214 protein-coding genes, 9 tRNA genes and 4 pseudogenes are annotated in these 225764 nt (G+C 62.7%); 121 read left to right on the top strand and 106 right to left on the bottom strand.

Annotated features, from left to right (window positions below):
- Positions 1-110 precede the first annotated feature (110 nt).
- Together AB5Y50_RS20170 and nqrE are read left to right on the top strand one after the other, a co-directional pair.
- Complete coding sequence (locus AB5Y50_RS20170; protein ID WP_368163230.1) at positions 111-536, top strand: hypothetical protein; 426 nt, start codon at positions 111-113, stop codon at positions 534-536.
- A gap of 203 nt (positions 537-739) precedes the next feature.
- On the top strand, positions 740-1339 hold the full coding sequence (gene nqrE, locus AB5Y50_RS20165; RefSeq protein WP_052816016.1) for an NADH:ubiquinone reductase (Na(+)-transporting) subunit E: 600 nt from the start codon (positions 740-742) through the stop codon (positions 1337-1339).
- 33 nt (positions 1340-1372) lie between these two features.
- Here the strand turns inward: nqrE and AB5Y50_RS20160 are convergent, their stop codons facing one another.
- The 17 genes and pseudogenes from AB5Y50_RS20160 to leuS form a co-directional block, all read right to left on the bottom strand.
- Positions 1373-1861, bottom strand: coding sequence for a GNAT family N-acetyltransferase (locus AB5Y50_RS20160; RefSeq protein ID WP_010673753.1), 489 nt, complete (start codon positions 1859-1861; stop codon positions 1373-1375).
- 146 nt (positions 1862-2007) lie between these two features.
- Entirely contained in the window at positions 2008-2973 is a 966-nt protein-coding gene (gene lipA / locus AB5Y50_RS20155; protein ID WP_039041111.1) for a lipoyl synthase, read from the bottom strand.
- Between the two features lie 85 nt (positions 2974-3058).
- Entirely contained in the window at positions 3059-3751 is a 693-nt protein-coding gene (gene lipB, locus AB5Y50_RS20150; protein ID WP_010673755.1) for a lipoyl(octanoyl) transferase LipB, read from the bottom strand.
- 93 nt (positions 3752-3844) lie between these two features.
- The gene (ybeD, locus tag AB5Y50_RS20145) at positions 3845-4108 is read right to left on the bottom strand and encodes a DUF493 family protein YbeD (protein WP_010673756.1); all 264 of its coding nucleotides are present in this window, start codon (positions 4106-4108) and stop codon (positions 3845-3847) included.
- A 279-nt stretch (positions 4109-4387) separates the two neighbouring features.
- Positions 4388-5617: a D-alanyl-D-alanine carboxypeptidase family protein gene (locus AB5Y50_RS20140; RefSeq protein WP_039041110.1), complete on the bottom strand. Its 1230-nt coding sequence runs from the start codon at positions 5615-5617 to the stop codon at positions 4388-4390.
- Between the two features lie 165 nt (positions 5618-5782).
- Positions 5783-6730 (bottom strand): septal ring lytic transglycosylase RlpA family protein, encoded by a 948-nt coding sequence (locus AB5Y50_RS20135; protein ID WP_264818457.1) that lies wholly within the window; start codon positions 6728-6730, stop codon positions 5783-5785.
- Positions 6672-7670 carry a lytic murein transglycosylase B gene (mltB, locus tag AB5Y50_RS20130; RefSeq protein ID WP_180911429.1) on the bottom strand — a complete coding sequence of 333 codons (999 nt, stop codon included), beginning with the start codon at positions 7668-7670 and terminating at the stop codon, positions 6672-6674. Before mltB ends, AB5Y50_RS20135 begins: the two co-directional genes overlap by 59 nt.
- On the bottom strand, positions 7670-8773 hold the full coding sequence (gene rodA / locus AB5Y50_RS20125; RefSeq protein ID WP_010673760.1) for a rod shape-determining protein RodA: 1104 nt from the start codon (positions 8771-8773) through the stop codon (positions 7670-7672). The genes mltB and rodA overlap by 1 nt, the downstream gene beginning before the upstream one ends.
- On the bottom strand, positions 8770-10683 hold the full coding sequence (gene mrdA, locus AB5Y50_RS20120; RefSeq protein WP_010673761.1) for a penicillin-binding protein 2: 1914 nt from the start codon (positions 10681-10683) through the stop codon (positions 8770-8772). The genes rodA and mrdA overlap by 4 nt, the downstream gene beginning before the upstream one ends.
- 64 nt (positions 10684-10747) lie before the next feature.
- Positions 10748-11215, bottom strand: coding sequence for a 23S rRNA (pseudouridine(1915)-N(3))-methyltransferase RlmH (gene rlmH, locus AB5Y50_RS20115; RefSeq protein WP_005298242.1), 468 nt, complete (start codon positions 11213-11215; stop codon positions 10748-10750).
- Positions 11216-11236: 21 nt separating this feature from the next.
- Entirely contained in the window at positions 11237-11578 is a 342-nt protein-coding gene (gene rsfS / locus AB5Y50_RS20110) for a ribosome silencing factor (protein ID WP_010673762.1), read from the bottom strand.
- 212 nt (positions 11579-11790) lie between these two features.
- Positions 11791-12444 (bottom strand): nicotinate-nucleotide adenylyltransferase, encoded by a 654-nt coding sequence (nadD, locus tag AB5Y50_RS20105; RefSeq protein ID WP_180911430.1) that lies wholly within the window; start codon positions 12442-12444, stop codon positions 11791-11793.
- A complete protein-coding gene (gene holA, locus AB5Y50_RS20100; RefSeq protein ID WP_039041105.1) occupies positions 12438-13472 on the bottom strand; it encodes a DNA polymerase III subunit delta in 1035 nt (344 codons plus the stop codon). The genes nadD and holA overlap by 7 nt, the downstream gene beginning before the upstream one ends.
- A 35-nt stretch (positions 13473-13507) precedes the next feature.
- Positions 13508-13615 (bottom strand): annotated as a pseudogene (locus AB5Y50_RS20095) (DNA polymerase III subunit delta); the annotation flags it as partial.
- Positions 13616-13650: 35 nt separating this feature from the next.
- Positions 13651-13758: pseudogene (locus AB5Y50_RS20090) on the bottom strand (DNA polymerase III subunit delta); the annotation flags it as partial.
- Positions 13759-13785: 27 nt separating this feature from the next.
- On the bottom strand, positions 13786-14268 hold the full coding sequence (gene lptE, locus AB5Y50_RS20085) for an LPS assembly lipoprotein LptE (RefSeq protein ID WP_010673765.1): 483 nt from the start codon (positions 14266-14268) through the stop codon (positions 13786-13788).
- 112 nt (positions 14269-14380) lie between these two features.
- Positions 14381-16957, bottom strand: coding sequence for a leucine--tRNA ligase (gene leuS / locus AB5Y50_RS20080; protein WP_128314042.1), 2577 nt, complete (start codon positions 16955-16957; stop codon positions 14381-14383).
- 251 nt (positions 16958-17208) lie between these two features.
- Between leuS and AB5Y50_RS20075 the strand changes: the two genes are divergently transcribed.
- Positions 17209-17697 carry a zinc ribbon-containing protein gene (locus AB5Y50_RS20075; RefSeq protein WP_041215952.1) on the top strand — a complete coding sequence of 163 codons (489 nt, stop codon included), beginning with the start codon at positions 17209-17211 and terminating at the stop codon, positions 17695-17697.
- 85 nt (positions 17698-17782) lie between these two features.
- On the opposite strand, the gene lnt is transcribed toward AB5Y50_RS20075, so the two are convergent.
- The 5 genes from lnt to miaB form a co-directional block, all read right to left on the bottom strand.
- Positions 17783-19312, bottom strand: coding sequence for an apolipoprotein N-acyltransferase (gene lnt / locus AB5Y50_RS20070; protein WP_180911432.1), 1530 nt, complete (start codon positions 19310-19312; stop codon positions 17783-17785).
- A 180-nt stretch (positions 19313-19492) separates the two neighbouring features.
- On the bottom strand, positions 19493-20374 hold the full coding sequence (corC, locus tag AB5Y50_RS20065) for a CNNM family magnesium/cobalt transport protein CorC (RefSeq protein WP_010673769.1): 882 nt from the start codon (positions 20372-20374) through the stop codon (positions 19493-19495).
- A 95-nt stretch (positions 20375-20469) separates the two neighbouring features.
- Complete coding sequence (gene ybeY / locus AB5Y50_RS20060; RefSeq protein ID WP_180911433.1) at positions 20470-20934, bottom strand: rRNA maturation RNase YbeY; 465 nt, start codon at positions 20932-20934, stop codon at positions 20470-20472.
- Positions 20931-21989 (bottom strand): PhoH family protein, encoded by a 1059-nt coding sequence (locus tag AB5Y50_RS20055; RefSeq protein ID WP_180911434.1) that lies wholly within the window; start codon positions 21987-21989, stop codon positions 20931-20933. The genes ybeY and AB5Y50_RS20055 overlap by 4 nt, the downstream gene beginning before the upstream one ends.
- 50 nt (positions 21990-22039) lie before the next feature.
- Positions 22040-23473, bottom strand: a complete 1434-nt coding sequence (gene miaB, locus AB5Y50_RS20050) for a tRNA (N6-isopentenyl adenosine(37)-C2)-methylthiotransferase MiaB (protein WP_010673772.1) — start codon at positions 23471-23473, stop codon at positions 22040-22042.
- Between the two features lie 224 nt (positions 23474-23697).
- Here miaB and AB5Y50_RS20045 point away from each other — a divergent pair, with 224 nt between their 5' ends.
- From AB5Y50_RS20045 to AB5Y50_RS20035, 3 genes are all read left to right on the top strand, one after another.
- A complete protein-coding gene (locus AB5Y50_RS20045; RefSeq protein WP_180911435.1) occupies positions 23698-24861 on the top strand; it encodes an FAD-dependent monooxygenase in 1164 nt (387 codons plus the stop codon).
- 140 nt (positions 24862-25001) lie between these two features.
- On the top strand, positions 25002-25568 hold the full coding sequence (locus tag AB5Y50_RS20040) for a cysteine hydrolase family protein (RefSeq protein WP_180911436.1): 567 nt from the start codon (positions 25002-25004) through the stop codon (positions 25566-25568).
- A 103-nt stretch (positions 25569-25671) separates the two neighbouring features.
- Positions 25672-26307, top strand: a complete 636-nt coding sequence (locus AB5Y50_RS20035) for a cold shock domain-containing protein (protein WP_180911437.1) — start codon at positions 25672-25674, stop codon at positions 26305-26307.
- Between the two features lie 45 nt (positions 26308-26352).
- On the opposite strand, the gene AB5Y50_RS20030 is transcribed toward AB5Y50_RS20035, so the two are convergent.
- Entirely contained in the window at positions 26353-27240 is an 888-nt protein-coding gene (locus AB5Y50_RS20030; protein WP_124244812.1) for a LysR family transcriptional regulator, read from the bottom strand.
- A gap of 114 nt (positions 27241-27354) precedes the next feature.
- Here AB5Y50_RS20030 and AB5Y50_RS20025 point away from each other — a divergent pair, with 114 nt between their 5' ends.
- Together AB5Y50_RS20025 and AB5Y50_RS20020 are read left to right on the top strand one after the other, a co-directional pair.
- Entirely contained in the window at positions 27355-27579 is a 225-nt protein-coding gene (locus AB5Y50_RS20025; RefSeq protein WP_010673776.1) for a hypothetical protein, read from the top strand.
- Positions 27576-28247 (top strand): HAD-IA family hydrolase, encoded by a 672-nt coding sequence (locus tag AB5Y50_RS20020; RefSeq protein ID WP_171864892.1) that lies wholly within the window; start codon positions 27576-27578, stop codon positions 28245-28247. The genes AB5Y50_RS20025 and AB5Y50_RS20020 overlap by 4 nt, the downstream gene beginning before the upstream one ends.
- A 21-nt stretch (positions 28248-28268) precedes the next feature.
- On the opposite strand, the gene AB5Y50_RS20015 is transcribed toward AB5Y50_RS20020, so the two are convergent.
- The gene (locus AB5Y50_RS20015; protein ID WP_235687588.1) at positions 28269-29729 is read right to left on the bottom strand and encodes a GGDEF domain-containing protein; all 1461 of its coding nucleotides are present in this window, start codon (positions 29727-29729) and stop codon (positions 28269-28271) included.
- 107 nt (positions 29730-29836) lie between these two features.
- Positions 29837-30439: a nitroreductase family protein gene (locus AB5Y50_RS20010; RefSeq protein ID WP_180911438.1), complete on the bottom strand. Its 603-nt coding sequence runs from the start codon at positions 30437-30439 to the stop codon at positions 29837-29839.
- Between the two features lie 290 nt (positions 30440-30729).
- Here AB5Y50_RS20010 and AB5Y50_RS20005 point away from each other — a divergent pair, with 290 nt between their 5' ends.
- Both AB5Y50_RS20005 and AB5Y50_RS20000 read left to right on the top strand, forming a co-directional pair.
- Positions 30730-32274 (top strand): sensor domain-containing diguanylate cyclase, encoded by a 1545-nt coding sequence (locus AB5Y50_RS20005; RefSeq protein ID WP_180911439.1) that lies wholly within the window; start codon positions 30730-30732, stop codon positions 32272-32274.
- A 241-nt stretch (positions 32275-32515) separates the two neighbouring features.
- Complete coding sequence (locus AB5Y50_RS20000) at positions 32516-32989, top strand: hypothetical protein (RefSeq protein WP_368163229.1); 474 nt, start codon at positions 32516-32518, stop codon at positions 32987-32989.
- Positions 32990-33076: 87 nt separating this feature from the next.
- On the opposite strand, the gene AB5Y50_RS19995 is transcribed toward AB5Y50_RS20000, so the two are convergent.
- Together AB5Y50_RS19995 and AB5Y50_RS19990 are read right to left on the bottom strand one after the other, a co-directional pair.
- The gene (locus tag AB5Y50_RS19995) at positions 33077-34033 is read right to left on the bottom strand and encodes a D-2-hydroxyacid dehydrogenase (RefSeq protein ID WP_039041095.1); all 957 of its coding nucleotides are present in this window, start codon (positions 34031-34033) and stop codon (positions 33077-33079) included.
- Positions 34034-34154: 121 nt separating this feature from the next.
- On the bottom strand, positions 34155-34925 hold the full coding sequence (locus AB5Y50_RS19990; RefSeq protein ID WP_039041094.1) for a DUF3530 family protein: 771 nt from the start codon (positions 34923-34925) through the stop codon (positions 34155-34157).
- Between the two features lie 309 nt (positions 34926-35234).
- Between AB5Y50_RS19990 and AB5Y50_RS19985 the strand changes: the two genes are divergently transcribed.
- The 4 genes from AB5Y50_RS19985 to AB5Y50_RS19970 are packed head-to-tail and all read left to right on the top strand — an operon-like array spanning position 35235 to position 38556.
- Complete coding sequence (locus AB5Y50_RS19985) at positions 35235-36275, top strand: isopenicillin N synthase family oxygenase (protein WP_039041093.1); 1041 nt, start codon at positions 35235-35237, stop codon at positions 36273-36275.
- A gap of 21 nt (positions 36276-36296) precedes the next feature.
- A complete protein-coding gene (locus AB5Y50_RS19980) occupies positions 36297-37109 on the top strand; it encodes a MetQ/NlpA family ABC transporter substrate-binding protein (protein WP_180911441.1) in 813 nt (270 codons plus the stop codon).
- Positions 37106-37900 carry a methionine ABC transporter ATP-binding protein gene (locus AB5Y50_RS19975; RefSeq protein WP_180911442.1) on the top strand — a complete coding sequence of 265 codons (795 nt, stop codon included), beginning with the start codon at positions 37106-37108 and terminating at the stop codon, positions 37898-37900. The genes AB5Y50_RS19980 and AB5Y50_RS19975 overlap by 4 nt, the downstream gene beginning before the upstream one ends.
- Positions 37885-38556, top strand: a complete 672-nt coding sequence (locus AB5Y50_RS19970; protein ID WP_010673787.1) for a methionine ABC transporter permease — start codon at positions 37885-37887, stop codon at positions 38554-38556. The genes AB5Y50_RS19975 and AB5Y50_RS19970 overlap by 16 nt, the downstream gene beginning before the upstream one ends.
- 94 nt (positions 38557-38650) lie before the next feature.
- Here the strand turns inward: AB5Y50_RS19970 and efp are convergent, their stop codons facing one another.
- From efp to AB5Y50_RS19955, 3 genes are all read right to left on the bottom strand, one after another.
- A complete protein-coding gene (gene efp / locus AB5Y50_RS19965; RefSeq protein ID WP_010673788.1) occupies positions 38651-39217 on the bottom strand; it encodes an elongation factor P in 567 nt (188 codons plus the stop codon).
- Between the two features lie 45 nt (positions 39218-39262).
- Positions 39263-40459 carry an elongation factor P maturation arginine rhamnosyltransferase EarP gene (earP, locus tag AB5Y50_RS19960; RefSeq protein WP_180911443.1) on the bottom strand — a complete coding sequence of 399 codons (1197 nt, stop codon included), beginning with the start codon at positions 40457-40459 and terminating at the stop codon, positions 39263-39265.
- Positions 40460-40551: 92 nt separating this feature from the next.
- Positions 40552-41595: a GMP reductase gene (locus AB5Y50_RS19955; RefSeq protein WP_180911444.1), complete on the bottom strand. Its 1044-nt coding sequence runs from the start codon at positions 41593-41595 to the stop codon at positions 40552-40554.
- Between the two features lie 409 nt (positions 41596-42004).
- On the opposite strand from AB5Y50_RS19955, the gene AB5Y50_RS19950 reads away from it, so the two are divergent.
- Positions 42005-42466: an ATP-dependent zinc protease gene (locus tag AB5Y50_RS19950; protein ID WP_227656182.1), complete on the top strand. Its 462-nt coding sequence runs from the start codon at positions 42005-42007 to the stop codon at positions 42464-42466.
- Positions 42467-42533: 67 nt separating this feature from the next.
- On the opposite strand, the gene AB5Y50_RS19945 is transcribed toward AB5Y50_RS19950, so the two are convergent.
- The 7 genes from AB5Y50_RS19945 to AB5Y50_RS19915 form a co-directional block, all read right to left on the bottom strand.
- Positions 42534-43973, bottom strand: coding sequence for an ATP-binding protein (locus AB5Y50_RS19945; RefSeq protein ID WP_041212543.1), 1440 nt, complete (start codon positions 43971-43973; stop codon positions 42534-42536).
- Positions 43970-44662, bottom strand: coding sequence for a response regulator (locus AB5Y50_RS19940; RefSeq protein ID WP_041215642.1), 693 nt, complete (start codon positions 44660-44662; stop codon positions 43970-43972). Before AB5Y50_RS19940 ends, AB5Y50_RS19945 begins: the two co-directional genes overlap by 4 nt.
- An 81-nt stretch (positions 44663-44743) precedes the next feature.
- On the bottom strand, positions 44744-45391 hold the full coding sequence (locus tag AB5Y50_RS19935; RefSeq protein ID WP_045525602.1) for a tetratricopeptide repeat protein: 648 nt from the start codon (positions 45389-45391) through the stop codon (positions 44744-44746).
- A gap of 1 nt (position 45392) precedes the next feature.
- Positions 45393-46241: an SDR family oxidoreductase gene (locus AB5Y50_RS19930; RefSeq protein WP_039039562.1), complete on the bottom strand. Its 849-nt coding sequence runs from the start codon at positions 46239-46241 to the stop codon at positions 45393-45395.
- A complete protein-coding gene (locus tag AB5Y50_RS19925) occupies positions 46238-46894 on the bottom strand; it encodes a TenA family transcriptional regulator (RefSeq protein ID WP_039039563.1) in 657 nt (218 codons plus the stop codon). The genes AB5Y50_RS19930 and AB5Y50_RS19925 overlap by 4 nt, the downstream gene beginning before the upstream one ends.
- Positions 46891-48402 carry an AMP-binding protein gene (locus AB5Y50_RS19920; protein ID WP_180911445.1) on the bottom strand — a complete coding sequence of 504 codons (1512 nt, stop codon included), beginning with the start codon at positions 48400-48402 and terminating at the stop codon, positions 46891-46893. Before AB5Y50_RS19920 ends, AB5Y50_RS19925 begins: the two co-directional genes overlap by 4 nt.
- The gene (locus AB5Y50_RS19915) at positions 48399-49064 is read right to left on the bottom strand and encodes a thermostable hemolysin (protein WP_041215639.1); all 666 of its coding nucleotides are present in this window, start codon (positions 49062-49064) and stop codon (positions 48399-48401) included. The genes AB5Y50_RS19920 and AB5Y50_RS19915 overlap by 4 nt, the downstream gene beginning before the upstream one ends.
- Before the next feature lie 187 nt (positions 49065-49251).
- Between AB5Y50_RS19915 and AB5Y50_RS19910 the strand changes: the two genes are divergently transcribed.
- Both AB5Y50_RS19910 and AB5Y50_RS19905 read left to right on the top strand, forming a co-directional pair.
- Complete coding sequence (locus tag AB5Y50_RS19910) at positions 49252-49893, top strand: class I SAM-dependent methyltransferase (protein ID WP_180911446.1); 642 nt, start codon at positions 49252-49254, stop codon at positions 49891-49893.
- A 74-nt stretch (positions 49894-49967) separates the two neighbouring features.
- The gene (locus AB5Y50_RS19905; RefSeq protein WP_180911447.1) at positions 49968-51188 is read left to right on the top strand and encodes a winged helix-turn-helix domain-containing protein; all 1221 of its coding nucleotides are present in this window, start codon (positions 49968-49970) and stop codon (positions 51186-51188) included.
- Between the two features lie 10 nt (positions 51189-51198).
- On the opposite strand, the gene AB5Y50_RS19900 is transcribed toward AB5Y50_RS19905, so the two are convergent.
- Complete coding sequence (locus AB5Y50_RS19900) at positions 51199-51840, bottom strand: TetR/AcrR family transcriptional regulator (RefSeq protein ID WP_180911448.1); 642 nt, start codon at positions 51838-51840, stop codon at positions 51199-51201.
- A 93-nt stretch (positions 51841-51933) separates the two neighbouring features.
- On the opposite strand from AB5Y50_RS19900, the gene AB5Y50_RS19895 reads away from it, so the two are divergent.
- Positions 51934-52632, top strand: a complete 699-nt coding sequence (locus AB5Y50_RS19895; RefSeq protein WP_180911449.1) for a hydrolase — start codon at positions 51934-51936, stop codon at positions 52630-52632.
- A gap of 109 nt (positions 52633-52741) precedes the next feature.
- Here the strand turns inward: AB5Y50_RS19895 and frdD are convergent, their stop codons facing one another.
- From frdD to mscM, 7 genes are all read right to left on the bottom strand, one after another.
- Complete coding sequence (frdD, locus tag AB5Y50_RS19890) at positions 52742-53098, bottom strand: fumarate reductase subunit FrdD (protein WP_010673803.1); 357 nt, start codon at positions 53096-53098, stop codon at positions 52742-52744.
- Positions 53099-53210: 112 nt separating this feature from the next.
- On the bottom strand, positions 53211-53609 hold the full coding sequence (locus tag AB5Y50_RS19885) for a hypothetical protein (protein ID WP_010673804.1): 399 nt from the start codon (positions 53607-53609) through the stop codon (positions 53211-53213).
- Positions 53610-53625: 16 nt separating this feature from the next.
- On the bottom strand, positions 53626-54360 hold the full coding sequence (locus tag AB5Y50_RS19880) for a succinate dehydrogenase/fumarate reductase iron-sulfur subunit (RefSeq protein WP_042065016.1): 735 nt from the start codon (positions 54358-54360) through the stop codon (positions 53626-53628).
- Positions 54353-56137, bottom strand: a complete 1785-nt coding sequence (gene frdA, locus AB5Y50_RS19875) for a fumarate reductase (quinol) flavoprotein subunit (RefSeq protein WP_010673806.1) — start codon at positions 56135-56137, stop codon at positions 54353-54355. The genes AB5Y50_RS19880 and frdA overlap by 8 nt, the downstream gene beginning before the upstream one ends.
- Positions 56138-56652: 515 nt before the next feature.
- Complete coding sequence (locus AB5Y50_RS19870; protein WP_180911450.1) at positions 56653-58530, bottom strand: methyl-accepting chemotaxis protein; 1878 nt, start codon at positions 58528-58530, stop codon at positions 56653-56655.
- 156 nt (positions 58531-58686) lie between these two features.
- Positions 58687-59364 (bottom strand): glycerophosphodiester phosphodiesterase, encoded by a 678-nt coding sequence (locus AB5Y50_RS19865; protein WP_043156366.1) that lies wholly within the window; start codon positions 59362-59364, stop codon positions 58687-58689.
- Between the two features lie 29 nt (positions 59365-59393).
- Entirely contained in the window at positions 59394-62669 is a 3276-nt protein-coding gene (mscM, locus tag AB5Y50_RS19860; protein ID WP_045525588.1) for a miniconductance mechanosensitive channel MscM, read from the bottom strand.
- Positions 62670-62822: 153 nt separating this feature from the next.
- On the opposite strand from mscM, the gene AB5Y50_RS19855 reads away from it, so the two are divergent.
- Positions 62823-64157 carry an MATE family efflux transporter gene (locus AB5Y50_RS19855; protein WP_180911451.1) on the top strand — a complete coding sequence of 445 codons (1335 nt, stop codon included), beginning with the start codon at positions 62823-62825 and terminating at the stop codon, positions 64155-64157.
- Between the two features lie 87 nt (positions 64158-64244).
- On the opposite strand, the gene AB5Y50_RS19850 is transcribed toward AB5Y50_RS19855, so the two are convergent.
- Positions 64245-65072 carry a peptidoglycan DD-metalloendopeptidase family protein gene (locus AB5Y50_RS19850; RefSeq protein WP_368163228.1) on the bottom strand — a complete coding sequence of 276 codons (828 nt, stop codon included), beginning with the start codon at positions 65070-65072 and terminating at the stop codon, positions 64245-64247.
- A gap of 137 nt (positions 65073-65209) precedes the next feature.
- Between AB5Y50_RS19850 and AB5Y50_RS19845 the strand changes: the two genes are divergently transcribed.
- Positions 65210-65371 (top strand): hypothetical protein, encoded by a 162-nt coding sequence (locus AB5Y50_RS19845; protein WP_180911452.1) that lies wholly within the window; start codon positions 65210-65212, stop codon positions 65369-65371.
- A gap of 198 nt (positions 65372-65569) precedes the next feature.
- Complete coding sequence (locus AB5Y50_RS19840; protein WP_045525644.1) at positions 65570-66352, top strand: BPSS1780 family membrane protein; 783 nt, start codon at positions 65570-65572, stop codon at positions 66350-66352.
- A 61-nt stretch (positions 66353-66413) separates the two neighbouring features.
- Here the strand turns inward: AB5Y50_RS19840 and AB5Y50_RS19835 are convergent, their stop codons facing one another.
- Positions 66414-67328 carry a LysR family transcriptional regulator gene (locus AB5Y50_RS19835; protein WP_029314115.1) on the bottom strand — a complete coding sequence of 305 codons (915 nt, stop codon included), beginning with the start codon at positions 67326-67328 and terminating at the stop codon, positions 66414-66416.
- Positions 67329-67448: 120 nt separating this feature from the next.
- Between AB5Y50_RS19835 and AB5Y50_RS19830 the strand changes: the two genes are divergently transcribed.
- The 3 genes from AB5Y50_RS19830 to oxyR all read left to right on the top strand — a co-directional run bounded on the left by AB5Y50_RS19830 (position 67449) and on the right by oxyR (position 70051).
- A complete protein-coding gene (locus AB5Y50_RS19830; protein ID WP_180911453.1) occupies positions 67449-68306 on the top strand; it encodes a Vmh family MBL fold metallo-hydrolase in 858 nt (285 codons plus the stop codon).
- Between the two features lie 74 nt (positions 68307-68380).
- On the top strand, positions 68381-69025 hold the full coding sequence (locus tag AB5Y50_RS19825) for a DsbA family protein (RefSeq protein WP_180911454.1): 645 nt from the start codon (positions 68381-68383) through the stop codon (positions 69023-69025).
- A gap of 129 nt (positions 69026-69154) precedes the next feature.
- A complete protein-coding gene (gene oxyR, locus AB5Y50_RS19820; RefSeq protein WP_010673817.1) occupies positions 69155-70051 on the top strand; it encodes a DNA-binding transcriptional regulator OxyR in 897 nt (298 codons plus the stop codon).
- 69 nt (positions 70052-70120) lie between these two features.
- Here the strand turns inward: oxyR and AB5Y50_RS19815 are convergent, their stop codons facing one another.
- Entirely contained in the window at positions 70121-72610 is a 2490-nt protein-coding gene (locus AB5Y50_RS19815) for a penicillin-binding protein 1A (protein ID WP_039039577.1), read from the bottom strand.
- A gap of 298 nt (positions 72611-72908) precedes the next feature.
- Here AB5Y50_RS19815 and tapM point away from each other — a divergent pair, with 298 nt between their 5' ends.
- The 19 genes from tapM (at position 72909) to AB5Y50_RS19720 (ending at position 91419) form a co-directional block, all read left to right on the top strand.
- Positions 72909-73970, top strand: a complete 1062-nt coding sequence (tapM, locus tag AB5Y50_RS19810) for a PilM family type IVa pilus assembly protein TapM (protein ID WP_322130171.1) — start codon at positions 72909-72911, stop codon at positions 73968-73970.
- A complete protein-coding gene (gene tapN, locus AB5Y50_RS19805) occupies positions 73958-74527 on the top strand; it encodes a PilN family type IV pilus biogenesis protein TapN (protein ID WP_039039579.1) in 570 nt (189 codons plus the stop codon). The genes tapM and tapN overlap by 13 nt, the downstream gene beginning before the upstream one ends.
- Positions 74524-75120, top strand: a complete 597-nt coding sequence (gene tapO / locus AB5Y50_RS19800; RefSeq protein WP_041212566.1) for a PilO family type IV pilus biogenesis protein TapO — start codon at positions 74524-74526, stop codon at positions 75118-75120. Before tapN ends, tapO begins: the two co-directional genes overlap by 4 nt.
- 2 nt (positions 75121-75122) lie before the next feature.
- Positions 75123-75650: a pilus assembly protein PilP gene (locus tag AB5Y50_RS19795; RefSeq protein WP_029314119.1), complete on the top strand. Its 528-nt coding sequence runs from the start codon at positions 75123-75125 to the stop codon at positions 75648-75650.
- 16 nt (positions 75651-75666) lie between these two features.
- On the top strand, positions 75667-77892 hold the full coding sequence (locus AB5Y50_RS19790) for a type IV pilus secretin PilQ (protein WP_180911456.1): 2226 nt from the start codon (positions 75667-75669) through the stop codon (positions 77890-77892).
- Positions 77893-78083: 191 nt separating this feature from the next.
- Complete coding sequence (aroK, locus tag AB5Y50_RS19785; protein WP_010673824.1) at positions 78084-78602, top strand: shikimate kinase AroK; 519 nt, start codon at positions 78084-78086, stop codon at positions 78600-78602.
- Between the two features lie 17 nt (positions 78603-78619).
- Positions 78620-79702, top strand: a complete 1083-nt coding sequence (gene aroB / locus AB5Y50_RS19780) for a 3-dehydroquinate synthase (protein ID WP_039039582.1) — start codon at positions 78620-78622, stop codon at positions 79700-79702.
- Complete coding sequence (locus AB5Y50_RS19775; RefSeq protein ID WP_041215625.1) at positions 79692-81248, top strand: SPOR domain-containing protein; 1557 nt, start codon at positions 79692-79694, stop codon at positions 81246-81248. The genes aroB and AB5Y50_RS19775 overlap by 11 nt, the downstream gene beginning before the upstream one ends.
- A gap of 70 nt (positions 81249-81318) precedes the next feature.
- Positions 81319-82191 carry a Dam family site-specific DNA-(adenine-N6)-methyltransferase gene (locus AB5Y50_RS19770; RefSeq protein ID WP_029314124.1) on the top strand — a complete coding sequence of 291 codons (873 nt, stop codon included), beginning with the start codon at positions 81319-81321 and terminating at the stop codon, positions 82189-82191.
- 190 nt (positions 82192-82381) lie between these two features.
- Positions 82382-83056, top strand: coding sequence for a ribulose-phosphate 3-epimerase (gene rpe / locus AB5Y50_RS19765; protein ID WP_041212569.1), 675 nt, complete (start codon positions 82382-82384; stop codon positions 83054-83056).
- Positions 83043-83708, top strand: coding sequence for a phosphoglycolate phosphatase (locus AB5Y50_RS19760; RefSeq protein ID WP_010673829.1), 666 nt, complete (start codon positions 83043-83045; stop codon positions 83706-83708). Before rpe ends, AB5Y50_RS19760 begins: the two co-directional genes overlap by 14 nt.
- Before the next feature lie 39 nt (positions 83709-83747).
- Positions 83748-84752, top strand: coding sequence for a tryptophan--tRNA ligase (trpS, locus tag AB5Y50_RS19755; RefSeq protein WP_010673830.1), 1005 nt, complete (start codon positions 83748-83750; stop codon positions 84750-84752).
- A gap of 120 nt (positions 84753-84872) precedes the next feature.
- Entirely contained in the window at positions 84873-85088 is a 216-nt protein-coding gene (locus AB5Y50_RS19750) for a hypothetical protein (protein WP_010673831.1), read from the top strand.
- A 321-nt stretch (positions 85089-85409) separates the two neighbouring features.
- On the top strand, positions 85410-85991 hold the full coding sequence (locus AB5Y50_RS19745) for an aminodeoxychorismate synthase component II (RefSeq protein WP_041215622.1): 582 nt from the start codon (positions 85410-85412) through the stop codon (positions 85989-85991).
- 278 nt (positions 85992-86269) lie between these two features.
- Positions 86270-87487, top strand: coding sequence for an aspartate aminotransferase family protein (locus AB5Y50_RS19740; RefSeq protein ID WP_134996615.1), 1218 nt, complete (start codon positions 86270-86272; stop codon positions 87485-87487).
- 75 nt (positions 87488-87562) lie between these two features.
- Positions 87563-88582 carry an arginine N-succinyltransferase gene (gene astA, locus AB5Y50_RS19735; protein WP_039039587.1) on the top strand — a complete coding sequence of 340 codons (1020 nt, stop codon included), beginning with the start codon at positions 87563-87565 and terminating at the stop codon, positions 88580-88582.
- Positions 88583-88649: 67 nt separating this feature from the next.
- The gene (gene astD / locus AB5Y50_RS19730; protein ID WP_180911458.1) at positions 88650-90119 is read left to right on the top strand and encodes a succinylglutamate-semialdehyde dehydrogenase; all 1470 of its coding nucleotides are present in this window, start codon (positions 88650-88652) and stop codon (positions 90117-90119) included.
- Between the two features lie 69 nt (positions 90120-90188).
- The gene (locus AB5Y50_RS19725; protein WP_039039589.1) at positions 90189-90986 is read left to right on the top strand and encodes a DUF1338 domain-containing protein; all 798 of its coding nucleotides are present in this window, start codon (positions 90189-90191) and stop codon (positions 90984-90986) included.
- 181 nt (positions 90987-91167) lie between these two features.
- Positions 91168-91419 carry a hypothetical protein gene (locus tag AB5Y50_RS19720; RefSeq protein ID WP_048207156.1) on the top strand — a complete coding sequence of 84 codons (252 nt, stop codon included), beginning with the start codon at positions 91168-91170 and terminating at the stop codon, positions 91417-91419.
- A gap of 39 nt (positions 91420-91458) precedes the next feature.
- On the opposite strand, the gene AB5Y50_RS19715 is transcribed toward AB5Y50_RS19720, so the two are convergent.
- Positions 91459-92085, bottom strand: coding sequence for an HAD family phosphatase (locus AB5Y50_RS19715; protein WP_109111872.1), 627 nt, complete (start codon positions 92083-92085; stop codon positions 91459-91461).
- Between the two features lie 164 nt (positions 92086-92249).
- On the opposite strand from AB5Y50_RS19715, the gene AB5Y50_RS19710 reads away from it, so the two are divergent.
- Positions 92250-93614 carry an MDR family MFS transporter gene (locus tag AB5Y50_RS19710; protein ID WP_180911459.1) on the top strand — a complete coding sequence of 455 codons (1365 nt, stop codon included), beginning with the start codon at positions 92250-92252 and terminating at the stop codon, positions 93612-93614.
- A 104-nt stretch (positions 93615-93718) separates the two neighbouring features.
- Here the strand turns inward: AB5Y50_RS19710 and AB5Y50_RS19705 are convergent, their stop codons facing one another.
- The 3 genes from AB5Y50_RS19705 to yqfB form a co-directional block, all read right to left on the bottom strand.
- Positions 93719-94105, bottom strand: a complete 387-nt coding sequence (locus tag AB5Y50_RS19705) for a DUF1622 domain-containing protein (protein ID WP_010673839.1) — start codon at positions 94103-94105, stop codon at positions 93719-93721.
- 61 nt (positions 94106-94166) lie between these two features.
- Entirely contained in the window at positions 94167-95087 is a 921-nt protein-coding gene (locus tag AB5Y50_RS19700) for an alpha/beta hydrolase (RefSeq protein WP_180911460.1), read from the bottom strand.
- Positions 95088-95174: 87 nt separating this feature from the next.
- On the bottom strand, positions 95175-95507 hold the full coding sequence (gene yqfB, locus AB5Y50_RS19695; protein ID WP_180911461.1) for a N(4)-acetylcytidine aminohydrolase: 333 nt from the start codon (positions 95505-95507) through the stop codon (positions 95175-95177).
- A gap of 270 nt (positions 95508-95777) precedes the next feature.
- Between yqfB and AB5Y50_RS19690 the strand changes: the two genes are divergently transcribed.
- The gene (locus AB5Y50_RS19690; RefSeq protein ID WP_180911462.1) at positions 95778-97610 is read left to right on the top strand and encodes an SLC13 family permease; all 1833 of its coding nucleotides are present in this window, start codon (positions 95778-95780) and stop codon (positions 97608-97610) included.
- 244 nt (positions 97611-97854) lie between these two features.
- Here the strand turns inward: AB5Y50_RS19690 and AB5Y50_RS19685 are convergent.
- From AB5Y50_RS19685 to lolB, 14 genes are all read right to left on the bottom strand, one after another.
- Positions 97855-97938, bottom strand: a tRNA-Leu gene (locus AB5Y50_RS19685).
- An 8-nt stretch (positions 97939-97946) separates the two neighbouring features.
- Positions 97947-98023 (bottom strand) — tRNA-Met (locus tag AB5Y50_RS19680).
- Between the two features lie 36 nt (positions 98024-98059).
- Positions 98060-98134 (bottom strand) — tRNA-Gln (locus AB5Y50_RS19675).
- Between the two features lie 46 nt (positions 98135-98180).
- Positions 98181-98257 (bottom strand) — tRNA-Met (locus tag AB5Y50_RS19670).
- A gap of 39 nt (positions 98258-98296) precedes the next feature.
- Positions 98297-98371: transfer RNA gene (locus AB5Y50_RS19665), tRNA-Gln, on the bottom strand.
- Between the two features lie 41 nt (positions 98372-98412).
- A tRNA-Gln gene (locus AB5Y50_RS19660) sits at positions 98413-98487 on the bottom strand.
- Between the two features lie 42 nt (positions 98488-98529).
- Positions 98530-98604: transfer RNA gene (locus AB5Y50_RS19655), tRNA-Gln, on the bottom strand.
- An 8-nt stretch (positions 98605-98612) separates the two neighbouring features.
- A tRNA-Met gene (locus tag AB5Y50_RS19650) sits at positions 98613-98689 on the bottom strand.
- 235 nt (positions 98690-98924) lie between these two features.
- Positions 98925-100016 carry a redox-regulated ATPase YchF gene (gene ychF / locus AB5Y50_RS19645; protein WP_010673843.1) on the bottom strand — a complete coding sequence of 364 codons (1092 nt, stop codon included), beginning with the start codon at positions 100014-100016 and terminating at the stop codon, positions 98925-98927.
- A 131-nt stretch (positions 100017-100147) separates the two neighbouring features.
- A complete protein-coding gene (gene pth, locus AB5Y50_RS19640) occupies positions 100148-100744 on the bottom strand; it encodes an aminoacyl-tRNA hydrolase (protein WP_041215615.1) in 597 nt (198 codons plus the stop codon).
- A 249-nt stretch (positions 100745-100993) separates the two neighbouring features.
- Complete coding sequence (locus AB5Y50_RS19635; protein WP_010673845.1) at positions 100994-101941, bottom strand: ribose-phosphate pyrophosphokinase; 948 nt, start codon at positions 101939-101941, stop codon at positions 100994-100996.
- 239 nt (positions 101942-102180) lie between these two features.
- Positions 102181-102255, bottom strand: a tRNA-Gln gene (locus AB5Y50_RS19630).
- Positions 102235-103113 (bottom strand): 4-(cytidine 5'-diphospho)-2-C-methyl-D-erythritol kinase, encoded by an 879-nt coding sequence (gene ispE / locus AB5Y50_RS19625; protein WP_128271866.1) that lies wholly within the window; start codon positions 103111-103113, stop codon positions 102235-102237. Before ispE ends, AB5Y50_RS19630 begins: the two co-directional genes overlap by 21 nt.
- Complete coding sequence (gene lolB, locus AB5Y50_RS19620; protein WP_042015579.1) at positions 103113-103691, bottom strand: lipoprotein insertase outer membrane protein LolB; 579 nt, start codon at positions 103689-103691, stop codon at positions 103113-103115. Before lolB ends, ispE begins: the two co-directional genes overlap by 1 nt.
- 125 nt (positions 103692-103816) lie before the next feature.
- Between lolB and hemA the strand changes: the two genes are divergently transcribed.
- From hemA to AB5Y50_RS19585, 7 genes are all read left to right on the top strand, one after another.
- On the top strand, positions 103817-105076 hold the full coding sequence (gene hemA, locus AB5Y50_RS19615) for a glutamyl-tRNA reductase (protein WP_134996625.1): 1260 nt from the start codon (positions 103817-103819) through the stop codon (positions 105074-105076).
- A gap of 50 nt (positions 105077-105126) precedes the next feature.
- Entirely contained in the window at positions 105127-106215 is a 1089-nt protein-coding gene (gene prfA / locus AB5Y50_RS19610; RefSeq protein ID WP_048207166.1) for a peptide chain release factor 1, read from the top strand.
- Positions 106215-107048: a peptide chain release factor N(5)-glutamine methyltransferase gene (gene prmC, locus AB5Y50_RS19605; protein ID WP_039039602.1), complete on the top strand. Its 834-nt coding sequence runs from the start codon at positions 106215-106217 to the stop codon at positions 107046-107048. The genes prfA and prmC overlap by 1 nt, the downstream gene beginning before the upstream one ends.
- Positions 107049-107090: 42 nt before the next feature.
- Positions 107091-107474, top strand: coding sequence for a SirB2 family protein (locus AB5Y50_RS19600; protein WP_039039603.1), 384 nt, complete (start codon positions 107091-107093; stop codon positions 107472-107474).
- Positions 107475-107485: 11 nt separating this feature from the next.
- Positions 107486-108286: a SirB1 family protein gene (locus AB5Y50_RS19595; RefSeq protein WP_042015581.1), complete on the top strand. Its 801-nt coding sequence runs from the start codon at positions 107486-107488 to the stop codon at positions 108284-108286.
- 11 nt (positions 108287-108297) lie between these two features.
- On the top strand, positions 108298-109152 hold the full coding sequence (gene kdsA, locus AB5Y50_RS19590) for a 3-deoxy-8-phosphooctulonate synthase (RefSeq protein ID WP_039039605.1): 855 nt from the start codon (positions 108298-108300) through the stop codon (positions 109150-109152).
- Between the two features lie 289 nt (positions 109153-109441).
- Positions 109442-110725, top strand: coding sequence for a dicarboxylate/amino acid:cation symporter (locus AB5Y50_RS19585; RefSeq protein WP_180911463.1), 1284 nt, complete (start codon positions 109442-109444; stop codon positions 110723-110725).
- Positions 110726-110803: 78 nt separating this feature from the next.
- Here AB5Y50_RS19585 and grcA read toward each other — a convergent pair whose 3' ends face one another.
- Entirely contained in the window at positions 110804-111184 is a 381-nt protein-coding gene (grcA, locus tag AB5Y50_RS19580) for an autonomous glycyl radical cofactor GrcA (protein ID WP_010673855.1), read from the bottom strand.
- Between the two features lie 611 nt (positions 111185-111795).
- On the opposite strand from grcA, the gene ung reads away from it, so the two are divergent.
- Positions 111796-112476, top strand: a complete 681-nt coding sequence (ung, locus tag AB5Y50_RS19575; protein WP_010673856.1) for a uracil-DNA glycosylase — start codon at positions 111796-111798, stop codon at positions 112474-112476.
- 160 nt (positions 112477-112636) lie between these two features.
- Positions 112637-113182, top strand: a complete 546-nt coding sequence (locus AB5Y50_RS19570; protein ID WP_180911464.1) for a hemerythrin domain-containing protein — start codon at positions 112637-112639, stop codon at positions 113180-113182.
- Positions 113183-113278: 96 nt separating this feature from the next.
- Here AB5Y50_RS19570 and AB5Y50_RS19565 read toward each other — a convergent pair whose 3' ends face one another.
- Together AB5Y50_RS19565 and tal are read right to left on the bottom strand one after the other, a co-directional pair.
- On the bottom strand, positions 113279-113458 hold the full coding sequence (locus AB5Y50_RS19565) for a DUF3545 family protein (RefSeq protein ID WP_010673858.1): 180 nt from the start codon (positions 113456-113458) through the stop codon (positions 113279-113281).
- Positions 113459-113638: 180 nt separating this feature from the next.
- Positions 113639-114589: a transaldolase gene (gene tal / locus AB5Y50_RS19560; protein WP_180911465.1), complete on the bottom strand. Its 951-nt coding sequence runs from the start codon at positions 114587-114589 to the stop codon at positions 113639-113641.
- 724 nt (positions 114590-115313) lie between these two features.
- On the opposite strand from tal, the gene AB5Y50_RS19555 reads away from it, so the two are divergent.
- The 4 genes from AB5Y50_RS19555 (at position 115314) to yidZ (ending at position 120585) form a co-directional block, all read left to right on the top strand.
- A complete protein-coding gene (locus AB5Y50_RS19555; protein WP_043155782.1) occupies positions 115314-116744 on the top strand; it encodes a sodium:alanine symporter family protein in 1431 nt (476 codons plus the stop codon).
- Positions 116745-116923: 179 nt separating this feature from the next.
- Positions 116924-118075 carry a CMY-1/MOX family class C beta-lactamase gene (gene blaMOX, locus AB5Y50_RS19550; RefSeq protein ID WP_180911466.1) on the top strand — a complete coding sequence of 384 codons (1152 nt, stop codon included), beginning with the start codon at positions 116924-116926 and terminating at the stop codon, positions 118073-118075.
- A 292-nt stretch (positions 118076-118367) separates the two neighbouring features.
- The gene (locus AB5Y50_RS19545; RefSeq protein ID WP_180911467.1) at positions 118368-119534 is read left to right on the top strand and encodes an MdtL family multidrug efflux MFS transporter; all 1167 of its coding nucleotides are present in this window, start codon (positions 118368-118370) and stop codon (positions 119532-119534) included.
- Between the two features lie 10 nt (positions 119535-119544).
- The gene (yidZ, locus tag AB5Y50_RS19540) at positions 119545-120585 is read left to right on the top strand and encodes an HTH-type transcriptional regulator YidZ (RefSeq protein WP_180911468.1); all 1041 of its coding nucleotides are present in this window, start codon (positions 119545-119547) and stop codon (positions 120583-120585) included.
- Here the strand turns inward: yidZ and ruvX are convergent.
- From ruvX to metK, 7 genes are all read right to left on the bottom strand, one after another.
- Positions 120582-121004: a Holliday junction resolvase RuvX gene (gene ruvX, locus AB5Y50_RS19535; RefSeq protein WP_010673863.1), complete on the bottom strand. Its 423-nt coding sequence runs from the start codon at positions 121002-121004 to the stop codon at positions 120582-120584. The genes yidZ and ruvX overlap by 4 nt on opposite strands.
- Before the next feature lie 102 nt (positions 121005-121106).
- Positions 121107-121661, bottom strand: a complete 555-nt coding sequence (locus AB5Y50_RS19530) for a YqgE/AlgH family protein (protein ID WP_010673864.1) — start codon at positions 121659-121661, stop codon at positions 121107-121109.
- Positions 121662-121815: 154 nt separating this feature from the next.
- Positions 121816-122766 carry a glutathione synthase gene (gene gshB / locus AB5Y50_RS19525; RefSeq protein ID WP_052815123.1) on the bottom strand — a complete coding sequence of 317 codons (951 nt, stop codon included), beginning with the start codon at positions 122764-122766 and terminating at the stop codon, positions 121816-121818.
- Positions 122767-122889: 123 nt separating this feature from the next.
- Positions 122890-123621: a 16S rRNA (uracil(1498)-N(3))-methyltransferase gene (rsmE, locus tag AB5Y50_RS19520; protein WP_180911469.1), complete on the bottom strand. Its 732-nt coding sequence runs from the start codon at positions 123619-123621 to the stop codon at positions 122890-122892.
- A gap of 129 nt (positions 123622-123750) precedes the next feature.
- On the bottom strand, positions 123751-124443 hold the full coding sequence (locus AB5Y50_RS19515) for an endonuclease (RefSeq protein WP_180911470.1): 693 nt from the start codon (positions 124441-124443) through the stop codon (positions 123751-123753).
- A gap of 73 nt (positions 124444-124516) precedes the next feature.
- Positions 124517-125056, bottom strand: a complete 540-nt coding sequence (locus AB5Y50_RS19510) for a SprT family zinc-dependent metalloprotease (RefSeq protein WP_180911471.1) — start codon at positions 125054-125056, stop codon at positions 124517-124519.
- A 68-nt stretch (positions 125057-125124) separates the two neighbouring features.
- Entirely contained in the window at positions 125125-126276 is a 1152-nt protein-coding gene (metK, locus tag AB5Y50_RS19505) for a methionine adenosyltransferase (protein WP_180911472.1), read from the bottom strand.
- Positions 126277-126616: 340 nt separating this feature from the next.
- Between metK and tkt the strand changes: the two genes are divergently transcribed.
- From tkt to AB5Y50_RS19490, 3 genes are all read left to right on the top strand, one after another.
- A complete protein-coding gene (gene tkt, locus AB5Y50_RS19500; RefSeq protein WP_039040146.1) occupies positions 126617-128608 on the top strand; it encodes a transketolase in 1992 nt (663 codons plus the stop codon).
- Positions 128609-129720: 1112 nt separating this feature from the next.
- The gene (locus tag AB5Y50_RS19495) at positions 129721-130593 is read left to right on the top strand and encodes a hypothetical protein (RefSeq protein WP_180911473.1); all 873 of its coding nucleotides are present in this window, start codon (positions 129721-129723) and stop codon (positions 130591-130593) included.
- A 375-nt stretch (positions 130594-130968) separates the two neighbouring features.
- Positions 130969-131370, top strand: coding sequence for a hypothetical protein (locus AB5Y50_RS19490; protein ID WP_223932090.1), 402 nt, complete (start codon positions 130969-130971; stop codon positions 131368-131370).
- Between the two features lie 111 nt (positions 131371-131481).
- Here the strand turns inward: AB5Y50_RS19490 and AB5Y50_RS19485 are convergent, their stop codons facing one another.
- Both AB5Y50_RS19485 and AB5Y50_RS19480 read right to left on the bottom strand, forming a co-directional pair.
- The gene (locus AB5Y50_RS19485) at positions 131482-132606 is read right to left on the bottom strand and encodes an anhydro-N-acetylmuramic acid kinase (RefSeq protein ID WP_180911474.1); all 1125 of its coding nucleotides are present in this window, start codon (positions 132604-132606) and stop codon (positions 131482-131484) included.
- 64 nt (positions 132607-132670) lie between these two features.
- A complete protein-coding gene (locus AB5Y50_RS19480) occupies positions 132671-133981 on the bottom strand; it encodes a peptidoglycan DD-metalloendopeptidase family protein (protein ID WP_041212599.1) in 1311 nt (436 codons plus the stop codon).
- 114 nt (positions 133982-134095) lie between these two features.
- Between AB5Y50_RS19480 and tyrS the strand changes: the two genes are divergently transcribed.
- The gene (gene tyrS, locus AB5Y50_RS19475) at positions 134096-135295 is read left to right on the top strand and encodes a tyrosine--tRNA ligase (protein ID WP_039040151.1); all 1200 of its coding nucleotides are present in this window, start codon (positions 134096-134098) and stop codon (positions 135293-135295) included.
- Between the two features lie 78 nt (positions 135296-135373).
- Here tyrS and ygjK read toward each other — a convergent pair.
- The 4 genes and pseudogenes from ygjK to AB5Y50_RS19455 form a co-directional block, all read right to left on the bottom strand.
- Positions 135374-137854: pseudogene (gene ygjK / locus AB5Y50_RS19470) on the bottom strand (alpha-glucosidase).
- A gap of 184 nt (positions 137855-138038) precedes the next feature.
- A complete protein-coding gene (locus AB5Y50_RS19465; RefSeq protein WP_048207195.1) occupies positions 138039-138851 on the bottom strand; it encodes an AraC family transcriptional regulator in 813 nt (270 codons plus the stop codon).
- A gap of 11 nt (positions 138852-138862) precedes the next feature.
- Complete coding sequence (locus AB5Y50_RS19460; RefSeq protein WP_049637270.1) at positions 138863-139396, bottom strand: YbhB/YbcL family Raf kinase inhibitor-like protein; 534 nt, start codon at positions 139394-139396, stop codon at positions 138863-138865.
- 177 nt (positions 139397-139573) lie between these two features.
- On the bottom strand, positions 139574-140830 hold the full coding sequence (locus tag AB5Y50_RS19455; protein WP_042880306.1) for an adenylosuccinate synthetase: 1257 nt from the start codon (positions 140828-140830) through the stop codon (positions 139574-139576).
- Positions 140831-141020: 190 nt separating this feature from the next.
- Between AB5Y50_RS19455 and AB5Y50_RS19450 the strand changes: the two genes are divergently transcribed.
- Positions 141021-141923 (top strand): LysR family transcriptional regulator, encoded by a 903-nt coding sequence (locus AB5Y50_RS19450; RefSeq protein WP_041212603.1) that lies wholly within the window; start codon positions 141021-141023, stop codon positions 141921-141923.
- A 63-nt stretch (positions 141924-141986) separates the two neighbouring features.
- On the opposite strand, the gene AB5Y50_RS19445 is transcribed toward AB5Y50_RS19450, so the two are convergent.
- A complete protein-coding gene (locus AB5Y50_RS19445) occupies positions 141987-143342 on the bottom strand; it encodes a TAXI family TRAP transporter solute-binding subunit (RefSeq protein ID WP_180911475.1) in 1356 nt (451 codons plus the stop codon).
- 148 nt (positions 143343-143490) lie between these two features.
- Entirely contained in the window at positions 143491-144630 is a 1140-nt protein-coding gene (locus AB5Y50_RS19440) for a MalY/PatB family protein (RefSeq protein WP_041212604.1), read from the bottom strand.
- 164 nt (positions 144631-144794) lie between these two features.
- Here AB5Y50_RS19440 and AB5Y50_RS19435 point away from each other — a divergent pair, with 164 nt between their 5' ends.
- The gene (locus AB5Y50_RS19435; RefSeq protein ID WP_039040518.1) at positions 144795-145967 is read left to right on the top strand and encodes an MFS transporter; all 1173 of its coding nucleotides are present in this window, start codon (positions 144795-144797) and stop codon (positions 145965-145967) included.
- Between the two features lie 71 nt (positions 145968-146038).
- Here the strand turns inward: AB5Y50_RS19435 and AB5Y50_RS19430 are convergent, their stop codons facing one another.
- Together AB5Y50_RS19430 and AB5Y50_RS19425 are read right to left on the bottom strand one after the other, a co-directional pair.
- Positions 146039-146923, bottom strand: coding sequence for a LysR family transcriptional regulator (locus tag AB5Y50_RS19430; protein ID WP_128344474.1), 885 nt, complete (start codon positions 146921-146923; stop codon positions 146039-146041).
- 89 nt (positions 146924-147012) lie between these two features.
- The gene (locus AB5Y50_RS19425) at positions 147013-147768 is read right to left on the bottom strand and encodes a YciK family oxidoreductase (protein ID WP_039040520.1); all 756 of its coding nucleotides are present in this window, start codon (positions 147766-147768) and stop codon (positions 147013-147015) included.
- 224 nt (positions 147769-147992) lie between these two features.
- Here AB5Y50_RS19425 and sohB point away from each other — a divergent pair, with 224 nt between their 5' ends.
- Positions 147993-149000 (top strand): protease SohB, encoded by a 1008-nt coding sequence (sohB, locus tag AB5Y50_RS19420; protein ID WP_109112764.1) that lies wholly within the window; start codon positions 147993-147995, stop codon positions 148998-149000.
- Between the two features lie 229 nt (positions 149001-149229).
- Here the strand turns inward: sohB and astB are convergent, their stop codons facing one another.
- Positions 149230-150567 carry an N-succinylarginine dihydrolase gene (gene astB / locus AB5Y50_RS19415; RefSeq protein ID WP_109112765.1) on the bottom strand — a complete coding sequence of 446 codons (1338 nt, stop codon included), beginning with the start codon at positions 150565-150567 and terminating at the stop codon, positions 149230-149232.
- A 360-nt stretch (positions 150568-150927) separates the two neighbouring features.
- Between astB and topA the strand changes: the two genes are divergently transcribed.
- Both topA and AB5Y50_RS19405 read left to right on the top strand, forming a co-directional pair.
- Positions 150928-153549, top strand: coding sequence for a type I DNA topoisomerase (gene topA, locus AB5Y50_RS19410; protein WP_010673895.1), 2622 nt, complete (start codon positions 150928-150930; stop codon positions 153547-153549).
- A 115-nt stretch (positions 153550-153664) separates the two neighbouring features.
- On the top strand, positions 153665-153835 hold the full coding sequence (locus AB5Y50_RS19405; protein ID WP_174213896.1) for a hypothetical protein: 171 nt from the start codon (positions 153665-153667) through the stop codon (positions 153833-153835).
- Positions 153836-153917: 82 nt separating this feature from the next.
- Here the strand turns inward: AB5Y50_RS19405 and AB5Y50_RS19400 are convergent, their stop codons facing one another.
- The 11 genes from AB5Y50_RS19400 to rimO all read right to left on the bottom strand — a co-directional run bounded on the left by AB5Y50_RS19400 (position 153918) and on the right by rimO (position 168410).
- On the bottom strand, positions 153918-154268 hold the full coding sequence (locus tag AB5Y50_RS19400) for an MGMT family protein (protein WP_052814358.1): 351 nt from the start codon (positions 154266-154268) through the stop codon (positions 153918-153920).
- Between the two features lie 66 nt (positions 154269-154334).
- On the bottom strand, positions 154335-155888 hold the full coding sequence (locus tag AB5Y50_RS19395) for a PAS domain-containing methyl-accepting chemotaxis protein (protein WP_103243539.1): 1554 nt from the start codon (positions 155886-155888) through the stop codon (positions 154335-154337).
- Positions 155889-156080: 192 nt separating this feature from the next.
- Entirely contained in the window at positions 156081-157937 is a 1857-nt protein-coding gene (locus AB5Y50_RS19390) for a beta-N-acetylhexosaminidase (RefSeq protein WP_180911476.1), read from the bottom strand.
- A gap of 67 nt (positions 157938-158004) precedes the next feature.
- Entirely contained in the window at positions 158005-158877 is an 873-nt protein-coding gene (locus AB5Y50_RS19385) for a BadF/BadG/BcrA/BcrD ATPase family protein (protein WP_180911477.1), read from the bottom strand.
- 104 nt (positions 158878-158981) lie between these two features.
- Positions 158982-160709, bottom strand: coding sequence for a glycoside hydrolase family 9 protein (locus AB5Y50_RS19380; protein WP_180911699.1), 1728 nt, complete (start codon positions 160707-160709; stop codon positions 158982-158984).
- Positions 160710-160816: 107 nt separating this feature from the next.
- Complete coding sequence (locus AB5Y50_RS19375; protein WP_180911478.1) at positions 160817-161815, bottom strand: ABC transporter ATP-binding protein; 999 nt, start codon at positions 161813-161815, stop codon at positions 160817-160819.
- A gap of 11 nt (positions 161816-161826) precedes the next feature.
- Positions 161827-162849 (bottom strand): ABC transporter ATP-binding protein, encoded by a 1023-nt coding sequence (locus AB5Y50_RS19370; protein ID WP_042015838.1) that lies wholly within the window; start codon positions 162847-162849, stop codon positions 161827-161829.
- The gene (locus AB5Y50_RS19365; RefSeq protein ID WP_010673904.1) at positions 162846-163751 is read right to left on the bottom strand and encodes an ABC transporter permease; all 906 of its coding nucleotides are present in this window, start codon (positions 163749-163751) and stop codon (positions 162846-162848) included. Before AB5Y50_RS19365 ends, AB5Y50_RS19370 begins: the two co-directional genes overlap by 4 nt.
- 1 nt (position 163752) lies before the next feature.
- Complete coding sequence (locus tag AB5Y50_RS19360) at positions 163753-164736, bottom strand: ABC transporter permease (protein WP_010673905.1); 984 nt, start codon at positions 164734-164736, stop codon at positions 163753-163755.
- A 117-nt stretch (positions 164737-164853) separates the two neighbouring features.
- Entirely contained in the window at positions 164854-166536 is a 1683-nt protein-coding gene (locus AB5Y50_RS19355) for an ABC transporter substrate-binding protein (RefSeq protein ID WP_010673906.1), read from the bottom strand.
- Between the two features lie 545 nt (positions 166537-167081).
- Positions 167082-168410, bottom strand: a complete 1329-nt coding sequence (rimO, locus tag AB5Y50_RS19350; protein ID WP_010673908.1) for a 30S ribosomal protein S12 methylthiotransferase RimO — start codon at positions 168408-168410, stop codon at positions 167082-167084.
- Positions 168411-168677: 267 nt separating this feature from the next.
- On the opposite strand from rimO, the gene AB5Y50_RS19345 reads away from it, so the two are divergent.
- From AB5Y50_RS19345 to AB5Y50_RS19125, 45 genes are all read left to right on the top strand, one after another.
- On the top strand, positions 168678-169769 hold the full coding sequence (locus AB5Y50_RS19345) for an HD-GYP domain-containing protein (protein ID WP_180911479.1): 1092 nt from the start codon (positions 168678-168680) through the stop codon (positions 169767-169769).
- A gap of 390 nt (positions 169770-170159) precedes the next feature.
- The gene (locus AB5Y50_RS19340; protein ID WP_010673910.1) at positions 170160-170528 is read left to right on the top strand and encodes a helix-turn-helix transcriptional regulator; all 369 of its coding nucleotides are present in this window, start codon (positions 170160-170162) and stop codon (positions 170526-170528) included.
- Positions 170529-170612: 84 nt separating this feature from the next.
- Positions 170613-171677, top strand: a complete 1065-nt coding sequence (gene arsB, locus AB5Y50_RS19335) for an ACR3 family arsenite efflux transporter (protein WP_180911480.1) — start codon at positions 170613-170615, stop codon at positions 171675-171677.
- Positions 171678-171728: 51 nt separating this feature from the next.
- Positions 171729-172154, top strand: coding sequence for a glutaredoxin-dependent arsenate reductase (gene arsC, locus AB5Y50_RS19330; RefSeq protein WP_141712062.1), 426 nt, complete (start codon positions 171729-171731; stop codon positions 172152-172154).
- Positions 172155-172257: 103 nt separating this feature from the next.
- Complete coding sequence (locus AB5Y50_RS19325; protein WP_041212621.1) at positions 172258-173034, top strand: lipoprotein; 777 nt, start codon at positions 172258-172260, stop codon at positions 173032-173034.
- A 139-nt stretch (positions 173035-173173) separates the two neighbouring features.
- Positions 173174-173560: a hypothetical protein gene (locus tag AB5Y50_RS19320; RefSeq protein ID WP_048207225.1), complete on the top strand. Its 387-nt coding sequence runs from the start codon at positions 173174-173176 to the stop codon at positions 173558-173560.
- Between the two features lie 129 nt (positions 173561-173689).
- On the top strand, positions 173690-174007 hold the full coding sequence (gene fliE, locus AB5Y50_RS19315; RefSeq protein ID WP_029314161.1) for a flagellar hook-basal body complex protein FliE: 318 nt from the start codon (positions 173690-173692) through the stop codon (positions 174005-174007).
- Positions 174008-174062: 55 nt separating this feature from the next.
- Positions 174063-175763 (top strand): flagellar basal-body MS-ring/collar protein FliF, encoded by a 1701-nt coding sequence (fliF, locus tag AB5Y50_RS19310; RefSeq protein WP_010673916.1) that lies wholly within the window; start codon positions 174063-174065, stop codon positions 175761-175763.
- Positions 175756-176817: a flagellar motor switch protein FliG gene (fliG, locus tag AB5Y50_RS19305; RefSeq protein ID WP_010673917.1), complete on the top strand. Its 1062-nt coding sequence runs from the start codon at positions 175756-175758 to the stop codon at positions 176815-176817. Before fliF ends, fliG begins: the two co-directional genes overlap by 8 nt.
- 70 nt (positions 176818-176887) lie before the next feature.
- Positions 176888-177691, top strand: coding sequence for a flagellar assembly protein FliH (gene fliH, locus AB5Y50_RS19300; RefSeq protein ID WP_180911481.1), 804 nt, complete (start codon positions 176888-176890; stop codon positions 177689-177691).
- A 74-nt stretch (positions 177692-177765) separates the two neighbouring features.
- Positions 177766-179097 carry a flagellar protein export ATPase FliI gene (fliI, locus tag AB5Y50_RS19295; RefSeq protein ID WP_113977747.1) on the top strand — a complete coding sequence of 444 codons (1332 nt, stop codon included), beginning with the start codon at positions 177766-177768 and terminating at the stop codon, positions 179095-179097.
- Positions 179098-179113: 16 nt separating this feature from the next.
- Complete coding sequence (fliJ, locus tag AB5Y50_RS19290) at positions 179114-179554, top strand: flagellar export protein FliJ (RefSeq protein WP_039039911.1); 441 nt, start codon at positions 179114-179116, stop codon at positions 179552-179554.
- Positions 179555-179641: 87 nt separating this feature from the next.
- Positions 179642-181579, top strand: coding sequence for a flagellar hook-length control protein FliK (locus AB5Y50_RS19285; RefSeq protein ID WP_180911482.1), 1938 nt, complete (start codon positions 179642-179644; stop codon positions 181577-181579).
- 57 nt (positions 181580-181636) lie between these two features.
- Positions 181637-182143: a flagellar basal body-associated protein FliL gene (gene fliL, locus AB5Y50_RS19280; protein ID WP_010673922.1), complete on the top strand. Its 507-nt coding sequence runs from the start codon at positions 181637-181639 to the stop codon at positions 182141-182143.
- Positions 182144-182153: 10 nt separating this feature from the next.
- Positions 182154-183227 (top strand): flagellar motor switch protein FliM, encoded by a 1074-nt coding sequence (gene fliM, locus AB5Y50_RS19275; protein WP_010673923.1) that lies wholly within the window; start codon positions 182154-182156, stop codon positions 183225-183227.
- Between the two features lie 41 nt (positions 183228-183268).
- Positions 183269-183664: a flagellar motor switch protein FliN gene (gene fliN / locus AB5Y50_RS19270; protein ID WP_010673924.1), complete on the top strand. Its 396-nt coding sequence runs from the start codon at positions 183269-183271 to the stop codon at positions 183662-183664.
- Positions 183661-184044: a flagellar biosynthetic protein FliO gene (gene fliO, locus AB5Y50_RS19265; RefSeq protein ID WP_010673925.1), complete on the top strand. Its 384-nt coding sequence runs from the start codon at positions 183661-183663 to the stop codon at positions 184042-184044. The genes fliN and fliO overlap by 4 nt, the downstream gene beginning before the upstream one ends.
- Positions 184031-184789, top strand: coding sequence for a flagellar type III secretion system pore protein FliP (fliP, locus tag AB5Y50_RS19260; protein ID WP_010673926.1), 759 nt, complete (start codon positions 184031-184033; stop codon positions 184787-184789). Before fliO ends, fliP begins: the two co-directional genes overlap by 14 nt.
- A gap of 122 nt (positions 184790-184911) precedes the next feature.
- Positions 184912-185181 carry a flagellar biosynthesis protein FliQ gene (gene fliQ, locus AB5Y50_RS19255; RefSeq protein ID WP_010673927.1) on the top strand — a complete coding sequence of 90 codons (270 nt, stop codon included), beginning with the start codon at positions 184912-184914 and terminating at the stop codon, positions 185179-185181.
- Between the two features lie 85 nt (positions 185182-185266).
- The gene (gene fliR, locus AB5Y50_RS19250) at positions 185267-186064 is read left to right on the top strand and encodes a flagellar biosynthetic protein FliR (RefSeq protein ID WP_010673928.1); all 798 of its coding nucleotides are present in this window, start codon (positions 185267-185269) and stop codon (positions 186062-186064) included.
- A 74-nt stretch (positions 186065-186138) separates the two neighbouring features.
- A complete protein-coding gene (gene flhB, locus AB5Y50_RS19245; RefSeq protein WP_180911483.1) occupies positions 186139-187269 on the top strand; it encodes a flagellar biosynthesis protein FlhB in 1131 nt (376 codons plus the stop codon).
- Positions 187270-187596: 327 nt separating this feature from the next.
- On the top strand, positions 187597-189699 hold the full coding sequence (gene flhA / locus AB5Y50_RS19240; RefSeq protein ID WP_180911484.1) for a flagellar biosynthesis protein FlhA: 2103 nt from the start codon (positions 187597-187599) through the stop codon (positions 189697-189699).
- Between the two features lie 16 nt (positions 189700-189715).
- Positions 189716-191212, top strand: coding sequence for a flagellar biosynthesis protein FlhF (flhF, locus tag AB5Y50_RS19235; RefSeq protein WP_010673931.1), 1497 nt, complete (start codon positions 189716-189718; stop codon positions 191210-191212).
- A 1-nt stretch (position 191213) separates the two neighbouring features.
- A complete protein-coding gene (locus tag AB5Y50_RS19230; RefSeq protein ID WP_010673932.1) occupies positions 191214-192089 on the top strand; it encodes a MinD/ParA family protein in 876 nt (291 codons plus the stop codon).
- Positions 192082-192801 carry an RNA polymerase sigma factor FliA gene (locus AB5Y50_RS19225; protein WP_041212632.1) on the top strand — a complete coding sequence of 240 codons (720 nt, stop codon included), beginning with the start codon at positions 192082-192084 and terminating at the stop codon, positions 192799-192801. The genes AB5Y50_RS19230 and AB5Y50_RS19225 overlap by 8 nt, the downstream gene beginning before the upstream one ends.
- Before the next feature lie 110 nt (positions 192802-192911).
- A complete protein-coding gene (cheY, locus tag AB5Y50_RS19220; RefSeq protein ID WP_010673934.1) occupies positions 192912-193295 on the top strand; it encodes a chemotaxis response regulator CheY in 384 nt (127 codons plus the stop codon).
- 12 nt (positions 193296-193307) lie between these two features.
- Positions 193308-194048 (top strand): protein phosphatase CheZ, encoded by a 741-nt coding sequence (locus tag AB5Y50_RS19215; RefSeq protein WP_010673935.1) that lies wholly within the window; start codon positions 193308-193310, stop codon positions 194046-194048.
- An 11-nt stretch (positions 194049-194059) separates the two neighbouring features.
- On the top strand, positions 194060-196207 hold the full coding sequence (locus tag AB5Y50_RS19210; protein WP_180911485.1) for a chemotaxis protein CheA: 2148 nt from the start codon (positions 194060-194062) through the stop codon (positions 196205-196207).
- A 31-nt stretch (positions 196208-196238) separates the two neighbouring features.
- Entirely contained in the window at positions 196239-197354 is a 1116-nt protein-coding gene (locus tag AB5Y50_RS19205) for a chemotaxis response regulator protein-glutamate methylesterase (RefSeq protein WP_109112101.1), read from the top strand.
- A gap of 2 nt (positions 197355-197356) precedes the next feature.
- The gene (locus AB5Y50_RS19200) at positions 197357-198094 is read left to right on the top strand and encodes a flagellar motor protein (RefSeq protein WP_042016381.1); all 738 of its coding nucleotides are present in this window, start codon (positions 197357-197359) and stop codon (positions 198092-198094) included.
- 2 nt (positions 198095-198096) lie between these two features.
- Positions 198097-199005, top strand: coding sequence for an OmpA family protein (locus tag AB5Y50_RS19195; RefSeq protein ID WP_102948476.1), 909 nt, complete (start codon positions 198097-198099; stop codon positions 199003-199005).
- Between the two features lie 4 nt (positions 199006-199009).
- Positions 199010-199804 carry a ParA family protein gene (locus AB5Y50_RS19190; protein WP_010673940.1) on the top strand — a complete coding sequence of 265 codons (795 nt, stop codon included), beginning with the start codon at positions 199010-199012 and terminating at the stop codon, positions 199802-199804.
- Entirely contained in the window at positions 199801-200667 is an 867-nt protein-coding gene (locus AB5Y50_RS19185; RefSeq protein ID WP_180911486.1) for a chemotaxis protein CheW, read from the top strand. The genes AB5Y50_RS19190 and AB5Y50_RS19185 overlap by 4 nt, the downstream gene beginning before the upstream one ends.
- A 69-nt stretch (positions 200668-200736) precedes the next feature.
- On the top strand, positions 200737-201225 hold the full coding sequence (locus AB5Y50_RS19180; RefSeq protein WP_010673942.1) for a chemotaxis protein CheW: 489 nt from the start codon (positions 200737-200739) through the stop codon (positions 201223-201225).
- 71 nt (positions 201226-201296) lie between these two features.
- Positions 201297-201683, top strand: a complete 387-nt coding sequence (locus AB5Y50_RS19175; protein WP_010673943.1) for a DUF2802 domain-containing protein — start codon at positions 201297-201299, stop codon at positions 201681-201683.
- A gap of 219 nt (positions 201684-201902) precedes the next feature.
- Positions 201903-202538 (top strand): cytochrome c biogenesis heme-transporting ATPase CcmA, encoded by a 636-nt coding sequence (gene ccmA / locus AB5Y50_RS19170; protein ID WP_052815846.1) that lies wholly within the window; start codon positions 201903-201905, stop codon positions 202536-202538.
- A gap of 3 nt (positions 202539-202541) precedes the next feature.
- Positions 202542-203210, top strand: coding sequence for a heme exporter protein CcmB (gene ccmB / locus AB5Y50_RS19165; protein WP_010673945.1), 669 nt, complete (start codon positions 202542-202544; stop codon positions 203208-203210).
- Positions 203211-203376: 166 nt separating this feature from the next.
- On the top strand, positions 203377-204117 hold the full coding sequence (locus AB5Y50_RS19160; protein ID WP_180911487.1) for a heme ABC transporter permease: 741 nt from the start codon (positions 203377-203379) through the stop codon (positions 204115-204117).
- A 2-nt stretch (positions 204118-204119) separates the two neighbouring features.
- Entirely contained in the window at positions 204120-204326 is a 207-nt protein-coding gene (ccmD, locus tag AB5Y50_RS19155) for a heme exporter protein CcmD (RefSeq protein WP_039039901.1), read from the top strand.
- Complete coding sequence (ccmE, locus tag AB5Y50_RS19150) at positions 204323-204814, top strand: cytochrome c maturation protein CcmE (protein WP_010673948.1); 492 nt, start codon at positions 204323-204325, stop codon at positions 204812-204814. Before ccmD ends, ccmE begins: the two co-directional genes overlap by 4 nt.
- 79 nt (positions 204815-204893) lie before the next feature.
- Complete coding sequence (locus AB5Y50_RS19145; protein WP_109112098.1) at positions 204894-206849, top strand: heme lyase CcmF/NrfE family subunit; 1956 nt, start codon at positions 204894-204896, stop codon at positions 206847-206849.
- Complete coding sequence (locus AB5Y50_RS19140; RefSeq protein ID WP_041215578.1) at positions 206846-207376, top strand: DsbE family thiol:disulfide interchange protein; 531 nt, start codon at positions 206846-206848, stop codon at positions 207374-207376. Before AB5Y50_RS19145 ends, AB5Y50_RS19140 begins: the two co-directional genes overlap by 4 nt.
- A 10-nt stretch (positions 207377-207386) precedes the next feature.
- On the top strand, positions 207387-207869 hold the full coding sequence (locus AB5Y50_RS19135; protein ID WP_010673951.1) for a cytochrome c-type biogenesis protein: 483 nt from the start codon (positions 207387-207389) through the stop codon (positions 207867-207869).
- Entirely contained in the window at positions 207866-209128 is a 1263-nt protein-coding gene (gene ccmI / locus AB5Y50_RS19130) for a c-type cytochrome biogenesis protein CcmI (RefSeq protein ID WP_104455540.1), read from the top strand. Before AB5Y50_RS19135 ends, ccmI begins: the two co-directional genes overlap by 4 nt.
- A 78-nt stretch (positions 209129-209206) precedes the next feature.
- The gene (locus AB5Y50_RS19125; protein ID WP_029314176.1) at positions 209207-210019 is read left to right on the top strand and encodes a VacJ family lipoprotein; all 813 of its coding nucleotides are present in this window, start codon (positions 209207-209209) and stop codon (positions 210017-210019) included.
- Positions 210020-210128: 109 nt separating this feature from the next.
- On the opposite strand, the gene sodB is transcribed toward AB5Y50_RS19125, so the two are convergent.
- On the bottom strand, positions 210129-210713 hold the full coding sequence (gene sodB, locus AB5Y50_RS19120) for a superoxide dismutase [Fe] (protein ID WP_010673954.1): 585 nt from the start codon (positions 210711-210713) through the stop codon (positions 210129-210131).
- A 287-nt stretch (positions 210714-211000) separates the two neighbouring features.
- On the opposite strand from sodB, the gene AB5Y50_RS19115 reads away from it, so the two are divergent.
- Entirely contained in the window at positions 211001-211345 is a 345-nt protein-coding gene (locus tag AB5Y50_RS19115) for a Grx4 family monothiol glutaredoxin (protein ID WP_010673955.1), read from the top strand.
- Between the two features lie 67 nt (positions 211346-211412).
- Here the strand turns inward: AB5Y50_RS19115 and AB5Y50_RS19110 are convergent, their stop codons facing one another.
- A complete protein-coding gene (locus tag AB5Y50_RS19110; RefSeq protein ID WP_010673956.1) occupies positions 211413-212624 on the bottom strand; it encodes an RsmB/NOP family class I SAM-dependent RNA methyltransferase in 1212 nt (403 codons plus the stop codon).
- A gap of 211 nt (positions 212625-212835) precedes the next feature.
- On the opposite strand from AB5Y50_RS19110, the pseudogene AB5Y50_RS19105 reads away from it, so the two are divergent.
- The 4 genes and pseudogenes from AB5Y50_RS19105 (at position 212836) to AB5Y50_RS19090 (ending at position 216877) form a co-directional block, all read left to right on the top strand.
- Positions 212836-214802 (top strand): annotated as a pseudogene (locus tag AB5Y50_RS19105) (reprolysin-like metallopeptidase).
- Entirely contained in the window at positions 214799-215122 is a 324-nt protein-coding gene (locus AB5Y50_RS19100; RefSeq protein ID WP_043154507.1) for a hypothetical protein, read from the top strand. Before AB5Y50_RS19105 ends, AB5Y50_RS19100 begins: the two are co-directional and overlap by 4 nt.
- A 157-nt stretch (positions 215123-215279) precedes the next feature.
- Positions 215280-215918, top strand: a complete 639-nt coding sequence (gene pdxH / locus AB5Y50_RS19095) for a pyridoxamine 5'-phosphate oxidase (RefSeq protein WP_104455543.1) — start codon at positions 215280-215282, stop codon at positions 215916-215918.
- The gene (locus AB5Y50_RS19090) at positions 215918-216877 is read left to right on the top strand and encodes a LysR substrate-binding domain-containing protein (RefSeq protein WP_010673960.1); all 960 of its coding nucleotides are present in this window, start codon (positions 215918-215920) and stop codon (positions 216875-216877) included. Before pdxH ends, AB5Y50_RS19090 begins: the two co-directional genes overlap by 1 nt.
- Positions 216878-216943: 66 nt before the next feature.
- Here AB5Y50_RS19090 and AB5Y50_RS19085 read toward each other — a convergent pair whose 3' ends face one another.
- Genes AB5Y50_RS19085 through AB5Y50_RS19075 form a run of 3 tightly spaced genes read right to left on the bottom strand, consistent with a single transcriptional unit; the run spans position 216944 to position 219389 of the window.
- On the bottom strand, positions 216944-218125 hold the full coding sequence (locus AB5Y50_RS19085; protein WP_104455545.1) for a M20 family metallopeptidase: 1182 nt from the start codon (positions 218123-218125) through the stop codon (positions 216944-216946).
- Positions 218125-218574, bottom strand: coding sequence for a hypothetical protein (locus tag AB5Y50_RS19080; protein ID WP_042016367.1), 450 nt, complete (start codon positions 218572-218574; stop codon positions 218125-218127). Before AB5Y50_RS19080 ends, AB5Y50_RS19085 begins: the two co-directional genes overlap by 1 nt.
- Positions 218571-219389: a DUF3100 domain-containing protein gene (locus tag AB5Y50_RS19075; protein WP_180911489.1), complete on the bottom strand. Its 819-nt coding sequence runs from the start codon at positions 219387-219389 to the stop codon at positions 218571-218573. The genes AB5Y50_RS19080 and AB5Y50_RS19075 overlap by 4 nt, the downstream gene beginning before the upstream one ends.
- Before the next feature lie 262 nt (positions 219390-219651).
- Here AB5Y50_RS19075 and AB5Y50_RS19070 point away from each other — a divergent pair, with 262 nt between their 5' ends.
- Positions 219652-220842, top strand: coding sequence for a GNAT family N-acetyltransferase (locus AB5Y50_RS19070; RefSeq protein ID WP_223931960.1), 1191 nt, complete (start codon positions 219652-219654; stop codon positions 220840-220842).
- 152 nt (positions 220843-220994) lie between these two features.
- A complete protein-coding gene (locus tag AB5Y50_RS19065; protein WP_010673966.1) occupies positions 220995-221501 on the top strand; it encodes a GNAT family N-acetyltransferase in 507 nt (168 codons plus the stop codon).
- 72 nt (positions 221502-221573) lie between these two features.
- Here AB5Y50_RS19065 and AB5Y50_RS19060 read toward each other — a convergent pair whose 3' ends face one another.
- A complete protein-coding gene (locus tag AB5Y50_RS19060; RefSeq protein WP_010673967.1) occupies positions 221574-222074 on the bottom strand; it encodes an SRPBCC domain-containing protein in 501 nt (166 codons plus the stop codon).
- Between the two features lie 182 nt (positions 222075-222256).
- On the opposite strand from AB5Y50_RS19060, the gene AB5Y50_RS19055 reads away from it, so the two are divergent.
- Complete coding sequence (locus AB5Y50_RS19055; protein ID WP_042880882.1) at positions 222257-222697, top strand: GNAT family N-acetyltransferase; 441 nt, start codon at positions 222257-222259, stop codon at positions 222695-222697.
- Between the two features lie 133 nt (positions 222698-222830).
- On the opposite strand, the gene eda is transcribed toward AB5Y50_RS19055, so the two are convergent.
- Positions 222831-223520, bottom strand: coding sequence for a bifunctional 4-hydroxy-2-oxoglutarate aldolase/2-dehydro-3-deoxy-phosphogluconate aldolase (eda, locus tag AB5Y50_RS19050; protein ID WP_309295286.1), 690 nt, complete (start codon positions 223518-223520; stop codon positions 222831-222833).
- Here eda and AB5Y50_RS19045 point away from each other — a divergent pair.
- On the top strand, positions 223434-223790 hold the full coding sequence (locus AB5Y50_RS19045; RefSeq protein WP_327786653.1) for an FCD domain-containing protein: 357 nt from the start codon (positions 223434-223436) through the stop codon (positions 223788-223790). The two genes, eda and AB5Y50_RS19045, sit on opposite strands and share 87 nt — an antisense overlap.
- 335 nt (positions 223791-224125) lie before the next feature.
- Here AB5Y50_RS19045 and AB5Y50_RS19040 read toward each other — a convergent pair.
- Positions 224126-225687, bottom strand: a protein-coding gene (locus AB5Y50_RS19040; protein WP_088813959.1) for an IS3-like element ISAs20 family transposase whose coding sequence is annotated in 2 segments (ribosomal slippage) — positions 224126-225225 and positions 225225-225687 — 1563 coding nt in all. Because the reading frame shifts where the segments join, the coding sequence is not laid out codon by codon here.
- Positions 225688-225764 lie beyond the last annotated feature (77 nt).

Below are 225764 nucleotides of genomic sequence, written 5' to 3'. Positions count from 1 at the left end.
AATGAGGCGGTGTTTAATATCGCTCCTGTTAATATCTCATGGTGGAAAATGCAATAAGTGACGGTATTGTGATATATTCCACCTGTAATTTTTCTTGACGGACAGCTCCCTTGTCATCCTCTCGCCGCCCCTCGTCATGGCCGATGGTGCTTGCCATCGCCTGCCTTCTCTGGCTTGCCGCTGCGGCGGCGGCAGGGGTCGCTGCAACTAGGGGAATGGAGACGCAAGGGCAGGAGCGGCCGATGCTGTTCCATGAGCCAGCGAACCCGGGGCTTGCCGACAACGTCAGCCTGCCGCCCGCCTCCCAGTGGCGGCTCGGTTTCGAGCAGGGACGGCGACTGGAAGGGGCCGCTCATGCCGAGCTCTACCAGATTCTGCTGGCCTGGTTCCAGCACGAGATCCTCGGCCTGCTCTGCGGCCTGCTGTTTTTCCTGCCTCTCATCTATCTCAGGCAGCGGCCCGACTACTTCGGCGCTCTGCACACACGGCGGCTTCGCTGCCACCACCTGCAATATCGCTTCTGCCAGGGCGACTAGGTTCACCAGCCGGGCGCCCGCCCGTTTGATCCCCGTCATTGAGTACCGCTGACCGGGCTGCTCGGCAGTCTGGCGGCTGCCGTGGTCATTACCGGGTGCTGCGCCAGCTCTCTCTGTAAACGTCATCCGTGACGTCATCTTCGCGACTGGCCGTTGGCCGGGCGCGGACGTGCTCTTATTGCAACCAAGTGGTGAACTCATTCATGGACTATTACGTCAATCTCTTCATCCAGTCGATCTTTGTGGAAAACCTGGCGCTGGCCTTCTTCCTTGGCATGTGCACCTTTCTGGCCGTCTCGAAAAACATCAACACCGCCTTCGGTTTGGGCATGACGGTGCTGGCGGTCATGGTGATCGCCATCCCCCTCAACAACCTGATCTACCGCCATATCCTGCGTCCCGAGAGTACCTTCCTCGGCGAGTTTGATCTGGGCTTTCTCGATTTCATCGTCTATATCGGGGTGCTGGCGGCCCTGGTGCAGGTGATGGAGATGGTGCTGGACAAACATTTCCCGGCGCTCCATCACGCGCTCGGCATCTATCTGCCGCTGCTGACGGTGCATTGCGCCATCTTCGGCGGGGTAATGTTCATGGCCCAGCGGGATTACGACTTCATCGAATCCGTGGTGTACGGGGCGGGCTCAGGGCTGGGCTGGCTGCTGGCCATCGTCGCCATTGCGGGATTGCGCCAGAAGATGAAGTATTCGGATGTGCCCGAGGGGCTGCGGGGTATCGGCATTACCTTCATCGTGGCCGGGCTGATGTCCCTCGGCTTCATGTCCTTTTCCGGCATCTCGCTCTGAGCCATGGGCCGGGTGGTGGCCCAATGAAGGTGCTCAATCCAGACGCTTTGCCATGTTGTAGCCGGTGATGGTGAAGCCCAGCGCCTGATAGAGCGCCAGTGCCCTCGGGTTGTCATGGGCCACCCTCAGCTTGATCTGGTGGATGCCTAGGGGGGCGAGCTGCGCTTCCAGGGCGGCCATGGCTGCCTTGCCGAGGCCGCGACCACGATGGGGCGGTGTCACATAGAAGTCGTAGATGAAGGTGGTGCCGGCGGCGCCGTCGATGGCGTGCCAGAGATAGCCCAGAGGCTCGCCCGGCGCGTTCGAGGCTTCAGGTACCATGGCGAGCAGGTGATGACCCGGGGTGGCGACACCCAGTGGCAGGAGCTGCTGCAACGAGGCGTCGGCCTGACGGTGGGCGTCAGGCAGCGCCATCCCGTGGTTGCTGGCAAGATCCTGGGCGTAATCCTCGATGAAGTAGTCGCGATAGGCGGGAAAGTCTGCGTCACGCAGGGGGATCAGGCGAACGGTGAGAGTCGGCATCCGGCACAGCACTCCAGAGAAGGGGAGTGGCCACGTTACGCCAGAACGGCGCCAATCACAAAGGGACAACCGCTGCCTGCGAGGTGACGGCGATAAAAAAAAGAGCGCCCAGAGGCGCTCTTTTTTCTGCCAGCAGGAAAAGAGGCTTATTTGACCTCTTCCCCCTTGGCTTGCAGGTCTGCGTGGTAGGAGGAACGCACGAAGGGACCGCAGGCGGCGTGGCTGAAGCCGAGATCCATGGCCACATCCTTGAGTTCGTCGAACTCTGCGGGCGGCACATAACGCTTCACCGGCAGGTGGTGGCGGCTCGGTTGCAGATACTGGCCCAGGGTCAGCATGTTGACGCCGTGCTCGCGCAGATCCTTGAGTACCTCGACGATCTCCTCGTTGGTCTCGCCAAGGCCCATCATCAGACCGGACTTGGTCGGCACGTGGGGGTGCATCTCCTTGATGCGGCGCAGCAGCTCCAGGGACCACTTGTAGTCGGCGCCCGGACGGGCAACCCGGTACATGCGCGGGGCGGTTTCCAGGTTGTGGTTGAAGACGTCAGGCGGGGTCTCGCGGAACACCTCCAGCGCCTGCTCCATCCGGCCACGGAAGTCCGGGGTCAGGATCTCGATGCGGGTCTGGGGGCTGTGCTCGCGGATCTCGCGGATGCAGTCGGCGAAGTGCTGGGCACCGCCGTCCCGCAGATCGTCGCGGTCCACCGAGGTGATCACCACGTACTTGAGGTTCATCTCCTTGATGGTGAGTGCCAGCTTCTTCGGCTCCTCCGGATCCAGCGGCAACGGACGGCCGTGGGCCACGTCGCAGAAGGGGCAGCGGCGGGTACAGATGGCGCCCATGATCATGAAGGTCGCGGTGCCGTGGTTGAAGCACTCCGCCAGGTTGGGGCAGGAAGCCTCTTCACACACAGAGTGCAGCTTGTTCTTGCGCAGGGTGCTCTTGATGTGCTCGATCTTCTGGCTCGACGGCGGCAGCTTGATCCGCATCCACTCCGGCTTGCGCAGCACTTCCTCGTTGGGATCCGGCATGAATTTCACCGGGATCAGGGCCATCTTGTCGCCATCGCGCAGCTTGACGCCCGGCTCCATACGAACGGGTTTGCTCATGATTCACTCTCGGTGTTTGTTATTGTCTGGTTGATAGCCACCAGGGTCATCTCTGTGCCCTCATGGCTAGGCAGCATGGGCTTGCTCATGCCGCCTCTTCGGTATTCGTGATCTCTTGGTAGCCAATCAGGCGGGCCAGCTCCGTCACCAGCAGGGACTGTGCCTCGGCGACGCTCTGCGGGCCGCCCAGGGCGCTGGTCTGGGTCATGGCCATACCCGCATAGCCGCACGGATTGATGCGCAGGAAGGGGGTCATGTCCATGTTGACGTTGAGAGCCAACCCGTGGAACGAGCACCCCTTGCGAATGCGCAAGCCCAGGGACGCCAGCTTGGCCTCCATGCCCAGATCGCTCTTCACGTAGACGCCCGGGGCATCGGCCTTGGCGTAGGCCTCGATATTGCTTTTGGCGAGCGTGTTGATGATGGCGGTTTCGAGGCAGGTCACCAGCTCCCGTACAGAGAGCTTGCTGCGGCGCACATCCACCAGCACGTAGAGCACCAGCTGGCCCGGGCCGTGATAGGTCACCTGGCCGCCGCGATCACTTTGCACCACCGGGATGTTGCCGGGGGCGAGCAGGTGTTCGGCCTTGCCGGCCTGACCCTGGGTGTAGACGGGGTCATGCTCCACCACCCAGAACTCGTCCGGGGTGTCGGGGGTGCGATTGTCGGTGAACGCCTTCATGGCGTCCCACACCGGCTGGTAGGGGCGACGGCCCAGCTGTCTGACGAGCAGTTGGCCGGCTGACGGTTGTGGCTCGGCGGGCGTTTCGAGTGACATCTTTCCTCACTGGCGGCGCGGTGTCGGTATGGTCGCCGCTGCGACCGGGCGGCAAATAATCAGTCGCCCCGGTGGCGGGGCGAGAGAGGCAACTTACAGGACGTAACGAACCAGCTCGATCTTGCCAAGGGCGGTATACATGGCCTCGATGTGTTCCTTGCTCTGGGCGGTGACCGTCACCCGTACCGAGTGATAGTTGCCCTTGGAGCTCGGTTGAACGGTCGGGCTGTAGGTGCCGGGAGCATGTTGCTGCAGCACTTCCACCACCATGTCGGGCAGGGCGGGATCGGCCACGCCAAGCACCTTGAACGGGAACTTGCAGGGGAACTCCAGCAGTTCATCAAACTTGGTATTCATCTACTTCACCTTTCTGGGTCGCCGGGAAGCGACGTCATCTTTACGTCTTTGAGGGCCGCCGAAACGGTCCCCTCATCTGCCCCCAGGGGGCAGTTCCCAGTCTATATGGGCATGAGCCGCCTCGGGATCAAGACCCGGCGGTGCGGCAAGACGTGGAAATGCTGCTTTTTACCACAAATCGTCAGTCGGCGGAACCTGCAGATTACAGGGTTATTGACTGGACAGACCGCAAAAGACAGCAGCGGCGCCTGTTGGCGCCGCTGCTTGAGGAAGGGTCTGTTACTTGAACCAGCTGGAGACCAGCATCACCAGGTAATCCCACAGGCGGCTCATCAGGCCACCTTCCTGCACCTCTTCCAGGGCAACCAGGGGAACCTGCTTGATCTCCTTGTCCCCTTGCTTGAGGTACACGGTGCCGACGCGCTGGCCCTTGGCCAGGGGCGCCTTCAGCTCGCTCTCCAGCTGGAAGTCCGCCTTGAGGTTGTTGCCCTGGCCACGGGTGACCAGCACGGAGACGTCCTTGTCGACCCCCAGCTTCACTTCAGACTTGTCGCCCATCCAGATCTTCTGGGTGACCAGTTCGGTGCCCGCCTTGTAGGGGGTCAGGCTCTGGAAGAAGCGGAAGCCGTAGGTGAGCAGCTTCTTGCTCTCGGCAGCGCGGGAGGCCTCGCTATTGGCCCCCATGACCACGGCGATCAGGCGCATGCCTTCGTTGTTGGTGGCGGAAGAGACCAGGTTGTAGCCTACCTGGCTGACGTGGCCTGTCTTGATGCCGTCAACCTGCAGGGATTGGTCCCACAGCAGGCGGTTGCGGTTGTGCTGGGTGATGCCGTTGAACACGAAGGACTTCTGGGAGTAGATCTTGTACTCCTCCGGCTGATCGTGGATCAGAGCCTGACCCAGGCGGGCCATGTCGCGGGCGGTACTGTAGTGGCCCTCTTCATCCAGGCCGTGGGGGTTCTTGAACTGGGAGTCCTTCATGCCGAGCTTGGCGGCCCAGGCGTTCATCAGGCTGGCGAAGGAGTCGGTGCTGCCTGCGAGGTGCTCGGCCATGGCGACGCAGGCGTCGTTGCCGGACTGGATGATGATGCCCTTGTTCAGATCATCGACGGAGACCTGCTTGCCCACCTCGATGAACATCTTGGAGGAGTCGGAGTAGTTCTTGGACCAGGCGTTCTGGCTGATGGTCACCATGTCGGTGCCCTTGATGTTCCCCTTGTGCAGCTCGTCGCCGACGATGTAGGAGGTCATCATCTTGGTCAGGCTGGCGGGGGGCAGACGCTCGTCGGCGTTCTGCTCGGCCAGCACCTGGCCGGAGAAGTAGTCGATCAGAATGTGGGCCTTGGCGGAGATCTCGGGCGCGGCAGGCACCACCATGGGGGCGCTGTTCAAAGTGGGGACCGGCTGGGCACTCGGCAGGGCCGAATCCGGGGTCGGAACAGGCTGGTTGGCCTGAGCGGTGGCGCTTAACAGGGAGGCCAGAATAACGGAGCGGGCAAATTTGGACATCTTGAAATTCCTGGTGCCTGGATGGGATGTACCCAAGTTGAAAAAAAGCGGGCCCCACTATACCAGATGTGCGTGTCGGTCATAGTCCGAGATGCGACCTGGACGGGATTTTATGGGATGGCCCCCGACCTCGCGTCGTATCCCGGCGCGAGGTCGGGGCGGGCATCAGGGCACGATGAAGGCCTGCTCCAACCCACCCTGGCGGATCTGCTCGAGCAGGGGGGCCTGCTTGTCGCTGGCCACGGGCCCGAGCAGGACGCGGAAGACGGCGCCGTGCGCCACCACCTGGTACGGCACGGCATAGCGCTGGGTCATCACCTTGCCCATGGCCTCAGCCCGCGCCTGCGAGCCGCTGGCAAGCACCTGGATCATCTTGCCCTGGGTCGCACCGGCCTTGGGAGGGGAGACGGTGGTGGTCGCCGTGGCGGCAGGAGCAGGAGCAGGAGCAGGAGCAGGCGCGGCCTTGGCCGGTGCCGGTGCCGTGGGGGCTGGCGCCTCGTTGACGAAGGAATTGACGGCTGGCGCCGCAGGCTCCATGGGCGTCATCGGGGTCATGGGGACCATCTCCACCATCTGATCCGGCTGATCGGTGATGAGTTCGAGGCGCACCCGGGCCTCACCCCCTTCCACCATCTCCAGCTGCGCGGCGGCGGCGTGGGAGAGATCGATGAGGCGATCGCTGCCGAAGGGGCCGCGATCATTGACGCGAACTATGGTCTCCAGACCGTTGTCCAGATTGGTGACCCGCACGTAGCTTGGCAGGGGCAGGTTGCGGTGGGCGGCGCTGAACAGGGTGCTGTCCTGCACGTCGCCGTTGGCAGTCTTGTTGCCGTCCAGATCCCGGGAGAGCCAGCTGGCAGTGCCTTCCTCGCTGTAGTGCTTGATGTCGCGCCACACCTCAAACTTCTGCTTGCCGATCCAGTAGTCCCGGTTGCCGCTCTCGCTCATGGGTTCGGGGCGGGGAATGGCGCCGGTCGCTTGGGGGATCTCGATGACCTGGGGCTTCTCCTGGGGGACGGGCTCTGGCGGCAGCGGCTGGGGTTCGGGTTGGCTGCTACAGGCGGCCAGCAACAAGGTCAGGCTGAGGGGAAGAAGTTTGTGGCTGTAATGCATAAGCGTCCTGGATTGCTTGACTGAGTTGATGCACCGCCATCGCATAGAGAGGGCTGCGATTGTAGCGGGTGATCACGTAAAAATTGTGGCGCGCGACCCAGTATTCCGGTCCTTCGGCCTGCTCCATCGCCAGCAGTTTTACCGGCGTCTCGGGTGACGGCGGTGTGGCGACTTCAATGCCCGCAGCGGCCAGCTCTGCCCAGCGGTGTCTTAGCTCGGGCTCGGGTGCAAGCAGGGTACCTACTGGCGCCAATCCGATCAAGGCGGGCTCCACCACCGGCTCGCCCCAGCGCCAGTGGTGCAGGGCGAAGTAGTTGGCCACGCTGCCGATGGCATCTGCCGGGTTGGCGAAGAGATCCCGCTTGCCGTCTCCGTCGAAGTCGACCGCGTAGTGGCGGTAGCTGGAGGGCATGAACTGGCCCATGCCCATGGCGCCGGCATAGGAGCCCTTGAGATTGGTGAGCGGCCACTTCTCTTCCCGGGCAAGCAGCACCAGCTGGGCAAACTCCTTGGCGAAGAAATCCGCCCGTTCTGGGTAGTGGAATCCCAGGGTGTAAAGGCTGTCGAGCACCGGATGGCGGCCCATCTGTCGACCGTAAAAGGTCTCGATGCCGATGATGGCGACGATGAGGGAGGCGGGGACCTGGTAGGTCTGCTCGGCCCGTGCCAGGGTGGCGGCATGGCGCTGCCAGAATCCCACTCCGTCCCGGATGCGCTCCGGGGTGACGAACAGCGGCCTGTAGCGGTGCCAGGGCTTGGCTTCCCAGGGGCGGCGGATGGTGTCCAGCACCTCCTGGCGCAGGCTGGCCTGGGCGGCGGCGGCCTGCAACTCTGCCAGCGGCACCTGCTGCTGCTCGGCCAGCAGGCTGAGCCGGGTCGGCGAGACGGCAGCACCCGCCGTCAGGGTGCACAGAGATAGAGCCAGCCAGCCGAGCCGCATCAGGCGAGCAGCCGCCTGTGGGTCTGGATGGACATCAGAACGCCGAAGCCCGCCATCAGGGTCACCATGGAGGTGCCGCCGTAGCTCACCAGTGGCAGGGGAACCCCTACCACCGGCAGGATGCCGCTTACCATGCCCATGTTGACGAATACATAGACGAAGAAGGTCAGGGTCAGGGCGCCCCCCAGCAGGCGTTCGAAGCTGTTCTGGGCCTGCATGGAGATAAACAGGCAGCGGCTGATGATGTAGAGGTAGATGACCAGCAAGAGGGCCACTCCCACCAGACCGAACTCCTCGCTGAATACGGCGAAGATGAAGTCGGTGTGGCGCTCTGGCAGGAATTCGAGCTGGGACTGGGTGCCTTGCAGCCACCCCTTGCCGAACACGCCGCCGGAGCCGATCGCAATCTTGGACTGGATGATGTGATAGCCGCGACCGAGCGGGTCCTTCTCCGGGTCCAGCAGCATCAGCACCCGCTGGCGCTGGTAGTCGTGCATCAGGAAGAACCAGAGTACCGGCATGAAGGCGCAGATGAGCAAGACCGCGAGCCCGATGAGCCACCAGCTGATCCCCGCCAGGAAGATGACGAAGAAGCCGGAAGCGGCCACCAGGATGGAGGTGCCGAGATCGGGTTGGGCCGCGATCAGCAGGGTGGGCAGCAGCACCATCACCAGGGCGATCATCACATGGCTGAACTTCGGCGGCAGGGAGTGCCGGCTGAGCCAGGCGGCCACCATGATGGGCATGGAGAGTTTCATCACCTCGGAGGGCTGGAACTTCATGAAGCCGAGATCGAGCCAGCGCTGGGCCCCCTTGCCGATATGGCCGAACACGTCCACCGCGATGAGCAGCAGCACCACCACCGCAAACAGGGGCACCGACCAGCGGGCATAGAGGGAGGGCGGCAGCTGGGCCATGCCGATCATCAGACCGAAGGCCAGGGCGCCGCGCACCAGCTGGCGCACGATGGAGTCGAGATCCTGGCCCGAGGCGGAGTAGAGCACCACCATGGAGAGGGCCATCAGGGTCAGCAGGCCGAGCAGCAGCGGCAGGTCGATGTGCAGCTTGTACCAGATGCTCTGCTGGCGGGCAGAATTACTCATTGGGAAACGACCTCGCTCGGTTGGGACGGCTTTTCCGGTGCCGGTGGCAACTGGGGTTCCGGCGGCAGCAGATAGGCATCCAGCATGTGGCGGGCAACCGGTGCCGCCATGGCGCTGCCGCCCCCGGCGTTCTCCAGCACCAGGGCGACCACTGCCTTGGGTGCCTCGAAGGGGGCGAAGGCGACGAACAGGGCGTTGTCGCGGTGCTCCACCTTGGTGGTGGCCGCGTTGTAGACCTGGTTCTCCTTGAGGCCCACCACCTGGGCGGTGCCGGACTTGCCCGCCGCCTTGTAGGGGGTATTGGCGAAGGCGCGGCGCCCCGTCCCTTCGTGGCCGTTGATGACGCGCCACATGCCGTCCTTGGCCACCTGCCAGTAGGTATCGCTCTTGGCGGCGATGGCCACGTTCGGGTTGATGGGGGCGTTGACCACGCCATCGGAGGAGGCGGTGCTCTTGAGGAGGTGCGGCGTCACATCGTGACCGTTCTGGGTCAGGATGCTGATTGCCTTGGCGAGCTGGATCGGGGTGGCGCTCCAGTAGCCCTGGCCGATGCCGATGGAGATGGTGTCCCCCTGGTACCAGGGTTGACGCCAGCGGGCCATCTTCCAGTCCCGGGAGGGCATGACGCCCCGGGTCTCTTCATAGAGGTCCACGCCGCTGTACTGGCCGAAGCCGAACTTGGTCATGTAGCTGTTGATCTTGTCGATGCCGACCCGGTAGGCGAGATCGTAGAAATAAGTGTCCGCAGACACTTCGATGGCGCGATAGACGTCGAGCCAGCCGTGGCCCCAGCGGCGCCAGTCCCGGAACTTCTTGGTGGTGCCCGGGATGGAGAAGCTGGGCCCGCCGAAGTAGCGGTAATTGGGGGTGATCGCCCCCTCATTGAGCCCCATCACCGCCATCATGGGCTTGACGGTGGAGGCGGGGGCATAGATGCCCTGGGTGGTGCGGTTGACCAGCGGCCGGGCGGGATCGTTGAGCAGCGCCGAGTAGTTGGCGCTGGAGATGCCGGTCACGAACAGGTTGGGGTCGTAGCTCGGGCTCGACTCCATGGCCAGGATGGCGCCGGTGTTGGGTTCCATCATCACGATGGCGCCCCGGCGGCCGGCCAGCAGCTCCTGGGCCTTCAACTGCAGGCGGATGTCGATGTTGAGGTAGATGTCCTTGCCGGGCTCGGGGGGCTGGAATTTCAGGGTGCGCACCACCCGGCCGCGGTTGTTCACCTCGACCTCCTGATAACCCGCCACGCCGTGCAGCTGATCCTCGTAGTACTTCTCCACCCCCTGTTTGCCGATGTCCTTGGTGGCGGCATAGTTGGCGAGCTTCTCCTCCTTCTCGAGGCGCTCCACGTCACGGGTGTTGATCTTGGCCACGTAGCCCAGGGCATGGGTCAGGGTATCGCCGAACGGGTAGTAGCGCTTGAGGTAGGCCTCGATGCTGGCCCCCGGGTAGTTGTGCTGGTTGACCGAGAAGAGGGCGACCTGGTATTCGGTCAGCTTCTCGAACAGGGGCACGGGCTTGAAGCGGCGCTGACGCTTGACCTCGGCCAGGAACTTCTCCTTGGTCCCCTCCGGCAGGGCCAGCAGGGTGATGAGGTCGTCCGCGGTCTTCTCCAGGTTCTCGGTCTCTTCGGGCACGATCTCCAGGCTGTAGACAGGGCGGTTTTCCGCCAGCAGGACACCGTTGGCGTCGTAGATGAGACCACGGGGCGGCGCCACCGGCACCACACGGATGCGGTTGTCGTTGGATCGGGTCTGATAGGTTTCGTAAGACTCTACTTGCAGGTAGTAGAGGTTAGCCAGCAGCACCAGCATGAGGGTGACCATGCCGATGTAGGCGACCAGGGTGCGCCGGAAGAACAGACGTCCCTCGGCACTGTGATCGCGCATTTCAATGCGATTCTTCAGCATGCCGTTACCTTGTGGCTGACGTGCGGGTGAGAGAGGAGAAATGCATGCTCAGGGTCGGCATGGGTCACTCTCTGTGATAAGGGTGATTGGTGGTGATGCTCCAGGCGCGGTAGAGGCTCTCGGCCACCAGCACCCGCACCAGGGGATGGGGCAGGGTCAGGGGCGAGAGCGACCAGCTCTGCTCGGCAGCAGCCTTGCACTCGGGGGAGAGCCCCTCCGGGCCACCCACCAGCAGCGCCACGTCCCGGCCATCCAGCTTCCAGGCTTCCAGTTGCACGGCGAGCTGCTCCGTGGTCCAGGGCTTGCCCGGAATGTCCAGGGTCACGATGCGGGAGCGGCCGGCGGCGGCCAGCATGGCTTCCCCTTCCTTTTGCAGGATGCGGGGAATGTCGGCATTCTTGCCGCGCTTACCTGCGCCGATCTCGACCAGTTCGAACGGCATGTCTTTGGGGAAGCGGCGACGGTACTCTTCGAAGCCATGCTCTACCCAGGCAGGCATCTTGGTGCCCACGGCAATCAACTGGATCTTCATCTTTGGTTACGCTGTCGCCCTTTATTGCGAATTGACCTGGGCGGCGCCGCTCCAGAGTTTTTCCAGCTGGTAGAAGTCGCGGTACTCATCCTGCATCACGTGGACGATGACCGACCCCATGTCCACCAGCACCCACTCACCGGTGAGTTCCCCTTCCACGCTCAGCAGGTCGAGTCCCGCATGACGGGCCTCGCTGGCGAGGTTGTGGGCGATGGCACTGACGTGACGATTGGAGTTGCCGGAGCAGATGATCATGGTGTCCGTGATGCTGGATTTGCCGCGCACATCGAGGGTGATGATGTCGCGGCCTTTCATGTCATCGATCTTGTCGACGATAAAGGCGAGCAATTCTTGGCCTTGCAATGTCTTCTCCTATCTTCCGGCGCCAGAGGGCGGCGGATTATATCATGGTCACTCCCGTTTCCCAGCCTGGCAAAGGGAGCATCGCCCGGGGAGCCGTCCCGTGGGGGAGGGGCCCCTTGACGATCACTATAGTGTGCAACCCGGCCTGGCAATAGTCAGGGCCGGGCCCGGTGCGCCCGGACGTGTCGGCTGACCCGCCTGCGTGGCGCCGTTTACTGCGTTGCCGATGAGCGGTAGAGCCCGTGGCGCCGGATATAGTCGGCGACCGGGTTGGGCAGCAGGTATTTGGGATCCTGGCCTGCCGCGAGCAGGGCACGCAGGCGTGTGGCCGACAGCTCGACGGGCAGGTTGTCACAAAGCCAGACATGACCGTGGCGCTGGCGATGGAGAGCCCGAATATCCCGGGTCTGGTGGCGGGCCAGCAGCTCGGCAACCTGGACGGGATAATCCGGTTGCCAGCCTGGGCGGCAGCTCACCACCAGATGGGCGTAATCGAGCAACTCCTGCCAGCGGTGCCAGCCTGGCAGGCCGAGCAGGGAATCCATCCCCATCAAAAAGCAGAGCGGGGTGTCCGGCCGCTCGCTCCTCAACTCGACAAGGGTGTCGATGGTCCAGGAGGGAGTGTCGCGTTTCAGCTCCCGCTCATCCACCACGAATCCCGGGTTGTCCGCCGCAGCGAGCCGGACCATGGCGAGCCGCTGCTCGCTGGAGCAGAGCGGATTGGCCCGGTGGGGCGGGATATGGTTCGGGAGCAGGCGCACCTCGGCCAGACCCAGGGCGTCCCGGGCCTCGATGGCGGGCCTCAGGTGGCCGATGTGAATGGGATCGAAGGTGCCGCCGAGGATCCCGATGGGCGCTGTCAGCATGATTCCGTCTCCAGCAGGGGGAGCGGGGTACCGTCACGAAAGCCGAGGGCGATGGTTTGCAGCATCAGCCAGGCCTGCTCGGTGTCGAAATGGCGCTGGGCATGGTCCAGCTGAGCCATCAGTTGCCAGAGCTGCCGGATCTTGGGGAAGGGAAGCCGGGTCAGCGCCTGCTGGATGAGTTGCTGGCGACTCTGCCAGATGCGCAGGCGGCTGAAATGCTCCACCAGGGGCTGTCCGGCGCGGGCGGCCAGCGCCAGCTCGGTGAGCTGCTCCAGTTCGCGGCACAGGGTCCAGGCCAGCATGCCGGGTTCGGTGCCCTCGGCGCGCAGGGCCAGCAGGATGCGCTGGGCCCGGTTCACCTTTCCTTCCAGCAGGGTATCGACGAGCTGGAAGGGGGTGAAGTGGGCGTGGCGGATGATGGTCTCCTGCAGATAGGCGACGCTGATGGGCTGGGGCGGGGAGAGCAGGGTCAGCTTCTCGATCTCCTGGCTCGCGGCCAGCAGGTTGCCCTCGTAGGCGTGGCACATGAAGTTGACCGCATCCGGCAGTGCCTTGAGGCCGAAGCGCTGAAAACGGGCGCTCATCCAGCGCGGGAAGAAGCGGGGCTCGGGGTGGTTGACCGGCACATAGGTGCCGCTCTGGCTCAGCTTGTCGAACCAGGCCGCCTTCATCTGGGTCTGGTTGAGGCGGGGGCCCGAGAGCACCAGCAGCAGGTCGGGGTGGAGCTGCTTGCCAATGTCGCTGATGCGGGCGGCGAGATCCTTGTCGATCTTGGCGGGCAGCTCCAGCTCGATGATCTGGCGGGCCGAGAACAGGCTCATGGCCTGGCAGGCATCGTAGACCTGGTTCCAGTCCAGCCCCTGTTCCACCACGAAGCTGTGGCGTTCATCGAAGCCCTGTTTGCGTGCCACCTGACGCACGGCGTCGACGGCTTCCAGCTTGAGCAGGGGCTCGTCCCCGAAAATGAGATAGCAGGGCTTGAGCCCAGCCTTGAGATGGTCCGCGAGTTGTTCAGGGTAAATCCGCATCAGAACCTGGCCTGGTTGAGGGGGAAGGATTCACGGTCGATGGCTTGCTCATTCTTGAACAGGGGATCGTCCCCAAAAATGAGATAGCAGGACTTGAGCCCTGCCTTGAGATGGTCCGCGAGTTGTTCAGGGTAAATCCGCATCAGAACCTGGCCTGGTTGAGGGGGAAGGATTCACGGTCGATGGCTTGCTCATTCTTGAACAGGAAATCGTCCCCAAAAATGAGATAGCAGGGCTTGAGCCCTGCCTTGAGATGATCCGCAAACTGCTCGGGATAGACTCTCATCAACACCCTCTCATCAAGATACGCGCATCAGAACTTGACCTGACTGAGCTGGCGAATAACCAGGTTGGCGGCCTGCTCCTGCATCTCCTTGCCCAGCTGCTCCTGCTCGCGGGAGGAGGCGAGTGCCGCATCCGGCTTGTTCAGGAAGCTGCGGTTGAAGGTGATGGGGAAGACCTGGGTCGGTTTTCCCGGCATGACCACGGTGAACTGGGTGCTGTAACTCAGCAGGTATTCGCGGTCCTGGCCGATGGAGTCGACGGAGGCGACCTGGCTGCGGCTACGTACCCCGGCCAGGGTCAGCACCGGGATGCCCTCCTTGTCGGCGAGCTGCACGCCAGCGGCCTTGAGGCGGGTGGTGACCAGTCGGTAGAAGTCGCTCTTGTTGTCACCGACCACTTTCATGGTCATCAGTTCGGGGGGAATGGCGGTGCCCCGCATCTGAAAACCGCAGGCCTGCAGCAACAGTCCTGCCAGCACGATGGCCATCCAGCGCGTGAAGATGGTGCCCATAAAAAATCCTCTTTGCATGAAGGGAAGAGCGGCGGGCGCAGGGCCCGCCGTCATCATCCGTGTGTCGTCAGCCCCTGGCCCGGACCGTCGGCCGCCGCCAGGGGAGGCGTCATCAGTTGGCCACGATGTTGAGCAGTTTGCCCGGCACGTACACGACTTTGCGCACGGTCAGACCGTCGGTGAACTTCTGTACGGACGCATCGGCCATGGCCAGCTTCTCGACGTCGGCCTGGCTTATCTCGGCCGGCACGGTCAGCTTGCCGCGCATCTTGCCGTTGATCTGCACCACCACCAACTTCTCGGTCTCGACCATGGCCGCTTCGTCAGCCACCGGCCAGGCCGCGACATCGATGTCCCCTTCCTTGCCCAGCATTTTCCACAGCTCGAAGCCGATGTGCGGGGTGATGGGGTAAAGCATGACCACGACCGCTTCCAGCGCTTCCTGCATCAGGGCGCGATCCTGAGCGTCGCTGCCCAGTTTGGCCAGGTTGTTCATCAGCTCCATGATGGCGGCGATGGCGGTGTTGAAGGTCTGACGGCGACCCACGTCGTCGCTCACCTTGGCGATGGTCTTGTGCAGCTCGCGGCGCACGGCTTTCTGGTCGCTGGTGAGGGCGGCGACGTCCAGTGCGGCAACGGCGCCACCGGATACGTGCTCGAAGGTGATGCGCCACAGGCGACGCAGGAAGCGCTGGGCACCCTCTACGCCGGAGTCGGACCACTCCAGGGTCATCTCGGCCGGGGAGGCGAACATCATGAACAGACGGACGGTATCGGCGCCGTAACGCTCCACCATCAGCTGCGGGTCGATGCCGTTGTTCTTGGACTTGGACATCTTGGTCATGCCGGAGTGGATCACTTCACGACCCTCAAGGTCGACCGCCTTGGTGATGCGGCCCTTGTCGTCACGCTCCACCTTGACGTCGAGGGGGCTGACCCAGACGTTGCCGCCCTTCTCATCCTTGTAGTAGAAGGCGTCGGCCAGCACCATGCCCTGGCAGAGCAGGCGCTTGAACGGCTCGTCGCTGTTCACCAGGCCCGCATCGCGCAGCAGCTTGTGGAAGAAGCGGGCGTAGAGCAGGTGCATACAGGCGTGCTCGATGCCGCCGATGTACTGATCCACCGGCAGCCAGTGGTTGGCAGCCGCCGGATCCAGCATGCCCTTGTCGTAGTCCGGGGAGCAGTAGCGGGCGTAGTACCAGGAGGACTCCATGAAGGTGTCGAAGGTATCGGTCTCGCGGAATGCTTCCTGGCCGTTGTAGGTGGTCTTGGCCCACTCGGGGTCGGCCTTGATGGGGCTCTGGATGCCGTCCATCACCACGTCTTCCGGCAGCAGTACCGGCAGTTGATCTTCCGGGGTCGGCACCACGGTACCGTCCGCCAGGGTCAGCATGGGGATGGGAGCGCCCCAGTAGCGCTGACGGGAGACACCCCAGTCGCGCAGACGGTAGTTGACGGTGCGCTTGCCCTTGCCGAGCCCTTCCAGCTTGTTGGCGATGGCATCGAAGGCACCCTGGAAGTCGAGGCCGTCGAACTCGCCGGAGTTGAACAGCACGCCCTTCTCGGTATAAGCCGCTTCGCTCACGTCGACGTCACCATCAACCGGCTTGATGACAGGCTTGATCTCGAGGCCGTACTTGGTGGCGAATTCGTGGTCACGCAGGTCGTGACCCGGTACCGCCATCACGGCGCCGGTGCCGTAGTTCATCAGCACGAAGTTGGCGACCCAGACCGGCACCTTGCGGCCATCCAGCGGGTGAATGGCGTAGAGGCCGGTGGCCATGCCCTTCTTCTCCATGGTGGCCAGTTCAGCCTCGGCTACCTTGGTGTTCTTGCACTCTTCGATGAAGGCGGCCAGCTCCGGATTGTTCTGGGCTGCTTGCAGCGCCAGCGGGTGACCGGCGGCGATGCCCACATAGGTCACACCCATGAAGGTGTCCGGACGGGTGGTGTAGACCTCGAGGTGCTCGGCCTGACCGTCGATATTGAAGCTGATGTTGACCCCTTCGGAGCGGCCAATCCAGTTGCGCTGCATGGTCTTGACCATTTCCGGCCAGCCTTCCAGATTGTCGATATCGTTCAGCAGCTCTTCGGCGTAGTCGGTGATCTTGATGAACCACTGGGGGATCTCTTTCTGCTCCACCGGTGTATCACAGCGCCAGCAGCAGTTGTCAACAACCTGCTCGTTGGCCAGCACCGTCATGTCGTTCGGGCACCAGTTGACGGAGGAGGTCTTCTTGTAGACCAGGCCCTTTTCGTAGAGCTTGGTGAAGAACCACTGCTCCCAGCGGTAGTAGTCCGGCTTGCAGGTGGCCAGCTCCCGATCCCAGTCATAGCCCAGACCCAGCATCTTCAGCTGGTTCTTCATGTATTCGATGTTTTCGTAGGTCCAGGGGGCCGGCGCCGTGTTGTTCTTGATGGCGGCGTTTTCTGCCGGCAGGCCGAAGGCGTCCCAACCGATGGGTTGCAGCACGTTCTTGCCATTGAGCCGTTGATAACGGGAGATCACATCACCTATGGTGTAGTTGCGAACGTGCCCCATGTGTAGACGACCAGACGGATAGGGGAACATGGAGAGGCAGTAGAACTTTTCCTTGTCTACTTTCTCCACCGCCTTGAAGGTTTTCTTGGCATCCCAGTGCTTCTGCACTGCTGGTTCTATGGATTGGGGAACGTATTGCTCTTGCATTGGTGACATCCGGATCTGTGAAATGAATAGATAAAACGGCTGGGAAATCCCGATAGAATACCCATATCCTGCGGCGGCAACAACCGCCAGCATCCGCCCGGTCTCGGGCCAGGTCCGGTACCCGCGAGGATTTGCAGAGCCGCAAGAGCCGCGAGAGTCGCAATGAAGTGAGAATGGCAACCGCCGCCCGTGTCCGCCGAGCCCGAGGTCAGGGTCTGGCTCGATCGGGATTCAGCAGAGGAGTGATGGCCATGGACAAACGTCGACAAGGGTATGAAGCCTTTATCGCCCAGCTCAAGAAGCAGTGGGAGGAGACGGAAGCGTTTCAGGGAGAGCGCCTCAACCGGATGATCGCCAAGGTGCAGGCCTATCTGGAGGCGGCTGGGGATCTGACCCAGGACGAGCTGGCGCTGATCGCCGAGTATGTGAAGCGGGATCTGGGCAACTATGACGAAGGGCGCAAGGATGAGCAGGTGGAGGAGTCTGCCTTCATGCTGGCGCTCAAGGACACCGCCTGGTCCTGGCTGGCGGACGTGACCGACCGCACCCAGGTGGAGTGGCAGGAGTTGGCGGACGAGCTGGAACACAAGGGGGTCTACCGGGCGGGGGACTGGGTGGGACTCGGGGTGCTGGTGTGCGATCACTGCGAGTGGCGCCATACCGTGCTGCATCCAGAGCAGCTTGGCACCTGCCCCGAGTGCGGGGCCGATGAGTATCATCGCGAGCCGCTGTCTCCTTGAGCTACCAGACTGTGCCAAGCCATAAGCCAAACCATAAAAAGAGGCGCCCAAGGGCGCCTCTTTTGTTTATCGGGGTTGTGTGGTCTTAGCCCTTGCGCGCCCAGGGGTGGGCGCGGGGGCGCAGCCACAGGGCCAGCCCCAGCAGGGCGGCGGCCAGGCCATACATTGGCCAGCTGCCAAAACGCAGATAGGGGGTCATGCCGTGGGCGGGGCGTACCTCGGCACGCAATACTCCAGCCTCGAACTGCGGGATCTGGGCGATGATGCTGCCGTCTATCTCGGTGACGATGGTGATGCCGGTGTTGGTGTCGCGCAGCAGCGGGCGGGCCAGCTCGAGGGCACGCATGCGGGCGATCTCCATGTGTTGCCAGGGGCCGATGCTGGTGCCGAACCAGGCGTCGTTGGAGACGGTCAGCAGAAAATCGGTATCCGGCTGCACGTTGCGGCGCACCTCGTCCGGGAAGATGATCTCGTAACAGATGGCGGCGGCAAACTTGAGCCCCTTGGCGATCAGGTTCGGCTGCACCTCGTCACCCCGGCTGAAGGAGGACATGGGCAGGTTGAAGAAGGGGGCGATGGGACGCAGCAGATCTTCAAAGGGCACGAACTCGCCGATGGGCAGCAGGTGGTACTTGTAGTAGCGGTTCTTGTGCTCGTAGTAGTAGGACTCCTTGCCCTCAGCATCCTGTACCCCCATGCCGAGCACGGTATTGAAGAAGCGCTGCTGTTTCAGATCGTAATGGATGATCCCCGCCAGCAGGCCGGTGTCGTTCACCTTCATCGCCTTGTCCAGGCTCTCCAGATAGGTACCCATCTCCTTCTCGATGGCCGGGATGGCGGACTCCGGCCAGACGATGATGTCGGCATCCTGGTTCTCGCGGCTGAGATCCTGATACTTGCGCACGGTCGGCACCAGGGCCTCCGGATCCCACTTGAGGGACTGCTCGATGTTGCCCTGCACCAGCGCGACCTTGACCGGCTCACCCCGGGTCACCCAGTTGAGCTGCATCAGCCCCTGGGCGGCGCCCACCAGGGCGACGGGGAGCAGCAGCCAGGCCGGCTTGCGGTGCTGCCATACCAGCCAGAGGGCGGAGGCGGTGAGCAGCAGGGCGAGGGTGATGCCCTGCACCCCGAGAAGGGGAGCGAAGCCCTTGAGGGGGCCGTCTATCTGGGTGTAGCCGAACCAGAGCCAGGGGTAGCCGGTCATCACCCAGCCCCGCAGCCAGTCGGCCATCAGCCAGAGCGCCGGGAAGGCGAGCAGCCAGCGGCTCCAGTGGCGGCCGGCAAAGAAGCGGGCGAAGAGCCAGCAGGCCAGGGTCGGATAGAGGGAGAGATAGGCGCAGAGCCCGGCCAGCAGCACGAAGGCGGCTGGCAGCGGAATGCCGCCAAACTCCGTCATGCTGACGTGGATCCACCACTGCCCGGGCAGGAACAGACCCATGGCGTAGCCGAAGCCGCGCCAGGCTGCCTGTTTGGGGGTGGCCTTGTCCAGCAGGGCGTAAAGGCCGAGCAGGGAGGGGATCACCAGGGGCCAGTAGCCGAAAGGGGAGAAGGCCAGCACGGCGATGGCGCCGCTGGCAATGGCAAACAGGCTGGTCAGGAGTTTCGATTTCACGGGGGATCGGGGCTCGAATTGGACTGAATGGAAACACAATGGCCGACATCTTAACCGCAAACCGGGTCAACGGCGAGCCTCGCGGTCGGCGTGGGCCAAGTGGCGGTAGCGCGGCGGGAGGGAGGCAAAAAAAGCGCCCCTGACGAGAGGGGCGCGGGATGTGCGTGGTGCTGGGCGGGATCAGGACTCCGGCTGCGCCGCCGCATGATGCTCGGGGATCTTCACCTGCAACTGTTGCAGGCGACGGCGATCGGCGTGCATCACCTTGAACAGGTAGCCGTCGAGTTCGATCTCTTCACCCTTCTTGGGCAGGTGGCTGAAGGCGTGCATCACCAGACCGCCGACGGTGTCCACCTCTTCATCGCTGAACTGGGTGCCGAAGAAGTCGTTGAAGTCCTCGATCTCTGTCAGCGCGCTCACCGAGAAGACCCGCTTGCTGATGCGGCGGATCTCTTCCGGCTCGTCCTCGATGTCGTCGAACTCGTCGTCAATCTCGCCGACGATGAGCTCCAGAATGTCCTCGATGGTCACGAGGCCAGAGACACCGCCAAATTCGTCCACTACGATGGCCATGTGGTAGCGCTCTTCCCGGAACTCCTTGAGCAGGCGATCGACCCGCTTGCTCTCCGGCACGATCACCGTGGGACGCAGGATCTTCTCCAGCTGGAGCGGTTCGCTGGCATGCTGGCCGCCAAAACCGAACGGCAGCAGATCCTTGGCGAGCAAGATGCCCTCCACGTGATCCTTGTCTTCGTTGATCACCGGGAAGCGGGAGTGGCCGGATTCGATGATGACCGGCAGGAACTCGTCCACCGGCTGGGACTTCTCGATGGTCACCATCTGGGAGCGGGGGATCATGATGTCACGCACGCGCAGCTCGGCAATTTCGAGCACGCCCTCGATCATGTCCTTGGTGTCCTGATCGATGAGGTCCCGCTCTTCGGCATCGGCGATGACCTCTACCAGATCGTTGCGGTCTTTTGGCTCGCCCTGGAAGAGTTGGCTGAGTTTGTCGAGCCAGGTTTTCTTCGGCGAGCCGGTACTAGGGTGATCGTCGGTCATTTTCTCTCTTGGTTACTCGTATGAACACACTTGAAATCGTTGTGGCTATATGAGGATGGGCATCGGCTGTTTCAAGACGATGACCATCCGGTTCGTTACTCTTCGTCGTTCAGATAAGGATCGGCGAAGCCCAGTTCCTGCATGATGTCGCGCTCGAGCTGCTCCATCTCCTCGGCTTCCTCGTCCTCGATATGGTCATAACCTAGCAGATGCAGACTGCCATGCACAACCATGTGAGCCCAGTGGGCCATCAGGGGCTTGCCCTGTTCGACGGCTTCGGCCTCGACCACCTGGCGGCAGATCACCAGATCCCCGAGCAGGGGCAGCTCGAGACCCGGTGGCGCCTCGAAGGGGAAGGAGAGCACGTTGGTGGGCTTGTCCTTGCCGCGATAGGTGTGGTTGAGCTCGCGGCTCTCCGCCTCGTCCACCAGACGCACCGTCACCTCGGCCTCCTCCTGGAACCCCAGGATGGTGCCATCGAGCCAGCCTTGCAGCTGGGCCTCGGTCGGCAGGCCGTCGGGGCTGGCGCAGGCCAGTTGCAGATCCAGGGTCACGCTCATTGGGCACTCTCTTTGCTGGTGTTCTCGCTGCGGGTATTGGATGCGCTCTTCTCGGCCGCCTGCTGGGCATCGAATGCCTCGTAGGCCTGCACGATGCGGGCCACCACGGGATGGCGCACTACGTCCTTGGACTCGAAGAAGTTGAAGGAGAGGCCATCGACCCCTTGCAACACCTCCAGGGCGTGGCGCAGACCGGATTTGGTGCTGCGAGGCAAGTCCACCTGGGTGATGTCGCCGGTCACCACCGCCTTGGAGTTGAAGCCGATGCGGGTCAGGAACATCTTCATCTGTTCCGTGGTGGTGTTCTGGGCCTCGTCCAGGATGATGAAGGCGTCGTTCAGGGTGCGGCCACGCATGTAGGCGAGCGGCGCCACCTCGATGATGTTGCGCTCCATCAGCTTCTCCACCCGCTCGAAGCCCAGCATCTCGAACAGGGCGTCGTAGAGGGGGCGCAGGTAGGGGTCCACCTTCTGGGAAAGATCGCCGGGCAGGAAGCCGAGCTTCTCACCGGCTTCCACCGCCGGGCGGGTCAGCAGGATGCGGCGGATCTCCTGGCGCTCCAGGGCATCCACGGCGGCGGCCACGGCGAGATAGGTCTTGCCGGTCCCGGCGGGGCCGATGCCGAAGCTGATGTCGTGGCGCACGATATTGGCGATGTACTGGGCCTGGTTCGGGCTGCGGGGCTTGATGAGACCGCGCTTGGTCTTGACCGTGACCTCCTTGCCGTAGGGCAGGGAAGGGGCGGGTTCGTCGTCCTGCTCCAGCACGCGGGACTCCTGCACCGCCAGGTGCACCATCTCGGGGGTGATGTCGCTCACCTTGCTCCCCTTGAGGGGCTGGGTTTCCACATAGAGGTGCTTGAGGATGACGGCAGCCGCCTCCACCTGGGCCTGCTTGCCGATCACTTGGAAGTGGTTGTCCCGGTAGCTTATCTCGATGCCGAGACGGCGCTCCAGCTGCTTGAGGTTGTCGTCAAAGGGTCCGCACAGGCTGGCGAGGCGCTGGTTGTCGGCGGGTTCAAGGTGCAGATTCAGGGTGGAGATGTGTCGGCTCAAGGTGTCCTCTTATCGGTTGTTCCCCCGCCAGGGGGCGGGGGAGAGAGTCATCAATGGGGTCTGAAGGCCGCAACGCCCAGATCATCGGGCACGTTGTCAGGACGACGGGCGAGGATCTCGCTCGGAGCCGTGGCGATGCGCAGGTTCATTTCGTCCTCGCCGCGGATGAAGCGGCCGCGCAGGGAGTAGGGGCGTACGTCGGTGATCTCCACGTCGGCGAAGCCGCCGATGAGGCGGTGCGGCCCCTCGAAGTTGACCACCCGGTTGTTCTCGGTGCGGCCACTGAGCTGCATGGGATCCATCTTGGAGGGTCCCTCCACCAGGATGCGCTGCACCGAGCCCAGCATGGCGCGGCCGATGAGCATGGACTGGTGATTGATGCGGTTTTGCAGTCGAGTCAGGCGGGCCTTCTTCACTTCCATGTCGACGTCATCGGGCAGGTCTGCGGCCGGGGTGCCGGGGCGCGGGCTGTAGATGAAGCTGAAGCTCATGTCGAAGTTGATCTCCTCGATGAGTTTCATGGTGGCCTCGAAGTCTTCGTCCGTCTCGTTCGGGAAGCCGACGATGAAGTCGGAGCTCATGGTGATGTCGGGACGCACGGCGCGCAGGCGGCGGATCTTGGACTTGTACTCCAGCACGGTGTGCGGGCGCTTCATCATGGTCAGGATGCGATCCGAGCCGCTCTGGATGGGCAAGTGCAGGAAGCTGACCACCTCGGGGGTATCACGATAGACCTCGATGATGTCGTCGGTGAACTCGACCGGGTGGCTGGTGGTGTAGCGAATGCGGTCGATGCCGTCGATGGCAGCCACCAGGCGCAGCAGTTCGGCGAAGGTGCAGACCTCCCCGTCGAAGGTCGGCCCCCGGTAGGCGTTGACGTTCTGGCCGAGCAGGTTCACTTCGCGCACCCCTTGCTGGGCGAGCTGGGCGATTTCATAGAGCACGTCATCCAGCGGTCGGCTCACCTCCTCGCCACGGGTGTAGGGCACCACGCAGAAGGAGCAGTACTTGGAGCAGCCTTCCATGATGGAAACGAAGGCGGTCGCCCCCTCGGCACGGGGTTCGGGCAGGTTGTCGAACTTCTCGATTTCGGGGAAGGCGATGTCCACCTGGGCACCGCGCCCCTCCTGCACCTGCTTGATCATGGTCGGCAGGCGGTGCAGGGTCTGGGGTCCGAAGACGATGTCCACATAGGGCGCCCGGCTGCGCAGGTTCTCCCCTTCCTGGGAGGCGACGCAGCCGCCCACCCCGATCACCAGCCCCGGTTTTTTCGCCTTGAGCTTCTTCCATCGACCGAGCTGGTGGAACACCTTCTCCTGGGCCTTCTCGCGGATGGAACAGGTGTTGAGCAGCAGCACATCTGCCTCTTCCGGCTCCTCGGTAAGCGTGTAGCCATTGCTGGCATCCAGCAGGTCCGCCATCTTGGACGAGTCGTACTCGTTCATCTGGCAGCCCCAGGTCTTGATATGAAGTTTCTTGCTCATTGCTTCTCGTGACTGGTTTTGAAATCGGCAGGGTCAAAGGACCGGCCATTTTACTCCGCAATCCCGGTGCTGACCAGTCTGGGGCCGCCCGTCGCCATCAGGGCCGGCTTGTCGTCGGCAATTGCGCATCCCCCTCACTGTTTCTGCCGCCTCCTTGCGTTATCATGCCCCATTCGGTTCGGCCCTTGCCCCTTATCGCGGGGACTCCTTGCAGGAATCAAGTTATGGAACAGTGTGATATTGCCATCGTCGGCGCCGGCATGGTGGGTGCCGCCACCGCCTGCCTGCTGGCGGCAGAGGGGCTCTCGGTGCGGGTCATCGAGACCCGGTTGCCCGAGCCCTATGCCCCCGAGCAGCCGCTGGATCTGCGGGTTTCCGCCATCAGTCAGGCCTCGGTGGCGCTGCTGACCCGGGCCGGTGCCTGGCAATATCTGCAGCAGATGCGGCTGTGCCCCTATCGCCGGCTGGAGACCTGGGAGCTGGACGGCTTCGCTACCCGCTTCGACGCGGTGGATCTCGGGCTGCCCCAGCTCGGCTACATCATCGAGAACCGGCTGATCCAGCTCGCCCTGCTGAAAAGGATGGAGGATTTCCCGACCATCCAGACCCATACCCCGGCGGCGGTGACGAGTCTGCGCCAGAGTGCGGATGACGCCGTGCTGACCCTGGATGACGGCACCGAGCTGCAGGCGCGCTGGGTGCTGGCCTGCGATGGTGCCGAATCCCACACCCGGCGACTGGCCGGCATCGGGGTGTCGCGTTTCGAGTACCGCCAGCACTGCATGCTGATCAACATCGACACCGATTTTGCCCAGGAAGACATCACCTGGCAGCAGTTCACCCCGAGCGGCCCGCGCGCCTTCCTGCCGCTGCCGGGCCGCCATGGCTCCCTGGTCTGGTATGACAGCCCGGCCCGCATCCGGGCGCTGGCCGCCATGAGCAACGAGGCCCTGGCCGTCGAGGTGCGCCGCCACTTCCCGAGCCGCCTTGGCGGTTTCACCGTGACGGCCAAGGGGAGCTTCCCCCTGGTGCGCCGCCACGCCAACGACTATCACGCCGGGCGAGTGGTGCTGCTCGGGGATGCGGCCCACACCATCAACCCGCTGGCGGGGCAGGGGGTCAACCTCGGTTTCAAGGACGTGGCCTGCTGGGCCGGGTTGCTCGGCAAGGCGGGGGCACAGTGGCATGAGCTGGCGCTGGCCAGGCGTTACGAGGGGCGACGCCGCCCTGACAACCTGCTGATGCAGTCGGGGATGGATCTCTTCTACGGGGTCTTCAGCAACGAGATAGGCCCCCTCAGGCTTGCCCGCAACCTGGCGCTGAATCTGGCGGACAAGGCGGGCCCCCTCAAAGAGATGGCGCTACGCTATGCGCTTGGGCTGGTATGAGGCAGTGCGTGGCACTGCCAGGTGCCAATCGGGTGGCATATCAATCCGTGTGATGGTGCCAGCCGGTTTTTTATATGGCCGCGAGGAGTGATCCTGGCGGCGCAGGGGCAAAACGGCCTCAGGCAAGGGGGGAGTACACCATGAACAAGGCATTGCTGGTGATCGATTTCATCAACGACATCGCCCACCCGGACGGGCGCATCGCCGCCTCGGCGGCCCAGGTGATCGAGCAGGGCGCCATTGCGCACGCCAACCAAGCGCTGGCTCATGCCCGCGCTCACGGCTGGCTGGTGGTGCTCATCAAGGTGGGGTTTGACGAGGGCTATCTGCTGCAACCCAAGGGCTCCCCCATGTTTGGCCGTGCCCGGCAGTTCGGGGCCCTCTCCCTGGCGGACAGCGGCACCGACTTTCACCCGGAGCTCGATGTGCAACCCGGGGATCTGGTGCTGACCAAACCCAGAGTCAGCCCCTTCTACGGCACGGCGCTGGAGCCTGCGCTACGGGCCAATCGCATCGAGCATCTCTATGTGTGCGGCGTGAGTACCAGCTGGGCCATTCAGGGGGCAGTGCGAGATGGTCACGATCGGGACTACGCCATCACCATCCTGGAGGATGCCTGTGCGGCGGCGGATGCCGCAGAACACCAGGCTTCCCTGCGCATGCTCGGTCGCATTGCCGAGATCATCAAGGTCGCGGAGCTGCTCTGACCACTCGTATCTAATCCACTCATTTTTCATGCCAATGCTCTGTTGAAACCGAACCAATTTCGGGCAACATGAGTGGAACCGTACTGGCCACAAGGATGAGGACATGCGTTATCAGGGCAGGATCGCGAGCTGGAATTCACAACGCGGTTTCGGGTTCATCAAGCAGGAGCAGGGCGGTGCCGATCTTTTTGTTCACATCACCACCCTGCAATTCGATGGCAGGCCGCCGGAGGTGGGGGAAAAGGTTTCCTATCTGATCGGGAGCAGCAAGGATGGCAAGCCTTGTGCCGTACAAGTGTTCTTTCCCGACCGCCCGCTCTCGCTGGCTGGCGGACCTATGCCATCCATGCCGGATCGTGGGAGCAGGGAGGATTTGAGCCCTCGGGCACCACACGCCACCACATATAGAACCCGGGCGTATCATGCTCCTCGTCGCAAGGGGAGCTGGGGTGGCAAGTTAATCCCCCTATTGGTGCTGGCGGGGTTGTTCTCCCTCTATTCCCGCTTCTCGGCCGAGTTTGCCTCACTTCCATCCTTTCCCTCTTTTAGCCAGGAGGACAGTATTTCGAACAGTACGGTTCAGGTTCCGACTTTTGTTCGTCAGTGCGATGGCCGTCAGCATTGCTCCCAGATGACTTCCTGCGAGGAGGCGACCTGGTTTTTGCAAAATTGCCCCAATACCAAGATGGATGGGGAAGGAGACGGCATCCCCTGCGAGCGGCAGTGGTGTGGCCATTAGCCAGCCGTTATGTACTTCAGGATTCCGGTTCGGGCTGCGCTCCTCTCAGAGGCCGTGGCTCTGCGGATATGCCGCCCTGACCAGGGCCAGAAAGCGATCCCGGATGGGATCGGCAAATTCCGGGTTCCACACCAGGCTGATTTCCCATTCCGACCAGGGGCCGGAGAGGGGGTAGAGGGTCACCTCCTTGCCCGCGATGAACCCTACGCTGCGCGGCAGGATGGCGTTGCCGATACCGGCGGCCACCAGGGCGACCAGGGTCTGGATGTCTTCCGCCTCCTGGATGAGACCGGTCAGCCGGTTGGCGCCGAGGAAGCGGGCGATCTGCTGGCTGAGGCCCGGGCAGCGATGGCCCACCATCTGCAGCAAGGGATCGCGGATCAGCGCCCGCTCCAGGTCGAAGTCCGGCCCTGCCACTTGGGTGGGGACGGCCAGCACCAGTCTGTCCGTCAGCAACCTGTGTTCCCTCAGCTGCGGCGCATCAGGCCGTCGCATGAAGCCCAGTTGCAGCCGACCCGCCAGCAAGTGCTCCTGCTGGATGGCGGAGGTGGTGTCCCGCAGGTGGACCAGCACGTCGGGGGCCTGCTGTTTGAAACGGGCCACCAGGGAGGGGGCCAGTGCGAAGCTGGAGAGCCCGAACCCGATGTTGAGGCGTCCGGCGGCACCGCTTGCCAGCGCCAGGGCATGCCGCTCGAATCCCTTGCCGTGATCCACCAGAGCCCTGGCCTGGGGCAGCAACTGGAGGCCGATGGCGGTCAGCTCGGCCCCGTGGCGGCCCCGGTTGAACAGGGTGCTGCCGAGGGCCTGCTCCAGCCCCTGGATCTGCTTGGTCAGGGCCGGTTGCGTCACAAAAAGCCGGCTGGCTGCTTCCCGGTAGTTGGCACTCTCGGCCAGCATGACGAAGGCCTGCAATTGTCTCAGGTCGAATCTCATTCCATTTGGTTATCCAATGTGGCGATTTATTGATTATAAATTATCTAACCTCCTTGTTCTAATGGTCTCGAAACGGGCCTGCTTGCCCGCTGTTCAGCCACAAGGAGTCATGTCATGTCGAGCGAACGCTATCTGTTTTTGATCAAGGGGAGCCTGGTTATGGCTCAGCCGCTGGCCGCACCGGAGACCGGGGAGCTGCTGACCAGTCTGTTGCAGCAGGGGTTCGTCGTCGCCCCCTTGCCGGTGTGGGCCAGCAATGCGGAGCAGGCGCTCGCCTGTTACGAGGCCGCTGCCCAGCGGCAGGTCTTCGCCGATGCGCTGGCGGGGAGAGCCCTGTGAGCGCGGTGCGCGTGAGGGCCGCGGCCCTGCTGCTGGACATGGACGGGACCCTGGTCCACTCCACCGGCGACGTGGAAGTCGTGTGGCGGCGCTGGTGTCAGCACCATGGGCTGGATCCCGCTCCCGTGCTCGCCATGTGCCACGGCGTGCGCTCACGGGAGGTGATAGGGGCCCTGGCTCCCCAGTTGGACATGGCGGTGGAGGTGGCCCTGCTCGACGATCTGGAGATGGAATACGCTGCGGCGCCGATGCCCCTGGACGGTGCCCGCCGACTGCTCGAACAGCTGCCGCCGACGCGCTGGGCGCTGGTGACTTCCGCAAGCCGGAGGGTGGCAGAGCACCGGCTGCTGCACGCCGGATTGCCGCTGCCCCGTCTCCTGGTGTGCGCCGGGGATGTGGTACGGGGCAAGCCGGATCCCGAGCCTTATTTGCTGGCTGCCAGCCGGTTGGGACTGGCTCCGGCCGATTGCCTGGTGTTCGAGGATGCGCCAGCGGGCATCGCCAGCGCCCTGCAGGCGGGTTGCCAGGTGGTGCAGATGGGGGGAACAAGGCGGTATGACGACAGGCTCAAGGGCTGGCTGCGGGACTGGCGCGGGATCGAGATCGAGGTGGCATCGGACGGGCTCCATCTTCATCTGCCCGCCCCGCAGCCGGCAGAGGCCGGATGATGACGACAAGGGGCACGCCATTCAGGCGCCGCAAGATTGCCCGATGCTGGGGGAAGCCTGCTCGGCCGAATAGCGTTCCACCCGGTTGCGGCCATTGTGCTTGGCCAGATAGAGCGCCTGATCGGCGCGAGAGAGCAGCTCGTCCAGATTGAAGGGGCCCTCTTTCTGGGAGGCGATACCGATGCTGACCGTGATGCAGACGGCGGGCTCGGCTCCCTTTTCTTCCCCTGGCTGCGCGACGATTTTTCGCAGCCGCTCGGCTACCGCCATGGCCTGCTCCTCGCTGAGGCCGGGCCAGATGGCCACGAACTCCTCTCCCCCCAGGCGACAAAAGAGATCCCCCGGTCGAAGCTGGTCGCGCACCCGGGCCGCGAAGCTGCTCAACTGGTTGTCACCCTCTTCGTGGCCGTGACGATCATTGATGCGTTTGAAATGATCGATGTCCAGCATGCAGATCGCCACAGGGTAGCGCTGCACCGTGAGGTGCTGGAGCAGTTCATTGGCGGCCGACCAGAAGCCGGCCCGGTTCAGCGCACCGGTCAGGTGATCGTGGTGGGCCAGGTGTTTCATCTCCCGCAGCAGGCTGTTGCGGGCCGCCATGATGCTGGCGGCGGTCAGGGGGGTGAGAGCGATCAACATGACCCCTATCCGGACGGAGAACATCCAGTACTGGGTCTGGACATCGTGATTGATGACGAGGTGGCCGTTTGAGAGGGCGATCAGGATCAGGGTGCTGTAACTCAGGGTCAGCAGGCTGGTGGCGAAGACGGAGTAGGTGACGGCGCACCAGAGCAGCGCCGGTACCGGGAAGGCGATGGATCCCGGCCCCTCGACGAGCAGGGTGAGCAGCAGGGAGGCCACCAGGCTCAGCAGCGGCATCAATCTGGCCCAGGAGAACTCGGTGCGGTAAAGGAGGGTGCGCCAGGGGGGCACGCTGTCATGGGGAGGCAGTGTCAGGAGCACCGGCAGTATGGTCATGTAGTTCACCAGCTCGCTGGCAAACCAGAAGCCCAGCCCGTAGAGCGGGGGGCCCAGAGACAGGATGGGATTGATGATGGCGCCGACCACGCCGGCGGCGAGGGAGGCGGCCAGGGTGTTTCGCAGCAGGAGCACGAGGGAGGTGGGGCGCCTGAGGAGCTTGTCGGCAGGCGCGAGCCGATGCATCAGCAGATACCCGATGCCGATGCCGGCCAGGTTGCCGCAGGTCAGCAGGATGGTTTTGAACAGGGGCTCGCCGGTGAAGAGGGCGGCGAGAAAAAAGCCCAGTATGCCGCCGGCCCAGCCCGCCGGGGTGGCCAGGCGTGGATAGCGCACCATGCAGCCGAGCAGGACCGCATTGGCAGGCCAGAAGGCCGCCAGCAGGTTGGGGGGGCGGGTGAAGATGCCGATCAGCGAGAACAGCAGTACCAGGGCGGTGACACACAACAGAGCGGACAAGGGCGTCAATGTGCATGAGGTACGTTGGCGTGCGATGTCCCCCATGGGGACCTCCTGACAAGAGAGCGTTTGTTCAGAGTATGGCTGGCACGTGACAAGGGTGAACGAGGGGGAGAGAAGAAAACGCCCCCTGGTGGAGGGGGCGTGAAGGCTTACTTGAAGACCCGGAAACGCACGTCGTCGTCGATGAAGGTCTTGTCGCCGGCAGGTTGCTCTATGCTGCCAAAAGGCATCTGGGCACGAAGCAGCCAGCTGGCGGGCAGGTCCCACTCCTTGCGCACCGCATCGTCGATGAGCGGGTTGTAGTGTTGCAGGGAGGCACCGATGCCCTCCTGGGCCAGGGTGGTCCAGACCGCGAACTGGGCGATCCCGGTGGCATGTTCGGACCAGATGGGGAAGTTGTCGGCATAGAGAGCGAATTTCTGCTTAAGATCCTCGATGACGGCGGTGTCTTCGAAGAAGAGCACGGTGCCAGCCCCGGCGCGGAAGCTGCCGTTGATCTTGGCTTCACTCTGGGGATAGGCCTCCGGCGGCACTATCTTCTTGAGCTCCGCCTTGACGATGTCCCACAGCTTGTGGTGCTGCTCGCCGAACAGGATGACGGCGCGGGAACTCTGGGAGTTGAACGAAGAGGGGCTGTGCTTGACGGCATCCTTGATGAGGGCGGTCAGCTGGGCCTCGGAGTGGGTCACCCGGTTGCCCAGGGCATAGATGGTACGACGTGCTTTGATCTGTTCGATAAACGGACTGCTCATAACATCTCCTTGGTTGATGAATCATCACCGCCAGCGTTGCCGACAAAGGTCATCTGGCTCCGATTTCTCGAGTCATCGACTATAGCACCTTGCGGGCAATAAACCGTCAACGACGAGTAATGACAGTTTCTACTTTTTATGGATATTCACATGACGGATGTGAATATGGCCGTGAGACACCTTGATATCTTTTTTGTCATTAGCAGTGGATGTTAATGACTTCAATCAATATCTTTTGCAGATTTTTAATCTATAAAATTCATCCAATATGACATTTTATAGAGAGTGACATGACGGCGGCGCTAATCAAGGAACGCTATTACATACTGACTCCGCTGTCGTTTCTCCTGGGAGGGCTGGTGCTGATCGCCACCCTGTTGCTGGCGGCAGCCAGCTACCTGAGCAGCATCGACAAGACGGTGGCGGGTTACGGTCACATGCTGGCCGCCCTCGACGCCACCCTGCTCCAGGACATGGCGCAGGACAACCGCCGCCAGCTTGGCGTACTGGAGGCGTCCCTGGACAAGCAGGCCATCGCTGCCGGGGCATCGGCCATCAATCCCATCTGGGCCATTGCCCATCAGTTCAAGTACGACGCCCACTTCCTCTATTTCTACAACGCGCGCACCCATCGGCTCGACGGCTATCCCGACTGGCAGCAACCGGAGGGCTACCGGGCACAGGCGCGGCCCTGGTACCAGACCCTGTCCGGCGAGGGCGATGATCTCGTCTGGTTCGGTCCCTACCCGGAGTTCGATTCGGCCCGGCAGGTACTGACTCTCATCAAGCGGGTCAAGGATGATGAGGGGCAACTGCTTGGGCTGCTGATGGTGGACATGTCGTTCAGCGCCTTGCAGGGGGCGTTGCACCGGGCAGTGGGTGAGGATCCGGTGGCCCTCTACATCACCGAGCGCAAGGGCGGCAAGCTGGTGGTGGGGCACAATTTGTCGCTGTTGCCGCCCCGTCTCGAGCGGGAGACGCAGGCGGTCGGCCTGGACGGGTTCTGGGCAGGTCGCCACCTGCAACACGCTCTGGAGGGGATGGAGTGGGATCTCAACGTCTATCTCCCCCCCTCCCATTTTCATGAAAACCTGCAAGACACCCTGCTGATGGTGGTGCTGCCCGCCCTGGCATTGCTCTGCATCTGGCTGTGCAGCCTGTGGTTTCTGATGCGGATCTTTCGTCAGGAGCAGGTGCTGGTGCAGGGCTCGCTCAGCGGCCTCATCCAGGATGAGGCGCGAAAGGAGATCCAGCGGCGTCAGCGAACCTGGTTCGTGCACGGCAGCCTGGGGGAGATAGAACAGGTGCGAAACAGCCTGCTGCAAGGGCAGGATGCCCTGCTCCACGACCCTCTCACCGGCATCCTGAACCGGCGAGCCTTCGATCAGCAGCGGGCCGGGCTGGAGCAGGCGGGGAGGCCCTACTGGCTGGTGCTGTTCGATGTGGACAACTTCAAGCGCGTCAACGACAGCTGGGGACACGGTGTGGGGGATGCGGTGCTGTTTCGGGTGGCCACCATCATGGCGAGAACCCTGGGGGATGAGCAGGTCTACCGCATCGGGGGCGATGAATTTGCGGCCTTGCTGCCCTGGGAGCAGGCGGAGGTGGAATGCCGCCTGACCCACCTGCTCGGTCGGGTGAAAGCCCTGAAATGGCGGGAGTTCGCCGACGCCATCACCCTGAGCGCCGGCGGAGCACGCTATCCGGATGATGCCCTGACGCTGCTCGAGCGGGCGGATGCCTGCCTGTACGAGAGCAAGCACCAGGGGCGGGATTGCTGGCATCTGGCGGCGTCGTCGCCCGTTGACGGGGAGGTTGTGACAGTATCTGTCTGACAGTGATTGCTGCAAAAAAGGGCCTTTGGGCCTAAAAAAGGGTCATGACGGGGATGATTTCTCGTGTGACCTTTTTTTTTGATGTGGTTTCAGGTGGTTAGCCTGCTTTCTTGTATCGTGTCGCGAACCGGAGACAGGGAGGGCTGGCCGTGAGGTGCCCCTTGCGGCAGTGGCGCAGGTCAGGGGGCTTTGTATAGTGCAGGGAAAAATAATCAATCATCAGGTTTGACAGGAGTACCCCATGAAAATGAAACCGTTTGGCATGAGCGCACTGGCGCTGCTGGGGGCGTTGCTGTTGGGCACAGGACAGGTGCAGGCATCCGAGACCCTCAATACCATTCTCGGCGGCGGAGCCGGCGGGGTGGCGGGCACCATGATCGGCAAGGAGCTGGGTGGCGACACCGGCGCCCTGGTGGGGGCTGCCCTGGGGGGCGCGGCCGGTGGTGCGGCCACGGCCAATAGGGGCAACAAGAACGAAGCTGCGCTCGGCGGCGCCGTCAGTGCCCTGGGCGGGGCAGCCATCGGCAAGAGCGTCGGTGGCAGTTCGGGCCAGCTGATCGGCGCCGGTATCGGTGGTGCCGGTGGCTCCGCCATCGGAGCCAGGACCGGGGATGGTCACGAGAGCCGCGGCGATCGCTATTACGATGACAGGCGCTATCACAAGCACCACAAGAAACACAAAAAGCACCGCAAGCACAGATGGCATGACGACTGATGCCGCGGCAAGCTGATCGACAAAAAGGGGCCTTTGGCCCCTTTTTTTGATCCCGCTGCCGGCCCGTAAGGGGCGGCGAGCGGCCTCTTACACCAGCCGGTGCTGGCGCCTGCCAAGGGAGAAGGCGTTGATGTTGTCGATGAGCTGATCCGCGAGGCGCTGCATCGACTCTTCGCTGGCCCAGGCCACGTGGGGAGTCAGGATGAAATTGGGGTAACGCAGAGCCTGCATCAGGGGGTGATCCGGAGGCGGCGGCTCGACACTCGCCACATCGAAACCGGCGCCGCCCAGACGGCCGTTGCCGAGGGCTTCGAGTAGCGCCTGCTCGTCCACCAGGCCGCCACGGCCCACGTTGATGAGCAGGGCGCCCGGTTTCATCAGGGCCAGCTCCCGCTCCCCGATGAGATGGCGGGTGTAGGGGGTGAGCGGGCAGTGCAGGCTGATCACATCCGAACTTTGCAGCAGGGCATCCAGGGGCAGCCTGTCGTCATCCCCCGGGGAGCCGACCTGGCTCTGGGCATAGTAAACCTCCATCCCGATGGCGCTGGCCCGCTGTCCCAGTGCCTGTCCCAGGGTTCCCTTGCCGATGATCCCGAGGCGCTTGCCATGCAGATCCGTGATGGGGTGGTCGAAGAAGCAGAACTGGCCGCTTTGTTGCCAGCGCCCCTCCAGCAGGGACTGGCGCCAGGCGAACAGGTTGCGCGACAGGGCGAGCATCAGGGCCATGGCGTGCTCGGGGACGGAAGGGCCCGAGTAGTTGCGGATATTGCACACGGCGACATTGGCGGCGCGGCACGCCTCCAGATCCAGGTTGTCGCTGCCGGTGGCGGCCAGGGCGATCAGGCGCAGTTCGGGAAGCTGGGCCAGTTCATCGGCCCCGATGCGCACCTTGTTGATGATGGCGATGCTGGCGCACTTGAGCCGCTCCACCACCTGATCCGGCGCCGTGGTCGGGTAGCTTTGCCAGTGATGGGGAAAATCGGGGCGGCGCAGATTGATGCCGGTGTCCAGGGTGTCGCTGTCGAGAAACACGATTTGCTGCATGAAGCCTCCTGCCATTGGTTCGGACATGATGCCAAACATGGAGGGCGGCTGACCAGCGCGGTGGCATCGGGCCAAGTCCGATGGGGAAGGCAAAAGGCGGGTGGCTGTGCCTTGGAGGGACTCAGATCCAGCCCAGGTGCGTCAGCCAGCCCTGGATGCGCCCCGGCGTCTCCTCCAGATCCATCAGGGCATAGGGGCGGTAGTTGAGCTTGTGGCTGCGGCGGCTCTCGCTTCTGCGGGCTTCGGCCGCCAGCAGGGGCCAGCGTCCTCCCTCCTCCTGATAGAGATCCAGGGTAGGGATGCTGCCCTGGGCTATCTGCTTGGCGAGGGTCTGGTTGCTCAGCTGGTTGGGGAAAAAGCCGTCGAGCAGCACCAAGGCATCGGGGGCGGGCAACTGTTCGCTGGCGATGAGGTTGGCGGCCCAGGCGGCGCTGGTACCCTGGGCCAGCAGCAGCTTGAAGCCCCCCTCCTGCAGCTTGGCATCCCCCAGCTTGCTGATGCGGGAGGCAAACTGCTTGCGAAAATCGTCGATGACCTGCTGTTTCTTCTCGGCGGCGGGGTCGAGCTCGGTCTGCTGCGGCGAGGGGAGCAGCAGCAGGGTATCGAAACCGAGGCGCCCCAGCTCCCGGGTCAGTTGCCACAGCTGGCCGCTGCGCTGCCAGTCGGGCAGCAGGATGACCAGACCCACGTAGTTGTCGCTGTCGTGCTTGGCAAACAGTACCTGTTGCTTGTCCACCCTGGTGCTGTCGGGTATTCCCTGCCAGTCGCTGCTCTGCCAGTAGTCGGGGGGAACCAGGGGGGCTGGATCCGGGGCGGCGCCTGACGGTGCCTGCCCGGCGCCGTGGGCGGCAAAAGCAAGCAGGGTCAGCAGCAGATAGGGGCGAAATGTCATGGGGGATCCTCCAGCACTCCCTCATAGCGGCCTCGCCGGGGGTTTCTTTAGGGCAAGGGGGCACATCGGCATCGGCGGTGGCGAAGAGGGTCTGACCGGCGGGCCGGACACGGGGCCAGGATTGTTCCAAATGGCAAAGCATTCCCGGTTTTGATTGTTCCATCCTGTGACCCATACATGGTTCAGTAAGGGCAGGCAGACAGGGGGCCGGGGCATGTCGTCACTGGCCGCAGGCGGAGAATTCTTCCCCCTGTCTCGTCAGAACGAGAGATTCACCCTCACTTTCCATCGACAGGGAGCGTTATCGCCATGAGCACCTTGGTTCACTTGCCCATCCTCGACCTGAGGCAGCTGGATGCCTCGCCCGACGCTCGGGCCGATTTTCTGGCATCGTTGCGCGATGCCGCGAGAGAGACGGGATTTTTCTACCTGACCGGCCACGGCATCGATCCCGAGCTGCAACAGGAGGTACAGCAGCTGTCGCGGGCCTTCTTTGCGCTGCCTCTGGCGGCCAAGCAGCAGGTCGCCATGATCCACTCTCCCCATTTTCGTGGCTACAACCGACCGGGGGCGGAGCTGACCCGGGGTCAACCCGACTGGCGAGAGCAGTTTGATATCGGTGCCGATCGCCCTGCCTTGCCGCGCGCGGCGGGCGACCCGCCCTGGTGGCGGTTGCAGGGGCCGAATCAGTGGCCGGAGGCGCTGCCGACACTGCAACCCGTGCTGACGCGCTGGCGTGGGCAGATGACCCGCATGTCCCGTACCCTGCTCGGGGCTTTTGCCGAGGCGCTCGCACTGTCGCCAGATGCCTTCGATGCCCTGCACGGAGAGCGTCCCAACGAACATATCAAGCTGATCCGCTATCCCGGTGAGCGGGGCGCCACCCAGGGGGTCGGTCCCCACAAGGATTCGGGCTTCCTGAGCTTCCTGCTGCAGGATGACCAGCCCGGCCTGCAGGTGGAGGTGGCGCCGGATCACTGGATCGACGCGCTCCCGCTCCCCGGCACCTTCGTGGTCAACATCGGTGAGCTGCTGGAGCTCGCCAGCAACGGCTACCTGCGGGCGACCGTGCACCGGGTGGTGCCGTCGGCGCCGGGGCAGGAGCGTCTCTCCATCGCCTTCTTCCTGGGGGCCCAGCTCGACGCCGTGGTGCCCGTCTATCCGCTGCCCGAGGCTCTGGCCCGTGAAGCCAGGGGGCCTGCCACCGACCCGCACAATCCGCTGCTGCGGGAGGTGGGCTGGAACTACCTCAAGGGGCGGCTGCGTTCCCACCCTGATGTGGCATTGCGCCACCATGCCGATCTGTTGCCGGCGCCCCGGGCGCTGGCGGTCGGCGAAACCACCCATTGATTGCATGGCAAGGAGCACAAGATGAACAAGCACGGACTGTTTTCCCTGAGCGGCCTGGTATTGGCCCTCGGACTCTCTCTCTCCGCCCAGGCAGCCCAGGCGCTGCGGGTTGCCGCGGATCCACTGCCCCATGCGGATATCCTCGGCGAGGTGAAACGCCAGGACCCTTCGCTGGATCTGCAGGTGATCGAGCTCAGCGGCGGCATCAATGCCAATGCCCTGTTGGTGGCGGGTGATGTGGATGCCAACTACTTCCAGCACGTCCCTTACCTGCGGGATCAGGAGAAGGCGCTCGGCACCGAGCTGGTGGTGGCCGCGACCGTACACGTGGAGCCTCTTGGCATCTATTCGAAGAAGTTCAAGCACCTGAGGGAGGTACCGGAAAAGGCGGTGATCGCCCTGCCCAACAATGTCACCAACCTGAGCCGGGCCCTCTATCTGTTGCAGCACGAGGGGCTCATCACCCTCAAGGCCGGCCATGAAGATCCGGCGCGGGATCTGGCGACGGTGCACGACATCGCCACCAACCCCAAGGCGCTCAAGATCCTGGAGATCGAGGCGCCGCAGCTGCCGCGCTCCCTCGACGACGTGGATCTGGCGGTGATCAATGGCAACTATGCCCTGGAGGCGGGGCTGGAGCCTGCTCGCGATGCCCTGGGGCTGGAGAGCGCCCAGAACAATCCCTACGCCAACATCCTGGTGACCACCCCGGCGCTCAAGGATGATCCGCGGATCCGCCAGTTGGCGCGGGACCTGGAGTCCAGGGCGATCGCCGACTTCATTCGCAAGAGCTACAAGGGGTCGGTGATCCCGATGGCCGGGCGGCAGTCATGATAGTGCTGGAGGGGCTCGGCAAGCAGTACCCGGGGCACGGGCAACCCGCTCTGGAGGGAGTGTCGCTCGAGATTCCGGATGGGGCCATCTACGGCATTCTCGGGCGCAGCGGCGCGGGCAAGAGCACGCTCATTCGTTGCCTCAATCTGCTGGAGCGGCCAAGCCGGGGCCGCATCCTGTTCGATGGCCGCGACATCACGGCCCTGGAGGGGGCGGCCTTGCGCCGCCACCGTCAGGGGACCGGCATGATTTTCCAGCACTTCAATCTGCTGCACGCCCGCAGCGTGGAGGAGAACGTGGCAGTCCCGATGGAAATCGCCGGAGTGGCGCGCCGGGAGCGGGCTGCCCGGGTCAGCGAGCTGCTGGAACTGGTGGGGCTTGGCGAGCACCGTCGCGCCTTTCCCTCCCAGTTGTCGGGGGGACAGAAGCAACGAGTGGGCATCGCCCGCGCCCTGGCCGCCAATCCGCGCCACTTGCTCTGTGACGAGGCGACCAGTGCCCTGGATCCGGAGACCACGGAGTCGGTGCTGGCGCTGCTTGCCGACATCAACCGCCGCCTCGGGATCACCATAGTGCTCATCACCCACGAGCTGGAGGTGGTCAGGGCCATCTGCGATCACGCGGCATTGCTTGAACGGGGTCAGCTGGTGGAAAGCGGCGCTCTGGGCACCCTGCTGGCCAACCCCGACTCCCGCGTGCGGCAGGCCCTGTTGCCGGATCCCGAGATCCTGCGGCGTTTCATGGCGCGTCACGGAGTCACAGAGGAGGTGCGTTTATGCAGAGTCGCCTGAGTGTCGATGCCTTGCTCGAACTGATGTATCAGGGGTCGCTCGAAACGCTCTACATGGTGGGAGTGGCGGCCGTGTTCACCCTGCTGCTGGGGCTGCCGACCGGGGTGCTGCTGGTGGTGACCCGTCCCGGGGGCGTGCTGCCCTTGCCCCGTCTCAACATGGTGCTGGGGATCGGTATCAACATCGGGCGGTCGCTCCCCTTCGTGGTGCTCCTGATCGCCCTGATCCCCCTGACCCGGCTGGTGGTCGGCACCTCACTGGGCAGCACCGCCGCCATCGTTCCCATTACCCTGGGGGCCTTCCCCTTCTTTGCCCGGGTGGTGGAGAGCGCCCTCGATGAGGTGGACAAGGGGCGCGTCGAAGCCGTGCTCGCCATGGGGGGCAGCGGCTGGCACGTGGTCGTCAAGGCGCTGCTGCCCGAGGCCTTGCCGGCGCTGCTGGCCGGACTCACCCTGACGGTGGTGATGCTCATTGGCTTCTCCTCCATGGCGGGGGTAGTCGGTGGCGGCGGGCTCGGGGATCTGGCGATCCGCTACGGCTACCAGCGCTTTGACGACAAGGTGATGGCAGGGACAGTGGTCATGTTGCTGCTGCTGGTGCAACTGGTACAGGGGGTGGGGGACAGGCTGGTGCGGGCACTGGCCCATCGCCGCTAGAGGCACGGCTTCTCATCAGGCTGGCCGTCAGGTGCCAGCCAATAAAAAAGCGAGCCTTGGCTCGCTTTTTTTGCAATCACATCAAGGGGTCAACTTAGTTGACGCGACGCTTGAATTCACCGGTACGGGTGTCGATTTCGATCTTGTCACCGATCTCCACGAAGGCGGCAACGGCCAGCTCGTAGGAGGTGCCCTTCAGGCGGGCAGGCTTGGTCACTTTACCGGAGGTGTCGCCACGGGCGGCCGGCTCGGTGTACTCGACTTCACGCACGATGGTGGTCGGCAGTTCTACGGAGATGGCTTTCTCGTTGTAGAAAGTCACTTCGCAGAGGTCTTCCATGCCGTCTACCAGGTAGTTCAGGGCATCACCCAGGTTGTCTTTCTCGACGTCGTACTGGTTGTACTCGGTGTCCATGAAGACATACAGCGGGTCGGAGTAGTAGGAGTAGGTGCACTCTTTACGCTCCAGCTGAACGACTTCCAGCTTGTCGTCGGCCTTGAAGACGGTCTCGGTGGCGCTGCCGTTCAGCAGACCCTTCAGCTTCATCTTGACCACGGCGGAGTTACGGCCGGATTTGTTGAATTCAGCCTTCTGGACCACCATCGGCTCGGTGCCGATCATGACTACGTTACCAGCGCGGATTTCCTGTGCGGTTTTCATGTAAAAAATTCCTGTTCGTGAAACGGACGGATAAAAACTGCCAGATTATATACGGCTTTCTAAAAATTTCACCAACCTCGTGACGAGATCCCCGTCCGCCAGCAGCCTCTGTGGCCAGGTGCGCCCATGTTGCTGCCATATGGCCGCGTATTGCGGCCATTGTGCCCAGAGTTCACCCGTATGCTCCCCCCGGTTGAGGGCATGGTTGAAGCGGCGCAGCCACTGACCGGCCGACGCTGGCAAGGGGGAGAGGTAGTGGTCGAGAAAACCGTCCAGCTTGACCATGTGGGCATCCTCTTCCTGCTGGTAGATGTGCCAGAGGAAGGGGCGCCCCGCCCACTGGGCCCGCACGAAGGAGTCCTCTCCGCGCACCAGGTTGAGATCGCAGCTCCACAGCAGGCGATCGTAGCCCCTCTGATCGGTCATCGGCAGCAGCTTGATGGTGAGGTTGCCCGCCTGGAGCAGATCTCCGGCCCTGGCACCGGGAATGGCCTCTGCCAGCCCTGCGCCGATGAGCACGTCGTCGAGGGAGCGCCCCAGCGGCAGCAGCAGGGTGACGGGGGTGACGCTCTGGCGCCAGCCCTCGACCAGGCTCCTGAGCGCCTCGCTCTCGTAGGTGAAGAGGCTGACCCGCAGCTCGTCTTCTCGTTGGGGTGGCAGGCCGAGGCTGGCCCAGTAGGCGGCCAGTCCCGCTACATCCTGTTGCCAGCGCTCGCGCTCGACGATGAGGCCTCGCTCGCACAAGAGGCCGCCCGTTTTCTGCGTGAAACCCGGGAAGAAGAAGTACTTGTCGAGGCGCTGGCTGCCGACCTGCTGGGGCGAGGCGAGGCCATGGCAATCCTCGACCCAGCTCTCGGCGGAGAGGTATTCGAGGTTGATCCAGCAGGGGGGCGTGGTCTGCTCGGCCATGCGTTCGATAAAGGGGGCGGGCAGCTCGCAGGCAAACGCCTCGATGACCACCCTGGCCGGGGTCATGTCGGCGGGGAGGCGCTCGTGCCAGTGCTGGACATAGATGCCATCGATCCACTGACCGTTCTGTGCGGGGTCGAGCGCCGGGCAGATGCGGGCGAAGCTAGCCAGATCGTCCACCCAGAGCCGCACCTGCACCTCACTCTTCTGCGCCGGGAGCGCGCCTTCCTGTTTGAGCTGGCGGGCGAGCCGCCAGGTGACGCCGATGTCACCGAAGTTGTCGACGACGCAGCAGAAGATGTCCCAGTCGAAGGGGGGAAGAGGGCTTGTCATGGCGCAGGGTCCCAGATGCAAAAAAACCGGTGCGCAGGGTAGCACACCGGTTGGCTGGCTTCTAACGGTCGGCTCGGGGCCGAAGGAGGAACTTACTCCTTGCCGTAGACGTTGTTCTCCTGCTCGCGCACCCGGATGAAGGTGGTGCGTTTGGTGAGCTCTTTCAACTGGCTGGCCCCCACATAGGTGCAGGTGGATCGCACCCCGCCCAGGATGTCGCGCACCGTGTTCTCCACCGGGCCGCGGTAGGGCAGCAGCACGGTTTTGCCTTCGGAGGCGCGATACTCGGCGACGCCGCCAGCGTGCTTGTCCATGGCGCTGGCCGAGCTCATGCCGTAGAACTTCATGAAGGGCTCGCCATCGACCTCGACGATTTCACCGCCGCACTCTTCGTGAGCGGCCAGCATGCCCCCCAGCATCACGAAGTCGGCGCCACCGCCAAATGCCTTGGCCACATCCCCCGGGCAGGTGCAGCCGCCGTCACCGACGATCTGGCCACCCAGGCCGTGTGCCGCATCGGCACACTCGATGATGGCGGAGAGCTGCGGGTAGCCGACCCCGGTCTTGACCCGGGTGGTGCAGACCGAGCCCGGGCCTATGCCCACCTTGACGATGTCGGCGCCGGAGAGGATCAGCTCCTCCACAATCTCGCCGGTCACCACGTTGCCCGCCAGGATGACGTGGTTCGGGCAGGCCTCGCGGATCTTGCGCAAAAACTCGACGAAGTGCTGGGAGTAGCCGTTGGCCACGTCCACGCAGATGAAGCGCAGGGCGCTGGACATCGCGAGGATCTGGCGTGTCTTGGTGAAGTCCTCCTCCGAGGTGCCGGTAGAGACCATCACATGGCCCAGCAGGGCCGGGTCGGTCTCATTGACGAAGGTTTGCCACTGCGCAAGGCTGTAGTGCTTGTGCACAGCCGTCATCATCTCGAAGCTGGCTAGGGTACGCGCCATGGCGAAGCTGCCGACGGTATCCATGTTGGCGGCGATGACGGGCACGCCCTGCCATTGGGTCTGGGTGTGCTTGAAGGTGAACTGGCGGGTCAGGCTGACTTGGGAACGGCTCTTTAGAGTAGAGCGCTTGGGGCGAAACAGGACATCCTTGAAACCGAGCTTCAAGTCTTCTTCGATACGCATTGCGAATTCCTTATTGAGCCTTGTGTGAGAGGTCACTTTGCAGTGGCAACTTTTCGGCAGGCGCAAAAAAACCGGTGGTTTTCAGGCCCTCCGGTTTACAGCAGTGTAGGCAAAAATCCCGTCAGAACAAGACTGATAATTCACGCACCGCTGTGGTAGCCTTTGGCGTCACAACCTGAGGATGGCCGCCAGCGTCATCCAGCACCCTGTTCTCCCCTCGTTTTCCTGCTGCATTCCCCACTCACGCGCCGTGCCCGGCATGGATTGTCGCCTGTTGGCACCGCGTCCAGAGCCCGCTCCCCTGCGCGCCAGAATCCGGTTGACCCGGCAGTTGGCTGTGATACATCTGGGCGCAAGACTGACAAGGCGAGAGAGCATGATGGGCAAGAGAATGGTGGCGGCGGCCATGATGTGGGTGCTGTGCGGCAGCGCGATGGCGGCCCAGACCAGCTATGGCTGGATCGAGAAGGGGGTGCTGATGCCCTACGGAGTGGCGGTCAAGATGAAGCTCGATACCGGTGCTCTCACTTCGTCGCTGGATGCCCGCGACCTGAAGCATTTCAAGAAGGATGGCAAGCCCTGGGTGCGCTTCAACCTGGTGCTGACCGATGCCAATACCGACAAGGTGGTGCGCCGGAGCGTGGAGCGACCGGTGGAGCGCAGCGTGACGGTGCGCGGGGCGGGCGGCATGGAGCAGCGCCCGACGGTGACTATGTCCGTCTGCGTCGGGGACCAGGTCTACAAGGAGTGGTTCACCCTGCGGGATCGCAGCAAGATGATCTACCCGGTGCTGCTGGGGCGCCGTCTGCTGGCGGAGCTGGGACCGGTGGATTCGAGCCGGACCTTCACGGTACAGCCCACCTGCGACTAGGGTGGGGCTGCCATGAAAAACGGGGGCCTGGCCCCCGTTTTTCATGGCGTGCGCAAAGGCTGACCCGTCATGCCTGGCGCGAGACGGGCAGCAGCACGCTCACTTCGAGCCCCCCTTCAGGCCGATTGTGGATGTCGAGATCCGCTCCGTGAAGCTGGGCGATGCGCGAGACGATGGCCATGCCAAGGCCCACGCCATCCCCCTGCTGGGGATTGACCCGGAAGAAGCGTTCGCACAACCGGGAGAGGGCGGCGGTGGGGATGCCGGGGCCGTTGTCCCGCACATCCACCCGGATCCGGTTGCCCACCTGGCTCACCACCACGGCGACCTCGCCGCCCACCTGGGTGTAGCGCAGCGCATTGTCGATGAGGTTGCCGAACATCAGCTCCAGCAACATCGCCTGTCCCATTACCTGCACCTGTTCGGCGCCCTCCAGGGACAGCTGTTGATCCTTTTTCAGGGCGATGGGGGCCAGGGTCGCCAGGGTGCCCTGCAACAGGGGGAACAAGGGAAGGGCGGTGAGGGCCGGGCTCTGCTGGTTGTCGATGCGGGCCTGGGTCAGCAACTGGCGGATCAGCCGGTCGCTGCGATCGAGGGCCAAGAGCATCTTGCGCAGGGCCTGCTCCCGGCTCTGATCATCCTCGGCCGTCATGGCGTTCTCGCTGTGGATGCGCAGCACCGCGAGGGGCGTGCGCAGCTCGTGGGCGGCCTCGTTGGTGAACTGTTTCTCCCGATCCAGGGTGTCAGCGAGGGCGTGCATCAGCCGGTTGATCTCCCCCACCAGCGGCGTCAGTTCCTCGGCCTTGATGGCGAGATTGAGGGGGCTCAGGTTGGCGGGATGACGCTCGCCGATGGCTTGCGCCAGCTGGTGCAGCGGTGACAGCCCCCGGGTGATCAGCCACCACAGCAGACCGAGCAGGAAGGGCAGGGTGATGAAGAGGGGCAGCATGGTGAGGGTGGCCATCTTGCTGGCCAGTTCGCTGCGTTCGTCATCCCGCTCCGCCACGATGAGCCAGGTCTGTTCACCTTCGTTGTAGAGGGTAAAGGTGCGCCACTCGTGGTGATCCTTGGTCTCGCTGTTGAAGCCCCGCTCCAGGGTGGTCAACGGTTGGGCCGGGGCATTGGGCGAGCGCAGCAGCACGGCGCCCTGCTCGCTCAGCAACTGGAAGTAGAGGTTGTGTTCGAATTCATGGCCATAGGGGGTGAACTCGTTGTCCTGGCCGAACTGGAAGAAGCCGCCCTTCTCGATGTGGGGCGTCTCGGGGACGGCCTGCACCCACTCCTGGTACACGGTGCCGTTGCGCGGCAGCTCGCCGCTCTGCTTGAGATAGCGGCTGAGCAACTGGTTGGTGATGCGGGCGGACTGGGCGAGACGGGCATCAAACAGCTCTTCCATTTCGTGGTTGGCCTGCAGGTAGCCGATAAGGCCGCTGATGGCGAGGCTGAGGCTGACCAGGGCCAGGATGCCGGAGAGCAGGAAACGGCGGATGGAACGGACACGGCTCATGGGGCGGAGGCTCCTCTTGCGCCCTGGACGTCGAGCTGGGGCACGATGTAACCGACGCCGCGAATGTTGCGGATGAGCTCGGGGAAGAATTTCTTGCGCAGGTGGTGAATGTGCACCTCCACCGCGTTGCTCTCTGCCCCCTCGTCCCAGCCGTAGAGGCTCTGTTGCAGTTGATCCCGGCTCAATACCCGGCCGCTCTGGGTGATGAGCTCCTGCAACAGCTTGTACTCGTGGGGGGTGAGCTTGACCGGCTCGCCCCGATAGGTGACCTGTTGTGACGCGGGGAAGAGCTGCAGCTCCCCGTACTCCAGCACCGCCTGGGCCTGCCCCTTGCTGCGCCGCACCAGGGCGCGCAGCCGGGCGTTGAGCTCCTGCAGGGCGAAGGGTTTGACCATGTAGTCGTCGGAGCCTGCATCCAGCCCCAGCACCCGGTCGTCCAGGGCATCACGGGCGGTCAGGATGAGCACGGGCAGGGTCTGCCCCTCCCGGCGCAACTTGCGCAGCAGGCTGATGCCGTCGATGTCCGGCAGGTTGAGATCCAGGACAAGGGCGGCAAACTCCTCGCTCTTGAGCGCCGAGAGGGCCGGCATCCCCTGCTGGAGCCAGTCCACCGTGTAGCCGCTGCTGCGCAGGGCATCCACCATGCCGTCTCCCAGCATCACATCATCTTCCACCAACAGGATCCGCATTGTTCTCTCCCTCAAACGACACTGCCCACCAGTATGCAAGCTGGTGGGCAGAGTTGAAATAGCACACTGTGCTGCTTGTGTTTACAGCTTGGCGAGACGCTCGCGAATTTCCATTCTGCGGCCCTCGTCCGCCACCTCGCGGCCAGGGCGCGCCGGGGCGGCCAGGGCCTTGTCCAGATAGACCTTCGCCTGTGCCTTGTCACCCTGATCCAGCAGGAAGTCGCCGTAGAAGAAGTTGGGGTCGATGCCGGTGGGATTGATGGCCAGCGCCTGCTTGAGCAGCTTCTCCGCCTTCTCGTCGTCACCAAAGCCCACCGGCCAGCCCGGTACCTGGTAGTAGAGGGAGCCCAGGCTGGTGTAGGCCGAGCCTTCCAGCGCCTTGGGATCCTGCTTGATGGCGATCTCGAGCTTGGCCTTGGCCTCCTTCACCAGACCAAGGGCGCCGAGGCCGCCCTTGGCCCCCGCCCAGGTGCTCTTGACGATGGCGGACCAGATCAGCAGATCGGTGCGAAATGCCTCCTTGGCACTCGCCTCATCGGCCTTGGCACTCAGGCTCTCCAGGCAGCTCTCCTTGGCGTTGCCGGTCTGCTGGTACTGGCAGTGGGCCCACTCCTGCTGAATGGTGGGCAGGGCATCGGCGGCCTGTGCCAGACCGCTTGCCAGCAGGCCTCCCAGGACGAGCAACAGGGGGCCGTGACCAAATCGGGGACGGAAAGTGGTGTGCTTCATCTCAATGTTCCTTCTCGTTTGTCGCACAGGCGGGATCGCTCCTGTGATCGGGGGCAGGGGAGGCGGTGCGGCGGGCGTGGCGCTCGATGATCGGGCGCTGCTTGGCCAGGGCCATGTCCACCAAGGCGGGCAGCAGGCCGTTGAGCCGCACAAAGAGCTTTTCCGGCCAGCCAAGCCAGCGGCGGCGCGTTTCGTTGCACAGGGCGATGACGGCCTCCTCGGCCACGTCCTGTGGGCTGTCGGTCCGGGTGCCGAGCTCGGCATTCATGGCATAGGCCGCCTCGGAATTGAGGTGGGTGCGGGTGGCGCGAGGGGCAAAGTGCAGCACCTTGATGCCGGTTCCCTCCAGCTCCCGCCCCAGGGACTCGCTGAAGCCGCGCATGGCGAACTTGCTGGCGCAATAGACGCTGTAGCCGGCAAAACCGATGGCCCCGAGGCTGGAGCCGATGTTCATGATGATGGCGGGCTTGCGCAGCCGAGGCAGCAGGGCCCGGGTGAGCTGGATGGGCGCCTCGACGTTGAGCAGCAACTGGCGTGTCACCTGCTCGCTGCTCTGATCTTCCAGCCAGGCGAACTGGTTGCAGCCCGCACTGTTGATGAGCACGTCCAGCCCCTCGTCCAGGGCCGGATGTTGCAGCAGCTGCGCCCGCTCATGGGGAGAGCCAAGATCGGCCGTCACCGTCTGGTGGCGATCCGGATGAGGCAGCTCCCGGCGCAGGCGCTCCAGGGCGCTGGCCCGACGACCGTGCAGCAGCAGATGGGCACCCTGGGCCGCCAGTTCATGGGCCAGGGCTTCACCAATGCCGCCACTGGCGCCAGTCAGCAGTATGCGTTTGCCTTCAAGCTTCATTGGCATGATCCCGTGAGCTGATAGAGCATGTCGCCATAGAGGCGGTAGACCACCTTGGCGGCGTGAATGATGGCGGCCTGATCGGCAGCATCTTCCACCCGGTTCATCAGGGATTCGAAGAACTTGAGGTGCTCCTGGTCCAGGGCCCCGTGGGAGCTCAGGTAGCTCATGGCCTGGGGCGGCAGACCCAGACCGCTCTTGAGCTGGTCGGCGACGGTCAGGGCGATGGCGACGCTGGTGCCTTCCAGCACCTGCACCATGCCGAAGAACCCCATGGGGTTGCCGCGCTGGATCTGGTCGTAGAGGAAGGCCACCATCAACTCGATGGGCAGGCCCGGCTGGCCGTGGCGCACCGCCTCGGCATCACCGCCGCAGGCACGGATGTCGTTCAGGATCCACTCCTGATGGCCGTACTCCTCGTCGATGTACTCCCTGATGGCGCCACGCACCCATTCGTACTCCTGCCCCAGCTTGCCGCCGGTGGCCATCAGGAGCGGCACCGTGTGGCGCACGTGGTAGTAGGCCTGTGCCAGGAAGGCGAGGTAGGTGTCACGGCTGATGTCGCCGCGGCGGCAGGCCTCGATGATGGGGGCGTTGAACAGGCGTTCGCGCTCGCAGGCGGTGGCTTGTTGCAGGGTCTGGTAGAAGCTCATGAGGTCTCTCCTGTGAGGCATTGGCTGATCTGCCGGGAAAAATGGTGATAAATCTCGTTGCGACGGGGGCGCCCGTTGGCCGTCAGGAGGCCAGGGAGCTGATCCAGGGCGACCGGCAACCAGTGATGGATGCGGGCGTAATCGGGCAACTGCTGGTTGAGCCGGGCAATCTGCTCTGGCAATTGGGACTGGCTGCCCGGCAGCGGCTGGATAAGGGCCACATTGGCGGGCTGACCGTCACCGAAGATGACGATGCGGGCGATGGCCGGGCAGAGCTGGGCCTGGGCTTCCACCCACTCCGGGGAGAAGTTGCGACCAAAGGCGGTGATCTGCACGTTCTTCTTGCGCCCCGTGATATGGAGATAGCCCTCCTCGTCGAGCCGACCCAGATCCCCTGTGGCGATCTGTGTTAAGGAAGAGGTGCCTGTGGCGATCTGACTGCCCGTCTCGCCCTCTTCCCCCAGGTAGCCCAGCATGGCGCTGCCGCTGACCATGACTTCGCCGTCTGCGGCGATCGTCACCTGGCAGTGGGGCAGGGGCAGGCCGACGCTGCCGGGACGATCCCCGTGGGGGCCGTTCAGGGCGACCACGGAGCCGCATTCGGAGAGACCGTATCCCTCGTAGACCGGCAGCCCCGCCGCACGGGCGTGAGCGATGAGTTCGGGGGCGACCTTGCCGCCGCCCACGGCGACGAAGCGCAGAGTGCCGAGCTGTGTCGCCAGGGCAGGGGTATTGAGGCACAGGGCCAGCAGCAGGCGCAGCAACTCGGGTACCAGCACCAGGCTGTGGCTGGGCCAGCGCAGCAGTGCCTGGGCCAGGGCCGCAGGATCCAGCTTGCTGGAGCCCGAGAAGCCGAGTTCCCCCAGGGAAGGGATGCGGCTGCAGGCGCCGGTCAGCAGCGGTACATACAAGCCGGTCAGGTTCTCCAGCAAGGTGGTGAGGGGCAGCAGGGTCAGGTGTTTCTCAACCCGGGCAGGGGCCACCCGCAGGGCAAGGGATCCGCAGACCGCCGTCATCTGTTCCAGCGACAGGCAGACGCCCTTGGGTTGCCCCGTGGTGCCCGAGGTATAGGTGATCTTGGCGGTGCTCGCAGGCAGCTCGGGGAGGCGGGCCGGGATGCGGCGCCACAGGGGCACGGCGTGCTCATTGGGCCTGCCTGCCATGAGCACGAGGGGTGAGGCGGCTTGCCACCCCTGGTGCTCCGGGCCGACCAGGGCGTCTGCTCCGCTGCTTTCCAGCAGCCACGTCTGCTGCGCCGGACTGAAGAAGTGGGGAACCGGGATGACCACGATGCCGGCCCAGGTGCAGGCGAGATCGATCAGTGCCCAGGGCAGGCCGTTGTCGAGTTGCAGGGCCAGGCGGCGGATGCCGGCCCCTTGCAGCACTCCTGCCAGTTGCTGGATCTGCTGCCACAGGCTCTGGTAATCCAGCTCACCCTGGCTGCCTAGCAGCGCAGGCTGGTGCGGGGTCTGGCTGGCATGGTGGGCGATGGTGTCGAACAGCGTCATTGCGCGCACCTCCTGTCGATGTCGGCATGGTTAAAAAGGCGGGGCATGGGCCCCAGCAGGTTGAGCAGCAGGCTGCTCTGTGCGAGCACCTCGCGCCCCTGGTTGATGTCGCCTGCCATCACCTTGGGCTGGCAGCGGTAGTATTCGCCCCAGGCGCTGGCATCCTCTCCCACCTGATGGGCCTCTGCGAGTGCCAGCTCCACCGGGTTGAGACGCAGGCGGGTAAAGCTGTTGCGCAGCTTGGCGGTGCCGGTGAACACCACGTAGTCCAGGGCGTTGTCACACAGCAGACGACACAGCGCGGCAAACATCAGGCGGGCGTGACCCGGTTCGCTGCAAGCAAGATTGCCCACTTCGATGATGCGGTGGCGGGCCGGACGGACCCCAAGACGAGTCTCGATGGCGGCCTCGACAGGCTGCTCCAGATATTGCTCCAGATAGAGCGGTTGCTCGTGCTCGCCATGGCAGGCCTGGTTAAGGCCGCAGGCACCGACCAGCACGCCATCTGCCCGGTAGAGCCCGAGCAGGCAGGGCAGGAAATGGGGAATGCGGGCGTTGAACTCGAGGGTGTAGGCGGCCTGGATATAGGTTTGCAGCGCCATGACCTGCTGCGGGGATTCGGCCAGGATCAACCGGTAGGGGGCTTGGATCTCGATGGTCATGGTTGGCTCCTTCTCTTGCGATGGGATGAGAGTAAAAGGGCAAACTTAAGAAACCCTTAAGGCGCAAAAAAAGACGAAAAAAACTGACGGGGGGTGAACGGGGGGCGATGGGGGCACCAGACAAAACAGTTGCCAGCAGCGGGCGTGGCAGGCAATCTGCCCCGCTGTCGCCACCCGAGGAGCTGCCATGTCATCCCCTGTTCACTGTCCCCTGTGTCTCTCCCCTCGGCACCATGCTCTGCCGGTGGCGGGCAAGGGCTATTACCGCTGCCTGGCGTGCGAGCTGGTCTGGATGGACGAGGCGGATCACCTGGACGAGGGGGCCGAGAAGGCGGTCTATGACGGGCACGACAACCGGGTGGACGATCCCCGCTACCGGGCCTTTCTGATGCGTGCCTTTGGCGAGGTGCTGGCCCGGGTGTCGCTTCCTGCCAGCGGTCTCGATTTTGGCTGCGGCCCCGGGCCCGCCCTCATCGCCATGGGGCGGGAGGCGGGCTTCGAGATGGCGGGCTACGACAAGTTCTATGCCGACGACCCAGAGTGCCTGACAAGGCAATACGACTTCATCACCAGCACCGAGGTGATAGAGCACATCGCCACCCCCCGTGCCGTGCTGGACACGCTCTGGGGCTGTCTCAAGCCCGGCGGGGTGCTGGTGTTGCAGACCCAGCGGGTGCTGGGGGACGAGCGCTTCAAGACCTGGCGCTATCGCCACGATCCCACTCACATCGTCTTCTTCGCAGAGGCCTCGTTCCGTGCCCTGGCGGTCCGCTGGCAGGCTGAGGTCGAGTTTCCTTATGCGGATGTGGCGCTGTTCACCAAACCCTGAGCCGGGCGTTTTCATTTGGCCATGAGTTGGGCATGCTGGTGGCCTGATACCCAGGAACGGATGCCCCTATCTCCATGTCGATCCCCCACCTCTCATTGCAAGACGCCCGCCACCTGCAACTGGCGGCCCAGGGGCTGCTGACCCCGCGCCGCGCCAGAGCAACCCCCGCCGACCTGCTCGCCTGCATTCGCCGCATGGCGTTGCTGCAGATAGACACCATCTCCGTGGTGGCCCGCAGCCCCTATCTGGTGCTGTTCAGCCGTCTCGGCCACTACGATCCGCGCTGGCTGGAACAACTGCTGGCCGATGGTGACCTCTTCGAATACTGGGCTCATGAGGCCTGTTTCGTCCCCCGGGAAGATTACCGGCTGCTGCGCCATCGCATGCTGGATCCCGCCGCCATGGGCTGGAAGTTCTCCGCCCAGTGGCTCAAGACCCACGGCGGCGAGATAGCGCAGATAGTCGAGCGCATACGCCAGGATGGCCCGGTGCGGGCGGCAGACTTCGAGCGCAAGGGGGACAAGGGCAACGGCTGGTGGGACTGGAAGCCCGAAAAGCGCCACCTGGAGGTGCTGTTTACCGCAGGCCAGCTGATGGTGCGCGAACGGCGCAATTTCCAGCGGGTCTACGATCTCGCCGAGCGGGTCATGCCGGAGTGGAATGACGAGCGGGATCTGCCGAGTCCTGATCTCGCCCGGCGGGACATGGTGCGAGCCAGTTGCCGGGCGCTGGGGCTGGTCAAGACCGGTTGGGTGGCGGATTACTATCGCCTTAAACGGGGGAAATACGACGCCCTGCTCCACCAGCTGGCGGACGAGGGGGAGCTGTTGCCGGTACGAGTGGAGGGGTGGCAGCACGGAGCCTTCGTTCACGCCTCCCTGGCCGATGAGCTGGTCTGGGCCCAGGCGGGCACCCTCAAGGCGAGCCACACTGCCGTGCTCTCGCCCTTTGACCCGCTGGTGTGGGATCGCAAGCGGGCCAGCGAGTTGTTTGGCTTTGACTATCGCATCGAGTGCTATACCCCGGCCCCCAAGCGCCAGTACGGTTATTTCGTGCTGCCGTTGCTGCATCGCGGCAAGCTGGTGGGCAGGATGGACGCCAAGGCCCATCGCAAGGAGGGGGTGTTTGAGGTCAAGAGCCTCTATCTGGAAGACGGGGTCAGGGTGACCCGGACCCTGGCCCAGGATCTGGGCAAGGCCATCCAGAAGCTGGCGGAGTGGCACCAGACCCCGTTGCTGCGTTATGGCAACGTTCCTGCTCCCTTGTTGGCTCAATGGCAGGAGGTGGCACGCTGAGGAAGGACGCCTACCCTCGCATCAAGCCGGGCAGCACCAGCGCAACGGCCGCGGCGATGCGCGCGCGGATGTCGCTGCCCGGCGCCAGCAAGCCGAGCGCCATCTGGCGCAGCGGCTCCGCCATGGTCATCGCCAGCAGCAGGTCGCTGGTCTGGGCGGTGTCCAGCTCGCGCAGCCAGCCCAGTTGCTGCTGGCGCTGTAGCCACGCCGCCAGCGTCGCTCTGCCGCGGGCAATGCCGTTCTCCTGATAGGCCGCCAGCAGGGCATCGCGCCCCGCGAACTCATGCTGCAGCAGCCGGAACATGCCCACCGCCGGTGCGCTCAGCACCTGTCCCGCTATGGCCTGCAAGCCCAGCTCCAGCATCTCCCCCAGCGCGCCTGGATGAGCGGCATCCTGCTCGAAGGCCGGCTGGAAGGCATCGGTCCAGCTGCGCACCGCCTGCGCCACCAGCTCGTCGCGATTGGCGGCGAAGCGGTAGAGGGTCTTCTTGGCAACCCCCGCCTCTTTGGCCACCGCATCCACGGTCGCAGCGCCGTAGCCCCCCTTGAGCAACAAGGTCAGCGTCGCCTCGGCGAGGGCGGCGCGAAGGTCGGCTTCAGGGGTGACCGGACGGCCTCGTGAGCGTGTTTCTTCATCGTTCTGGTGCGACATATGGGCTCCTGGAAAGCATTGACAGACCCAGCATACAGGCATAGCGTAATTTAAGAAACGAACTTAGTTTCCTAAATTTATGGGAGTCATATCATGCATCCTTCTGCCCTGTTTGCCCCTTGGGGCGTCAATGACATCAACGAGTTGCTCAGCCCGCAACCCCTTCGCCTGGAAATGGGTCTGACCCGCAGCATCGACGGCCTGCTGACGGTCGCCATCCGCACCGATCTGCACGGCTGCAAGGGGCGCATGCTGGATTGGTGGTTCACCTTCTTCGAGACGACCCAGCACATCAGGTGGTGGCACCCCCACGACCACGTCGAGCACCGGGGCTGGGATCATCACTGGAAAAAAGGGGAGCGCTTCGTGGGAGCCAGCATAGAGGCGGTGGAGTGGCTTGCCGAGCTGCCGCCGGTGGCAGCTCGCCTCAAGTTCCACGGTGCCGAAGAGGTGTTCGCCCCGCAATCGCTACACGAGGCGCGGGAGACGCAAGCTCTCTCTGCCGCCATCTGCGCCCGTATCGGCTTTGGCGACGAGGTAGCTCTGGATGACAACGGGGCGCCGCTGGATGGCGAGATGTTGCACCTGGCGCGCGATACCCCATACGGCTGTGTGCTGCGCAGCCGCTTCCTGCTGGGCAAGGCCTGCGCCAACCCGTTTGACGAGGTGCCGGACGAGATAGGCTTCAACCTGATGCGCCACTGCTACAGCGAATTCAGCTATCTGGCGCAGTTTCTGCCGTCGCTCTACTACGCGGAAAACGGTCGTGAGCCGGCACCGAGGCTCTGGTGACGGATGCCGAACGAGTGCGCAGGCCCGCTGCCGGATGGAGATGAGCCGCGGAAGATGGTCATAAAAAAACCGGGCACTGGGCCCGGTTTGTCATGCAGTCAGGATGTGCTTACTGGAGCACCAGTACCATCAGCAGACCGACGGTGATGGCGGACACCAGGAAGGCGAAGCCATAGAACACATAGTGGTGCAGCTTGGTGGTGTGGATCCCCAGATCATGCAGGCCGTGGTAAATGCGGTGCATGCCGTGCCAGACGGGCAGGGCGATGATCACCAGCAGGATGCAGGCACCCCACCAGGAGCTGGCGAATGCCAGCACGCGCTCGTAGCTCATGGTCTCCACGTCCATGATGCCCATGGGCACCAGCAGACCTGTGATGAGGACAATGACCGGCAGCAGCATGGCAACCACCATGCCACCCGCACCAAACAGACCCCAGTAAATTGGCTCGTCAGAACGTCTCATATTTTTTCCTCAAATCATGATTGAGTGATCGTGGCCAACGTTTCTGAGTGAGAGCCCGGTACCAAACAGACACCAATAACCGGGTTCGTCAGAACGTCTTATGGTTTTCTCCTCAGGCCACGATGATCAGGACAAGCAGGGATACCGCCGCCAGCGCCACATACTGGGCGATGACGATCGGCTTCTCCGGCACCAGGTCTTCGCCACGGAAGATGCGCATGGCTTTCGGTGCCAGTGCGAACCAGGTCTTGGCGTGGAACAGGCAGGCTGCCAGGGCGATGACGTGGAACAGGATGGCAATGGGGCTTTGCAGGGATTCCAGCCAGCCGTTGAATGCCTCCTGACCCTGTACCAGGCGCAGCAGACCCCACATCAGCACGACGGCGTAGATGGAGACGAAGATGCTGGTGCCTTCGCGGATCATGTAACCGGTGTAGAAGGCATTCTTCAGCCACCAGTCTTTTTTCATCTCGCGCACGTAAGGCTTACGTTTGCTCTCAGTGTTGTTCATGGTCTCACTCCTGGTCTCAATCCGGCTTGAACATGGCGATCATGTAGTCCTTGGCGCTCTCGACCTTGCCAAGCTGGATGGCGGCGGCCGGATCCACGCCCTTCGGGCACACTTCGGAGCAGTAGCCCACGAAGGTACAGCCCCAGACGCCCTCGTCCTGGCTGATGATCTTCATCCGCTCCCTGGATGCGCTATCGCGGTTGTCGGCGTTGTAGCGATAGGCCAGCGCCAGTGCTGCCGGACCGGTGAACTTCTTGTTGATGCCATATTGCGGGCAGGCCGCGTAGCACAGACCGCAGTTGATGCACATGGAGAACTGGTGATACTTCGCCATGTCAGCCGGGGTCTGGGTGTACTCGCCATCGCACAGGCTGCGCGGCTCGGACGGGATGATGTAGGGCTTGATGCTCTCCAGCTTCTCGATGAAGTCGGACATGTCGACCACCAGATCGCGCTCGATGGGGAAGTTGTTGAGCGGTTCGATAGTCATCTTGCCCGGCAGGTAATCCCGCAGGAAGGTCTTGCAACCGAGTTTCGGAATGCCGTTGACCATCATGCCGCAGGAGCCGCAGATCGCCATCCGGCAGGACCAGCGGAAGCTCAAGGTGGAGTCCAGATGATCCTTGATGTATTGCAGCGCATCCAGCAGGGACATCTCTTTGAGGTAGGGCACCTGGAAGGTCTGCATCCAGGGCTCGTTATCCTGCTCGGGACGGTAGCGCAGGATTTCAATTTCGATCATCTCAGCCATTCTTCTTAGCCTCGTCTTGTTTCTCACCCTCGGAACCGTACACGCGCTTGGCCGGTTGGGATTTAGTGATCTTCACATCGGAATAGTCGATGGTCGGGGCCCCTTCGCCGTTGTAGAAGGAGAGAGTGTGCTTGAGGAAGTTGACGTCATCGCGCTCCTCGTAACCGTCCAGACGCTGGTGGGAACCGCGGGACTCTTTGCGGTTGATGGCGGAGTGCGCCATGGCTTCCGCCACGTCCAGCATGTAGCCCAGCTCGATGGCGTACAGCAGGTCGGTGTTGAAGACCGAGGACTTGTCGTTGATCTTGATCTTCTTGTAACGGGCTTTCAGCTCGTTGATCTTGTCGATGGTGCCCTGCATCAGCTCTTCGGTACGGTAGATACCGACACCGGCTTCCATGGACATGCCCAGTTCGTTGCGGATATCCGCCGGGTTTTCGGTGCCGTCAATGTCGAGCAGGGAGAGGTGCTGCTTGATGAGCGCCTCGGCCTTGGCGACCAGCGCCTGGGTGTTGCCGTGTTGCTGGGTGGCGGCAAACTCGGCTGCCTGCTCACCGGCCACCTTGCCGAAGACCACGATCTCGGACAGGGAGTTGGAACCCAGACGGTTGGCGCCGTGCAGACCGACGGAGGCACATTCGCCAGCGGCATAGAGACCGGCCAGACGAGTGGCGCACTTGCCGTCGGTTTCGATGCCACCCATGGTGTAGTGGGCGGTCGGACGTACTGGAATCGGCTCTTTCACCGGATCCACACCCACATAGGCCTTGGCCAGTTCGCAGATGAAGGGCAGACGCTCTTTCAGGTACTTCTCGCCAAGGTGGCGCAGGTCGAGGTGAACCACGTCGCCCATGGGGCCCTGGATCACGCGGCCTTTTTGCTGCTCCTGCCAGAAGGCCTGGGAGAGACGGTCGCGCGGACCCAGCTCCATGTGCTTGTTCTTTGGCTGGCCGACCGGGGTTTCCGGGCCCAGACCGTAATCTTGCAGGTAGCGATAGCCATCCTTGTTGAGCAGGATGCCACCCTCACCACGACAACCTTCGGTCATCAGGATGCCGGTGCCCGGCAGACCGGTCGGGTGATACTGGACGAACTCCATGTCCCGCAGCGGTACGCCGTGGCGGTAGGCCAGGGCCATGCCGTCCCCGGTGACGATGCCACCGTTGGTGTTGTAGCGATAGACACGACCTGCGCCGCCGGTGGCCAGCACCACGGACTTGGCCTGGATGAAGCGGGTGATGCCGTTCTGGATGTCAAAGGTGACGACACCCTGGACACGGCCATCTTCCACGATGAGATCCAGACAGAAGTGCTCGTCGAAGCGCTTGATGGTCGGGTACTTGATGGAGGTCTGGAACAGGGTGTGCAGGATGTGGAAGCCGGACTTGTCGGCGGCGAACCAGGTGCGGGGGATCTTCATCCCGCCGAAACGGCGCACGTTGGCCTTGCCGTCCGGTTTGCGGCTCCAGGGGCAACCCCAGTGCTCCAGCTGGATCATCTCGTTGGTGGCGTTGTTGACGAAGTACTCGACTACGTCCTGCTCACACAACCAGTCACCACCGGAGACGGTGTCGTTGAAGTGGTTTTCCAGGGAGTCGTCATCACGGACGACGCCTGCGGCGCCACCTTCGGCGGCCACTGTGTGGCTGCGCATCGGATAGACCTTGGAAATCAGGGCGATTTCCAGCTCCGGGTGGGCTTCTGCAATGGCGATTGCGGCACGCAGGCCACCGCCACCGGCACCGATGATGGCAACATCGGTCTTGATAATATCCACATCTGCCTCCTTAGGGATAGATTTGCTGGGCACGATTTTGCTCTATGAAAAAAATTCAGGCTTGATGCAAGTCAAACTGCTTTGTTTTAGTGCTTGGCAACGGTGATTTTTATTACAACCACCCCATTCCTTGGATGAAAATGCCGTCATTATCGCCATCCATCAGTGATCTGGATCAGCCGTACTCGCTACTCTGGTGATTTTAACTCCAAGATTATACGTAGTTTTCTTTCAAAAAAATGAGAAATGCCTCTCTTTTTGGGTATTACCCATAAAGTTTTTAAGTTTTTTATCAAAACAGTTTAATGATAACTATTATCACGATGACATATCGAGGTTAGGCATCAAAAAAGTAATGCGAATATAGCCATGACAGACTGGGCCCGTCTCCCACACATGGGCAAAAGGAGATGTCGATCACAGGGTTGAGGGTCTCGAAAGGGGATTATAACCGTTGAAACAAAAAGGGTTTATAAAAAAAGGGGCCTGAACGGCCCCTTTCTTCCCATGGTCGATCAGATACGGAACATGCCGACCTGATTATTCAATTCACCTGAAATATTTTTAAGCTGGGCCGACAGATTGCGGGAGCTGTCCGCATCCACTGCCAGCTCGTCCGAGACATCCTTGACCGCCTGGATGTTGCGGCTCACCTCGTCGGTGACGGCACGCTGTTCCTCGGCGGCGCTGGAGATCTGGGTCGCCATGTCGGAGATCTGGTTGATGGAGGTGGTGATCTGCTCCAGGGCCTGGGTCGCATCGTTGGCATCTTCCACGCTGTTCTGGGCCAGCAGCTGACCCTCGTGCATGGTACTGACGGCGCCCTGGGTGTTGCGCTGCAGGGTCTCGATCATGCTGCGGATCTCGACGGTGGAGCTATGGGTGCGCTGGGAAAGCACCCGCACCTCGTCGGCCACCACGGCAAAGCCGCGTCCCTGCTCGCCAGCCCGGGCGGCCTCGATGGCGGCGTTGAGCGCCAACAGGTTGGTCTGCTCGGCGATGCCCTGGATGGTGGAGAGGATGGTGTTGATCTCCTGGGCGTTCTTCTCCAGTTCCTGAATGATGCCGGAGGCCTGCTTGACCTGGGTGGCGAGATCCGTGATGGAGCGCTGGTTGCGGGCAATCACCTGCTTGCCGTGCTCGCAACTGCTGGAGGAGCTGCGGGCCGCTTCCGCGGTCTGCTCGGCGTTGCTGGCTACTTCGACGGCGGTGGCGGACATCTCGTGCACTGCGGTCGCAATCTGGGAGATCTCGTTTTGCTGGCGGGCCAGCCCCTGGTTGGATTTCTCCGCCATGTCGTGGGAAGACCTGGCCTGCTGGTTGAGCTGGGTGGAGGAGTTGGAGATGTCCTGCACCATGACGTGGATGCGCTCGATGAAGGTGTTGACGTGCTTGGCGACGGTACCGACCTCATCTTCACGCTCGATCTTGATGCGACGGGTGAGATCGCCGTTGCCGCGGGAGAGATCGGCAATTGCCTCGCCCAGGGTTTTCAGCGGCGCCAGGGAGCCGTTGATGGCGACATAGGAGAAGCCCGCCACGATGAGGATGGTCAGCAATCCCTGAATGAGGGCGGAGGTGACCATGCGGGAGACGGACTGGTAGGCGACCGCTTCGTCCACCACGATGCCGAAATACCAGTTGGTGTTGGGGATCTCGGTGAGGTCGAATACGCTCGCCTTGCCGCTGATATCCATCTCGGAGATGGTGTTGTCATGGGCCAGCTCGTTGACCTTGGCTGCCGTCAGTTCCGGGGAGATGGCGGTGGTGGGTTTGAGGGTCAGATCCTTGTCCGGGTGGGCGATGATGGTGCCGTTGCTGTCCACCAGAATGGCATAGGTGCCTTCCGAGTTCATGGCGAGCACGTCTTTCACCAGGCCGTCGATGGAGACGTCACCGGCGATGACGCCGTCGGTGTTGCCGCGACTGAAGGGCTCGGCGATGGTGATGATGAGCTGGCCGGTGGTGATGTCGGCATAGGGGGCCGTGATGGCGAGCTTGCCGGCGGCCATGGCGTCCTTGTACCAGGGGCGCTGGCGCGGATCATAGCCAGCCGGCAGATCGGTCGGCTTGCTCTGGATCATCCGGCCATCCTTGGTGCCCACGTAGACGAGATCGAAGTTGCCCGCATTCATGGACTGGGCCAGGTGGCTGAGGGGCTCGTCTTCCTTGGCGAAGGCTTCCTTGGTGGCGGTGACGAGATTGATGCGGGCGTCGAGCCAGCGGGAGATCCCCTTGACGTTGGCGACCGAGCTGTCGTCGATGAAGCTCCAGATCAGCCGCTGTGTTTCACTGCGCAACTGGGAGGTGTTGTACCAGACCTGCAGGCCGGTGATGACCAGAATGATGGCCCCGATGGAGAGGACCAGCTTGTTCTTGATGGATAGGTTCATGTTTACATCCTTGTGAGCGTCAGTCAGAGATCCATGGTGTTTGTTATTGTTATGAGCCAACTCTGTATCGGCTGGCTATGGACTTTATGTATCCCGGTGCACCGCATTTTTTCAATTCTTTTCACCTCCTTGTGGCCTGCCAGGCCGCGCCGATACTCAGCTGAATCGATCTGGCCGGTTGGTGAAGATGCCATCGACACCCATGCTGGCGAGGGCGCTCCCATCACTCACTTCGTCGACTGTATAGACCAGGATCTTGAGCCCCCGGCGATGGGCATCCGCCACCAGGGTCTCGTCGACGAAATCCACGTCGCAGTTCAGTGACCAGGCCCCCAGCGTCTCGGCGAAGGCGGCGCCGTCGAGGGGCAGGCTGGCGGTCAGGGCGCCGATCCTGATTTCCGGTCGCAGTCCCTTGAAGCGTAACAGCTCGGGATGATGAAAGGAGGAAACGATCCAGTGCGCCTGGGTAAAGCCAAGCTCGGCCTCGGCCCGCCTGGTCAGGGCGGCCACCGGCTCGGCGGTGTGGGCGCCCTTTAGCTCGATGTGCAGTTCGCAGCGCCCCGCCACCAGTGCCATCACCTGCCACAGGGTCGGGATCCGCTCCCCGTCCCCCGCATCCAGGCTCGCCAGGTACTCCCGGGATTGCCCGGTCAGCACACCCTGGCCGTTGGTGCAGCGCTCCAGCCGCCGGTCGTGGAAGACCCAGAGCTCTCCGTCGGCCCACTGCACGTCCAGTTCGATGGCTTTGGCACCCAGATCCAGCGCCAGGCTCATCGCCTTGAGGGTATTCTCCGGGGCCAGGCCGCTGGCACCGCGATGGGCAATGATCTGCATGATGGCTCCTGTTGTCGTCTTTGGGGGCTTCATCCCCGGCTCATCCGGATGTCGATCTGCTGATGTGGCAGATGCATGCCGACCTGGCCGAGTTTCTCCAGGATCAGGGAATGCACCTCGTGTGTAATGGGCATCCGGTGATCCATGTTGTTGACGTAGAGCCGGATCTCGTAGATGAGGGCCGAGTCGGTGAACTCGATGAGGAACACCTCCGGGGCGGGCGTATCCAGCACCAGGGTGGATTCGCGCACGCTCTGCTCCAGCAGTTGCTGTACCTGCTTGGGATTCTGGGTCAGGCCGATGCGAATGCGCAAGCGGACCCGGGTGATGGCATCGGACAGGGACCAGTTGATGAACTGCTCGGTGATGAAGGCCTTGTTGGGGACGATGATCTCCTTCCTGTCCCAGTCCACTATGGTGGTGGCGCGCGTCTTGATCTTGGTGACGGTGCCGGTGAGATCCCGGATGGTGACGGTGTCACCCAGGCGGATCGGTTTTTCGAACAGGATGATGAGGCCGGAGACGAAGTTGGCGAAGATCTCCTGCAAGCCGAAGCCCAGCCCCACGGAGAGTGCCGCCACCAGCCACTGGGTCTTGGACCAGTCGATGCCGAGCATGGAGAAGCCGGTGAGGGCGCCAATCAGCAGCACCAGGTACTTGCTCACCGTGGTGAGGGCGAAGCCGGTGCCGGGGGAGAGGCTCAGGTGCTGGAGCAGGGTGAGCTCCATCAACCCGGGCAGGTTGCGGGCGGTGACCACCGTCAGGATGAAGGCGAAGACAGTCAGCATCAGATCCTGCAGGGTGATGGCGGAGAGCTGCTCGATGCCGGCCACCTTGCTGCTTACCTGCCACACCTCGATGCTGCTGAGGAAGCTGAATGCCGAGTTGAGATCCGACCATTGCACCACCACCAGCATGGTGAAGCCCAGCATCAGCAGGGTGCGCACCAGGCCGAGGGACTGGGCGCTGATGGTATCCAGATCCAGTTCGGGCTCCTCCACCACATCGGGGATCTCGGAGCTGAGATCGTCCTCTTCCCGCTCCCGCTGCGCCAGGATCTCGGCCCGCTTCTGCTTGGCGCGATCGAAGGCGAGTCGGCGGCGCTGGATCAGCATCCAGCGGTGAGCCAGATAGTAGACGAGCAGGCAGCCGAGCCCCGCCAGCAGGCTCAGCTCCAGCTGGCGCAGCAGGGTGCGGGAGGTATAGAAGTAGCCGAACAGGGCGCCCAGCACCGCCAGCAGCGGGGCCAGCATCAGGCTGTTCCAGATGAAGTGGTGCAGCAGATGGGGCTTGGTCATGTCTGCCTGACCCCAGGTGAGGGGCAGTTTTTCCCGGTTGAGGCGGGCAAAGAAGAGCAGCAGCCAGAGGGCCCCGATGATGAAGGCGAGGCGCCCCAGGGAGTCGTAGAAGGCGTGCTCCTGATAGCTGCTCGCCATGCCCTGTACGAAGAAGCTCGGGATCAGCACCAGCAGCAGGGTACGAAATTGTCCCCATACTCGCTGCACCCGCTCCTTTTGCCAGCGGAAGTGGAGGATGAGGATCCCCTTCTCCAGGGTGAGGTGGCGCGCCACCAGCAGGGCCAGCAGCAGGAACCAGATTTCACCCAGGCCCCGGGCCACCGCCACCGCGAAGGGATATTGCCAGGCGCCGTCCAGCAGGCCATGCACCATGAGCACCATGGCGGGTAGCGGCAGGGCGGCGAGCACGGAGCGCACCAGCAACCGGCTGGTGAGGCTGAACTTGTCCTGGGTTACCTTGCCGATGCGCGGGGCAATGTACTGGCTGTATTGAATGAGGTGGCGGGCCAGTTTCAGCCAGCACCAGGCCAGCCCCAGCAGCCCGAGGCCAGCCAGGGTCAGGCTCAGGGGGTTGTTCTCGGCGATGGCCCTGGGCAGTTGCAGCCAGTTGGCCGGGTTGAAGGCAAGGCCGAGGGCGGCCGGGACGCCGAGCAGCACCGCCGGGCTCAGGGGGCGCACGTCCGGCATCCAGAACAGATGGCTGGCACTGAGTTCGCGGATCTCGTCGATCTTGCTGTTCTGGCGGCTGTAGAGCAGCTTGAGGCGGGTCTGCTCCTGAATGAGGGTGTCGGAGGCATCGTTGAGCCGGGTCAGCAGTTGCCGTCTCGCCTTGAGCAGGTTGTCCAGCACGGCGCGCTGGGCCCTGTCCAGGGTGATGCCGTCTCCACTGAGCAGGCTGTTGCGCAGTTGTACCGGATCCTTCAGGGCATCCTGCTCGGTCTCGTACTGGTATTTGGCCATGCGCGCCTTGACGATGGCGGACTCCAGCCGCTCCAGCGGGAAGTAGGCGGGCAGATCGGCCAGCTTGCTGCGCAGGTTCTCGCCGTAGGCGTTGCTTATCTGCAACCACTCCAGCTGTTCGCGCACCGAATTGACCAGCTCGTTGAGCCCGGAGAGGGAGGTGTCCACCCCCCGTTGCTCGTCCTGCACCCGTTCAATCTGGTCCTCGAGGGCCCCCAGTTGCAGGGAGAGGGCCTGGTTTTGCTGCTGTTGCTCCTGCAAGAGGGGGAGGTCAGAGGTGAGCTGGCGGCGCAGGCGTTCGCTCTCGGCCAGGGCCTGCTCGGTCTTGTCCCGGCGCAGCTGGTTCTGCTGGGCAAGCAGACTGGTCTGCCACTCATCCTCGTCGGTGATGGCGAGGTTGAGCTCCTGCAGCTTGAGCTTGCCCAGATCGTTGCGCTGCTGGGCGGAGAGCTGCTCCAGCTCCAGCATCTGGATCCGGTCGGAGAGGCTCTGCTCTTTGAGTCGGGTGGCCAGTTGCTGGGCCTCCTGCAACCTGTCCGACTCGTTGCTGAAGCTCAGGCGATCGAGCAGGGAGCGGGTCTGGAGCAACTGCTTGCGCAACTCGTCGACCCGCAGGTGATACTCCTGGCCCGTGCTCTCAAGCTGGTTGAGGCTGTCGGTCACCGCCTGACGCTCCTTGCGCAGGTTGAGCTGGCGGTTGCTGCTCAGGCTGATGGCCTGGCGCAGGGCATCCTCCTTGAGGGAGGAGAGGGACGGGCGAGACTGGGGCTGATAGTTGTGCAGCCCCTCCTTGAGACGGGCGGACTCCTTGGGGTAGTCGATGAGGATCTGCTGGTAGGCCTTGCCCTGTTCCCGGTAGCGCTGGGCATCCCGGGCATATTGCAGCGCCTGCTGGTAGCTCTCCCGCAGTTGCTGGTTTTCCGGGGTATCCGTCTTGGGGATGCTTTGCAGCAGCTCCTCTACCTGAGTGATGGCATCATCAGCCTGGACAGCGGAGAAGGGGAACAGGCTGAGACAGAGCATCAGACAGAGCAGGCGTTGCAACATGGCGCACGTTTCCGTTCAGGAGAAGTCGCCCTAGCCTAAAGCAGGGGCCGGGGCGGGTAAAGCCCTCAAGATGAATGATCCACGGCACAAATAACGGGTGATCCGGGTCTTGTTTGGCTATTATTCTGGCCGTTCCCCTTCATTGAGCAATTTATGTCCTCCGTCGATCTGGGCACGGCCCCCCTTTCCCGCCTCTTCTTGCGTTACGTCACCCCCACGGTGGCCGCCATGCTGGTCACCGGCATCTATGTCACCATAGACGGCATCTTCGTCGGCCATATCCTGGGCCAGGACGGGCTGGCCGGCATGATGCTGGCGTACCCCATCTGCGCCGTGCTCTACGCGGTGGGTGCCCTGATCGGCATGGGATCCTCGTCGCTGGCCTCCTTCTATCTGGGCAAGGGGGAGCAGGCCAGGGCGCGCCACATCGTCGGCAATGCCCTGGTGATGGTGCTCATCGCCTCCGCGCTGCTCGCCTTCATTGGCATTCGTTACGGCAAGGCCATGCTTGTCTGGATGGGGGCGCAGGGGGTCATCTTCGACGCAGGCTTTGCCTATCTGAAGTGGTACGCCTGGCTCGGGGTGTTCGCGGTGCTCTCCATGGCCTTTACCGCCCTGCTGCGCAACGACGGGCGACCCGGCCTCACCACCTGGATCCTGGTGGGGGGCGGCGTGCTCAACGTGCTGCTCGACTACCTGCTGATGGCGGTGATCCCCTGGGGGCTGGCGGGGGCCGCCATCGCGACCATGCTCTCCCAGGCGGTCACCGGGGGCCTGTGCCTGTGGCACTTCTTCACCCCCCGCAGCCAGTTGCGCATTCGCTGGGATACCCTGGTGCCCGACTGGCGGCTGATGGGGGAGACGCTGCGACTCGGGGTGTCGAGTTTTCTGATGTACCTCTACCTCTCGGTGGTGCTGGCGCTGCACAACAAGGCGCTGTTGTCGGTTGGCAGCTCCCTGCACGTGGCCGCCTACGGCGTCATCAGCTACAGCGAGGCCTTCTTCTATCTCATCTTCGAGGGGATCGCCATGGGCATCCAGCCCATCGCCAGCTTCAATGCCGGGGCGGGCAACTGGGCACGGGTGCTGCGGGTGCGCAACCTGGCGCTGGGGGTGACCCTGGGGGTGGCGCTGTGCGGCATGATACCGCTCTATGTCTGGCCCGAGGGGGTGGTCTATCTGTTTGCGGGGGACAACGCGGCCCTGTTGCCGGTGGCGACCCTCGGGATCTGGCTCTACTTCTGGGGGCTGCCGATGGAAGGCTTGCTGCTGGTGGGGGCCACCTATTTCCAGGCCATCAACCGGGCCCGCATCGCTTCCCTGCTCACCGGCGGCAAGCTGGTGCTGATCGGCGGTTTCCTGTGGGGCTTCTCCTCCCTGTGGGGAGTGGCCGGTGTCTGGCTGGCGCTGCCCACTTGCAGCACTCTGCTGGTCCTGGTGATGTGGCGGGCGATGAACAGGGAGGGGCGCCAGCACAGCGCTGCCTGAGATGTGGTCATGCGTCCATGAAAAAGGCAGCCTCGGCTGCCTTTTTCATTTTGAGTGCCCCTGCCTGTGGGCGGCAGGTCGCCGGCCTCAGGGCTTGAAGGCGCCGATAAAGATGGCGGGGTCGACGCGGGCGTCGTTGAGGCTGACGTTCCAGTGCATGTGGGGACCGGTGGCGCGGCCGGTGGCGCCGACCCGGCCGACGATGCCGCTGCGGGGCAGGCTCTGGCCCAGTTTCACGTCCACCTTCGACATGTGACAGAACATGCTGATGAGGCCCTGGCCGTGGTCGACGAACACCGTATTGCCGTTGAAGAAGTAGTTGCCGATGAGGATGACCTTGCCAGCGGCTGGTGCCTTGATGGGAGTGCCGGCTCCGACCGCGAAGTCGAGGCCGGAGTGGGGGTTGCGCTCCTCGCCGTTGAAGAAGCGGCGCAGCCCGAAGGGACTGGAGAGCGGGCCCTGGACCGGCTTGTCAAACAGCAGGTTGCTCGGCTGAGCCGGGCTGAAGGTCTGGTAGGCGCGGGTCTGTTCGGCAAGCTCCCGGTTGATGCGGGTCATGTCTTCGGCCAGCGGATTGACCTGGCGGCTGTTCTTGAGCTTGATGTGCTGCTCACGGTAGTGCTTGGTGCCGACTGTGAAACTCAAGGTGCGGCCATCGCTGGTGGTTACCTGATGGGGGCCGGGCGCGCTCTTGAGCGGGATGCCGACGATGGCAATCCACGTCTTCCCGTCTTCCTGTACCACCAGCACAGGCTTGTCCTGATAGCGCACTGCGGGCGCCTTGGCCCCGCTTCCCAGTGGTACCACGGCCACGCCCCCCGGCACCGGGTGGTTGAGCAGGCGGCTGATAAACCCCGGTTCGGCGTGAAGCGCAGGGCTGCCGAGCAGCAGGAGAAGAAAGAAGAGGCGGCGCATGATGGCTCCATCGGATCAGGGGGAAAGCAAGAGGGGGGAGATGATGCCACATTCTGGCGGTGCTGTCCGTCAACCGTGGCCGATAAACTCATCGGCTGCGGCCCAGAAGGACGCAACGGACACGCCATTGCAGCGAGGTGAATGCTCTGGTTGCGGGGATCCGCTTTCCCTTCGACCTTGCCAGCCTGAGCAGGGGGCCGCTGCGCTACCGCATCTTGGGGGCGCTCGCGAGCGACAACCGTTTCATCACCACCAGCCTGGTCGGGGTCGGGGTGGGCATGGCCGGACAGGGGCCCTGACCCCTATTCCATTCGATACCGCCATCGCGGTACCCTACTCGGCGGCGACCCAGGTCACCGACTGCAAGATGAGGCTCTCCCCGACCCGGCTGCCGGGCCAGGTAGTACGCACCGGCCCCTACACCGGCACCATCATGGTCACGGTGAGCGTGCCCTGAGGAGACGCCGCTTCGCCCCTATTTTTCGACGAGGTCAATGATGAACAGTGACAGGGCCCTGCGCCACGAACCCAAACGCCATGGCATAGGACAGGGCTGGATCTGGATCCGCACCGGATTCGACATCTTCAACAAGGGGATGGGTGCCAGCGTGGCCATGATAGTGCTCTGGTTTGTGGTGGGCATCGTGCTGGATCAGCTGCCGGCGGGGGGCTTGATCTCCCAGTTGCTCTACATGGTGTGGGGGGCTGGCTGGGTGGCGGTGGCGCGGCGGGGTCACCATGGCGAGGCGCTGCAATTTGGCGACTTCTTTGCCGGTTTCCGCCATCGGTTGACCCCCTTGATGCTGGGGGGCCTGATGGTGCTCGGCCTCATCATGGGGATCCTGATGATCTGCGTATTCCTGCTGCACCAGTGGGGACTCACCGGCCTGTTGTCCGCGGATCCGGGCTCCCTGGCGCTGACCCCGGAGCAGGCACAGGGCTTCCTCGTCTGTGCCCTGGTGGGATTGGCACTGTTCGTTCCCGTGCTGATGGCCATCACCTTCGCCCCCGCCCTTATCCTCTTCCATCAGGTCGGGGTCTGGCAGGCAGCCCGGCTCAGCTTCAAGGGATGTCTGCGCAACATGTGGCCCTTCCTCTGGTGGGGGCTGCTCGGGGCCGTGCTGATCTTCTTTGGCGCACTCCTGATGCTGGTGGGCCTGCTGGTGGTGCTGCCTGCCATCAACTACTCAATCTATGCCGCCTATCACGACATCTATCTGGAGGATCAGGAGGCCGAGGAGGGAGAGACCCCGGTCAAGGCATTCGGTTTCGAAGCCTGACCGGGCACAGGATGGAGCAAAGAGGGGCCGCGAGGCCCCTTTTTTGTGCGGCTCGCAGGGATCAGAGTGAGGGAGGGGCTTCCTGCCACAGGGGATCGTCCGCCATCCGCTCCACGAGAAAGTCGAGGAAGCTGCGTAGCAGGGGGGACATCTGTTTGCGGGTGCCATAAACGGCATAGACGCCGAGGCGCTTGGGCTGCCACGGGGTGAGCAGGGGGACCAGGGCGCCGCTTGCCAGATGGGGGTGAACCGAGTAGGCGGGTTGCAGGCTGATCCCCGCCCCGTCCAGGGTGGCGGCCAGCAGCAGGTTGGAGATGTTGGCGCTGAGGTTGCCGCTCACCGGGACGGATTCGGGGCCATCGGGCCCCAGAAACTCCCACAGGCTCTTGCCGAAATAGGTGTAGGTGAGGCAGTTGTGCAGTGCCAGATCCTGCACCTGCTGCGGCGGAGCATGGCGGGCCAGGTAGGCGGGGCTGGCGCACACCACCGAGTGGCAGGTGCCGAGCCTGCGGGCCACCAGGTTGGGATCGAGGTCGTTGGTGATGCGCAGGGCGAGATCGATTCGCTCCTCCACCAGATTGACTGTCCGGTCCAGCAGCAGGATGTCGATCGCCGTGCCGGGGTAACGGGCCAGGTAGTCGTTCGCCGCCCCGACCAGCAGGGCTTCGGAGAGAGAGTAGCTGCAGGTGATGCGCAGTTGCCCCTTGGGGGCCTCGTCATGGCGGATGGCCAGGTGTTCCATCTCTTCCCCCAGGGCCAGCATGGCTCTGGCCCGGTTCAGCGCCTCTTCTCCCGGCCCGGTCAGGCTCAGCCGGCGGGTGGTGCGGTGCAGCAATCTGGCCCCCATCCAGCGTTCCAGCTCGGCCAGGTAGCGCGACACCATGGCGCGGGACATCTCCAGTTTCTCCCCGGCGCCGCTCAGGCTGCCCTGTTCCACCACGCAGACGAAGACCCGCAATGCGGTCAGCCTATCCATCTTGTGCCCCTATATGCTCGATTTGTGCAACAGTGATGCGCCCATTATGCGGTATTTGTATCGATGGTGATGCAATAAACTGCGCTCATTCCATTAATCCACACCGATGAGCGTTATCTGATGAACAACACACTGCGTACCCTGACCCTGACCAGCCTCCTGATGACGGGTTCCGCCCTGGCGGCCCCCCTGACCGTGACCGTCTACAACCCCGGCGAGAAGGCCATCTTCCCCGTCTCCTCCTCACTGGTAACCGGTGACAAAGAGGCCATCCTGATCGATGCCCAGTTCGATGTGCAACATGGTCAGGCGCTGGTGGACATGATCAAGAAGAGCGGCAAGAAGCTGACCACTGTCTATATCAGTGCCGGTGACCCCGACTTCTACTTCGGTCTGGAACCCGTCATGGCGGCGTTCCCGGATGTCAAAGTGCTGGCCGACCAGCATGTGGTCGACCATATCAAGCAGACCAAGGATGCCAAGCTGAGCTACTGGGGCCCGATCCTGGGCAAGGATGCACCCAAGAGCCTGAGCGTGCCGCAAGTGATGACGGCCAGCCACCTGACGCTGGATGGCGAGAAGATTGAAATCAAAGAGATGAACACCCCGAATGCCTACCTCTGGGCCCCTTCCATCAAGACGGCCTTTGGCGGTGTGCCGGTCTACAGCGGCGTGCATGTCTGGATGGCGGACAGCCAGTCCAAGGCCGCTCGCAGCAACTGGGTCAAGGCGCTGAACAATCTGCTGGCGCTGAAACCCGAGCGTGTGGTGCCGGGTCACTTCCTGGGGACTGCGCCCAAGGGTACCGAAGCCGTGGCCTTCACCCGTGACTACGTGCAGCGCTTTGAGCAGGAGCTGGCCAAGACCAAGCACTCCGGCCAGCTGATTGAAGCGCTGAAGAAGGCTTACCCCTCCCTGCCGGTCGATGATGGCCTGGCCATCGGTGCCAAGGTCAATACCGGCGAGATGAAGTGGTAACTCCCTGACGCCTACATCCCTGTGTTTTTTTCCGGGCCCGAGGGCCCGGTTTTTTATCCAGCATTGAAGCGAGAATGATGATGAACGAAGCGCAAACAACCCTCCATTATGTCTATGACCCCCTCTGTGGTTGGTGCTATGGCGCCGCCCCCCTGCTGAAAGCCGCTGCCGAGATCCCGGGCCTTCGCATCGAACTGCATGGGGGGGGCCTCTGGATGGGCGCCAGGCGCCAGGCCATGGGACAGCCCCTGCGGGACTATGTGCGCCCCCATGACGAGCGCATCCATGCCCTCACCGGACAGCGCTTTGGTGAGCGCTACTTCAACGAGCTCCTGCTCAACGAGTCACTGCTCCTCGACTCCGAGCCGCCCATTCGCGCAGTGCTGGCGGTGAGCGAGCTTGGCGGCGACGGCCTTGCCTTGTTGCACCGCATCCAGGAGACCCACTACCGGGATGGGGAATGGGTCGGTTCCCCGACACGGCTGGCAACGCTCGCGCGGGAGCAGGGGCTGACACCGGAGGCATTCGCCCTGGCCTTTGGTCGGGTCGATCTTGTGGGCCATCTGGCCACAAGCCAGGCGTGGCTGCGCCGGCTCGGCGGGCAGGGGTTCCCGACCCTGGGATTGATGCAAGGGGAGCGCGTCGTTGCGCTGCCTGTCTCCTCCTATCTGGGAGAGCCATCGGCGTTCGCGGATCACATTGCCTCCCTGATGGGGTGAGTTTCTCGCCCATCGCCTGTGGCTTGTCAAAGGAGAGGGAGAGGGCAGACCCGTCTGCGCGCCTCCCTTGTCCCCCGCACCGTTCTTGTGCATGCTATCGGCCTCATTGAACGGCAGGATGCAGTACCTATGAACCTTCGCGATCTCGAATATCTGGTAGCGCTGGAAGAGGAGAAACACTTTCGCAAGGCCGCGGAGCGCTGCTTTGTCAGCCAGCCGACCCTGAGTGGCCAGCTGCGCAAGCTGGAAGATGAACTGGGGGTGATCCTCATCGAGCGCACCTCCCGCAAGGTGTTGTTTACCCCGGCCGGCGATGCCATGGCCCGTCAGGCGCGCAAGGTGCTCAAAGAGGCGCGAGAGCTCAAGAGCATAGGCCAGCACTTCGCCGAGCCCATGTCCGGCGAGATCCACATCGGTTTCATTCCCACCGTGGGCCCCTACCTGCTGCCCCACATCATCCAGGATCTGCGTGAACACTTCCCCAAGCTGGAGTTCTACCTCTACGAAGATCAGACCCAGGTGCTGCTCAAGCGACTGGAGGAGGGGGAGCTGGATTGCCTCGTGCTGGCGGAGCTGGAAGGGATGGAGGGGTTTGGCGCCATCCCCCTCTATCAGGAGCCCATGTGGCTGGCCGTGCCCCAGCATCACCCGGAGGCGAGCGCCAAGGCGGTGCCCCTGCACAATCTTAAGGGCAAGAAATTGCTGATGCTGGCCGACGGTCACTGCCTGCGGGATCAGGCGATGGGTTTCTGTTTTGCCGCGGGCATCGGTGAGGATCAGCGCTTCAAGGGCACCAGTCTGGAGACCTTGCGCAACATGGTCGCTGCTGGCAGCGGCATGACGCTGGTGCCCAGGCTCGCCGTGCCCGCCAACCCGGAGGAGGGGGGCGTCAGCTATCGCCCGGTGATCAACCCCGTGCCGGGGCGCACCATCTCCCTGCTCTATCGTCACTACTCGGTGCGCCGCCCCTGCTTCAATGAGCTGGCGGCCCGCATCTCGAGTCTGATGAAAGCCCTGCTGGGCTGACGCAGCCCGCTCGTCATCCCGAAACAAAAACCGGCGCCTGTGCGCCGGTTTTGTTGTTTCCAGGGGGACCTAGAAGATGTCGTCGGTGGAGACGGGACCGTCTGTGGTCGCATCGTCACCGCCATACACCTGGTTGCCATCGGAGATCTGGCTCGCGTAGCGGGTGGGCTCTGTGCCCTCTTTGAAGAACTCCTCCGTGGTACTGCCATCGGCGCGATTGGTCAGCAGACCGGTTTCACGATCGATGCGGACCTGCATGATCCCTTCGGGGACCGGCATCTTGCGTTCGGGCACCTGGTGCAGAGCCGTCTTCATGAAGTCAATCCAGATGGGCTGGGCGGCACCGCCGCCAAACTCGGCCCGGCCCAGACCGCGCTGGTGGTTGTCAAAACCGATCCAGGAGGTGGCCACCAGATTCGGGGTATAACCGGAGAACCAGGCATCCCGGGATTCGTTGGTGGTCCCCGTCTTGCCCGAGATGTCGTGACGCTTGAGGTCACGGGCTGCCCGCCAGCCGGTACCACGCCAGCCATTGCCACCCCAGATGGCGGTGGTCAGGGTGTCGGTGATGAGGAAGGCGCTCTGGGCACTGATGGTCTGCGGTGCCATGTTGTTGGGCACGACAGGATCGATGGGGCACTGGGCCTTCCAGTCTGCCGTGGTATTGGCATAGGCATCCGCGCTGTCGAGACCGGCGGCGGCCAGCACGCCGCAGTCGCGGCAGGCGGCGGCCGGGTTGGCCTCGAACAGGGGGGTGCCGAAGCTGTCGGTCACCTCGGTGATGAAGTAGGGGGTGACCTGGAAGCCGCCATTGGCCAGCACCGAGTAGCCGCGCACCACTTCCAGCGGGGTAAACTCCGCCGCACCCAGCGCCAGGGATTCGTTGGCGGAAATGTGATCACGGGCGAAGCCGAAGCGGGTCAGGCCGTCGATATAGGTATCCAGCCCGATGGCGCGCATCAGCCGGACCGACATCACGTTCTTGGACTTGGCAAGACCGAGGCGCAAGGTGGTCGGCCCTTCATAGATGGCGGGCGAGTTCTTGGGCTGCCACATGGGGCCCTTGGCAGGATCCCACTGGTTGATCGGTGCATCGTTGATGAGGGACGCCAGGGTATAGCCCTGCTCCAGCGCGGTGGCATAGAGGAAAGGCTTGATGTTGGAGCCGACCTGACGACGGGCCTGATCGACCCGGTTGAACTTGGAGAGCTCGAAGCTGAAGCCGCCGACCAGGGCCTCGATGGCGCCGTCTTGCGGGTTCATGGCCACCAGGGCAGCGTTGACGTCGGGGATCTGGGAGAGCAGCAACTCTTCCCCTTTCTCCCTGACCCAGATCTGGGCGCCGACTTTGAGTACATCCCGCGCCGATTTCGGGGCAAAACCCTGGCGATCGTCGGTGATGAAGGCGCGTGCCCACTTGATACCATTCCAGCCCAGTTCGGCCTGTTTGCCATTCTTGAGCACCAGGGTGGCGCTCTTGTCGCCGAGCTGGGTGACCACGGCGGCCATCAGGGGCTGATAGGTCGGCTGCTTGGCCAGATGGGCCATGATCTGCTCGTAGTCCCAGGCCGTTTCACCGGCTTTCCACAGCAAGGCGGTCGGGCCACGGTAGCCGTGGCGGGTGTCGTAGTCGAAGACACCATCCAGCAGCGCCTGATGGGCGGCGCGCTGACGCTTGGCGGTGACGGTGGTGTAGACGTGCAGTCCCATGGTGTAGGCATCTTCACCAAACTGCTCCACCATCTTCTGGCGTACCATCTCGCTCAGATAGGGGGCGTTCAGCGTAGTTTCGGCACCGTGAAAACGGGCCTTGACCGGCATCTTGGAGGCTTCGTCATACTGGGCCTGGGTGATCTTACCGGTTTCCAGCATGCGACCCAGTACCACGTTGCGGCGAGCGAAGGCGCGCTCCGGGGAGCGGATCGGGTTCAGCATGGAGGGGGCCTTGGGGAGACCCGCGATGATGGCGATCTCGTCCAGGGTCAGATCCTTGACCTCCTTGCCGAAGTAGACCTGGGCGGCCGCGCCGACCCCGAATGCCCGGTAGCCGAGGGGGATCTTGTTGAGATAGAGGGTGAGGATCTCGTCCTTGGAGAGGTTCTGCTCGATACGCCAGGCGAGGAACACTTCCTTGATCTTGCGTACAAGAGTCTTCTCGTTGCTCAGGAAGAAGTTGCGGGCCACCTGCTGGGTAATGGTACTGGCGCCCTGACGCGCCTGGCCGGAGACGGCCCAGACGGTGGCGGCACGGATGATGCCGATGGGGTCTATGCCCGGGTGCTCATAGAAGCGGGCATCTTCGGTGGCGAGTACGGCATCGATCATGGACTGGGGAATTTCGTCCAGCCGCAGGGGGATGCGACGAATTTCGCCAAACTGGGAGATCAATTCCCCGTCCCGGCTGTAGACCTTCATGGGGGTAGCCAGTTTGACATCGCGCAGGGCGCTGACGTCCGGCAACTGGGGCTTGATGTAGAAGTAGATGCCGATGAGGCTGGCAACGCCCAGCACAGCACCCAGCATCATGACAATAAACAGGCGAACGAGCCATTTCAGCATGGAAGAACTACCAATCGTCTTAAAATTAGCCAACGGGCGCAGAGTATAGCCTTTTTACCCTCGCGGATTCGAGGTTTTCCTGTCCGCAAACAGGCGACCCCGAGAAGAGGCGGGAGGGTAGCACTCCAGGGCACAATTACCAAGGGGGCCGCAATCAAGGCCGAAAGGAGAGGGGCGTCAACTTTTGACACAAACTTTATGACATTGATAGATAGAGCATTATATTGAGTTAAGCCGTCACATCATGACGCGCTGTCCTACAATAAGTCCGAAAACCCAATAACGCATGGATGTGTATATGTTTGGGCTATTAAGTAAGGGATCCCTCGTCTCCATGGCGGGCATTGATTTTGGCAGTCAAACCATCAAGGCCGTCACCATCAGCGGACGTCCCGGCAAGGTGCACCTCGGTTCGGTTGCCGAGATCCCCATGCCAAGAGGAACGCTGGTCGACTATCAACTTCAGGACATTGAACGGGTCAGTCAGTCCCTCAAGTCGCTCAAGCGGCTCGTGCAGGGGGATTGCCAGAACGTGGCCACGGCCGTGACCGGTTCCAATGTCATCACCAAGATCATTCAGGTCGATACCAACATCAACGAGAGCGAGCTGGAGAACCAGGTTCACCTGGAGGCTGAGCAGCTCATCCCCTTTCCCCTCGATGAAGTGAGCCTGGATTTTGAAATCCTCGGCATGGCGGGCGACAACGGGCGTCAGGAGGTCCTGCTCAGTGCCGCACGGACCGAGAGCGTCAGTGGTCGGGTCAGTGCCCTGACGGAGGCAGGCATGACGACCATGGTGGTGGATGTGGGGGCCCATGCGCTCGGACGCGCCGTGCTGGCCTGCCTGCCCGACCTGCAAACCTCGGAGAAACCGGTTGGCATCGTCGACATCGGTGCCAGCGCCCTGACTTTCGCCGCCCTGCTACGGGGCCAGGTCATCTATTCCCGGTTGCAGAATTTTGGTGGTGATCAATACAGCCAGGCATTGGCCTCTTTTTACAGCATGAGTATGGAAGAGGCGGAACTGGCCAAGCTCCAGGGCTCCCTGCCTGCGGATCATGAGGTGGATGTCCTGTTGCCTCACCTCAGCACCCTGGTGTTGCAGATACGGCGCAACGTGCAGCTGTTTTGCAGCTCTTCGGGGAACAAGGAGCTCTCCAGGCTGGTGCTGACCGGAGGAGGGAGCCTGCTGCCGGGGCTGGCCGGACAAATCGGCAGCGAGCTCAACTGCGAGGTGCTGCATCCCGATCCCTTTGCACTCTTTGGCAAGCCGCAGGGAGAGGGAGGGCTGGCTCATGGGGCCAAGTACATGACGGCGCTCGGGCTGGCACTGAGGAGCTTCACACCATGTCAAATATAAACCTTCTGCCCTGGCGGCAGGCTCGGGCGCAGCGTCAGAAGAAACAATTCGGCATCCTGTTCGGTCTGTTCCTGGCGGGGACGGCAGCCATCGCCTTTGCCGCAGACTGGCTGGTTCAGCAGCAGATCGGTTACCAGCAGCAGCGCAATCAGCGGTTGCAGCAGGAGATGGCAACCCTGGACACCCAGCTTGGGGAGATCAGGCTCCTGAAGGAACGGCGCAAGGAGTTGATTGACCGCATGCAACTCATCGAGCAGTTGCAGATGCGCCGCAACATCCCTGTGCGTCTGTTCAATCAGCTGCCGGTGCTGGTCCCCAATGGGGTGTATCTTGATAGCCTTGCCTTGCAAAACAACAAGATAGACGTGAAGGGAAAGACCGAAGCCTATGGCAGGGTTGCCAGCATGATGCGCCGAATCGACGGTTCCGGCTGGCTGACACAATCCCAGCTCAGCACCATTTTCACGGCCGAGGTGGCCCCCATCGCCCTGAGCCAGTTCTCCATGATGTTCCAGATTGCCACGGCGCTACCCAACGTGGCTAAGGGGCAAAAATGAACCTGCAACAACTCAACGACCTGGATCTCAATGACATTGCCCGCTGGCCGCCGATCGCCAAGGGCATCTTTGTCTTCTTCTGCTGTGCTCTGCTTGGCGGGGCACTCTATTACTACGTGATTGCCAATTCCCTGGCGGCCCTGGGTCGTGAAGCCGCAAAAGAGACCGAGCTCAAGGGACAATTCGAGAGCAAGGCCATGCTGGCCGCGAACCTGGAAGCATACAGAAAGCAGATGGTCCAGCTGGAACATCTGGTCGACACCCAGCTCAAGCAGCTGCCCAACACCCACGAAGTCGCCGGTTTGCTGGATGACATCAGCTTCATTGCCACCGATAACGGTTTGACATTGAACAGGATCAACTGGGAGCCAGAGGTGAAACACGAGTTCTCCACCGAGCTGCCCATGCGCATCGAGGTCGTGGGCACCTATCACGAACTTGGCAAGTTCACGGCGGACATGGCTGCTTTGCCGCGCATCGTGATCCTGGATTCTTTCCAGCTCAGCCAGGGGAAGGGGGGTGAGCTGATCGGTATGTCCATGCAGGCCAAGACCTACAAGTACAACGGCAAAACCGTGGAGAAAAAGCCATGAGCATGAGAGCGGGCGTACTTCTCTTGTCGGCGCTGCTGTTGACGGCCTGTGGGGGACAGGAGGACATGGATGAGTATGTCAAACAGACCAAGGCCAGAAAGCCGGTACCGATCGAATCTTTGCCGGAGATAAAGCCCTTCTCGCCCATGGTCTATCAACGCAGCGATCAGCGCAGTCCGTTCATTGCACCCCAGCCGGAAACCAGTTCCAGGCTGGATGCCAAGGCCAAGCCGGACTGTGCCCAGATAGTGGCCAATCGGGAAAAGGAGGTGCTGGAACGCTACTCGCTTGCCAGCCTGAGCATGAAAGGCTCCATCGGCAAGCAGGGGCAGTTGTGGGCATTGATCAAAACCCCGGACGGGCAAGCCGTGCGCGTCGGGCTCAACCAGCACATGGGGCTGGATCAGGGCAGGGTCATCAAGATAACGAACACGCATGTTGACTTGATGGAGACGGTACCGGATGGCAAAGGATGCTGGGTCACCCGAGAAACCCAGCTGGCCATGGCCAATCTCGACGCAAAACTATGATCAGGGATGAGCAGAGATGAGAACAACAATAAGAAGGATGACCGGTGTGGCGCTGCTGTGGCTGGGCGGATGCACTCAGGTGTGGGCAGTACCCGCGTTGCAGGAGGTCAAGGTGAATCCCCTGCTGGCCGATCAACTCCTGCTGGAGCTCAGCTTCAGCGAACCGGTCAGCGGTTTTACGGACAGGTTGACCTATGAACCCAATCAGCTTCTGCTGCACGTACCCGGGGCCATCGGTGCCCTGACGGTCAATCCCCTGCCCATCAAGCAGCAAGGGGTGAACAATCTCCTGGTGGAGGGGAAGGGGCAGGGGCTCGACATCAAGATCGCCCTCGATCAGCTCACCCCCTATCAGGTCCATCAGCAGGGCAATAAATTGCTGGTGGCGCTGGGAGACAAGGCCGGGCAGCCGGTTGCCTCCTCGGCGGCGCCTGTTGCAGCCAGCCAGTCTGCGCTCGTCAGAAGCCAGCCGGTGACCGAATCTGCGCTGATTGACACCCAGCGAGTTGCCCAGAACCAGTCCCAGTATCAGGCTCAGCCGGCCATGGCTTCCACATCTACCGTGGCTCCTTCGCCCGTTGCCCCCGGCAAGCCGGTGTTGTCCGTGTCTCAGGCAAACATGGGTGGCGCCTACTTCAACTCGGTCAAGGGCGTGGATTTTCGCCGTGGCAAGGAGGGGCAGGGGGAATTCCTCGTGACGCTGGACAACAGTTCGGCGGCGGTGGATGTCAGCAGCCGTGGTCAGAAAGTGCTGGCCAAGTTCCACGGTACCCGGGTGCCTGATGATCAGCTCAACCTCATCAATGTGCAGGACTTTGCTACCCCGGTCTCCCAGGTGGAGGTGTTCCGCCAGGGCAATGACACCCTGTTCGAGCTCTCGGTGAACGGCCAGTTTGACTACCGTTATGATCAGGCCGACAAGATGTTCATCATCGAGGTGAAAAAACGGGTGGCCACCACGGCGGCGAAGCAGTACCAAGGCAAGCCCATCTCATTGAACTTCCAGGATATTCCTGTTCGTACCGTGTTGCAGATCATCGCCGATTTCAACAATCTGAACCTGGTGACCACGGACTCGGTCTCCGGCAACATCACGCTGCGCCTCGATGGCGTGCCCTGGGAGCAGGCGCTGGACATCATCCTCAAGGTCAGAGGGCTGGACAAACGGCTGGACAACAACATCCTGCTGGTGGCGCCGGCGGACGAGATTGCCGCTCGCGAGAAACAGCAGATGGAGAGTCGTAACCAGGTGGCGGATCTCGCTCCCCTCTACACCGAGTATCTGCAGATCAACTATGCCAAGGCATCGGAAGTGGCGGCCCTGCTCTCCTCCGAGAGTACCAAGCTGCTCTCCCCCAGAGGGGCGGTCAGCGTGGATGAACGTACCAACGTGCTGGTGGTCAAGGACACGGCGGATGTCATCAGCAACGTCAAGCGGATGCTGGATATCCTCGATATCCCGGTCAAGCAGGTGGTGATCGAGGCGCGCATGGTGACCATTGATGATGGTTTCGATGAGGCACTGGGGGTGCGCTGGGGGGTGACCAAGACAGACGGTCATGGCAACGGCACCTCGGGCACCATAGAGGGTAATGATGGCGCCGGAAACAATGATGGCAGTTCCACCATCACTCGCCCCAACGTAGAAGACAGACTCAACGTCAACCTGCCGGTGACCAACGCGGCCGGCACGCTGGCGTTCCAGGTTGCCCGTCTTGCCAATGGCACCCTTTTGGATCTTGAGCTCTCGGCTCTGGAAAAAGAGAGCAAGGCCGAGATCATCGCCAGTCCGCGAGTCACCACGGCCAACCAGAAGCCGGCCCTGATCGAGCAGGGGACCGAGATCCCCTATGTGGAGTCCTCTTCGAGCGGGGCGACCTCGGTCACCTTTAAGAAGGCGGTACTGAGCCTCAAGGTCACGCCGCAGATCACCCCGGACAACAGGGTGATCCTGGACTTGACCGTGACTCAGGATACCAAGGGGGAAACCGTGCCGACCGGGACCGGGGATGCGGTGTCCATCAACGCCCAGTCCATCACCACCCAGGTGTTGGTCAACAACGGTGAAACTCTGGTGCTTGGCGGCATCTATCAACAGACCATCAAGAGCGATGTCAGCAAGGTGCCGCTGCTGGGGGATATCCCCGGGTTGGGCTATCTGTTCAAGAAAACCACCAGTGAAAACAAGAAGCGTGAACTGCTGATCTTCGTGACCCCGAGGATAGTGACCGACGCCCTCTGAAAACTTTACTTGTGAGAGTAAAACACATATAACCTTACGCCCCGATGAGGCTGGGGCGTAAGGGCTGCGGTTGCCAGTCCTGGTTTCTACTGAGATAATCCCCCTCCTGATCCAACGCAAGATAAGGTTCATAGGTACCCCGGTCGAGTGTTTACCGGGGCCATACAGTTTGTAATTACTAACGAAAAGACATGGCTGAGAAACGCAATATTTTCCTGATAGGTCCCATGGGTGCGGGCAAGAGCACCATAGGTAGACATCTGGCAGAACAACTGCACATGGAGTTTTTCGACTCAGATCATGAGATTGAGCGCCGCAGTGGTGCCGATATCGGCTGGGTGTTCGATGTTGAAGGCGAAGAAGGCTTCCGGATCCGCGAAGAGAAGGTGATCGGTGAGCTCGCCGAACAGCAGGGTATCGTGCTGGCAACGGGTGGCGGTGCCATCAAGAGCCGTGAAACCCGCAACAAACTCTCCGCACGCGGCATCGTGGTCTACCTCGAAACCACCATTGAAAAGCAATTGGCGCGAACCCAGAGAGACAAGCGTCGTCCCTTGCTGCAAACCGAAGAGCCGCCCCGTGAAGTGCTTGAGCGTCTTGCGCAAGAGCGCAACGCCCTGTACGAAGAGGTTGCCGATTTTGTCATCCAGACGGATGACCAGAGTGCCAAAGTTGTCGCTAATCAAATCGTCAAGTTGATTGGTATGTAATTCATTAGAGGACGTCCATGGAAAGGTTGAAGGTCGAACTGGGTGAACGCAGCTACCCGATAGAGATAGCTGCCGGTCTGCTGCAACGCCCCGAGGTACTGGCGCAGACGATCAAGGGCAAGCGGGTCATGATAGTGACCAATACCGTGGTCGCGCCCCTGTATCTTGAACAGATCATTCAGTTGCTGTCCGGTTTTCAGGTGGAACACCTGATCCTGCCCGATGGCGAGGCCTACAAAACCCTGGCGACCTTCGAGCGGATCATGTCTGCTCTGCTGGAAACCAGCCATGGCCGTGATACCACTCTGATCGCTCTGGGGGGCGGTGTGATAGGTGATGTTGTCGGCTTTGCTGCGGCAAGCTACCAACGAGGCATTCCGTTTATTCAGGTGCCTACCACGCTGCTCTCCCAGGTTGATTCTTCCGTCGGCGGCAAAACCGCCGTCAACCATCCCCTCGGCAAGAACATGGTGGGTGCCTTCTATCAGCCCAAGCATGTGATCATCGATACCGACTGCCTCAAGACCCTGCCTGCCCGGGAATTTGCCGCCGGCATGGCCGAGGTGATCAAATACGGCATCATCTGGGATGCCGCCTTCTTCTCCTGGCTTGAAACCAACATGACCCGCCTGCAGCGCCTCGACGGTGATGCACTCTCCTATGCCATTCGCCGCTGCTGCGAGATCAAGGCCGATGTGGTCGGTCAGGACGAGACCGAGCACGGCGTGCGCGCCTTGCTGAACTTGGGACATACCTTCGGCCATGCCATCGAGGCGGAGAAGGGTTATGGCAACTGGCTGCACGGTGAAGCCGTGGCGGCGGGAACCATGCTGGCGGCCGAGACGGCCCTGGCCCGTGGCGACATGACGGCGCAAGAGGTGGCACGAGTCCGCGATCTGCTGTTGGCCGCCGATTTGCCGGTCAAGGCACCGTCCGATATGGATTTTGCCGCCTTCATTCGCCATATGCGCCGTGACAAGAAGGTGCTGGAAGGCAAACTGAGGCTGGTGCTGCCGATCGGGATCGGACAGGCCCAGGTCGTGGCCGATGTGACAGACGAGCAATTGATGGCGGTGATCGAGTCTGGTCGTGACCACTAATAAATTGCTCAAACTGCCTTCTCAGCGGCAGTTGGTTGACCGGCTGCTGCACCTGATCGAGTTCAACCACCCCTTTGTTTTTCTCTCCGGCAAGCCAGGCAGTGGCCGTGGCACACTGTGCGAGTCGCTGCTTGCCCAACTGCCCGATGCGGTGCGGGTGGCCAGCCTCATCGGCAGCCCGTCCATGAAGATGGCGGATGTGCGCCAGTTGCTGTTGCAGCAGGTGGTGGCACGTCCCCTGTTCAACGCGCAGGATGCCCTGGCGGACAGCTTCTTTCGCATGGTGGGTGACAAGCCTGCCAGACTGCTGCTCATCATCGAACGTGCCGATACCTTGCCTGCCGAGCTGGTGGGGGAGTTGTGGGCGCTCTGTCGTCACAACGATACCCTGGCATCTCCTCATAAACTGGCCATCCTGCTCTCGGGTGATGACGCCTGGTGTCGCAACCAGAAGGCGCTCCTCAAGGGACGGGCCATGCCAGCCCTCGAGCTGGAAGTCGCGCCACTGAGCGCTCCTGAGCAACGTATCTTCTTGTATGAGAAGGCCAAAGAGCTCAAGATCCCGACAGCCCTCTTGCCCAAGCCGAAAGTGGAAGAGATCCTGAATGGGGCGGGCGGACATCCGTCAGCCATCATGCAGTTACTGGAGGATACCATGACCGACAGAAGGCCCAAGAAACGTCAGGCCGAGTTGCCCGTCAAGAAGATAGCGATCGTGCTTGCCCTGTTGGCGGGCGGGTTGCTGGCCCTGAGCTATCTGCCCCTGTTCGACAGTGCAGGCCAGGACCCCGCCCAGGCACCGTCCCAGGGGACGGCGTTGCCCGATCCCGTCTCAAGCGATCCTGTGAACGTCGGTGCGGCGAGCGGGGCTTTGGGTACTCAGGCGAACAGTGGCGCCGCTGCCATCCCGTCAGGGAATCAGGTTGCCCGCGATTGGCAGTCCGATGCCAAGCCCTTGCCCAAGAAGGTCGAAAGCGAGACGGTCACCACGGAGTCAACCAACTATGAGGGGCGCCGGGTCGTCATCTCCGACGAAGTGGTCGAGAAATTGATGAACCAGCCGAACGTCAGCGGCGCCTTGCCCACGGCCGTGGTGGATGAGCTGGTGGGGAGCGGTTCCCGTGCGGTCCCGACCGGAACGACGGCCCAGGTCAAGAATCCGGCCCCGAGCAGTGTCCCGGCTCGGACAGAGGCTCAACCGGCCAGTGGCGCGCAGACAGCGCCGGTCGCAGCCCCAGCGGCCAAGGTGGCGTTGACGCCGGTGGCGATTCTCAACAAGAAGCCGAAGAATCACTACAGCATCCAGTTGATGGGGGCGAGCAACACCAAGGCGGTAGACAGCTTTGTGGCCGAGCATGGCTTGGCGGGCAAGGTGTGGGTCTACAAGACCCGCTTCCGTGGCAGTCCCTGGTATGTGGTGGTGCAGGGAGACTACGCCAGCAGTGCCCAGGCCAAGGCGGCCATTCGCAAGCTGTCGCCTGCCTTGCTCAAGGGACAACCCTGGCCCAAGTCATTCGCCCAGATACAAAAAGAATTGAAGCAATAGCCAGCCACCCGAAGAAGGGGGTAGAATCACCCCCCTTTTTTGGGCATAGCCTTGTCAACACCGGACTTCCATGAAAAAAACACGCGCGTTTTTAAAATGGGCCGGGGGAAAATACTCCCTGGTCGAAGAGATCGCCGAGCGTTTGCCGGCCGGGCGTGTGTTGCTGGAGCCCTTCGTCGGGGCGGGATCCGTGTTTCTCAACACGGATTACGACGCCTATGTGCTCAACGACATCAATCCGGATCTCATTGGCCTCTACAACCACCTCAAGCAGCAGCCGGACAGCTTCATCAGCGAGGCCCGCAAGCTGTTCGTGGCCGAGCACAACCACAAGACCGCCTATTATCGGCTCCGTACCCAGTTCAACCAGACCGCGGCCGGGTTTGAACGGGCTCAGTTGTTCCTGTTTTTGAATCGCCATGGTTTCAACGGCTTGTGCCGTTACAACAAGAAGGGGGGGTTCAACGTTCCCTTCGGTTCCTACAAGAAACCCTACTTCCCGGAGAAAGAGCTGTGGGCCTTTGCCGAGAAGGCGCAGAAGGCGACGTTCATCTGTGAAAGCTATGCCGACGCCATGGCCCGTGCAGAGGAAGACTGGGTGATCTACTGCGATCCGCCCTATGCCCCCCTCTCCACCACGGCGAGTTTCACCACCTATTCGGCAGGCGGTTTCACCCTGGACGATCAGGCTCTGCTGGCCAGGCTTGCTCGCCACACCGCCGCCCATAAAGGGGTGCCCGTGCTCATCAGCAACCATGACATCGAGTTGACCCGCGAGCTTTATCGTGGCGCCCGGCTCGACGAGATCCTGGTCAAGCGCACCATCAGCCGCAACGGCGGTGGTCGCAACAAGGTGGCCGAGCTGCTGGCACTCTATCCGCCCGGCATCGAGCCCGAACAGGGCTATTATCCTGGTGAGGCGGAGCTGGTTGCCGTCGGCTGAGTGAACAACGGTCCCTGAGGGGGCCGTTGTCATTTCTGATGCTGCCGCTGGCATTCCGTGAGCCGCGCCTGGCATCGTGTGCCAGCCATGGTGCCGGAGCGGCGTGTTCTGTAGATGCGGGTCGTTTTCATCGCCCTTTTGCGATAAAATTGCGCCGTTTTTTCTGCCACGCTGCCAATGGATGACGCTGATGAAAGACTTTCTGATTGCCCCCTCTATCCTCTCCGCCGACTTTGCCCGTCTGGGTGAGGATGTGGCCAAGGTGCTGGCCGCCGGGGCCGACGTGGTCCATTTCGATGTAATGGACAACCATTATGTCCCCAACCTGACCATAGGCCCCATGGTCTGTCAGGCGCTGCGCGATTACGGCATCGAAGCGCTCATCGACGTGCACCTGATGGTCAAGCCGGTGGATCGCATCGTGCCTGATTTTGCCAAGGCCGGTGCCAGCCTGATCACCTTCCACCCGGAAGCCTCCGATCACGTGGATCGCACCCTGGGCCTCATCAAGGAGCAGGGTTGCCAGGCCGGTCTGGTGCTGAACCCCGCGACCCCGCTCAGCTGCCTGGAGTACGTGATGGACAAGCTGGACGTGATCCTGCTGATGTCGGTCAACCCGGGCTTTGGCGGTCAGAGCTTCATCCCCGGCACCCTCGACAAGCTGCGCCAGGTGCGCCGCCTGATCGACGAGAGCGGCCGCGACATTCGCCTGGAAATCGATGGCGGCGTCAAGGTCGACAACATTCGCGAGATTGCCGAGGCGGGTGCCGACATGTTCGTGGCGGGCTCTGCCATCTTCGGCAAGCCGGATTACAAGGCGGTGATCGACCAGATGCGCGCGGAGCTTGCCCATGTCCGTCGCTGATCGCCCCTTTGACCTGGTGCTGTTCGATCTGGATGGCACCCTGATTGACAGCGCCCCGCAACTGGCGCTGGCGGTCAACCGTACCCTGGCGGAGCTGGGGTTGGCCGAGGCCGACGAGTCCGTGGTGCGTACCTGGGTCGGCAACGGCGCCGACAAGCTGATCCAGCGGGCTCTCGATTACCGCGACGCCCCGGAGCAGTTTGCCAAGGCCCGCCCCCTGTTCGACCGTCACTATCAGGCCTGTCTGCTGGAAGGCCTGGCCATGTATGACGGAGTGGCCCGGAGCCTGCGCCGTCTGCAGGGGCTGGGTTACCAGCAGGCCGTGGTGACCAACAAACCGAGTCACTTCGTGCAGCCCATTCTGGAGGCCCTCGGCATCAGCGACTGTTTCGCACTCTGGCTCGGGGGCAACTGCGTACCCGTCAAGAAGCCAAGCCCGGAGCCGCTGTTGCACGCCTGCCACGAGCTGGGTGTCAGCCCGTCCCGCACCCTGATGGTGGGGGATTCCGAAAATGACGTACTGGCCGCCCAGGCCGCCGGCATGAAGGTGGTGGGGCTCACCTATGGCTACAACTATGGCCGCCCTATCGCAGACTCGCGCCCCGACTGGGTTTGCGAGCAGTTTGCCGAACTCGACGCCCTGCTGGTCTGATCCAGACCGGGCTGGCGGATAACAAGGATTACTACTCTGATGACTAAACCAATCGTATTGAGCGGTGCCCAACCCTCGGGCCAGCTGACCATCGGCAACTACATGGGGGCCCTGCGTCAGTGGGTCAGCATGCAGGATGATTTCGACTGCCTCTATTGCATCGTCGATCTGCACGCCATCACCACTCGCCAGGATCCGGCCGCCTTGCGCAAGGCGTGCCTCGACGCAGCCGCCCTCTATCTGGCGGTGGGCATCGACCCGGCCAAGAGCACCGTCTTCATCCAGTCCCACGTGCCCCAGCACGCCGAGCTCGGCTGGATCCTGAACTGCTACACCCAGATGGGCGAGCTGTCGCGCATGACCCAGTTCAAGGACAAGTCCGCTCGTTTCGAGAACAACGTCAACGTCGGCCTGTTCGGTTATCCGGTGCTGATGGCGGCCGACATTCTGCTTTATCAGGCCAATCAGGTGCCGGTTGGCAATGACCAGAAGCAGCATCTGGAGCTGACCCGCGACATCTGCACCCGCTTCAACAACCTCTATGGCGAAGTCTTCACCCTGCCGGAACCCTTCATTCCGACCGAAGGGGCCCGGGTGATGAGCCTGCAGGACCCGACCAAGAAGATGTCCAAGTCCGACGACAACGAGGCCAACTTCATCGGCTTGCTGGAAGATCCCAAGCAGATCGTCAAGAAGATCAAGCGGGCGATGACCGACTCCGACGAGCCGGCCGTGGTGCGTTTCGATCCCGAAAACAAGCCGGGGGTCTCCAATCTGCTGACCCTGATGTCCGGTGTGACCGGCCGCTCCATCCCGGAGCTGGAGCAACACTTCGAAGGCAAGATGTACGGCCACCTCAAGAGTGAAACGGCCGATGCCGTGGTCGCCTTGCTGGAACCCATCCAGGCGCGCTTCCGCGAGCTGCGTCAGGATGAGGCCCATCTGCAGGCCATTTTGGCGGCTGGCGCACAAAAGGCGCGTGAAAGGGCTGAAAAAACCCTGATCAGCGTATATGATGTCGTCGGCTTCGTTCCTCGAGCCTGACATACTGGGAAGGTGTAGTAGAAGAGAGCTGGGTGGATGCCTGGCTTTCTTTGTTTTACACCTTCCGGTTTGTCGCAACCTCCCCCAATGTCAAACACGGGCTTTGCCCCAAGAGAAAGCATGTCTGTCGAATCACAAACCCTGAGTGAAGAGTTGGGTGACAAGGGTCACTGGCTGCGCAAGTTTCGCAAGGCCAAGAGCCTCAATACCTTGCAGTTGATGGTCTCCAACGCCATCGACAAGCACCACAAGACCCCGGCCATCGCGGCTGCCATCTATCTGGCCGAGTGCCAGCGGGAACGGGAACTGGAACAGGGCCGTTATCTGGACCGCTGAGGTCCGTTGCCAGCCCTTGCCAAGGTGACTCCTTCCCATCTGCCTGTCACGTCCTGTGCCCTTTTCCCGGTCGCCTCCCGTCTCTTTTACCTTGCCATCCTGACATGGAGTGGTTGATGCTGCCCGGTCGGGGACAGGCCCACCGCCGGGTGGGGTCGACAGGCCTGGATCGCCATTGAAGAGCGGACAGACTGCACAGCAGGTGAGGTGATCGCCGGTTTATTAACGCAAAGAGACATGCCAGAATGCGCGGCGTTTGTCTGCCCGCGCTCGCAACGGGTTGTCCGATCACCGTCTCTGTCTTATTCTCAGGGTGTTTGCATGCTGCTACTCATCGACAACTACGACTCCTTTACCTGGAACCTGGTGCAATACTTCGGCGCTCTGGGGCAAGAGGTGGTGGTCAGGCGCAACGATGAGCTGAGCCTGGAGGAGATAGCCCGGCTTGCACCCCGCCATCTGGTGATCTCTCCCGGCCCCTGCACGCCAAACGAGGCGGGCATCTCTTTGGCCGCCATCTCCCGTTTTGCCGGCGAGATCCCCATCCTCGGCGTCTGTCTCGGCCATCAGTCGCTGGCACAGGCCTTTGGTGCCCGGGTGGTGCGTGCCCGTCAGGTGATGCACGGCAAGACTTCTCTCATCCGTCACAAAGGGGAGGGGGTGTTCAAGGGGCTCAACAACCCGCTGCGGGTGACCCGCTATCATTCTCTGGTGGTGGAGGCGGCGTCGCTGCCCGACTGTTTTGAGGTCACCGCCTGGAGCGAACATGCCGACGGCAGCCAGGACGAGATCATGGGGCTGCGGCATAAAACACTGGCGCTGGAGGGAGTGCAGTTCCATCCGGAAAGCATCTTGAGCGAACAGGGGCACCAGTTGCTGGCCAACTTTTTGGCCGTTTCCTGAAAAAATTGCGATGTCTGTCTCAAAACCGTCATGAGGCAAAAAAAAATTTCCCTGAGACTTTATTCACCCTCCTCCCTGTCCAAATTATCTCTTGCCAACACCCCCTGAGCCGTTATGCAATGCGGTTGCCTAAAATCTCAAAGGCAATCGAACATTGTTCCTTATAGGCGGTTAAGTTACAGACTTTTTACTTTTTTTCTGTGATAATTCCGCCACGTTTACACGGATTTAACTTTTGGGCGGTGGATTATTCTGCCGCGAGATAGCAGGAGAGCAATATGTCAGAGTTGTTGGCAGTGACACGTGAAGTGTTTGATGAAGTGATGGTTCCCAACTATGCGCCGGCCAAAATCATCCCGGTGCGCGGCGAGGGGTCACGTGTCTGGGATCAGGAAGGCCGCGAGTATGTGGATTTCGCGGGCGGGATCGCGGTCAATGGCCTGGGCCATTGCCATCCCAAACTGGTCGAGGCCCTGAAATCCCAGGGTGAGAAGCTGTGGCACCTCTCCAACGTGATGACCAACGAGCCGGCCCTGCGCCTGGCCAAGAAACTGGTCGCCGCCACCTTCGCCGAGAAGGTCTATTTCTGCAACTCCGGCGCCGAAGCGAACGAAGCGGCCCTCAAGCTGGCCCGCCGCTACGCCATCGAGAAGTTCGGGGCCCACAAGACCCAGATCATCGCCTTCCACCAGGGCTTCCACGGCCGTACCTTCTTTACCGTCAGCGTCGGCGGCCAGGCTGCCTACTCCGATGGCTTCGGTCCCAAGCCTGCCGACATCACCCACGTCGCCTACAACAACCTGGAGGAGCTGGCTGCCGTCATCTCCGACAACACCTGCGCCGTGGTGATGGAGCCGCTGCAGGGCGAGGGTGGCATCATCAGCCCCACCGACGAGTTTGCCAAGGGGGTGCGCGAGTTGTGCGACAAGCACAATGCCCTGCTGATCTATGACGAAGTGCAATCCGGTGTCGGTCGTACCGGCGAGCTGTTTGCCTATATGGGTCTGGGCATCACCCCGGACATCCTCACCAGCGCCAAGGCGCTGGGCGGCGGCTTCCCCATCGGGGCCATGCTGACCACCACCGAGATCGCCTCCCACCTGAAAGTGGGCACTCACGGCTCCACCTACGGCGGCAACCCGCTGGCGTGTGCCGTGGCCGAGGCGGTGATCGACGTGGTCAACACCCCGGCAGTGCTGAGCGGCATCAAGCAGCGCGAGCAGCTGTTCCGCGAAGGGCTGGAAGCCATCAACGCCAAGTACCACTGCTTCAGCGAAGTGCGCGGCAAGGGCCTGCTGCTGGGCGCCGTGCTCAACGATGACTTCAAGGGCCGCTCCCGCGACTTCCTGCTCGCCTCCATCGATCAGGGCCTGATGGCGCTGGTTGCCGGTACCAACGTGGTGCGTTTTGCCCCCTCCCTGGTGATCCCGGAAGCGGACATCAAGGAAGGGCTGGCACGGTTCGAGAAAGCGGTCGCTCAGGTGGTCAACGCCTGATCCAAATTGAGGTGGGGAGCCCTCCCGGCAGGAGCCGGGACCCCACCTGTCGTCAATGAAAGGGAGTTGTCATTTATGTTGGTTATCCGTCCTATCGAGCAGCGCGACTTCGCCGGCCTCAAGACCTGTGCCATCGAATCCGGCACCGGCATGACATCCTTGCCGGTCAACGACGAGCTGCTGCAACGCAAGATCGATGCCTCGACCCAGACCTTCCTGGACAAGCCCGCCGGCAAGGGCGAGTGCCTCTATTTCTTCGTGGCCGAGGATCTGGAGACCGGGGAGATGGTCGGTACCTGCGCCATCGACGCGGCGGTCGGCCTGTCCCAGGCGTTCTACAACTATCACATCGGCAAGGTGGTGCACTCCTCCCCCAAGCTCGGCATCTACAATGTCGTGGAAACCCTCACCCTCTCCAACGACTACACCGGCAATTCCGAGCTCTGCACCCTGTTTCTGCGTGAATGCGCCCGCGAGGGGCTCAACGGCCGTCTGCTCTCCAAGCACCGTTTCCTGTTCATGGCCGAACACCCCGAGCTGTTTGACAGTACCGTCTTTGCCGAGATGCGTGGTGTCTCCGATGGCAACGGCCACAGCCCCTTCTACGAGTGGCTGCAAAAACATTTCTTCTCGATGGATTTTCCCACCGTCGACTATCTGACCGGCATCGGCAAGAAGCGCTTCATCGCCGAGCTGATGCCCAAGTACCCCATCTACGTCAATCTGCTGAGCAACGAGGCGCGCGCCGTCATCGGCAAGACCCACGAAAAGACCCGGCCTGCCCTCAAGATGCTGCAGGATGAGGGGTTCGTGAATCGCGGTTATGTCGACATCTTCGACGCCGGCCCCACCGTCGAATGCGAGGTGAAGAACATTCGCAGCGTGCGCCGCAGCCAGAAGCTGGCGGTGCTGGTGGGTGAGCCCATCGGTGGCCATACCTACCTCATCTGCAACACCAGGTTCGAGCAATACCGCGCCTGCTACGGCAACATCCGGGTCGATCTGGACAAGCACGAAGCCATCATTCCGCCCAAGATGGCGGCCGCCCTCAAGGTGGAAAATGGCGACATGGTGCGCGTCGTCGATCTGGATTGACCCGCCCCGCAGCACAGCATTGAGACAGGCTGCCGAGGCGGCCTGCGTACCCACAGGGAGTGAATTGATGATGTCTTTAGTCCAGTTTATCGATGGCCAGTGGCTGGCCGGTGAAGGCAAGCCGTTCGAATCCATCGACCCGGCCAAAAACGAGCTGATCTGGCGTGGTGAGGCGGCAAGCCAGTCCCAGGTGGATGCGGCCGTCAAGGCGGCCCGCACGGCCTTCTACCATTGGTCCGATCTGGCCCTTGAAGAGCGCCTTGCCATCGTGCACCGCTATGCCGACCTGCTCGGCGAGCACAAGGAGGCGCTGGCCCTGACCATCGCCCGTGAAACCGGCAAGCCCCTGTGGGAGACCCGCACCGAAGTGGCGGCCATGCAGGGCAAGATTGCCATCTCCATCCGTGCCCATGACGAGCGCACCGGCACGGTGGAAAACCCCATGCCGGGCGCCAAGGCGTTCGTGCGCCACAAGCCCCATGGCGTCGTGGCCGTGTTCGGCCCCTACAACTTCCCGGGCCACCTGCCCAACGGCCACATTGTGCCGGCGCTCATCGCCGGCAATGCGGTCGTGTTCAAGCCTTCCGAGCTGACCCCCATGGTGGCTGAAGCCATGGTCAAGGTGTGGCAGGAGGCGGGGCTGCCCAAGGGGGTGCTCAACTTGGTGCAGGGGGAGGTCGACACCGGCAAGGCGCTGGCCGGCAACCCGGACATCGACGGCCTCTTCTTCACCGGTTCCTCCCGTACCGGCCACTTCCTGCATCAGCAGTTTGCCGGCCAGCCGGGCAAGATCCTGGCACTGGAGATGGGGGGCAACAACCCGCTGATCGTGAAAGATGTGAGCGACGTCGACGGCGCCGTCCATGCCATCGTGCAGTCCGCCTTCATTACCTCCGGCCAGCGTTGCACCTGCTCGCGCCGTCTGTTTGTCGAGCGCGGCGAGCGGGGCGATGCCCTGGTCAAGCGCCTGGTGGAGGTGGTCGGCCAGATCAAGGTCGGCTTCTATGACGCCGCCGAGCAGCCGTTCATGGGCGCCATGATCAGCGAGAAGGCCGCACTCGGCATGGTCGAGGCGCAAGCCAACCTGCAGCGCCTCGGTGGCGAAAGCCTGCTTGCCCTCAAGCACCTGGAAGCGGGCACCGGCTTTGTCTCCCCGGGCATCATCGACGTGACCGCGGTCAGCGCGTTGCCGGATGAAGAGTACTTCGGCCCGCTGCTGCAGCTCATTCGCTACGACGACTTCGATGCGGCCATCGAGAAGGCGAACGCCACCAGTTTCGGTCTCTCGGCCGGCCTGCTCGGTGACAACGAAGCGGACTGGAACCACTTCTTCAAGCGCATCCGTGCCGGTATCGTCAACTGGAACAAGCCCATCACCGGCGCCTCCAGTGCCGCCCCCTTCGGCGGCATCGGTGCCTCCGGCAACCACAGAGCGAGCGCCTACTATGCCGCCGACTACTGTGCTTACCCGGTCGCCTCCGTCGAAGACAGCAAGGCTGCTATGCCGGATCAGCTGTCTCCCGGTCTGACCTTCTGATAACAAGAAAATAAAAGAGGGGCACTGAACAGGTGCCCCTGTCTGTACCCGCAATCAAAGGAAAGAGAGATGCAAAAGGATATCGACACCCTGTTTGGCCATCTGTGGGACAACTACATTCAGGTCACCCCCAGTGCTCACAAGGTTCATCAACTGCTGGGCGGCGGTGCCCCCATCATCAACGATCACGTGGCGTTTCGGACCTACAACCTGCCCAAGCTCGGTCTCGAGAAACTGGCGGCCCACTTCCGCGCCCTGGGGTATGAAGAGAAGGGCGAGTATGTATTCAAGGCCAAGAAGCTCTATGCCAAACACTTCGAGCATAAAGATCCTGATGCGCCCAAGGTGTTCATCAGCGAGCTGAAGGTGGAAGAGCTCTCCGAAGGTGCCCAGGCCATCATCCACAAGCTGGTGGATCAGGTACCCGATCACCTCACCGACACCCCGGCCTTCCTCTACGCCGGCGCGCCCTGGCAGGTCTCCCACACCGACTACCAGACCCTGCTGGCAGAGAGCGAGTATGCCGCCTGGATGGCCGCCTGGGGTTATCGTGCCAACCACTTCACCGTCAACATCAACCGCCTGAAGGACTTCGACACCATCCAGCAGGTGAATGCGGCGCTCAAGGCGGCAGGCTTCGTGCTCAACACCGTTGGCGGCGAGGTGAAGGGCGATCCCGAGGTGATGCTGGAGCAATCCTCCACCATGGCAGACAAGGCCGAGGTGCCCTTCAGCGACGGCGTGCGCACCATCCCGAGCTGCTTCTACGAGTTTGCCCTGCGCTACCCGCAGGCCGACGGCGTGCTCTACCCTGGCTTCGTCGAAGCGTCGGCCGACAAGATCTTCGAATCCACCAACGCCATGTAATGGCCGCCATGAAAACAACGCCCCGCCTGGGGCGTTTTTTTATGGATTTACGCCGACCTGACACCCTCTTTACCTCCCCTTGACCCATCAGTTCGCGGCGATTCGCTAGCATGATGCCGCCCGTTGCCGTGGGCCATCGCCGCACCATGCCGGTGTATGCCACCCGTTTTGGAGTCATGCCATGAAGATTGTTCTGCCTTTGCTGTTTTCCCTCACTACTCTGACCGCCGCAGCGGGCGATCAGGGCAGCCGTACCCCGCCCAAGCCTCCGCGCGAGCTGTCGGCCGAGATGAAAGCGGCGTTTGAGAGCTGCAAGGAGCATGGCAAACCGGGGGAGTCGGAATTTGACAACTGCATGTCAGATCTGGGATTTGAGCGGCCGGACGGCCCGGCACCGGCAGGTGGGAAGCAGGGGGAGAATGAGGCCGAGTAAACTGGTGCGGGCCAGTCGGTTAGGATGGGCCCGCACCGCTCACACCCGTTGCAGTGCCCCTTCGGTGACCAGCAAGGTGGTCATGCCGGCGGCCTTGCCCGCCTGAATGCCTATCCGGGTGTCTTCAAACACCAGGCAGTTGGCCGGGTTGGCGCCGAGCTGCTCGGCCACTTTCAGGAAGGTGTCCGGGTGGGGCTTGTGATTGACCACATCATCGGCACTCACCAGCACGGAGATGAAGGCATCGAGCCCGGTCTGACGCAGGATGTGCGCCGCATGTTCCCGGGTTGAGCCGGTGCCTATGCCCATGGGGACCTTGCCGTGGTACTGCCTGACCAGCTCCCACATGGCGGGAAACACCCGGACGTCGTCGATCCGTGTCAGGTAGAGGGCCACCTTGCGCCGGGCAAAGGCTTCCACGTCGATGGTCATCCCATGCTGCTCTGCCAGCATGGTCACTATCTTGCGGGTGGGGATGCCGCCGTACTCGTTGAGCTGTGCCCGATCAAACGGCAGGCCGAACTCGGCACTGGTGATTTCCCAGGCATCCAGGTGCAGAGGCATGGAGTCCACCAGGGTGCCATCCATGTCGAAGATCAGGGCGTCGTACTCGTCGAATCGGGGCTGTTCACTCTGGTGATGATCGCAGGGGGATGACTGGGGCATGGGGGGCGTCCTCTTCGGCAAAGACTCACCCTAGCAGATCCGGCTCGCAGATGTCGCGACCTTCATCATGGTTGGCAGTGGTTTTGACCATCGGCTAATGATTTATGAGACAATAATGTGCCTTGCACCCCCTGTGCCGATATCTCACATGAGCGAGCCTGCCTATGTCCCCCAAAACCGTCTTCTCGAGCGTGGCCCTGGTGATCGCCCTGGGCTCACTGGAAAAGAGCATCGTCACCACGCCCTTGCCCATCATAGGGGTTGAGCTGAACGCCGGTGCCGCCCTCACCTGGGTCGTGACCGCCTATCTACTGGCGGCCACTGCGGCCCTGCCCATCTATGGCAAGTTGAGCGACATGTTCGGCCGGGTACGCATGCTCAACATCGGTATCGGCCTGTTTCTGGCGGGATCCGTGGCCTGCGCCCTGGCCCAGGATCTGCCAACCCTGCTGGCCGCCCGCGTGCTGCAAGGGTTGGGGGGCGGGGGGCTGATCGCGCTCGCCTTCACCGTCATCGCCGACTGTATTCCGCCACGGGAGGTGGGCAAGTATCAGGGGTATATCTCGGCGGTCTATGCGGTCTCCAGCATCGCAGGCCCGCTGCTCGGTGGCTATTTTACCGAGCAGCTCAGCTGGCGCTGGATCTTCTGGATCAATCTGCCTCTCGGTGCCATCGCCCTCTGGCTGGTGAACCGCAATCTGGGTCACCTCAATGTGCGTCGCCACAGCCGCTTCGACTGGAAGGGAGCGGCACTGCTCATTACGGTCACCACCCTCACCCTGTTGCTGCTCTCGCCGGAAGCGGCCTTGCCCGCCGTCTGGCTCGCGGCTGCGCTGGGGGTTGCCCTGTTGCTGCTTGTCCTGGCTGAGCGGCGGGCGCACGACCCCATACTGCCAGCCCACCTGGTGCGCCTGCCGGGTTATCTGGTGAGCGTGCTGCTGGCGCTGGCCTCGCAGTTGCTGATGTTTGCCGTGCTGGTCTACCTGCCGTTGCAGATGCAGTGGCAAAAGGGGATGAGTGCCAGTGACAGTGGCGGGATCATGGTGATCTTCATGGTCTGCATCACGGCGGGGGCCTTCGTCGGCGGCAAGCTCATCGGTCGCACCGGTCACTACAAGCGTTTCGTGGTGGCAGGTTTTGCCCTGGCAGCGCTGGCCCTGTGGCAGATCCACTTCGACGTCTGGGCCAGACTGGGACTGGGGTTTGCCGGTATCGGCCTTGGTCTGGTGCTGCCGGCGCTGTCGGTGGTGGTGCAAAATGCCCTGCCGCGAGAAGATCGCGGCATCGGCATGTCCCTGTTCAACTTCGGCCGGGAGCTGGGCGGGGCGGTCGGTGTCGCCATCTGCGCTGTGTTGTTCCATGCCGCCCTGCCAGCAGGCAGCAGCCCCAATCTGGCCAGCCTGAGCCCGGCCGAACTGGCACCCGGTTTCAGCGCCACCTATATCGGCATGGCGCTGATCGCCACCGCCGCCCTGCTGGTCACCTTGCTGGCATTGAAGCGCCACGAGCTGGCCAGCAAGCACGCCTGATGGTTGCTATCGGATACAAAGAGGGCTCCCCGCGGGGAGCCCTCTTCATGGGATCAGGCTGGTGCCTTTCCTTCCGTGTCGGGGCCTTGTGCCACTCAGCCCGCTCATCGGGCGTCGGGGCGGGAAGGTGACCTGACAGGCTCGGGTTGCTGGCGCTCGGCCTGGGCATCGAGCTCCTTGCCGAGGAAGTAGTTCAGGAAGGTGCGGATGACCGCGATGATGGCGAGGCGCACCAGCTCCTCCTTGCTCGGTGCCACTGTGGTGGCCAGGATGTCGGCGGCGAGCTGGAACTCCAGCGCCAGGATGAGCCAGCTGCCGAAGCAGAGGCGGATACGGGGAAAGCCGGGCTCGTGATCCCGCACTCTGGCCGCCAGCCAGAGGGTCTTGCCAAGGCCGATGACCACGCAGGCGATGGAGATGATCTCCAGCAGCAGCTGGAACAGCTCCACCCCGTGCATCATGCCCTCTTTCAGGCTCGCTATCTCGAACACTCGGGTTACCTCCCTGATTCAAAAGAGACACTTTTAACACGGCTTGGGGGCCGGTTCCAACTCAGAGTCTTCTGAGCATCATGGCTATCTGGTCGATGAGCTGACGAGCGGCAGGGCTGATGGCCGCCAGTTGGAAGTAGCCGTGGATGACGCCATGCTGCCGCTGGCAAGTGGCATCGACGCCAGCCTGCACCAGCTTGCCATACAGGGCTTCCCCTTCGTCGCGTAGCGGATCATATTCCGCCGTGACGATATGGGTCGGCGGTAATCCTGACAGGGCGGGATGGTGGAGCGGGCTGGCTTCGGGATGGCTGGGGGGCAGGCTGCCCAGGTAGGCGTGAAAACCGCTTGCGAGCATGTCCCGGGTGATGAGGTAGTCGTCACCGAGATCGCGGTAGCTTTGGCTCTCGCAGAGGGCATCCAGCATGGGATAGAGAAGCAGCAGGGCCTTGGGCAAGGGGGCGTTGGCAGCCTTGAGCCGCAAGGTGGTGATCAGGGCGAGATGACCCCCTGCGCTGTCGCCAGCAATGGCGAGACGTGCCGGATCCCCATGCCATTTCTCCACCTCGGCCATGATGGCCCGTGTGGCGGCCAGCGCATCGTCGTGAGCCGCAGGATAGGTGTGTTCCGGGGCGAGGCGGGTGTGTACGGCGAAGATCAGGGCTCTGGCCCGGTTGCACAGCATCCGCATCTGGCGATCGTGGGTCTCGAAATCCCCGCTGACAAAACAGCCGCCGTGAAAATAGATCAGCACCGGATACGCGGGGTCCGGTTTGTCTGCGGGCCGATAGCAGCGGATGGCGTGGTGATCGGCCTGCCACTCTTCGATGGCGCCCACCTCTTCCCGCTCACCGCCCAACAGGGCAGAGGCTAGGTAGCCGTCACGGCGCGCCTGCCAGCTCAGCTGGCTCGCCTTGGGACGACCTGCGGCGATGAAGTCTGCCACCATGGCTGCGATGGCCGGTTCGAGTTGTTTTTCCATAAGACACCAATGACTGTATATAAAAACAGTCATTGTGCGCTTTTGGCCCGTGAGCGCAACCGGCGTTAGCTGAGGCAGCTCACAAAATCAGGCTTCAATCAGCACGAATTCAATCACATAGAGGGGCGGCAGTGCGGGGTAGATATCGCGGATCACATCTTTAAGCTCGGGGAGGGTCATGTTCTCCTGACGGGCGTGCTCGTCGCTCAGCGCCTCGAAGGCGACCGCCTTGACCGAGATGACCTCAATGGTGCCAAAAGGCTGGTGTTCCGGGTTGGTGAACAGGGCCAGGCGCTGGCCGGGCTGCCAGTTTGCCTCGCTCTCGTCGCGGATGGTGATGGTCTTTCGGCCAGCCTTGATGTCGGCGACAAAGCGGCTGAAGAAGGTGAATGCCGGGTAGGCCGGGGTGTGCTGGGTCATGTCGTCTCCGAAGGGCAAGGAGTGAGAGGGCGGCTCAGGCCGCGGCGGGCCCATTTTAGGAGGGGCGGGGGGAGCGTGCAGCACTTTTTACCCCGACATGTGAAGGGCGACCGACTGCGTTCACGGACCGGTAAAATGGCCGCAACTGAACCTGAATGTGAGATGATGCGGTCTCCTCTTTCTTGATATGTAACAAATCAGGGGGACGGGCTCTGTGGTCTGATGGCGTCCGGGGCCGGCCGTGGTTGACGTTGAACAAAAGGAGCAAGTGTGAATTCCGAGTTGATCTGGGTGCTCAGCATGCTGGTGGGTGCCATTCTCCTGTTTATTACCAACAAGGTACGCATGGACGTGGTCGCCTTGTTGATCATCATCCTGTTCGTGTTGAGCGGCACCCTGACCCTGCCGCAGGCGCTGGCAGGATTCAGTGATCCCAACGTCATTCTGATTGCCGCCCTGTTCGTGGTGGGGGAGGGGCTGGTGCGTACCGGCATCGCCTATCAGGTGGGAGATGCCCTGGTGAAGGTGGCCGGCAGCAGCGAAACCCGCATGCTGGTGCTGCTGATGGTGGCGGTGGCGACCCTGGGGGCCGTGATGAGTTCGACCGGGGTGGTGGCCATCTTCATCCCCGTGGTGCTGAGCGTGGCGAACCGGATGGGGATCCCGGCGGGCAGACTGATGATGCCGCTCGGCTTTGCCGGCCTTATCAGCGGCATGATGACGCTGGTGGCAACGCCGCCCAACATGGTGGTGAACAGTGAACTGATGCGCCACGACATCCAGGGGTTCGGCTTCTTCGGCTTTACCCCCATGGGAGTCATGATTCTGGGGATGGGGATCCTCTACATGCTGCTGATGCGCACCTCCCTGGTGCGTGAAGGAGAGGAGGGCAAGGGCAAGCAGATGGGACGCAGCACCATGCGGGATCTCATCCGTGACTACCGGCTGGCGGGGCGAGCACGCCGACTGGCGATCCGGCCCGACTCCCCCCTGATCGGCCAGACCCTCGACGAGCTGCAATTGCGTGCCCGCTTCGGGGCCAACGTCATCGGGATGGAGCGCTGGCGCAAGTTCAGGCGGGTGATGGTCAGTGTCACCGGGGTGACCGAGTTCCAGGCCAAGGACGTGCTGCTCATCGACATGTCGGATCCCGAGGTGGATGTGCGGGAGTTTTGCAGCGAGGCGCGGCTCGAGCCCATGATATTGCGCGGCGAATACTTCTCCGATCAGGCGCGGGAGGTGGGCATGGCGGAGGTCTCCCTCATCCCCGGCTCCCGGCTGCTCGGCAAGAGCATCCGCGAGGTGACCTTCCGTTCCCGTTACGGTCTGAGCGTGGTGGGGATCCGCCGGGATGGAGAGGCGCTGACCGGCAAGCTGGTGGACGAGGCGCTGCAGATGGGGGATACCCTGCTGGTGGTGGGGAACTGGAGCCTCATTCGTCAGTTGCAGACCCATCATCGCGATTTTCTGCTGCTGGGCCTGCCTGCGGAAGTGGACGAGATGGCGCCGGCCCGCAGCCAGGCCATTCACGCCCTGATTGCCCTCGGGGTCATGATAGTGCTGATGGTGACGGATCCCGTGCCCAACGTGATCGCGGCGCTCATCGCCTGCCTGCTGATGGGCAAGTTCCGCTGCATCGATCTGGAGAGCGCCTACAAGTCCATCCACTGGCCGACCCTGATCCTCATCGTGGGCATGCTGCCCTTTGCCCTTGCATTGCAGCAGACCGGCGGGGTGGATCTCATCGTCGGCGCGCTCATCTCGGCGGTGGGGGAGATGGGCCCCAGGGTGATGCTGGCCAGCCTCTTCGCGCTCTGTGCCGTTATCGGGCTCTTCATCTCCAACACGGCGACGGCGGTGCTGATGGCGCCCATCGCGCTGGGGACGGCCCATCAGATGGGGGTATCGCCTTATCCCTTTGCCATGACCATCGCCATCGCCGCCTCGGCAGCCTTCATGACGCCGGTCTCGTCGCCGGTCAACACCCTGGTGCTGGGCCCGGGCAACTACAAGTTCATGGACTTCGTGCGCATTGGCGTGCCCTTCACCCTGCTGGTGATGGTGGTGAGCGTCATCGCCATCCCCTGGTTCTTCCCGTTCTGACGACAGTAAATGATATGGCGGCCTGCGGGCCGCCTTTTTATTGCCCGCAGCGCTCTGCGAGATGAAAAGGGCGGCATCACGCGGGAGCAGGGCATTGCGCCATCGCAGAGGAGAACACAAGGCACAGCCGTTGATACATGTGGTGGCGTTGCAGGCGCGCGATGGCGTGGAGAGGGGAAGAAGAGCGGCAAACGCCGGATACAAAAAAACCAGCCTGAGCTGGTCTGTTTGGTACTGCTTTCGATGGTGCGGAAGGAGAGACTCGAACTCTCACGCCTAGGGCGCCAGAACCTAAATCTGGTGCGTCTACCAATTTCGCCACTTCCGCAAGAATAATGGTGGCTATGACGGGATTCGAACCTGTGACCCCCGCATTATGAGTGCGATGCTCTAACCAACTGAGCTACATAGCCGTCTTGTGCACGACTTGCGTCGAATACAAGCAAAAATGGCTGGGGCACTAGGATTCGAACCTAGGTATGGCGAGATCAAAACCCGCTGCCTTACCGCTTGGCGATGCCCCAACAGTGTTCTTTGCAATCGGATGATTGAAGGAACGTTTCTCAAACATGGTGGCTATGACGGGATTCGAACCTGTGACCCCCGCATTATGAGTGCGATGCTCTAACCAACTGAGCTACATAGCCGTTTGTTGTCAACCACAAACGTGGAAGAGAACAGAAAAATGGCTGGGGTACTAGGATTCGAACCTAGGGATGGCGAGATCAAAACCCGCTGCCTTACCGCTTGGCGATACCCCAACAGCGATGCCTGACAGAGACTATCAAACATCATTCAAAAATGGCTGGGGTACTAGGATTCGAACCTAGGGATGGCGAGATCAAAACCCGCTGCCTTACCGCTTGGCGATACCCCAACGACGATGCCTGACAGAGACCATCAAACATCATTCAAAAAATGGCTGGGGTACTAGGATTCGAACCTAGGGATGGCGAGATCAAAACCCGCTGCCTTACCGCTTGGCGATACCCCAACTAGAGATGGTGGCTATGACGGGATTCGAACCTGTGACCCCCGCATTATGAGTGCGATGCTCTAACCAACTGAGCTACATAGCCAACCTTGCTTCCAGTGAGTCGTTGCCTCGTCACTGTGCGGCCGGAATTATGCGTATCTGGCTCTGGGGCGTCAACCCTTTTTTTGTTTGAAAAAACGAATTTGGGTGCGTTTGGCGAGTTATTGGCCGCTATCGTGCAAAAGCCCAACAATCTGGTTTTTTTTACGACATTCGCACCCAGATCGCGCCTCTGGCCAGATAAAAAAGAGGCCAGCAAATGCTGGCCTCTCATGGGGTTAGACGTTGAACAGGAAGTTCATGATATCGCCATCCTTGACGATGTAGTCTTTCCCTTCCGCGCGCATCTTGCCTGCTTCCTTGGCGCCTTGCTCACCCTTGTAGGTGATAAAGTCGTCGAAGGCGATGGTCTGGGCGCGAATAAAGCCTTTTTCGAAGTCGGTGTGGATCTTGCCTGCGGCCTGCGGGGCGGTGGCGCCTACCGGAATGGTCCAGGCGCGCACTTCTTTCACACCGGCGGTGAAGTAGGTCTGTAACTTGAGCAGCTCGTATCCGGAACGGATCACCCTGTTCAGGCCCGGCTCCTCGATGCCGAGATCCGCCATGAACTCGGCACGGTCTTCGTCGTCCAGCTCGGCGATGTCCGCCTCGATGGCGCAGCAGACGACCACGACAACGGCGTTTTCGGCGGCGGCTATCTCACGGACCTGATCCAGGTAGGGGTTGTTCTCGAAGCCATCTTCCGCCACGTTGGCAATGTACATGGTGGGTTTGAGGGTCAGGAAGTTGAGGTGGCTGACGGCGTCCAGCTCATCCTTGTCCAGCTTCATGCCGCGGATCATCTGGCCGTTTTCCAGGGCAACCTTGATCTTCTCCAGCACTTCCACTTCCAGCTTGGCATCCTTGTCGCCGCCCTTGGCACGCTTGGACTGGCGATTGATGGCGCGCTCGCAGGCATCCAGGTCGGAGAGGGCCAGCTCGGTGTTGATCACCTCGATGTCGTCGGCCGGGGAGACCTTGCCCGCCACGTGGACGATGTTCTCGTCCTCGAAGCAGCGCACCACGTGACCGATGGCTTCGGTTTCACGGATGTTGGCGAGGAACTGGTTGCCAAGGCCTTCGCCCTTGGAGGCACCGGCCACCAGGCCGGCGATGTCCACGAACTCCATGGTGGTCGGCACGACACGCTGCGGATTGATGATGGCCGCCAGCTGGTCGAGGCGGGGATCCGGCATGGGGACCACACCCGTGTTCGGCTCAATGGTGCAGAACGGGAAGTTGGCGGCTTCGATGCCGGCCTTGGTCAGCGCATTGAACAGGGTGGATTTGCCTACATTGGGCAGGCCCACGATACCGCATTTAAAACCCATGGATTGTTACCTTGTTGATGGATGCTTCAAGGGGCCGCGCGGGCGGCCCGTGTCGTGTTGCTTGACCCCGAGGCGAGGGATCTCGCCAGGGGCCGGTCATCTTGAACAGCCTGGTCATGCAGGCTGAAGGCCTAGACTTTCTCGGCCTTGAAACTGTGCAGGCGATTCATGGCCTTGGTCATGTCCTGCTTGAACAGGATGTCGGTGGCACGCAGGGACTCGTCCAGCGCGGCCTCGATCAGACTCTGCTCACTGCTGGGCGCCTTGGTCAGCACGAAGCCGGCGACCAGCTCCTTGGCGCCCGGATGGCCGATGCCAAGGCGCAGCCGGAAGAAGTTATTGTTGTTGCCCATCCTGGCGATGATGTCCTTGAGGCCGTTATGGCCGCCGTGACCGCCCCCTTGCTTGAACTTGGCGATGCCGGGAGGCAGGTCCAGCTCGTCGTGGGCCACCAGGATCTCTTCCGGGGCGATCTGGTAGAAGCGCGCGAGCGCCGCCACGGCCTTGCCGGAGAGATTCATGTAGGTGTTCGGGATGAGCAGCCGCACATCCTGCCCGTCCACCAGGAAGCGGGCGGTGTGGCCGAAGAACTTGGGCTCTTCGCGCAGGCTGACATTGTGCCAGCGTGCCAGTTGCTCCACATACCAGGCGCCCGCATTGTGGCGGGTCTTGGCATATTCGGGGCCGGGATTGCCCAGCCCGACAATCAGTTTGATTTGACTTGTCACGCTTGATGTCTTCACTCGCTACTTGCCATGGGCGGATGACCCGGGGCAATGGGACGCAATATTCTAGCCGCCGAGTGGCGATCACTCAACCAAAGTGCGGCAAGGTCGGGGAAAAGCCGGACAGAAGGGCTCGGGTGGGGTGGCTCGTCCGAGGTTTTCGTCTCTTGCCGAGTGAAGGCTGGTGGTTGGCGCCAGGCACCCAAAAAAACAAAAACCGCCATTCGGCGGTTTTTGTCACGACAGGGTCTATCAATGCTCGAACATGGCAGAGATGGACTCTTCGTTGCTGATGCGGCGAATCGCTTCGGCCAGCACGGACGAGAGGGTCAGCTGCTTGACCTTGCCGACTGCCTTCATCTCCGGGGTGAGCGGGATGGAGTCGGTGATGATCAGCTCGTCGATGACCGAATTCTTGATGTTTTCAACGGCGGTGCCGGAGAAGACAGGGTGGGTCGCATAGGCGAACACGCGCTTGGCACCACGCTCTTTCAGCGCTTCGGCCGCCTTGCACAGGGTGCCGCCGGTGTCGATCATGTCGTCGACGATGACGCAGTCACGACCGGCCACGTCGCCGATCAGGTGCATGACCTGGGAGACGTTCGGACGGGGACGACGCTTGTCGATGATGGCGATGTCGGTGTCGTCCAGCAGCTTGGCGATGGCACGGGCACGGACCACGCCACCGATGTCCGGTGACACGACCACGGGGGATTCGAGGTTCTTGGCCTTCATGTCTTCCAGCAGCACCGGGCTGCCGAACACGTTGTCGACGGGGACGTCGAAGAAGCCCTGGATCTGCTCGGCATGCAGGTCAACGGTCAGCACACGGTCCACACCCACGCTGGAGAGGAAGTCGGCGACGACCTTGGCGGTGATGGGCACACGGGCGGAGCGGACGCGGCGGTCCTGACGGGCATAACCAAAGTAGGGGATAACGGCAGTGATACGGCCAGCTGAAGCACGACGCAGTGCATCCACCATGACGATCAATTCCATCAAATTGTCGTTGGTCGGGGCACAGGTGGATTGAATGATGAAGATATCGCCACCGCGTACATTCTCGTTGATCTGTACGCTGATCTCGCCGTCGCTAAAGCGACCTACGGCAGCATTGCCGAGTTTGATAAACAGGCGATCTGCGATCTTCTGGGCTAGTTCCGGCGTTGCGTTACCAGCAAACAGCTTCATGTCAGGCACGGTTTGAAACCTCGGGGTTGCATCCAGTATGTGGGGAGTCTGATTTTAGACCCGTATCGTTTGGGGGCAAACGATTTAGCAAGATGACGGACAAGGTCTCTGGGCGATGTCGAGGATGGCGTCTCATCACCCGCAGGGTGGGTGGACGGGAATCCACCTTGAGCGCCATCGCGTCAGATTGGCCCAAGACACATCGACGAGGTCAACACCTCCCGATGCGGCCTCAACAAGGAGAGAGTTGGCTGGGGTACTAGGATTCGAACCTAGGAATGGCGAGATCAAAACCCGCTGCCTTACCGCTTGGCGATACCCCAATCACTCACTTGTTGCAAAGTGACGAAGAGTGGTGATATGTTCTCGCCCTTGGCGACAAACCCATCCCAGCCTTCCGGCACTCTTGCCAACACCTTCCGAGCAGCCATTTCGTCTTCAAATCGAGCAAAGACGCAGGCGCCAGTGCCCGTCATTCTTGACGGCGCGTATTCTAGCAACCAGCCGAGCGCATTGGCAACCTCGGGGTGGCGCTTTTTCACCAGTAGCTCGCAATCGTTTTTCCACTCTCCTGCCAGCAGATTGTCCAGGGTCATCTTGGGGGTGTTGCGGGGCAGGTCGGGATCCTGGAACACGGCGGCGGTGGCCACATGGCAATCCGGCTTGAGTACCAGGTACCAGGCATCCGGCACCTCGACCGGTTGCAACCGCTCCCCCACGCCCTCGGCGAAGGCGGCCTTGCCCCGCACGAACACCGGCACGTCGGCGCCCAACTGCACTCCGAGCTCGGCCAGCTCGTCTTCACTCAAGCCTGCTTGCCAGAGGTGGTTCAGGGCCACGAGGGTGGTGGCCGCGTCCGACGAGCCGCCCCCGATGCCACCGCCCATGGGTAGTACCTTCTCCAGCCGGATATGGGCTCCCTGCGGACTGGCCAACCGGCTCTGCAACAGTCGCGCAGCCCGGATGATGAGGTTTTGTTCATCGGGCACGCCGGGAATGGCCGGGCTCAAGGTGAGCTGGTCGCTGCCGGGGATCGGCTCGAATTCGAGCCAGTCGCCGCGGTTGAGAAAGATGAAGAGGGTCTGCAGTTCGTGGTAGCCATCGGGGCGGCGGCCGTTGACGTGCAGGAAGAGGTTGAGCTTGGCCGGGGCGGGCCAGCGGATCGGCGTCTGGTCGTGCATCATGGTGTCAGGGTCCACTCGTTGATCTGCAGCTTGAGACGGCTCTCCTGCCCGGTCATGGTGAGCAGGTGGGGCAGGCGATAGCCGTCCTGATCCCGATAGTCCCCGTAGACGATCTGCCACTGGCCGTCGCGCACGCTGGCGAGGCTGGCATCGGGGTTGAGCTCGAATTCGGCCTGCCCCGGCAATCCCTTGATCCACTCAGGCAGCCCGGCCACCGGAATGTGCCAGCCGGTGAGCTGATAGACCAGGAGCTCGGCATCCTGGCTCTGGTGCTGTTTTCCGTCGTTGTCGAGCAGAGTCACCTCGCCGCCGGTGCGGGAGAGTTCCAGAATATGGGTGCCGATGAGGCTGGTGAGGTTGAGGCGATAGTCATCGCCGTTCTGCTGCCAGTTGAGGCGGGCGCTGCCCTTCTGGCGGGCGGTGATGATGGCCATCTTGCCCGACAACTGCCAGTGTGTGAGGCGTTCGAGGCGGGCGCGCTCCTGCTGCCAGTTGACCTGATCCCGCTGGGGTTGGGTGGTGGTACAGCCCGCCAGCACCAGCAGGCAGGCGAGGGAGAAGATACGCAACAACAAGGTGGAGCTCCGCAGATGAGGTTTGCGACAGTATAAGGGGCGGCCGTATTGCTTTTAAAGACTTACCCTTTCTCGTACAATTGTCGGCCTCTACACCCTGTGCATGAAACGATCATCACCCACCCATGAGTCTGCTTGCCCTCGGAATCAACCACAACACCGCCAGTGTCGCCTTGCGGGAGCGGGTCGCCTTTGGCCCGGACCGCATCGATCGCGCCCTGCGTGAGCTGGTGGAGCAGCCTGGCGTCAGCGAGGCGGTGATTGTCTCCACCTGCAACCGCACCGAGCTCTATTGCAGTCTGGAGCAGGGGCAGGGGGAGCAGGTGCTGAACTGGTTGCAGCGGTTCCACGGGCTGGAGGCGAGCGAGGTGCTCTCCGCCATCTACCGGCACCAGGACGAGGAAGCGGTGCGCCACCTGATGCGGGTGGCCTGCGGCCTCGACTCCCTGGTGCTGGGGGAGCCGCAGATCCTGGGGCAGATCAAGCAATCCTACGCCCACGCCCAGCAGGCGGATGCGGTGAAAGGATCCCTGGAGCGCCTGTTCCAGAAATCCTTCTCGGTGGCCAAACGGGTGCGCACTGACACCGAGATCGGCGCCAGCGCAGTGTCGGTGGCCTTCGCCGCCGTGAGCCTGGCCCGCCGTATCTTCTCCGATCTCTCCCAGACCAAGGTGCTGCTGGTGGGCGCCGGCGAAACCATCGAACTGGTGGCCCGCCACCTGCGCGAGCAGAGCGTGACCCGGATGATGGTGGCGAACCGGACCCTGCAACGGGCCCAGTTGCTGGCAGAGGAGTTCGGTGCCCAGGTTATGACCCTGGAGGAGATCCCGGACTACCTGCACGAGGCGGACATCGTCATCAGCTCCACGGCAAGCCCCCTGCCCATCATCGGCAAGGGCATGGTGGAGCGGGCGCTCAAGGCGCGTCGCTTCAAGCCCATGTTCCTGGTGGATATCGCCGTGCCCCGCGACATCGAAGCCGAGGTGGACGAGCTCTCCGATGCCTATCTCTACACGGTGGACGATCTGCAGGGCATCATCGAGCAGAACCTGGAGACCCGCAAGCGGGCGGCCGCCGAGGCGGAACTCATCGTGCAGGAAGAGCGCGACGAGTTCATGGGTTGGTATCGCAGCCAGCACTCGGTGGATCTCATTCGCGATTATCGCCATCAGTCACAGCAGGTCGCCGACGAAGAGTTGCAGCGGGCCCTGCTGGCCCTGCAACAGGGTGAAAATGCCGAGCAGGCGCTCAAGGCCATGGCCCATCGCCTCACCAACAAGCTGATCCACGCACCGACCCAGGCCCTGCGCCAGGCCGCCGCCCAGGGGGACAGCCACAAGCTGGCCCAACTGCGTCAGGTGCTGGGATTGTCACAAGAATCATAGTGTTGGGACGGCCCTTTGCCGTCCCGTCCTCCATCGAGAATCCAAGAGTCATGAACCCCTCATTGATCAGAAAGCTGGAAGGCCTCATCGAGCGCCATGAAGAAGTACAGGCCCTGCTCGGGGAGCCCGGGGTCGCCTCGGATCAGGACAGATACCGCGCCCTGACCCGGGAATACGCCCAGCTGGAAGATATCGTTCACGCCTTCCAGCGTTTCCGCCAGGCCGAAGAGAACCTCGAGACCACCCGGCTGATGCTGGAGGAAGAGGATGCCGAGCTGCGGGAGATGGCGCAGGAGGAACTGCCGCTCGCCAAGGCGACCTTCGAGGAGCAGGAGCAGGCGCTTCAGGTGATGCTGTTGCCGCGCGACCCCAAGGATGACAACAACTGCTATCTGGAGATCCGTGCCGGTGCCGGTGGCGACGAAGCGGCCATTTTCGCGGGGGATCTGTTCCGCATGTACTCCCGCTACGCCGAGCGTCAGGGGTGGCGTGTCTCCATCGTCAGCTGCAATGACGGCGAACACGGCGGCTACAAGGAGGTGATCGCCAAGGTGGACGGTGAGCACGTCTACGGCCGCCTCAAGTTCGAGTCCGGCGGCCACCGGGTGCAGCGAGTCCCCGAGACCGAATCTCAGGGCCGGGTGCACACCTCCGCCTGTACCGTGGCCGTGCTGCCGGAAGTGCCGGAAGCCGAGCAGGTGGAGATCAACCCCTCCGAGCTGAAGATCGACACCTTCCGCGCCTCCGGTGCCGGCGGCCAGCACGTCAACAAGACCGACTCCGCCATCCGCATCACCCACCTGCCCACCGGGCTGGTGGTGGAGTGCCAGGACGAGCGCTCCCAGCACAAGAACCGCGCCAAGGCGATGTCGGTGCTCTCCGCTCGCCTGCAGGCGGCCGAGGACGAACGCCACCGCGCCGCCGAGCAGAGTACCCGCCGCAACCTGGTGGGCTCCGGGGATCGCTCCGAGCGCATCCGCACCTACAACTATCCCCAGGGGCGTCTCTCCGAGCACCGGATCAACCTCACCCTCTATCGTCTGGGCGACATCCTGGAAGGGGATCTGGACTGCGTGATCACCCCCCTGGTGCAGGAGTATCAGGCGGATCAGCTCGCCTCCCTGGCCGAGAGCAACTGATGCAGATCCAGCAGGCCCGCGCCCATATCATGGCGACCCTGGCCTCCGGGGAATCCCCCCGTGCCGACGCCGATGCCCTGCTCTGTCATCTGCTGGATTGTCGGCGCAGCTATCTGATGACCTGGCCGGAGCACGAGCTCGATGCCGCCCAGCAGGCGACCCTGGCGGGCTGGCTTGCCCGTCGCCTCAATGGTGAGCCCATTGCCCACCTCATCGGTGAGCGGGAGTTCTGGTCGCTGCCGCTGAAAGTGAGCCCGGCCACCCTGATCCCGCGCCCCGATACCGAGGTGCTGGTGGAACAGGCGCTGGCCCGCCTGCCGGGCGGCCCCTGCGCCCTGCTGGATCTGGGCACAGGCACCGGTGCCATCGCCCTTGCGCTCAAGTCTGAGCGACCGGATGCCGATGTATGGGCGGTGGACAGGATGCCGGCCGCGGCCGCGCTGGCCCGCACCAACAGCGCCGCCCTGGGGTTGCCCATCGAGGTGCGCGACGGCAGCTGGTTTGCGCCGCTCTCGGATGCACCGCGCTTTGCGATGATCGTCTCCAACCCGCCTTACATCGACGGGACGGACCCCCATCTTCACGAGGGGGACGTGCGCTTCGAGCCGCGCTCCGCCCTGGTGGCGGAGGAGCAGGGGCTGGCGGATATCCGCCTCATCGTCACCCAGGCGCCCGCCCATCTGGTGCCAGGTGGCTGGCTGTTGCTGGAACACGGCTGGGATCAGGGGGAGGCGGTGCGTCAACTCCTGCTGCAACAAGGCTACGTCCAGGTGGAAACCGTGCGCGATTACGGCGATAACGAGCGGGTGACCCTGGGGCGCCTGGCTCAGTGATATGACGGGCGGGCCCGGTCTGCCCCTGTTCAAGGAAATCTTATGTATGTTGTTCTCAAGCATCTGCACCTCACCCTGATTGCCGGGGCCGTGCTGATGTTTATCCTGCGCTTTTACTGGTTGCAGACCGGCTCCGCGCTGGCAGGGGGCGCCCGCACCCTCAAGATCAGCGGCTGGCTCAACGGCCTGGTGGTGCTCTCCGGTGTGCTGCTCTGCATGGTGCTGGGTCTCAACCCCCTCAACAACGCCATTCCCTGGCTGGCCGAGAAGCTGACGTCCATCCTGGTGGTGGCGTTTCTGGCCATGATGGCGCTGCGTCTGGCCCGCAGCAACGGCATCCGCTGGTTTGCCTTCCTGGGCGCACTGGGGTGGATCTTCTTTATCGCCAAGCTTGCGGTGCAAAAGCAGGCCAGCCTGTTTGGCTAGGAAGGATGACGATGATACGTGTGGATGAGTGGACCGACTTCGAAGCTCACGATCTGGCCGAGCTGGCGCTGTCGGTGAGCGACGAGATCCGGGGCCATGGCGGCACGGGAGAGGCCGAGCTTGCCCTCCTCGATGCCTGGCTGGACGAAACGATTGCCGAGGGAGACTGCGACGAGGTGCGCCGTCAGCTGTTGCAGGGTTTCTACCAGACCCTGGGCTTTCGTGGCGACTGGCAGGATTACTTCTCGTCCGCCAACTGCGATCTGGACCAGGTGCTGGCAAGGCGCAAGGGGATCCCGGTCAGTCTCGGCATCCTCCTCATCCAGCTGGGTCGCAAGATAGGGCTGGATGTGGAGGGGATCTGCTTCCCCGGCCATTTCCTCCTGAGTTTTGCCGGTCTGGACGGGGAGGTCTATGTGGACCCCTTCAACGGTGATGAACTGAGCCGGCACCGCATCGAACTGCTGCTGCGCGGTGCCCTCGGCAACCTGGCGAGTCTGAGCGATGATCATCTGCAGCCATCGGGGCAGTGGGAGATCATCGAGCGCTTGCTCAATGTCAGCAAGGGCGCCCTGCTGCGCGAGGAGCGCATGACGGAGGCGTTGCGCTGCAGCGAGCTGCTGCTGCGCATGAAGCCCGGCGATCCGCTGGAGACGCGGGATCGGGGCTTCATCTATGAGCAACTCGATTGCCCGCGCTTTGCCGCCGACGATTTCGAATACTTTATTGAACAATGCCCTGATGATCCCGTGGCCGATGTGCTGAAAACCCAGCTGGCCACCCTGGACCTCAGTCCCAAACCCCTCCATTAAGGATCCCTGAGATGGAACAGAAGAATATCAAGGTCAACCAGATCGACGTCGCCAACGACAAACCTTTCGTGCTGTTCGGCGGCATGAACGTGCTGGAATCCCGCGACATGGCGATGGCGGTGTGCGAGAAGTACGTGGAAGTGACCAGCAAGCTCGGCATCCCGTTCGTGTTCAAGGCGAGCTGGGACAAGGCCAACCGCTCCTCCATCCACTCCTATCGCGGTCCGGGTCTGGAAGAGGGGATGAAGATCTTCCAGGAGCTGAAAGCGACCTTCGGCATGCCGGTGATCTCCGATCTGCATGAGCCCCATCAGGCCAAACCGGTCGCCGAGGTGGTCGACGTCATCCAGCTGCCCGCCTTCCTGGCGCGCCAGACCGATCTGGTGGAGGCCATGGCCCGCACCGGCAACGTCATCAATATCAAGAAGCCGCAATTCCTGAGCCCAAGCCAGATGAAGAACATCACCGACAAGTTCGAGGAGTGTGGCAACGATCGCCTGATCCTCTGCGAGCGCGGTGCCAACTTCGGCTATGACAACCTGGTGGTGGACATGCTGGGTCTGGGCGTCATGAAGAAGAGCACCGGCGGCTATCCGGTCATCTTTGACGTCACCCACTCCCTGCAGTGCCGTGATCCCCTGGGGGCGGCCTCCGGCGGTCGCCGCGAGCAGGTGACCGAGCTGGCTCGTGCCGGCATGGCGGTGGGCCTGGCCGGTCTCTTTATCGAATCCCACCCGGATCCGAAAATTGCCCGCTGCGACGGCCCGAGCGCTCTGCCGCTGGAGAAGCTGGAAGGCTTCCTCAAGCAGATGAAGGCCATCGACGATCTCGTCAAGGGCTTCGAGCCCCTCGATACCTCCGCCTGATCGCGATTTTTACTATCAAAAATGCCCCGCCATGCGGGGCATTTTTATTTCCGTCATTTTCATTTGGTGCTCTTCGGCGTCCATTGCGACCATGTTTCCGTGGTGTTAATGATGTTAAATATATTGTGTGATTGATGTCTCTTATTTGCTTCTTATGACATGCAAAAGTAGCGACCGTCAGGATGGCAAAAAGGTATGAAGCGGGTGAGATAACCCTATTTCTCGCCGCAGACTGCTGCATGCGTTATTTGCTGTCAGTGGAGTCACACTTATTAACAGGACGTTGAGCATGCACAAGAAAATTGTCAGTAGCCTCTATTTTCAGGTGATATTGGCAATCACCATCGGAATATGTCTGGGACATGTCTATCCGAGTCTGGGCGCAGATATGAAACCCCTTGGTGATGGCTTCGTTAAATTAATCAAGATGATCATCGCCCCCGTCATTTTCTGTACCGTGGTCACCGGCATTGCCGGCATGGAAAGCATGAAGGCGGTGGGCAAAACCGGTGCCATTGCGCTGATCTATTTTGAAGTGGTGAGCACCCTGGCCCTGATCATCGGTCTGTGCGTGGTCAACGTGCTGCAGCCGGGGGCCGGTATGAACGTGGATCCCTCATCACTCGACGCCAGCGCCATCTCCGTCTATGCGGATCAGGCCCAGTCCCAGGGGATAATTCCCTTCCTGCTGGATGTGATACCGGCTAGCGTCATCGGTGCCTTTGCCGGCGGCAATATACTCCAGGTGTTGCTGTTTGCCGTCCTGTTCGGATTTTCCCTGCATCATATCGGGGAGAAGGGAAAACCCATCTTCAATATCATCGATGGTTTCTCTCAGGTTATTTTCGGCATCATCAACATGATCATGAAACTGGCGCCGATCGGGGCATTTGGTGCCATGGCATTCACCATAGGGAAATACGGTATTGGCTCTTTGGTTCAGCTGGGGCAATTAATTGCTAGCTTCTATCTGACCTGCCTGCTGTTTATTTTTCTGGTGCTCGGCAGTATCGCCAAAGCCAATGGCTTCAGCATTGTGCGCTTTATTGCCTATATCCGGGAAGAGCTGTTGATCGTGCTCGGAACATCCTCGTCGGAATCCGTATTGCCGCGTATGCTGGTGAAAATGGAGGCGCTGGGCTGCAAGAAATCGGTGGTGGGTCTGGTGATCCCGACCGGTTACTCATTCAACCTGGACGGCACCTCCATCTATCTGACCATGGCAGCCGTCTTCATCGCCCAGGCGACCAACACCCCGCTGGACCTGTTCCATCAGCTCACCCTGCTGGTGGTGCTGCTTATCTCCTCCAAGGGGGCGGCCGGAGTCACGGGGAGTGGCTTCATCGTGCTGGCAGCCACCATCTCGGCGGTAGGGCATCTGCCGCTGGCCGGGCTGGCGCTGATCCTCGGGATTGATCGCTTCATGTCGGAGGCGCGCGCCCTGACCAACCTCATCGGCAACGGGGTGGCGACCCTGGTGGTGGCCCGTTACTGCGATCAGCTCGACGAGGCCACCATGCAGGACGTCCTGGCGAAGCCCGTGGTGGCAAGGCCGGTGGACCTGCGAAGCTGACCCAGGTTCCGGCGGCGATCATCACCCATGAAAAAACGGCCCGAGGGGGCCGTTTTTTATCTCTTTACGCAGGGCGCCTTACAGGCTCTGGGTGAAGGTGCGGGTTACCACGTCACGCTGCTGCTCCGGGGTCAGGGCGTTGAAACGCACAGCGTAACCGGAGACGCGGATGGTGAGCTGCGGGTATTTTTCCGGGTTGGCGATGGCGTCTTCCAGGGTTTCGCGGCGCAGTACGTTGACGTTCAGGTGCTGACCCCCTTCGACCACAGGCTCTTGCTGAACCGGCAGTTCACGGTATTCGAATTGACCCAGGTCGGAGAGGCTGACTTCCTGATCGGCGGCAAAGCTGTCGCCCTTGGCGCAGATGCAGCGAGCCTGTTGTTTCTCTTCGTCCAGCAGCCAGAAAGAGTTCAGCAGAGCGGCGTTGGCGGACTGGGTGATTTGGATGCCCTTGATCATGGTATGACTCCTCATAGGAAAGCGGATTCAACGGTAAGCACATTACCCTGATGTTTTTAAACCACTTCTTGGAAGGAATGATTTAACGGGGCCTTGCCTTACACCTTTACTTCGTTGGGGCCATATATACCACGACAGTAATATTACGAAAATTGATCTAAATCAATAAAATCCCATTTTGCGTGCATTGAAAGGGATTAAATCATTGAGTTGAATCAAAAACAGATCATTTTTCTGTTTTTGTAAGATATATGAATTATGCATTTTTTATTATTCATATCTAGTAATTTAACTACACCTTTAGGGTTTATTTCTGGCGTCAGCGAAAACCGGCCTGCCCATGAGGCTTGTCCGAAGGACGTCCTGTTATTCCTGTGTCGACGCAGCCCCGGTCATTGCCCGTGAACGCCGCCACTTCCCAGGCTGGCCAGGCTGAGCCTGACCTCCATGCGGTTGCGTCTTGGGGGCGAGGACCCTATCCTGAGCCCCTTGCTCTATTGACCGAGGAGATAGCGGTGCCAAGCTGGACAGAAGGCGGGGAATGGGGAGAGGGAGAGGTTGGCATGCCAGCCAGGATGGAAGGAGTGGATTCGCAACGAGAGGAGACGGGTGTGCTGACCTGGAAAGATGTGATTGGTTCGGAGAAAGAGCAGGCGTATTTCATGGACACCCTGGCCACCGTCAGGGCCGAGCGGGAGGCGGGCAAGGTGATCTATCCCCCGGCGACCGAGGTCTTCAATGCCTTCAAACTGACCGAGCTGGATGACGTCAAGGTGGTGATCCTGGGGCAGGATCCCTATCACGGCCCGGACCAGGCGCACGGCCTCTGTTTCTCCGTCTTGCCCGGAGTGCGCACGCCGCCGTCCCTCGTCAACATCTACAAGGAGATGCAGCGGGATCTGCCGGGTTTTGTCACACCCAATCACGGATTCCTGGAATCCTGGGCCAGACAGGGAGTGCTGCTGCTCAATACGGTGCTGACGGTACAGGCGGGCATGGCGCACTCTCACGCCCACCTGGGGTGGGAGACCTTTACCGATCGGGTCATCGAGCGGATCAATGCCCATTGCCAGGGAGTTGTCTTCCTGCTGTGGGGCGCTCATGCCCAGAAGAAAGGGCGCTTCATCGACCGGTCGCGCCACCATGTGCTGAGCGCCCCCCATCCCAGCCCGCTCTCTGCCCATCGCGGTTTCATCGGTTGCGGCCACTTCTCCGAGGCCAATCGCCTGCTGGTCCAGCAAGGACGCAGTCCCATCGACTGGCTCTCGGTCTGCGCCGATCCGGCGGCCTGACGCCGTGCATGCACAGGGGAAATGGTGTCCCCTGTGCCTCCTGTGGTGAGAGGCTGGTGCAGCCGCTGTCTGCATCCGACTTGATTGAGTGCAAAGTTCAGGCAATAAATGACCGTATACTCGAGACAGACGTTTTCTCATTTCAGTGCAAGGAGTGCCCATGTTATCCAGTCTGCATAAGGACCACCTCAACATCACCCGGTTGCTGACGCTGCTCAAGCAAAAGCTGGCGGCCATTCGCAATGAGCAGCCGGTAAGCTACTTCCTGCTGCGGGATGTGGTGGATTATCTGCGCGAGGTATCCGACAAGTACCACCACCCGAAGGAAGACATGATTTATGACTACTACCTGAAATACAGGGTGGTGGAGGGGGAAGTGGCCAACCGGCTGCACGAGGAGCACGACCGTCTGCTGGATGCAGGGACCGAGCTCAAGGAGATGGTGGAGATGATCCTGATGGATGCGGTCATCCCGCTGGATCAGTTCGTGGCCCGTCTGGAGCAGTTCATCGAGCAGCAGGAGGCGCACATGAACTATGAGGAAGGGGTGATCTTCCCCCATCTGCGCGACTCCCTGACCGAGGATGACTGGCGTCATCTCGAACAGCTCTGGCAGAACCGGGCCATCAATGATCCCCTGTTCGGAGCGGAGGTAAGCCAGCACTTCCAGGCGCTGGCCAAACAGCTCTCGCTGCCTGCAGCCTGACAGGAGGTTCACCCATAAAAACAGCGCCCCGGTCAATCCGGGGCGCTGTTTTTATGGCTCCACTCGTTGGAGTGAAATATGGGCGATGTGGGCGTATCAGAGCTCCAGGTCGTCCGATCCTTCATAGGCGATGTCGATGGCCTGCAGCTCCTTTTGCAGGCGGTGCTTGTCTTTAAGCGCCTCAATCTCACGCCATTTGCGTTTTTTTCCCGTTGTCCCGCGGCTACGTGAACCCAGCTCAACGACCTCGTCAAAATCGAAGTTGAACATGTCCATGGCTCCCTCCTTGGTTTTATGGTTTTCACCATCCGTATAACACGACGCCTTTGAAAATAAAACGTTTTTATGACGAAGTTGTGACAACCGGAAACAGGCACAAAAAAACCGGGCTGCCCTTTCGGGAGCCCGGTTTTTGCGGCGCCACTTCGCTCTGTGAGAGCCGAGTGGCGAGCGGCCTTACAGGTGGCTTGCCAGCATGGTTTCCAGCTTGCCCTGGTCGATGGCGAACAGGCGGATGCCTTCCCCCAGTTTCTCGACGGCCATGGCGTCCTGGTTCAGCTCCCAGCGGAACTCGGCTTCGGTCATCGGGGCCGGTTTGGCTGTGTGCTCGCCGGTGTAGTCCAGCTTGCGCACCACGGTGCCTTCGGCCTTGCTCAGCTCTTCCAGCAAAGCGGGGCCAATGGTCAGTCGGTCGCAGCCGGCCAGTTCCAGGATTTCGCCGGTGTTGCGGAAGCTCGCGCCCATGACCACGGTCGGGTAGTCGTGCTGCTTGTAGTAGTTGTAGATGGCGGTGACGGAGACCACGCCCGGATCTTCACTGGCGGTGTAGTCACGGCCGTTCTTGGCCTTGTACCAGTCGAGGATGCGGCCCACGAACGGGGAGATGAGGAAGGCGCCGGCTTCGGCACAGGCGCGGGCCTGGGCGAAGGAGAACAGCAGGGTCAGGTTGCACTGGATACCCTCTTTCTCCAGCACCTCGGCGGCACGGATCCCTTCCCAGGTGGAGGCCAGCTTGATCAGGATGCGATCATTGCTGATGCCGGCTTCGTTGTAGAGGCGGATCAGCTTGCGGGCCTTGGCGATGCTGGCGTCGGTGTCGAAGGAGAGGCGGGCGTCCACTTCGGTGGAGATGCGGCCCGGGACGATTTTCAGCACTTCGAGGCCGATGTTGACCGCCAGCTTGTCGCCTGCGTCGATGATTTGCTGTGCCTTGTCCTGGCTCTGGGATTTGGCCCAGGCAATGGCGTCCTGGATCAGGGCTGCGTACTCGGGGATCTCGGAGGCCTTGAGTACCAGAGAGGGGTTGGTGGTGGCATCGATGGGCTGGTAGCGCTTGATGGCTTCGATGTCGCCGGTATCGGCAACCACTGTGGTCAGGGCTTTCAGCTGGGTCAATTTATCGGCCATGGCAAATATCATCTCTTTATGAGGGAGCAATCCCAGGGTGGCGGGCATGAGACGGCAGTTCTGAAATTAAATTACAAGATCCCGGCGGCTCAGGCTCAGAAAGGGGCGATGGGCAGGCCCCATCGTCATTGCTTGCCTAATTAATACGGATGTGGCGCATCCTGCAATAGGGGGGCTTGTATGCGAATCAGCCAGGTGGTGAAAGCGGTACCGGCTGTCTGGTGAAAGTGTTTGATAAAAAACGAGTTTTATTCATAGTGTGGCGGCTGGCTCCGACATGGAAAAGCGCAATTATTTTGGTGGATTCATGAATTTGTGCGGGAGGTCACATAAATAGTTCTGTCAGCTACTTGAAATTTAATTACGTGTAAAACGTTTTGCGTTACAACCCCTTGCCGATGAGGCATGAGAGGCAAACGCTTGTCTCCCTGATGTCGTTTCACTCAGCGGTTTTTACCCCCATGGGATGAGTTGTAAAATGGTTCTCTATTGGCTCTAATTTGTGAGGGGCTGGGTTGCACATCAATTTTTGTTGATTTATTGCGTGCTAAATGAAGCTTTTTTGCATCAAATTGCTCGTTTTTTGTCTCCCCAGTGAGCCCTGTCACTATTCTGAATTCCCTCGCTATGCTAGATTCCGCCCCTTCGGCGCAATGCTGGTTCGGAAATTGACAGAGAGCGGTCAGCGCAGACTGGCCATGGATGTGATAACAACGAGAGAATTATGGACACCTTGATTGCAATGATTAACGACCTGATGTGGGGAGCCGTGCTCATTTACCTGCTGATCGGGGTCGGTATCTTCTTTACCTTCCGCCTAGGCTTTATCCAGATCCGCCACTTCGGCCACATGTTCTCGGTCCTGCGCAACAGTCGCAAATCCGACAGCGCTGGCATCTCCTCCTTCCAGGCTCTGTGTACCAGCCTGGCGGCCCGCGTCGGGACGGGCAATCTGGCCGGTGTGGCCGTCGCCATCTATCTGGGTGGCCCTGGCGCCGTCTTCTGGATGTGGCTGATCGCCTTCATCGGCATGGCCACCGCCTTCGTGGAGAGCACCCTGGCCCAGCTCTACAAGGTCAAGGATGAGGATGGCAACTACCGCGGCGGCCCCGCCTACTACATGGAGCGCGGCCTCGGCATGCGCTGGATGGGGGTGGTCTTCTCCCTCTGCCTGCTGCTGGCCTTCGGTCTGGTGTTCAACGCGGTGCAGGCCAACTCCATCAGCCTGGCCATGAACGTCGCCTTCGGCATCCCTGACTGGGTGAGCGGTCTGGCCCTGGTGGTGCTCTCCGGTCTCATCATCTTCGGCGGCATTCGCGGCATCGCCCGCTTTGCCGAGCTGGTGGTGCCCTTCATGGCGATCGCCTATATCCTGATGGCGCTGTTCGTGGTGTTCATGAACATCAGCGAGCTGCCGGGTATCTTCGCCCTCATCATCAAGTCTGCGTTCGGCATCGAGCAGGCAGGTTCCGGCGCCATGGGCTATGCCATCTCCCAGGCGATGATCAACGGTATCAAGCGCGGCCTCTTCTCCAACGAGGCGGGCATGGGCTCTGCCCCCAACGCTGCCGCCACCGCCACCCCCTATCCGCCGCACCCGGCCTCCCAGGGTTATGTGCAGATGCTGGGGGTCTTCCTCGATACCATCGTCATCTGTACCTGTACTGCCGCCATCATCCTGATGTCCGGCCAGTTCGAGCCGGGTTCCGGCGTGACCGGTGTCGAGCTGACCCAGCGCGCGCTCTCCTCCCAGGTGGGCGGCGGTGGCAACATCTTCATCGCAGCGGCCATCTTCTTCTTCGCCTTCACCTCTATCGTGGCGAACTACTCCTATGCGGAGACCAACCTGGTGTTCCTCGAGCACAACCACAAGGGCGGCCTGATGCTGTTCCGGATGTTCGTGCTGGGCATGGTGATGTTCGGATCCGTGGGCGAACTGCCGACCGTGTGGGCTCTGGCGGATGTCTCCATGGGGCTGATGGCCATCGTCAACCTGGTGGCCATCCTGCTGCTCTCCGGCGTCGCCATCAAGCTGGCCAAGGACTACAACGACCAGCTCAAGGTGGGCCGCGTGCCGACCTTCGATGCCAACAAATACCCCGAGCTGCGCAGCCAGCTGGAAGAGGGGATCTGGGACAACCCGGGCAAGAAATAAGCCTGCGTTGCAAGGTGATTGAAGGGGAGCCATGGCTCCCCTTTTTCATGGGTAAAAAGAGGGGGCGGCTTCACACTGACTTCACAGAGCCTCATCGGCAGCACACCTCGCGGGACTATGCTGGGTTCATCACTCGCCGCCATGGCGATACCTTGCTAACGACAGTCAGGAGACATGCAATGCAACAACGACAATCCATCCTGTGGGGCGCTCTGGCCACCCTGATGTGGGCCGGTCTGGCTCATGCCGGTGACAAGGCGGCGACCGATCCCCTGCGCCCCGTGGTGGATGCCAGCATCCGGCCGCTGCTCAAGGAGCACAGGATCCCGGGCATGGCGGTGGCCGTGCTCAAGGATGGCAAGGCCCACTATTTCAACTACGGTGTGGCCGATCGGGAGCGCGCGGTCGGTGTCAGCGAGCAGACCCTGTTCGAGATAGGCTCCGTGAGCAAGACCCTGACCGCGACGCTGGGGGCCTACGCCGTGGTGCAGGGGGGCTTCGAGCTCGATGACAAGGCGAGTCTGTTCGCCCCCTGGCTCAAGGGATCCGCCTTTGACAACATCACCATGGGGGAGCTGGCTACCTACAGCGCGGGCGGCTTGCCGCTGCAATTCCCCGAGGAGGTGGATTCGATCGAGAAGATGCAGGCCTACTACCGCCAGTGGACCCCAGCCTACTCGCCGGGTTCCCATCGCCAGTACGCCAACCCCAGCATCGGGCTCTTTGGCTATCTGGCGGCGAGCAGCATGAAGCAGCCGTTCGATCGCCTGATGGAGCAGACGATCCTGCCGGGGCTTGGCCTGTACCATACCTACCTCACTGTGCCCGAGCAGGCCATGGGGCACTACGCCTACGGCTACTCGAAGGAGGACAAGCCCATCCGCGTCACTCCCGGCATGCTGGCGGACGAGGCCTACGGCATCAAGACCAGCTCGGCGGATCTGCTGCGCTTTGTGAAGGCCAACATCAGCGGGGTGGATAATGCGGCCATGCAGCAGGCCATCGATCTGACTCACCAGGGCCAGTATGCGGTGGGGGAGATGACCCAGGGACTGGGCTGGGAGCGTTACGCCTATCCCGTCAGCGAGCAGATGCTGCTGGCGGGCAACTCCCCGGCGATGATTTACAATGCCAACCCGGCGGCGCCCGCGCCCGCTGCAACAGGGCACCCTGTGCTCTTCAACAAGACCGGCTCGACCAATGGCTTCGGGGCCTATGTGGCCTTCGTGCCGGCCAAAGGGATCGGCGTCGTCATGCTGGCCAATCGCAACTACCCCAACGAGGCGCGCATCAAGGCGGCCCACGCCATCTTGACGCAACTGGCCAGGTAATGGAGCGCCTTCGCTGAGCCTTGAGGGCACGCCGCATCGCCGCGTGCCCGTTACCTCGGACCCGACCCCTCAAGGGCGACCTGGCAGGGGGCGGGTCGATGAGCATGCCAATCCGGACCTCTCCTGCGGGAGATGTCCGGATTGGCATCCACCGAGTGCCATCTCGTCACTAGGCCCTGGCAGGCCGCCCGCTCTATAGTGCCCGGCATCTTCCTCTGCTTTTGCAGGATTGAGTTGTCAATCTCGCTGACAGCGCACCTGTGATGGTGAAACCTGCTGCTATGGAGCCTTCATGGGTATGTTTCTGCTGTGTACTTTTCTGATGATCATCCTCTATCCCCTCGGGATCGATCTCTATCTGGTGGCCGTCCCCCGCATTGCGCAAACCCTGCAGGGGAGCGAGGCGCAGATCCACACCGCTTTTTCCATCTATCTGCTGGGCATGGCGGCTACCGTGCTGCCGGGGGGCATGCTGGCGGATCGCCATGGCAGGCGCCCCGTGGTACTGGGGGGCGCCCTCATCTTCGTGGTCGCCTCCCTGGTGGCGGCGGAGGCGACCGGCATCGCCCAGTTTTATCTGGGGCGTTTCTGGCAAGGGGTGGGCGCTGGAGCGCTCTACATCATGACCTTCACCGTGCTGCGGGATGTGCTGAACCAGGCGCGCCTCGCGATGGCTCTCTCCCTCATCAACGGCGTGATCTGCGTCATTCCGGTGCTGGCTCCCGTACTCGGTTATCTCATCCTGTCGCACTTCGAGTGGCGCGGCATCTTCGTGGGCATGGCGCTGGTGGCCGCCATCAGTGCCCTGGTCAACCTACGACTGCTCAAGGAGACCCGCCCCGCCCGTCCGTCTGCGGGGGCATCGCCGCTGGCCCTGCTGGGCACGGCCCCCTTCATGCAGCGCGCCTTGCTGACCAGCGCCAGCGTGACCGCCATCCTGGTCTATGTGAGCGTCTCGCCCCTCGTCCTGATGACCACGTTCGGCCTGCCTCCCGAGCAGTACACCCGGCTGATGATGGCGATGGCCGGGGTGAGCATGTCCGCTTCCTTCCTGACCCCCTTGCTGCTGCGCTGGCTCGGCAAGGCAAGGGTGCTGGCGCTCTCCCATCTCGCCTACCTGCTGGCCTTGCTCGCCCTGTTGTGCAGCAGCGGGCCCGAAGGCGGCCTGTCCTGGCTGCTGGCGGGGTGTGCCCTGGTCTGCATCGGTTTTTCCTGCGGGTTCGGGGTGGCGATGGGGGAGGCGCTGGATGTGTGCGGGGATCAGGTGGCATCGGCCAGTGCCCTGCTCTGCATCATGCAGATAGGGTTGTCCGGGCTCTTCATCTGGGGGATGGGCCATCTGGGGATGCCTGCGCTCTGGATGCTGATCCTGGCACTCCTGCTGGCGCTGCTCGGTTACCTGGCGGTGAAGGTGCTGCTACCATGGCGTGCGATCCGGCGAGTCCGGGCTCGGGGATAGGAGAGAAGCGATGCGCAATCTGGGTGAACTCGATTTGAACCTGCTGGTGGTCTTCAGGCACCTGATGCAGGAGCGCAGCGTGGCGGGGGCGGCCAAGAAGCTGTGTGTCACCCCGTCGGCGGTGAGCAAGGCGCTCGGCAAGCTGCGGGACTGGTTCGGGGATCCCCTCTTCGTGCGCGTGCGCCAGGGCTTGCAGCCGACCAACCTCTCCCTGACCCTGGCAGAGGAGCTCAAGACCTGGTTCCAGCTCACCGAGAGCATCAGCACCCTCAACCGCGAGGCGATCCCCGAGGGGGCCCGCTTCAGTCTGGTGATGGAGTCCCCCTTCGGCATCAGCTTCCTGAGCGAGCTGCCCACGACCATCTACCAGAAGTACCCCCACTCCGTGGTCAGGATGCTGGGCTGGGATCACCACTCTCTCAACGACATCGTCAACGGGGAGGCGGATCTCGGCTTCTGTGCCAGGGAGACCCACGGCCGCTCCCATGCCAGGGTCAACCGGCTGCCCTATTACATCGATCATGAGGTGCTGTTCTGCGATCGTCCCGTGGTGTTCCTGCGCAAGGATCACCCCTTGCTCGGGCTGACGTGGTCGCTGACCCGCTTTCTGGCCTGCCCCCAGGTGAGCGTGGTGTGGGAGGCCAGCGACAGCTGGGCACTGGACGATCTGCTGGAGGACGAAGGCCACAGGCGGCAGGTGCCCATCATGGTGGCGAGCTTCGAGCAGGCGCTGCATATCGCCGCCCAAAAGAGCCACGAGCTGATCGCCGTGGTGCCTTCATATTGCGCGGACTATGCCGCCAGACATCACCCCGACCTCATCCCCATGCCGTTGCCGCTGGAAGAGTCTCTCTATGCCCAGCTGGAGATCGCCTTCATCCTGCTGTGGCACAAGCGCCACAATCAGGATGCCAAGGTGATGTGGTTGCGGGGGGAGATCCGGCGGCTCTATGGCCTGGCCGCGGCGGGGAGGACGCGTTTTGCCTGGGGCGGGCCCATGGAGAGCGGGGCGGCGAAAGAGAAGCAAGGGGGAGGAGGCTCCCCGGTTTAGTCGTACTGCTCTTCCATCCAGGCTTCGACGATGAGCTGGGCGGAGACGCCGTCCACGCTCCCCTTGTCCAGCGCCTTGTAGCCGCCACGTTCAAACAGGCGGGCGCGGGCATCCGTGGTGGTGAGCCGCTCGTCCTTGAACTCCACCGGCTTGCCGAAGCGGCCGTGCAGGCGATTGCCGAACTTGCGGGCCCGCACCGTGATCTCCTGGTCCGTGCCATCCATGTTGAGCGGCAGACCGACGATCAGCAGATCCGGTTGCCACTCCTTGATCAGCTTCTCGATCTCGTCCCAGTTGGGGATGCCGTCGTTGGCCTTGAGGGAGCGAAGGGGGCGGGCGCTGCCCGTGAGCTCCTGGCCGATGGCGACACCGATGCTCTTGGTGCCGTAGTCAAAGCCCATGATGCTGCGTGATGACATGGGGTCTCCTCGAAATGGATGGATAAATGAAGGGGGAAGCCCCCTCCCTGTCTCCCCCTGCTCGTGAGGGGGGAGCGTGCCGCGGAGGGGAGGTACGGAGTGTCAGCTATGGCCCACCTGGCTGGAGAGGTGCAGGGGGTTGACCCCAATGCTCGCGGCGGCTTGCTGCCAGCGCAGGTGGATGGGGGTATCGAAGACCAGCTTGGGATTGGGGGGGATCACCAGCCAGGCGCCATCCACCAGCTCCTGCTCGAGCTGGCCTGCACTCCAGCCGGCGTAACCGAGCGCCACCAGCCAGTGGTCTGGCGCCTCGTCGGTGCCCAGGGTCTCCAGGATGTCCTTGGAGGTGGTGACCATCATCTCGTCGCTCACCTGCAGGGTGGAGTTGAACCCCGGGCGGAAGCTGTGCAGCACGAAGCCGCGATCCCCGTGCACCGGGCCCCCCTGCAACACCGGCTGTTTCATCTCGGCGGTGGCGGGGGGATTGAGGTTGAGCTTGGTCAGCATGGCGTCCAGGGACATGTCGACCGGAATGTTGACCACCAGTCCCATGGCGCCTTCGCTGCTGTGTTCGCACAGATAGACCAGGGAGCGCTGGAAATAAGCGTCCGTGAGGCTCGGCATGGCGAGCAGAAAATGATTTTGCAGTGTTTGCATGGAGCGTATGTATCTCTTAGCGTGCAAAGGTATTTGGGGTGATTATGGCAGTTGATGACGGCGGGCAAAACCGCTTTTTGCCGGCAGGAGGGCGGCAGTCAAAGGGGCCCTCACGGCCCCTTGTGTGTGTTTCCTCGCCGTGGCAACGAAGGGGTCAGCGGCCCAGTCGGCGCTCGATGGCGTCCATCAGCATGCCGGTAATGGAGACGTCGAAGGCCGCCTCTATCTCGCGGATGCAGGTCGGGCTGGTGACGTTAATCTCGGTCAGGCGATCGCCGATGATGTCGAGGCCGACGAAGATGAGCCCCTTCTCTTTCAGGGTCGGGCCCACCGCGCGGGCGATGGCCCAGTCCGCCTCGCTCAGGGGGCGCGCCTCGCCACGGCCGCCGGCCGCCAGGTTGCCACGGGTCTCCCCTTGCGCCGGGATGCGGGCCAGGCAGTAGGGTACCGGCTCGCCGTCCACCACCAGCACCCGCTTGTCGCCATCCTTGATGGCGGGCAGATAGGTCTGCGCCATGCAGTACTGGCTGCCGTGAGAGGTTAATGTCTCGATGATGACGCCGACGTTGGCGTCATCTTCCTTCATGCGGAAGATGGAGGCGCCGCCCATGCCGTCGAGCGGCTTGAGGATGACGTCCTTGTGCTTGGCGTGGAAGGCCCGCAGCTTGTCTGCTCTGCGAGTGACGAGCGTGGTCGGGGTGTGCTCGGCAAACCAGGCGGTGTAGAGCTTTTCGTTGGCGTCGCGCAGGCTCTGGGGCTTGTTGACGATGAGGCAACCCTCATCCTCGGCTCGCTCCAGCATGTAGGTGGCGTAGATGAACTCGGTGTCGAAGGGGGGATCCTTGCGCATCAGGATCACGTCCAGGCTGGAGAGCGGCTGATCCACCACCTCGCCCAGCGTGTACCAGTCGGCATAGTCATATTTGACGGTGAGCGGACGCATGGTACCGAAGGCGCGACCGGCCTCCATGTAGAGATCCTTCATCTCCAGATAGAAGAGCTCGTAGCCGCGCTTTTGCGCCTCTTCGAGCATGGCGAAGCTGGAGTCCTTCTTGATGTTGATGGCCGAGATGGGGTCCATCACGATGCCGAGTTTAATGGTCATCTGAGTTTCCTTCCTAATGGCTCGATTGGATGTGATGACCCCCTCCCTGCCTCCCCCTTCACAAGGGGGAGGGGCCTGTTGCTCCCTCCCCTGCGAAGGGGAGGGCCGGGGTGGGGTCGGCTGTCAGGCCAGATCGCCAAAGCGGCACTGAAGCGCAGTAATCGCCGTCAGGGCGGCGGTTTCGGTACGCAGCACCCGCGGCCCCAGCAGCATCTCTTTGAAATCTTCCTGCACGGTACGGGCGATCTCGTCGCCGGACAAGCCCCCTTCCGGGCCGATCAGCAGGCGCACGCCGTGCTCGGGGATCGGCAGGGTGCTGATGCTGTAAGGGGCGCGCGGGTGCAGGTTGAGCTTGAGCTCCTGGGTCTCTTCCGCCAGCCAGACGTCCAGCTCCATCGGCATGCGCACCTCGGGCACGGTATTGCGGCCGCACTGCTCGCAGGCGCTGATCACCACCTTCTGCCACTGCTCGCGCTTCTTCTCCAGCCTATCCGCCGGCAGCTTGACGCCGCAGCGCTCGGAGAAGAGGGGCGTGATGCAGGTGACGCCGAGCTCCACGGATTTCTGGATGGTGAAGTCCATCTTGTCGCCGCGGCTGATCACCTGACCCAGGTGGATGGCAAGGGGGGACTCCACCGAGCGGGTCTCGCAACTGTCGATGGTCACTTCCACCGACTTCTTGCCGACGTTGGCGATGGTGGCGGGGTACTGGTTGCCGTCGCCGTTGAACAGCTCGAGCTGCTGGCCCGGCTGCATGCGCAGCACGCGGCCGATGTGATTGGCACCGTCTTCCGACAGGGCGAGGGTCTGGCCAACCTGCAGGCTGGCCGGTTCATAGATACGTGGAATGCGCATGGCTGATAGTCAGTCTCTTGCTTGGAAACCCTTCAATACCCTACTGCACGGCGGCGAGCAAGGCTCGCGAGACAGAGAGTGAAGGGATTCAGGATGAGGGGGACACTCCCCCTCCCTGGTCAAATGGGGTTATTGGCACTGCTTTTCAATGAAGGGATTGGTATTGCCCTGCAGCTTGCCGATACGGCGGTTGCGCTCGCACTCCCAGCGATCAGCCGGATACTGCCTGTCCCAGGCTTCGTAAAGCTTGCGCTGTTGGGCCGCCAGCCGCAGTCCGTACTGCTGGCTCATGTAGAGGTAGGCGCGGGCGATCTGGCCACGCACCGGCCCCTTGGGCGGCTGCACCCGGCGCTCCTTGAAGTCCACCAGCATCTGGCACTTGCCGTACTGGTTCGGCTTGCCGTTCCAGTCGGAGAAGCGGAAGTTCGCCCGATCGCCGTTCACCTCGCCGATGGCGGGGAAGAGGTTGTGCATGTCCCCCTCCATCCTGTTGAACTCGTCGCTCTTGCCGCAGTTCTTGCGGCCCCCCTCCTGCCAGCACTGCAGCTGGTGGCCGAACTCCCAGGCGGGTACCACGTGCTCCCACTCGATGCGCGAGGCCCGCTCGGCCTGCTTGCGCGGCAGGTAGCCGCAACTCTCCCAGTCGGGGGCCATCTTCTTGCCGCTGAACTTGATGTTGCAGCCGCAGTAGAAGGTGGTGGGGTGGCTCTGGTAGAGCTTGTTCAGATCCTGTTTGGCGGCGCGAAAGGTCTGGATGTTGTCGGCATGGGCCGGGGCGCTGACCAGCAGGGCCAGGCAGAGGGAGAGCAGAGGGCGAAACATGAATATCCTTGGCAATGAAACAGTTGAGTGAAGAGGATGCGCACACTATCACAGGGGCGCGACACAGGGTGACTCAATCCGCCGTGGTGTCGCGCTGCCACACCAGGGGCTGGCGACAGCGACGGCAGTGATAGCGGGCCTCGCCGCGCATCACCTTGTTGTGGCGGCGCACCGAGAGGGGATGCTGCTGACAGGCGCAGGCGTAAACGAAGGTGCGCTGGGCCAGCACGCCGAGATCGAAGCTGTGGGTGGTACTGGGCTCGAGACCGAACAGCTCCCGCATCACCGACTGCCACTGGCGGCCGTGGGGCAGTACCCGGCTCTTGCCGCGCCCCTCTCCCCAGAGCGCATGGACCAGCAGGTGGGCCACCTCGTGGGGCACCACTTCCCTGAGAAACGCCTGCTGATTGGCCTGATAGAGCGTCGGATTGAAACGCAGCTCCCAGGTCTGCAGCCGAGCCGATCCTGCCGCCCGGCCCCGCATGTTGCAGTGGACCTGCGGGCGGGGGAAGGGGCGGCCAAGCCGCGTTTCGGCCTGCACAAAGCAGGCCTCGACGCGCGCGAGCAGCGTCTCGATGAGGGCGGGGTCGAGCCGGGTAGCGGTGGCAGGCATGGGATCCTCGGGACAGGACACAAAAGCAAAAGGGGAGCCAGGCTCCCCTTTTATCACAACGGCCAGCCTTACAGACCGGCGGCGTCGCGCAGCAGAGCGGCCTTGTCGGTCTTCTCCCAGGGGAACTCGTCGCGACCGAAGTGGCCGTAGGCGGCGGTCGCCTGGTAGATGGGGCGCTTCAGATCCAGCATCTCGATGAGGCCGTAGGGGCGCAGCTCGAAGAACTCGCGCACCAGCTTCACCAGCAGCTCCTCGGCCACCTTGCCGGTGCCGAAGGTCTCGACGCTGATGGAGGTGGGCTCGGCCACGCCGATGGCGTAGGAGACCTGCACTTCACAGCGATCCGCCAGACCCGCGGCGACGATGTTCTTGGCCACGTAGCGGGCGGCATAGGCGGCGGAGCGGTCCACCTTGGACGGGTCCTTGCCGGAGAAGGCGCCACCACCGTGACGGGCCATGCCGCCGTAGGTGTCGACGATGATCTTGCGACCGGTCAGGCCGCAGTCACCCATGGGGCCGCCGATGACGAAACGGCCGGTCGGGTTGATGAAGTACTTGGTGTCCTTGGTGATCCACTCGGCCGGCAGCACTGGCTTGATGATCTCCTCGCGCACCGCTTCCACCAGGTCCTTGTGGCTGATGGAGTCGCAATGCTGGGTGGAGAGGACCACGGCATCGACACCCAGGATCTTGCCTGCGTCGTCGTAGGCGAAGGTCAGCTGGCTCTTGGCATCCGGGCGCAGCCACGGCAGGGTGCCGTTCTTGCGCACTTCTGCCTGACGCTTCACCAGCAGGTGAGAGTAGGTGATGGGCGCGGGCATCAGCACGTCGGTTTCGTTGGTGGCGTAACCGAACATCAGGCCCTGGTCACCGGCACCCTGCTCGTACGGGTCGGTACGGTCGACGCCCTGGTTGATGTCCGGGGACTGCTTGCCGATGGCGTTCAGCACGGCGCAGGAGTCGGCGTCGAAGCCCATGTCGGAGTGGGTGTAACCGATCTCGCGCACGGTGTCGCGCACGATCTGCTCGATATCGACCCAGGCAGAGGTGGTCACTTCGCCGGCGACCATCACCATGCCGGTCTTGACCAGGGTTTCACAGGCGACGCGCGCCTTGGTGTCCTGTTCCAGGATGGCGTCCAGCACCGCATCGGAGATCTGGTCGGCGATTTTATCGGGATGGCCTTCGGAGACCGACTCGGAAGTAAACAGCTTTGCCATGTTTGGTTCTCAATTCGTAAGGGTTATCGCCTTGGCCATAACCGGATAATGACAGGATGACTGTAGAGGTATCTACATCTGGACGTCTATTTTAATTAGGTCACCGGGTGATTGCCAGCACTATTTGGGGGCGGAGCCGACCGGACCAAGGTGCAGCCTGGATCCACCTCCATGGGGGTAAACGAGGGAGCGGATTGAATCGTTTTCCTGGCCAAGAAAAGCGATTGTGCTCCCAAAGCCACTTTATTCGCCCAGATAATATTTGCACGCCGCGCCCCCTGCTGGGACAATAACGCGCCTTAATCTTGGCCATCAAATGAAGCAATCGCAGGAGATACAGATGCCTTCTCGTAAAGAGCTTGCCAATGCCATTCGCGCATTGAGTATGGATGCCGTTCAAAAAGCCAACTCCGGTCACCCGGGCGCCCCCATGGGAATGGCGGATATCGCTGAAGTGCTGTGGCGCAGCCACTTGAAACACAACCCGAACAACCCCAAGTGGGCCGACCGCGACCGTTTCATTCTCTCCAACGGCCACGGCTCCATGCTGCTGTACTCCCTGCTGCACCTCTCCGGTTATGACCTCTCCATCGACGATCTGAAAAACTTCCGCCAACTGCACTCTCGCACCCCGGGTCACCCGGAGTACGGTTATGCGCCGGGCGTCGAGACCACCACGGGTCCGCTGGGTCAGGGCATCACCAACGCAGTCGGCATGGCGATCGCCGAGAAGGCCATGGCCGAGCAGTTCAACCAGCCGGGTCACGACATCGTCGACCACTACACCTATGCCTTCATGGGCGACGGCTGCCTGATGGAAGGCATCTCCCACGAAGCCTGCTCCCTGGCCGGCACCCTGGGTCTGGGCAAGCTGATTGCCTTCTGGGATGACAACGGTATCTCCATCGACGGTCACGTGGAAGGCTGGTTCACCGACGACACTCCCAAGCGCTTCGAAGCCTACGGCTGGCACGTCATCCCGGCCGTTGACGGTCATAACCCGGAAGCCATCAACGCCGCCATCGAAGCCGCCAAGGCCGAGACCGGCAAGCCGACCCTGATCTGCTGCCGCACCATCATCGGCTACGGTTCCCCGAACAAGTCCGGCTCCCACGACTGCCACGGCGCACCGCTGGGCAACGACGAGATCGCCGCCGCCCGTGCCTTCCTGAAGTGGGACCACGCGCCGTTTGTCATCCCGTCCGACATCGCCGCCGAGTGGAACGGTCAGGAGAAGGGCGCTAAGCTCGAATCCGACTGGGCTGCCAAGTTCGCCGCCTATGAAGCCGCTCACCCGGCCCTGGCTGCCGAGTTCAAGCGCCGCACTACTGGCGAGCTGCCGGCCAACTGGGCTGCTGAATCCGCCAAGATCATCGAAACCCTGCAGGCCAACCCGGCCAAGATCGCGACCCGTAAAGCGTCCCAGAACTCCCTGGAAGCCTTCGGCAAGCTGCTGCCGGAATTCATGGGCGGCTCCGCGGATCTCGCGCCGTCCAACCTGACCATGTGGTCCGGCTCCAAGTCCCTGACTCCCGAGAGCGCCGCAGGCAACTACATCCACTACGGCGTGCGCGAGTTCGGCATGTCCGCCATCATGAACGGCATCGCCCTGCACGGTGGTTTCATCCCCTACGGCGCCACCTTCCTGATGTTCATGGAGTACGCCCGCAACGCCCTGCGCATGGCCGCCCTGATGAAGCAGCGCGCCATCTTCGTCTATACCCACGACTCCATCGGTCTGGGTGAAGATGGTCCGACTCACCAGCCGGTCGAGCAGATCGCCTCCCTGCGTCTGACCCCGAACATGAGCACCTGGCGCCCGTGTGACCAGGTAGAGTCCGCCATCGCCTGGAAACACGCCATCGAGCGTACCGACGGCCCGACCTCCCTGATCTTCTCCCGTCAGAACCTGGCCCAGATGGACCGCACCGCCCAGCAACTGGCCGATGCCGCCAAGGGTGGTTACGTGCTGAAGGATTGCGCCGGTACCCCGGAACTGATCCTGATCGCCACCGGTTCCGAAGTGGAACTGGCCGTTGCCGCCTATGAGCAGCTGACTGCCAAGGGCCGTGCCGTGCGCGTGGTCTCCATCCCGTCTACCGACGTGTTCGATGCCCAGTCCGCCGAGTACAAGGAGTCCGTCCTGCCGGCCGCCGTCACCAAGCGTGTGGCCATCGAAGCGGGCATCGCCGACTACTGGTACAAGTACGTCGGTTTCGGCGGCAAGATCATCGGCATGCGCACCTTCGGTGAGTCCGCTCCGGCCGAGCTGCTGTTCAAGGAATTCGGCTTTACCGTGGAAAACGTGGTTGCGACCGCAGAGTCCCTGTAATAGCTGATCATTGGGCCGCTTAGGCTCAATAGCCAGAACGATAAAACGCCCTCCATCGCAAGATGGGGGGCGTTTTTTATTTGGGAAAGAAAAAAATAATAAATTAAAAATATATTTAAATATCTGAGAGTTGATAGTACTTTCTCTAGATGATTGATTTTCATTGTTTAAATAAAGGCTAAGTTATGGTTGCAAGAGGCTGGTTTATTATAGTTGTTGTATTGGCACTTTTATTTTCCCCTGTTGTTTTATATGTAAATACATTTGGCGGAGATTTGTCACAAGACCACTCTCGATGGGCTGAATTTGGCTCGGCAATTGGAGGTATCTATGCACCAATACTCGGATTTATTACGTTAGGGAAGGTGCTAACAAGTCACTTGGCACAAAAACACACCATTCTAAATTATTGATATTAAATGGCTAAACTTTTTAGTTTTGGCACATAGGGTACTTATTCGCACCTTCCCTCCGTTAATACTTTTGGCGAAATTGCAGCTTATTCTCCCGGTTTTGCATAGCTATCTATTTATCGCTCTCTCGACGCCCTGTTCAGCGCCGCCAAAATATGCTGCGGTGAGCACACTGAAATAACATTCACCCTCTTTGCATGGCCACAGGTCATGACATAAATACGGGAGAAAGAGAGGGCGCTTTTTAGCCCCTGCAGTGGAGGCTGACATGGGCGGGTCACCGCGCCGCCTATGCCATATCTTTTCAGCGGCGCGAACGCAGCCCGCCAACAAGGCTCATACGCAAGGGGAGGGGGCCTTCCCCTTGCCTGGCCCGACTTGCCGCCCCCCGATGCATATCACTCCTGTCATGACCTTTCCTGTGAGGGGGCCCCGGAGTCCGCCCTGCTTTGCCGCCCTGACGTATCCCGCACTCCTTGCGATGCAGCCGGCTCATCTTCCCCGCACACCCTTATTTGTGCTCTTTGTCATCAACTGCCGTTATTGCGACCTGGGTCGGGGTTTGGGTGGATTATTAACTGTATGATTAATAATGAAATCAGGGACCCTGCCGACGAGCAGCACGGATCGGCACTCATCTGCCCGGGAGTGGCACATGCGATCGCATCGCGATCCCCGTCATCTGACTTCGGAGGTTTTATGCTTGGATTCATTCTGGGTGACATGTACAGCCGCACCAGCGGGTTTCGGCCACCCCCCCGCCTAGGCAAGCACTTCCCCCTCGCCCCCGACTATCAACTGCGCGGTCGCACCGGTGCCGCCATCCTGACCATGGAGACCCTGCTCGATACCCCCTATCCCCAGAAGAAGTTCAGGGCCCTGATCTATGGCGCCTTTATCGAGCGCCAGCGTCGCCTCTTTGCCGAGCAGGTGGTCATTGGCCGGATGGAGGAGGGCCAGGACCTGGCGATCGCCATCGATCTCGCCTTTATCAGCACGGCGGTGCCCATCGGTCTGCTCGCCATCTCGGAGGAGATCGCGCTGCTGACCACCCCCCGTCCCACCCAGACCCATCCTCATCAGGCGGCCTTGAGCCAGGCGCTCGACTGCACCGCCATGCTGATGTTCTATGCCAAGGTCATTCGCCAGCGCAATGCGGTGCTTGAGCACATCGGCCACCAGTTCGGCTACAGGCCACAGGCCGGGCTGGTGGCCAGGGTGGGCCACGGCGGGGAAGATGACTATGCCGCCTTCATGGTCAATCTGATGACCTGCATCGCCCATTCGGGCTCCTTCAAGGAGGCGCTGGAGAATGGCGTCAGGATGGGCATGCACGAGCCCGCCTTCTTCTGTATCGTCGGCGCCCTGGCCTCGACCCTGTGGGGAGTCCCCAAACCCTGGGCCCATGAGATCTCTCGATTCATCCAGCGCCAGCATCCCCACTATCTCCAGATCCTGCTGCGGGGCGAAGCCAGGGTGGGCCGCAGACAGATCAACCTGGAGCCTCCCAAACCGCCGCTCTGTGCACCGATCAAGCGCCAGGTAAACCGCTTCCTGAAGTGGGCCTTCTAGGGCCATGGGAGTGCTCTCGAGGTGTGGGCCCATGGCGCTATCCCATCGGCCCGCCCCTCCTGAGGGTCATCACGGGACGGTTATCTCACTGACCCCTGATCCCCCGGCTACCTTGCCCATGAGAGGATGGCCAGAAAAGCCAACGGCTGCACGGGGGACAAGGGGTGGATAGAAGGTGATCCACCTCGCCTTTTGATGTGAACGTCTTTTGATGTTTGGCGCCATACGATACCATGCGCAGCGTGTGTTCCTGTTGGGGGAGGTGCCGCCCATCGCCCCGTGGCTGGCTGCTGGTCCGTCATGATCACGGGATGCACAATCTGGGGCCGCCACGGCAACCCCTTATCGCCATAGTCAACAGGACGGAGTATCAGGATGGCCATTGCCATTGAACAGTCGGACAACACACTGAGGGTGAACAAGGATCGCTACGATCTGGGCCGCATCGTCGGCGTGCAGGTAAAAGCACTCGGCTGGATGGATCGGCTCAAGAAGAGCTTGTTGCTGGGAGTGGTCACCTCCAGTGTGCTCTTTTACTTCACCCCTTCCTACGAGCAGGCGGACAACTGGCTCATCGTGCTCTTCCTGCCCCTGGTGGGTTTTCTGTCTGGCGCCCTGATGGGGCTGCTCTCCAGCACGAAATATGAGTTTTGCATCGAATTTTCCCACGCCGACGAGACGGGCGTGCAGTGGATCACCGCCGCCAGGAGTCGGCATGTCGCCGATTATGAGACCTTCAAGGCGCAGGCGGCCAGGTTGAAAGAGCGGCTCGGGTAGGGAGCACAGAGTGACGGGTCTGCGTCATCTGGCGCCAGGCATAACAACAAGCCCGAACAGGTGCACCTGTTCGGGCTTGTTTCATTAGGCGGATGGCGCTCGGGGAGCGGCTCAGGCGGGATAGAGGGCGCCCAGTACCGCCGGGCGGCTAGCGCCGGTCACCGCAGGCAGGTTGCCCGGTTTTCGCTGGATAAAGCGTTGTGCCAGCCAGGCAAAGGCGGCCCCTTCCACCCAGTCCGGTGCAAGGCCGAGCTGGGCGGTACTGGTCAGATGCCAGTCGGGCAGCAGGGCTGCCAGCTCCGCCAGCAGCGGGGCGTTGTGGGCGCCGCCGCCGCAGACAAACAGCTCGGGCCGGGTTGGCGCATCACGGTGGGCGGGCAACTGGCGGGCGATGCTGTGGCAGGTGAGGGATTGCAGGGTACGCTGCACATCAGCGGGGGCGTATGCGCAGCCGTCCAGCTCGCCGTCGAGCCAGTCGAGGGTGAACATCTCACGCCCCGTGCTCTTGGGGGCGGGGGCGGCGAAGTAGGGGTGAGCCAGCAACTGCTCCAGCAGCGCAGGGATAGGCTTGCCGCTGGCGGCCCACTGGCCACCGGCATCATAGCTGCTACCGTGGGGCTGGTGGCGGCGATACCAGCCGTCGAGCAGGGTGTTGGCGGGGCCGGTATCGAAGCCATATACCCCTGAACCAGCCCCCCCGTCGGTCTGGCCGGGCAGCACCGAGATATTGGCAATGCCGCCGAGGTTCAGCACCACCCGAAGGGCGCCGGGGCGGGCAAAGAGCGCCTGATGGAAGGCGGGCACCAGGGGGGCCCCCTGACCGCCGAGGGCCATGTCCATGGTGCGAAAATCGGCCACCACGTCGATGCCGGTCAGGGCCGCCAGCAAGGCCGCGTTGCCGATCTGCAGGGTAAAGCCGAGCTGGGGGCGGTGGCGTATGGTCTGGCCGTGACTGCCGATGGCGCGAATCTCCTGGGGAGTCAGCGCCGCCTTGGCGAGCAGGGCCTGGGTGGCGGCGGCAAATTCGCGGGCCACCAGGTTGTCGGCGACCCCCATGCGGTCGATTTCGTTCTCCCCCGGGGTGCAAAGCTCATGCAGGGTGCGAGCCGTATCGACAGGCCAGGGATGGCAGAGGGCCGCCTCGACCCGCAGTGCATCCCCCTCGATCTGCACCAGCACGGCGTCGATACCGTCCATGCTGGTACCGGACATCAAGCCTATATAGCGTTCAGTCATGACAACCCCTTTCAATGATGCGGGGGAACCGTCCGATGCCGTGTTCCGCCTTGGTCGACAGCGCTCAGCTGTCGTCGCCGTTGCCCTTGTTTCTGGCCAGTTGCAGCTCGGGGCTGTCCAGCTTGGCCAGTTGGGGCATGGCCTGGGCCTTGAAGCTGGCCAGCGCCCGCCCGCTGAGAGACTCCGCCTGGGGCAGGTTGAGGGTGCGCGGGTTCTTGTGCACGCCGCCCACCACGAATTCATAGTGCAGGTGCGGGCCTGTGACCCGGCCGGTGCCGCCGAGCAGGCCGATGGTCTGCCCCTGCTTCACTCGCTGCCCCTTGTTGACGGTGCGCTTGGAGAGGTGCAGGTACTTGGTCACGTAGTTGCCCGCGTGCTTGATGAAGACGTAGTTGCCGTTGAACTGGTTATAGCCGGCGGCCACCACGCTGCCGCCGCCCGCCGCCATGATGGGGGTCCCCACCGGCGCCACGTAGTCGATGCCGTTGTGGGGGCGCACCTTGCCGGTGACCGGGTGAAGGCGGCGCGGATTGAAGTTGGAGCTGATGTATTTGAAGTTGACCGGTGCGCGCAGGAAGCTCTTGCGCATCGCCTTGCCGTCCGGGGTGTAGTAGTTGCCATCCGTGTTCAGCACGGCACGGTAGATGGCCCCCTGGTTGACGAACTCGGCGGCCAGGATGTCGCCGGAGGCAACCCGCTCGTCATCCTGGTATTTGTCCTGGTAGACCACCCGGAAGCTGTCCCCCGGTTGCAGGTCCTGGGCAAAGTCGATGTCCCAGCCGAAGATGGCGGCGAGATCCATGATCTGGTCTTCCGTCATGCCCGCTTCGACGGCGGCGCCCCAGAAGCTGGAGCGGATCTCCCCCTGGGCCACCTGTTCGCGGGTGTCGAGCTCGATCTTCACCGGCCTGGCCACGAAGCCGTCATCCCGGCGGTTCACCTTGAGCGCCTGCTCCAGGCTGTGGGGGTAATAGAGGCTGTGCAGCTCGCCGCCCTTGGTGAGCTTGAAGGTGAGCTCCTGACCGGGTTTGAGCAGGCGCAGGGTATCCGTGCCCTCAAGCTGGTCGATGAGGTGCAGATCCGTGGTGCTGAGGCCCAGGCGCTGGAAGATGACCCCCATGTTGTCGCCGCTTCGCACCTTCACCTGTCTGGTGACGTAGCGCGGTTTGGGCGGGGTGACGGGCTCGGCCCGTGCCAGCTGGGCCTCCTCGTCGACCTGCTGCTCGACGGCCAGTTCGTTGTCGTTGTCATCGACCCGGGTGGCGACTGCCTGTTCGCTCGGCCAGGCCGCCAGCATCATCACCATGATGCTCAGGATCAGCACCATCTTGCGGTGCCAGTGAGGGAGAGAGTTGAAGGCGTGCCAAAGGACCATGAGAAGCAGACAAAGTTGAACCCGGAAGAAGGTCGGAGTTTACCGCCTTTCCAATTGGCCCGCCATTCCAGTAATATGTCTGGCCCTGTGGAATCGTGATTGGAGAGTCAAAAAATGTCCCAGCTCGAGGTGGCGCTAGCCGAGATCAAGCGCGGAGCGGAAGAAATTCTGGTTGAAGAAGAACTGATCGCCAAGTTGAAGGAAGGGCGCCCCCTGCGCATCAAGCTGGGGATGGACCCGACCGCGCCGGACATCCACCTGGGTCATACCGTGATCCTCAACAAGCTGAAGACCTTCCAGGATCTGGGCCATGAAGTGATCCTGCTGATCGGTGACTTCACCGCCATGGTGGGTGATCCCTCCGGCAAGAACGCCACCCGTCCGCCGCTCTCCGAAGAGGCCATCAAGCACAACGCCCTCACCTATGCCGAGCAGGCGTTCAAGATCCTCGACCCGGCCAAGACCCGCATCGAGTACAACTCCACCTGGCTGAGTGAGCTGGGCGCGACCGGCATGATCAAGCTGGCGGCCAAGCAGACCGTGGCCCGCATGATGGAGCGCGACGACTTCAAGAAGCGCTACAGCAACGGCCAGTCCATCGCCATTCACGAATTCCTCTATCCGCTGCTGCAAGGCTATGACTCGGTCGCGCTGAAGGCGGACGTCGAGCTCGGCGGTACCGATCAGAAGTTCAACCTGCTGATGGGTCGCGAGCTGCAAAAAGATGCGGGCATGGCGACCCAGTGCGTGCTGATGATGCCGCTGCTGGTAGGCCTGGACGGTGTCAAGAAGATGTCCAAGTCCGCTGCCAACTACATCGGCGTGCACGATGCCCCGGGGGAGATGTTCGGCAAGATCATGTCCATCACCGACGATCTGATGTGGAACTACTACGAGCTGCTCTCCTTCCGTCCGCTCGCCGAGATTGAAGAGTTCAAGGCAGGTATCGCCGCCGGTACTCTCAACCCGCGTGACGTGAAGATCTGGCTGGCCAAGGAGATCATCGCCCGTTATCACGACGAAGCGGCGGCCGAAGCGGCCCACGAAGATTTCACCCAGCGCTTCTCCAAGAACGCCATTCCGGACGACATGCCGGAAGTCGAGCTGGCACTGGAAGGGGAAGGGCTGGCCATTGCCAACCTGCTCAAAGACGCCGATCTGGTGGCCACTACCTCCGAAGCGCTGCGCATGATCAAGCAGGGCGCGGTCAAGGTTGATGGCGAGAAGCTGGACGATGGCAAGGCCCTCATCGGTGCCGGTACCGCCGTCTACCAGGTCGGCAAGCGCAAGTTTGCCCGGGTGACCGTCAAGTAAGTCGCCACCTGCGGCGCAGCCATAAGAAAGGCCTCCCTTGCGGAGGCCTTTTTGTTGGCTCATGGCTGCAAAGAGGGATCAACCCTCGGTTTTCAGGAAGTTGCGATAGAGCATGTAGAGGTGGGCCGAGCTCCAGCTGAAGTTGCTGGCCCCCTGCATGGCGCCGGTTTCCGGGTTGTAGTTCTCGCGGATGGGGCCGCTACCCGCCAGCCCCTCGGCGTTGGCAAACAGCTTGTTGACGAGCTGTTGGGCATCGCTGCGATAGCCGTAGTTCTCCAGCCCCTTCACCCCGAAGTAGAACTGATCCAGCCAGACCCGACCGCGCCAGTAGATGTCGGGGTCGTAGGCCGGGTTGGTCAGTGCCGCCGTGCCGAGCGGCACCCTGGTGTTGAACTCCTGGGCATTGAGCATCACCTCGCGCACCCGCGCCGCCTTCTCCTTGTCCGCTACCTCGGCCCAGAGCGGGCTCCACCCTTCCGGGCCACGGCCGCGGGCTGTCAACAGCTTGCCGACGCAGCCGTTGGCGTCGGGCGGATCCCCCTGGGCTATCTGGCGGTCGTAATAGAAGCCGGAGGCCTCATCGAACAGGCAGCTGTTGATGTAATCGGCCAGCTGGGTCGCCCCTTCGCGATAGCGGCTCGCCTCGTCCGGCTTGCCGAGCAGTTCGGCCATGTCGGCCAGGATGCGTTTCTCCTTGGCGAGGAAGGCGTTGAGCTCCACCGACTCCTGATCGATGGAGAAGCCGATGAGGCTGCCATCGTCCTGATGGTTTTCGAAGAAGAAGACGTTCCAGTCCTGGCGCGCCCTGGCCATGTCGCCGCCATAGGTCTTGTCGGCATAGCGCTTGAGCTGATCCGGCTCGATAAAGCCGAAGCGGGCGGCGTTGTCCATGCCGGATTCCCAGCCGGCGCCGTGCTGGGCGCCGATATCCATGTCGGCGTAGCCGCCAACGCTCAATACCTGCTGATAGAGCGCCATGCCGGCGCAGCCATACCAGCCATCTCCCTCATTGGTACAGCTCGACAGATCCAGCCCGACCGGTGCCCCCGTCGGGTACTGCACCTTGAAGGTGATGTTGCCGAACTCGTCGTTGTGCTCGACGTGGCGGGTGGCGTCATATTCGATGATGCCGTTGCGGTTGTTGTCCCGCGCCCGATACCACCAGTCGTGATAGGCCTGGATCTTCGGGTACATCTCGGCGATGAAGGCCTTGTCCTGGGTGGCGCTGTAGATCTCCCAGATGGCCCAGGCGGAGAGGGGCGGCTTGGTGTCGCGCTCGTTCCAGTTGCCGCCGTCGCCACCGCGATCGGCGAGCTTGTTGTAGAAGACGGCGTCGATCACCATGCCGGCATCCTGCGGCCGGACCGGGTCATCCGCCTGGATCTAGTAGTCATACATGGCGCGCACGTTGTTCTTGGCTACCTCGGGGTTGAAGTGGGCCATGGCGTAGGCGTGCTTCCAGCTGTCCCAGGCCCAGACCCCGTCGAACCAGCGGGCGGTGTTGGAGGGGGTCACCCCGTCGTGCAGGATGGCACCGGCCGGCGAGCGCCAGTTGCCGTTGAGGGTCTCCATCGCCTTGACCGCGATGCGCCGCTCCGACTCCGGGATCCCCTGATTGGAGAGGCCGCGCGCCAGGTAATCCTCCCAGCGGCGGATGGAGTCGTCGAAATGGCTGGCGGGGTCGGCCAGCAGCGCCTGGCGGCTCTGCTCGAAGCGGCTCGCGTCAGCACTGCTGTGGACATAGCTCTGCAGGGTGTAGATATCCTGCTGGCCCTTGGCGGCCAGGGTGAGGCTGGCCTCGCTCACGTAGCCGAGCCCCTGCTCGTCGAGGGTGGTGCTACTCGGCAGGGTGCGATCGATGCGGTAGCTGGCGCTGCCGCTTTGCATGATGTTCCAGGTGCTGCGCAGTTTGCCGAACTGGAATGCCACGCCGCGCTCGGTCTGGCTGATGGTGCGGGTCCAGGCGGGGTACTGCTCGGCGACCGTCTTGTTGGCATCCCACTGGTTGAGCAGCTCCCCCTGCCAGTTGAGCTTGAGGGTGAGGGGGGCGTCAGTGTGGTTGATGAGGCGGGTGCGAACCAGCGCAGTGCGGGCATCGCCGTAGCGCAGCTCCAGCTCCAGGGTGAAGGGGTCGAATTCGAAGCGTTGCACCAGCGCCCCCGGGATGGCGTACAGCGCCTGTTTGCTGGCGCTGGTGAGGGGAAAGGCGCGGCCGCTCTCGTCGCTCAGGGTCAGCTTGTCCAATTCCCTTGCGAAGAACAGGCTGTACTCCTCTGCGATGACCATGGGGCCGGTAAAGCCGCCCCACTCGCTGTCGCTGGCGGGCAGCAGGAAGCCGTGCCAGGCGCCGAGATCGAGCAGCGGGTTGTATTTGAGGTTGGCGTAGCTGTCAAAGTCACGGAACTGGAGCGGGGTGCCGCTGCGGTCGATCACGTTCTGATACTGATTCGCTAGGGTGGCGCTGGGGGCGGCCGGGCTGCTGGAGTCATTGCCGTTGCAGGCAGTGAGGCCGAACAGGGCGACGCTCAGGGTGATGAAAAGTAAATTTTTACGAAACATCTCTCGCTCCAATGACAGTTTTTGTAGGTTAAGGAAGGTGTTTTATAGTGATTATTTTAGTGAAAGCGTTTGCGAGAGCCATTATAGGGCGATTATGACGGGATTATTGGCGCTGTGTCACAGTGCAGGAGGGGCGAGTGTGAGCCGGATCACCCGGTTACACGAGGTTACATAGTCTTTTGTTTTAGTAATTGTTTACTTTCGTGGTGGCAGTCAGCGAGAGAGAGGAGGGGCAGGTACGCAGGTATTGGTGGGGGGTCAGGCCGAACTCCTCCTTGAAGCGCGCGGCAAAGCGGCCGGGGGAGTCGTAGCCACAGGCGAGGGCGGTCTGAAGCGGCGTGAGCCCCTGTTGCAGCAGGGTGAGGGCGTGCCCCAGGCGTACCTGGGTCAGCACCTGGCGAAAGCTGCGCCCCTCGGCGGCCAGTTTGCGGACCAGAGAGGCGCGGCTCATGGCGAAGTGGGTCGCTACCGTCTCCAGCCGGTGATCAAGACCAGGCTCCACACTGAGGTAACGGGCCAGCCGTTCCCCCAGGGTCATGGTGGTGGCAGGAAAGAGCAGGCCAAGGCCCCCCGCTTCCCTGAGCTCGCCATAAAACCCTTGCAGCAGCTGGGTCTGGGCCGTCTCGCAGAGCTGCCGCTGCGCCATGGTGGTGACGAGATCGAAGCAGAAGGCGAGGGCCGACGTCACCCTGATGGCCGGTGGCTTGAGGAGATCGAGGGTGCTCTCTGCCAGCCACTCGGCCGGTGGCGGGGCCAGCAGGGTGAGCGCCTGGGAGCGAAACGTGCCCTGCTCCGGCTGGTTGACGAAGGTGAGCCGGTGACCCGCCGGGATCAGCAGCCAGCTCTCCTTGTCAAAGGAGAGGCGCTGCTCCCGCCACCACAGCTGCTTGCGGCCCTGCTGCACCCAGATGAGGGTCGGCGCGTAGATGAGCACCCGGCGCAGGGGCTGCTGGCGGATCCCGAAGTAGTGATTCAGTTGCAGCAGGGGCGTGCTCATCGGGCGGGCTCCTAGGGGGTGGTGAAGGTGGCGGTCAGGGTGGCCTTGCCAAGGGCCAGGCTGTTGAGCATGTAGCCTACCATGGCGGGCGGGGTGTTGGCCTTCACCTCCAGCGCCTTGGGCAGGGCCCAGACGGTGAACTGGTAGCGGTGCATGCCGTGACCGGCGGGCGGGCAGGGGCCGCCATAACCCTGGGTACCGTAGTCGGTGCCAAGCTCCAGCCCCTGCTTGATCTTGCCGGAGGCATTGCTCGGCAGCTCGCTCTGGCTGGCCGGCAGGTTCACCACCAGCCAGTGCCACCAGCCGCTGCCGGTGGGGGCGTCCGGGTCATAGGCGGTGATGGCGACGCTCTGGGTGCCGGCGGGCAGGCTCTGCCAGCTCAACTGGGGGGAGCGGTTCTCGCCGCTGCAACCAAAGCCGTTGAAGCTGAAGACCTTGTCCATGGGTTCACCCTCGCGGATGTCGGTACTCTTGAGGGTCATGGCGCCGGCGGGCAGAGCCGCGAGGCAGAACAGGGGCAGCAGCGGGATAATGGGGGATCTCATGATGGGCACTCCTTTGTGTGAATATGGCATTCACTCTAAGGGGGCTGGCTCAAAACAGAGTGCCCGTATGGCTCAAATTATGCCATGGAAACGGCTTTTGTGAGCTGTTCGGGGCTTTTGAGGGGCATAAAAAAACCGGCATCCTGGGATGCCGGTTTTTGGGAGAGGCGAGGGGCCTTAGCGCAGGATCATCTCGTCACGGCCCGGGCCGACGGAGACCATGGGCACCGGCACGCCCAGCAGGGCTTCGATGCGCAGCACATAGTCCTGGGCAGCCTTGGGCAGCTCGGCGAAGGTGCGGCAGGCGCTGATGTCTTCGCTCCAGCTCTCCATCTTCTCGTAGACGGGGGTGAGGGCGGCGGTCTGCGGCCAGATCGGGTTCTCGGTGTGGGCACCTTCGTAGGCCACGCAGATCTTCAGATCCGGCAGACCGGTCAGGCAGTCCAGCTTGGTCAGGGCCACTTCGGTGGCAGCCTGCAGCTCGACGCCGTTCTTGGTGGCGACGGCATCGAAGTAACCCACGTCACGGGGACGGCCGGTGGTGGCGCCGAACTCGTTGGTGATCTTGCGGAACTCGTCCTGGTTCTCCATGGCGGTCAGCAGGGTGCCGGTACCGACGGAGGAGCTGAAGGCCTTGGCCACGGCGATGACGCGCTCCGGGCGCAGGCCCGGCAGACCGCCACCGATGCCGGCGTAGGCGCCGGAAACGTGGGAGGAGGTGACCCAGGGGTATTCGCCGTAGATGAGATCACGGCCGGCACCCAGCTGGGCTTCGAACAGCAGGGTCTTGCCTTCGGCTTGCAGTGCCTTGAGGGGCATGCTGACGTTGCAGACGGCGTCCAGCCAGGGAGCGGACACTTCCAGCAGCCAGTCGGCCATCTCCTGGGCGGTCTGGGTGAATTCGAAGTCCGGATAGAGAGCCTTCATCTGCGGCAGTTTCCAGTCCAGCATGAACTGGATGCGCTCGACCAGCACGTCCGGCTGTTTCAGCCAGCCCACCAGGATCGCCTTTTTCATGACCCGATCACCGTAAGCCGGGGCGATGCCCTGACGGGTGGAGCCGTAGGCGCCGTCACCCAGGCGTTGCTCTTCCAGGGTGTCTTCCAGCGCGTGCAGCGGCAGGCAGAGGGTGGCACGGTCAGAGATGGCGAGCTTGGGAATGACGCCGGAGGCCTTGACCTCTTCCAGCTCGACGGTGAGCTTCTCGGGGCTGATCACCATGCCGGGGCCCAGCACGACCAGACAATCCGGGTTGAAGACGCCGCTCGGCACCTGGTGCAGCTTGAAGGTGCCCAGATCGTTGACCACGGTGTGGCCGGCGTTGTTGCCGCCCTGGAAACGAATACTGGCGCCAGCCTGGCCTGCCAGATAATCGACGATGCGGCCTTTGCCTTCATCACCCCAGTTAGCACCTACGACTACGATAGACGACATGACTCTTTCTCCTAAGACGTTAGGCGTCCATCCTAGGAGCCCCGTGAGGATTAGAAAAATTAATTATCTTTATAATTCCGATAAGGAAGCCATATAATTCCGGTGCCATTATCGACACCGCGCTCCCTTTCGTGGTGCCCGTGCCCTGGCGGCGCTGGCCTTGCCATCGACCTGGGAGAAGAGGAACCCCATGCTGGACATTCACTGGCTGCACACCTTCGTCACCCTGGCCCGGTTGCAGCACTTCGGCCAGACGGCCACCGAACTGCACATGACGCAACCCAATGTGAGCCTGCACCTCAAGAACCTGGAGCAGGCGACCCGGGTCAAGCTGGTGGAGCGCAGCCCGTTTCGCCTGACCCAGGCGGGGGAGCGGCTGCTGCAAAGCGCCGAGCGCGCCATCAACGAGTTGCAGCTCTGCCAGTCCGATCTCAATGCCCTGAGCCAGTTGAGCCAGGGGACGCTCGCCATCGCCGCCAGCGACATCATCTCGCGCCTGCTGCTCATCCAGCCGTTCCAGCGCTTCAAGCAGGCTTTCCCCGGCATCGACCTCACCCTGTTCAACACCACCTCGGATCAGGCGGCGGATCTGGTGCGGGCGGGCAAGGCGGATCTGGGCTTCGTGATGGCACAAAAGCGCAGCGAGCCGCTCTTCTACACCGAGTTGCAGCAGGTGACCTGGTGTGCCCTGGGGCACGGCCTGGCCCGCTGGCAGGCGCGGGCCAGCTCGGGGGAGAGCGATCCTCTGGACGAGCCGACCCTGATCCTGCTGGGGCACGACACCCGGACCCGGGCATTGATCGATCCCTCCCTGCCCCTGCTCGGCCTGCCGAGCTGCCGCATCATGGAGGTGGGGAGCGTGGATGCCCAGCTCGACTGGGCCGAGGCGGGTTTTGGCGTCGCCATCGTGCCGGATTTCTCCCTGCACCCCAGGCTCAAGCTGACCGCCCCGGTGACCCGGCTCACCGATTTTCCCGGTACCAGCCTGGGGTACGTGGTGCGCCAGAACCAGGTGCTGTCGCGGGCCATCAAGCAACTGCTGCACTGGGTGGAGGAGGAGATCCAGAATCCGGCGCTGCTGCTGGCGCCGTGACAGGCCAGGCGCCCGTTCCCCATAACCAAGAGGCCACCCCTGGGGTGGCCTCTTGGTTGGTGTTCATTGCCCGGCGGGGGCTGTGGTCTCCACCGCATGGTTGGGCGGGCTGGCCGGCATGGCCTGCGGTGATGGCGCCTCCAGCGGCGTTGCCGCCGAGGCGGGCGCCTCAAGCGGGGTCAGGGGATGGCCTGGCGCCAGGGTTGCGCTGCCCGGTGTGGGGGGCTTGGTCAGGGCCGGGGCCTGGTTAGTGGAGGCCGCCCCCGAACTGGTTGAGAGGGTCGCGGCGGCCGGCTGCTCCGGCAAGGTGTCGGACCCCTCCAGTGGCGCGGTGCCTTCCAGGGGGTCTATCCCATCGGTCGGTGTGGCCGCGCTGCTCGCCGGGGGCAAGGTCGGCAGGGCGCCCGAGGTGGCCCCGGCCCCGGATGCCGTGAGGGTGTCCGCCGGGAGGGTGGGCACGGCATCCAGCATGCCGGGATGGAGCAGGGCGATGCTGCCCGCCTGCATGCCTTCCCAGGTGAGGGTGGTCAGTGCCGGATGCAGTCGGGTGAACTGCTTGAGCCGCTCGTTCAGCACGTCCCGCAGGGTGCGCACCTCGCTCTCGGGCAGGCTGGCCAGCGCCACCAGTTCGGCGGTGACGGCGAAGGTGTTGACGCCGCTTGTCTGCCCCGGATAGAGGTTGGCGCCGATGCGGCTGCGATCGTAGTAGGGGTGCTGCTTGAGCAGCTTGTCCACCTGTTCCCCCTCGATGGGAATGAGGCGGGCCTGACAGCGGCCGGTGAGATCGCCGATGGCCTGATTGGGGTGACCGGCGACCACGAAGGCGGCATCCAGGGTGCCGTCACAGAGCCCCTCCAGCCGGTTGCCCGGGGAGATCACAGGCGGGCGACTGAAGTCGGCGACCCGCCACCCCATGGCATCGAGCAGGGCACGGCTGGTGACCCTGTCCCCGGAGTTGGGGGCGCCGACATCGACCCGCTTGCCCTTGATGTCGGCCAGGGTGGTGATGTTGCTGGTGGCGCTGGCAATCAGGGTCAGGGACTCCTTGTGGAGCCGCAACAGGCTGCGCAGCTGATCGTCCGGGGCCTGGCCCGCGAAGGGGCCGGTGCCGTGCACTGCATGGTAGAGCACATCCGACTGCATCAGGGCGAGCTGTACCTCTCCCTTGGCGAGGGCCGCCAGATTGGCGATGGAGCCCGAGGTACTCTGCACCGTGCAGTGCAGGCCGTGGCGGGCACTCTCCTCGTTGAGCAGGCGGCAGATGGCCCCCCCTGTGGGGTAGTAGACGCCGTTGAGGGCTCCCGTACCGATGGTGACATAGGCGGGGGAGGCGAAGAGGGAGGGCGCCAGCACGGCCGCAAGCCAGGGCAGGGCGGTACGTGACAGACGCAACAGGGCAGAGAAGGCGAATGGGCGCATAGTGGACCGAAACCGTGGCTGAACATGAGGAGGAGGCGGGCTCATCCGGTGATGAGCCTCATCTTATCCGTATCAGACGGGAAGCTGAACGGATTTTACCGCTTTCGCGCGCACCGGGCGGCCTGGGGCCGCCGCCCGGAACGGTTCGCTAGCGGGTCTGGAGAATGGCTTTCTCCATGCGGGCCAGGGCCTCGGTGAGACGGGCCCGGGTGCAGCCAAAGTTGAGTCGCACGAACTGGCCGTTGCCGAACTGGGCGCCGGGGGAGAGACCCACGCCCGCCTGTTCGAAGAAGGCGACGGGATCGTCCAGGCCCAGGGCGCTCATGTCGATCCAGGCGAGGTAGGTGGCCTGGTTGCGGGCCAGCTTGACGCCGGGCCAGCGGGCCACGGCCTGCTCGATCAGGGCCAGGTTGCCGGTCAGGTAGTCGAGCTGTTCATTCAGCCACTGCTCGCCCCCCTCATAGGCCGCCTCGGCCGCCACGAACCCCAGCAGATTGACGTCGGCGCTGATGCCGCGCATCGCCTGTTGCAGCTTGAGCCGCAGGCGGGCATTGGGGATCACGGCGAAGGAGCAGCACAGGCCCGCGATGTTGAAGGTCTTGCTCGGCGCCATCATGACGGCGGAGCGCTCGGCCGCCTCCGGGCTCAGGGCACCATAGGGGATGTGGCGGGCATCCTTGTCCAGCAGCAGGTCGCAGTGGATTTCGTCGGAGCAGATCACCAGGTTGTGGCGCTCGGCGATGGCGTCGATGGCCAGCAGCTCTTCCCGGGTGAAGACGGTGCCACCCGGGTTGTGGGGGTTGCACAGCAGCAGCAGATCCGCCGAGGGGGCCTGACGCTCAAGCTCTTCGAGATCCAGCACCCAGCGGCCTTCTTCCTCCACCACGGGGACGGTGAGCAGGGGGCGGTCATTGAAGCCCGGTGCCTGCAGGAAGGGGTAGTAGACCGGCTTGGGGGTGATGATGCCGCGCCCGTGTTGGCTCCAGGCCTTGCAGGCGAGATTGAGGCCCGGCACCACCCCGGGCAGGAAGACGAGCCATTCGGGCTGGATGGTCCAGCCATAGCGGCTGGCCAGACGCGATACGATCAGTTCGATGAGCCGGGGAGAGGGGCGCGAATAGCCGAAGATGCCGTGGGCGACCCGTTTGGTAAGGGCCTCCAGTACGGCGGGGGGAGAGACGAAGTCGGTGTCTGCGACCCACATGGGCAGGACATCCTGACCCTTGTATTTGTCCCATTTCAGGCTCATGGTACCGCTGCGATCTATTTCCCGGTCAAAATCAAACATGTTAAATCCTTGTACTGGCGCTGGATGGGCTTCCAATGTACGGACTTGGACGCCCCCCCGCAACCCTTGAGGTGGCTGTTGATAATGACATAAAATAGCCGCCGCCATACGCCAAGCCCGCCCGCATCTGGCTCCTTTTTTTCTTCCATATCAATGGTATCTCTATGAGTTTGCTGTCTGTTGCCCGCAAGAGGCCGGATCCCGTCTCTCTCTCGTTTCTCGCCGTGACCTTCATGACCGGGGTGGCGGTGGCGCTGCAGGTGCCGACCTTGAGCCTGTTTCTGGCCGAGGAGGTGCAGGTGCGCCCCTTCCTGGTGGGGCTCTTCTACACGGTGAACGCGGTGATCGGCATCCTCATCAGCCAGTGGCTCGGCCACCGCTCCGACAACAAGGGGGATCGCAAGCAGCTGATCCTGCGCTGCTGCTTTGCCGGCATCGTGCTCTCCCTGCTGTTTGCCTGGAACCGGCAGTACTGGTTGCTGGTGAGCCTGGGGGTGCTGCTGGCGAGCCTGACCGCCACCGCCAGCCCGCAGCTGTTCGCCCTGGCGCGGGAATACGCCGATAGCCGCAACAAACAGGCCGACATGTTCAGCTCGGTGCTGCGGGCCCAGTTCTCCCTGGCCTGGGTGATAGGGCCGCCCATCGCCTTCGCGCTCGCCATCGGCTACGGCTTTGAGGTGATGTATCTGGCCTCGGCGCTGGCCTATGTCATCTGCGCCTTCGTGGTGTGGCGCTGGCTTCCCTCCCTGCCGCTGCCGGTGATGGACAGCGAGGTGGAGCGGGTGAGCAGCTGGCGGGATCCGTCGGTGCGGGCGCTCTTCATCGCCTCCACCCTGATGTGGACCTGCAACAGCATGTACCTCATCAACATGCCCCTCTACATCACCCGCGAGCTGGGGCTGGAGGAGAAGCTGGCCGGTTTGCTGATGGGCACGGCGGCGGCCCTGGAGATCCCCTTCATGCTGCTGGCGGGCTACTACACCCGGCGCTTCGGCAAGCGGCCCATGATGCTGCTGGCGGTGCTGGCCGGGGTCGGTTTCTATGGCGGTCTCGTGACCCTGTCGAGCCAGCATGCCCTCATTGCGCTGCAACTGCTCAATGCCATCTTCATCGGCATCGTGGCCGGCATCGGCATGTCCTATTTCCAGGACTTGATGCCGGGGCGCGCCGGGGTGGCGACCACGCTCTTTTCCAACAGCATCCGCACCGGCTCCATCATGGCGGGGGCCATCGCGGGGACGGTGGCGGAGCTCTGGAGCTTCCACGGGGTCTTCATGGTGGCGGCGGCCCTGGCGCTGATGGCACTGGCCGCCTGCTGGCGGGTCCCCAACGTATAGGGGATGCAAAGGGGAGCCGATGTCCGGCTGTGCCGGCACCAGTGCCCCGGTCGTGCTGGGAAGAAGCGGCCTTACCTGGGGTTCTCTCCCTGGTATTCGATGCGCAGGCAGCGCAGCAGCAGCTCGGCCGCCGGCCCCAGCGCCTCCACCGAGGGGGTGAGCAGGTAGGTGTAGAGATAGCGCTCGTTGCCGCCGGTGAGGTCGAGCTGCACCAGCGAGCCCTCGGCGAGCTCCTCCTGCACCAGGTGGCGGGGCACCCAGGCGTAACCCATGCCAAGGCGCACCATGTTGAGCACCTCATGATAGTGGGTCGCCTTCCAGCCGGTGTCGTCCGCATCGTTCCAGTCCACCGAGCGGTGGATGGGGGGATGCAGGCTTATCTGGTTGTGGCTGGCCAGCACCTCGGCGGTGATGGGCTCTCCCTGCTCCGCAAGGGGGTGGCCCGCTGCGCACAGAGGAAGCAGACAGACTTCGTCCAGCGGCAGGCCGGTGCGATCCTGGGGCAGGTGCTCGGAGAGCATCAGATCTCCCGCCTGCAGCGCATTGAAGTGGCAGTGGATCCGCTCATGCAGGTTGATGCGGCAACCGCGGCTGCGGGGATAGAAGTGGGCCAGCGCCCGGTAGAGGCGCTCCCGCGGCTGCACCACGGACACATAGAGGTTGATCTGCGGCTCCCACTGCCGCTCCAGGTTGTTGGCCAGGTTCTCCAGCTCTTCCACCTGCTGGCTGAGCTGGCGCGCCCGCTTGAGGAAGATCTCCCCCGCCGGTGTCAGCACCGCCTTGCGTCCCCGCACCTCCAGCAGGGCCACCCCCAGACTCTGTTGCAGCTTGGCAACCGCATGATTGAGGGAGGATTGGCTCTTGTTCAGCGCCTCGGCAGCCTGGGCATAACCGCCGCAGTCCACCACCGCCTGAAAGATCCGCCATTGCTCAAACGTGCTCTTGGGACGAAACATAGTGCAACCTGTCTGGGGCCGATGGGATTCAACAAGGCGCGCCTTGGCACCCCCTCTTCACTGTAATCCCATCCGGTTGATTTGTTGATTTATTTGGGCTGGGCCACGAAGGTCTTGCCGCTCTGGCCCTGACTGTCACGCCCCATCAGGTAGAGATAGAGGGGCATCAGATCGGCCGGGGTCTTGAGGGTCTGCGGATCTTCCGCCGGGAAGGCGCTGGCCCGCATCCTGGTGCGGGTGCCGCCCGGGTTGAGGGTGTTGACCCGCACCCTGGTGTTCTCCAGCTCGTCCGCCAGCACCTCCATCATGCCTTCGACTGCGAACTTGGAAATGGCATAGGTGCCCCAGTAGGCGCGCCCCTTGCGGCCCACGCTGGAGGAGGTGTAGACGATGGACGCCTCGCCGTGCTCCTTGGCGGTCTGGCGAATGAGGGGCAGCAGCGCCTGGGTCAGCAGGAATTCGGATTTGACGTTGACCTGCATCACCTCGTCCCACTCCTGCTCCTGAATGTGTTCGAACGGCGACAGGGTACCGAGCAGCCCGGCGTTGAACAGCACGCCGTCGAGGCGGCCGAACTGCTGGGCGAAGGTCTCCGCCATGCCGCGGTAGTGGGCGGCAGTAGCCCCTTTCAAGTCCACCGGCACGATGGCGGGCAGGGGGTGACCGGCCGCTTCAATCTGGTCGTAGACCGCCTCCAGCTTGGCACTGGTACGCCCGAGCAGGATCACGGTGGCGCCGTGGGCCGCATAGGTGAGGGCCGCTTCGCGGCCGATGCCGTCACCGGCACCCGTCACCAGAATGACCTTGTCCTTGAGCAGATCACGGGGGGCCTGATAGTCGAGCATGTGGACTCCTGTTAACAATGCCTGGCGGCTTGGCGCAACGAATCGAGTGGGCAAGTGTACTGATCCGGCCCGGCAGTTGACCAGTATGAGACGGCAAAAATGTGAATAAAACAGGGCGATAGCATCGATCCCTCCGCCCTTGGCACGGGAGATGGCAGAGTTTTTGCGCGAGGGGGGCAAACTCCTTACTATGTGAAAAAACCGGACATTGAGCGGAGCATCAAGTGGCATTTTTGACCGAATACGGCCTGTTTCTGGCCAAGACCCTCACTTTCTTGCTGGCCATCGGCGCCGTCATCCTGATGGTGGCGAGCAGCCGCCAGCCCAAATCCCGCAAGGGGGAGCTGGTGGTGACCGATCTCTCCGGCGAGCTGGAGCAGGGGCGCCATCAACTGCAGGCAGCCCTGGCGGGCAAGGCCGAGCGCAAGCAGATGGAGAAGACCCGCAAGGCGGAGCACAAGGCCAAAGCCAAGGGGGAGGATGAGCGCAGCCGGCTGTTCGTCATCGACTTCAACGGCAGCATGGATGCCAAGGAGGTGGCCTCCCTGCGGGAAGAGGTGAGTGCCGTGATAGGCGTGGCCCGGCCCGGGGACGAGGTGCTGCTGCGCCTCGAATCCGGCGGCGGCGTGGTGCACGGCTACGGCCTGGCCGCCTCCCAGTTGCAGCGGCTGCGGGACAAGGACATCACGCTGACCGTGGCCATCGACAAGGTGGCGGCGAGCGGTGGCTACATGATGGCCTGCGTCGCGGACAAGATCCTGGCGGCGCCGTTCGCCATCGTCGGCTCCATCGGGGTGATTGCCCAGATGCCGAACTTCAACAAGCTGCTCAAGAAGCACGACATCGAATTCGAGATGCACACCGCAGGCCAGTACAAGCGCACCATCACCATGTTCGGCGAGAACGACGATCTGGGGCGGGAGAAGTTTCGCGAGGAGCTGAGGGCCATCCACGAACAGTTCAAGGCCTTCGTGGCCGAGCACAGACCCGGTCTCGACATCGACAAGGTGACCACCGGCGAGCATTGGCTGGCGAGCCAGGCCAAGCAGCTCGGACTGGTGGATGCGCTTTGCACCAGCGATGACTACCTGCTGGCCCAGGCCAGCCATCACAAGGTGGTCGGCATCCGCTACAGCAAACCCAGGAGCCTGACCCAGAAGCTTGGCAAGCAGGCGGCACTGGGGCTGGAGGCCGGCCTTGGCCGGCTGTGGCAGCAGAGCCCCTGGCGCTGAGAACCTGTTTCGAGCTTACTGCGAGGTCGTGATCAAGGCTCATGTGCTGCTCGGAATCCTCATGTGTATCTACACACTCCGGTTCCTGCGCTGCTCTTCACCTTGCTGACGATCTCTCGCTACAGCTCATGAACAGGTTTTATAGCTCAGTGCAAAGGACTAAAAAGAGAGCCGGGCATTGCCCGGCTCTCTTTTTTATTGCGTCGGCTCTGCAGGCCGATGGCGCACCTCAGCGCTGGAAGGGGTAGACGGAGCCGAGTTTCAGGATCTGGGTCAGCTCGTCCAGGGCGGTGCGGGTCTCCAGCACCAGGGAGGGGTCGCGCAGATCGTCCAGCGCCAGGCTGTCGCGATAGTGCTTCTCGACCCACTGATCCAGGCGGGCAAACTGGCTGTCGGTGATGAGGCAGGCCGGGTTGACCGCGGCGAGCTCGGTGTCGTTCATGGCGACCCGTAGGCGCAGACAGGCGGGGCCGCCGCCGTTTCTCATGCTCTGCTTCACGTCCATGTAGTGGACGTCCTTGATGGGGGTGCCCAAGGTCACCAGCCTGGCCAGATAGGCGGACACCGCCGGGTTGTCGCGGCATTCGGTGGGGGCGATGATCGCCATCTCGCCGGATGGCAGGGTCAGGATTTGGGTGTTGAACAGGTAGGATTTCACCGCATCCTGCACCGACACTTCGCTGGTCGGCACCTCGATGAAGTGCAGTTCCCCGTCGCCGAACTTGGTACGCACCTCGGCCAGCGCCGCCTCGGTATGGAGGAACGCCTGCTGGTGGAAGAAGAGCACGTTCTGGTTGCCCACCGCGATGACGTCGTTGTGGAACACCCCCTGATCGATCACGTCCGGGTTCTGCTGAATGAAGACCGCACTCTCATCCCCCAGGCCATGCAGGCGGGCGATGGCCTGGCTCGCTTCCAGGGTCTGGCGGGCCGGATAGCGTTTGGGGGCGGGCTGGGAGACGTCGAAGGCGCTGCGGCCATAGACGAACAGCTCGACCCCCGCTTCGCCATAGGCGCGGCACAGCCGGGTGTGGTTGGCGGCGCCTTCGTCACCGAAGTGGTCGTTCTCCGGCAGATGTTGGTGGTGATAGAAGTGGCGATCGTTGTTGAACACGGCCCGCAGGATGTGCCCGGTCACCTCGGGCTCCAGGGAGCGGTGGAACTTGTTGGTCAGGTTGGCGGGGGTGAAGTGAATGCGGCCATCCTGGGTGTCGGCGCTCGGGGAGACGGTGGCGGCGTTGGCAGTCCACATGCTGGAGGCGGAGTAGCAGGCGGCCAGCACGGCGGGGGCCTGTCTGGCCGCCTGGGTCAGGACGCTGGCATCGTTGCCGGTGAAGCCCAGGCGGCGCAGGGTCGCGAGATCCGGTCTCTCCTGTGGCGCCAGCACGCCCTGCACCATGCCGAGGTCGGTCAGCGCCTTCATCTTGCGCAGCCCCTGCTTGGCCGCTTCCTTGGGGTTGGAGGCCTCTTTGGCGTTGCTCTGGGAGGCGACGTTGCCATAGGAGAGGCCGGCATAGTTGTGGGTGGGGCCGACCAGGCCGTCGAAGTTGACCTCGAAGTGCTTCATGATCACATCCTTTCGATTTTTATATGGGGAGCGGTTCCTTCCGCGCACAAAGCTGCGGTGTGCGGCCATTATAAAGAGATTTCATCCTTTGTAACAAGCTGATAACCAGAATGGGTTTTTATGTCACAAGGGTGGCTGGATATGTCATTTCCAATCTAAAAAAGGGGGGGATATAGCATAAAAACAAAAAAGCGGTTGCTTCCCGCGCCCCGGCTTCGCATTAATAAATAAAGCAGCAGGGCGGTTCGGGCTGTCGGGCAAATTGACCCGCAAGATTGCTTTTTCCCGTCAAATCTCTTATACAGCCCCACAAAACCGCACGCCAACCCCGTCGGGTGCAATGAGGATAATAGTTACAGCATGGGCAAATCACTGGTCATCGTGGAGTCTCCGGCCAAGGCCAAGACCATCAACAAATATTTGGGCAAGGACTACGTGGTGAAATCCAGCGTAGGCCACGTGCGCGATCTGCCGACCAGCGGCAGCGCCAGCACCGAGCCCAAAAAACCTGTCATTCGCGGCATCAAGCTCAGCGAATCCGAGAAGGCGGCCAAGGATCGCAACGCCCTGTTCTCAAGGATGGGCATCAACCCAACCGCAGGCTGGCAGGCCAACTACCAGATTTTGCCCGGCAAGGAAAAAGTGGTCAGCGAGTTGCAAAGTCTGGCCGCCAAGGCCGACACCATCTATCTCGCAACCGACTTGGATAGAGAGGGGGAAGCGATCGCCTGGCACCTGCGCGAGATCATCGGTGGCGACGACAGCCGCTACAAGCGCGTGGTGTTCAACGAGATCACCAAGAGCGCCATCCAGGAGGCGTTCGCCCAGCCGTCCGAGCTGAACATTCATCGCGTCAACGCCCAGCAGGCCCGTCGTTTCCTCGACAGGGTGGTGGGCTACATGGTCTCCCCGCTCTTGTGGAAGAAGCTGGCCCGCGGCCTCTCCGCCGGTCGGGTGCAATCCGTCGCGGTGCGCCTCATCGTCGACAAGGAGCGCGAGATCAAGGCGTTCGTGCCGGTGGAGTTCTGGGATCTCAACGCCGACCTGCTCACCGCCGAGAAGAGCGAGCTGCGCATGGAGGTGGTCAGCCGCAACGGTGCCGACTTCAAGCCGGTGACCCAGGCCGAGACCTTCGCCGCCGTGGCGGCCCTGGAAGGGGTCGACTACAAGGTGGTCAACCGGGAAGACAAGCCGACCGGCTCCAAGCCGTCCGCTCCCTTCATCACGTCCACCCTGCAGCAGGCGGCTTCTACCCGTCTGAGCTTCGGGGTCAAGAAGACCATGATGATGGCCCAGCGTCTCTATGAAGCGGGTTACATCACCTATATGCGTACCGACTCCACCAACCTCAGCAAAGAGGCGGTGGATGCGGTGCGGGAATACATCGGCGAGCAGTATGGTGCCGCCTACCTGCCGAGCGAGCCGAACCTCTACGGCGCCAAGGCCAATGCCCAGGAGGCCCACGAGGCGATCCGCCCCTCCAGTGTCCAGGTGACTGCCGAGATGCTGGAAGGGATGGAGCCCGATGCCATGCGGCTCTATGACCTCATCTGGCGCCAGTTTGTCGCCTGCCAGATGACCCCGGCCCAGTACGACTCCTCCACCCTGACCGTCAAGGCAGGGGAGTTCGAGCTCAAGGCGCGCGGTCGCACCCTGCGCTTCGCCGGCTGGACCAAGGCCCTGCCGCCCATGGGCCGCAAGGGTGAAGACAGCCAGCTGCCGGCGGTGACCGTCGGCGAGGTGCTGAAACTGGTCAAGCTGGATCCGCGCCAGCACTTCACCAAGCCGCCCGCCCGCTTCACCGAAGCGGCCCTGGTACGCGAGCTGGAAAAGCGCGGCATCGGCCGTCCGTCCACTTACGCCTCCATCATCTCCACCATCGTCGACCGTGGGTATGTGCGGGTCGAGAGCCGCCGCTTCTTCGCCGAGAAGATGGGGGAGATCGTCACCGACCGCCTGGTGGAAAACTTCGTCGAGCTGATGAACTACGAGTTCACCGCCAAGATGGAAGACAAGCTCGACGGCATCGCCGAGGGGAGCCTGGAGTGGAAGAAGGTGCTCGACGCCTTCTACGCCGAGTTCACCCAGGAGCTGGAGCAGGCCGACAAGCCCCATGAAGAGGGGGGCATGCGTGCCAACCAGATGGTGCTGACCGATATCGACTGCCCGGATTGTGGCCGCAAGATGGGTATCCGTACCGCCACCACCGGCGTCTTCCTCGGCTGCTCCGGCTATGCCCTGCCGCCCAAGGAGCGCTGCAAGAAGACCATCAACCTGGTCAGTGCGGACGAGTTCGTCTCCGCCACCGACGGGGACGAGGCGGAAACCGATGCCCTGCGTGCCAAGCATCGCTGCGGGATCTGCGGCACCGCCATGGACGCCTACATCATCGACGACAGCCGCAAGCTGCACGTCTGCGGTCGCAACCCGGATTGCGATGGCTACGAGGTGGAGCAGGGGCAGTTCAAGCTCAAGGGCTACGAAGGGCCGAGCATCGAGTGCGATCGCTGCGGCTCCGAGATGCAGCTCAAGAACGGCCGCTTCGGCAAATACATGGGTTGCACCAACGAGAGCTGCAAGAACACCCGCAAGATCCTGAAAAATGGCGACATTGCACCGCCGAAAGAGGATCCGGTACCCCTGCCCGAGCTGAAATGCACCCAGTCCGACGCCCACTTCGTGCTGCGGGATGGCGCCGCCGGCCTCTTCCTGGCCGCCAGCAACTTCCCCAAATCCCGCGAGACCCGTGCGCCCCTGGTGGAGGAGCTCAAGCGCTTCCGCGATCGCCTCTCTCCCAAGCACCAGTACCTGGCGGATGCCCCGGCGTCAGATCCTGACGGAAACGCCTCCGTGGTGCGCTTCAGCCGCAAGACCAAGGAGCAGTACGTGATGACCGAGGTCAACGGCAAGGCGACCGGCTGGACAGCCCATTACGACAACGGAAAATGGCAGGAGAGCCTGCCCAAGGCGAAGAAAGCCTGATGGCGACGCCGCTCACAGCATGATGAAAGAGGCCCCTTGCGAGGGGCTTCTTTGTTGGTGGATGGCGATATACTGGAATAGCTGCATGGATGGCAGCGCAAGACAGGGAGTTGTCATGGAGATACATGAAATACAGCCGGGCATGACCTGCCTGACCCGTGAAGGAACCGCCTATGTGCTGGAGGTGGACAGACAGAGTCTGCTGGTGCTCTTGCAACGGGAGGATGAGACCATCCCGGTACAGGTGCGCAGCGATGACATTCTGGGGCCCATTGCCGGCGACTAGGGAAGGAACGTGACGGAGGGCGACCACAGAGGCCCTCCCTTTGTTGCAAGAGCCCCCATCCCTTCGGGGCGTGCCAGCCTCGTCAGAAGGGAACCAGAAAGAGCAGCTCGGCCAGGTCGGGCTGCCACTGCCACTCCCGCATCCTGACCCGCCCGCCAATCACGGGCACCCCCTCCTCCTGCAGCAGCCCCGCTTGCTTATCAAAGCCTGCGGATCCTTTTGGCAGCGAAATGGTGCCTGCCGCCCCCAGCACCCGATGCCAGGGCAGCACCTTGTCGGTTTCCCGCAACACCTTGCCCACCAGTCGTGCTCGTCCGGGCAGGCCCGCGAGATCCGCCACCTGGCCGTAGCTCACCACGCGGCCGGGGGGGATCAGGGCCAGGATCGCCTCGATGCGGGCCGTCTTGTCCAGGGGGGGCGCTTTCGTTCTCATGATGATGGCTCGTCAAAAACAGCAGAAGCGCCATTGTGGCGCTTCTGTCATGGGGCTTGCAATCTGTCAGCCGAAGGTCTGGCTCAGTCCCCTGAGCTCGCGGGCCCGCCTGAGCAGCTCCTGGCTGGAGTCGTCCACCGCCTGGATCTTCTGGCTGTTGGCGCGGGAGTATTCGGAGATCTGGTGGATGTTGCGGCTGATCTCCTCCACCACCACCTGCTGCTGCTCCGCGGCGGCGGCGATCTGGGTGGAGAATTCGGTCACCTGATCGATTTCCCCCAGCACCAGGTGCAGGTTGCCTGATCCCTGGCGGGTCATCTCGACACATTCCCGGGTCTGGGCCAGGTTGTCCTGCATCATGCCCTGCCAGCGCTCCAGGGTGTGCTGGATCTGGCTGATGCTGCCCTGGATCTGCTCGGTCGCCTTGTGGGTACGGGTCGACAGGGTGCGCACCTCGTCCGCCACCACCGCAAAGCCGCGCCCTTGCTCGCCGGCACGGGCGGCCTCGATGGCGGCGTTGAGGGCCAGCAGGTTGGTCTGCTCGGCGATGCCCTGGATTTCACCCATCACGCTGCCAATGCGCTCCGACTCGCTGGCGAGCTCCACCGCGGAGTGGAAGGCCTGCTCCGCCTGGCTGGCCAGCCTGGTCATCTGCTGCTGGGTCTGGTCCAGCTGTTCCACCGTGCTCTGGCAACTGCTGCGCGCCTCGGTCACCTGGCCGTTGGTGTCCTGGATGTTGCGGGCAATCTCGTGGGCGGTGCTGGCCATCTGGGTCATGGCGGCCGCCATCTGCTGGGTCTGGGCATCCTGCTCGTTGATGTCGAGGAAGGCGCGGTGTGAGGAGTCCTGCAGATCGGTTGCCAGGGCCTGAAGCGGATGGGTGGCATCGTCGACCCGCCCCAGCACGGTGCGGATCCGGGCCTGCAGCATCTTCAGGTGAAAATCGGCGATGGCACCCGGGGCATCCCCCGAATAGACCAGCCGGGTCAGGCTGTCATATTGCTGACCGAGCTGCCTGAGATAGCGGGGCAAGGCGATGAGCTCGCGCCAGTAGGCGCCCGCAATGACGAGGGGGGGAAGCAGCATCAGCAGCGCGGTGAGGGGGCCCTGGGTGAGGGCGGCCCAGACCAGCAGCGCCAGCAGCGGCAGGCCGAGCATCAGCGGCCTGAAACGGCGCAGCGAGGGGCGAGCCGGGGTGCCCCGTTGCTCGGCCGAAAGCAGGGCCCGATAGGCCTGGGCGGCAGCCTGTTTGAGCTGGGGGTCGGGCTTGCAGCGCACCGACTGGTAGCCGCTTATCTTGCCGTGCTCGTAGATGGGGGTGACGTAGGCGTCGACCCAGTAATAGCGGCCATCCTTGCAGCGGTTTTTCACCACTCCCCGCCAGGGGTTGCCCTCCTTGAGGCGATCCCAGAGGTCGGCGAAGGCGGCCTTGGGCATGTCGGGGTGGCGAACCAGGTTGTGGTTGTGGCCGACCAGTTCATCGACCTGGTAACCGGCGATGCGGCAGAAGGCGGGGTTGGCGTAGGTAATGACGCCGCGCAGATCCGTGGTGGAGACGAGTTGCACGTCGGCGGGAAATTCCACTTCACTGTCCACGACCTGGGCGTGTTTGCGGGCCATAAGGGTAAGCTCCGATCTGTTTGCTGATTGTTATTGTGGCGGAACCGCAGGGAGGTGCATCCCCTGTCTGGTTTCATCGGGGGCCTTATTTTGCCAACAAAGGCAGATGAAAAGTAGGGGCTAGGTTGGGTTTTTGTTGTCGATGGGTAAAAAAACGGCGACCAAAAGGTCGCCGAAAAGAAAAAGATAACACTACCTCTGTGGCACCCGGTAACGCACTTGCAACTGGTCGAGGATGTGCAGCTGGCCGGGCAGACGGGCGACGAAGTGCTCCCACACCTTGCGGGCGGGAGTGCTCCAGGCCACCTCTGCCGTGGCCAGCATGCGCGGGAACAACATGTAGTCGAGACGATCGCGAGAGGTGATCAGTTCCGACCACAAGGGGCTCAGCACCCCCAGGATGTTATCGTTGGCATGGAAATCGGCCGGGGCAGGATCGCATGCATACACCTGCGCCAGGTTGAGGGTACCCGCCCAGTAGAGTCCCGGCTCGTGGATGTCCTGACTCCAGGCGAGATCCAGATAGAGGTGCTGGGCAGGCGCCATCACCACGGGGTAACCGGATGCGGCGGCATCCAGGCCGGCCTGGAAGCTGGTCCAGGCGAAGACGGTGGCCTCCCGGCTCACCTTGTCACCGTGCAGTATCTCCTCCCACCCCAGCATCTGCTTGCCCTTGCGGGCCAGGTATTGCTGGCAGTGGCGCAGCAGGTGCCCCTGCAGCTCGCGGCAATCCTGATACCCCTGCTCGGCCATCAGCTGCTGGCAGGCGGGACTGTCGGTCCAGACGCCAGTGGGCACTTCGTCCCCCCCCATGTGAACCTGACTCCCGGGGAAGAGATCGCACACCTCGTCCATCACGGCGTCCAGGAATCGATAGGTGCCGGGCAGGGACGGGTTAAGCACGTTGTCGTCGAAATATTGCACCGAGAGGTAGCGGGAGCGGTCTGCCTCTTCCACCAGCAGCTCGGGTAGCGCCTTGATGGCGGCGTGACAGTGCCCCGGGATGTCTATTTCCGGAATGATGGTGATGCCAAGCCCGGCGGCGTAGGTGACCAGCTCGCGCACCTCGCTCTGGGTGTAGTAACCGCCATAAGGGTCGGGGCCGCCGCTCAGCTGGGGCCCCACCGCCAGGCCATGGCCGCGCCAGGCTCCCACGGCGGTCAGCTGGGGGAAGGCCTTGATCTCCAGGCGCCACCCCTCGTCGTCGGTCAGGTGCCAGTGGAAGCGGTTGAACTTGTAGAGGCTCATCTGCTTGAGCAGGCGCTTGAGGGTGGCGATGGAGTGGAAGTGGCGGGCACAGTCGAGGAAGATGCCGCGAAAACCGAAGCGCGGTGCATCCCGCACCGTCAGGCAGGGCAGGCTCTCTCCGTGTTGGAGCGCCCACTGGGCCAGGCTCACCAGCCCGTGGCGCCAGCCCGCCTCGCCGGCGGCCCGGATGACGATCTCCTCAGGGGTGATGGTGAGCTCATACCCCTCGGGGGGAAGTGTCGCCTCGACGAGGTGGATCTCCGCATCGTGATCCTGGGTCAGGGCCAGGCCAGTCAGCTCGTTGAAATGGGCGAGCAGGGAGGCGAGGGGAACGGGACCGTCGACGTGGGCCCGCTCGGCCAGCCGGAAGTTGCCTTCTGTATAAATCAGGTGGGCGGGCTGGGGCACGAGGCCGTTGATGGCCTCCACCGGTGGCAGATCGGGGCCCGGGGAGGGCGGGTTGGTCAGGCCAAGGTCTTCCCCCTCCAGCACCAGGGGCTGCAGCTGTCCCTTGCTCTCCAGGCTCAGGAAGAAACCCTTGGGCATATCGGAGTCATGCTTGAGCGGGGTGTTGCGACAGCAGAAGCGCAGCTCGCTCACCCCCTCGTGGGGCACCATGACCTTGTAACTGCCGCTCTGGCGCTCCAGAGCGCCCCCTTCGATCGAGTGGGGATCGATCTGGCGGGCGAGGCAGAAGTGGAGTTTCCAGGGGGCTGCTGGCAGTTGGCTCAGGGTGAAGCGAAACCAGACATCGTCACCGTCACGGTGATCGACCCGGGTGTGGATCAGGGGTGCGGACATGGGAATTCCTCTGATGGGGTGAAGGAAACGGGAGCCTGTCCCGCAGGTGTTGTCGGCCCGGCAAGGCTCAGGGATGCAGACATGGCAGCGCCTCCGTCCTGGCAAACAGGATGGCCCCCTCCAGCGCGTCGCGCTTGGGGGCGACCAGATGGAAGTGGCCCAGACGGGGGGCGAGGCGCGTGCCGATGCCGCCCAGCAGGGCGATCCGGTCTGCCCCGAGCTGGGTCATGCCCTCCAGCAGCATGCCGAGCTGGGCACAGGTCTCATCCAGCAGGGCGGTGGCGAGATCGTCCCCGTCGCTCGCGGCATCGAACACCCAGGGGGCGAAGCGGCCATAGTCGGCCGGGATGGCGCGCGCGGCCCAGCGCACCACCTCGGCCTGATCCCGCTTGAAGTGATCCATCAGGCGCACCGCCAGGGTGCTGGGGGGCAGGATGCCGTCGTGGCAGAGCAGGGATTGCTGGATGGCGCGCAGCCCGAGCCAGGCGCCGCTGCCGAGATCCGAGACGGGGAATCCGCGACCCGAGCAGGTGCGAAGGCGTCCCTCCCGGTAGATGAGCCCCGCCGAGCCGGTGCCCGCGATCAGGATGGCCCCCTCCTGGCCGTCGAAGGCGCCGAGGCAGGCACCAAAGGCATCGGAGGTGAGCTTCACCCGCGCAAACGGGAAGGGCATGGTCAGCATGGCGTGGTAGCAGTCGGCGAGCTCGGCGGAGGCGAGTGCGAGCCCGACTCCCATCCGCTGTTCGCTCTCCCTGGGCAGACCCGCGTCGATGCGGGCCTGATCGATGGCAGCCAGCACATGGCTGTGGGCGAGGGCGATGCCCAGCTCCAGATTGGAGCTGGCGGCGCGCCCCTCGCCGAGCAGCTTGCCTGCGTTGTTGCGAATGCGGGCCCGGGTGTGGGTGCCGCCGCCATCCACCCCGACCCAGAACTCAATCATGGGGGCCTCCCTGCGCGCTTTGCCAGGTGACGGCCAGGGTAAACCTGGCTGGCGGTATGGAGGATCCAGGGCTCTCCCCGGTGCCAGTGATGTGTGAACCGCTCTCAATCATGGTGGCCTCCTTGTGCGCTCTGCCAGGTGATGGCCAGGGCGAACCAGGCGGCGTGCGGGATCCATTGCTCCCCCCAGCGCCAGTTCTGATCCAGCCGATCCTTGTACGCCTCTGGAATAAAGGCCACGTCATTTTCGTCATCGAAGCCGGCGGTGATGCCGTTGCAGATCCCCCCCTGCGCATTGGGGTAGCCGGCGGTGTATTCCGGGTTGTTGATGCCCTGACCCGCGAGCATGCAGGCGTTGAAGGGGTTTCTCCCCAGGATCCAGTCGAGCTGCTGCTGGCCGAAGGTGCGCAGCAGTGCGCTCTGCCCGGGCAGGTGCTGTGCGGCAGCAAATGCCATGGTGGCCAGCGATGCCAGCCGGGCGTTCTCCCCCTGCCACCAGTAACCGGATTCGTTGTGGTGGGGCATGAAAAAGCTCACCCGGGGCGCCTCATCGACCCCTTTCACATACTGACGGGCGAGAGCGAAGGGATTGCCTGCCCGGGCCGCGAGGGCCAGCTCGGCGGCCAGGGCCTGTTCGGCGACGGTCCGGGCCGCCCACTGGCGCGCCGGATCCGGCTCGATGGCGAGATACTCCAGCAGCGCCAGCACCGGCAGGCCCGCCTCGGCGGCGTGGTAGTAGGGACGAGAGCCATCGTCGTTGGCGGCCCAATGGTGGCCGAGATCGGGGTGGGCGCGCTGGCGGGCGCACAGCCGGCCGGCCCGATCCCGTGCCTCGGCGAGCCACTCGGCGCCCAGCGTTCTGGTGAGCTCGACCGCCGCCAGCAGGGCGCAGTAGTCGTCGATGATGTTCTCGACCCCGTCATCCAGGTAGGCGAGGTTGTGCTCGCGCAGGTGCAGGTAGCCGCGTCTGGCCGCGTCGGCGTACTGGCTTGTGTCAAGGTCGCCGCCAATCGGTTCCCGGGCGGCGCGGGCCAGGGCGGCGATGGCCATGCCGCCCCCCTGGCGAAAACCCGCCTGCCAGCGGGCGGACTTGATCCCCTGCTGGGTCGAATAGGCGCACAGCTCCCGCTGCTCGGGATCCTTGCTCCACTTGTCGAACAGGGTCATGTAGAAAAAGCCGCTCTCGTCCTGCATCCGGCAGAGAAAATCCGCCCCGTGCAGCCCCTCGTCATTGAGCCGTTTACACAGGTTCATCCCGTCGATATCGCGACGTGTCGCCAGGAGTTCCCGGCACTTGAGCAGGGACCAGACCACCATGGGGGTCTGCTGGGGATTGAGGTAGTTGGCGTAGGAGAGGTGACTCAGGTACTTGCTCATGTCGCCGCTGGCGTCGAACCAGCCGCCATGTACGTCCCGGCGCTGATCGGTGCCAAAGAGGCGTGCCCTGCGGTCCGCCCGGTCGAAGGTGCCGCTGGCGCGTTGTCCCTTGAAGTAGTGGATGACATCGGAGAGGCAGCGGCGCGCCAGCAGCCCCCGGTCGATGGCAAAGGGGGTGGAGCGCACCAGGCGCTCCTGCGCTTCCGTGGTCACGACGGCCTCCAGCCGGTAGTGGCCGGGCTCGGTGAAGGCGGAGAAATCGGCCCGCCAGTAGTGGCGCCCCTGCCAGCCGGGGACGCATCCCGCCGCCACCAGCGGCGTCTCCAGCAAAAGGTGGTCGTCCTGCTGGCGCAGCAACCTGACGTGGCCGCGGATATCGAGGTCGGCGCCGCACTGCAGCAGGGCGCTCTTCTCCCCGTGACATTCGTAACCCACCTGGTTGATCAAAAGTTCCATCAAGGTCTTACTCCGAAGGCTCGCCCCTGGCGGGCGAGGCTCATTGCGGGGCCTTGCGGCCCCGACGCGAGGCATGGCCGGGCGACGGCGCCCGGCCGCGGGCCTGCTTACCCCTGTTCGTGGAGGTAGCAGCGCACGAAGTGGTTGTCGGCGAGCCGGGTCACCGGGGGCAGGCTCTCCTTGCAGCGGGCCATGGCCTGATGGCAGCGCCCGGCAAAGGGACAGCCACGGGATTCCGGGGTCCAGAGCGGGATCTCCCCCTTGCGGCCTCCCTCCAGCTCGGCGTGGATGCTCTTCTCGGGATCCGGCACCGCCGAGATGAGCAACTGGGTGTAGGGGTGCTGGGGGTGGTGCAGGATCTCGTCCACCTCTCCCCACTCCACCATGTGACCCACGTACATCACCGCCAGATCTTCCGCCACGTAGCGGGCGGTGGCGATGTCGTGGGTGATGTAGAGCATGGAGACGCCGAGCTCGTTCTTCATCTGCTCCATCAGGTTGAGGATGCCGATGCGAATGGAGACGTCGAGCATGGAGGTGGGCTCGTCCGCCAGCACCACTTCCGCCTCCACCGCCAGGTTGCGGGCGATGTTGACCCGCTGGCGCTGGCCGCCGGAGAGCTGGTGCGGGTACTTGGCCGCGGTCGCCTTGGCGGGAGTCAGTCCCACCTTTTCAAGGAGGCCATAGACCATGTCGGGCAGATCCCGCTTGTCGCTCACCTTGCTGTGCAGCAGCAGGGGGCGGGCGATGTGGTGGTAAATGGTGTGGGTCGGATTCAGTGAACCGAACGGATCCTGCCACACCATCTGTACGCTCTGGCGATAGTCCAGCAGGGCGGTGCCCTTGTTGAACTCCTCCAGATCCCGGCCACGGTAGAGGATGCGGCCGTTGGAGAGCTTGTACATCTTGGCGATGATCTTGGCGATGGTGCTCTTGCCGGAGCCGGATTCCCCCACCACTGCCAGGGCGCGGCCCCGGTGCAGGTTGAAGGTGATGTCGGACAGCGCCCGCATCTTGCCGCTCTTGATGGCGTTGGAGTTGACGGCGAAGTCCTTGTAGAGGTGCTGGACCTCGATGATGGGCGCGTCGGTTTGGGCGATTTGCATGACAGACATCCTTAACAGCCAGCGGCCTTGTCCAGATGGATCGGAAGATCCGGTTGTTCCTCTGCTGCCTCATGAAGGTGACAGGCAGCCTGTTGGCCGGGCCGGATCTCGGCCAGCCGGGTGTATTCCTGGCGGCAGCGCTCATGCACCTTGGCGCAGCGTGCCTGGAAGCGGCAGCCCACCGGCACCTCCAGCAGATTGAGTGGGCTGCCAGGGATCCCCTCCAGCACGGTCTTGGGCCCGTGCAGGGGCGGGAAGGAGTTGCCAAGGCCCCGGGTGTAGGGGTGCAGGGGCGCGGTCAGGATCGCCTTGGCCGGCGCCACCTCCACCAGTTCCCCCGCGTACATGATGCCGATGCGATCGCAGAACTCGACCATGAGCGAGAGGTCATGGGTGATGAAGAGGATGGAGAAGTTGAACTTCTCTTTCAGGGCATAGACCTTCTGTAGGATCTCCCGCTGCACCACCACATCGAGCGCCGTGGTGGGTTCGTCCATGATGAGCAGCTCAGGGTTGAGGGCCATGGCGATGGCGATCACCAGCCGCTGGCGCATGCCGCCGGAGAACTGGTGCGGGTAGTCCTTGAGCCGGCTCGGGTGGATGTCGACGATCTCCAGCAGCTCCTGGGCGCGCTTGATCGCCTCATAGCGGGTCATGCCGGGGTTGTGGGCCAAGAGCACGTCGCAGAACTGCTCCTCCATGCGCAGCACGGGGTTGAGCGCATTCATGGCGGACTGGAACACCACGCTCGCCTGGCGCCAGCGGTAGCTGCGCAACCGCTCGTCATCGAAGCCGAGGATGTTCTCTCCCTTGAACAGGATCTCGCCGCCGCTGATGTAGGCGGGCGGCTTGTGCAGCCTGGCCACCGAGAAGGCGACCGTGGACTTGCCGCAGCCGGACTCGCCGGCGAGGCCGAACACCTCACCCGGCATGATGTCAAAACTGACCGAATTGACGGCGCGCACGTCGCCGCTCTCGGTGATGTAGTCGACGCAGAGCTGGCGCACCGACAGCAGGGGTTGTTGCGGCTTCATGCTGTCTTCTCCTGAGCTGTGATGGGAGTGGCAAGCTGCTTCCAGCGACGCAGGCCCTTGTGGGAACGAAGCTGCGGGTTGGCGATTTCGTCGATGGCGAAGTTGAGCATGGCCAGACCCGCCCCCAGGGTGGCGATGGCGAAGCAGGGGGCCAGGATCTCCCACCAGGCGCCCACCAGGATGGCGCTGGAGGTCTGGGCGTTGTAGAGCATGATGCCCCAGCTCACGACGGTGGGGTCGCCAAGGCCCAGGAACTCCAGGGTCGCCTCGGTGACGATGGCGTAGATGATGGAGCCGATGAAGCTCACCCCGATGATGGAGATGAGGTTCGGCAGTATCTCCACCAGGATGATGCGCCAGGCCGGTTCACCCAGCACCTCGGCGGCGATGACGAACTCCTTCTCCCGCAGGGCCAGGGTCTGGGCGCGGATGACCCGGGCACCATAGGCCCAGGAGGTCAACCCTATGATGAGGGCGATCACCATGGGGGAGGCCTCTCCGATGAAGCTTGCCAGCACCAGCAACAGGGGGAGGTTTGGGATCACCAGCACCACGTTCATCAGGAAGGTGAGGCACTCGTCCACCACGCCGCCGAAGTAGCCGGCGGTGATGCCCACCGTGATGGCCAGGGCGCACACCAGCAGGCCTGCCCCGAAGCCCACCATCAGGGAGATGCGGGCGCCGTTGGTGAACTGGGCCCAGAGATCGTGGCCCATGCGGTTGGAACCCATCACCAGCTCCACGCTGGGGGGCTGGTGGGGGCGGGCGACCCGCTTGGTGGGTTCGTTGCTGGCGAGCAGCGGGGCGAACAGGGCCATCAGCACGAAGGTGACCACGATGGCGAGGCCGAAGGCGGCCTTCTTGTTGCCCAGCAGGATTTTCAAGATAGTCGGCATACGCATCTTATTTGCCTCCTGTACGCAGACGGGGATCCAGGAAGACGTAGAGCACGTCCGCCAGGAAATTGAAGCTGAGCATGGTGATGGTCATGATGAGCAGTTGCCCCTGGATGAGGGGGTAGTCACGGGCCAGGATGCCCTGATAGAGGGTCAGTCCCAGGCCGGGGTAGTTGAAGATCACCTCGGTGATGAGGGATCCGCCGATGACGAAACCGAGCGCCATGGAGAGGGCGGTAACGCTGGGCAGCACGGCGTTGCGGGCGCCGTAGTTGAAGATCACCCGGTTGCTGGAGAGCCCCTTGGCCTTGGCCATGGTGATGTAGTCCTCGCCCAGGAGGTTGATCATGTTGTTGCGCATGGTGATGAGAAAACCCCCTACCTGCACCGCGGCCAGGGTGCCCACCGGCATGATGGCGTGCAGCAGGATGCTCTTGATGTGTTCCCAGCCAAAATCGGCGGGGATCTCGGGGCTGTAGGCGTAGCCGATGGGCAGCCAGCCGAGGCTCACGCCGAACAGGAAGAGGGCGAGCAGGGAGACCACCACGGGGGGGATGGCCTGCATCACCAGGGTGAGCGGGGAGAGGATGCTGTCCATGCGTCCGCCCCGGTACCAGGCGGCGAAGATGCCGACGATGGAGCCGATGGAGAAGCTCAGAATGGTGGAGGTGCCCACCAGGAACAGGGTCCAGCCGATGGCGCGGCCGAGGACGTCGGCAACCGGTTGGGGGTAGTAGCGCACCGAGGTGCCGAGATCCCAGGTGAAGACGCTCTTCACATAGGTGAGAAACTGGGTGCCGATGGGGCCGTCCACGAAACCGAAGGTGGCTTTGAGGGCTTCCAGTGCGGCGGGTTCCATCATGGCGCCGGCCCGGGCAAACATGACGGAGACGGGGTCCCCCGGCATGGCTCTGGGTAGCAGGAAGTTGATGGTGGCGGCCACCAGGAAGGCGACCAGATAGAAGGAGAAGCGTCTAAGTATAAATCCCATGGTGATACCTTTTACTGCAAGCCTGCCCCGCGCCGGGCAAAGCTCCCCCAACCCCGGCAGGTGCGGGGGATGAAAGACATGGCGGGGAAGAGGGCCCCCCGCAGGGGGCCGGGGTGATTAGCTGTTTGGCTTGAGTGACAGCACGTGCAGCAGACGCTCCGGAGTGTCCGGGTGAACCTGCGGCTTGGCGACCGGGTTGTCGGCACTGAACCAGCCATTGAAGCGCTTGGTGCTGTATTCGTACCAGGTCGGGTTGTTGAACACCGGGATGATGGTCTGGTTGGCCCCGACACGCTCCTGGATGGCGAACATGATCTCCTTCTGCTTGGCCGCATCGGCGGTCTGGGTGAAGTCGTCGATCAGCTTGTCGAGCTCGGGATCCTTGTAGCGGGGCGCCGCGAAGCGGTTGCCGCGCTCACCCATGTTGCGGGAGTGGAAGGCGGTCTCGAAGTACTTGTGCGGGTTGGCACCGGCAAAGTAACCCTGCAGGGCGACGTCGAAGTCACCGGTGATCAGGGACTCGGTCCAGACGGTGGCTTCCGGGGTGGCGGTCTTGGCGTTCAGGCCCAGGGCCTGCAGGCCTTCGACCCCGATCTGGACGGTGTTGACCCAGTCGGTCCAGCCGTTCGGTACCAGCACCTTGAACTCGATCTTCTTGCAGCTCGGGGTGTCGAGGAACTTGTCGCCGTCACAGTCCTTGTAGCCCGCCTGTTTCAGCAGGGCCTTGGCCCCTTCCAGGTCGAACTTGTTGTACTTGCCGTACTTCTTCTCGACGTCCGGGTTGTCCCAGGAGGCGAATGCCTTGCCAAGCCCTGACGGGTACTCGTTGACGGTGGGGTAGCCGTAGCCTGCGATGTCCACCATGGACTGGCGGTCCATGGCCATGGAGAAGGCGCGGCGGAAGTTGATGTCGTTGAAGGCTTCGTGGTTGCCCGGGTTCTTGCTCTGGAAGTTGACGTTGAACGCCACTGTGCCGGAAGCGGGGAACCAGTACTTGTTGTTCTTGGGATCGTTGCCGACGTAGAGGCGCTCGATGTCCGGCACGAAGGAGCCGAACCAATCCACGTCACCCTTCATCACGGCGGCCAGTACCTGGTCGTTGGTGGCCATCTGCGGCATGCGCAGGCAGTCGATGGAGAGGCTGGCGTTGTCCCAGTAGTGCGGGTTGCGGCACTGGGTGTAGAGCTGGGCGGAGAAGTTGTCCACTTCGGTGAAGGGACCGGTCCCGACCGGCTTGTCGTTGGTGAATGCCACCGGGTCTTTCACCGACTTCCACTGATGCTCCGGCACGATGGGCACCAGCACCAGGTCGTTCACCACGTTGGTGTTGATCTCGGCCAGGTCGAATTTGACCTTGTGGTCACCCAGCTTCTCGACACCCTTGATCTGGGTCCAGATGGAGCGCTCGTCCAGCGCCTTGTTGGCCTTGACCAGGTTGAAGGAGAAGAGGATGTCGTCGGCGGTGAAGGCTTCACCATCGGACCACTTGACCCCTTCGCGCAGGTCGAAGGTGACGGATTTCAGATCATCGCTGAAGGCGTAGTGGGTGGCCAGACGATAGACGGGTTTGCCACCCTGCATATCGTTGAAGATCACCAGCGGCTCATAGATGAAGTGACGGGTGGTGTGGAGCAGACCCGCTTGCAGGAAGGGGTTGAAGTTCTTGACCCATGCGGTTTCCTGCTGGGCAACCAGTGTCAGCACCGTCTTGTTGTCGGCGGCCATGGCTGTGCCGGTGGCACCGGCAAGCAGAGTTCCCAGCATGACTGAGGTTGCGATTTTGGATACTTTGGCAAGCATATTTTTTCCTTTCTTATTGGTCTTCCATGGTTTTGGAATGGAGCACCGACATCGCATGCTTGGATACCGGCCCTCGCTGTTGGTCAGGTTTTGCACCCTTGTAGTTGTGTCGTCCAACGCCCTTAGAAAAGCAGAATTAACAGGAAAACAACAACCCTTCATTTCGTCGATATCGTAAAAATTGCACGGCGCACGTCATTATCGTCAAAATGCATTTTAAATCCTTTTAAATTATAAAGTTGCGTTAATTCTCACAAAGTAAAAAGTCTCCTTGCCACTCCCTGTGGCAACGATAATGTGAGCTGGATCGTGCTCGTTTTTTCCCCGTTGACACGGCTTATTTTTGTGCAGGAAACAAGCGGCTCATGTGGCAGGAGAGAAGTGTGCGCTGGTTCACGGGCGCGTGCGAAAAGAGGGAGGGGAGGGAGATCGGTGATGAGGGGCGGGACAGGGGATGACAGGGGGGCATGCAAGAGCCTGACGGGCGGCGGACATTAAAAAAGCCAGTCGGTGAGACCGACTGGCTTTGAGGGGGAGTGGCGTGATTATTCCACCAGGCTGGCCCAGAGGTCGTACTCGTCCGCTTCGTCGATGCGGACCTTGACCATGTCGCCGGGCTTGAGGCCGGTCTCGCCGTTCAGGTAGACCAGGCCGTCGATCTCGGGGGCATCGGCGGCGGAGCGGCCGGTGGCGCCCTCTTCGTCCACCTCGTCGATCAGCACCAGCATCTCTTTGCCCACTTTACGGGCCAGCTTGCGGATGGAGACCTGCTGTTGCAGCTCCATGAAGCGCTGGAAGCGCTCTTCCTGCACCTCGGCCGGCACCGGATCCGGCAGCTCGTTGGCCTTAGCACCCTCGACCGGGCTGTATTTGAAGCAGCCAACCCTGTCTAGTTCCGCCTTGTCGATGAAGTCCAGCAGCATCTGGAACTCTTCCTCGGTCTCGCCGGGGAAGCCGACGATGAAGGTGGAGCGCAGGGTGATCTCGGGGCAGATCTCGCGCCACTTCTGGATGCGCTCCAGGGTGCGCTCGACGGAGCCGGGGCGCTTCATCAATTTGAGGATGCGCGGGCTGGCGTGCTGCAGCGGGATGTCGAGGTAGGGGAGGATCTTGCCGTCGCGCATCAGGGGGATGACGTCATCCACGTGTGGGTACGGGTAGACGTAGTGCAGGCGCACCCACATGCCGAGCTTGGCCAGCTCTTCGCACAGGGCCACCATGCTGGTCTTGACCGGCATGCCGTCGTAGAAACCGGTGCGGTGCTTGACGTCCACGCCGTAGGCGGAGGTGTCCTGGGAGATCACCAGGATCTCCTTCACGCCAGCCTCTTTCAGGCGCTTGGCCTCGGCCAGTACTTCGCCGATGGGGCGGCTCACCAGATCCCCGCGCATGGAGGGGATGATGCAGAAGGTGCAGCGGTGGTTACAGCCTTCGGAAATCTTGAGATAGGCGTAGTGGCGCGGGGTCAGCTTGACGCCTTGGGCCGGCACCAGGCTGGTGAAGGGGTTGTGGGTGGGTTTTTCCACGTATTTGTGGACGTGGCCCAGCACCTCTTCATAGGCGTGGGGACCGGTGATCTCGAGCACCTTGGGGTGGATCTCGCGGATCTGGTTCTCTTTGGCACCCAGGCAGCCGGTGACGATCACCTTGCCGTTCTCGGCCAGGGCTTCACCGATGGCTTCCAGGGACTCCTGCACCGCGCTGTCGATGAAGCCGCAGGTGTTGACCACCACCAGCTCCGCATCGTCATAGCTGGGCACCACGTCGTACCCTTCGGTACGCAGCTGGGTCAGGATGCGTTCGGAATCGACCAGGTTTTTGGGGCAACCCAAGGAGACGAATCCTACTTTGGGGGCCTGTTTTGTGTTGGACATCGCTCAATCACTCTTAGGTGGCTCTTATTCAAGGGCGCGGATTTTACCGGAATGGCTAACCAAAAACTATACAGCCGACACGTCGGAAGCGAACAATCTCTTTGCCCGGGGACGCGGGGTGGGGCGGGCGTGACATGACCACGGGCAGGGAGGGGGCCGTCGCCGGTGCGGGCGGGATCACGATCCCTGTGCGCCGTCACCATTTGGCAGGAGGGGCAAAACGGGTGTCACTATACTCCCAACAGGCCTATCAGAAGGATGTGCGGGATGGAGAGTTCATTTGGTGAGAAAGTGCAGAACGTGCACGCCACCCTCAGGCAGCGGTTTGACAAGTTGAGCCGGGTGGCGATCGCCATCTACGACCCGCAGACGGACCAGCTCAAGACCTTTGCCCACAGCACGGACGGGGGCTCGCCGCTGTTGCAGTACGAGGTCAGGCTGAGCGAGGTGCCTTCCCTGCGCTACCTGGCCGAGCACCAGCAGCCCAGGGGGCTCGATACCCTGGATTCCCTGCTGGGCTCCCCCTCCGAGCACAGCCGCAAAGTGCTGGCGGCCGGGTACGCGTCGAGCTATACCGAGCCGCTGCTGCTCAACAGTCGCTTGTTCGGCTTTCTGTTTTGCGATGCCAAAGAGCCCGGTTACTTCGATGGCGCCATTTGCGGTGAGCTGGCGGCCTATGCCCAGATCCTGGCGGCCATCATCGCGGTGGAGTTCTTCTCCATCCAGACCCTGAACGTGGCCCTGACCACGGTGCGGGAGTTCAGCCGCTACCGGGACGAGGAGACCGCCAATCACCTGCACCGGATGTCGGCCTATTCGCGGCTCATCGCCCGGGAGGTGGCGGCCCATTACCCCTTGAGTGACGAGGAGGTGGAGTTCATTCACCTCTTCTCCGAGCTGCACGATATCGGCAAGATTGCGGTACCCGACGCCATCCTGCTCAAGCCGGGCAAGCTCACGGCCGAGGAGTACGGGGTGATGAAGACCCACCCCTTCAAGGGGCGGGAGATGATCGCCCTGATGATCCGCGAGTTCGGCCTGGACGGCATCCATCACACCGACATGCTGAAGAACATCATCGCCTACCACCACGAGCGTTTCGACGGTCAGGGTTACCCGGAAGGACTGGCGGGGGAGGCGATCCCCCTGGAAGCCCGCATCGTTGCGGTGGCGGATGTGTTTGACGCCCTTACCAGCGAGCGTCCCTACAAGCAGGCCTGGCCCCTCGAAACGGCCTTTGAATACCTCAAGACCCATGCAGGCAGCCAGTTCGACCCTGTCTGCGTCGCGGCGGCGCTGCAAAGCCGGGAGGCGTTTTGTGCCATCCATCGGCAATATCGGGATCCCGTGATCACCTGATTGCGCCCCTCTCTCCTCCCCGGTTTCTCCCGGATTCCCCAGGCCCCGTCATCTGATGGCGGGGCCTGGGGCCATTTCTCGTTTCATCGCCTTTTGGTGCATCCGGCGCCGGGGGTTGTTCTGCGGCATTGCGGCTTTGCGGCGGGGCAGGGCGCCGCGGTGAGCGGGGCGGCCAACGGGAGGATTGTCCGGGGTAAGGTCATAAGATTGCCTTATAAAGAGAGGAAATATATTAGCCATATGACTGGTATGAGGCCGCTGGCGGGCACGACATGGCCGGGACGGCGCCTCTGGTGGCCCGTCCCGTCGCGATGTCGGCTAGGTGGTGACACTTTGATCATTTCAATAATTCTTGTATAGTTGAAATGAAGCATTCAAGGGGGGAGACCCATGAACAAAGAGACGGCCACCAAGGTCTTTGAATCGCTGGCTTCCGGCATCCGGCTCGAGGTGTGGCGGCTGCTGGTCAAGGCCGGGCTGGAGGGGCGGGTCGCGGGGGAGCTGGCCGGCGAGCTCGACATCGCCCCCAATACCCTCTCGTTTCACCTCAAGGGGATGCTCAACGCCGGGTTGCTGTCGGTGGAGCAGGAGGGGCGCTTTCTGCGCTACCGCGCCAACATCCCCCTGATGCTGGGGGTGATCGCCTACCTCACCGAGGAATGCTGCGCCGGTCATCCCGAGGCGTGCGGCCTGCTGCCCGCCGGGCCCGGCAGCGCTTCCCGCGCCGAGGGGCCGTCGCCCTGCTGCGGCGAGTCGTAACGGGCCAGGGCTGTCGATGCCCATGTGCCGTGTCATTCATCTATTCAACCTGGGGTGCGAGCGTGGATCGCACCGGGAGTCATCATGTCTGCAAGCTGTGAGGCCAAGGCAGCCCCTGCCATCGGCTTTTTTGAACGTTATCTGACCGCCTGGGTCGCCCTCTGCATCCTGGTGGGCATTGGTCTGGGGCAGGGGTTGCCGAGTCTCTTCAAGGCCATCGGCGCCATGGAGGTGGCCAGGGTCAACCTGCCGGTGGGGCTGCTTATCTGGGTGATGATCATCCCCATGCTGCTCAAGATAGATTTTGGCGCCCTGCATCAGGTGAGGGGGCACCTCAAGGGGATTGGGGTCACCCTCTTCATCAACTGGCTGGTCAAGCCCTTCTCCATGGCCTTCCTCGGCTGGCTCTTCATCCGCGTGCTGTTTGCCGACTGGCTGCCGGCGGATCAGCTGGACAGCTACGTGGCGGGCCTCATCCTGCTGGCAGCGGCCCCCTGCACCGCCATGGTGTTTGTCTGGAGTCGTCTCACCAACGGCGATCCCTACTTCACCCTGTCGCAGGTGGCGGTGAACGACCTCATCATGGTGTTTGCTTTTGCTCCGCTGGTGGCGCTGCTGCTCGGGGTCTCCAGCATAGTCGTGCCCTGGGATACCCTGCTCACCTCGGTGGTGCTCTACATCGTCATCCCCGTCATCCTCGCCCAGCTGCTGCGCAAGGCCTTGCTGAGAAAGGGGCAGGCCCATTTTGACGGCGTCATGACCCGCATCCAGCCCTGGTCGGTGGCGGCCCTGCTGCTCACCCTGGTGCTGCTGTTCGCCTTCCAAGGCAACGCCATCATCGAGCAGCCGCTGGTCATCGCCCTCCTGGCGGTGCCCATCCTGATCCAGGTGCTGTTCAATTCCGGGCTTGCCTACTGGCTCAACCGCAAGGTGGGGGAGAAGCACTCGGTGGCCTGCCCTTCCGCCCTGATCGGGGCCTCCAACTTCTTCGAGCTGGCGGTGGCCGCCGCCATCAGCCTGTTCGGCTTTCATTCCGGCGCGGCGCTCGCCACCGTGGTCGGGGTGCTCATCGAGGTGCCGGTCATGCTGCTGGTGGTGCGCATCGTCAACGCCAGCAAACCCTGGTACGAGGCGGGACTAAAGCGCTAACGGATGGCCACTAACCCATTTCTATTCACTTGAGTCATGAGAGACAGGCAAATGAGTGCAATCACTATCTATCACAACCCGGAGTGCGGCACCTCCCGCAACACCCTCGCGCTGATTCGCAACAGCGGCGTGGAGCCCACCATCATCCACTATCTGGAGACGCCCCCCTCCCGCGACGAGCTGGTGGCCCTGATCGCCGCCATGGGCATGCCGGTGCGCGAACTGCTGCGAAAGAACGTGTCCCCCTACGAGGCGCTGGCGCTGGCAGAAGATCGCTTCAGCGATGACGAACTGATCGATGCCATGCTGGCCCACCCCATCCTCATCAACCGGCCCATCGTGGTCACCCCCCTCGGCACCCGGCTGTGCCGCCCGTCGGAGGTGGTGCTCGATATCCTGCCCGACCCGCAGCAAGGGGCGTTTGCCAAGGAGGATGGCGAGCAGGTGGTGGACGGCCAGGGCAAACGGCTTCGTTGAGCCCCTGCGCGTCAGCGTCTGACCCGCGCCGGGGGGATGCCCTTAACGGGCAGGCGCCAGATCTGCTACTGTGACCTTCGACTCATCACAGAGGGTGGAAACAATGAAGATTCGATTCTTGGTGATAGCCACGGCACTGGCGCTGGCCTCAACCCCCGGTCTGGCCGACTGGGCAAAGCTGAAGGAGGCCGCCTCCGAACTCGGTACCGCGGTGAGCGATACCAGCAAGGAGGCGTGGAAGGGGATCACCGATTTTTCCAAGGAAACCTGGGAGTCGGTGTCCAGCTGGGGGGCCGAAGCCTACAACAAGGCGGGGGCCTGGACGGCAGAGAGCGCGGCCACCGGCAAGGAGTGGCTGACCGCCGCCGACAAGAAGCTCGACACCATGCTCGAACCCAAGACCCCGGAGGAGGCGAGAACCGCCCTCGATACCATGGCCGATACCGCCCTGGTGCGGCTGTTCAACGAGCAGCCCTCGGCCAAGTTGCTGTTTGACAAGGCTTATGGCTATGCGGTGTTCGACTCGCGCAAGTTCTCCCTGATGATCCACACCAATCAGGGGGCCGGGGTGGCCGTCAATCGTACCAGTGGCAAGCACACCTACATGAAGATGTTCGGTGCCGGTCTTGCGGCCGGGATCGGCGGCAAGTTCTACCAGCAGGTGATCCTGTTCGAGGACAAGGCGAGGTTCGATGCCTTCGTCAGCAAAGGGTGGGAAGCCACCTCCGAGGTGGGCGCCGTGGCGGGCAAGGAGAGCGCCGAGCTCACCGCCAAATACAATGGCGGCATGGCCATCTACCAGATTGGCGAGAAGGGGCTGTTGCTTGACGCCAACATCTCGGGCTCCAAGTACTGGCTGGATGATGACCTGAACAAGTGATCCCTGCCGATCTGACTCGTTTTTTCTTGGAGGAGATCGAGGTGCACTCTGTTTAATTGTCGGGACTTGCAGTAAAAAGAGGGCCTTGGGCCCTCTTTTTCATGGGCGCCGCATAGAGTCCAGCGACCAGGAGAGCAAGATGACCCATGAGGCCGAACAGGAGCGGATGGCTGCCCACCGCCGGGAGTGGGACAAGCAGAGCATCTATCTGCGCTTGCAGGAGGGGATCCCGGCCGCGTTCTGGGTCTGGGGGGATCTGGTAGCACCGCTCGAGCCCTGCCTGACACAGAGTGATCAGGGGACATCCTTCGGTTGGGGAGAGGCCGACGAGGCCTGCCTGGCGCTTTCCCATGCCATCATCGCCAGGCTGGTGAGCGTGGGGCTGGTGGCCCCCGAGCAGGCGGGGGAGAAGGCCCGCTACCTGCGCGACGAGGTGCTGGCCAAGCTGCCTGCAGGCGAGCACTACGATCTGCACCTGAGTTACCTGCGGCTGTTGCTGGGCGATCCCCCCGGATCTGCGGCCTGATCCCCGGATTGCCGGTGCCCGCCGGCCTGATCGCGCCCCGCTTTTATCCCTGATCTCGAGATCTTGCTCTGGTTGGCACCTTTATTGCTTCAAGCCAGTCAGTGTCAATGATTTGTCTGGGAAGGGAAGATGGAAATTAGCGCAAGCAGCCTGATGCAAGAGATGCAGGCCCTCAAGGTGGAAGCCGGTGCCACGCCGTTGACCCAGCCCGGTCGTCCGGTCAGCTCGGATTTCGGCCAGATGCTGCAACAGGCCCTGGACAACGTCAACGAGTTGCAGGGCACCGCCAACGATCTGCGTACCCGCTTCGATCTCGGCGACAAGTCGGTGGATCTCTCCCAGGTGATGATCGCCGGCCAGAAATCCTCCATCGCCTTCGAGGCGACGGTGCAGGTGCGCAACAAGATGGTCGATGCCTACAAGACCATCATGAACATGCCGGTGTAACTCGGGCCCATGGCGACCGAGCATCATGAAGATGTCAGCAACAAGGACATAAACCGTGGCAACTGATCAAAACGGCGATCTGCTGATCAACAACGAGGGGGCGGCCGCCCTCGACGAGCACGAGCAGAAGAGCTCGGCGCTGGGCTTCCTGTCCAACACCGATGTGTTGCGCCAGATCACCCTGATCCTGGGGCTGACCATCTGTCTGGCCATCGCCGTCTTCATCCTCTTGTGGGGCAAGGAGCCGGAGATGCGTCCCCTCGGCACCTTCACCACCCAGGAGCTGGTCTCCACCCTGGATTACCTGGATCAGCAGAAGATCCCCTATCAGGTGGACGGCAAGAGCGTGCTGGTCAGTGCCGAAAACTATGCGGACATCCGGTTGCGCCTGACCCGCGCCGGTCTGGCCAACAACAGCGACGCCAGCAACGACGGCGAAGCCATCCTGCTCAAGGACTCCAGCTTCGGCGTCAGCCAGCGCATGGAGAGCGAGCGCCTGAAACTGAGCCGCGAGCGCCAGCTGGCGAGCGCCATCGAGCAGTTCCAGAACGTCGCCAAGGCCCAGGTGCTGCTGGCCATCCCGAAAGACAACGTGTTTGCCCGCAACGAACGCAAGCCCAGCGCCACCGTGGTCCTGAGCCTCAAGGGCAACGCCCTGGGCCAGGGTGAGGTGGACTCCATCGTCGACATGGTCGCCTCCGCCGTTCACGGTCTGGAGCCGACCCGCGTCACCGTGACCGACCAGAACGGTCGCCTGCTCAACTCCGGCTCCCAGGATCCCCTCTCTGCCCAGACCCGCAAGGAGTTTGCGATGCAGCAGAAGCAGGAGCTCGAATACAAACAAAAAATTGACGCCATCCTGATCCCGGTGCTGGGGGCCGACAACTATACGGCAGAGGTGGATCTCTCCCTCGACTTCTCCCAGCAGGAACAGACCCGCAAGACCTACAACCCGGACCTGCCGGCGGTGCGCTCCGAAATGACCATGGAAGAGAACAGCGCCAGCGGCAGCAACGGCGGGGTACCCGGTGCCCTCTCCAACCAGCCGCCCGCTGCGTCCAACATTCCCGAGCAGGCAGCCGGCGCAGAAGGAACCGCCTCTTCCGGCCGTTCCCGCAAGGAAGCGACCCGCAACTTCGAACTGGACACCACCGTCAGCCACATCCGGCGCCAGCAGGGCGGCATTCGCCGCATGACGGTGTCGGTGGCGGTAGATTACAAGGCCATCCCCGGCGCCGACGGTGCCGTGACCCGGGAAGCCCGCAGCCAGGCCGAACTCGATACCCTGCGCCGTCTGCTGAGCGGCGGTCTGGGCTTTGACGTGACCCGGGGGGATACCCTGGAGGTGGTCGCCATTCCGTTCAACCGCCCGGAACTCGAGACCGTGGCCGACATCCCTCTCTACGAGCAGCCCTGGTTCTGGCGCGCGGTGCGCATCGCCGCCTCCGTGCTGGTTATCATAGTGCTCATCGTCACCGTGGTGCGGCCCATGCTCAAGCGCCTGCTCTACCCGGACGCCAAGCCGGAAGGGGAGCTGGACTTCGACAACCACACCGTGCTGGGTGGCGACGACGAACTGAGCCTGCTGGCCGCCCAGGCCGAGGCCGAACCGGTATTCGGTCTGCGGGATGGTCAGCTCAAGCTGCCTGACCTGCACCGTGACGAGGATCTGCTCAAGGCCGTGCGCGCCCTGGTAGCGAACGAACCTGACCTGGCCGCCCAGGTCATCAAAGAATGGGTAACCAAAGATGCCTGAAGAGAATAAAAGCCAGGTCACCGGCAACGACATCACCGAAAGCCAGCGCCTGATCCTGGATCAGATGGGCGGCATGGAGATGGCGGCGGTGTTGATGCTGAGCCTCAACGAGGAGGACGCGGCCCAGATCTTCCGCCACCTCGAGCCCAAGCAGGTGCAGCGGCTCGGCATGTCCATGGCCTCCATGTCGGATTTCAGCCACGATCGGGTGGCGGCGGTGCATCGTCAATTTATCGACGACATCCAGAAGTACACCAACATCGGCATCGGCAGTGAAGACTTCGTGCGCAAAGCCCTGGTGGCGGCGCTCGGGGAGGACAAGGCCAGCAACCTGGTGGATCAGATCATCCTGGGGTCAGGCGCCCGCGGCCTCGACTCCCTCAAGTGGATGGATGCCCGCCAGGTGGCCAGCATCATCCAGAATGAGCACCCGCAGATCCAGACCATCGTCCTCTCCTATCTGGAGCCGGAGCAGTCCGCCGAGATCCTGAGCCAGTTCCCGGAGCAGGTGCGCCTGGATCTGGTGATGCGCATCGCCAACCTCGAAGAGGTGCAACCGGCGGCGCTGCAGGAGCTCAACGACATCATGGAGAAACAGTTCGCCGGTGCAGCCGGTGCCCAGGCGGCCAAGATGGGCGGCCTGAAGGCGGCGGCCAACATCATGAACTACCTGGACACCAACATCGAAGGGCAGCTGATGGACTCCATCCGCGAGTCGGACGAGGAGATGAGCCAGCAGATCCAGGATCTGATGTTCGTGTTCGAAAACCTCATCGACGTGGACGATCGGGGCATCCAGACCCTGTTGCGGGAAGTGCCCGGGGATCTGCTGCAACGGGCCCTCAAGGGGTCGGACGACCAGATGCGGGAAAAAGTATTCAAGAACATGTCCAAGCGGGCCGCCGAGATGCTGGCGGACGACCTCGAGGCCATGGGGCCGATCCGGGTCTCCGAGGTGGAGGCCGCCCAGAAGGAGATCCTCTCTACGGCGCGCCGCCTGGCGGATGCGGGCGAGATCATGCTGGGGGCGGGTGGTGGCGAAGAGTTCCTCTAAGCCATGGGCCATGGAATGTGCGATGATGTCGGCCCCTGTACCCGGCCCTCGATAGGAGTCTCTTCGGCACATGAATGACAAGAACAGCAAACTGCGCGGCTATCTGAGGCCCGAGTCCGACACGGCGCAGATTGAGACCTGGGGCTGGCCAGAGATGGAGACCGAAGCCGAGGTCGAGACCAATGCCCTGGGGCTGGCTCCTGACTGGTATCGTCAGGAGCAGGCTGATGCGGCCCTGCCGGAAGAACAACCCGAAGAGCCCGCCCCCAGCATCACCGCCGAAGAGGTGGAGGCGATTCGTCAGGCCGCCTGGGAAGAGGGGATGCGCGATGGGCGCGAGGCCGGTTTTGCCAAGGGGCTGGAAGAGGGCAAGCTCGAAGGCTTGCAGCAGGGCCACCAGGCCGGGCTGGAGCAGGGCAGGGAAGAGGGACTCGCCATGGGGCGGGAGCAGGTGGAGCTGGAGATAGCCCGCTGGCAAGCCCTGGTCTCACGCCTGGCCACTCCCCTTGGCGAGATGGACGAGGCGGTGGAGCAGCAGCTCATCGCCCTGGTGCAACAGCTCGCCCACGCCCTCATCCGCCATGAGGCGCAAACCTCCCCCACGCTGCTGCTGGAGGCCCTCAAGCAGGGGTTGGCCCTGCTCCCTGCCGCCGAGCAGGGGGTCACCCTGATGTTGCATCCGGAGGATGTGACCCGGGTAGAGGCCACCTTTGGCGCAGAGGAGTGCGCCAGGCGCCACTGGCGGCTGCAAAGCGAGCCCACCTTCTCCCCCGGCGATCTGCAACTGGCCACCGAGCTTTCCAGCATCGATCTCACCCTCTCCGGGCGCATCGATCAACTGCTGCGCAATTTCCTGCGTGACAACGCGAGCTGAGCCATGGCCCGGTTCGAACCCGTCGTGCAGCGCCCTGCTGACGGCATCATCAGGCACTCATCGTCGGAGGCGACATGACGGCACCCCTTCTTGATCGGCTTAAAGGCTACCGGGTTCGCGAGCAGGCCCCCATACCGCCGGTGGCGGGCAAGCTCACCCGGGTGGTGGGGTTGACCCTGGAAGCCATTGGCTGCCGCGCCGCCATCGGCTCCCTGTGCCGCATCGATACCCAGGATGGGGCCCTGGAGGCCGAGGTGGTGGGGTTTGCCGGGGATCGCCTGTTCTTGATGCCGAGCGAGCAGCTCAAGGGGGTCATTCCCGGCGCCCGGGTGGTGCCCGTCACCGAAGATCACGGCATTCCGGTGGGCATGAGTCTGCTTGGCCGGGTCATCGATGGCATCGGCCAGCCCCTGGACGGGCTCGGCCCCATCCTCTCGTCCCAGACGGTGCAGTTCGCCCAGCACCGCATCAATCCCCTGGCCCGTCGCCCCATCCATCAACCCATGGACGTGGGGGTACGGGCCATCAATGCCGTGCTCACCGTGGGCCGGGGTCAGCGCATGGGGCTGTTCGCCGGCTCCGGTGTCGGCAAATCCGTGCTGCTTGGCATGATGACCCGGGGCTCGGTGGCGGATGTCGTCGTGGTGGGTCTCATCGGCGAGCGGGGCCGGGAGGTGAAGGAGTTCATCGAGGAGATCCTCGGCGCCGAGGGGCGCGAGCGCGCCGTGGTGGTGGCCGCCCCCGCCGATGCCTCCCCGCTGATGCGTCTCAAGGGGTGCGAGACGGCGCTCGCCATCGCAGAATACTTCCGGGATCAGGGGCTCAACGTGCTGCTGCTGATGGACTCCCTCACCCGTTACGCCCAGGCCCAGCGCGAAATTGCCCTGGCGGTGGGAGAGCCGCCGGCCACCAAGGGTTATCCGCCCTCGGTGTTTGCCAAATTGCCGGCGCTGGTGGAGCGGGCCGGCAACGGCAGCGACGGTCAGGGTTCCATCACGGCGTTCTTCACCGTGCTGACGGAGGGGGACGATCTGCAGGACCCCATCGCCGATGCGGCGCGGGCCATCCTCGACGGCCACATCGTGCTGGCGCGGGAGCTGGCGGATGCGGGGCACTACCCGGCCATCGACATCGAGAAGTCCATCAGCCGGGTCATGCCCATGGTCACCTCGCCTGAGCACATGGAGCTGGCGCGCACCTTCAAGCAGTTCTACTCCCTCTACCAGCAGAACCGGGATCTCATCACCATCGGCGCCTACAGCCAGGGATCGGATCCGCGCATCGACCGGGCCATCATCCAGAAACCCTATCTGGATCAGTTCTTGCAGCAGAAAATGCGCGAGGTCATTCACTACGATGAAGGCCTGCAATCCCTGCAACTGGTGGCCATGCCCCTGATGCGTTGACCGGTGGAGAGCCCTTATGAGTAAAGGATTGACGTTGCTGGCGAGTCGGCTGGAGGAGGCCGAACAGCAGGCCGCCATGGCGCTTGCCAAGGCCCAGCAGGATCTCAAGCTGTTCATGGATCAGCAAAACGCCCTCAACCAGTACCGCCAGATCTACCACCAGCAGTGGACGGAGCGCGGTCTGCAGGGGATCAGCCCCCAGCAGAACAGCCAGTATCACGCCTTCATCAACAAGCTCGAAAACGCGGCGACCCAGCAGTACCAAGGGGTGTTGCAGGTGCGCGAGGCGCTGGCCGAGTGCCGCACCCAGTGGCTCGAAGCCCAGCAGCGGCGCAAGGCGGTCGAGCTGCTGCTGGAGAAGAAGGCGGACAAGGTGCGCCAGAAGGCCCAGCGCCAGGAGCAGAAGATGCTGGATGACTACGCCATCCTGCGTCGTTATCACCAATCTGGCCTGTAATTTGCTTTCTTCCGGTCATGCGAGGCCGATGGGCCAAGTCATGACCGCACGTGCGGCCGTCACCGAATCGTCGTCAGGGATCCCAGCATGATACAGACCCCCTTGATTAGCACTCTCCCCCAGGCGCCTTCTGCCGATGGCAGCGCCACCCTGCTGGCTCCCACCGTGGGGGGCGAAGGGGGTGTGCAGCCGTCAGGCGAGGGCAAGGCCGCCTTCTCGCAAGCTATGGCCATGGCCCAGCTGATGGGCAAGGCGCCAGCCAGTCAGGGAAATCCAGCGCTCCAGGGGCCCGCCGAGGGCGCCCGGGAGGGGCTTGCCCCGGCTGCCAAATCTTTGGCGTCTGACGAGCCCGCCACCGAGTCCGCGTCTTCCTCGAAGGGGGCGGACGACGAGGGGGAGCTGCCTCCCGACGACTTCCTGCAACAGTTGCAAGCCTCCCTGCGCCAGGATGTGAGCCTGGTGGTGCCCCCGACATCGCCCGCCCTGGCCGGTGAGGCAGCGGCGCCTGTGGACGGCAACCCCTTGCCGCCTGGCGCCGCTGCGCCTGGGATGGCAGAGGGGGTGGGAATGGCAGAGGACGTGGGGATGGCAGAGGGCGTGGAGGCGGCAGAGGGCGTGGAGGCGGCAGAGGGGAGCGCCTTCCTGCCGCAGATGACGCCAGAGCGTCAGCAGGAAGGGAACAAAACGAAGGCAGCTCCCGGTGCGGCCCAAGGCGCCAGCGCCGTGCCAAGCGGTCAGGGGGCTCTGCCGCAGGGGGCGGAAGAGCCCCCCTTGGCCGATGACACTGCCGTGGCCGACCAGGGCGGAGCGACCCGCCAGCCCATGGCAGGCAAGGGAGCGGAGCCGGGTGCCAAGGGGGCCGAGCCCCCTCTCTCGGGTCAGGAGCGTGCCGCCCTGCTCGCCAAAGTGGTGGCCGGAGAAAACGCCCAGGCTCCCACTGTCACCCGGGCTGACTCATCGCAAGAGGCACGGGTGAGCGATCCCCTGGCGTCGGCCGGACAGGGGGCAACCGCTTCCCGTGCCGCCAGCGCCTATGGCGATGGCGTGATCCGGACGGTGGCGCAGGGGCCGGCCCCTGCGGCCACACCGGAGTCCGCCCCGCCCGCGACGGCAGCAGGGGCAGAGAAGGAGGCCCCTGTCGCCGGTGAGGCCAGACAGGCCGAGGCCGCGAGCGGGCAGGGAGCCCGTGCAGGGGCCGAGCCTGTAGCGAATGCAGGGAGCAGCCAGCCCGTGACGACGGAGGACCCGGCCCCAGTCCAGGCGGCGCCGCAGATCCTGGCCCGTCACGAATCCCAGGGGGCACAGGCCCCCCTGACGGCCCTCTCGGCGGGCCTGGACCAGATGGAGAGCGCCCCCGTGGTGGCCGCCGGCGCGGCCGTGTCGGTTAAGCCCGCGGTGGACAAGTCCCGGCTCGATGAGCTGGGCAAACAGTCGGGGATGGAGGTCAAGGGCAGTGAACCCGCCGAGGGGAGCCAGCCTTTGCATCAGGCACAGAGCCAGGTCGGCGAGAACAGACCGCTGGCCGAGGCGACCGTCAGACGGGAGCCTCAGAGCCTGCCCCACCTCAAGCTGGCGACCCCTGAGGCCCCCGAGCAGCTGCACCACAAGGTGAACCTGATGCTGGCGGACAAGCTGCAGCAGGCGGAGATCCAGCTAGACCCCCTGGGGCTTGGCAAGATGAAGATCCAAATCCAGATGGATGCCTCCAGCCAGGCCAGCGTGCACTTCGTGGTGCAGCATGGCCAGACCCGTGAGATGCTGGAGCAGGCCATGCCGCGCCTGCGCGACATGCTGGCAGGGCAGGGGATCCAGCTCGGCCAGACCGTGGTGCAGCAACAGGCGCAGCAGCAAGCCTTCCAGCAGCAGGGGCAGTCATCCTCCCAGGGTCAGTCCGGTTTCGGTGACCAGGGGCGACAGGGGGGAAATGGCGGTGGCAGCGATGGCAGAGAGGCCGAGGGGAGCGCTCGCAACCTCACGCTGCTGGTGGAATCGGCAAACGATGCCGGAATCGATTTCTATGCTTGATGCATTCTTAAGTAAGTTTATGATACCGAACAAGTTTGAGACTAGGGTGGACAAGGGATGGCAGACGATAACGAACTGACGCTGAAGGATCCGGCGGCAGGCAAGAAAAAGAAGCTGATCATGATAGTCGCCCTGGCCGTCGTGCTCCTTGGCGGGGGCGGCGCCGGCGCCTGGTTCATGCTCGCCGGTGGGGATGAGCCCGCTGCCGAAAAGAGCGAGGCCAAGCCGGAGGCGAACACGCCCCAGCCCTCGCTCTATGTGGGCATGCCCCGTCCCTTCGTGTTCAACGTGGCGGGAGGCCAGCGGGATCGGCTGGTGCAGATCAAGATCCAGCTGATGGTGCGCGGCACCGCCGACGAAACCCTGGCCAAACAGAACATTCCCCTGATCGAAGGCACCTTGCTGCGGGTCTTCAGCTCGGCGACCGCCGAACAGCTGATGACCTTCGAGGGCAAGGAGAAGCTGCGTCAGGATTCGCTGGAAGAGTGCCGCCGGGTGCTGAACGACCTGGTCTCTTCTCCCGTAATCGAACAAGTGCTGTTTACCGGCTTTGTCATGCAATGAAAGGTGAAGCGTGAGCGATCTGTTAAGTCAGGACGAGATTGATGCCCTGCTGCACGGCGTCGACGATGTCGAGGAGGAAGAGCTGGGAGCTGCCGGGGATCCCGGTATCGCCCAGTTCGACTTCTCCTCCCAGGACCGCATCGTCCGCGGCCGCATGCCGACCCTGGAGCTGGTGAACGAACGGTTTGCCCGCCACATGCGCATCAGCCTGTTCAACATGATGCGGCGCACCGCCGAGGTCTCCATCAACGGCGTGCAGATGCTCAAGTTCGGCGAATATGTCCACACCCTGTTCGTGCCCACCAGCCTGAACATGGTGCGTTTCCGCCCCCTCAAGGGGACGGCGCTCATCACCATGGAGGCGCGGCTCGTCTTCATCCTGGTGGAGAACTTCTTTGGCGGTGATGGCCGCTACCACGCCAAGATCGAGGGGCGGGAATTCACCCCCACCGAGCGGCGCATCATCCAGATGCTGCTCAAGCTGGTGTTCGAGGACTACAAGGATGCCTGGGCGCCGGTGATGGACGTGGGCTTTGAATACCTCGACTCCGAAGTGAACCCGGCCATGGCGAACATCGTCAGCCCCACCGAGGTGATCGTGGTGAGCTCCTTCCACATCGAGCTGGACGGCGGTGGCGGCGACTTCCACGTGGCCATGCCCTACTCCATGCTGGAACCCATCCGCGAACTGCTGGATGCGGGGGTGCAGAGCGACAAGGGGGATACCGACGTGCGCTGGAGCAAGGCCCTGCGCGACGAGATCATGGACGTCAAGGTGGAGCTCAAGGCCAAGCTGCTGGAGACCGAGCTCTCCTTGCGTGAGCTGATGGAGCTCAGACCCGGGGACATCATCCCGGTGGAGATGCCGGAGAACCTGCTGGTGTTCGTGGAGGACTTGCCCACCTTCCACGCCAAGATGGGGCGCACCAAGGAGAACGTGGCGCTCAAGATCACCGACAAGATCAAGCGCCCTGACGGGGTCAAGACAGAGATGCATCTGGTGACTCGCGGGGGCGTGCGCATTGATGGCGAAGCCGAGCTGGAAGAGCTCGAGCGAAGCATCTCTGACAAACACCCTGATTGATCCTCCCCCCGGGGAGGTGTTGCAACACTGAGGAATTGAAGATGAGCGGAACCGATGACGAGCAGGATTTGATGGCTGACGCCTGGGCGGCCGCACTGGAGGAGCAGGTCACGGCCGAAGCCAAGCCTGCCCCCCTGGAGGAGTTGAAGGACGAAGCCCCCATCAGCGCCGAAGAGCGGCGCAAGCTGGACACCATTCTGGACATCCCGGTGACCATCGCCATGGAAGTGGGCCGCAGCCAGATCAGCATTCGCAACCTGCTGCAACTGAACCAGGGCTCGGTGGTGGAGCTGGATCGGGTGGCGGGTGAGCCCCTGGACGTGCTGGTCAACGGCACCCTGATCGCCCACGGCGAGGTGGTGGTGGTGAACGACAAGTTCGGTATCCGCCTTACCGACGTCATCAGCCAGATTGAAAGGATCAAGAAGCTCAAATGATCCGTGTGCTCCCGTTGTGGCTGTTTTCCCTGCCTGCCCTGGCCAACCCGGGGGTAGGGGCCAATCCCCCCAGCCTCACCTCCTGGCTGCTCTCCAGCCTGATGGTGATCGGCCTCATTCTGGTGCTGGGCTTCCTGCTCAAGAAGAGCAAGCTTTCCCAGGTGATGGGAGGGGGCCAGATGAAGGTCATCGCCACCCTGCCCCTTGGCTACAAGGAGAAGCTGATGGTGGTCAAGGTGGGCGGCCAGCAGCTGCTGGTCGGGGTGACGCCGCAGCAGGTCAACTTCCTCTATCGCCTGGAGGAGCCGCTGGACGAGAGCCAGCCTCAGGCGTTCTCCGAGCAACTGGGCAAACTGATGGGCAAGCATGAAAAACGTTAACTGGACCCGGTGGCTGGCACTGCTCTCCCTGGTGCTCTCGCCCCTGGCGATGGCCCAGGACGGCATGTCTGCACTCACCGTCAAGACCATGGCGGATGGCAGTCAGGAGTACAGCCTGACCCTGCAGGTGCTGGCGCTGATGACCGCGCTCTCCTTCCTGCCGGCCATGGTGATCATGATGACCTCCTTCACCCGGATCATCGTGGTGCTCGGCATCCTGCGCCAGGCCATCGGTCTGCAGCAGAGCCCCTCCAACCAGGTGCTGATCGGCATCGCCCTCTTCATGTCGTTTTTCATCATGTCGCCGGTGCTGGATCGCATCAACAACGAGGCGTTGCAGCCCTATCTGGCCGAGACCATCGGGGCCAAGGAGGCCCTGGAGAAGGCGGAGCTGCCCATTCACCAGTTCATGCTGGCCCAGACCCGGGTCAAGGATCTCAATACTTTCATGGAGATAGCGAACGTGCAGGTGGCCGAGCCTGCTGACGTGCCGCTGCGGGTGCTGATCCCGGCCTTCGTCACCAGCGAGCTCAAGACCGCTTTCCAGATAGGCTTCATGCTGTTTCTGCCCTTCCTGGTCATCGATCTGGTGGTCGCCAGTATTTTGATGGCCATGGGGATGATGATGCTCTCCCCCATGCTGGTCTCCCTGCCGTTCAAGCTGATGCTGTTCGTCATGGTGGATGGCTGGAACCTCATTCTGGGCTCCCTGGCCACCAGCTTCGGGCTGGGCTCGGGTGGTTAGGGGAGGGCAGACCCTCCCCCGGCTTTCCCCTTCACTCGGGGAGGGCGCGAGGCCTCTCTTCCTCTCGAAGGAGGAGGCCGGGAGGATGCGGCCTTGGGCAAACCCATCACAAGGAGCGAGCAATGAGTCCTGAAACCTTCGTCGACGTCTTTCGCGAGGCGCTTTGGCTGGTGACCATCATGGTGTGCGCCGTGATCCTGCCGAGCCTGATGGTGGGGTTGGTGGTCGCCATCTTCCAGGCCGCCACCTCCATCAACGAACAGACCTTGAGCTTCCTGCCCCGTCTGGTGGTCACCCTGCTGGCCCTGGGAGCGGGGGCCCACTGGGGATTGCAGAGTCTGATGGACTTCTTCCAGCTGATGGTGAGCCAGATCCCCGAGGTGGTGGGCTGATGCCAGCCAAGGGCCACCCTTTCGCTCTGGCAGATCGGTGCCTGCGTCCTCCCGTTGGCCTGCCCCTGCCGGGAGTGCCGCTGTCATGACCTACACCACGGCGCTCATCATGGAGTGGCTCTCCTCCATCCTCTGGCCCCTGGCCCGGGTAAGCAGTCTCCTGATGGTGATGGCGGTCTTCGGCAGCCGGCTCGCTCCCGCCCATATCCGTATCGGCCTGGCGCTGGCGATCACCCTCATCATCGCCCCCCTGCTGCCCCCCATGCCGAAGATCGAGCTCTTCTCCCTCGGCAGCTTCCTGGTGCTGGGGCAGCAACTGCTCATCGGCATCGCGCTCGGCCTCATGACCCAGTTCCTGCTGGAGACCTTCGTGATGGCGGGTCAGGTCATCGCCATGCAGACCAGCCTGGGCTTTGCCACCCTGGTGGACCCCATGAACGGCCAGTCGGCTCCCGTGGTGGGCCAGTTCTACCTGATGCTGGCGACCCTGGTGTTTCTCGCGGTGGACGGCCACCTGCTGATGCTGCGCATGGTGGTGCTGAGTTTCGAAACCCTGCCGGTATCTGACAGCGGGCTCACCCTGCCTGCCATCCGCAGCCTGGTGAGCTTTCTCGGGGTCATGTATCAGGCTTCTCTGGTGATGGCGCTTTCGGCCATCATCGCCCTGCTGCTGATCAACTTCGCGTTCGGGGTGATGACCCGTGCGGCCCCCCAGCTCAACATCTTCAGCATCGGCTTTGCGGTCAGCATGATGTCGGGCCTGTTCATCCTCTGGCTCACCATCGGTGGCTTCATGGGACACTTCGACGCGCTCTGGGAGCGGGTGCAGGAGACCAGTTGCGAGCTCATCAACGTTCAGTGCTTCGGGGGCCAGCATGACTGAGGCCCTCCCGGTTGCGGTCCTTCTGCCGCCACTCTGGCGGGCCGCCAGTCGGCTGATGCCGGCAGGAGGCCAGCATGGCTGATACCGATCAGGAACGCACAGAACAACCCACGGGCAAACGACTGCAACAAGCCCGGGAAAAAGGGCAGATTGCACGTTCCAAGGAGCTGGGTACCACCAGCGTCCTGCTGGCGACCGTGTTCGGCCTCCTGATGATCAAGGAGAGTCTGGCAGGGGCCATGATCAAGGTGCTCACCATGGGCTTTACCCTGGACCGGGATCAGGCGTTCGACCCCAATGCCATGGGGGCCATGGTGCCCGCCCTGCTGGGGGAGCTTATCCAGCCTCTGGGGCTGCTGTTCATGCTGGTGATCATCGCCGCCTTCGTCGGCAACACCCTGCTCGGCGGGATGAACTTCTCCTCCGAGGCCATGCTGCCCAAGTGGAGCAAGCTGAGCCCCCTGAGCGGCATCAAAAGGATGTTCGGGGTGCAATCCCTGGTGGAACTTGTCAAATCCATCGCGAAAGTGGTGTTTATTAGTCTGTTCGCCTGGTGGATGCTGTCGAGCCAGTTCAACCATCTGCTGAATCTCTCTCTCGAGGGCTTTCCCGGCGGCATCGTCGATGCCCTGGACCTGTTGCTCTGGATGCTGATCATCCTCTGCTGCGCCCTGATCCCCATTGTCGCCATCGACGTGCCGTTCCAGAGCTGGAACCACAATCGCCAGCTCAAGATGACCAAGCAGGAGATCAAGGACGAGTTCAAGGACAGCGAAGGCAAGCCCGAGGTCAAGGGGCGAATACGCCAGTTGCAGATGCAGATGGCCATGCGCCGCATGATGGGGGATGTCCCCAAGGCCGATGTGATCATCACCAACCCGACCCACTACTCGGTGGCGCTCAAATACGATGCGGGCAAGCCGGGGGCGGCGCCCAAGGTACTGGCCAAGGGGGTCGACGAGGTGGCGATGAAGATCCGGGAGATCGGGCGCGAATACGACATCCCCGTCATGTCCTCCCCGCCGCTCACCCGGGCCCTTTACCACGCCACCGAGATTGGCCAGGAGATCCCGGAGGGGCTCTTCTCCGCCGTCGCCCAGGTGCTGGCCTATGTCTATCAGCTCAAGAAGTTCCGCCGTGGCCGCGGCCGGCGCCCGACCCCCATAGCCAAGGATCTGCCCATTCCACCCGAGTTTCGCAAATAACGCAGTGGAGGCAGCCTGATCCCGGGTTCTCTCCCTTGCGCCCCCGCGTTTCGCAAATAAAGCGGTGGGATGTCCCCACCATCCGATCTCTCTCTTGTGACGCAAACAAGGCCGCATCTCCCTGTCGAGGCGCGTCGCCTCGCCCCATGGCCTGGGCTGGCCTTTGGCCGGCTTGGTGAAGGCAGCTTCCCCCTGTCACCATTCCCCGTGACGCCAACGACGGACTTCTGACAGCGTGAAAATAAAAACCATATAGATCAATGCATTGAATCCTTGGCTTGATATTTGCTTTAATCCGCTATTGGCAGTTCATCATTGAGAAGCACGATGGGATTCAAAGCGGGACTGGGCCGTTTCAAAGAGTACAAGTGGCTGCTCAGCAGAGGGGTAGGGACGCCGCTACTGGTATTGGCCTCTCTGGGGATGGTGGTACTCCCCATTCCGCCCCTGATGCTGGATATCCTCTTCTCCTTCAACATCGCCCTCTCCATCGTGGTGCTGCTGGTGGCGGTCTATACCCGCCGCCCCCTGGAATTTGCCGCCTTCCCCACTGTGCTGCTGATCGCCACCCTGCTGCGGCTCGCCCTCAACGTTGCCTCCACCCGGGTGGTGTTGCTGGAAGGCCACAACGGCAGCGCGGCGGCAGGCCATGTGATCGAGGCGTTCGGCAACGTGGTGATCGGCGGCAACTATGCCGTGGGCATCATCGTCTTCATGATCCTGGTGATCATCAACTTCGTGGTGGTCACCAAGGGTGCGGGCCGGATCTCCGAGGTGAGCGCCCGCTTCACCCTTGACGCCATGCCCGGCAAGCAGATGGCCATCGATGCGGACCTGAACGCCGGTCTCATCAACCAGGAAGAGGCCAAGAAGCGCCGTCAGGACGTGACTCAGGAAGCGGACTTCTACGGCTCCATGGACGGTGCCTCCAAATTCGTGAAAGGGGATGCCATCGCGGGCATCATGATCCTCTTCATCAACATCATCGGCGGCTTCATCATCGGCATGATGCAGCACCAGCTCACCTTCGGCGAAGCGGCCCAGGTCTATACCCTGCTCGCCATCGGTGACGGTCTGGTCGCCCAGATCCCCTCGCTCCTGCTCTCCATTGCCGCGGCCATCATCGTCACCCGTCAGAATACCGACCAGGACATGGGGACAGCGGTACTCGACCAACTGTTCGAAAATCCCAAGGCGCTGGTGATCTCCGCCGGCATCCTGTTGATGATGGGCAGCGTGCCCGGCATGCCGCACCTGGCTTTCCTGAGCCTGGGGGCGGTGGCGGCGGCGGGCGCCTGGTGGCTGCTGCGCCGCGAGAAGCAGAACAAGGCGAAGGCGGCGAGCGGCGAACTCATGCCGACCCAGGGGGATGCCCCGGTGGAGCAGAAGGATCTCAGCTGGGACGACGTCATGCCGGTGGACATCATCGGCCTGGAGGTGGGTTATCAGCTGATCCCGCTGGTGGACAAGAATCAGGGGGGCGAACTGCTCAACCGGATCAAGGGGGTGCGCAAGAAGCTCTCCCAGGAGCTGGGCTTTCTGGTGCCTGCCGTCCACATTCGCGACAACCTGGATCTTGCACCCAACCAGTACCGCATCACCCTGATGGGCGTGAGCACGGGGGAAGCCACCGTCTATCACGACAAGGAGATGGCCATCAACCCGGGGCAGGTGTTCGGCCAGATCCACGGTATCGCTACCCAGGACCCGGCGTTCGGGCTGGAGGCGGTCTGGGTCGCCAAGGAGCAGGTCTCCCAGGCCCAGACCCTTGGCTACACCGTGGTCGATGCGGCCACCGTGGTGGCTACCCACCTGAGCCAGATCCTCTCCAACCATGCGGCGCTGCTGCTGGGTCATGACGAGGTGCAACAACTGCTCGACATGATAGGGAAGCATCAGAGCAAGCTGGTGGAAGGACTGGTTCCCGAGGTGATCAGCATGGGCAACCTGGTGAAGGTATTGCAGAATTTGCTCAATGAAGGCGTGCCAATTCGCGATATGCGCACTATCCTGCAGACCCTCGTGGAATATGCGCCCCGCAGCCCGGACCCGGAAGTGCTGACCGCAGCCTGCCGGATCGCCCTGCGCAGATTGATTGTGCAGGAGATTGCCGGCCCCGAGCCCGAGCTGCCGGTGATCACCTTGTCACCAGAACTGGAACGTATATTGCATCAATCCCTGCAAGCAGGTGGGGGAGATGGCGCCGGTATCGAACCGGGACTGGCGGAGCGGATGCAACGCTCCCTGGTGGAAGCCACTCAACGACAAGAACTGGAAGGCCAGCCGGCCGTGCTTCTGACATCGGGGATATTGCGCAATACCCTGGCGAAATTTGTCAAGAATGCCATTCCTGGATTACGCGTGCTGTCCTATCAGGAAGTGCCTGACGACAAGCAGATCCGCATCGTCAGTGCGGTGGGACAGGGCTAGTTAGCGGAGATGACGGGTGAAGATTAAGCGGTTTTTTGCCAAAGACATGCGCACGGCGCTGGCCGAGGTCAAGGAGACTCTCGGACCCGATGCCGTCATCATGTCCAACAAAAAGGTCACCGGTGGGGTGGAGATAGTCGCGGCCGTCGATTATCAATCCCAGGTACCGGGGCCCAAAGACGCGCCGGTTCGCCGTCAGTTGAATGAAGAGAGCGTCAATATCTCGTCTGCGGGCAAGCAGATGACGAGGTCGGCGCCACCCAAGGAACAGAACGAATACTACGCCGATACCCTGGCGGCCCTGCTGGCGCGCCAGCAGAAGCTCAATCCGGCCAACCCGGCGGGTGGCAATGGCGCCCCGGGATCATGGTCTGGCAACGGAGGCAACGGTCAGCCAGCTTCGGCCTCCTGGCCCGCCAATGGCGCTGCCGGCACCCAGTCCGCCGGACTGGCGGGCGCGGCCAGTGCTCCCAGAACCCTGGCCGAACAGGGCCAGTGGGGCGCCGCTCCCGAACCCGCCAAGCCCAAGGCCCGTCCTGCCGCCGCCCCGCGCCAGACCCAGTCAGCCCAGCGGGATCAGGAGATGGAGGGGATGCGCAAGGAGATGGCCAGCATCCGCAAGCTGCTGGAGCACCAGATCTCCGGCCTGATGTGGCAGGAGGTGGAGCGCCGCGAACCCATGCGCGCCCTGCTCATCAAGGAACTCAAGAAGATGGGGTTCGACGATGCCTTCGCCGATCAACTGGCGGGCCTCATCCCCGAAGACATGCCGATCCATCAGGCCATGGCCCAACTGGCCGAGGTGCTGACGGCCCAGCTCAAGATCAGCGAGGACGAGATCCTGCGTCAGGGAGGGGCGGTGGCCCTGCTCGGACCGACCGGGGTGGGCAAGACCACCACCATCGCCAAGCTGGCGGCCCGCTTTGCCATGAAGTATGGCGCCGAGCAGGTGGCGCTCATTACCACGGACAACTACCGGATCGGGGCCCACGAACAGTTGCAGACCTATGGTCGCATCATGGGTTGCCCGGTGCGTCAGGTGCGGGACGCCGAAGAGCTGGCCAGTGCCCTCTATCAGTTCCGCCATCGCCGGCTGGTGCTCATCGACACCGCCGGGGTGGGTCAGCGGGATATCCGCCTGACCGAACAGCTCGACACCCTGGTGAAGAATGCCAAGGTGCGCATCCGCAGTTATCTGGTCATGTCGGCCACCTCCCAGCGACGGGTGATGCAGGAGGCGGTGGATCACTTCCGGCGCATTCCGCTCTCCGGCTGCATTCTGACCAAGCTCGACGAGAGCCTGAATCTGGGTGAAGTGATCAACGTGTGCATTCAAAACGCCCTGCCCATCAGTTACATCACCGACGGGCAACGGGTGCCGGAAGATATTCAAGTTGCCAACGCGGCGCTGCTGGTCGGTGCCGCCATGGGGTCGCTGGAACGGGAAGCAGAAGATCCCTATTTCTGGGGATCGGGTTTTGGCGAATCCGAAGATTCGGAGTTTTATGAGTAACATGTATATGGATCAGGCGAGTGGTCTGCGCAAAATGCGTCAAAACAATCGAGTGAAAGTGATCGCCGTGTCCGGAGGCAAGGGGGGCGTCGGCAAGACCAACGTGACCCTGAACGTGGCGGGAGCCATGGCCGCCCAGGGCAAGCGGGTGTTGGTGCTGGACGCCGACCTTGGTCTGGCCAACGTCGACGTCATGCTGGGGCTGAGGGTGCATCGCAACCTCTCCCATGTGCTGGCGGGGGAATGCACCCTGGACGACATCATCGTCGAGGGGCCCTACGGCATGATGATAGTGCCAGCCACCTCGGGCACTCAGTCCATGGTCGAGCTCTCCCCGGTACAACATGCCGAGCTCATCCGCGCCTTCAGCGAGATGAAGACCCAGGTGGACGTGTTGCTGGTGGACACGGCGGCGGGGATCTCCGACATGGTGCTGAGTTTCACCCGTGCCGCCCAGGACATCATGGTGGTGGTGTGCGATGAACCCACCTCCATCACGGATGCCTACGCGCTCATCAAGATCCTCTCCAAGGATCACGGTGTGTTCCGCTTCAAGGTGGTTGCCAACATGGTCCGCTCCCTGCGCGAGGGGCAGGAGCTGTTCGCCAAGCTGACCCGGGTCACCGACCGCTTCCTGGATACCTCCCTGGAGCTGGTGGCCTGCGTGCCTTACGACACCAACCTGCGGGCCGCGGTGCGCAAGCAGAAACTGATAGTTGAGGCGTTTCCAAAATCCCCTGCCGCCCTGGCATTTCGTGCCCTGGCGAACAAGGCGGCGAGCTGGCCCATCCCGAATCAGCCGGGCGGCCACCTCGAATTTTTCCTGGAAAACTTGTTGCAAAAGCCGGTCATAACACAGGAAGACTCCCGTGAATAAAGCCCAAGCATACTTGCGTCATCAGGATTCCTACGTGCTGGTCGAGCGACACGCTCCGCTGGTCAAGCGGATTGCCCAGCATTTATTGGCTCGCCTGCCAAGCAGTGTCTTGCTGGATGACCTGATCCAGGCAGGTATGATTGGGCTGCTCGAAGCTTCCCGCAACTTTGACGGCAGCAAGGGCGCCAGCTTTGAAACCTATGCCGGCATCCGCATCCGTGGTGCCATGCTCGACGAGATCCGCCGCGGAGACTGGGTGCCCCGCTCGGTGCACCGCAACAGCCGTGCCATTGCAGAAGCGATCGAGAACGTGGAGCAGGCCCATGGCCGGGATGCCAGAGACACCGAGGTGGCCGCCAATATGGGGGTGTCCCTCGGGGAGTACCATGCCATGCTGCAGGATGTCTCCTGCGGCAAGATCATCGGCATTGAGGATCTGGGCGTCAGTGAAGATGTCATCGGTCATCCCGATGACGGCAACGGTCAGGGAGGATTCGACGATCTGGCGGCCGAACGCTTCCAGGGGGCTCTGGCCGAGCACATCGCCCGCCTGCCGGAGCGGGAGGCGCTGGTGCTCTCCCTTTATTACGATGAAGAGCTGAATCTGCGCGAGATCGGTGAAGTATTGAGTGTGAGTGAGTCTCGGGTGAGCCAGATTCATAGTCAGGCCATGCACAGGCTGCGCGCCCGTTTGCGAGATTGGAATTTATAAGTGGTTGTACTGGCTACACTGGAGCACAACTCTAAGGCATAATCCGCACCATAAAACCTGCGATCTGCATCATGTAAGTGAGCCGTCTTGGCGGCTATTTAGGAGGAACTTTGGACAAGAACATGAAAATCCTCATCGTCGATGACTTTTCAACGATGCGCCGGATTATCAAGAACTTGCTGCGTGACCTGGGATACAACAATACCCATGAAGCAGACGATGGCAACACGGCGTTGCCGATGCTGAAAAATGGCGACTTCCAGTTCGTGGTCACCGACTGGAACATGCCCGGCATGCAGGGCATCGACCTGCTCAAGGCGATTCGCCTCGACGACAAGCTCAAGCACCTGCCGGTTCTGATGGTGACTGCCGAAGCCAAACGCGAGCAGATCATCGAAGCCGCCCAGGCCGGGGTCAATGGCTATATCGTCAAGCCGTTCACCGCCGCCACCCTCAAAGAGAAGCTCGACAAAATCTTTGAACGTATCGGCTAAGGAGCGGCAGGGATGAAGGCCAAAACGAGTGCCATGATCTCGCTTGACCAGGCAAGGATGCTGGTTGCCCACCTGGAGCGGGAAGAGTTTGAACAGGCCGATACCATCCTCGCCGATGTGTGTGCCCCCAATGCGGCGGCCCTGTTTGACAAGGTGGGGCAGCTGACCCGCCAATTGCACAACTCATTGCAGGATTTTCGCCTGGATCCCAGGATCCCCGACCTGGCCACCCATGAGATCCCGGATGCCCGGGAGCGTCTGAGCTATGTCATCGACATGACGGACAAGGCGGCCAATCGCACCATGGATGCGGTCGAGGCCAGTCTGCCCATCGCCGATCGACTCAACGACAACATTCAGCTGGTCATGCCCAACTGGAATGCCCTGATGAGCCGGGATCTCGAGCTGGGTCAATTCAAGGCGCTGTGCCATCAACTGAATGATTTTATTAAGGCTTCTGAGACGGATGCCGATAAGTTACGACAACTGCTGACGGAAATTCTGATGGCTCAGGATTTCCAGGACCTGACCGGTCAGATGATCCGCAAGGTGATCAAACTGGTGCAGGAAGTTGAAACGAAGTTGATAGAGATGCTGACCATGTTCGGTGAGGGCGTTAGCGACAATTCGGCACGTAGCCTGCCAGCGAGCGGCATCGAGGCGGAAGGGCCCATCATGAACCCGCAGACCCGCTCAGATGTGGTCAATGGTCAAGATGATGTGGACGATCTGCTGTCTAGCCTGGGATTCTAATGGAGTGACGCATGGCCTTCGAAGTTGATGAAGACATACTGCAAGACTTTTTGGTCGAAGCATCAGAAATATTGGAACAGTTGTCTGAACAACTGGTCGACTTGGAAAAGCGGCCCGATGACAAGAACCTGTTGAACGCCATCTTCCGCGGCTTCCACACCGTCAAGGGGGGAGCGGGTTTCCTCTCTCTCACCGAACTGGTGGATGTCTGTCACGGTGCCGAGAACCTGTTCGACATGCTGCGCAACGGCAAGCGGACCCTCAGTGCCGAGCTGATGGATGTCATCTTGCAGGCGCTGGATGCCATCAACGTCATGTTTGCCCAGGTCCAGAACCGCGAAGAGATAAGCCCCGCTTCTCCCGATCTGCTGCACGATCTGCATGAGCTGTGCAAGCCGGAAGGGCAGGAGCAGCTGCGTACCGCCAGCGTGGCGGCCCAGCCAGCACCCGAGCCTGAGCCCGAACCCGTACCAGAACCCGAGGTCATCGCCGAGGTGGCGCCTGTCGCCGTCAATGGCGGTGGCTCCATCGACGAGATCTCCGCCGACGAATTTGAACGCCTGCTCGATGAGCTGCACGGTGTCGGCAAAGCGCCGACGGTCTCTGCCGCCCCCGTGCTGAGCGGTTCAGGTGACATCACAGACGACGAATTCGAAGCCCTGCTCGACCAGCTCCATGGTCAGGGCCAGCACGGTGGTGCCCCCGATCTGGCACCTTTGCAGTCGGTCCAGAAAGAGGTGGACGAGCTCATCGACGACGATGAGTTCGAGCGCCTGCTGGATGAACTGCACGGCCGTGGGCAGGGGCCCCAGCACAGTCTGGCGTCTGCTCCAGCGCCCGCTCCCGAACCCAAGGCCCCGGCACCCGCAGCCCCGGTGACGCCGCCCAAGGCGCCGGTGGCCGCCAAACCCGCGCCGGCAGAGCCCCCAGCGCCAGCCAAGGCCGCCCCTGCCAAGCAGGCCGCTCCCGCCGAGAGCAGCGCAGTACAGAGCGATACCACGGTGCGGGTGGATACCAAGACCCTGGACGTCATCATGAACATGGTGGGCGAACTGGTGCTGGTGAGAAACCGCCTGGTGAGCCTCGGCATCGCCAGCAATGACGAAGAGATGTCCAAGGCTGTCGCGAACCTCGACGTCGTGACCGCCGATCTGCAGGGCGCGGTCATGAAGACCCGCATGCAGCCTATCAAGAAAGTATTCGGCCGCTTCCCGCGCGTGGTGCGCGATCTGGCTCGTACCCTCAAGAAGGAGATCGAGCTGGTGATGGTGGGTGAGGACACGGATCTGGACAAGAACCTGGTGGAGGCCCTGGCCGACCCCCTGGTTCACCTGGTGCGCAACTCCTGCGACCATGGCGTCGAGATGCCGGACGTGCGCGAGAAGGCGGGCAAGCCCCGTCAGGGCACCATCACCCTGAGCGCCTCCCAGCAAGGGGACCACATTCTGCTCTGCATCGAGGATGACGGCGCAGGGATGGACCCGGAGAAGCTCAAGTCCATCGCCATCAGCCGTGGCGTGCTCGATGCTGACAGCGCGGCGCGCATGAGCGACAACGATGCCTACAACCTGATCTTCGCCCCCGGCTTCTCCACCAAGTCGGAGATCTCCGACATCTCCGGCCGTGGAGTAGGCATGGACGTGGTGAAGACCAGCATCGTCAGCCTCAATGGCTCGGTGCACATCGATTCCACCTGGGGCAAGGGCACCCGTCTCGAGATCAAGGTTCCCCTGACCCTGGCCATTCTGCCGACCCTGATGGTGGAGGTGGGTCAACAGACCTTCGCCCTGCCCCTCGGTTGCGTGAATGAAATTTTCCACCTGGATCTGAAAAAGGCCAACGTGGTGGATGGCCAGCTCACCATCATCGTCCGTGACAAGGCGATTCCGCTGTTCTACCTGCACAAGTGGCTGGTACGCGGTGCCGGCAAGACGGCCCGCCAGGACCAGGGCCACGTGGTCATCGTCCAGATAGGGACCCAGCAGGTGGGCTTCGTGGTAGACAACCTCATCGGTCAGGAAGAGGTGGTGATAAAGCCCCTGGACAACCTGCTGCAAGGTACCCCCGGCATGGCCGGCGCCACCATTACCAGCGACGGCGGCATCGCCCTCATTCTAGATGTGCCCAGCCTGCTCAAGGCCTATGCCCGTCGCCACTGAGCGCCAGGCTCAAGGAGTTAAAAGAATAACAATGGCAGTCAAGGTATTAGTGGTCGACGATTCGAGTTTCTTCCGCCGTCGGGTCAGCGAAATCATCAATCAGGATCCCCTGATGACGGTGATCGACACGGCTCAGAACGGGCGGGAGGCGGTAGACAAGGCGCAGCAGTTGCGGCCCGATGTCATTACCATGGACATTGAAATGCCGGTGCTCGACGGCATCAGCGCCGTGCGCGAGATCATGGCCAAGTGTCCGACCCCCATCCTGATGTTCTCCTCCCTGACTCACGAGGGAGCCAAGGCAACCCTGGATGCGCTGGATGCGGGCGCCCTCGATTTTCTGCCCAAGAAGTTTGAAGACATCGCCCGCGACAAGGACGAAGCCGTGAACCTGCTGCAGCAGCGGGTCAAGGAGATCGCTCGCAAACGCTTCCTGATGGCGACCCGGCCCCGTGCCCCCGAGCCTGCCGTCCGGCCCGCCGTCACGGGGACCCTGAATCGCCCCTTGGCCGAACGCCAGCCCGAGCCTGTGCGGGCAGCGGCGGCTCCCGCCGCGTTCAAGCGCAGTGGCAAGAGTTACCAGCTGGTTGCCATCGGTACCTCCACCGGCGGGCCAGTGGCACTGCAGAACGTGCTGACCAAGCTGCCGGGAGATTTCCCTCATCCCATTCTGCTGATCCAGCACATGCCGGCCACCTTCACCGCTGCCTTTGCCGCCCGCCTCAACGGGCTGTGCCAGATAGGTGTCAAGGAGGCGCAGGACGGCGACGTGCTCAAGCCGGGTCAGGCCTATCTTGCCCCCGGTGGCAAGCAGATGCTGCTGGAAGGGCGCGGGCCCGGTGCCCGTCTTCGTATCATCGATGGCAATGACAAGGTCAACTACAAACCCTGTGTGGACATCACCTTCGCCTCCGCCGCCAAGACCTATGGCGACAAGGTGCTGGCCATCGTACTGACCGGCATGGGGGCGGATGGCCGCGACGGTGCCCGTCTGCTCAAGGAGCAGGGGGCGACTATCTGGGCGCAGGATGAAGCCTCCTGCGTGGTCTATGGCATGCCCCAGGCTGTTGCCAAAGCGGGCATAGCAAGCGAATCCCTGCCGCTGGATCGAGTGGCCCAGCGCATTCTGGTCGAGTTGGGTCGCTGACCATGGGCATGCTCGGCCTGGTGCTGGCGCTGGGGGCCGTCGCCATCGCCCAGTGGTGGCATGGCGGGAGCCTGCTGACCCTGCTGGATGGCCCGGCCTTTGTCATCGTCGTCGGGGGAACCTGGGGGGCGGTGATCTTGCAGACTCCCCGCAGGTACCTGCTCAGTGCCCTGAGGCAGGCAACCTGGATGCTGTTTCCGCCGCAGCTGGATCTTGCGGAGCAGGCCGAGCGCCTGAAGGCGTGGGCCCAGTTCGCCCGCCAGCAAGGCTTGCTGGCGCTGGAAAACCAGGCCGAGGCCGAGCCCGATCCCTTCACCCGCCAGGGGCTTTCCATGATTGTGGATGGCGTCTCCATCGAGGATATCCGCAGCCTGCTGGAGGCGGATATCGACATCGAGCAGGAGCGCAACGAGCACTCGGCCAGGGTGTTCGAGTCCATGGGGGGGTACAGTCCCACCATCGGCATCATCGGGGCCGTGATTGGCCTCATCCAGGCCATGTTTCATCTGGAGGAGCCAGGCACCCTGGGGGCGGGCATTGCCGTGGCCTTCGTCGCCACCATCTACGGGGTGGGCTTTGCCAACTTGCTCTATCTGCCGATTGCGAATCGGTTGCGCGCCTTCCACTACCATTACGGCCTCTATCAGGAGATGACCCTGGAGGGGCTTCTGGCCATCGCCCACGGGGAGAACGGCCCGCAGGTTGAAAGGCGGTTACGGGCTTATCTGAAAGGGGAGTAGCCATGCGCAAGCGCTATCGTTTGCACCTGCAAGGGCGAGAGCATCTCGATCGCTGGCTGGTCTCCTATGCCGATTACATGACGCTCATCTTCGCCCTTTTCGTGGTGCTCTACTCCGTTGCCATCGTCAACAAGGAGGAGTACCGCGCCGTCATCGAGGGCATGACCCAGGCCTTCAACCAGGCGCCGCGCAGCGATGGCCTGCTGGAAGGGCGGGGTAATTCCTTGCTGGACAACCCGGTCTCGGCCGCCCCCAGCCTGCTGGAGAGCCAGGCCTCTGCGTCCCCCTCGCGTGCCCCCATCACGGGTACGCCCGTCTCGCAAGATGGCACGGCTCTTGCGCAGATCGACATGCAGATCCAGGAGTCCATGGGCGCCCTGGTCGATGCAGGGGTGGTGAAGCTTGCGCAGGATGACAACTGGCTGACGGTGGAGCTGAGTTCAGGTCTCCTGTTCAACAGTGGCAGCGCTTTTCTGGGGAGCAATGCCGCACCCGTGCTCGATACGCTTTCAGGTATTCTCAAACCGGTCGATAACTATGTCAGGGTGCGGGGCTACACGGATAACCAACCGATAAACAACGAAATTTTCCGCTCCAACTGGACATTGTCAGCGGCCCGCGCCGAGGCAGTGCTCAATGCCCTGGTGGGCAAGGGGGTGGCTCCCGGTCGGCTCGCCTACGAGGCGTACGGAGAGTTTTCCCCCTTCGTCGACAATGGCACCGAGCAGGGACGATTACAGAATCGCAAGGTGGTGGTCGCCATATCCAGGTTCGCCTGGGTGCCGCCAGCCCCCGTCAAACCGCTGACGGGGGCACCGGTGCAGGACGCACCGCAGAGTGTCGACAGTGAAAAGATCAGGGTGATCGCGCTGCCCGGTGGGGGCATACGCATAACAACAAGGCAGGATTGATACAGTGATTGTTTGGACGGTTGCCAATCAGAAAGGTGGAGTCGGTAAAACCACCACGGTCGTCTCCCTGGCGGGCATTCTGGCCCAGCGTGGCCAGCGGGTACTGCTGATCGACACCGACCCCCACGCCTCCCTGACCTCCTATCTCGATTTCGACTCGGACAGGCTGGAAGGCACCCTGTACGAGTTGTTCCAGGCGGCCAAACCCAGCGCCGAGCTGGTCAACCGAATGACCCTCAAGACCCGATTCGAGAACATCAGCCTGCTGCCTGCCTCGATTACCCTGGCCACGCTGGATCGGGTGATGGGCAACCGGGAAGGGATGGGGCTGGTGCTCAAGCGCGCTCTGCTGCGGGTACAGGATCAGTTCGACTACGTGCTCATCGACTGCCCGCCGGTGCTGGGGGTGATGATGGTGAACGCGCTGGCGGCCTGCGATCGCATCCTGGTGCCGGTACAGACCGAATTCCTGGCCCTCAAGGGGCTGGAGCGGATGATGAAGACCTTCGAGATCATGCAGCGCTCCAAGCGGGAGAAGTTCCGCTATACCATCATTCCGACCATGTTTGACAAGCGTACCCGCGCCTCCCTGATGACATTGCAGTCCATCAAGGAGCAGTATGGGGAGGCGGTGTGGAATGCGGTCATTCCCATCGACACCAAATTCAGGGATGCCAGTCTGGTGCACATTCCTCCCTCCATCTATGCACCGGGCAGCCGGGGCACCTATGCCTATGAGACCCTGCTCAACCATCTCGACGCGCTGGAGCGTCAACGGACCCAGGAGGTGATGCCGTGAGAGAGACCACCCAGGTTCGGGCCATGGACGACTATTTCCACTCCCTGCTGCTGGACGATGCCCTGCTGCGGGAAGATCCCGAAGACGAAGCACCGGCCCCAGCGTTGCAACGTCAGACCGTCGCCGTGCCGGAGGTGGCTGCCACCCCCTATCTTGAAGCCGATACCCGACTGGCCCAGCTGAGCGAGCTGCTTGCCCAGGTGGGACAGGTCCAGTTCGAGATGGATGCCCTGAGCCACGAAGAGGTGCATGTCGAGCCATTCCAGCTCGAGGCGGAGGTGGTTGGCAGTGAGCCTCTGGTCGCCCTGGCAGAGCCGGTGGTGGAAGCCGTGGTGGAGGAGGTCGAGCCCGTCGCCCTCGGAGTGGCAGAACCCGCACCCGCCCTTGAGGCGGCGCCCGCACCGTCGACCTGGGAGAACCTGGATACCGGCAACGAGTTTCAGGCGCTCTTCTTCGACGTGGCCGGGGTGACGTTTGCGGTGCCTCTGACCGAGTTGGGGGGCATCCATCAACTGGGGGAGGTGACCTCTCTCTTCGGCCAGCCGGGCTGGTACAAGGGGATCATGACCTCCCGCGAGCAGAAGATGAATGTGGTGGACACGGCCCAGTGGGTCATGCCGGGCCAGCATCTGGAGATGGACGATTACAAATATCTGATTATGCTGGGAGAATCACCCTGGGGATTGGCCTGTCACCAGTTGAAGGGCACAGAACTGCTGCACAGGGACCAGGTGAAGTGGCGCCATCAGGAGGGCAAGCGCCCCTGGCTGGCCGGCATGGTCAAGGAGAAGATGTGTGCCCTGCTGCACGTCAGGGAGCTCTTGCTGCTGCTTGGCCGGGGCGTGAACATCGAAGGCCGCTGACAACATCGGCATCGCCATGGTTTTATTGCTAATTTTACCCGTTGACGGGTTCATACAAGGATCAAGAAGATGACAGAGAAGCGCAATATTGCACAGAATCTGGCCGAAGACGAAGTGCTGCAGTGGGTGACCTTCCAGTTGGAAAACGAGACCTATGGCATCAACGTGATGCAGGTTCAGGAAGTGTTGCGCTACACCGAGATCGCTCCGGTCCCGGGTGCACCTGACTACGTGCTGGGTATCATCAACCTGCGTGGCAACGTGGTGACCGTCATCGATACCCGCTCCCGTTTCGGCCTGCCGGCCGGGGACGTGAGCGAGAACTCCCGCATCGTCATCATCGAGGCGGAGAAGCAGGTGATCGGCATCATGGTGGACAGCGTGGCCGAGGTGGTCTATCTGCGCTCCTCCGAGATCGATGCCGCCCCGGCGGTGGGCACCGAGGAGAGCGCCAAGTTCATCCAGGGCGTCAGCAACCGTGACGGCCAACTGCTGATCCTGGTGGATCTCAACAAGCTGCTCTCCGACGAAGAGTGGGAAGACATTGGTTCCCTGTAACAGGGACGGGAACGTGCGGACGGGGGCGATGGCACCTGTCCGCCTCCCTGTGACGGTAAGGTGATGGTTTGATGATTGAATTTGCAGCCTTGGGGTTGTCCTTGCTCGCACTGGTGCTGGCCCTTTACGGGATCCTGGGGCACCGTCGTCGCCAGCGAGAGTCCGAGGCCAGGGTGGAAGCGCTGCAGGGGCAGCTCGAGAGTCTGCGCAAGCAGATGATGGAGTTGCACACGGGCGCCATCGGCATGGGTCAGCGTCTGCAAGCCGCAGAAGGGGCCATGCAGAAGATCCACGACAGCCAGCAGGAGCTGACGTTGCAGGATCCGGAGCGCCGCCTCTACAGCCGCGCCGCCAAGATGGTGGAGCTTGGTGCCGATCTGGACGAGGTGATGAGCGAGTGCGAGTTGCCCCAGGCGGAAGCGGAGCTGCTTATTTCCCTGCGAAAGGGACGCAGCTGACGGATGTGTCGCGGGGAGGCCGGTGCCTCCCCGCTTTCTGTTCGGCCCGTGGCCACCTCTTTTTCGATGCCGGGACGGTGGATAATCCTTTGGCATCAATCTCTTTGGTGGGGGCGCGATCTTCCCCACAAATCCTGTTGATTATTGGCATCTTTGAAAAGACGCCTCCGGATCCTGTGTTAAGATGCAGGCCGCCTCATTTTCAACGATTACATCCCCATGCTGCTTCAAGCGAACAATCTGAGCTGCGTGCGTGAAGATCGCACCCTGTTTGAACATCTCTCCTTCGCGGTGCGTGCCGGGGATTTGATGCAGATTGAGGGTCCCAACGGGGTGGGCAAAACCAGCCTGTTGCGCCTGCTCACCGGCCTCTCGCAGCCCTTTGCTGGCGAGGTGTGCTGGAATGGGGAGAATATCTGCCATTGCCGGGATGAATACCACGCCAGCCTGCTTTACCTGGGCCATCAGCCCGGCGTCAAGGCGACCCTGACCCCCCTTGAGAATCTCTCCTTCTACCAGAAGCTTCATGGCCCTGCCGGGGACGGCGTGGATCTCTGGCGGGTGCTGGCCCAGGTCGGCCTCGCCGGTTTCGAAGACTATCCCGCGGGGCAGCTCTCCGCCGGGCAGCAGCGACGGGTGGCGCTGGCCAGGTTGTGGCTGAGCGAGCGACCGGCGCTCTGGATCCTGGACGAGCCCTTCACCGCCATCGACAAGCAGGGGGTCAGGGTGCTGGAGCAGTTGTTCCTCGCCCACGCGGACAGGGGGGGCATGGTGGTCCTTACGACCCACCAGGATCTGACCCTGATGCAGGGGCGGCTCAAGACCCTCTCCCTGACCTCGCTGTTGCAGGAGTAGCCCATGCTGCGCGCCGTCATACACCTTATTCACCGCGAGTTGCTGATGGCCCTGCGCCAGCGCGCCGACATCTTCAACCCGCTCTGGTTCTTCCTCATCGTCATCACCCTGTTTCCGTTAGGGATCGGGCCCGAGCCCCAGTTGCTGGCCCGCATCGCTCCCGGCATTATCTGGGTGGCGGCCCTGCTGGCGGCCATGCTCTCCCTGGAGCGGCTGTTTCGTGACGACTTCAGTGACGGCGCCCTGGAGCAGATGATGCTGATGCCCCATCCCCTGGGGTTGCTGGCCCTGGCCAAAGTGATCGCTCACTGGTTGCTGACCGGTCTGCCGCTGTTGCTGGTCTCCCCCTTGCTCGCCATCCTGCTCTCCCTGGAGCTGAAGACCTATCTGGCCGTGGTGGCCACCCTGGCGCTCGGTACGCCGGTGCTGAGCCTGCTCGGGGCGGTCGGAGTGGCGCTGACCGCAGGGCTGCGCAAGGGGGGCGTGCTGCTCAGCCTATTGCTGCTGCCGCTCTATATTCCGGTGCTTATCTTCGCCACGTCCGCCATCGACGCGGCCAGCATGGGACTGCCCTATGCCGGTCAGCTCGCCATCCTGGGGGCCATGCTGGTGGGGGCATTGACCCTGACGCCCCTGGCCATCTCGGCGGCGTTGCGGGTGAGTGTCAACTGATTGATTTGGTGAAAAGATTTTCGTTTGAAGCCTTGTTAGGGGCGAGATAGTTGAGATAGATCAAGGGGATGGCTGCTTATTGCTTTCGGGGGATATGATGTTTTTCCCCCATGGGTATGGTAGCCCTCGCCACTTAAAAATTAATAACTGAAAGGTTTCGTGAGCTATGTGGAAATGGTTGCACCCTTATACCAAACCCGAGCGCGCCTATGGGCTGGCCGGCACCCTGCTGCCCTGGTTTGCCGTGACAAGCCTGCTCGCCTTCATCATCGGCACCGTCTGGGGGCTGGCTTTCGCACCCGCCGATTACCAGCAGGGCGACTCTTTCAGGATCATCTATATCCATGTGCCTTCCGCCATCCTCTCCATGGGCGCCTACTCCACCATGGCGGTGGCCGCCTTCATTGGCCTGGTGTGGCAACTGCGCATGGCAGACATGACGGTGGCGGCCATCGCCCCGGTGGGGGCCGTCTTCACCTTCATTGCCCTCTTTACCGGCGCCGCCTGGGGCAAACCCATGTGGGGCACCTGGTGGGTGTGGGATGCCCGGCTCACCTCCGAGCTCATCCTGCTGTTCCTCTACCTCGGCGTCATCGCCCTCTACAACGCCTTCAGCGACAAGGTGGTGGCGGGCCGCGCCGCCGGCATCCTGGCGCTGGTCGGGGTGATCAACCTGCCCATCATCCACTACTCGGTGGAGTGGTGGAACACCCTGCACCAGGGGGCCACCATCACCAAGTTTGACAAACCCTCCATCTCCCCCGAGATGCTGTGGCCGCTGCTCATCATGATCCTGGCGTTCGCCGCATTTCTCGGTGCCCTGACCCTGATGCGTTTTCGCAATGAGCTGCTGATGCGGGAGTGGCACCGCCCCTGGGTTGCCGACATCGCCAGGCAGGAGAAGTAAGCATGCACTTTGCCTCGTTCAGTGATTTCATGGCCATGGGAGGCTATGCCTTCTACGTCTGGCTCTCCTTCGGTCTGACCCTGCTCTGCCTGGTCGGCATCGTCATTTCCACCCGGTTGAAGACCCGCAGCCTGCTCGGCGAACTGCGCAACAAGCAGGCTCGGGAGGCACGCCGCAAGGCGGCCCAGCAGATGGAGAACACCCTATGAACCCGCGCCGCAAGAAACGCCTCACCATCATCCTGGCCATCAGCCTGGGCCTTGCCAGCGTGACTGGCCTGGTGCTCTATGCCCTGAGCCAGAACATCGACCTCTTCTACACCCCGAGCGAGCTGGTGGAAGGGAAGGGGCCGGAGAAGATCAAGCCCGAGGAGGGGCAGCGCCTGCGCATCGGTGGCCTGGTGGTGCCGGGGTCTGTGGTGCGGGATCCCCAGAGCCTCAAGGTAGCCTTCAAGCTGGTGGACAACGGCGGCCATCTGGTGACGGTGGAGTTTGACGGCATCCTGCCGGATCTCTTCCGGGAAGGGCAGGGGATCGTCGCCCAGGGCACCCTCAAGGATGCCACCACGGTCGCCGCCTTCGAGGTGCTGGCCAAGCACGACGAGAACTACATGCCGCCGGAAGTGGCCGACGCCACCAACGGCATGCACTTCAAGCCCGAATACACAGAGGCACAGTTGCAGGGAGCCAAGCAATGATGCCGGTATGCGCCAAGAATTCACTTCTTTATACCGCCAAATCGGCAGGTTTCTCCGTGCAATCGAGAGGGAATAGTCAATGATCCCGGAATTAGGGCAGTTCTCACTGATCCTGGCCTTCGCCACCGCCCTGCTGCTGGGCAGTTACCCGCTGATCGGGGCCCATCTCGGTCGTCTTGGCATGATGTCGGCGGCCCGCCCGCTCGCCTACAGCCAGTTTCTGCTGCTGCTGCTGTCGTTTATCTGCCTCACCTGGGCCTTTATCGACAACGACTTCACCGTGCAGTACGTGGCCACCAACTCCAACAGCCTGCTGCCCCTGCAATACCGCATCTCGGCGGTGTGGGGAGCCCATGAAGGCTCGCTGCTGCTCTGGGTGCTGACCTTGGGGGGCTGGACGGCGGCGGTAGCCCTCTTCAGCCGTCGCCTGCCGCTCGATGCGGTGGCGCGGGTACTCGGGGTGCTCGGCCTTATCTCGGTGGGCTTCACCGCTTTTGTGCTGTTCACCTCGGATCCTTTCACCCGCACCCTGCCGTATTTCCCGGTGGACGGGCGGGATCTCAATCCGCTGCTGCAGGATCCCGGTCTCATCTTCCACCCCCCCATGCTCTACATGGGCTACGTGGGCTTCTCGGTGGCCTTCGCCTTCGCCATCGCCTCCCTGATGACGGGGCGTCTGGACGCCACCTGGGCGCGCTGGTCCCGTCCCTGGACCATGGCGGCCTGGGTCTTCCTGACGCTGGGCATCGTGCTCGGCTCCTGGTGGGCCTATTACGAACTCGGCTGGGGCGGCTGGTGGTTCTGGGACCCGGTGGAAAACGCCTCCTTCATGCCCTGGCTGGCGGGCACGGCCCTGCTCCACTCCCTCGCGGTGAGCGAGAAGCGCGCCACCTTCAAGGCCTGGACCGTGCTGCTGGCGCTCTCGGCCTTCTCCCTGAGCCTGCTCGGCACCTTCCTGGTGCGTTCCGGCGTGCTGGTGTCGGTCCATGCGTTTGCCTCGGACCCGACCCGGGGTCTGTTCATCCTGGGCTTCCTGCTGGCGGTGATAGGCAGCTCCCTGCTGCTGTTCGCCTTCAAGGGCTCCCAGGTGAAGAGCCACGGCAAGCATGAGCTGTGGAGCCGGGAGACCCTGCTCCTTGGCAACAACATCCTGCTGGTGGCGGGCCTGCTCACCGTGCTGCTCGGCACCCTGTTGCCCCTGGTGCACAAGGAGCTGGGGCTTGGCAGCATCTCCATCGGCACCCCCTTCTTCAACCACATCTACAGCTGGCTCATCATCCCCTTCGCCCTGCTGCTGGGGGTGGGCCCCCTGTTCCGCTGGCGCCGCCAGGATCTCGGTGAGCTCAAGGGCAAGGTGATGCTCGCCCTGGTGCTGAGCCTGGCCGCGGCTCTGCTGTTGCCCAAACTCTTTGCCGAGGCGTTCAAACCCTGGGCTGCGCTCGGTATCGGGCTTGGCGTCTGGATCATCGTCACCAGCGTGCAGGAGACCTGGGCGCGGGCCACCCACAAACACGGTTTTGCCACCGGCGTGCGCAAGCTTGGCAACAGCCACTGGGCCATGATCCTGGGGCACGTGGGGCTCGCGGTCAGCATCATCGGCATCGCCTGCACCCAGAACTACAGCATCGAGAAGGACCTGCGGATGCAGGCCGGCGATCGCGTCCAGTTCGCTGATTACGAGTTCGTCTTCACCGGCATCAAGGAGAAGAACGGCCCCAACTACGACGGTTTCAAGGGGGTGCTGGAAGTGCACCGGGATGGCAAGCAGGTAGCCCTGCTCAAACCTGAGAAGCGGATGTACACCGTGAGCCGCATGCCGATGACCGAGGCGGCCATCGATGCGGGTGTTACCCGGGATCTCTATGCGGCGCTCGGCGAACAGCTCGACAACGGCGCCTGGGCGGTGCGGATCTACTACAAGCCCTTCGTGCGCTGGATCTGGTTCGGCGGCGTCTTCATGGCCCTCGGTGGCGTGCTGGCCATGCTGGACAAGCGCTACCGCTTCGGACGTCGTGACGAGGAGGCCAAGGCATGAGCAAGAAGACCTGGCTCTATCTGCTGCCCTTCATCATCTTCCTGATGGGGGCCGTGTTTCTGTTCAAGGGGCTCTACTCCGATCCCACCAAGCTCGAATCCGTGATGGTGGACAAGGAGGTGCCCGTGTTCACCCTGCAGGACATCTATGACCTGGGCAAGCAGCACGACAGGAGCATCCTCAAGGGGCGCCCCATGCTGCTCAACGTCTGGGCCACCTGGTGCCCGACCTGTTACGGAGAACACACCTACCTCAAGGAGCTGGCGGGGCAGGGGATCTACATCGTCGGCATGAACTACAAGGATGAGCGTGACAAGGCCATCAAGTGGCTGGCGGAGCTTGGCAATCCCTACCAGGTCAACCTCTATGATCCGGACGGCATGCTGGGGCTGGATCTCGGTGTCTATGGCGCGCCGGAGACCTTCTTCATCGACAGCCAGGGTATCATCCGCTATCGCCACGTGGGGGACATCAACCCAGACGTCTGGGCCAGTACCCTCAAACCCATCTTCGATGCCATGAAGTGAGGCCTCCCCGATGAAAACACTGATTGCATCCCTGTTGCTGCTGGCCGGTCTCGTCTGCGCCGGACAGGCCCGCGCCGCCATCGATGTCTACACCTTCGAGAGCGACGCCCAGGAGCAGACCTTTCGCGAGCTGACTAAGGAGCTGCGCTGCCCCAAGTGCCAGAACCAGGACATCGCGGACTCCAACGCCGGGCTCGCCAAGGATCTGCGGGACAAGACCTACCAGATGGTGCGCGAGGGCAAGGAGAAGCAGGAAGTGGTGGACTACATGGTGGCCCGCTACGGCAACTTCATTCTCTATGATCCCCCCCTGATGGCCTCGACCCTGATCCTCTGGCTTGGCCCCTTGCTGGTCATCGTGATTGGCGTCGTCACCGTGGTGGTGCGAAGCCGCCGCCATGCCCCTGCTCCCTTGCAACAGCCTGAAGGCACCCTGAGTGCAGAAGAGCAGGCCAGGCTGTCCGCCCTGCTCAAAGAGGAAGATAAACCATGACCCCATTCTGGATACTGGGTGCGGCCCTGCTGGTGCTGGCGAGCCTGGCGCTGATCGTGCCGCTCTGGCGCGGCGAGGGCAGGCAGAGCATCAGTCGCTCGGCCCTCAACAAGCAGCTCTATCGCCAGCGCCTGCTGGAGATAGGGGAGGAGCGGGAGCAGGGGATACTGGCGGAGGAGCCGGAATCCCTGGTGGAGCTGCAGCGCAGCCTCCTGGACGACATTCCCGACGTGGAGCAGACCGCCCGTGGCGGCAAGAGCCTGATCTGGATCCCCGGTGTGCTGGTGCTGGCGGTGGTGAGCATCGGCCTCTACGCCAAGCTCGGCGCCTGGCAGGAGGTGAGCCGCTGGCAGGATGCCAGCAGCCGGTTGGGGGAGCTCAGCAATCGCATCCTGGTGGAGCGTGATGCCCGGGTGACCGAGCAGGATCTGCTGGACTTCACCCTGGCCCTGCGAACCCGGCTGAAAGAAGAACCGAACGACTACCGTGGCTGGCTGCTGCTGGGGCGCCTGACCCTGGATGGCAATGATCCCGAGATGGCCCGCGAGGCGCTGGAGCGTGCCTACGCCCTCGCGCCCCAGAAGGCCATGGTGGCGGTGCCCTATGCCCAGGCCCTGATGATGACGGGGGAGGAAGCCCGTGCGGATCAACTGTTGCAGGCGGTCATTGCCGAGGACCCGGCCAACATCGAGGCCCGCTCCGTCCACGCCTTCATGGCCCTGCAAAAAGAGGATTTCCAGACCGCCCTCGACCGCTGGCAGGGGATGTTGCCGCTGCTGGAGCCGGGCTCGGCCCGCTACACCATGGTGGAGCGCTCCATGGAGTACGCCAGGCAGCAGCTTGGCCAGCGTGGCATCGCCGTGACCACCCCGTCTGCCGAAGGCCAGGCACAAGCCGGGGTGCTGGCGGTGAAAGAGGGGGAGTTCCCCCTGCACATCACCCTGGCGCCGGGTATAAAGATGCCGGAAGATGCCCATCTGTTCGTCTTTGCGGTGATCCCCAACGGTCCGCCCATGCCCATCGCGGTCAAGCGCATTGCAGGCCCGCATCTCCCGCTCACCCTCTCCCTGGGGGACGGGGATGCCATGATGGAGGGGAGCAAGCTGGCGGCCCATGCCGAGCTACAGTTCAAGGCGCGCCTCTCCCGGGGTGGCAACGTCATGAACAAGGAAGGCGCCTTTGAAGGGGTTTCGGTCACCGTGCCGACCAGCACCATCCCCACAGCGCCGATTGACATCCGCATCGATCACGCCCTCTAATACGCTTTTGGCCCACCCCTTGGGGTGGGCCCCCTGTATAATTCATATCAATACCCAAAAAAATCTTAGGACTTTCATATGTATCTGCGTTCAGGAGCATTGGCGGTGGCATTGCTGCTCGCGGGCTGTGCGGGCGGCCCTCCCAAGCCGGGCCCGGAGAGCCTGGATCTCGGCGAGACCCCGAGCCGCCCCGGGGCATCCAGCACGGCCAGCGATCCTCGCGACCCCTTCCAGGGGCCCAACCGTGCCATGTGGGCCGTCAACTATGACGTGCTGGAGCCCTATGTAGCGCGCCCCGTGGTACACGGCTATGCCCGCTATGTCCCGCAAGGAGTGAGGGACAGCATCGAGAATTTCGTGGACAACTTCGACGAGCCGAGCAGCATGGTAAACCACCTGCTGGTGGGTGATCTGAAAGGGGCCGGTACCAACCTGGGCCGCTTCACCCTCAACACCACTGTGGGCCTGCTCGGTCTGTTCGACGTTGCCAAGCATGCGGGCCTTGCTCGCAACACGCTGGAGATGGATACCGTGCTCGGCAAGGCCGACATCGGGGATGGCGCCTATCTGATGGTGCCAGTCTACGGTCCCACTACCACCCGGCAACTGGTGGGGGATACCATCGATACCATCTACTTCCCCTATGCCCTGCTGACCTTCCCGCTGAAGGTAGTGCACTGGGCGCTGGATGGCCTCGGTACCCGCTCCAAGCTGATCGATCAGGAGCGCATCATCGACAACGCGCTGGATCCTTACGCCCTGACCAAGGACTTCTACTTGCAGTACAACGATGGCAAGGTGACGGGCCGCAAACCCGAGCTCCAGGAGCAGAAGCCAGAGGCGGCTGATGATGGCAACCTCGACGATTACATGGACGAGATAGACCAGTAAGCACGGTCATCTTCCACAAGGCGCCTGCGGGCGCCTTTGTTGTCGATGGCAGGTGTTCGACCATAAAAAACGCCCCGCAAGTGCGGGGCGTTTTGGCAAGAAAGGCTTATCAGGCAGCCAGGTTCTTGGCCACGAATTCCCAGTTGACCAGGGCCCAGAAGGTTTCCATGTACTTCGGACGCAGGTTGCGGAAATCGATGTAGTAGGCGTGTTCCCACAGGTCGACGGTCAGCAGCGGGGTGGTACCGGCTTCGGTCAGCGGGCAACCGGCGTTGGAGGTGTTGACGATGGCCAGGGAGCCATCAGCCTTTTTCACCAGCCAGGTCCAGCTGGAGCCGAAGTTGCCGATGGCAGACTTGGTGAACGCATCCTTGAACTCGGCGAAGGAGCCGAAGGCCTTGGTGATGGCATCGGCCAGGGCGCCAGTGGGTTCGCCACCGCCGTTCGGGGAGAGGCAGTGCCAGTAGAAGGTGTGGTTCCAGATCTGGGCAGCGTTGTTGAAGACGCCACCAGTGGAGGTCTTGATGATCTCTTCCAGAGACTTGCCTTCAAACTCGGTACCCGGCACCAGGTTGTTCAGGTTGACCACGTAGGTGTTGTGGTGCTTGCCATGGTGGTATTCCAGGGTTTCCTGGGAGATGTGCGGTTCCAGAGCATTGATTGCATAGGGCAGAGCGGGAAGTTCGAAAGCCATTTTCTACTCTCCATTGGCTGGTCCGTGCGAAGGCGACGGTTGCAAGACATTGCGTACTCTTTTCTATCTTGAAAAGAATTGTTCTTGAAATGAGGGGGCCAGACGGCCCAAAGCCCGTCGATTGTAGCAGTATCAAAGATGGGCGAACAACCCTTGATTCTTGCCATGATCCGGATCAAGCTGCGGCGTATTGATGCATGACTTCTTTCATTCGCAACGGTTTGCCAGTTTGTGGTCTGCCCGGATTGCAGTAGAATGGCCGCCGAAATCGCTCCAGTGAGGCATTTATGGAAACTATTGAAAAGATCAAACAGCAGTTGGCTGAGAATCCCATCATCCTCTACATGAAGGGATCCCCCAAGCTGCCCAGCTGCGGTTTCTCTGCCCAGGCCTCCCAGGCCCTGATGTCCTGCGGCGAGCCTTTCGCCTATGTCGACATCCTGCAGAACCCGGACATCCGCGCCGAGCTGCCGAAATTCGCCAACTGGCCCACCTTCCCGCAACTGTGGGTCGAGGGCGAGCTGGTCGGTGGTTGCGACATCATGATCGAGATGTTCCAGGCCGGCGAGCTGCAGACCCTGATCAAGGAAACTGCCGCCAAGCACAAGCAGGATGACGCTGCCGCCGAATAAGGCCGCATCCATACCATGCAAAAAGGGGAGCCACTGGCTCCCCTTTTCTTTGTGCCCACGACAGACATCAGGCGATGCGTTCGAGGCGCGCCATGTAGAAGCCGTCGAAGCCGGTCTCGGCCGGGCTGACGTTGTGATCGCCGATCAGGCGGAAGTGCTCGTTGGCGGCGAGGAACTTGTCCACCTGCTGGCGGTTCTCCTCGGGCAGGATGGAGCAGGTGGCGTAGACCAGCAGGCCGCCCACCTTCACCATCTGGCTGTAGCGCTGCAGGATCTCCTCTTGCAGGGCGACCAGCACCGGCAGGCGCTCGGCGGTGTCGCGCCACTTGGCATCCGGGTTGCGCTTGAGCACGCCAAGGCCGGAGCAGGGGACGTCCAGCAGCACGCGATCGGCGCTTTCTTTAAGGCGCTTGACGGTCTTGCTGCTGGTGATGACCCGGGTCTCCACGTTGTGGGCACCGGCGCGGCGGGCGCGCTGCTTGAGGTTCTCCAGTTTCCACTCTTCCACGTCCATGGCCAGCAGACGGCCCTTGCCCTGCATCATGGCGGCCAGGTGCAGGGTCTTGCCGCCGGCACCGGCACAGGCGTCGATGACCCGCATGCCGGGCTTGACGTCGAGGGCCGCGGCCACCAGCTGGGAGCCGGCATCCTGCTGCTCGAAGCAGCCGTCGGCAAAGGCCTGGGTACGGAACAGGGCGGCGTCCGAGGTCACTTGCAGGGCGGTCTCCACTCCGTCGACGGGCACTGTGGTGACATGCTCTTTGGCCAGCATGGCTTGCAGCTCGTCCCGGGTGCACTTGAGGGTGTTGACCCGCAGGTAACGCTTGGGCATCCAGGCCAGGGCGGCACGCTCGGCCGGCCAGGCGTCGCCCAGTTGCTCGCTGCCGAGTTTTTCCAGCCAGGCAGGGCAGCCGTCCATCAGCACGGGGTTCTTCTTGGCCTCGGTCAGGCGGCGGCGGAACGCCTCCTCGTTGAAGCGATCCAGGGTCGGGTGGTTGGGCTGATCTATCTTGTGGAAGGCGTGCCAGCTGTGCAGCAGCGGCCAGACATTCTTCTCCGCCTGACGGACCTGGATGCCGGTGAGGAAGCAGTAGAGGCTGAGGCGGCGCAGCAGATCGCCGGTGACCAGGGCAATCCTTGCCTGTTCTTGCGGTTTGAGTTCGATGCCGGAGAAGTGACGTGCATAGGCGCGGTCGAGGGTAAGACCCTGACCCAGCACATCGTCAACGATGGCAACGACCAGATCCCCGAAACGGGGCAACAGTGGGGACTTGAGCATGAGATTAACCTTGGCCAAAGAAAGAGTGAACCGGCCCCGTCGAAGAGGGGTTCTGGAACGGACAAATCCGCGCCATGATAGGGGCTAGTCTGCATTGGTGCAACCTTCCCCATTCGGGGAATGTACAGAGGATGTTGCTGGACTAATCGGACCAGCGGGCAAATGATGCCGTGGCAGTTCAGGTGAATCCGTTTAAAAAGGAATTAAAAAGATGCAGTTGATGAAATATTCTCCGCTGGCGGTGCTGGTGGCGGGTCTGATGACGTCCGGCAACCTGATGGCCGGCGAGTGGCATACGGTCACGGCGCGGGCCACCGCCGCCGATGGGTACGAGGTGAGGGCCAGCCAGTATCGCATCGTCACCGTCTCTACCGATTACCTGGCTGCCCTGAAGGGGGGCGAGCGCCGCCTGACCTTGCCTCTGCCGGATGGCAAGGAGGTGACCTTCAGCCTGCAACCCTATGATCTGCTGCCGGCGGATCTGGCCGCCAACTATCCCGATATCCTGGCCTTCAAGGGGCACAACGAAGCGGCGCCTGGCGAGACCGGGCGCTTCGATCTCGGTCCCCAGGGATTCCACGCCATGTTCAGCCATGAAGGGAAGATGGTGTTCGTCGATCCCCTTCGCAATGGGGAAGGCTATGCCGTCTATTACCAGCAGGATGCCCACAGCCGGCTGGAAGAAGAGGCGGACAAGGTGATCGGGGGCGAGGCCAAAAAGCTGGCCCGTCAGGTGCTGGTGGATGGCAACGAGCGCAAGCGCTATGTCATCGCCATCTCGGCGGCGGGGGAGTATACCCAGTATCACGGCGGTACCGTGGAGGCGGGTCTTGGCGCCATCACCACCCTGCTCAACCGGGTCAACGAGGTCTACCAGCGTGATGTGGCGGCCGAATTCCAGCTGGCCAGCGGCAACGACACCATCATCTTCACCGACGTGGCGAACGATCCCTTCAACAATGATGACGGCGATATCGATGCCAACATGCAGGTGCAGGCCGATGCCCTGACCAAGGGGCTGGGGGCCTTCGACATCGGCCATGTGGTCAACACCGGTGGCGGCGGCCTGGCGGGGCTGGGCGTACTCTGCACCCCTGACAAATCGGCGGGGATGACGGGCTCCCCCGAGCCGGTGGGGGATGCCTTCTTCATCGACTACGTGGCCCACGAGATCGGTCACCAGTTCGGGGCAGACCACACCTTCAACGGCACCACAGGCAGTTGTGGCGGCGGCAACCGGGAGGCAAGCCAAGCCTGGGAGCCGGGCAGCGGCAGCTCCATCATGGCCTATGCGGGGATCTGCGGAGACGAAGATCTGCAGCCCCACAGCGAGCCCTATTTCCACAGCAAGTCCATCGAGCAGATGCGGGCCCACATGGCCACGGAGCCAAATTGCGGCACCCCGTTGGCGCTGGTCAACAATGCGCCCCAGGTGGCGGCAGGCAATGACTACGTCATCCCTGCGAACACCCCCTTCGTGCTCAAGGGGGCGGGGGCCGATCTTGACAGCGATCCGCTGAATTACACCTGGGAGCAGATCGATCTGGGGACGGAGTCGAGCAGCCCGGCCACCATGGTGGACGACGGCAGCCGCCCGCTGTTCCGTTTCGTGGCGCCGACCAGCGTGCCGGAGCGCACCCTGCCGAGTCTCACCTCCCTGCTCACCAACACCCTGGCAATAGGGGAGGCCTGGCCTGCCACCAACCGGGACCTGAACTTCCGCCTCACGGCGCGGGACGGCAAGGGCGGTGTCGCCAGCGATGACATGAAGATCCAGGTGGTCAACACCGGCAAGGCCTTTGCCCTGACCAGCCCGGTGGTGACCCCCTGGGGGCGGGCAAGACGCAGACCATCAGTTGGGAAGTGGCCGGCACCAATGCCGCCCCCATCAACTGCAGCAAGGTGGATCTCTTCATGACCCGGGACGAGGGGGCAAACTGGACTTCCCTTGCCAGCGGCAAACCCAACTCGGGCTCGGCGAGCGTCACCATCCCGGCGGGCCAGGATGGCACTGCCCGTTTGAAGGTGGCGTGCAGCGACAACATCTTCTTCGCCATCAGTCCCCTCAAGCTCTCGGTCACCCAGCGCGGTGAAGAGGGGGGAAGCGGTGGCGGCGGTGCCCTCGGCTTCTGGACCCTGGCCCTGGCGTTGCTGGGCTGGCAGCGGAGGCGGGCATGAGACTGGCCGGGGTGCTGCTGCTCACCCTGCTCGGCGGTTGTCAGGCCGATGCAGACACCCTGGAGCAGGCGGTCAGCGCCAGCCTCGCCAGGCAGGATTACCGGCTGATCGTGCGGGCCGGGCGCGGCGAGGTGGCGCCCGGGATCGCGGCGGATCAGCAGGCGGCGGCCAAGGCCCGCTGCGGCGTGCGCTATCTCGACGGATTCGGGGATGTCATCAAGCCGGATCAGAAGGAGGCCCATGCTAGGCTGAGCGCCTATGCGGCGGACTACAACCGGCGCATGCTGGCCCATTGCCCGCCGATTGACGGCAAGCAGTAGGCTGACGGTCATCGGCATAAAGAGGGAGGCATGAGCCTCCCTCTCTTTTTGCTCCGCCATTTGGCCGCCCCGAGGCTTGTACCCATGGCGCGCTCGTCGCACAATGCCTGCACCCATCGCCGCACGGGCGGCAGAGAAAGAGAGAAGGAAAATCAAGATGATGGATGTGGCTGATCTGCGTCGCGAATACACCAGGGGTGGACTGCACCGGGCCGATCTGCCGGCCGAGCCCCTCACCCTGTTCGAGAAGTGGCTGGCCCAGGCGTGCGAGGCCAAACTGACCGATCCCACCGCCATGGTGGTGGGCACCGTGGATGCTGATGGTCAGCCCTGGCAGCGCACCGTGCTGCTCAAGCACTACGATGCCGACGGCATGGTGTTCTACACCAACATGGGCAGCCGCAAGGCGCATCAGCTGGAGGGCAACCCCCGCATCAGCCTGCTCTTCCCCTGGCATACCCTGGACAGACAGGTGCACGTGACCGGCCGGGTGGAGAAGATGAGCACCTTCGAGGTGATGAAGTATTTCCACAGCCGTCCCAAGGACAGCCAGATTGCCGCCTGGGTCTCCAAACAGTCGACCCGCATCTCGGCCCGTGGCGTGCTGGAGGCCAAGTTCCTCGAACTCAAGCAGAAGTTTGCCAATGGCGAGGTGCCGCTGCCGAGCTTCTGGGGTGGTTTCCGGGTGCGCATCGACACCGTCGAGTTCTGGCAGGGCGGGGAGCATCGTCTGCACGATCGCTTCTATTACACCCGCGAGGGGGACGGCTGGCACATCGAGCGCCTGGCGCCCTGATGAACATCGCCCGGCTCAAGAACTTCACCGAGATAGTGAAGAACAACTTCAACATCTCGGCGACGGCGGAGAAGCTCTATACCTCCCAGCCGACCCTCAGCAAGCAGATGAAGATGCTGGAAGAGGAGCTGGGGCTGGCGCTGTTTACCCGCAAGGGCAAGAACCTGGCGGGCCTGACCCCCATGGGGGAGCAGGTGATGGAGCTGGCCAGGGGAGTGGTGGCCCAGGTGGAGCAGATTGGTCAGCTTTCCCTCGGGGATCAGCTGGCCACCAGCGGGGTGCTGCGCATCGCCACCACCCACACCATGGCCCGCTACAAGCTGCCGGCGGTCATTACCGAATTCTCCCGCCGCTACCCCGAGGTGAGCATCCAGCTGCATCAGGGAGCCCCTGCCCAACTGGCGCAGATGGCGCAAAACGGGGATGTGGAGATGGCCATCGCCACCGAGTCCATGCACCTGTTCGACGAGCTGGCGACCGTGCCCTGCTATCGCTGGGGGCGCAGCGTGGTGGTGCCCCACGGCCATCCGCTGCTGGACTGCCAGCCGCTGGCCATGGCGGATCTGGCCCGGTATCCCCTCATCACCTATGTGTTCGGTTTCACCGGCCGCTCCAAGATGGACAAGGCGTTCGGTCGCCATGGCCTCAGCCCCCGCATCGTGCTGACGGCCACCGACAGCGACATCATCAAGCACTATGTGCGCCTGGGGATGGGGGTCGGGGTGATCGCCACCTCGGCGTTCGACGAAGGGGACAGGGAGAGCCTGGTCTGCCTCAACATCGATCATCTGATCGCCTCGAGCGTGGCCCATGTGTGCCTGCGCAGGCACGCCCACCTGCGGGACTACATGTACGACTTCATCCACCTCTATGCCCCCCATGTGAGCCGGGAGACGGTGCAGCTGGCGCTGCTCAACCAGGGAACGCCCGCTCCGTCTGCAACTCTGCCCTGGCTCTGACGCCGAGACATAAAAAAGAGAGGCCGTCGGCCTCTCTTTGCATTGCTATCCCCTTGTACTGACCCCTCAGGCGGCTCGGGTCGCCAGATTGACGAAGATCTGGGCTCCCACCAGCAGGCAGTCGTCGTCCAGGTAATAGGGGTTCGCGTGCAGGTAGTTGCAGATCCCCTTGGCCTGATTGCCGCTGCCGAGGAAGAACATGGCCCCCATGCGGCTTGGCGTGGCGTTGATCATGTAGCTGAAGTCCTCGCTGCCGGTCATGGGCTGGCCCTTTGCGTTGATCCCGTCGCTGGACAACACATTCGAGGCGGCTTGTTGCAGGCGCTCGCAGGCCTGGGGGTGGTTCTCCACCGCCGGGTAGCCGGCATGGACCATGGTGGTCTTGAAGCCGCGCAGCTCGCTCTGGGCGATGATGTCCCTGAAGCTGTTTTTCAGGATCTGGTCGGTTTCGGCATCCATGGCGCGGATGGTGCCACGGGCCTGCACATGATCGGCGATGGCGTTGGGAATGGTGCCGCCGTTGATCATGCCGCAACCAAAGACCGCCGGGCTGAACGGGCTGGTGCGCTTGGCGACGATGTAGTCCATGTCCTCGATGATCCGCACCGCCTCCCGGATGGCATCCAGCCCCTTGTGGGGGGTGGAGCCGTGGGCGGAGATGCCGTGCACATCAAGCGTCCAGGCAGACCCCCAGGAGGACATGACCCCCTGGTTGAACTTGATGGTGCCCGTCTCCATGGCGCCGTCGTTGTGCAGGGCATAGACCTCGTCCACCCCCTTCATGCAACCAAGCTCCACCATCTTTTCGGCACCGGGGACGCGCATGTCCTCTTCCGCCATCTGGAAGATGAAGCGGACGTTGTATCGCAGGCGATCGCGGTTGGCGGCCAGAAACCTGGCGGCGGTCAGAGCGATCGCCATGTGGGAGTCGTGGCCGCAGTTGTGGGCCATCCCCTCATGGGTGGATTTGAACGCCACCTCGCTCATGTCGTGCATCTCCAGGCCATCCATGTCGGCACGAAAGGCAATGGTGGGCAGGGCAGGGTCGACCGCCAGATCCCCGTGAAAACCGGTGAAGCCGGGATACAGGGTGATCCTGTAGCCGAACTCTTCCATCAACCCACGGCAGTAGGCAGAGGTCTTGAACTCGGCCCCGGAGTATTCCGGGATGCGGTGCAGGTGGTGGCGCACTTCGTAGCTGAAGTCGCGCAGGGCCAACAGGTCAGGTTCGATATGGTAGTGGTTCATCAGATGATCCCTTGAATGGAGAAACCGAGCTGGGCAACCAGGGAGGCGCCAAAGAAGCAGCAGGTGGAGACGATCATGAAGATGAGGATCACTTTCCACGACATCTTCTTGAGCTCCTCCAGCTGACCGCCCACCGAGAGTCCGGCGAAGGCCAGGAGCGGCACGCAGCAGGAGAGGAAGGAGATCTTGGCCACGGCATCGATGAAGAGGCCGCGCACCGGCGTCTCCGGCAGGCAGATGAGAATGCCGATGATGGTGGCATAGGCAAAGGCCGGCAGGGAGGAGGGCAGATAGCGCTTGGTCACCAGGGAGGCGAACACCACCAGGGACATGGCGACGAAGCTGTCCCCCATCTGCCACAGCGGCAGGCCCGAGGTCAGGGTCTGGGTGAACATGGCCAGCAGGATCGCCAGGAAGACGAAGCGCATATCCATCACGATGCTTTTCATGCTTTCTCTCCTTTGGCGGTCAGGGCATAGATTTTTTCAGCGAGCGGCAGACCCAGATAGGTGAGGGAGAGCGCCCCCAGGGCCGACGAGAGCAGATTCGAGGCGGCGGCGATGCTGAGCACCTGCTGGGCCATCGCCTCGTCGAGGCCGTTGATGAGGGCACCGGAGGCGGCGCTCAGCATGGAGCCGGATCCCACGCCGGAACCGGCGGCCAGGGCCAGGGGATGCAGCCCCGTGAGGGGGGCAATGCTGCCAAGCACGCTGAACAAGAGGGTGCCGATGACGGAGCCGCACAGGTAGATGGCGAGCACGCCGATGTACTCCTGGGAGCCGGTGCCGAACTTGCCCTGGATCACCGCGACCGAGGGTTCACGGCTGATGGAGGAGCAGGCCCCGATGGCGCGGCGGCCAAAGCCGAACTTCACCGCCAGCGGAATGGCGATGAGGATGGGCAGGAGGTTGCCTATCTCCTGCAGGAAGAGCGGTACGCCGACGCTCAGGATCATCTTGAGGTTGGGGATGATCATCCCCGCATACTGGGTCCCGAGGATCAGCAGGCTGAAACCCACCATCTTGCCGCAGAAGTCCTCTTCTCGCTCGGTGAAGAGCCTCTTCCAGCCGGGGATGCGATCCTTGACGGGCTTGGCGGAGACGATCATGCCGATGATGACGGCAAAGAGCATGGGCAGGATGGGGATGATGGCGATGCCGAGTCTGATCTCCTGCTTCCCGATGAGGGATTGGGCCACGAAGATCAGCAGGGCGGTCGCCAGGGTACTGACTACTACCGTTTTGAGTGGGCTGGTTGGCTGCATAGTGTGTTCTCTTGTTATCCGTTGTCCTTCATGGGCGTCTTTGGTCGCGCCATGATGGGGGCATGATAGGAAGCGAGGAGGGGAAGGAATGTGACCGCCATCAAGTCAGCCATATGGCATTTTTTCATGGGGTATGCCGTTTAACCATGGTAAACATATGGTTTAACAACTCATTGGTAGCTGCTTATGCTGCCTCAGACAGGAGTGTGGTGCCGCCCGGGCACCCGGTGCCTGATCCGGGGGGGCGGATGTGGGGGAAGGAATGGATCTGTTGATCGAGGGGGCGCTCTGGCGCCCCTCCTGGCAAGCGGCGTTGCAGGCCTGGCAGCACCGGGGAAACCGCTGGTGGCTGCTGCTTGGCAAAGGGGAGGCGAGGGAGATGGCACCCTGGTCTGTCAGCCCGCCAGATGGCATTCTCCGTGCCCGCAACCTGCTTGCCGCCTGGCTGGGTGAGGCCGCCTCCCCGCTGATGGCGACACAGCCGGACCGGCAGATCCTGATCGCTGCCTCCGGCTCCCTGCTGACCCTGGCCAGAGAGAGCGGCCTGCTCACCCTGGGGCCCGCGGGGGCGGATCATCGCCTCGGTGCCGATGACGACCTCGGGGTTGCCCTGCAACGCCTGCTTGCCCGCCGCCTGATGACCCCGGTGCTGCGCGAGCCTGGCGGGCAGGACGCGCTGGTGCTGCGCCCCCTGCTGCCCGGCGATGAGAGCGCCATCCTGCGTTATTGTTCGGATGCGGCGCTCGCCCGCTATACCCTCAACATCCCCCACCCCTATTCGCAGGAGGCGGCGCGGGACTGGCTTGCCCTGAGCGGGCGCAAGGCTGCTCTCGGGCTGGGATGCACCTGGGCCCTGACTCTGCCCCAGGGGCGTGAAGACGAGCCCGCTCCCCTGGTCGGCTCTCTCTCCCTGCACTGGCACGGGGAGCTGGCATGGTGGGTCGGTGTGCCCTGGCAGAACAGGGGGCTGGCCACCCGGGCCGCGAGCCTGGTCAGGGCGTTTGCCTTCGAGCAGTGGCACCTGCCTGCCCTCACCGCCCGCCACATGCCGGGCAACCTCGCCTCAGGCCGGGTGATGGAAAAGACTGGCATGCACCATGACGGGCGTCGGCCAGATCCGGCCGATGGCGCCCTCGAGCTCGATCACTGGCGGCTGGATCGCCCGGCGCGCCTGACGGATGCACGCAAAGAGGCGCTGGCCCCCTGGCTGGATGACGAGGAGGTGGTCGTGGCCATACTGCACGGTGAGGGGGTGGCACTTTTCATGGCGGGGGAGGCGACAGGGGGCGAGCAGACACTCAGCGGGCTGACGGTGCGGCGCTATCCCCAGGCCATGCTGGCGCCAGAGGCGCCCGGGGTGCAGGCCCATGGTGGTGGCGCCCTGCTCAAGGAGTGCGGGGATCTGGGCCTCGCCTATCTGCGGCGATTGCGACAGCCTGACGACGGACGCTGATGGCTTGCCCAGGGGCGGTCATCGCGAAGCCTGGTGCGGGGTCTGTCAGGCGTTTTCCTGAGTCCGTCCTCCCATTTTCAGACAAAGGCAGTGAAGTGGTACCCCACTTCTGTGGAATAATGGCCGCCCTGCTGTACGAGGAGTAACGCTGTATGTTGAGAACCGAGCGTCCCGGCGACATGCTGCCAGTCTATGAGCTGGTGAGTGCCGCCTTTGGTCGTCCCGACGAGGCCGAACTGGTCAACCGCCTGCGCGAATGTGGGGCCGCCGTGGTCACCATGGTCGAGGAGGAAGAGTACGAGTTCATGGGGCACCTGATGCTGAGCCCGATCACCATTGAGGGACAGGAAGGGCCCTGGTTGGGACTGGCACCCGTGGCCGTGCATCCCGACTGGCAGGGACAGGGCATTGGCTCGGATCTGGTGCGGGAAGGGCTGGACACGGCACTGGAGATGGACTGGAAGGCGGTGGTGGTACTCGGGGATCCCGCCTACTACGCCCGTTTCGGCTTTCGGCCTGCCAGCGACTTCGGCCTGCACTGCATCTACGAGGTGCCGACGGAGTGTTTCATGGCGATGGAGTTGCAACCCGGCGGGCTCGACGGGGTAAGGGGCGAGGTGCTCTATCACCCCCTGTTCGATGAAGAGCCGGTGGAGTGACCGCCTGCCCATCCATGAAAAAGGACCCTGAGCGGGTCCTTTTTCGTGCCATGCCCATCGCTTGAATGGACGTCACTGGGCCAGGGATTTCAGCTGCTGCTTGCCCGGCGGGTTGTTCCAGTCGATGGGGCCGTGGGTGAAACGGTACTGAAGCCTTGGCAGACTCAGTTCCAGCCACTCCTCCCGGAAGTAGGCATAACCCTGGTCCCAGTCTGGATCCTGCGCCCAGCCGGTCTGCAGGAAGTGGAGCCGGGTGCCTTGGCCCTCCGGCACGAAGCGCAGGCTGACCTGGGTCTTCTGCTGACGAATGTGGGGAAACTGGGGAGGGAAATTCCAGCTGAAGCTGAGCAGATCATGGGGCATGACCGCCATCACCCGGCACCCTTCGCTGCCACGCTCGCCGAGGGGAGCATCGGGTCTGAAATAGATCTCGAACGGCCCGTTGGGTTCCGGGACCATGAGGCACTCCGGCGCCAGAAAACTGCGCAGCCCGCTCTCCGTGGTCCAGGCCCGCCAGACATCGTCAATGTGGGCGGGTACCAGAATACTGCCTTCAATTTGCTTGTTATCCATAAATCAGTGAACCTCAAACCAGTCATGGACGGGACCTCGGCAGTATAGCCTCTGAGGCGATAAAATAGGCAGCCCTGTGTCACACGGTTACGTATTCAAGAGGGTCCACATTGCCGATTTGACAGCACGGCGGGATCCATCGAGAGTGGGAAGCGACAAGCACGCAACGCAAGGATGGTGTCATGATCAGAATGATGACGGAAGCTGATGAGCCCATGCTGGCGCAGCTCTTCCTCAAGGGAAGGCGCCAGGCCTTCCATTGGGTTGATCCCGCCCTGTTCCGGCTCGAGGATTTTGCCGAGCAGACCCGGGGCGAGGAGATCTGGGTGGCGGAGAAAGGGGGCAGCCCGTGCGGATTCGTCTCCATCTGGGGGGCCGAGAGCTTCGTGCATCATCTCTACGTGGTGGCGGACTGGCACGGGCAGGGCATGGGGCGGGCCTTGCTTGCCGCCGGCTTGGCCGGGTACCCCTCCCCGGCCTCCCTCAAGGTGGCCATGCGCAACACCACGGCGATGGCTTTCTATCATCGCCTGGGCTGGGAGAACACCGAAGAGACGGGTCATTGCGACATCACGGGCCCCTGGCGCAGGCTGGTGTTGACGCCCGATGCCGCAGGGGAATAAGCCGCTGGCAGACTGCGGCAACCGCACCGCACATTGATCTCCAGCCCTGGCAGGGCATAAAAAAGCCACTTCGCGGGAAGTGGCTCTTCAACACATCCGGGGGAGGGCAGACCTTCCCTCGCTCAACCGATGATCACAGGGCCGCCACGGCCTCTCTTACCAGGGCGGCCAGCTCTCCCCACCTGCTGCCCTCGTCGATGAGCTTGGCCGGCATCATCCAGGTGCCGCCGCAGGCGATCACGGCATTCAGCCCCAGATACTCCTTCAGATTGGCCGGCGTCACGCCGCCGGTGGGCATGAAGCGCACCGGATAGACGGCGCCCAGGGCCTTGAGCATGGCGGTGCCGCCAGACTGCTCGGCCGGGAAGAACTTGAGGTGGCGCAGCCCCATCTCCATGGCCTGCTCCACCAGGCTGGGGTTGTTGACCCCGGGGATGATGGTGACGTCCTTGTCCAGGCAGTACTGCACCGTGGTCGGGTTAAAGCCGGGGCTGACGATGAAGTCGGCGTCCGCCGCAACGGCCGCATCCACCTGCTCGCGGTTGAGCACGGTGCCGGCCCCGATCAGCAGATCCGGGTAGGCCGCGCGCATCTGGCGGATGGCCTCTGCGGCGGCGTCGGTGACATCGGCCCCTTGCAGGCGTGCGGCGAGATAACCGGCGCTGAAGGAGTCGCCCGCCGCCGTGGTGTCGATCACCTGTTCGGCGGACAACCGCAGGGCGGCGATTTCGATCCGCTGCGTTGCCGTGACAACCAGGCAAGGCTCAGAGCCGCGCTTGACGACGATCTCGCCCACCCCGAAGCCCTGGCTCCCTGGCTGCATTGCGAGCGCAACCCCTACTGGCGCAAGCTCCACGAGCATATCGACGACAAGGCCATCTCCAGCTGGTGCGACGATCACGACCAGATCCTCAAGGCCCTGATGCGCAAGGATCCGCAGGCGGCCAAGCTGGCCATGTGGCAGCACCTGGAGAACACCAAGCAGATGCTCTTCCAGGCCACCATCTTCGATGACGAAATGGAGGATGGCCGCTACCTCTTCTCCGAAAATCCCGTCGTTCATCTGACCCAGCCTTCCACTGCCAACGGCTAGTGGAAGGTTCTCGGGGGCGAATCCTCGAGGTTGTTTCAACCCCATGGAGGCGCTGGGCTGATGGCGTAGCCCAGAGCGCCCGGGCAAATTGCTGCTCCACTCGCCGGTTTTTGCTGGCGACGCCACCTGGAGCTCGCCCATGTCAAATGCAGCCACCCCCCGCAGAGCCTTTGGCCTCAGGTCTGGTCATGCACTGTGCTCTTGGGGCGGTTACATCCTCTGAAAGCCAGAAAAAGGATACAAAAAGGGCCACTTCTTGCGAAGTGGCCCTTTCCAAACGTTTGGTGGAGTTCTTTAGACGGCGTTTTTCAAGATAGTTGTCGCGCAAAGCTGTTTTAAGCAGCCTCTTTTTGCTCCGGCTCGGGTTTCTCGGGCCGCTCCGGATTTAGCATCACGGCACCGATAGGTGTCCAGTCTCGCGTCTTGCCACTCCACCTCGCTGGGTGTTGTGCTCGGGCGGCCTGGTACACAGCATCCCGTTTCGCCAGCAGGGCTTTATCGTCACCCCGATGCCGCTCGTTGGGTGTGACGAAGCGGATACGGCTATGCCGGTGCTCTTCGTTATACCAGGCCATAAAGTCGCGCACCCACTCCCTGGCCGCTTCCAGACTGGCAAAGCCGTCTGATGGCCACTGCGGACAGTACTTCAGCGTCCTGAACAATGACTCCGAGTACGGATTATCGTTGCTGACCCGAGGCCGTCCCCGCGAGGGCGTGACACCCAGGTCATGCATCTTGGTCAGCAGCGTGACTGACTTCATTGGCGCGCCGTTGTCCGAGTGCAAGACCAGCGGCTGCTTCCAGCACTGCTCGCGGATGATGCTCCGTTGCAGCAACGCCGCCGCCCGTTCACCGCACTCTTGCTCATGCACTTCCCAGCCCACCCCTTTGCGGCTGTAGATGTCCTCTATCAGATAGAGGTAGTAATACTGGCCGCGCACGAGTGACGGCAAGTAGGTGATATCCCAGGACCACACTTGATTGGGCCCAGTCGCGGTATGGCTGGTTGGTACCGGCACATGACGCGGTGGCTGGCTACGGCCACGCCTGTGCTGCTGGTCAGCCGCCCGCAAGATGCGATAGAAGCTCGACTCACTGGCCAAGTAGCGCCCCTGGTCGGCCAGCCGTGGCACAATTTGACTCGGCGGCAACGAGGCGAACTCCTGGCTATTGCAGACGTCCAGCACGGCCTGCCGCTCCTCTGGGCTCAATGCATGAGCAGGTATGGAACGAACCGCATCCGGTCGCCTATCGGCACTCAGCTCAGGCCCGGCCAACCAGCGCTGGAGCGTGCGCAGACTCAGCCCCAACACCTCGGCCGCAGGATGCTTGCGGGCGCCAGCTTCAAGCGCTTCGCGCCACCATGCAACGTATTGCTGCCGCTCTGGCAACGAGGTCAGTTGTCCTCGTCGACGTTGCTCCAGTAGGCATCGAGCTTTTTTTGCAATATCAGCAGAGCTGCCGCCTCGGCCAGGGCCTTGTCTTTGCGCCGCAGCTCTTGCTCCAGTTGCCGGATACGCTTCTTGTCCGCTTTGGCCTGTGCCTTCTCCGCCTGTTGTAAGGTACGAGCGGATTGCTGGCCCAGAATACAGGCTTGGCGCCATTGCTGGACTTGCTCGGGATAGAGACCCTTACGGCGGCAGTACTCACTGAGTTCAATCTCGGAAAGCGCAGCGGTTTCCAGCACGACGGCGAACTTGGCCTCGGCGGGCCATTCATCGGTCAGTTTGTTGTCCCCGGGCACAGGAGACCCTCCGTCTTTGGCGTGTTTGCGCCAATTATACAGAGTGACCTCGCTGATGTTTTCCTGCCGAGCCAACTCGGCCACCGACATATTGATGGGCGGCAGCAGCTTCTTGAGCAAAGCAGCCTTGCGCTCACTTGAATAACGAGCCATTCGACACTCTTTATCCGCCCCCGGTCTTCACATTTAGATTATTCAGATTAGGCGACAACTATTCTGACACCGGGGGG

It is taken from the genome of Aeromonas sp. s6, assembly GCF_040907815.1.
Taxonomy (GTDB): Bacteria; Pseudomonadota; Gammaproteobacteria; order Enterobacterales; family Aeromonadaceae; genus Aeromonas; species Aeromonas caviae.
This window is presented reverse-complemented; position numbering and strand designations above follow the sequence as displayed.

Coding starts and splice junctions, on each gene's coding strand:
- AB5Y50_RS19760 (WP_010673829.1), top strand. CDS start 83,043: ATGTCCGTCGCTGATCGCCCCTTTGACCTGGTGCTGTTCGATCTGGAT.
- AB5Y50_RS19975 (WP_180911442.1), top strand. CDS start 37,106: ATGATAGTGCTGGAGGGGCTCGGCAAGCAGTACCCGGGGCACGGGCAA.
- AB5Y50_RS19750 (WP_010673831.1), top strand. CDS start 84,873: ATGTCTGTCGAATCACAAACCCTGAGTGAAGAGTTGGGTGACAAGGGT.
- lptE (WP_010673765.1), bottom strand. CDS start 14,268: ATGGGCACCATCTTCACGCGCTGGATGGCCATCGTGCTGGCAGGACTG.
- AB5Y50_RS19835 (WP_029314115.1), bottom strand. CDS start 67,328: ATGGATAGGCTGACCGCATTGCGGGTCTTCGTCTGCGTGGTGGAACAG.
- AB5Y50_RS19365 (WP_010673904.1), bottom strand. CDS start 163,751: ATGCGTATGCCGACTATCTTGAAAATCCTGCTGGGCAACAAGAAGGCC.
- gshB (WP_052815123.1), bottom strand. CDS start 122,766: ATGACCATTAAACTCGGCATCGTGATGGACCCCATCTCGGCCATCAAC.
- AB5Y50_RS19400 (WP_052814358.1), bottom strand. CDS start 154,268: ATGAGAACGAAAGCGCCCCCCCTGGACAAGACGGCCCGCATCGAGGCG.
- AB5Y50_RS19175 (WP_010673943.1), top strand. CDS start 201,297: ATGATTGAATTTGCAGCCTTGGGGTTGTCCTTGCTCGCACTGGTGCTG.
- AB5Y50_RS19920 (WP_180911445.1), bottom strand. CDS start 48,402: ATGACGCTGTTCGACACCATCGCCCACCATGCCAGCCAGACCCCGCAC.
- AB5Y50_RS19910 (WP_180911446.1), top strand. CDS start 49,252: ATGTCATCCCCTGTTCACTGTCCCCTGTGTCTCTCCCCTCGGCACCAT.
- AB5Y50_RS19795 (WP_029314119.1), top strand. CDS start 75,123: ATGAGAGCGGGCGTACTTCTCTTGTCGGCGCTGCTGTTGACGGCCTGT.
- AB5Y50_RS20075 (WP_041215952.1), top strand. CDS start 17,209: ATGGACAAACGTCGACAAGGGTATGAAGCCTTTATCGCCCAGCTCAAG.
- ccmD (WP_039039901.1), top strand. CDS start 204,120: ATGCACTTTGCCTCGTTCAGTGATTTCATGGCCATGGGAGGCTATGCC.
- AB5Y50_RS19425 (WP_039040520.1), bottom strand. CDS start 147,768: ATGCTCGACTATCAGGCCCCCCGTGATCTGCTCAAGGACAAGGTCATT.
- AB5Y50_RS19060 (WP_010673967.1), bottom strand. CDS start 222,074: ATGGATAACAAGCAAATTGAAGGCAGTATTCTGGTACCCGCCCACATT.
- AB5Y50_RS19320 (WP_048207225.1), top strand. CDS start 173,174: ATGACCCATGAGGCCGAACAGGAGCGGATGGCTGCCCACCGCCGGGAG.
- rlmH (WP_005298242.1), bottom strand. CDS start 11,215: ATGAAGATCCAGTTGATTGCCGTGGGCACCAAGATGCCTGCCTGGGTA.
- AB5Y50_RS19480 (WP_041212599.1), bottom strand. CDS start 133,981: ATGGTCCTTTGGCACGCCTTCAACTCTCTCCCTCACTGGCACCGCAAG.
- AB5Y50_RS19125 (WP_029314176.1), top strand. CDS start 209,207: ATGTATCTGCGTTCAGGAGCATTGGCGGTGGCATTGCTGCTCGCGGGC.
- AB5Y50_RS19970 (WP_010673787.1), top strand. CDS start 37,885: ATGCAGAGTCGCCTGAGTGTCGATGCCTTGCTCGAACTGATGTATCAG.
- ccmI (WP_104455540.1), top strand. CDS start 207,866: ATGACCCCATTCTGGATACTGGGTGCGGCCCTGCTGGTGCTGGCGAGC.
- fliE (WP_029314161.1), top strand. CDS start 173,690: ATGGAAATTAGCGCAAGCAGCCTGATGCAAGAGATGCAGGCCCTCAAG.
- AB5Y50_RS19465 (WP_048207195.1), bottom strand. CDS start 138,851: ATGAGCACGCCCCTGCTGCAACTGAATCACTACTTCGGGATCCGCCAG.
- oxyR (WP_010673817.1), top strand. CDS start 69,155: ATGAACCTTCGCGATCTCGAATATCTGGTAGCGCTGGAAGAGGAGAAA.
- AB5Y50_RS19725 (WP_039039589.1), top strand. CDS start 90,189: ATGCAAAAGGATATCGACACCCTGTTTGGCCATCTGTGGGACAACTAC.
- astD (WP_180911458.1), top strand. CDS start 88,650: ATGATGTCTTTAGTCCAGTTTATCGATGGCCAGTGGCTGGCCGGTGAA.
- AB5Y50_RS19585 (WP_180911463.1), top strand. CDS start 109,442: ATGCACAAGAAAATTGTCAGTAGCCTCTATTTTCAGGTGATATTGGCA.
- frdD (WP_010673803.1), bottom strand. CDS start 53,098: ATGAGACGTTCTGACGAGCCAATTTACTGGGGTCTGTTTGGTGCGGGT.
- AB5Y50_RS19160 (WP_180911487.1), top strand. CDS start 203,377: ATGTGGAAATGGTTGCACCCTTATACCAAACCCGAGCGCGCCTATGGG.
- AB5Y50_RS19145 (WP_109112098.1), top strand. CDS start 204,894: ATGATCCCGGAATTAGGGCAGTTCTCACTGATCCTGGCCTTCGCCACC.
- AB5Y50_RS19715 (WP_109111872.1), bottom strand. CDS start 92,085: ATGCCCCAGTCATCCCCCTGCGATCATCACCAGAGTGAACAGCCCCGA.
- AB5Y50_RS19940 (WP_041215642.1), bottom strand. CDS start 44,662: ATGCGGATCCTGTTGGTGGAAGATGATGTGATGCTGGGAGACGGCATG.
- AB5Y50_RS19080 (WP_042016367.1), bottom strand. CDS start 218,574: ATGAAAAGCATCGTGATGGATATGCGCTTCGTCTTCCTGGCGATCCTG.
- AB5Y50_RS19745 (WP_041215622.1), top strand. CDS start 85,410: ATGCTGCTACTCATCGACAACTACGACTCCTTTACCTGGAACCTGGTG.
- tal (WP_180911465.1), bottom strand. CDS start 114,589: ATGGCCGATAAATTGACCCAGCTGAAAGCCCTGACCACAGTGGTTGCC.
- fliQ (WP_010673927.1), top strand. CDS start 184,912: ATGAGTCCTGAAACCTTCGTCGACGTCTTTCGCGAGGCGCTTTGGCTG.
- AB5Y50_RS19355 (WP_010673906.1), bottom strand. CDS start 166,536: ATGCTTGCCAAAGTATCCAAAATCGCAACCTCAGTCATGCTGGGAACT.
- AB5Y50_RS19085 (WP_104455545.1), bottom strand. CDS start 218,125: ATGAACCACTACCATATCGAACCTGACCTGTTGGCCCTGCGCGACTTC.
- AB5Y50_RS19435 (WP_039040518.1), top strand. CDS start 144,795: ATGAGTTTGCTGTCTGTTGCCCGCAAGAGGCCGGATCCCGTCTCTCTC.
- holA (WP_039041105.1), bottom strand. CDS start 13,472: ATGCGGATTTACCCTGAACAACTCGCGGACCATCTCAAGGCTGGGCTC.
- AB5Y50_RS19945 (WP_041212543.1), bottom strand. CDS start 43,973: ATGAGCCGTGTCCGTTCCATCCGCCGTTTCCTGCTCTCCGGCATCCTG.
- astA (WP_039039587.1), top strand. CDS start 87,563: ATGTTGGTTATCCGTCCTATCGAGCAGCGCGACTTCGCCGGCCTCAAG.
- kdsA (WP_039039605.1), top strand. CDS start 108,298: ATGGAACAGAAGAATATCAAGGTCAACCAGATCGACGTCGCCAACGAC.
- tapO (WP_041212566.1), top strand. CDS start 74,524: ATGAACCTGCAACAACTCAACGACCTGGATCTCAATGACATTGCCCGC.
- AB5Y50_RS19070 (WP_223931960.1), top strand. CDS start 219,652: ATGGATCTGTTGATCGAGGGGGCGCTCTGGCGCCCCTCCTGGCAAGCG.
- AB5Y50_RS19510 (WP_180911471.1), bottom strand. CDS start 125,056: ATGCCTGCCACCGCTACCCGGCTCGACCCCGCCCTCATCGAGACGCTG.
- AB5Y50_RS19390 (WP_180911476.1), bottom strand. CDS start 157,937: ATGTCCGCACCCCTGATCCACACCCGGGTCGATCACCGTGACGGTGAC.
- AB5Y50_RS19360 (WP_010673905.1), bottom strand. CDS start 164,736: ATGGGATTTATACTTAGACGCTTCTCCTTCTATCTGGTCGCCTTCCTG.
- prmC (WP_039039602.1), top strand. CDS start 106,215: ATGCAGATCCAGCAGGCCCGCGCCCATATCATGGCGACCCTGGCCTCC.
- AB5Y50_RS19325 (WP_041212621.1), top strand. CDS start 172,258: ATGAAGATTCGATTCTTGGTGATAGCCACGGCACTGGCGCTGGCCTCA.
- AB5Y50_RS19075 (WP_180911489.1), bottom strand. CDS start 219,389: ATGCAGCCAACCAGCCCACTCAAAACGGTAGTAGTCAGTACCCTGGCG.
- AB5Y50_RS19210 (WP_180911485.1), top strand. CDS start 194,060: ATGGCCTTCGAAGTTGATGAAGACATACTGCAAGACTTTTTGGTCGAA.
- fliR (WP_010673928.1), top strand. CDS start 185,267: ATGACCTACACCACGGCGCTCATCATGGAGTGGCTCTCCTCCATCCTC.
- AB5Y50_RS19815 (WP_039039577.1), bottom strand. CDS start 72,610: ATGCTGAAATGGCTCGTTCGCCTGTTTATTGTCATGATGCTGGGTGCT.
- AB5Y50_RS19200 (WP_042016381.1), top strand. CDS start 197,357: ATGGGCATGCTCGGCCTGGTGCTGGCGCTGGGGGCCGTCGCCATCGCC.
- AB5Y50_RS19595 (WP_042015581.1), top strand. CDS start 107,486: ATGATACGTGTGGATGAGTGGACCGACTTCGAAGCTCACGATCTGGCC.
- AB5Y50_RS19555 (WP_043155782.1), top strand. CDS start 115,314: ATGGACACCTTGATTGCAATGATTAACGACCTGATGTGGGGAGCCGTG.
- AB5Y50_RS19980 (WP_180911441.1), top strand. CDS start 36,297: ATGAACAAGCACGGACTGTTTTCCCTGAGCGGCCTGGTATTGGCCCTC.
- AB5Y50_RS19345 (WP_180911479.1), top strand. CDS start 168,678: ATGGAGAGTTCATTTGGTGAGAAAGTGCAGAACGTGCACGCCACCCTC.
- AB5Y50_RS20030 (WP_124244812.1), bottom strand. CDS start 27,240: ATGAGATTCGACCTGAGACAATTGCAGGCCTTCGTCATGCTGGCCGAG.
- AB5Y50_RS19720 (WP_048207156.1), top strand. CDS start 91,168: ATGAAGATTGTTCTGCCTTTGCTGTTTTCCCTCACTACTCTGACCGCC.
- AB5Y50_RS19450 (WP_041212603.1), top strand. CDS start 141,021: ATGCTGGACATTCACTGGCTGCACACCTTCGTCACCCTGGCCCGGTTG.
- eda (WP_309295286.1), bottom strand. CDS start 223,520: ATGCAGCCAGGGAGCCAGGGCTTCGGGGTGGGCGAGATCGTCGTCAAG.
- ccmA (WP_052815846.1), top strand. CDS start 201,903: ATGCTGCTTCAAGCGAACAATCTGAGCTGCGTGCGTGAAGATCGCACC.
- ychF (WP_010673843.1), bottom strand. CDS start 100,016: ATGGGTTTTAAATGCGGTATCGTGGGCCTGCCCAATGTAGGCAAATCC.
- prfA (WP_048207166.1), top strand. CDS start 105,127: ATGAACCCCTCATTGATCAGAAAGCTGGAAGGCCTCATCGAGCGCCAT.
- fliP (WP_010673926.1), top strand. CDS start 184,031: ATGAAAAACGTTAACTGGACCCGGTGGCTGGCACTGCTCTCCCTGGTG.
- AB5Y50_RS20010 (WP_180911438.1), bottom strand. CDS start 30,439: ATGAGCAGTCCGTTTATCGAACAGATCAAAGCACGTCGTACCATCTAT.
- AB5Y50_RS19230 (WP_010673932.1), top strand. CDS start 191,214: ATGTATATGGATCAGGCGAGTGGTCTGCGCAAAATGCGTCAAAACAAT.
- AB5Y50_RS19490 (WP_223932090.1), top strand. CDS start 130,969: ATGGCCATTGCCATTGAACAGTCGGACAACACACTGAGGGTGAACAAG.
- AB5Y50_RS19445 (WP_180911475.1), bottom strand. CDS start 143,342: ATGCGCCCATTCGCCTTCTCTGCCCTGTTGCGTCTGTCACGTACCGCC.
- miaB (WP_010673772.1), bottom strand. CDS start 23,473: ATGAGCAAGAAACTTCATATCAAGACCTGGGGCTGCCAGATGAACGAG.
- tkt (WP_039040146.1), top strand. CDS start 126,617: ATGCCTTCTCGTAAAGAGCTTGCCAATGCCATTCGCGCATTGAGTATG.
- earP (WP_180911443.1), bottom strand. CDS start 40,459: ATGACAAGCCCTCTTCCCCCCTTCGACTGGGACATCTTCTGCTGCGTC.
- ccmB (WP_010673945.1), top strand. CDS start 202,542: ATGCTGCGCGCCGTCATACACCTTATTCACCGCGAGTTGCTGATGGCC.
- AB5Y50_RS19990 (WP_039041094.1), bottom strand. CDS start 34,925: ATGACATTTCGCCCCTATCTGCTGCTGACCCTGCTTGCTTTTGCCGCC.
- AB5Y50_RS19375 (WP_180911478.1), bottom strand. CDS start 161,815: ATGCAAATCGCCCAAACCGACGCGCCCATCATCGAGGTCCAGCACCTC.
- AB5Y50_RS19215 (WP_010673935.1), top strand. CDS start 193,308: ATGAAGGCCAAAACGAGTGCCATGATCTCGCTTGACCAGGCAAGGATG.
- grcA (WP_010673855.1), bottom strand. CDS start 111,184: ATGATCAAGGGCATCCAAATCACCCAGTCCGCCAACGCCGCTCTGCTG.
- AB5Y50_RS19570 (WP_180911464.1), top strand. CDS start 112,637: ATGTTATCCAGTCTGCATAAGGACCACCTCAACATCACCCGGTTGCTG.
- AB5Y50_RS19485 (WP_180911474.1), bottom strand. CDS start 132,606: ATGACTGAACGCTATATAGGCTTGATGTCCGGTACCAGCATGGACGGT.
- AB5Y50_RS19905 (WP_180911447.1), top strand. CDS start 49,968: ATGTCGATCCCCCACCTCTCATTGCAAGACGCCCGCCACCTGCAACTG.
- metK (WP_180911472.1), bottom strand. CDS start 126,276: ATGGCAAAGCTGTTTACTTCCGAGTCGGTCTCCGAAGGCCATCCCGAT.
- AB5Y50_RS19545 (WP_180911467.1), top strand. CDS start 118,368: ATGGGTATGTTTCTGCTGTGTACTTTTCTGATGATCATCCTCTATCCC.
- AB5Y50_RS19930 (WP_039039562.1), bottom strand. CDS start 46,241: ATGAAGCTTGAAGGCAAACGCATACTGCTGACTGGCGCCAGTGGCGGC.
- AB5Y50_RS19850 (WP_368163228.1), bottom strand. CDS start 65,072: ATGCGCCGCCTCTTCTTTCTTCTCCTGCTGCTCGGCAGCCCTGCGCTT.
- AB5Y50_RS19865 (WP_043156366.1), bottom strand. CDS start 59,364: ATGCAGATCATTGCCCATCGCGGTGCCAGCGGCCTGGCCCCGGAGAAT.
- rpe (WP_041212569.1), top strand. CDS start 82,382: ATGAAAGACTTTCTGATTGCCCCCTCTATCCTCTCCGCCGACTTTGCC.
- fliH (WP_180911481.1), top strand. CDS start 176,888: ATGAATGACAAGAACAGCAAACTGCGCGGCTATCTGAGGCCCGAGTCC.
- flhB (WP_180911483.1), top strand. CDS start 186,139: ATGGCTGATACCGATCAGGAACGCACAGAACAACCCACGGGCAAACGA.
- lipA (WP_039041111.1), bottom strand. CDS start 2,973: ATGAGCAAACCCGTTCGTATGGAGCCGGGCGTCAAGCTGCGCGATGGC.
- AB5Y50_RS20140 (WP_039041110.1), bottom strand. CDS start 5,617: ATGTCCAAATTTGCCCGCTCCGTTATTCTGGCCTCCCTGTTAAGCGCC.
- AB5Y50_RS19140 (WP_041215578.1), top strand. CDS start 206,846: ATGAGCAAGAAGACCTGGCTCTATCTGCTGCCCTTCATCATCTTCCTG.
- fliI (WP_113977747.1), top strand. CDS start 177,766: ATGACGGCACCCCTTCTTGATCGGCTTAAAGGCTACCGGGTTCGCGAG.
- pdxH (WP_104455543.1), top strand. CDS start 215,280: ATGATGGATGTGGCTGATCTGCGTCGCGAATACACCAGGGGTGGACTG.
- AB5Y50_RS19205 (WP_109112101.1), top strand. CDS start 196,239: ATGGCAGTCAAGGTATTAGTGGTCGACGATTCGAGTTTCTTCCGCCGT.
- rodA (WP_010673760.1), bottom strand. CDS start 8,773: ATGAGTAATTCTGCCCGCCAGCAGAGCATCTGGTACAAGCTGCACATC.
- mltB (WP_180911429.1), bottom strand. CDS start 7,670: ATGCGGCTCGGCTGGCTGGCTCTATCTCTGTGCACCCTGACGGCGGGT.
- arsB (WP_180911480.1), top strand. CDS start 170,613: ATGTCTGCAAGCTGTGAGGCCAAGGCAGCCCCTGCCATCGGCTTTTTT.
- fliG (WP_010673917.1), top strand. CDS start 175,756: ATGCCTGAAGAGAATAAAAGCCAGGTCACCGGCAACGACATCACCGAA.
- AB5Y50_RS19935 (WP_045525602.1), bottom strand. CDS start 45,391: ATGAAGCACACCACTTTCCGTCCCCGATTTGGTCACGGCCCCCTGTTG.
- rsmE (WP_180911469.1), bottom strand. CDS start 123,621: ATGCGCATTCCACGTATCTATGAACCGGCCAGCCTGCAGGTTGGCCAG.
- AB5Y50_RS20160 (WP_010673753.1), bottom strand. CDS start 1,861: ATGCCGACTCTCACCGTTCGCCTGATCCCCCTGCGTGACGCAGACTTT.
- AB5Y50_RS19195 (WP_102948476.1), top strand. CDS start 198,097: ATGCGCAAGCGCTATCGTTTGCACCTGCAAGGGCGAGAGCATCTCGAT.
- AB5Y50_RS19995 (WP_039041095.1), bottom strand. CDS start 34,033: ATGCAGCAAATCGTGTTTCTCGACAGCGACACCCTGGACACCGGCATC.
- AB5Y50_RS19955 (WP_180911444.1), bottom strand. CDS start 41,595: ATGCGTATCGAAGAAGACTTGAAGCTCGGTTTCAAGGATGTCCTGTTT.
- AB5Y50_RS19180 (WP_010673942.1), top strand. CDS start 200,737: ATGACAGAGAAGCGCAATATTGCACAGAATCTGGCCGAAGACGAAGTG.
- corC (WP_010673769.1), bottom strand. CDS start 20,374: ATGACCGACGATCACCCTAGTACCGGCTCGCCGAAGAAAACCTGGCTC.
- AB5Y50_RS19600 (WP_039039603.1), top strand. CDS start 107,091: ATGTATGTTGTTCTCAAGCATCTGCACCTCACCCTGATTGCCGGGGCC.
- mrdA (WP_010673761.1), bottom strand. CDS start 10,683: ATGCTGAAGAATCGCATTGAAATGCGCGATCACAGTGCCGAGGGACGT.
- AB5Y50_RS19915 (WP_041215639.1), bottom strand. CDS start 49,064: ATGACCATCGAGATCCAAGCCCCCTACCGGTTGATCCTGGCCGAATCC.
- sodB (WP_010673954.1), bottom strand. CDS start 210,713: ATGGCTTTCGAACTTCCCGCTCTGCCCTATGCAATCAATGCTCTGGAA.
- AB5Y50_RS19740 (WP_134996615.1), top strand. CDS start 86,270: ATGTCAGAGTTGTTGGCAGTGACACGTGAAGTGTTTGATGAAGTGATG.
- AB5Y50_RS19090 (WP_010673960.1), top strand. CDS start 215,918: ATGAACATCGCCCGGCTCAAGAACTTCACCGAGATAGTGAAGAACAAC.
- AB5Y50_RS19395 (WP_103243539.1), bottom strand. CDS start 155,888: ATGGCCCGCAAACACGCCCAGGTCGTGGACAGTGAAGTGGAATTTCCC.
- AB5Y50_RS19840 (WP_045525644.1), top strand. CDS start 65,570: ATGAACAGTGACAGGGCCCTGCGCCACGAACCCAAACGCCATGGCATA.
- AB5Y50_RS19370 (WP_042015838.1), bottom strand. CDS start 162,849: ATGAAGCCGCAACAACCCCTGCTGTCGGTGCGCCAGCTCTGCGTCGAC.
- yidZ (WP_180911468.1), top strand. CDS start 119,545: ATGCGCAATCTGGGTGAACTCGATTTGAACCTGCTGGTGGTCTTCAGG.
- AB5Y50_RS19385 (WP_180911477.1), bottom strand. CDS start 158,877: ATGATTGAGTTCTGGGTCGGGGTGGATGGCGGCGGCACCCACACCCGG.
- AB5Y50_RS19340 (WP_010673910.1), top strand. CDS start 170,160: ATGAACAAAGAGACGGCCACCAAGGTCTTTGAATCGCTGGCTTCCGGC.
- AB5Y50_RS19830 (WP_180911453.1), top strand. CDS start 67,449: ATGAACAACACACTGCGTACCCTGACCCTGACCAGCCTCCTGATGACG.
- rimO (WP_010673908.1), bottom strand. CDS start 168,410: ATGTCCAACACAAAACAGGCCCCCAAAGTAGGATTCGTCTCCTTGGGT.
- AB5Y50_RS19110 (WP_010673956.1), bottom strand. CDS start 212,624: ATGCTCAAGTCCCCACTGTTGCCCCGTTTCGGGGATCTGGTCGTTGCC.
- AB5Y50_RS19900 (WP_180911448.1), bottom strand. CDS start 51,840: ATGTCGCACCAGAACGATGAAGAAACACGCTCACGAGGCCGTCCGGTC.
- fliN (WP_010673924.1), top strand. CDS start 183,269: ATGAGCGGAACCGATGACGAGCAGGATTTGATGGCTGACGCCTGGGCG.
- efp (WP_010673788.1), bottom strand. CDS start 39,217: ATGAAAACCGCACAGGAAATCCGCGCTGGTAACGTAGTCATGATCGGC.
- AB5Y50_RS19790 (WP_180911456.1), top strand. CDS start 75,667: ATGAGAACAACAATAAGAAGGATGACCGGTGTGGCGCTGCTGTGGCTG.
- AB5Y50_RS19460 (WP_049637270.1), bottom strand. CDS start 139,396: ATGAGATCCCCCATTATCCCGCTGCTGCCCCTGTTCTGCCTCGCGGCT.
- AB5Y50_RS19880 (WP_042065016.1), bottom strand. CDS start 54,360: ATGGCTGAGATGATCGAAATTGAAATCCTGCGCTACCGTCCCGAGCAG.
- arsC (WP_141712062.1), top strand. CDS start 171,729: ATGAGTGCAATCACTATCTATCACAACCCGGAGTGCGGCACCTCCCGC.
- flhA (WP_180911484.1), top strand. CDS start 187,597: ATGGGATTCAAAGCGGGACTGGGCCGTTTCAAAGAGTACAAGTGGCTG.
- tapN (WP_039039579.1), top strand. CDS start 73,958: ATGTCAAATATAAACCTTCTGCCCTGGCGGCAGGCTCGGGCGCAGCGT.
- AB5Y50_RS19530 (WP_010673864.1), bottom strand. CDS start 121,661: ATGCAAACACTGCAAAATCATTTTCTGCTCGCCATGCCGAGCCTCACG.
- lipB (WP_010673755.1), bottom strand. CDS start 3,751: ATGTCACTCGAAACGCCCGCCGAGCCACAACCGTCAGCCGGCCAACTG.
- AB5Y50_RS19515 (WP_180911470.1), bottom strand. CDS start 124,443: ATGTTTCGCCCTCTGCTCTCCCTCTGCCTGGCCCTGCTGGTCAGCGCC.
- AB5Y50_RS19855 (WP_180911451.1), top strand. CDS start 62,823: ATGTCCTCCGTCGATCTGGGCACGGCCCCCCTTTCCCGCCTCTTCTTG.
- fliL (WP_010673922.1), top strand. CDS start 181,637: ATGGCAGACGATAACGAACTGACGCTGAAGGATCCGGCGGCAGGCAAG.
- AB5Y50_RS19285 (WP_180911482.1), top strand. CDS start 179,642: ATGATACAGACCCCCTTGATTAGCACTCTCCCCCAGGCGCCTTCTGCC.
- AB5Y50_RS19565 (WP_010673858.1), bottom strand. CDS start 113,458: ATGGACATGTTCAACTTCGATTTTGACGAGGTCGTTGAGCTGGGTTCA.
- AB5Y50_RS19870 (WP_180911450.1), bottom strand. CDS start 58,530: ATGAACCTATCCATCAAGAACAAGCTGGTCCTCTCCATCGGGGCCATC.
- AB5Y50_RS19065 (WP_010673966.1), top strand. CDS start 220,995: ATGTTGAGAACCGAGCGTCCCGGCGACATGCTGCCAGTCTATGAGCTG.
- AB5Y50_RS20015 (WP_235687588.1), bottom strand. CDS start 29,729: ATGGGGGACATCGCACGCCAACGTACCTCATGCACATTGACGCCCTTG.
- mscM (WP_045525588.1), bottom strand. CDS start 62,669: ATGTTGCAACGCCTGCTCTGTCTGATGCTCTGTCTCAGCCTGTTCCCC.
- AB5Y50_RS20025 (WP_010673776.1), top strand. CDS start 27,355: ATGTCGAGCGAACGCTATCTGTTTTTGATCAAGGGGAGCCTGGTTATG.
- hemA (WP_134996625.1), top strand. CDS start 103,817: ATGAGTCTGCTTGCCCTCGGAATCAACCACAACACCGCCAGTGTCGCC.
- blaMOX (WP_180911466.1), top strand. CDS start 116,924: ATGCAACAACGACAATCCATCCTGTGGGGCGCTCTGGCCACCCTGATG.
- AB5Y50_RS20135 (WP_264818457.1), bottom strand. CDS start 6,730: ATGCATTACAGCCACAAACTTCTTCCCCTCAGCCTGACCTTGTTGCTG.
- AB5Y50_RS19700 (WP_180911460.1), bottom strand. CDS start 95,087: ATGGAAAAACAACTCGAACCGGCCATCGCAGCCATGGTGGCAGACTTC.
- aroK (WP_010673824.1), top strand. CDS start 78,084: ATGGCTGAGAAACGCAATATTTTCCTGATAGGTCCCATGGGTGCGGGC.
- AB5Y50_RS20005 (WP_180911439.1), top strand. CDS start 30,730: ATGACGGCGGCGCTAATCAAGGAACGCTATTACATACTGACTCCGCTG.
- AB5Y50_RS19115 (WP_010673955.1), top strand. CDS start 211,001: ATGGAAACTATTGAAAAGATCAAACAGCAGTTGGCTGAGAATCCCATC.
- AB5Y50_RS19925 (WP_039039563.1), bottom strand. CDS start 46,894: ATGAGCTTCTACCAGACCCTGCAACAAGCCACCGCCTGCGAGCGCGAA.
- AB5Y50_RS19440 (WP_041212604.1), bottom strand. CDS start 144,630: ATGTTTGATTTTGACCGGGAAATAGATCGCAGCGGTACCATGAGCCTG.
- AB5Y50_RS19055 (WP_042880882.1), top strand. CDS start 222,257: ATGATCAGAATGATGACGGAAGCTGATGAGCCCATGCTGGCGCAGCTC.
- AB5Y50_RS20045 (WP_180911435.1), top strand. CDS start 23,698: ATGGAACAGTGTGATATTGCCATCGTCGGCGCCGGCATGGTGGGTGCC.
- AB5Y50_RS19895 (WP_180911449.1), top strand. CDS start 51,934: ATGCATCCTTCTGCCCTGTTTGCCCCTTGGGGCGTCAATGACATCAAC.
- astB (WP_109112765.1), bottom strand. CDS start 150,567: ATGAAGCACTTCGAGGTCAACTTCGACGGCCTGGTCGGCCCCACCCAC.
- AB5Y50_RS19710 (WP_180911459.1), top strand. CDS start 92,250: ATGTCCCCCAAAACCGTCTTCTCGAGCGTGGCCCTGGTGATCGCCCTG.
- fliJ (WP_039039911.1), top strand. CDS start 179,114: ATGAGTAAAGGATTGACGTTGCTGGCGAGTCGGCTGGAGGAGGCCGAA.
- AB5Y50_RS19430 (WP_128344474.1), bottom strand. CDS start 146,923: ATGTTTCGTCCCAAGAGCACGTTTGAGCAATGGCGGATCTTTCAGGCG.
- nqrE (WP_052816016.1), top strand. CDS start 740: ATGGACTATTACGTCAATCTCTTCATCCAGTCGATCTTTGTGGAAAAC.
- tapM (WP_322130171.1), top strand. CDS start 72,909: ATGTTTGGGCTATTAAGTAAGGGATCCCTCGTCTCCATGGCGGGCATT.
- AB5Y50_RS20035 (WP_180911437.1), top strand. CDS start 25,672: ATGCGTTATCAGGGCAGGATCGCGAGCTGGAATTCACAACGCGGTTTC.
- AB5Y50_RS19455 (WP_042880306.1), bottom strand. CDS start 140,830: ATGTCGTCTATCGTAGTCGTAGGTGCTAACTGGGGTGATGAAGGCAAA.
- AB5Y50_RS19770 (WP_029314124.1), top strand. CDS start 81,319: ATGAAAAAAACACGCGCGTTTTTAAAATGGGCCGGGGGAAAATACTCC.
- ybeY (WP_180911433.1), bottom strand. CDS start 20,934: ATGAGCGTGACCCTGGATCTGCAACTGGCCTGCGCCAGCCCCGACGGC.
- AB5Y50_RS20040 (WP_180911436.1), top strand. CDS start 25,002: ATGAACAAGGCATTGCTGGTGATCGATTTCATCAACGACATCGCCCAC.
- AB5Y50_RS19950 (WP_227656182.1), top strand. CDS start 42,005: ATGTGGGTGCTGTGCGGCAGCGCGATGGCGGCCCAGACCAGCTATGGC.
- leuS (WP_128314042.1), bottom strand. CDS start 16,957: ATGCAAGAGCAATACGTTCCCCAATCCATAGAACCAGCAGTGCAGAAG.
- AB5Y50_RS19825 (WP_180911454.1), top strand. CDS start 68,381: ATGATGATGAACGAAGCGCAAACAACCCTCCATTATGTCTATGACCCC.
- nadD (WP_180911430.1), bottom strand. CDS start 12,444: ATGCTGACAGCGCCCATCGGGATCCTCGGCGGCACCTTCGATCCCATT.
- ccmE (WP_010673948.1), top strand. CDS start 204,323: ATGAACCCGCGCCGCAAGAAACGCCTCACCATCATCCTGGCCATCAGC.
- aroB (WP_039039582.1), top strand. CDS start 78,620: ATGGAAAGGTTGAAGGTCGAACTGGGTGAACGCAGCTACCCGATAGAG.
- yqfB (WP_180911461.1), bottom strand. CDS start 95,507: ATGACCCAGCACACCCCGGCCTACCCGGCATTCACCTTCTTCAGCCGC.
- tyrS (WP_039040151.1), top strand. CDS start 134,096: ATGTCCCAGCTCGAGGTGGCGCTAGCCGAGATCAAGCGCGGAGCGGAA.
- AB5Y50_RS20000 (WP_368163229.1), top strand. CDS start 32,516: ATGAAAATGAAACCGTTTGGCATGAGCGCACTGGCGCTGCTGGGGGCG.
- AB5Y50_RS19885 (WP_010673804.1), bottom strand. CDS start 53,609: ATGAACAACACTGAGAGCAAACGTAAGCCTTACGTGCGCGAGATGAAA.
- fliO (WP_010673925.1), top strand. CDS start 183,661: ATGATCCGTGTGCTCCCGTTGTGGCTGTTTTCCCTGCCTGCCCTGGCC.
- AB5Y50_RS19985 (WP_039041093.1), top strand. CDS start 35,235: ATGAGCACCTTGGTTCACTTGCCCATCCTCGACCTGAGGCAGCTGGAT.
- ybeD (WP_010673756.1), bottom strand. CDS start 4,108: ATGAATACCAAGTTTGATGAACTGCTGGAGTTCCCCTGCAAGTTCCCG.
- ispE (WP_128271866.1), bottom strand. CDS start 103,113: ATGCACGACCAGACGCCGATCCGCTGGCCCGCCCCGGCCAAGCTCAAC.
- ruvX (WP_010673863.1), bottom strand. CDS start 121,004: ATGTCATCACGCAGCATCATGGGCTTTGACTACGGCACCAAGAGCATC.
- AB5Y50_RS19405 (WP_174213896.1), top strand. CDS start 153,665: ATGGAGATACATGAAATACAGCCGGGCATGACCTGCCTGACCCGTGAA.
- AB5Y50_RS19380 (WP_180911699.1), bottom strand. CDS start 160,709: ATGGAACTTTTGATCAACCAGGTGGGTTACGAATGTCACGGGGAGAAG.
- trpS (WP_010673830.1), top strand. CDS start 83,748: ATGACTAAACCAATCGTATTGAGCGGTGCCCAACCCTCGGGCCAGCTG.
- AB5Y50_RS19135 (WP_010673951.1), top strand. CDS start 207,387: ATGAAAACACTGATTGCATCCCTGTTGCTGCTGGCCGGTCTCGTCTGC.
- AB5Y50_RS19100 (WP_043154507.1), top strand. CDS start 214,799: ATGAGACTGGCCGGGGTGCTGCTGCTCACCCTGCTCGGCGGTTGTCAG.
- topA (WP_010673895.1), top strand. CDS start 150,928: ATGGGCAAATCACTGGTCATCGTGGAGTCTCCGGCCAAGGCCAAGACC.
- AB5Y50_RS19495 (WP_180911473.1), top strand. CDS start 129,721: ATGCTTGGATTCATTCTGGGTGACATGTACAGCCGCACCAGCGGGTTT.